Origin of the sequence: Pseudomonas khavaziana, from assembly GCF_036704165.1 — a bacterium.
Taxonomy (GTDB): Bacteria; Pseudomonadota; Gammaproteobacteria; order Pseudomonadales; family Pseudomonadaceae; genus Aquipseudomonas; species Aquipseudomonas khavaziana.
The window spans coordinates 2941669-3172354 of sequence record NZ_CP129946.1 but is presented as its reverse complement, the minus strand read 5'-3'; the positions used below and the strand labels follow the sequence as shown (position 1 = coordinate 3172354).

Sequence of the window (230686 nt, the reverse complement as noted above, 5' to 3'; positions counted from 1 at the left end):
TTGTAAACTCTTCCAATAGCGCTTTATCAGTAGATGAAAAAGCTTGATTAAGATGTTCGCAAACAGTGCGCCAATAAACCTCGTGGCGCACTGTTTGGCTTAACGGCTCAGCGGCCGTATCTAGCGGTGCCAGAATAAGATTGCGCCTCCGAACCAGAATTAATCATGACGATTCGATAGGTTCCAAACACACCAGAGTAGGACGTAGTACCTCCAAAGGTTCCAGCAACATCCCCCCAGGAAGCGCCCGCCTGTTTTTGAATAATCAACTGTGGCGCCCTCCCGCCACCGCTCGTGGAAGCTGAGACATCAATAGCCGCACCCGCACATCCATTCGCGGAAGTTATTGTGAACGGGCCATACACAGTCGTTTCGACACCAGGTTGCAAAAGCCCGCTATAGCTATCACTTATATACAGACACAAGGCCGACACCTGAGTAGACAAAAGCATTAACGCGACACACGGTAACGCAATAAGACCTTTCATGATCTCACCTCAAATCAGTAAATAATGAATAAATACTCACTCGAAATATCGGATCTTTTATTTCCCCATAAGCGCACCTCACAGTTAAGCAACGGCTGCCAGCACACGACACTCGATATCAACCCAGCAGATATCAAGCATCCATTAATGCAGGTAGGAACACGTTGCTTACGGTGCACGAAATCAAGCGCCAAATATGCCAGCCGCTTCCTAAAACATAGAAGGGCCGCTCTGTCATACCCAGATGAAGGAATAAGTGAGAAATGTCCTAATCCCGCATAACAGCGGTTAGAACCGACTTGGCTCGTTCAAAATCAAACTCCGATAATGCCCGGGATTGGAACCTGACCACTTACGAAACGCCTTGTAGAACGAACTCGTATCGGCAAACCCCAGCCGCGTGGCGATTTCGGCAAAGCTGATCTGCGATTCCGCCAGCCACACAATCGCCAGCTCCTTGCGCACGCTGTCCTTGAGGCCCTGATAGGTCTGCCCTTCTTCCGCCAGACGTCGGCGCAATGTGGACGCAGAAATGCACAACGTAGCCGCAAGCCCGTCGGTTTCGGGCCAGGCGTCGGGAGGCATTTGCCGAAGGTCATGCTTGATGCGGGTAGCAAGGCTCTCGGGGTCGCGATACTTGACCAGAATATTGGCCGGCGCATGGGCCAGGAAACGTTGGAGCTCCTGCGGGCTGCGCTTGATCGGCAGGTCCAGGCAGTCCGCAGAAAAGATCATGCGTGTACGGGGTCGATCAAAGCGCAGGTTGTCGGAAAACATCACCTGGTAATCGTCACAGAAGTCCGGCTGCGCACAGCGCAACTCAATGGCGAGGATGGGGATTCGACGCCCTGCCAGCCAACAGGCAACCCCGTGCACGATCATCCAGTAGGTGAAATAGGTGAACGCACGCTTAGGCTCAGGCTCGGGTTCGAGCAGGACGATCTCCGCCAGGCTCTGTTGGCGAACCAGCTGCGCGGGCATGCGCTCAAGCATCAGCGACAGAAACCCCAAGCCCGTTTCCAGGCCTGCGGCCAGGCTGGGTTGCGCCATGGCGGCGCGACACAGGAACGCCAGGCTGCCGGATTTGAGCTTGCGCGGGTCCATACCGAAGAACTCATCGTCCGTGCGCCGCGCCAGCAAGCGCCACAGGCGCGCATAGGCCGTGGCCGCAACCCGGGCGCTTGGCTGCTCCAGCAATGCGGGATCAATCCCGACCTTGCTTAACGCCTCAACGGTGGCCGCCCCAGGCGCACAGCTCTGCAACAGGGCTTCACGCACGAGGTGGATGGAGATAGTGTCTTTTTCCGACATGAGCTGTTGGCCAATCCGACGGCTAATTCAGTGGCCAGCATCATAAAGGCGGTTGCGCTTCGCCACCACCGTTCAGCCCAGGTTCAGCAAAGGTCAATATTTCTTGTTTAGCAATGAGTATCATTATGTTACAACTTAGCTTCCTAACTAGTTACGCCCCGGTGCCCGATGCTCGTTCCGTTTTTAATCATGTTGCGCGAAGGCATTGAAGCCGCCTTGATCGTTGGCATCATCGCCAGTTACCTGCAGCAGACCGGCCGTGGCCAGTGGATGCCTGCGGTGTGGATCGGCGTATTCCTGGCCGCGGCCCTGGCGTTGCTGGTGGGCGGAGGCCTGGAACTGGTCAGTGCGGAATTTCCGCAAAAGCAGCAGGAATTGTTCGAAGGCATCGTCGGCCTGGTTGCCGTGGGCATCCTCAGCTCCATGGTGTTCTGGATGCGCAAGGTGGCGCGTTCGATCAAGCATACCCTGCACGAATCCCTCGACCATGCGCTGGCAGGTTCCAGGCATCAGGTGATCGCGTTGATTGCCATGGTGTTTTTCGCCGTGGCCCGCGAAGGTCTGGAGACGGTATTTTTCCTGTTGGCCGTGTTCCAGCAGAGCGAAGGCCCGGGCGCGCCGATAGGTGCCCTGCTCGGCCTGATCCTGGCCATCGTCGTCGGTTTCCTCATTTATTCCGGCAGCATGCGCCTGAACCTCGGCGCGTTTTTCCGCTGGACCGGCCTGTTCATCCTCGTGGTGGCCGCCGGCATTCTCGCCAACTCGGTGCAGGCCCTGCACGAGGCCGGCGTGTGGAACCACTGGCAGACCGTGCTGTTCGATTTCAGCGCTGCGCTGCCGATGGACAGCCCCTTGGGCTCGGTACTGGCCGGCATGTTCGGCTACCAGGAGGCGCCGACGATCAGCACCCTGGGTGCCTATGTAATTTACCTGGTGGTGGCGTTGGTGATGTTCTTCCTGCCCTCGCCTCCCGCCAAGCCCGTCGCCAAGACCTCTTCCGTTTCCTGCCAGTAAGGACCGTCCCTTGTCCAACCCAACCCCTCAATCGGCCCCGCCGTCCCGCGCCTTGCGTTGGGGCGTGGCCGGGTCGGTGGTGGTGATGATCGCCGCCGGTGGCCTGTTCTACTACGCCTCGCAACTGGCCGCTACCAAACGCCAGGTCAATCACAATGAAATCGCGGTGACGATCCACGCCCACGCCTGTGAGCCCAACGCCCTCACCGTACCGGCCGGGCGTGCGAGCTTTCGTATCATCAACCGCTCCGACCGTGCGGTGGAGTGGGAAATCCTCGATGGCGTGCTGGTGGTCGAAGAGCGGGAAAATATCGCACCGGGCCTGAGCCAGGTGATCAACGCCAATCTGCAGCCCGGCGACTACGCGATCACCTGCGGCCTGTTGAGCAATCCCCGTGGCACGCTGCACGTCACGCCCACCGCTGAGTCCGACGCCCAGGCCAAGGCCAAGCCTTCGATGGTGGCCTTTATCGGTCCGCTGTCGGAGTTCCGTGTGTACCTGAGCGGTCAGGGCGGCGCCCTGATCAAGGCCGCAGCCGCCCTGCAACAGGCCATCGACGCCGGTGACCTGGCACAGGCCCAGGCGCTGTATGTGCCGGCCCGTGAAGCCTATCAGCGCCTGGCGCCGGCAGCCCAACGCCTGGCCGAGCTGGATAACGCCATCAACGCCCGCGCCGATTACTTTGAAAAACGCGAGCAGGATCCAGCGTTCAACGGTTTCCACCGCCTCGAATACAGCCTGTTCCAGCAACGCAGCCTCGATGGCCTGGCGCCTGTCGCTCAACGCTTGGTCGCCGACGTCACCACCCTCAAGCAACAGCTGCTGGCCCAGTCCCTGCCGCCGGAGCAATTGGTCAGCATTGTGGTGCGCAACCTCAACAGTCTGGCGGATGTACGCGCGATGAGTGGTGAAGAGGAGCGCTACAGCCATATTGACCTGAATGGCTTTGCCGCCAACCTGCAGGTCGCCCGCAAAGTGGTCGACCTGATGCGTCCACTGTTGACCAAGTCCGCCGCCGACCTGCTGCCCACCATCGACAGCGCGCTCAACGCCTTCGATGCCGAGCTCAATGAATTGAAGGTCGACAACCATTACGCCCGTTATGACAGCGTCACCGACGATCAGCGCAAGCAGATCGCCGACAAGGCCAAGGCACTGGCCGCCGCACTCGATGGAATCGACCCCGCCCTCGGCCTTTCCGGCCTGCAGTGAAGACGACCGCACTATGAGTGATACACCACAGTTTGATCTCCAACGCCGCCGCGTCCTGCTGGGCATGGCCGCCACTGGCGCGGCAATTGCCGGCAGCAGCTTGAGTTGCCCGGCCATGGCCGCAGCGGCAGAGCAAGTGACCAGCGCACCGCGCAGTGACAAGACCCATGACCGCCAGGCGTTTTTCGGCCAGCACCAAAGCGGCATCGTCACACCGCGCCCGGCCTGCGGCATGGTCGTGGCGTTCGATGTACTGGCCAGCGACCGTGAAGATCTGGAGCGGCTGTTGCGTACCTTGAACGAGCGCATTGCGTTCCTGATGAGCGGCGGCACCGTGCCCCAAGTCGATCCGAAATTGCCACCTACCGATTCCGGCATCCTCGGCCCGGTGGTGTCGCCGGATAACTTGACCATTACCGTGTCGGTGGGCGAGTCGTTGTTCGATGAGCGCTTCGGCCTCAGGGCGGTCAAGCCCAAGCGCCTGAGCCGCATGGTCGGCTTTCCCAACGATGCGTTGGAACCGGCGCAATGCCACGGCGACCTGAGCCTGCAGTTCAGCTCCAATACGCCGGACACCAATATCCACGCCCTGCGCGACATCGTAAAGAACCTGCCCGACCTGCTGCTGGTGCGCTGGAAACAGGAAGGCAGCGTGCCGCCCCAGGCACCGGCCAAGCCCGGCGAGCCTGCGCAGAGTGCGCGCAATTTCCTGGGTTTTCGCGATGGCTCGGCCAACCCGGATTCCAACGATGCCAAGGCCATGGACCAGATTGTCTGGGTCCAGCCCGGCAGCGACGAACCGGCCTGGGCCGCCCATGGCAGTTACCAGGCTGTGCGTATCATCCGTAACTTTGTCGAGCGTTGGGATCGCACCCCGCTGCAAGAACAGGAAAGCATCATAGGCCGCGTCAAACCCACGGGCGCCCCCATGGATGGCCAGCATGAAACCCAGGTTCCGGACTACAGCAAAGACCCGGAAGGCAAGTTGACCAAGCTCGACGCCCATATCCGCCTGGCCAACCCGCGCACCCCGCAGACCCAGGCCAACCTGATCCTGCGCCGGCCCTTCAACTACTCCAACGGCGTCAACAAAAACGGTCAGCTCGACATGGGGCTGTTGTTCATCTGCTACCAGGCCGACCTGGAGAAAGGCTTTATCAGCGTGCAAACCCGGCTCAACGGCGAGCCCCTGGAGGAATACCTCAAGCCGGTTGGCGGCGGCTATTTCTTCACCTTGCCGGGGGTCACCGGGCCCCAGGATTTCCTTGGGCGCACGCTGCTCGCCGCAACGTCTTCCCCAACCACTGCCAATACCTGAAACAAACCAGAGCGGAATGTCTCCCATGAAGAAGTCGTTTATCGCATTGCCGTTGTTAATGATGAGCCTTGCGCCGCTGGCAGCCTTCGCCGCCACCGCGCCGCTGGACCTGGTAGGCCCGGTGTCGGATTACAAGATCTACGTTACCGAGGAAATCGGCGAGCTGGTCACCCAGACCCAGGCCTTCACCGACGCCATCAACAAAGGCGACCTGGCCACTGCCAGGCAGCTCTATGCGCCGACCCGCGTGCACTATGAGGCCATCGAGCCGATCGCCGAACTGTTCAGCGACCTCGACGCGTCCATCGACTCCCGCGTCGATGACCATGAAAAAGGTGTGACGGCCGAAGACTTCACCGGCTTCCACCGCATTGAATATGCGCTGTTCGCGCAGAACTCGACCCAGGGCCTGGAGGCTCTGACCGCCAAGCTCAACGCCGATGTGAATGATCTCCAGACCCGCGTCGACGGCCTGACCTTCCCACCGGAAAAAGTCGTCGGCGGCGCCGCCGCGCTGCTGGAAGAGGTCGCCGCCACCAAGATCTCCGGCGAGGAAGATCGCTACAGCCATACCGACCTGTATGACTTCCAGGGCAACATCGATGGCGCGAAGAAAATCGTCGACCTGTTCCGTGGCCAGATCGGCCAGCAAGACCAGGCCTTCCTGGCCAAGGTCGACAAGAACTTCGCCACCGTCAACAAGATCCTGGCCAAGTACAGAACCCGGGATGGCGGCTTCGAGACCTACGACAAGGTCAAGGACAACGACCGCAAGGCGCTAGTAGGCCCGGTCAACACCCTGGCTGAAGACCTGTCGATGCTGCGCGGCAAGTTGGGCTTGAACTAAGCGATTCGAGCAAAAAAACACCCAGGTCCCGTTAAGGGGCCTGGGTGTTTTTTTACCCGTGACTTATTCGTCTACAGGATGCGGTACAGCAAACGCTCGATGCGCACCCGGCTGACCCGGCGCAGGAACTTGCCCACCGCTGGCGGATAATCCACCAGCGTCTGCAACTGCTGGTAACCCTGGATACGCGTGGTGTGCTGGAAAATCTGCGTCAACTCCGTACGCCGCGGCGCCAGCCATTGGCCTTTGGGATCGTCGATCAACAAGCCGTTTTCCAGGTCGAGGCGGAACGCCCGAGGGTTGAGGTTGTTGCCGGTAAGCAACGTGTAGCGCTGGTCAACCCACAGGCCTTTGAGGTGGTAAGTATTATCGCCATCGTGCCACAGGTGCAGGTTCAACTGGCCGCTGTCGATCATTGGCTGGTGACGCTTGGCAAACCGCCGCAGGCTGATCTCGTACAGGTACGGCAATGCCGCAATCACCTTGAACGGCTCGCTGGGCGGAATGTAGAAGTCATTGGCGGTCTTGTCGCCGACCACGATGTCGATCTTCACCCCACGCGCCAGGGCGCGGTTGATCTCGCGGGTCACCGGCAATGGCAGGTTGAAGTAAGGCGTGCAGATCGTCAGTTGCTGCTGGGCGCTGGCGATCAACTCGAGGATCACCCGGCTCAGGGGGTTGTTCTTGCCGACACCGAGCAATGGGCTGACTGACAGGTGGCCGTTGGGCAACTGCCCTGCCGTGGTGTCATAGGCCGCATGCTTGAGGCGGCTGCGCAGGTCGCCGATGTCATTGCGCAGGCTGCGGGTGGTGGGCGGGTTCGGCAGATCCAGGCGGTGTACTGCCTTGGACGCAACCAGGCCATGTTCCACCAAATGCTGCATAGAATCGGCCAACGCCTGGCTGTGGACCAGGTGGTAACGGTCGAAGCGGTATTTGTCGAACTTGTGCAGGTACACATTGTTCAGGCTGGCGCCGCTGTACACCACGCTGTCATCAATGACAAAGCCCTTGAGGTGCAACACGCCGAACAGCTCGCGGGTTTGCACTGGCACGCCATACACCGGCACTTCGCTGGCGTGGCTTTGCGTCATCGCCTGGTACCAGGCGCTGTTGCCCGGTTGCTTGCCGGCGCCGATCAACCCGCGCTGGGCCCGCAGCCAGTCAACCATCACCACGATATCCAATTCGGGTCTTGCAGCCTTGGCGGCGTGCAGGGCGTCGTAGATTTCCTGGCCCGCTTCGTCCTGCTGCAAGTACAGCGCAACGATGTAGATACGCCGCGTGGCCTGGGCGATTTTCTCCAGCAGGCAGCGACGATACGCGTCAGCGCTGGGCAGCACCTCGATGGCCTCGGGGGACAATGGAAAACCGCGCAGCTTGGGCAACAGGGAACGTTTGAAGAACGTCGGCATAAGGCTCGCAATGGGTCGAATCCGAAGAGGCCCCGAGCTTACACCATGGGGCGGCCCAGGTCTCGCCATCGACAAATGAAAAAAGCCGCTTGATCATGAAGAACGATCGTTCTACTTTAGCCAGCATGAATGATATAGCCAGCACTGAAACCCGCGACATTATCCTCGACGTCACCGAAAAGTTGATCTATCGGCACGGCATCGCCGCCACCGGCATGGACTTGCTGGTGAAAACCGCCGGTGTGTCGAGAAAAAGCATCTATCGCTACTTCGCCAACAAAGACGAGTTGGTGATTGCCGCCCTGCAACGCCGCGACGAACGCTGGATGCAGTGGTTGCGCAGCGAAGTCGAACGCAACGAGGACAGTGGGGAGCGTCTGCTGGGGCTGTTCAGTGCCCTCAAGGGCTGGTTCGGCTCGGCGGACTTCCGTGGCTGCGCCTTTATCAATACCAGTGGTGAAACGGGCAACGCGCAAGACCCGGTTCGTCTGCTGGCCAAAGCGCATAAACAAAAACTGTTCGAGTACGCACTTGAACTGTGCCAAGCACATGGCACCCCCGACCCGGAACGGCAGGCCGCGCAACTGCTGATCCTGATCGACGGCGCCATTACCGTAGCCCTGGTCATGGGCGCTTCAACAGCTGCCGATAATGCGCAATGCATGGCGCGAACGTTATTGCAACTTTGAACCCCACTGGCCAGGCAACTTTCGATCTAACTTAATTGTATTCAGGAGCCGCCCAATGTCAGCACAAACAGAAGTCCGTCCGCCCCTGCCGCCGTTTACCCGCGAGTCGGCCATCGAAAAGGTCCGCCTGGCCGAAGACGGCTGGAACTCCCGCGACCCGCAACGCGTGTCCCTGGCCTACACCCTGGACACGCAGTGGCGTAACCGCGCTGAATTTGCCCACAACCGCGAGGAAGCCAAGCAGTTCCTGGCACGCAAATGGGCCAAGGAGCTGGATTACCGATTGATCAAGGAACTGTGGGCGTTCACCGGTAACCGCATTGCCGTGCGTTATGCCTACGAATGGCATGATGACTCGGGCAACTGGTTCCGTTCCTACGGCAATGAAAACTGGGAGTTCGATGAGAACGGCCTGATGACCAACCGCTTTGCCTGCATCAACGACAGGCCGATCCAGGAAAGCGAACGCAAGTTCCACTGGCCGCTGGGCCGTCGCCCGGATGATCATCCAGGGTTGTCAGACTTGGGCCTGTAACACTCCCGTTCTGCAGCCTGATGGGATCCAATTGTGGGAGGGGCTTGCCCTCTCCCACACGAGCCTGATCAGTCCTGATTGAGCCCGACCCGATACAGCACGCCATCATCTTCATCGGTCAGCACATACAGAAAGCCATCCGGCCCTTGCCGCACATCGCGAATCCGCGCTTTCAACTCGCCCAGCAAGCGTTCCTCATGAACAACTTTGTCGCCATCGAACTGCAACCGAATCAGTTCCTGGCTGACCAGCGCGCCGATAAACACGTTGTGCTGCCACGCCTTGAAGCGGTCGGCATCATAGAACGCCATGCCGCTGATGCCCGGAGACTTTTCCCACACATGGTGCGGCGCCACCGTGCCCTCCACCGTCTTGCCCTTGGCCTCGGGAATGGGCAGCAGGGAATAGTTGATGCCATGGGTTGCCAGCGGCCAGCCATAATTCTTGCCGCGCTCGATGATATTGACTTCATCACCGCCACGGGGCCCGTGTTCGTTTTCCCAGATCGTGCCGCTCCACGGGTTCAGCGCCAGGCCTTGGGGGTTGCGCTGGCCGTAGGACCAGATCTCGGGACGTACACCGGGCTGGCCGACGAAAGGGTTGTCATCGGGTACTCGGCCATCCGGATAGATGCGCACGACCTTACCCTGCAATTTGTCCAGGTCCTGGGCCGTCGGGCGGTCGTTGTTCTCTCCCAGGGTCACGAACAGGTAGCCGTCACGGTCAAACGCCAGGCGCGAGCCAAAGTGATTGCCGGTGGACAGCTTGGGTTCCTGGCGCAGGATGACCTTGAAATCCTTCAGGCCGCTCAGGTCGTCAGCCAGACGCCCGCGCCCTACGGCGGTTCCGGCCTTGCCGCCTTCACCCCCACCTTCGGCGTAAGACAGGTAGACCATACGATCCTGCTTGAAGTCCGGCGACAGCACCACATCGAGCAAGCCGCCCTGCCCTTTGGCCCATACCTGCGGCACACCCGACAGTGGCGCGGAAAGTTTGCCGTCCGGGCTGACAAACCGCAGGTGCCCAGGACGCTCGGTCACCAGGAAGCCTTGCTGGTCGGGCAGGAACGCCAGCGCCCACGGGTGATCCAGGCCCTTGGCGATCGGCGTGGCGGTGACGCTGCCTTGCTCACTGGGAAATTGCTGGCTATCGGCGGCGTGTACCGCGCTCAACGGCACAAGAACGGTGGCGCACAATGCGGCCAACAAGGTTTTGCGTAGCAACATAAGACGAGTCCTTAGCGGCGATTGCCGTTGGCATCATAGGTGGGCGCTTTGGGTTCAGTGGCCGGGCGACTCGGCGCCGCTTCCTGCCTCGGATAGCGGTTGCCGATGCCGCCGTTTTCCACAGTCGGTCGCGGGCTGGCCGGGGTGGTCTGGATTTCACGAACAGCCGGCGCATTGGGCTGGGTGCCCTGCATGCTGTTGGGATTGGCCCGATGAATCGGGCTGTTGTTGGTGTCGTAACGGCCCGGCAGGTTCTGCGCCAGGGCCAATGGCGCCAGGGCCAGGCCCAGCGCGAGTACTGCAAGATGACGTACACAACGGTTCATGAGCAAACCTCTCTATGCCGAGTACTACCTGCGTTCGATAACACGCTACCCCGAGGGTTCGCGTTGTGACACTAAATAGTTTCTCATCAGGTGTAACACGATCTGTCCGAGCATCTACCCGTCGAAACTTTTGCCCTGGCCCGTGAGTCACCAGAACACAGTCTCTTCGTTAAGGAGTTACATCTATGCCGCGGGCAATCTGGAAAGGCGCCATCAGTTTCGGCCTGGTTCACATCCCGGTATCGCTGGTCTCGGCCACGTCATCCCAGGGTGTCGATTTCGACTGGCTGGACAAGCGCAGCATGGACCCGGTGGGCTATAAGCGCATCAACAAGACGACCGGCAAGGACGTCACCAAGGAGAATATCGTCAAGGGCGTGGCCTATGAAAAAGGTCGTTACGTAGTGCTCAGCGAAGATGAAATTCGCTCGGCCCACCCCAAGTCGACCCAGACTATAGAGATCATCGCCTTCGTCGCCAGCGACCAGATCCCGCTGCAAAACATCGACACACCGTATTTCCTGGCCCCGGACAAACGCGGCGGCAAGGTCTATGCGCTGCTGCGTGAAACCCTGAAGAAAACCGGCAAGGTCGCCCTGGCCAATGTCGTGCTGCACACCAAGCAGCATTTGGCCGCATTAATGCCTCTGGAGTCGGCCCTGGTGCTGGTGATGTTGCGCTGGCCTGCCGAAGTGCGCAGCCTGGACGAGCTGGAGCTGGGCAGCGATGTGACCAAGCCGACCTTGGCCAAGGGAGAACTGGACATGGCCAAGCGCCTGGTGGAAGACATGAGCGCCGACTGGCAGCCCGATGAGTACCGCGACAGCTTCCAGGACAAGATCATGGCCCTGGTGGCGCAGAAGGCCAAGGCTGGCAAAATCGAAGATGTAGAGACAGCCGAGGGCAGCGAAGAGCGCAAATCCGCCGACGTAATCGACCTGACGGAGTTGCTCAAGCGCAGTCTGGCGGGCAAACCGGCAGCGAAGAAGCCCGCCGCAAAAAAGTCCGGTAAAAAAGCCTCTTGAGTCCGCCATTGGCTGGAGAATGACATGGCAAAGCCCCTGAGCGAGTACAACCGCAAACGCGATTTTGAGATCACCGCCGAACCGGCCGGCAGTTCACCCGCCACAAAGCGCAAAACCTCGGCCCTGAGTTTTGTGATCCAGAAGCATGATGCGCGCAACCTGCACTATGACTTTCGCCTGGAGCTCGACGGTGTGCTGTTGAGCTGGGCCGTGCCCAAGGGCCCGAGCCTGGATCCGACCCAGAAGCGCCTGGCGGTGCATGTCGAGGACCATCCCCTGAGCTACGGCAGTTTCGAGGGCAGCATTCCCGCCGGCCAATACGGCGCCGGGGATGTGATCGTGTGGGACCGTGGCCTCTGGCAACCCCATGACGACCCGCACAAGGCCTACGCTGCCGGCAAACTCAAGTTCACCCTGGTCGGCGAGAAGCTCTCGGGGGATTGGGCCCTGGTGCGTACCCGGCTTAAAGGCAGCGGCGACAAGGAGCAATGGTTGCTGATCAAGGAAAAGGACCAGCAGGCCCGCCCAGCGTCCGACTACGATATCGTCCAGGCCCAGCCCGACAGTGTGCTCAGCGACGCCTCGGTGGGCAAAGCCAAAGCCGCCAGCAAAGCCAGGAAAGCTGCAAAACCCAAGAAAGCAACCGCTGCCCTTCCAGAGCAATTCTCCCCGCAACTGGCAACCCTGGTCGACCGCGCCCCTGCTGGCGACTGGCTGTACGAGATCAAATTCGACGGCTACCGCATGCTGGCGCGTATCCGCGACGGTGAAGTGCGCCTGTTTACCCGCAACGGCAACGATTGGACCGAGCGCTTGCCGCGCCAGGTGAAAGCGTTGGAGGCGCTCAAGCTCAAGGACAGTTGGCTGGACGGTGAAGTCGTCAGTCTCAACGCCGACGGTCTGCCGGATTTCCAGGCGCTGCAGAATGCCTTCGATATTGGCCGCAGCCTGGATATCGTCTATTACCTGTTCGATGCGCCCTTCCTCGATGGGCAAGACCTGCGCCACGTGGCGGTAGAAGAACGCCGGGCCGCGCTCAAGGCCGCGCTTTCCGGCAGCCGTAGCAAGCTGCTGCGCTTCTCTGAAGCGTTCGCCGCCAACCAGCGCGACATTTTCGAAAGTGCCTGTGACCTGGCCCTTGAAGGCGTGATCGGCAAGCGCGCCGGCAGCTTCTACGTATCAAGCCGCAGCGCGGACTGGATCAAGCTCAAATGCCGCTTGCGCCAGGAGTTCGTGATTGTCGGCTACACCCGCCCGCAAGGTTCGCGCAGTGGGTTTGGCGCACTGTTGCTGGCGGTCAACGACGACAACGGGCTGGTTTACGCCGGGCGCGTGGGCACGGGCTTTGACCAGGCGGCGCTGAAGAGCATCTACGCCAGGCTCACCGCCCTTGAGCGCAAAACCTCGCCGCTGGAAAAACCACTGACCAGCGCCCAGGCCCGTGGCGTGCATTGGGTTGAACCGACCCTGGTGGGCGAAGTGCAATTTACCGAATGGACCCGTGAGGGTGTGGTGCGCCAGGCGGCGTTTCTCGGCTTACGCACGGACAAGCCTGCCGCACAGATCATCCATGAACAGCCGCGCGCGGCAAAATCCCTGGAGAAGTCCAAGAAACCCAAGGCAAAAACCACCGGGAGTGGGGTGAATATCACCCACCCCGAGCGCGTCATCGACACACAAAGCGGCACGCAGAAACTGCAGTTGGCACAGTTCTATGCCGGCATCAGCCAATGGATCCTGCCATTCCTGCACGGCCGGCCCGTGTCGCTGCTCAGGGCACCGGAGGGGATTGAGGGCGAACAGTTCTTTCAGAAGCACTCCGAGCGCATGGCCATTCCCCACATCAAGCAACTTGACCAGGCACTGGACCCTGGCCACGCGCGCCTCATGGAAATCGATAGCCAGGACGCGTTGGTCGGCGCTGTGCAAATGGGCACCGTCGAGTTGCATACCTGGGGCGCCACGACGGACAAGATTGAAACCCCCGACCTGTTCGTGCTGGACCTCGACCCGGATCCGGCCTTGCCGTGGAAAGCCATGCTGGAGGCGGCCCAGCTGACATTGTCAGTACTGGATGAGCTGGGTTTGCAAGCCTTCGTCAAGACCAGCGGCGGCAAAGGCCTGCACTTGATTGTGCCGCTGGCCCTACGCGATGGCTGGGACACTGTGAAAGCATTCGCCAAGGCAATGGCCCAGTTCATGACCCAGCAGCTGCCGGAGCGTTTCACCGCCACCAGCGGCCCCAAAAACCGTGTGGGCAAGATCTTTATCGATTATCTGCGCAACGCCCGGGGCGCCAGTACGGTGGCAGCTTATTCCGTGCGGGCGCGGCCGGGGTTGCCGGTATCGGTGCCGGTCAGTCGGGATGAATTGAAAGACTTGCGTGGCGCCCAGCAGTGGACGGTGGCGAACCTGCATGAGCGGCTGCAGGGTCTGAAGGAGGATCCGTGGGCCGGCTACGCCAATCGACAGAAGATCAGCAAAAAGATGTGGGACAGGCTGGGCGCGAAACCACCACAGTGATTCGCACCCAGCGCCAGGTTCAGATAAGAATGAAGATCAGCGCCAAGCCGGCAAAGATCACCCATTTTTCCAGATAGTAACGTGTGCGGTTACGCTTCTTGAGCTCTTTGCCGCGCAGGCGGATCTTGTACAGGCGGGTAAAGGCACGGTTCAGGCCACCGGTCTTGTCACCCTCGTCATTGGGCGAGCCCGCCGCCGCCATCACGTTGCGACTGAACCAACGATTGAACGCCGCAGCCCAGCGGTACTTCATGGGGCGTTCGATATCGCAGAACAGAATGATGCGGTTTTTCCCGGTGGTGTTTTCCGCATAGTGGATATAGGTCTCATCGAACATCACCGGCTCGCCGTCGCGCCAGTAATAGCTCTCGCCATCCACATTGATGTAGCAGCCCGGATCGTTAGGCGTATCCAGCCCCAAGTGGTAGCGATAGGAGCCTGCGTACGGGTCACGGTGACGCACCAGCTTGGAGCCTGGCGGCAGCTCAGCGAACATGGCGGCCTTGATCGAGCCGATGCTTTGCACCAACTCGGTGGTGCGTGGGCATAGCTTCATCGCCGAGGGGTGGCTGTCGCCGTACCACTTGAGATAAAAGCGTTTCCAGCCCGACTTGAAGAACGAATTGAAACCTACGTCGTTGTACTGATCCGAACGCTTGATCTCCCCTGCCCTCATCAGGTTCTGGCCTTCCTGGCGGATCTCCTCCCAATGCTCCTGCAAAGGGCTCAGCTCTGGAAAGTCGCTGGGTGAGAGATAGGGGCGGCCTGGCTGCTTGGAGAACAGGTACAGGAAGCAGTTGACCGGCGCCAGGAACGTCGAGTGATCGCTAAGCTGGCGCCCCAGCTTGTGCCGCACCCGGCCGCGCAGGTGTACATACGCAATGGAGGCAACGTAGAGAGCAACAATGATGAGTTTCAAGGGATTCGTCACAAGTCAGGGAGAGAACAGGCTGCACCTGCGGGCCCACAACGGCCGAGGATGATAAGCAGCACCTGAAATCACAATTCACATACAGGCGGCACGACCGGTCGGGCAACCCTTCGGCGTGGAACCACTGGCCGTTATTTAGCCACACTTTGTAACCTAAGGTTAACTAAGAATTGTGAAAACCTGTCCACTGATTGTGCTATGGGTATGAGCAGGCGGGCCTTTGTGCCCGCCTGTTTCTGGCGTTTGTCACACTTACAAGGACTCGTCTTTACCCTCGCGACGGGTAAAACTGCTATCACCCAATGCCGTATAAGGTACCGCCTGGCTACGGCTACGGATGAAGTAGCGGATCAGTGCGATCATCAGGCCAAGCAGCAGGCCACCGACCAGACTCAATGCGATCACCAGCGGTTTTTTCGGCTTGATCGGCGACAAAGGTTCCTGGGCACGGCGGTCGATCGTCACCAGCTTCAGATTGCTCATGTCGATGTTCAAGCCGCGCAACCTGGCGACTTCAGCGCGAAGCGGCTCTACGTCCTGCAGGAAAATGTCTTCATTACCCCGCTTGCGCAGCACCTCGACCTCGCGGTTGCTTTCCAGCAGTTGCAACTCCTTGCCGATCTCGGCAATGCGCGGGTTGGTGAAATCATCGCTGGTACGCTGTTGCAATGCGGCGCGTTCGGCCTCCAATGCTTCAGTGCCCATGAAATACAGCGGGATCTTCTGATTGTTCACCTCGGTGCGCATGACCTGGCCCGAACTGCGCGTGGCGTCGGCCATGGAAGACGGCGTGGTCGGTGTGCGGATACCCATGGACTTGGCAATGCTGATGGCTTCCGCCAGCTCGGCCAGGCGATTGGTGCGCTCCATCTTCATCTGCAGGCGCAGCGCGCTGAGTTCGTCCTGTAGCTGGGCGCGCTTGAGACGGTCAGCCTCAAGCAGCTTGGCAATCTTGGACTCCTTGTCGGTATCGTAGTTGGAGCGGGCGGCGTCGATCTTGCCCTTGAGCTCGGTCAAGCGGTTATTGACGATGACCTTGAGATCGGCACCGACTTGCTGGCGTTCCGCAGCAATGGCGTAGTCCACAAAACCGTTGAGGATCGCGACGCCATCGACATCGGCCGGGTATTGCAGTTCCAGGCGGATATAGTTGCTCAGCGAATCGGATTTCTTCGGGTCGGGAAGGATCAGATTGACGGAATTGCGGTTGAACTCCTCAAAGCTCTGCTCAAGGCTCTGCCCAGGCTTCTTGAACGCCTTGAACAACTCTTCATGGTCCTTGAAGAAGCCTAGGCGGGCCTCGTAGGAGTCCAACTGGGCGCCCACCTTCAGCAACGCATCAGCGGGGGGCAACTTATAAACTTCCGAACGGTTCAAGGCATCCAGTTCGTTAATTGCCGCAGGTCGCAGCACACTGCTGACTTCATACGTCTTGGGCGCCAGGAAGGCATACCCCGCACCTAATACACCTGCCAAAAGCGTACAGCCGATAACGAGCTTCTTTTGCCGCCAAATGGCGTGAAACAGTTCAAACAGATCAATTTCATCAGACGCTGCGGAAGGCGGGAGTGGGGAAGTTCGATTCAAAATAAGAACACCTTAAAATAATACTAAAAGGCCATCATTCTCAGAAGTCCGAATGACTTCAAAAATCAGGGACAACGCCCTGGCTACGGCGGACCAATGGCGATCTGACCACTCAGTCTGCTGAAATATCCCACGGCTTGGGGGATTATTTCGGTTTTATATCAATGAGTAGTCCAAATGAAACAGCCATGTCGGACTAACCTTGATACCATCGTAGTCAATACAACATGAAAATGCTGTCAAATACCTGTCTTATAAAGAAAAAAATCAGCATCCCCCGCTTTGTGGCCTCACTCTCGGTACAATTAAATACTTCTTGGTTCAGCAATAAGGAATTTGCATGTCGCCTCTGTCAACCGCTGACTTTCACGCTCTTCAAGGTGCCTGGGAACAAACGGCCCTCGAAGACGCTGGCGTGCTCAACCCCGACGACACTCACAGTGCGCCGGGTGCTATCACGACTATCAACGCAGACCGCTTCGAAGTTGTTACGGTAACGGGAGAGACATTGCTGGCTGGCCGGTTTGTGCTGGACGCCGATACCGCACCCAAGAGCATCACTTGGATTGACACCATCGGTGATGACGCAGGCAAGCGGTTACCGGCCAGTTACCGGCTCGAAGGCGATGATTTTGTATTTATCGCAGCGGACGAAGGCATGCCCAGGCCAAGGGTATTCAGCACCGGCCCTGGGCAAACCATGCGCACCTTCGTGCGACGGTCGTGATCGTCGCGTTTATCCGATTCGATCACGGTATTTTCACAAGACCTTCACTTTCCGGCCGTTAGAGTCGGGCCTACCTACTCCAGTGAATCACTTGGCCCGCCTCTCCTCGCGGGCTTTTTTTTGCGTGAGCCAAACGCTGTCATTCGACCAGCTTGGTGGCCGTGAGGGTAAAGCACAGGGGCAATTGCGCTGCCTGATGTTCATATTGATCGTAGAGTTCTTCCCGATTGGAGTGCGGGTATTCCTGCAAATGCCCAATCTGCATGTGCGCAGCAATTGCCCCGCTGACTACATTGCCCAGGGTGTGCACGTACCAATAGGACGTCGGTCCGGCCAGTTCGCCCTGCCCTTCATAGACAATGGATTCCTGCAGCACAAAAGGCTCACGCTGGAAGTAAGAGCTGGCAGGCAGCAACGGGTTGGCCGCCCGCGGGTCGAACACCTCAAGGAATGGATGGGTTTCGTACATCACCAGCGTGCCGCCAGGCCTCAGCACACGGGCGACATGCTGCATGAACAACGCCACATCCGGCATCCAGCCCAGTACACCGATAGTCACCAGGGCGATATCGAACTGTGCGTGAAAGCGCTCAGGCAGAGCGTGGATGTCACTCTCTATGAACTCGGGGCTATGGGGCGAGACTGCAGCCAGTTCCCGCGCCTGTCCAAGAAAAGCCCGGGATTGGTCGATCCCCACCACCGAACGCGCCCCCAGGCTATACAACGACAGGCTTTCGCGCCCGTTGTTACAACCCAGTTGCACCACATCCTTGCCCGCCACACCAACCTCTTGCAGCACTGCGGTAATGGTGGGGTCAAGGCAGGAGAAACCAGGCTTGGCGACCTGGCCCAGCAGGGCCGTCCAGGTCGCGGTGTCTTTGTGCAGCCGGGCCGACTCATCCCAGGCCTGCTTGTTGCTGGCAATCGCCTCTTGCGCTGAGGGCATGTCCATTGCATCTCCGAGTGGATCAGTACAGTGGGCTTGGGAAAATAAGCCAAATACCTGCAGGATGAAACCCTCGCCTTCGGCGAAACTTATCGTCGAGCTTGCAGGTCATTACCCCAACGTGTGTTCGGCCCCCGGACGCCGCTCTCGAAGAACGCACCGTGGCCTATCCCTCAGACCAGCGCATTGCCTTATCCCTGGACAGCCTGAACTTCTTCCTCGCGGATGTGCGCGACGGTCTCGGGCCGTACCTGGCGATTTACCTGCTGGCAGTCCATAAATGGGACCCGGCCAGTATCGGCGTGGTCATGACCCTCGCCGGCATCGCCGCGTTGATCACCCAGGGGCCGGCGGGGGCGTTGATCGACCGAACCCGCAGCAAGCGTGCAGTGATTGCCATCGCCGCGCTGCTGGTGACCGCCAGTTGCCTGCTGCTGCCCTTCGTCAGCTCATTTGGCTGGGTGGCGCTGACCCAAGCCGCCAGCGCCGTTGCCGCGTCAGTATTTGCCCCGGCCATTTCTGCCATCTCCCTTGGTATTACCGGCCCCCGTGCCTTCACTCGGCGCACCGGGCGCAACGAAACCTTTAATCACGCCGGCAACGCCGTGGCCGCATTGCTGGCCGGAGGCCTGGCTTATCTGTATGGGCCGGTGGTGGTGTTCTACCTGATGGCATTTATGGCAGTGGCCAGTGTCATCGCCGTCAGTTGCGTGCCGGCCAGGGCGATTGACCATGAGGTCGCCCGTGGCTTCGACCCCGCCCATCACAACGACCATGAGCAGCCCTCGGGTCTGAACGCCCTGCTGACCAACCGCCCGCTGCTGCTGTTCGCCGTCTGCTGCGCGCTGTTTCACCTTGCCAATGCCGCGATGCTGCCACTGGTCAGCCAGAAACTGGCGCAGATCAACCTGCAGATGGCGACGCCCCTGACCTCCGCCTGCATCGTCGCTGCGCAGTTGGTGATGGTGCCGATGGCCTGGCTGGTAGGGCTCAAGGCCGATGTATGGGGGCGCAAGCCACTGTTGCTGGCTGGCTTTTTGATCCTGCCGCTGCGCGGCGTGCTCTATACCCTGTCCAGCGACCCCTATTGGCTGGTAGCAGTGCAAATGCTCGATGGCATCGGTGCCGGTATTTTCGGCGCCCTGTTCCCTGTCATTGTCAAGGACCTGACCCAAGGCACCGGGCGCTTCAACGTCAGCCTGGGCGCCCTCTCCACCGTGTTCGGCCTGGGCGCGGCGCTGAGCAACAGCCTGGCCGGTTTCGTGGTGCAGCAGGCTGGCTACAACGCGGCTTTCCTGGCGCTGGCCGGCGTGGCAGGTATTGCGTTGCTGCTGTTATGGCTGGCCATGCCGGAAACGTTGGCAAAACCATCCTTCGTTCGCCATACACCTGTTGCCTGACATATGCGACAATGCGCGCCAAATTCCAACACACACCCCAAATTTTTCGCTCAGCGACCGGGTTTCGCGCCTTGATGTCGCTGTTGACGCATGCCTGAAGGCACCTGCCGTCACGCTCGCAACCCATTGATAGGTAAAGTAATTGATCTCCACAGCTAACATCACCATGCAGTTCGGCGCCAAGCCGCTCTTCGAGAACGTCTCGGTCAAGTTCGGCGCCGGCAACCGCTATGGCTTGATCGGTGCCAACGGTTGCGGCAAGTCGACCTTCATGAAAATCCTCGGCGGCGACCTTGACCCATCCGGCGGCCAGGTCATGCTGGAGCCGAATGTGCGCCTGGGCAAACTGCGCCAGGATCAGTTCGCCTATGAAGAATTCACCGTGCTTGACACCGTGATCATGGGCCACGAGGAGCTGTGGAAGGTCAAAGCCGAGCGCGACCGTATCTATTCGCTGCCGGAAATGAGCGAAGACGACGGCATGGCCGTGGCCGAGCTGGAAACCGAGTTCGCCGAGATGGACGGCTACACCGCCGAGTCCCGCGCCGGCGAGCTGTTGCTGGGTCTGGGCATTCCTCTGGAGCAGCACTTCGGCCCGATGAGCGAAGTGTCCCCTGGCTGGAAACTGCGCGTATTGCTGGCCCAGGCGTTGTTTTCCGACCCGGAAGTGCTGCTGCTCGACGAACCGACCAACCACCTGGACATCAACACCATCCGCTGGCTGGAAAACATCCTGACCCAGCGCTCCAGCCTGATGATCATCATCTCTCACGACCGTCACTTCCTGAACAGTGTGTGCACCCACATGGCTGACCTGGACTACGGTGAGCTGCGCCTGTTCCCGGGCAACTACGACGAGTACATGACCGTGGCGACCCAATCCCGCGAGCAGCTGCTGTCGGACAACGCCAAGAAGAAAGCGCAGATCTCCGAGCTGCAATCCTTCGTCAGCCGCTTCTCGGCCAACGCCTCGAAAGCCAAGCAGGCCACATCCCGTGCCAAGGCGATCGACAAGATCCAACTGGCCGAGGTCAAGCCTTCGAGCCGTGTGAGCCCGTTCATTCGTTTCGAGCAGACTAAAAAGCTGCACCGCCAGGCGGTCATGGTCGAAAAGATGGCCAAAGGTTTTGACGGCAAGCCGCTGTTCAAAGACTTCAGCTTCCAGGTTGAAGCCGGCGAGCGCGTGGCGATCATCGGCCCCAACGGCATCGGCAAGACCACCCTGCTGCGTACCCTGGTCAACGAACTGACCCCGGATGCCGGCAGCATCAAGTGGACCGACGCCGCAGAACTGGGCTACTACGCCCAGGATCACGCGAGTGACTTCGAAAACGACATGAGCCTGTTCGACTGGATGGGCCAATGGACCCAGGGCGAGCAAGTGATCCGCGGCACCCTTGGGCGCATGCTGTTCTCCAACGACGAGATCCTCAAGTCGGTCAAGGTGATCTCCGGTGGTGAGCAAGGACGTATGTTGTTCGGCAAGCTGATCCTGCAAAAGCCGAACGTGCTGATCATGGACGAACCGACCAACCACTTGGACATGGAATCCATCGAAGCGCTGAACCTGGCGCTGGAGAACTACCCGGGCACGCTGATTTTCGTCAGTCACGACCGTGAGTTCGTATCGTCCCTGGCCACTCGCATCATCGAGTTGAGCCCGAGCGGCGTGATCGACTTCAGCGGCACCTATGACGACTACCTGCGTAGTCAGGGCGTGGTGTTTTAAGGGCAGCCATTAGTTTTTAGCTGCAAGCTGCAAGAGAAAGCCCTGTCCATGTGACAGGGCTTTTTGCATACCCACTACTGTAGGAGCGAGCTTGCTCGCGAAAAACCTGAGAGCGCCGCGGAGAATCAGTCTACCCGCGCTATCATTGACGTTCTTCGCGAGCAAGCTCGCTCCTACAGGGGTGCCGGTTATGCCATGATGCTTTCACCGCCCGCCAGCGAACGAGTGCCCATGCCTGCCGCCCCTTCCTCCCTGTCGATCACTTTGCAGATCGTCTCCATCGTCTTCTATACCTTCATTGCCTTTATCTGCATCGGCCTGCCGATTGCGGTGATTCCAGGCTATGTGCATGAACAACTGGGTTTCAGCGCGGTAATTGCCGGGATCACCATTGGTACGCAATACCTGGCCACGCTGCTCAGCCGCCCGATGGCCGGGCGGATGTCGGATAACGTCGGCACCAAGCGTGCGATCGTGCTGGGTTTGGCCGGCATCCTGATCAGCGGTGTGCTGACCTTTATCGCCACGCTGCTGGAAAGCCTGCCGAGCTTGAGCCTGGGCGTTCTGATCGTCGGCCGTTTGTTGTTGGGCGTGGCCCAGGGCCTGATCGGCGTGGGCACCATCAGTTGGTGCATGGGCGCGGTAGGCGTCGAACATACCGCGCGTTCGATTTCCTGGAATGGCATCGCCTCCTACGGCGCCATTGCCATTGGTGCGCCATTAGGCGTGGTGATGGTCGCGGAATATGGCTACATCAGCCTCGGTATCGCACTGTCAGTGTTGGCGGCGTTGGGCCTGGTGCTGATCCGCAATAAGCCTTCAGTGCCCGTGGTGCGCGGTGAGCGGCTGCCGTTCTGGGCGGTGTTCGGGCGAATCGCACCGTTCGGCACCAGCCTGTGCCTGGCCTCGATTGGCTATGGCACGCTGACAACCTTTATCACCCTGTATTACCTCAATCGTGGCTGGGCCGGTGCGGCGTACTGCCTGACGGTATTTGGCGTGTGTTTTATCCTGTCGCGGCTGGTGTTTATCTCTGCGATCAGCCGCTTTGGCGGGTTCACCGCGGCCATCGGCTGCATGCTCATCGAAACCCTGGGCTTGACCCTGTTGTGGCTGGCGCCGTCCACCGGCGTGGCCTTGATCGGCGCCGGGCTGACTGGCTTTGGTTTGTCGCTGGTGTACCCGGCGTTAGGGGTGGAAGCCATCAAGCAGGTGCCGGACAGCAGCCGCGGCGCAGGGTTGAGTGCCTATGCAGTGTTTTTCGACCTGGCCCTGGCGATTGCCGGACCGCTGATGGGCGCCGTGGCGTTGAACCTCGGCTACGGCTGGATCTTTTTTTGCGCGGCCTTGCTGTCGGTCAGCGCATTGGCCCTCACCGTACTGCTCAGGCGCCGCGCCTACTGATCAGCAGTCTGCAAGCCGGCACGGGTCGCCTCGCCGAGGGTATGGCTGAAAAAGCGCCCGGCCTCGGAGACCATGTCGCGATGGATACCTTCCCGGTCAACCCCATCGGCATCGGTGCAGATCGCCGGCATTGTCGCCAGTTGATCGCTGTCACACGGCGCCATGAACACAAAGTGCCCTGCCCCGGCCAACAGCTTGAAATCCGGCGGCTGCGGCAGTTTGCGCGCCAGCGCGGCGGCGTTTTTGTCCACCGCCACCAACTGGTCGCCGTCGCCACTGTAGAGCAGTACCGGCACGTGCACGTCCGCCAGGGTATGGCGACCGAACATCAGGCTCAGCGGCGCCATCAGCATCAGGGCATGGATGCGCGGGTCAGCCTGGGGCTGCAAGTCATCGCGGTCGACCACCAGCTCGCCGTTGGTGGTGCAGGCATCGCGGTCCTCGGGGCGTTGCAGGCAGTAGCGGCGCAGGCGCTCGAAATCAGGCTTGGCGCCCGCGAGGATCAGCGCCGTTTCGCCACCGGCTGAATAGCCGATGACGCCAATCTGATCGATATCGACAAAAGGCGACAGCATCGGGTCGGCCAGCGCGGCGGTAATGGCCTGGGAAATCTGGATCGGCCGGCCATACAGGTTGCTCACGGTGCCCAGGCGGCTGTGATCCTTGTAGTTGTCGCCAGGGTGCAGCACGGCCACCACCACAAACCCCTTGCGCGCCAAGGACGTGGCCAGGTCGTGCAAGGCCAGGGGCGTACCGGTATTGCCGTGGGACAGCATCAGCATCGGGAAACGGCCGATGGCGACCTTGGAATCTTCGCTGGCGGCAACTTGATAGGCGCCCAGGGGCGTGGTGTGCTCGGCCTCGGTGGAAGGGTAAAACGCGATGGCTTTCATCGGCTGCGAATCCAGCGGGTCGAGCACACTCATGCGATGAAAGCCCACGCTCCAATGGGGGTGCGGTGCCGGGGCGGCGTGCACTGAAAACAGGCCGCCGAGCAGGGAGAGAGCCAAAACAGCACAAAGACGCATCATGGGTACGTCCACCTTTGCTGCGCAAAAACCGGCATGGCGAATAAAAGCCCAGGGTATCGGAGCGATGGTTGCATAACCTGGGCCATAAACGAAAAAACTCCATACTCCGCTCGCGTTCAGGCGATCAGAATACAGAGTTTAGGCGCCCGGCTTCAAAATGAAACCGAGCAATGGAGGAATTTACCCGCTTGCGCGAAAAGCCCCGTCTTTACAGGGCGGGGATGGATAGCGCGAACGGCGACGCCGTCCTGTTTTAGATTTTTAGCGGGGTGCTTGCTGCTGTTCGACGTACCGACGAATGATTTCTATAGGAGCACCACCGCAGCCACCAGCGAAGTAGGATGGCGACCATAGGGCTCCACCCCGCAATTTCTTGCGAATGGTTAGAGAATGTTTTTTACAATCATCCGGCTTGAGACGCCTTTCAAGCTGTTCATCAGCACCGAGACGGCGAGCTTACATGCAGTAAAAATGTGCAGTGTCGGCCGTGTCCAATATCGTGGTCATTGCTCCTGGACCAAACTATAGTCGAGCGATGAAACGACTCCAGGCTTTTAAGTACGAACTGATGCCAGATGGTGGCCAAGAGCGGCAAATGCGCCGCTTTTCAGGTTCGTGCAGATTCGTTTTCAACAAGGCACTGGCGTTGCAGAAAGAACGCTACGAACGGGGTGAGAAAAAACTCGGCTATGCCGGGCTCTGCAAGCAATTGGTTGAATGGAAACATCACCCAGAAACCCATTGGCTGTCTGGAACGCCATCTCAGGCACTTCAGCAGACACTCAAAGATTTGGAACGCAGCTACGCTAATTTTTTTGCCAAACGAGCTGAGTTTCCACGCTTTAAAAAGAAATGGAAATCTGACAGTTTTCGTTACCCACAAGGGATGAAGATCGACGAAAACAACAATCGTATTTTCCTGCCCAAGCTGGGCTGGATGCGTTACCGCAACAGTCGCGACCTTCTGGGCAAGGCAAAGAACATCACCATTAGCCAGTCTTGCGGCAAATGGTACGCGAGTATCCAGACGGAGCGCGAGCTAGAACAGTCATTCCCACAAGGCGATGCCGTAGGCATCGACTTGGGGATCACCCGGTTCGCCACGCTCTCAGACGGTACGTTCTACAAACCGCTCAACAGCTTCAGGCAACACGAAAGCCGCCTGCGCAAAGCGCAGCGAGTGCTGAGCCATAAGGTTAAATTCAGCAACAACTGGAAGAAAGCGAAAGCCCGCGTCCAGCGTATTCACAGCCATATTGGTAACGCTCGCCGTGACTACCTGCACAAGACCACATCCACCATCAGCAAAAACCACGCGATGGTGTGTGTCGAGGACTTGCAGGTTAGGAATATGTCCAAGTCAGCGGCAGGCGACAGCGAGCAGCCCGGCAAGAATGTTCGGGCCAAGTCCGGCCTGAACAAGTCCATCCTTGACCAAGGTTGGTTCGAGTTTCGGCGGCAACTGGACTACAAGTTGGCGTGGAATGGCGGCTACCTCGTTGCGGTCCCGCCGCACTACACAAGCCAGACCTGCCCATGCTGTGCTCATGTCTGCAAGGACAACCGGCAGACGCAGGCTCAGTTCCTATGTGTCGAGTGTGGTTTCGAAGAAAACGCCGATGTAGTCGGCGCGATCAATGTGTTAAGGGCGGGATACGCCCGGTTCGCCTGTGAAGTGAACGGTGCTGTCAGGCCGTCAGCAGCAGGAACCCACCGAGGTGAGTCAGCCCTGACAGGCTGACCACGGTAAGAATCCCCTTCCTTTCCAGCTTGTCTGGTGGGGTACTGTCCAGCAGGCCGAGAGGGAGGGGAGGATGTCAAGCAGCGGCGAACAACTGCTGGTTGATGCGCGCGTTGGCATCACTCAACGCTTTGCTGCGCGCTTCATCACCGTAGGCCAGGCCTTCGGCGCGAACGATTTCGATATCGGTGATGCCGAGGAAACCAAACAGCAGTTTCAAGTAGCCTTCATGGGCCGCGCCCGAGGCCTGGTCCGCATGCAGGCCGCCGGCAGTGGAGACGATAATGACTTTCTTGTTGCCGCACAGGCCTTCCGGGCCGGCTTCGGTGTAGCGGAAGGTCTGGCCGGCGACCGCGATGCGATCGATCCAGGCTTTCAACTGGGTAGGAATAGTGAAGTTGTACATCGGCGCACCCACGACCACGGCATCGGCAGCCAGGAATTCAGCCAGCGACGTTGCACTCAGTTGAGCCTCATGTTTTTGTTCCGCATCGCGCAGTTCAGCAGCCGTGCCCAATGCGCCCAGGGTAGCGCCGGAGAAGTGATTGATGCCTTCGCTGGCCAGGTCACGGTAAGTTACTTCCACGCCCGGTTCAGCCGCTTGCCACGCCTTGACCACGCCGGCGCTGAGCTGGCGGGAAGCGGAGTTGTCGCCGAGGATGCTGGAATCGATATGCAGTAGTTTCATGGTGGATCTCCGAGGTGGGATCGACAGTGGCGATCAGATGGGGGTGATGCTACGCATGAAACCAATGGTCGATAAGCCAGCTAAAATGCGATAGTTTGTCCCACTGACAGGACAATAGGCCCAGCATGCAAGACCTCAATGACCTCTACTATTTCGCCAAAGTCGTCGAAGCCGGCGGTTTCGCTGCGGCCGGGCGGCTACTCGGGATTCCCAAGTCCAGGCTGTCACGGCGCATCGCCGAGCTGGAAGAACGCCTGGGCGCCCGCCTGTTGCAACGCACCACCCGGCAATTGACCCTGACCGCCGTCGGCGAGCGTTACTTGCGCCATTGCCAGGCCATGTTGCTGGAAGCGGAGATGGCCGATGAGGCCGTGGCGAGCATGTCCAGCGAGCCCCGTGGGCGCCTGCGGGTCAGTTGCCCGGTGGGCCTGGCCCAGCACATCCTGCCGGAACTGGTGGCCGGGTTTCTTGCTGCGCATCCGTTGGTGCAGTTGGATATGACCCTGGTCAACCGCCGCGTCGACCTGGTGGCCGAAGGCATTGACGTGGCCCTGCGCGTGCGCGAACTGGGCGATGAAGACCCGCTGCTGGTGACCAAGCGCTTGCGCCAGGCCCAGACCGTGCTGGTCGCCAGCCCGGCGCTGATGCGTGAGCGGCAGGTACATACCCTCGACGACCTCAGACAACTGCCCGTACTCGGCGCACTTGAAGCGGACCGCATGGTGCACCAGCGTATTCTCGACCCCCAGGGTACCCCCCACGACCTGGTGATGGAGGCCCGGCTGGGTATCGAAGACTTTATCGTGCGCAAGGCCAGCGCCATTATGGGGCTGGGCTTCACGGTGCTGCCGATGATGTATTGCGAGGAAGAACTGGCCAGTGGCCGCCTGGTGCAATTGCTGCCGCAATGGTCATTGCCGGGCGGCTGGCTGCAGGCCGTGTACCCGCATCGGCGTGGCGTGCTGCCGGCCATCCGCGCCTGGATCGACTACCTGGAAGAAGGCTTCAAAGGCTGTGGAGGCCGTTTGCTATGAGCCTGAGCGAAGCACAAGTCGCCGCGTTCTGCCTGGCCCTGCCTGGTGCCCGGGAAGACTATAAATGGGGCGGCGTGCGCGTGTTCTCGATTGCCGACAACAAGATGTTCGCCCTGCAGAACCTGCGTGGTGAATCGCTGGCATTCAAAGTGGACAAGGACCTGTTCCTGGGCCACGTCGACCGCCCGGGCATCCACCCGGCGCCGTATCTGGCCCGGGCACAGTGGATCATCATGAACACGCCCTACCCGCTGGGCGCAGAGGAGCTGCGTAGCCTATTGCAGCGCTCCCACCAATTGGTGGTGAGCAAGCTGCCCAAGCGCGCCCAGGTTGGGCTCAGGCTAGATGACTGACTGGGCGACGACGCATGGTGTGAACGGCAGCGCCCGCTCAATGACCCGCGCCGCTGCTAACGCCAGGTGCTCGTGCCACGGCCGAGCGACGATCTGCACGCCCAACGGCAGGCCCGCAGCATCCGTTCCCGCACGCACCACTACACAGGGCCAGCCGGCCAGGCTGTAGGGCAAGGTATGGTTGAACAGCCCTGGCCGGAGCTCTTCCAGGCGTGGCGCCGCGGCAGCGTCGACCGGGCACAGGATAAGGTCGTAGCTCGCCATGAACCCCAGCATGGCACTGCGAAACCGGTCCCAGTCTGAGAACAACTGGATGGACTGCGCGCCGGTTCCCGCGCTCATCGACCAATAGCGCTCGGTTATACCGCGAGCGCTACTCAGTGCCGAGGGAAAAGCCGCGTCAACCAACGCGCCTGCGCTTTCCAGGTGATCGGCGACGGCTTGCAGCATGGCCTCAGTGAGCGAGTCAACGGGCTCAATGCCGCCGTCGCTGTACCACGCGATCTTCAACCCGCTGACGCCCTGAACAGGCGCATCGTGCAGCGGCATTGGAATCACCCCTGAATCGCGCCCATCCTCACCGGCAATCACCCGGAGCACCAGCGCCAGGTCGTCCACATACCGGGCCATCGGGCCGATCTGGCTGCGGGGGTCGCTCAAACCGCCTGGGTGATCAAAAACGCCGGTATTGGGAACTCGGCCGCTGGTGGGCTTCAACGTGCAGATACCGCAAAAATGCGCAGGCACTCGCAGGCTGCCGCCGGAATCACTGCCCAGCCCCAAGGGTGAGAGGCCTGCGGCAATCGCCGCTGCTTCGCCACCGCTGCTGCCGCCAGGGCTATGGGACAGCGCATGGGGATTGCGCGTCGCGCCGTAGACAGGGTTGTCGGTCACCCCACCGCCACCACCCGGCGGGCAGTTGCTCTTACCCAGCAGAATGCCACCGGCGGCCTTCATGCGTGTGACCACCACGGCGTCCTGCTTCGGCAGATAGTCAGCCCGATCAGTCAGACCCACTGCCGATATCACGCCCTGGGTATCGAACACATCCTTGACGGTAAATGGCACACCATGCAGCGGGCCCCGGCAGTTGCCTTGAGCCAGTGCACGATCCGCCGCCCAGGCATCGGCCAGCGCCGCCTGCATGCGCACTTGCACCAGGGCGTTGATCGATGGATTGAGCGCTTCAATGCGGGCGAGATAGGCCGACACAACAGCCGTAGAGGTGAGCTTGCGTTGCTGGATCAGCGTCGCAAGCTCAGTCGCCGAGTGGCGTAGCAATGAATCAGAGCATGACATTCGTATTATCCCAATGCGTGCCAGTGCGTTGAGCAGGCCCCTACAGAATCGATAGCAGCGTACCGCCCAGCACTAGCTGATCCAGCCAGAACACCTGGTGCAACAGCACGATGACCCAGAACAGCACCTGATAGGACACCTTGCGCGTCTTGTGCCGGAACACCTGCTGGGCGATCAACGCCCCCGGCCAACCGCCCGCCAGCTCGACGGCATGCAGGATGTTTTCCGGGGTACGCCAGCCTTCGGTCTGGGCCTTGCGCTTGTCGCTCCAGTACAGGAAAAACGCCACCACGCTGACCAGGCCATACGCCGCCAACGGGATCACCGTCTCGCCGCGATACCACAGCAACGCCGAGCCCAACAGCGGTGCGGCGCACAGCAGCACAAAAATAGATGCTTTCAGGCGTGGGTGCTGGATGCTCATGGCTTGACCGCTGTCCAGTCGATCCAGCCGAACTGCCAGGTCGCCAGGATCACCAGGCCAAAGGCGATCCGGTACCAGGCAAACGCCGCGTAGCTGTGGCTGGCGATGAATTTGAGCAACGCCTTGACCGCGATCATCGCGAAGATGAACGAGGTGACAAAGCCAATGGCGAATACCGGCAGGTCGGCCGGCTGGAACAGGTCACGGTACTTGTAGCCCGAGTACACCGCCGCACCGACCATGGTCGGCATGGCCAGGAAGAATGAAAACTCGGTAGCGGTCTTGCGCGACAGGCCGAACAGCAGGCCGCCGATAATCGTCGCACCGGAGCGCGAAGTACCCGGGATCATCGCCAGGCACTGGGCCAGGCCAACCTTGAGGGCGTCTTTCCAGGTAATGTCATCTACGGTTTCAGCGCGCACCGCGTGCTGGCGGCGCTCGGCCCACAACATAATCACACCACCCACCACCAGGGCGGTGGCGACGGTGATCGGGTTGAACAGGTAGTGCTTGATCAGGTCGGCAAAAATCACCCCCAGTACCACCGCAGGCAACACGGCGATGATCAGGTTGACGGTGAAGCGCCGGGCCTTGGGCTGGGTCGGCAGGCCGGTGACCACGTCGAGGATCTTGCGGCGAAACTCCCAGACCACGGCGAGGATCGCACCGAGCTGGATGATGATATTGAAGGCTTCGAAACGTTCGCCGCCGAAATTGATCAGGTCGGCAACGATGATCTGGTGGCCGGTGCTGGAGATCGGCAGGAACTCCGTCAGCCCCTCGACGATGCCGAGAATCAATGCCTGTATGGCGGTCCAAAAATCCATGCTGTCTCCAAAGGTCACGCGCGTGGCATGCCTCTTAAGTTTTTTTAAAGTTCACTGACGACGAGCGCACTCAAGCGCCCGCAGTTGATTCTCAACGCCGGTCTGCAAAAATTCCGTGAAAAATCAGGCAGTACTCAGGTTTTCCGATTCCGGGCCGAAAGCCTATCAGACACGCCGGAAATCTCGAAGCAGCACCACAATTATAAAGAGCATGGAGTGACAGGACGATGAACAGTTTGCGCAGCATGTCGATCAGCCGCCGCCTTTGGCTGATCCTGATAGTCGCCGTGTTGATGCTGCTGGCCTTGGGGCTGCTGATGCTCAACCAGATCCGTGGCGATCTTTACCAGGCCAAGCGCCAACAGACCCAGCATGTGGTGCAGACCGCCAGCGGCGTGCTCAGCTATTACCAGAACCTGGAAAAGACCGGCGTACTGACCCGTGATGCCGCGCAGCAGCAAGCCCTCAGCGCCGTGCGCGGGCTGCGCTATGACCACGATGATTACTTCTGGATCAACGACCTCACCCCCGTGATGATCATGCACGCGGCCAACCCCAAGCTCGATGGCCAGAACCTCTCGGCGATTCGCGACCCGGACGGCTTTGCCGTATTCAACGAGTTCGTGAGCCTGGCCAAGGCCAAGGGCGCCGGCATCGTCAACTACCGCTGGCCGAAACCTGGGGCCGAAGCACCGGTGGAAAAAACCTCTTATATCCAGCTGTTCGAACCCTGGGGCTGGATTATCGGTTCCGGCGTGTATGTGGACGACGTGCAGGCTGAATTCAACGCTCAGGTGTGGAAAGCCTCGTTCATTGTGCTAGGCATCGCGCTGGTCATGGGTCTGCTGGTATCGCTGATTGCCCGCAGTATCGTGCAGCCGTTACAGGCGGCGGTGAACGCCATGGGCAATATCGCCAGCGGCGAAAGCGACCTGACCCGCAGCCTAGATACCCACGGCAGCGACGAGCTCACCCAACTGGCCCGGCATTTCAACAGTTTCACCGCCAAGTTGCGCCAGGTGGTTGGACAATTGCAGGTATGCGCGACCGCCCTGGGCCAGTCGTCCACGGAGCTGGGCCACAACGCCAGCCAGGCCCACGACCGTAGCCAGCAGCAATCGCAGCAGATGGAGCTGGTGGCTACCGCTATCAATGAAGTCACCTACGGCGTGCAGGACGTGGCGAAGAATGCCGAACACGCCGCCAGCGAAATGCGCGATGCCCAGGCCCAGGCGCAACAGGGCCAGGTCAACATCGATGGCAGTTTGCAACAGATCGATCAGCTCTCCAGCACTATCAGCCAGGCCGTAGAGGTGATTCGCACGCTCTCCAGCGAAAGCACGCAGATTGGCGGCGTCCTCGAAGTGATCCGCTCCATCGCCGACCAGACCAACCTGCTCGCCCTGAACGCCGCCATTGAAGCCGCCCGCGCCGGCGAACAGGGCCGTGGGTTTGCGGTGGTCGCTGATGAGGTGCGCCTGCTGGCCCAGCGTACGCAGAAATCCACCGCCGAAATCCAGGCAATGATCGAGCGCCTGCAAGGTCACTCGGAAGCAGCGGTCAAGGTCATCAGCGACAGCCACAGCGCCTCGCAACTGACCATCGAACAGGCCGGCCAGGCGGGGGCCAGCCTCACCGCCATCGGCCAGGCGCTGCACAACCTCAACGGTTTGAACGCTTCGATTGCCAGCGCCACCCTGCAACAGGCCCATGTGGTCGAAGATATCAACCAGAACGTCACCCAGGCCGCGGGGTTGTCCCACAGCACGGCGCTGGCGGCGGAACAATCCAGCGTGGCGAGTGGGCAGTTGCGTGGGTTGAGTGAGCAGCTTGATGGGTTGCTGCGCCAATTCCGAATCTAGCGCCGGCAACTGTGAGAGGGGCGGTGCGACGATTCGACGTGCTCCCGATTGTGGGGTCAGTTGCAGATGAGCTGACTGACCCACCGCAATCGGGAGCAAGCCCCCACGTTTTTGTACGATGTATGCCCATTGCACGCAAGTTTGAAGATCGCTGACCTCTAGGTACAATCACCGCCCTCTCCCACTTCCCAAGGATCCACCATGTCCGGGCTTGAACTGTTCGCCGCCGCCCTGGGGGTGATCGCTGTCTGGCTGACGGTCAAGCAGAACCCCTGGTGCTGGCCCATCGGCCTGGTGATGGTGCTGCTCTACACCTGGGTATTCTTCGAGGTAAAACTTTACTCCGACATGCTGCTGCAGGTGGTCTACGCCGCGTTGCAGGTCTATGGCTGGTGGCAGTGGACCCGCGCCGGCGAGGTCAGGCAGGGTCGCCAGGTCACCCGCCTGGGGGTACCTGCGATCATGACCAGCCTGGCCGTGGGCACCGTTGGCAGCTTGTTGCTCGGCGCCGCCATGGCCCACTGGACCGACGCCGCACAGCCATGGCTCGACGCGGCCCTTACCGGTTTCAGCCTGGTGGCGCAAATGTGGATGGCGCAAAAACGCCTGCAGTGCTGGCCGTTGTGGATTGTGGTGGATGTAATATTCGTCGGGCTCTTCCTCTACAAAGGCCTCTACCTCACCGCCGCGCTCTACGCGCTGTTCACCGCCATCGCTGTGCAAGGCTGGCGTGAATGGCGCGCCGACCCGGCGTTGCAGCCATGAAGGTGGTAGTGCTGGCAGGCCCGGAATCCAGTGGTAAAAGCTGGCTGGCTGCCGAGTTGCACGCACACTTCGGCGGGCTGATGGTCGGCGAGTACGTGCGCTATTTCATCGATCATCATCAGCGTGACACCTGCCTGGCGGATATCCCGGCGATTGCCCGTGGCCAGCTGGAATGGGAAGACGCTGCCCGCGCCGAACGCCCTGGCCTGCTGGTGCTCGACACGCACCTGCTGGCCAACAAACTGTGGAGCCAGACCCTGTTCGGCGACTATCCCGGCTGGCTCGACAGCGAACTGCTGGCACGGCATTACGACCTGCACCTGCTGCTCTCTCCCGAGGATGTGCAATGGAGCGCCGACGGCCAGCGCTGCCAGCCGGAACTTGAGGACCGCCGCGCATTTTTTCAGGCGAGCCTGGACTGGATGCAGCAGCATCGGCAGCCGATGCTAGTGATTCGCGGAAGCTGGCAAGACCGCCGCACGGCGGCATTTGCTGCGGTAGAGCGACTGCTCGCCCAACCTGTGTAGCAACGCACCGCCACCGGCACCGACCGTCGGGTCAACGCAGTCCATCGCTGTGACCGCCAGTCAACCTTTCAAAGGAGACTGGCCTATGAATATGCGCATCGTTGCCCGCCTGATCAATTTGCCCGAGAACCGTGGCGTTCGCGTCGAAACGGCGGCGCACTCGCTGTTACTGGTATGCAGTGGAGGCCAGGTACGCGCCTTCCAGGCCGATTGCCCCCATGCCGGCGCGCCACTGGAAGAAGGCGTTATCTGCCAAGGCCGCATCGTCTGCCCCTGGCACAAGGCAACCTTTGCCGTGGCCAATGGGGCGGTGCTCGAACCGCCAGCCTTGGTGGCGCTCAAGCAATACCCGGTGCAGGTTCGCGATGGTGTGGTCAGTGTCGGTGACGCGCCGCTTGACCCTGCACCCACGGCCGTGGTCGATGACTCGCGTTGCTTCGCGGTGATCGGCGCGGGTGCGGCCGGTACCGCAGCGGTCGCCACCTTGCGCCGCGAGGGTTTTACTGGGCGCCTGCTGTGGATCGACCGCGAATCGGCGCCGGCCTACGACCGCACCGCCTTGAGCAAATTCGTGGTCGCAGGGCAAATGGCGCCGCAGGATACGCCACCCCTGCTGGAAGACGCGCCCTTCGACGACCTCGGTATCCAGGGTGAGGTGCAACACCTGGATGCCGTTGCCAAGCGCATCGAGCTGGCCGACGGCCGCCACTTCGACTACGACGCCGCGCTGCTTGCCACCGGCGGCCAGCCGCAGTCACTGGATATTCCCGGCGCCGTGTTGAGCAACGTATTCGTGCTACGCAGCCGCGAAGATGCCGCACGCATCGACGCGGCCGCAGAGTCTGCAGCCTGCGCAGTGATCATCGGCGACAGCTTTATCGGCCTGGAAGCCGCATCGGCCCTGCGCCAGCGCGGCCTGGTGGTGCAAGTGGTCAGCCGCCATGACATTCCACTTGCCGCGCAATTGGGCCGGCGCATCGGCGCCGCCCTGCGACAGTTGCATGAAGACAATGGCGTGATCTTCCACAGCAATACCGAGCCGGTAAGCCTGGACGGCCACGGCGCTGTCGGTACGGTACTGCTGAAAAACGGCAAACGACTGGCGGCCGACCTGGTGGTGATCGGCGTCGGCGTAACGCCTGCCACAGGTTTTATCGAGGGTGTCAGTAAAGCCGAAGACCAATCGCTCCTGGCCGATCACCACCTGCAAGCCGCCCCTGGGTTATGGGCGGCCGGCGATAACCTGACCTTCCCTTGGAACCACCAGCCAACGCGCATCGAACACTGGCGCCTGGCCCAACAGCTGGGGGTGCTGGCGGCACGCAACATGCTCGGCGGCGCCCAGACCTATGCTGACGTGCCCTTCTTCTGGACCTACCACTTTGGCAAGACGTTCGAGGTGCTCGGCCATGCACAGCACTGGAACCGCCTGCACATCGAGGGCGACTTGCAGCGACATCACTTCATTGCCCTGCTCTGCCATGACGATCAGGTGGAAGCGGTGGTCGCCTGCGAATACCCACAGGCGATGGCACGCCTGTCCCAGCGCATGCAGCATCCGCTGAACAAGACCGAAGCCCTTGGGTTGATTCGCGAAGGTTAGCGCTTTTTGCGCGTACTCAACTGAATCCACGTCGGCGCATGGTCGCTGGCGTGGGCCTCGTTGCGTACCCAGGCATCGACGCCCGCGTCTTTCAAGTACGGCTTGAGCGCGGGGTTGAGCAACAGGTGGTCGATGCGCAGGCCGGAATTTTTCTGCCAGTGCTGGCGGAAGTAATCCCAGAAGGTGTAGACGCGCTCTTCGGGATACAGGTGGCGCAGGGAATCGGTCCAGCCCTGCTCCAGCAATCGCTGGTAGCAGGCGCGGCTCTCGGGCTGCAACAAGGCATCCTTGAGCCAGGACCGCGGGTTGTAGATGTCCAGGTCGGTGGGCACCACATTGAAATCCCCCGCCAGCAGTACTGGGTGCTCACTGGCTTGCAGGGCCTTGGCATAGTCGATCAGGCGTTCGAACCAGGCCAGTTTGTAGTCGAATTTCGGCCCCGGTTGCGGGTTGCCATTGGGCAGGTACAGGCAGCCGACCAGCACGCCATGCACTGCCGCTTCGAGATAGCGGCTCTGGGTGTCGCTGTCATCGCCGGGCAAACCACGCCGGCTTTCCAAGGGCTGCGCATCCCGCGCCAGGATCGCCACGCCATTCCACGACGCCTGGCCCAGGCAGATCGAGCCGTAGCCGGCGGTTTCGAACTCGGCATAGGGGAACAGGCTTTGCGGCGCCTTGAGTTCCTGCAGGCAGACGATGTCCGGTTGCTCGCGCTGCAACCATTGCAACAGGTTAGGCAGGCGCGCGCGGATACCGTTGATGTTGAAGGTGGCGATTTTCAGCGCTTTCATCGGCTTGGATCCTCTTCCAGGGCTCTTGGGGTAGAGCCTGGAAGGGACCCGGATGTTCCTTTAATACCCCAAGGACAAGCCCGTATTACGCCGTGGGTCGTTCGCCCCATAGAAGCGGTTATTGCCCACCGGCTTGCCGTCCAGGGACGGCGCCCCCACCAGGATCGCCGCCAGGTGATTGGCATCCTGGGGGCCGGCAAACTTGTGGCCCCAGCTTTCGAGGATTTTCTGGGTGTCTGGGCTGACGGCGAAGGTCTCCAGGTTGGTGGTGTCAGGCATCCATTGCTGGTGGAAGCGCGGTGCATCCACGGCTTCCTGGATGTTCATCTTGTAGTCGATGACATTCAGTATTGTCAGCAAGGTAGCGGTAATGATGCGGCTACCCCCCGGCGTACCGACCACCATCACTGCCTTGCCATCCTTGGTGACGATGGTCGGGCTCATCGACGACAGCGGCGCCTTGCCCGGTGCGATGGCGTTGGCCTCACCCTGGACCAGCCCATACATGTTCGGCACGCCGACCTTGACGGTGAAGTCATCCATTTCATCGTTGAGGATCACCCCGGTCTTGCTCGCCATCACCCCGGCGCCGAACCAGTCGTTGAGGGTGTAGGTCACCGAAACCGCGTTGCCCCACTTGTCGACGATGGAATAGTGGGTGGTGTTATTGCCTTCATGGGGCGACACCCCCGGCTTGATCGCCTGGGAGTCCCCGGCCTTATGCGGCTCGATGGCGTCACGCAGTTTCGCCGCGTAGTTCTTGTCGAGCAGATGTTCGATCGGGTTCTTCACGAAGTCCGGGTCGCCCAGGTAACTGTTGCGGTCCACATAGGCGTGGCGCATCGCTTCGATCTGGTAGTGCAGGCCCTGGGCCGAGTGATAGCCCAGATCGGCCATCGGGTAGCCTTCGAGAATGTTCATGATCTGGCAGATCACCACGCCGCCCGAGCTGGGAGGCGGTGCCGACACCACGTGGTAGCCGCGGTAATCGCACTCGATGGGCGCCAGCTCGCGGGTCTTGTACTTGTCGAGGTCGGCCTGGGTGATGATGCCTTTGCCGGCCTGGCTGGAGTCCACCAGGGCCTTGGCCACCCAACCTTTATAGAAGCCGTCGGTGCCCTTGGCGGAGATTTCCCTGAGGGTCTTGGCCAGGTCTTTCTGCACCAGCTTCTGGCCCACCTGCAGCGGTTGGCCGTTGTGCAGGAAAATCCCGCGCAGGTCCTGGTCTTTTTCGAACTCGCCGGTGGCGGTGTGCAACAGGTCGATATCGCCCTGCTCCAGTTCAAAGCCGTTTTCCGCCAGCTTGATTGCCGGGGCAATCACCTGCTCACGCTTGAGCGTGCCGTATTTGCTCAGGGCCAACTCCATGCCGGAAACGGTGCCCGGGACGCCAACCGCCAGATGACCTTTGGCGCTCAGACCCTCAACCACGTTGCCGGCCTTGTCCAGGTACATGTCGGCAGTCGCCGCAAGCGGGGCTTTTTCGCGGAAGTCGAGGAAGGTCTTGCGCCCGTCGGCCAGTTGCACGGTCATGAAACCGCCGCCGCCGAGGTTGCCAGCCGCCGGGTACACCACCGCCAGCGCGTAGCCTACGGCCACTGCCGCGTCCACCGCGTTGCCCCCAGCCTTGAGCACATCCACGCCAACATGCGTGGCCAGATGCTGGGCCGTCACCACCATGCCATTTTCACCGGCGACCGGGGCTTGCGACGCAGCGTGCACGCCGCCTAGCGTCAATACCAGCACCGTGGCAATCAAGGTGCGGCTCAAAGGTTGGTATTTCATCCATGGCTACTCTGGTGATTGAGATGCACCAAAATAGCCCCTTGCGGATTTAATCCCCAGCGCAATGGCGTTTTTATTACAGAACTTGTCGGTGGTAGAACGGGCGCAAAAAAGCCCATGTTATATTTCGCGCCCTGAGTGTCTAGCAAGGCCCTATGAGATGGCGATCAAGAAGACTGGTATTCGCGCGCAACAGGCCGACCAGACGCGGGCGCGCATCCTGCAGGCGGCGGTCAAGGTGTTCGCTCGCGACGGCTATTCGGGAGGGCGCGTCGACAGCATTTCCAAGGTCGCAGAGTCCAACGACCGCATGCTTTATTACTACTTCGGCAGCAAGGAGCAGCTGTTCACCTGCGTGCTGGAACATATCTACGAGCAGTTCAACCAGGCCGAGGGCAAGCTCAAGCTGGACCTTGCGGCACCGGCCCAGGCCCTGCGCGAGCTGGTGGCGTTTATCTGGAACTATTACGTCAAGCATCCCGAGTTCGTGGCGATCCTGAGTATCGAGAACCTGCACCAGGGCAAGCATGCCCGGCAGTCCAGCGAAATGCGGCGGTTGTCCGGTGAAGCGGTCGGCGTGCTACGCCCGATCATCGAGGCCGGCCAGGCCCAGGGCGTGTTTCGTCAGGACATCGACCTCAAGCATGTGTACCTGATGATTGCTTCGCTGTGCTACTTCTACAACTCCAACCGCCATACCCTCAGCTCGTTCCTGGGTGAAGACCTGTCGAACAAAGGCCAGCAGCAGGATTGGCTCGCATTCATCACCGACCTGGTGCTGCGCGGCGTCATGCCTGACAGTGTGTAAGCCGAGGGTTTTTTAACTGAACTACTGCCATCGGGGCTTTGGTTACTTTTGTGCCTTTACAAAAGTGACACGCCGTAAGGGCGTAACCCTAAGTGGCCGTTACCGCAGCAACGGATATGTACTCGGTCTGATCCAACATCCTGGTCGGCCCTGGCGCCGCCATCGGGGGCAAGCCCTCTCCCACACTCTGATTTGTGAATACAGTCAAAATGTGGGAGGGGGCTTGCTCCCGATGGCGGTGGGTCAGCCCCACCTATACCGGGGCTAGTCGAATCGTCGCGCCGCCTCTTCCACAGTCAATGGCTGCCGGGGTTGGCGCGCAAGTGGGCGACCTTCTGTTCCAGCCCTTGCCACTGTGGCGCGTTCGGCGCAAATCGCCCGCGCAAGTAGGCCACCAGATCCGCCACCTGGGTATTCGACAAGCTGTCCTTGAACCCCGGCATATACCCCAGGTCGCGGGTCGCCGGCTGGGGGATGCCTTGCAAAATCACCTTGATCAAATTATCCGGCTGGTCGCTGAACACATTGGTGTTGGTTGCCAATGACGGGCTGACCCCAAACAGTTTCGGCCCCAGCCCATCGGCATGGCAGGCTTTGCACGAACCTTCGAAGACGCGTCGGCCGTTCGGATTCGGTACAGGCGCTGCTGCGACCTGTGCCTGCGCTGCCGCTTCGTGATTGAGCGAAGCCAGGTACACTGCCATCGCACGGATATCCGCCTTCGGCAGCTTCGACAATTCGCTCACCACTGGCCCCATCGGGCCCGCCGCCACACCATGGGCGTCGGAATAGCCGGTGCTCAAATAGGTAAACAGCTGGTCTTCGGTCCAGGGCGTTGGGGCCTTGGACAACCCCGTCAGCGCCGGGGCCTCCCAGCCATCTACCACACCGCCGGCGAGGAATGCCTTGCCGCCCTTTTCCGCCCCCATGAGGTTGCGCGGCGAATGACACGCGGCGCAGTGTCCGAGGCCATTGACCAGATAATTGCCGCGATTCCATTGTTCACTGCGCTCAGGCTGCGGGGTGATTTCGCCGCGCCTCAGGTTCAGTGCGTTCCACCCCGCCATCAAGGGTCTGAAATTGAACGGAAACTTCATCGCGTTCGGTGTTGCTGCCCGGCTGACTGGCGCTTGGGACATCAGGTAGGCATACAGCGCCTGCATGTCTGCCTCGTTGATATTGCGAAATGCCGTATAGGGAAACGCCGGATACAGGTTACGCCCGTCGCGCCCGATGCCGTCACGCATTGCCCGTTCGAAGGCCGGGTACGACCAGGCGCCAATGCCGGTGTTCACATCCGGGGTGATGTTGCTGCTGTACAAGGTGCCGAACGGCGTCTGCATGGCCAGGCCGCCGGCATTGGGCGCCCCACCCGGCGCCGTATGGCACACCGCGCAGTCGCCGACCGCCGCAAGCAGGCGTCCGCGCTCCAGGGTGGCTTTGGACCAGGTGCCGGGGCTGGGCGGTGCGATAGGCGCGATTTCGCTGTGCAACGGCCAAGCCGTGGCCAGCAGTGCTCCGAGGGTCGCGAACAGCGCGCCGAACCACCATTTGCGGCGTTTTTGTGGCGACTTGGCCGGCTCAGCCAAGGTGCCGGCCTTCAATGCCGCCAGTACCCGCTCCGGGGTGATCGGCAACTCGCGAAAACGGATACCGGTGGCGTCATAGATCGCATTGGCAATCGCCGCCGCGCTGGGTACCGACGCCGATTCACCGGCGCCCATAGGCGGCTGGTCCTGGCACGGCATCATCAGCACATCGATCTTCGGCACCTCAGGAAAGGTCAGGATCGGGTAACCGCCCCACTCCTTGCTCGCCACCGTGGATTCCTCGAAGGTCACCCGCTCCTTCAATACACGGCTGGTGGACTGAATTACATTGCCATGGATCTGATGCTCAACCCCCGCCGGGTTGATCATCATCCCCGCGTCATGGCCGATCACCACCCGCGTCACCGATACATCGCCGGTGTGCTTGTCGATGGCCACGTCCGCTACCCATGCGGCCCAGGCCGCGCCGAAGCCGGGAAACTTACTGTGGATGTAGCGCGCATAGGCAAAGCCGCGGCCACGTAACAGGTGGTCATCGCTGGCGGTTTGCATCGGCGCGGTGCGTGGGGACCAGGCGGCGCGTTCGGCGGTAGATTTCACCAAGTCGATGGCGCGCGGGTCCTTGAGGTAACGCAGGCGGTATTCCACCGGATCGACGCCAGCGGCGAAGGCCAGTTCATCGATATAGGACTCGTGGGCAAAGGTATTGGGCAAGGCCGACACGCCACGCATCCAGGAGGCCCGCACGATAGGCGCCATGTCATTGATGGTCACGCGCATATTGTCGATGTCATAAGGCGGGATCGAAGTGCGGTCGCCCATTTCGAACATCGCCGCCACCGGTTCGACGCGGCCGGTCAGCAGCAATGCCAGGGTCGGCGCGCCGTTGGACGGGTAGCTGGTTTCGAAGTCATAGGCGGCAATGCTGCCATCGGCGTTCACGCCGCCGTCCACCTCCATCAATTGCGCGGTGCCCTTGGGCTCCCATAGATGTTCCTGTTCACGGGTCAGTTGCACGCGCACTGGCTTGCCCACCGCCCGGGACAACAACAAGGCGTCGGCGCACACATCGTCGGCACAGTTGCGCCCATAACAGCCGGCGGCTTCCATGCGGATCACCTCGATCAGGGCTTCATCGCATTCCAGCAGCCACGCCAGGTCGGCACGCAGCAGGTGCGGGTTCTGGCTGCCGGACCATACGCGGCTGCCGCTGTCCTGATAATCCGCCACGGCGCAGGATGGGCCGATGGAGGCATGCATCTGGTAGGGCCACAGGTAAGTACGCGGCATGCGCTGGCTGGCATTGGTCAGGGCGGCGTCGACCTCGCCCTGATCGAGCACGGTGCGGCGCACGCGCGGGTTGGCGCGAATGGCCTGCGCCACGTCGCGCATATCCGGCGCCGCGTGAGCCCACGGTTTCCATTGCACCTGCAGCTCGGCGGCAGCCTTGATCGCCTGTTCTTCGCGCAACGCCACTACGCCGACAAAATCCCGGATCACCACCACCGCGACGATGCCGGGGATATGGGCGATGGAGGCTTCGTCCACACTCAACAGGCTATTGCCAACAAACTCCCCACAGTCGAGCCCCGCATACGGCGGGCGCACCACCCGGCCGTGGAGCATGCCCGGCACGCGCATGTCGTGCACATAGGTCAGCTCGCCGGTGGCTTTGCCGGGGATGTCCACGCGGGCCGTGTCCTGGCCGACCAGACGGTAGTCCGCGAGCGCCTTGAGCGGCGCGCTGCCGCTGATGCGCACTTGGTCATGCTGGTCGCTGACCAGCTCGGAATAGGTGGTGGTGCGCCCATCGGCGGCACAGATAACGCCGGCCTCGACCTTGAGGCTGGCGGTACCGACGCCCCAGCGTCCTGCCGCCCGTGCCAACAAAAAGCGTCGCGCCTCTGCCGCTGCGTTGCGCAGGGGCACGGCGCAAATCTGCAAGGTCGCACTGGCAATGGTCGCGCCCTGGTTCGGCGCACGCGCGGTATCGCCCAGCACCATCCTCACCTGGTCCATGCCCAGGTCCAGCTCTTCGGCGACGATCTGCGCCAACGCCGTGCGCACGCCGGTACCCAGGTCCACATGGCCATTGAACGCATACACCAGGCCATCATCGTTCACAGCGATAAACAGCCCCAGCTCCTTGGGTTTGACCGTGGGCGTGCCGCCCTTGGCTACCGGCCCCGAGGGCGGCAATACATCATCGACAATCAGCAATACACCGGCCTTGGCCAGCCACTGCTCACGGGAAAGGGTCGTTTCGGTCATGATCATCCGTCCACGTTCATAAGGCGTGCCGCACGCAATACCGCGCGCAGGATCTCGATATGGGTGCCGCAGCGGCAAAGGTTGCCCGACAGCTCGTTGCGTACCTGGGTTTCACTGGGCTTGGGGTTGCGGTCGAGCAGGGCCTTGGCAGTCATGATCATGCCGTTGAGGCAGTAGCCGCATTGCGCGGCCTGCTCGTCGATGAACGCCTGCTGCACCGGGTGCGGCGCCTGGCGCGTACCCAGACCTTCAAGGGTGACGATCCTGCGCCCTGCTGCACCCGCCAGAGGGAACACACAGGAACGAGCGGCCACGCCATCAATGATCACGGTGCAGGCACCGCACTCCCCCAGGCCACAGCCGTACTTGGGGCCATTGAGTTGCAGGTCGTTGCGCAGTACCAGTAACAGCGGTGTATCCGCCATGGCGCTGACTTCGCTTGTCTGGCCGTTGACCTCAAGCATTACCGTGATGGGTTGGCTGGTCATTCGCTTCGCCTGTGCCGGTTGGTGAAGTGCCTACTACATTAAACAGCCAAAAAAAACGTCGCGGACCTGGGGCCTCGCGACACACTCGACTGGTGAAGTGGCTACTACATCAACACAGAGCAAAAACGATGCCAGCGCAGGTTATTCCTGGGGATCGTCAATCATCTTGCGTAGCAGAAACAGGACCGCTACACGCTCGGCGGGGTTGAGATTGCTCATGGTCAATTCGCTGATCTGAGCCGCACGCGGTGCGGTCTGCGCGACCAGTTCAGCGCCGGAGGCAGACAAGTCGACCACCACCTTGCGCTTGTCTGCAGGGTCCGGTTCCAGGGTAATCAGCGCCTTGGCCTTGAGACGTTCGACGATACCGCGAATGGTCGCCTGGTCCACGGCGGTAGCCTTGACCAGTTCAGTGAGGGAGCTTGCACCCTGATCGCGCAACGCACACAAGGTCACGAACTGCACGGCGGTGAGCTGGGAGTCGCCGACATTCTGCTGGAATATCGCCAGGTGGCGCTGGTAGGCCTTGCGCAGCAGGTGGCCGACTTGCTCAGAAAAAACGTAGGAATCAGGCACGGCGGGCTCGGTGCGTGGTTTGGATGGGTGGCATGATGGCGGGGTTAGTGAACGGACTCAAGATGCCCTTGAAGAAACACCCTCCCACATTTGGCTTTGCAGTGTTGTGCAAATCGAGCTATTTACCCGTACAGCCTGGATGAGCTTAAGAGATACACACTTTAACTGACACACCGCAAAAACTGTGGGAGGGGGCTTGCTCCCGATGGCGGTGGGTCAGGTATTGATGCACTCACTGACACGCCCTCATCGGGAGCAAGCCCCCTCCCACACTTGGATCTCTATATCTATCAGCTCCCACACGGATACTCAGCGTGCCAGCGATCGCGCTGGCGCGACCACATCGCCACCCAGCACCATCGCCTCATCGTCCAGATACACATCACAATTGCGCAGCGGGATATCCATATGGCACGGCGTCTTGCGCGTGCCGCCCACTTCGGTATTCGGCCCGGTGGAGAACAGGAAGTTGCCATAGAACGCCCGCGCATCCATGCACATGCCGTCGTTCTTGTCGTGCAGGCCCATGGCGGTCCATTGCGCCCGTGGTTGCAGGCCCCAGCCAATATGGGAGATGCCGTACACCTCGGGGTCATCGAAGTACTTCATGTAGTCGCTCAGGTACTGCGCCTCGAACCCACCGTGAATCCGCGTAATAAAGCCCTTTTCGATTTCCAGGGTGATCTTTTCACGGGTGTAGGTCTTGAACGGTAACAGGATGTCGCCGATGTCCAGCACCAGCACGCCCTCGGCAGTTTCTTCATTGGGCCAGGAGAACAGGAAGCCGCTGGGCCAGTGGTCCCAGCGCCCCGGTTCATCGGCGAAGCCGTACTCGGTCACCGACGGGTATTGGCCCAAAGCAGCGCGGAAGTCGCTGCCGGCGCGGGACTTGACGTGGATCGAGCGCGCCTTCTTCAGCAGCTGTTCGGCGGCCAGCACACGTACCTTGTCCTCTTCGCTGGGCAGCATGCGCGCCAGCACTTCCGGCGGCTCGACGGCAAGCAGGATACGCGTGCCGGTCTTGAGGATCTGCTCCTGCTCCGGCGAGTGCAGCAGCATCATGGTGTCGACGATCAAGTCCGCCGCCTCCAGCGCGCGCTGGGCAGCAATATTGCCAGTGAGCGCGGTGTCGCCGCAGTAGGCAGTCATGTCGTTGCCCATTGCCCGCGGGTGGTTGAACGACGGCAATTCCACCGCATACACCTTGGCCCCCAGGCGCTGCGCCGCATCCATGGCGGCACGCACAGTACGCGGGTCGGAGTAATGGCTCTTGAGCACCGCGACGCTCTGGGTCGGGTCGACCTTGGACAACTTCAACACGTGCTCAAACATCTGGGTCAATTCACAGTCGCTTACCGGCATTTTCCTGTCTCCTGAGGGCTGCACCCTGTTCGGGCAGCGCGCTTCAACTTAGTGCATTTTTATAGCGTATACACCACTTAAAGATGATGAGACCTGATTTAAAGATGGACTGCAAGCGCCAGTTAAAAACGTTACCAATCCACACAAACCTAATATTTGCTAGACACTCCTAGTTACACAAGCTTCTTAAGACCAAAAAATAAATTTCCCCGCACAGACTTCCCATTTTAAAAAATGAGCGTATACACTTTAAAAACCTTGCGGACCAGACACCGCCTGAATTCAAAAAAGAGAGGATGACGCCCATGGGAAGCACACAAAAAATCGCCATAGTCGGCGCCGGCCTGGGCGGTGCCGCTGCGGCTACCTTGCTGCAGCAAGCCGGCTTCAACGTGAATGTCTACGAACAGGCGCCGGAGTTCTCCCGCCTGGGTGCGGGAATCCACATGGGCCCCAACATCATGAAAATCTTCCGCCGCATGGGCATCGAAAAACAGCTGGACCTGATGGGCTCGCACCCTGAGCACTGGTTCAGCCGCTGCGGCGAAAGTGGTGATTACCTCTCGCGCATCCCGCTCACCGGTTATGGCGCCTCCTACATCACCGTGCACCGTGGCGACCTGCATGCGTTGCAGATGTCCACGCTGCAGCCCGGTACCCTGCACTTCAACAAGCGCCTGGAAACCCTCGAAGAAACCGATACCCAGGTGCGCCTGACCTTCGCCGACGGCACGGTGACCTATGCCGACATCGTGATCGGCGCCGACGGCATCAATTCGAAGATCCGCGAAGAACTGCTGGGGGTGGAGAAACCCTTGTACAGCGGCTGGGTGGCGCACCGCGCATTGATCCGAGGCGAGCAACTGGCCAAGTACGACCTCAGGTTCGAAGACTGCATCAAGTGGTGGACCGAGGATCGCCACATGATGGTCTACTACACCACCGGCAAGCGCGACGAGTACTACTACGTCACCGGCGTACCCCATGCCGAATGGGACTTCCAGGGCGCCTTCGTCGACAGCAGCCGCGAAGAGATGTTCGAAGCCTTCAAGGGCTACCACCCCACCGTGCAGGCGCTGATCGAATCCACCGATAGCGTGACCAAGTGGCCGCTGCGCAACCGCAACCCGTTGCCGCTGTGGAGTCGCGGTCGCCTGGTATTGCTTGGCGACGCCTGCCACCCGATGAAGCCGCACATGGCCCAGGGCGCCGGCATGGCCATCGAAGATGCCGCCATGCTCACCCGCTGCCTGCAGGAAACCGGGATCAGCGACTACCGCAACGCCTTCGAACTGTATGAAGCCAACCGCAAGGAACGCGCGTCCCGGGTGCAAGCGGTGTCCAATGCCAACACCTGGCTACGCACCCAGGAAGACCCGGCCTGGGTCTACGGTTACGACCTGTATGCCCAGGAGCTGAAGTCGGGGGTGGCCGCATGAGTACCTTTCTCCATGGCGGCAACGTGCAGGCCAATGGCATTCGCCAGCACTATCTGCGCTACGGCGGTACAGGCCCGGCGCTGATCCTGGTCCCGGGCATCACCAGCCCGGCAATTACCTGGGGTTTCGTCGCCGAGCGCCTGGGTGAGCAGTTCGATACCTATGTGCTGGATGTGCGCGGGCGCGGGCTGTCGTCCACCGGGCCGGAACTGGATTACAGCGCCGACACCTGCGCCGAGGACATTGGCGCATTTGCCGACGCACTGGGCCTGGACAGCTACCACCTGGTCGGCCACTCCATGGGTGCGCGCTTTGCCGTGCACAGTGCGATCAAGCACCCGCAAGGCGTCAACCGCATGGTGTTGATCGACCCGCCGGTGTCCGGTCCTGGCCGGCGGGACTACCCGAGCAAACTGCCTTGGTATGTCGACTCGATCCGCCTGTCAGTGACTGGCATGGATGCCCAGGCGATGCGCGCCTTCTGCGCCACCTGGACCGATGAGCAGCTGCAACTGCGCGCCGAGTGGCTGCACACCTGCTACGAACCGGCCATCGTGCGTGCCTTCAATGACTTCCACACGGTGGACTTCCACCAGCACCTGCCCCACCTCAAGGCCCCTGCCCTGCTGATGGTGGCCGGGCGCGGCGGGGTGATCCTCGATGAAGACATCGCCGAAATCCAGGCCCTGCAACCGAGTATCCAGGTCGCGCGCGTGCCGAACGCCGGGCACATGATCCCGTGGGACGACCTTGAGGGCTTTTTCGATGCCCTTGGCGACTTCCTCACCCAACAATAAGGACACCCCCATGCTCAAGCCCTACCGCATCGGCCAGATCGTGCCCAGTTCCAACACCACCATGGAAACCGAGATCCCGGCCATGCTCAACGCGCGCCAGGCGATCCGTCCTGAGCGCTTTACCTTCCACTCCAGCCGCATGCGCATGAAGCAAGTGCGCAAGGAAGAACTGGCGGCGATGGATGGCGAGTCCGACCGTTGCGCCATCGAATTGTCCGACGCCAAGGTCGACGTGCTGGGGTATGCCTGCCTGGTGGCGATCATGGCCATGGGCCTGGGCTACCACCGCAAATCCGAACTACGCCTGCGCCAGGCTACGGCCGACAACGACGCCAATGCCCCGGTGATCACCAGCGCAGGCGCCTTGATCGAAGGCTTGAAGGTGATGGGCGCCAAGCGTATCGCGATTGTTGCGCCCTATATGAAACCGCTGACCGAACTGGTGGTGAACTACATCCGCGCAGAAGGCTTTGAAGTCGTCGACTGGCGCGCCCTGGAGATCCCCGACAACCTCGAAGTGGCCCGCCACGACCCCGCCAACCTGCCGGCCATCGTTGCCGGCATGAACCTGGAAGGCGTCGACGTGATCGTGCTGTCGGCCTGCGTGCAGATGCAGTCGCTGCCGGTGGTGGCCAAGGTCGAGGCGCAAACCGGCAAACCTGTGCTCACCGCCGCCATCGCCACCACCTACGCCATGCTCAAGGCACTGGACCTGGAACCTATCGTTCCCGGGGCCGGTGCCCTGCTTTCCGGCGCCTACTGAGGGAACTGAAATGAGCGAACAATCCGCCGACGCCAATTACCAAGGCGTGTGGGGCAACCGCATTGGCTTCGGCAACAAAGCCGCGCTGCTGATGATCGACTTCATGCAGGGCTACACCCGCGAAGGCGCGCCACTGTTCGCGCCCGGCGTGGTCAGCGCCGTGGCTGAAAGCGTCGAACTGCTGGCCTGTGCACGCCGACACGGGATTGCGGTGGTGCACACCAATATCCGCTACCATCCCGGCCATTTCGCCGACGGCGGCATCTGGGTGAAAAAGGCCCCGGTAATGAAAGACATGGTCGAAGGCAACCCTCTGGCGGCGTTCTGCACCGAGGTATTACCCCAGCCTGATGAAGTGGTGATCAGCAAACAGTACGCCAGCGCATTTTTCGGCAGCAGCCTGGCCCCGATGCTGCACGCCCAAGGTATCGATACCGTGGTACTGGCCGGCTGCTCCACCAGCGGCTGCATCCGCGCAACAGCAGTGGACGCGGTGCAACACGGGTTTCGCACCATTGTCGTGCGCGAATGCGTCGGCGATCGCCATCCGGCGCCCCACGAAGCCAACCTGTTCGATATCGACAGCAAGTACGGTGATGTGGTGAGCAAGCTGGAGGCGATGCGCCAATTCAGGGAGCAATAAGGCTTCACCCGGAACCGCGCCATAGAGCGCGGTCCTGCAAAAAACTGTGAGCCGCCGAGGTTGAGAACCTCGGTGCAGCTTTCAGTCTTCTGACACTGCCTTTGGACGTCGCTTTAACAGCACGCCGAAGTGCTGGAACAAAAGCGGCTGTATAAAAACCATAAGTCACCGCCAGGAGACACCCCATGCCCATTGCGAATGCTGTGCCCGCGACTACAGTCGCCGATCCCGTCACCACGCTCTACCACAAGATCACCTGGAAGCTGATCCCTTTCCTGTGTTTCTGTTATCTGGCCGCCTACCTGGACCGCATCAACATCGGCTTCGCCAAACTGCAGATGCTCGACCAGCTGCACTTCAGCGAAACCGCCTTCGGCCTTGGCGCCGGCTTGTTTTTCGTCGGCTACATCATCTTTGAAGTGCCCAGCAACCTGGTGCTGGAGCGGGTCGGCGCGAAGATCTGGATCGCGCGCATCATGATCACCTGGGGCTTGCTCTCGGCCTGCACCATGCTGGTCACCTCCACCACCCAGTTCTACATCCTGCGTTTTTTGCTCGGTGCCGCCGAAGCCGGTTTCCTGCCGGGGGTGCTGTACTACCTGACCACCTGGTTCCCCATTCACCGGCGTGGGCGCATCATCGCGCTGTTCATGATCGGACTGCCGCTGTCCAGCGTGATCGGCGGCCCGCTGTCTGGCTGGATCATGGGCCACTTCGACCAGATGGCCGGGCTGCGTGGCTGGCAATGGCTGTTCCTGATCGAAGCGGTACCCAGCGTGTTGCTGGGGGTGCTGACGTTCTGGGCGCTGCCCAACAGCTACCAGCAAGCCAAATGGCTGTCGGATGAGGAAAAGGCCCTGCTGGAAAACGAGCTGCGCAAAGACGACGCCGATGGTGCCGGCAGCAAGCACAGCTTCCGTGACGGTTTCTTCAATCTCAAGGTGTGGATGCTCGGCGGTATCGACTTCTCGATCCTGCTCAGTGCCTATGCCATGGGCTTCTGGATGCCCACCTTCATCCGCAATGCCGGGGTCACCGACACCTTCCATATCGGCATGCTTACCGCCCTGCCCAGCGTGGCCGCACTGCTCGGCATGCTGCTGATCGGCGCCAGTTCCGACAAGCACCGCGAACGCCGCTGGCACATCATCGTGCCGTTTTTCATCGGCGCGGCGGCGATGGCCACCAGCACTTTTTTCACCCATAACGTAGCTGCCACCGTGGCGTTGTTCGCGATTGCCTCGGCGGCCATCATCGGTGCGGTGCCGGTGTTTTTCAGCCTGCCTGCGACCTTTCTCAAAGGCACTGCCGCGGCTACCGGGTTTGCCCTGGCCTGTTCGGTTGCCAATATCGCGGGCCTGGTGAGCAACTCGCTGATGGGCGTGGCGATCGACGTGACCGGCAGCAGTGCGGGCGCGCTGTGGTTTTTTGCCGGCTGCCTGATGCTCAGCAGTTTGCTGGTGATTGCGCTGCCAGCGAAACTGGTGAACCGTTGAGCGCTTGAGCCGAACACGCCTGCAAGATCTCCAGCAGCTTCAGGGTCAGGTGCGTGGCCTGCCCTGGCGTTGCCACATTGGTGAACCCCATCAGCAATCCCTGCTCACGCCCGGCTTCGAGGGTCCAGCCGGACAAGGGTTGAACGCCCAGGCCGGCCATGTCGGCGGCCTCTGCGACCTGCACATCCGACACCTGCACGCGCAACCGCGCGAGCAAATTGATCCCGCCGGCCTGCTCGTCCACCTGCAAAAACGCGGCGCAATGCGTTTGCAGTGCTTGCACCAGCATCGCCCTGCGCTGCGCATACAAGCCGCGCATCTTCTTCAAATGCCGAGTGAAGTGCCCCTGCTCCAGAAAGTCCGCCGCCGTCAGTTGCAGTAGCTGTGCACTGCGCTGCTGCAACACCTTGGCACTGTGCTGAAATGTGTCGATCAACGCCGCCGGCACCACCAGATAACCCAGGCGCAAACCGGGAAACAGCATCTTGCTGAAGCTGCCGGCATAGATCACCCGGTCATCGGCGTCCTGGCTTTTCAACGCTGCCAACGGCTGGCCCTGGTAGCGAAACTCGCTGTCATAATCATCTTCGACCACCCAACTGCCCTGCGCCCGCGCCCACCCCAGCAAGGCCCGACGCCGCGTCGGGCTCAGCGCCACCCCCAGCGGGCTCTGGTGCGCCGGTGTGACGATCGCCAGCCGCGCCTGCTCGCCGCGCCGGATGCCCTGCTGCACATCCAGCCCATCGTGATCCACGGGCACCGGCACCAGCGCCACCCCCAGATGGCGCAACAATTGACGTGCATGCAGGTAGCCCGGGTCTTCGAACCAGCAAGCCTGTCCCGCCATGTCCAATGCATCGCACAGCAGTGTCAGGCACCCGGCGTAGCCGGCACACACAAACACTTGGCTGGGCGTGCATTCCACGCCGCGGTACAACGCCAGGTAGCTGGCAATCGCCACCCGCAATGCCTGGGCCCCCTGTCCGTCGCCCATCGCCAGGCTGTCGGCATCAATGCGCCGCACTTGCCGGGTGACCAGGCGTGCCCACAATTTACGCGGGAAGGCATCCAGCGCTGGCAAGCCCATTTGCAGTGGGCGCGGCCCGCTGACCAGCGGTGGCACCCTGGGCAACGGCTTTACCTTGACCGGTGCCAGCGTTGCGGCAATCACCGTACCGGCCTGCCCACGGGCCTGGAAAAAACCTTCGCTGACCAGCAACTGATACGCCGCCTCCACGGTCCCCCGCGCCACCTTAAGTTCCTGGGCCAGTGCGCGGACCGAAGGCACACGCTCGCCAGGCCGCAACTGGCCCTGGTCGATAGCCAGGCGAAAGCGCCGATAGATTTCCTGGTATTTGGGCAGTGACGGCATCGTATTCAGCTCGTTGGCAAGACGGGTGGGAGTCTGATCATGTCCCAACCCACTTGTCCAATCATGCCCCTGTCGACGGGCAACTGCCGCCGCGAAAATGGCGCATCCCCCACACCTACAAGGATCGCACCATGAAACACCGTCTCGATTACGCCCTGGCCGCCCCCGATGGCTACAAAGCGCTGGGCTCCGTGCACAGCTATATCCACCGCTGCGGCCTGGAGAGAGAACTGATCGACCTCGTGTACCTGCGGGTCTCGCAGCTCAATGGCTGCGCCTATTGCCTGGACTCCCATTCCCGCGATCTGCTCAAACAGGGCGTGAGCCTGGAAAAGATCATGTTGCTGGCCACCTGGCACGAAGCGACAGTGCTGTTCACACCCCGTGAATGCGCGGCGCTGGCTTGGGCCGAGGTAGTCACGCAGGTGGCGCAAAGCCAGGTCCCGGATGCCGACTACGCCGCCGTTGCGGCTGTATTCAGTGACAAGGAAGTCGCCGACCTGACCCTGGCAATTTCCTTGATGAACGCGCTGAACCGCGTCGCCATCAGCTTTCGCAAGGTACCGGCAGCGATCAAGGCGCATCTGGAGAACCTTAACCATGAATGAACACGTCGAGTTTCAGCTGATGGAAACCGTGGCCGACTGCATGGCCAGTTTCGACATCATGCGCCAATTGCGTCCGCACCTGACCGACGCCCACGCATTCGCCGGGCAGGTCCAGCGTCAACGGGAGAGCGGCTACTACTTGCTGGCCGCCCGTGAGCACGGACGGGTGATTGGCCTGGCCGGTTACCGCCTCACGGAAAATACCCTCTACGGCCGCTTTATCTATGTCGATGACCTGGTCGTGGACGCCCCCCTGCAACGCAGGCGCCTGGGTGAACAGCTGCTTGAGCGGGTACGCCAGGCAGCCCGCGCTTTAGGCTATCGTTACCTGGTGCTGGACACCGGCATGCATATGGCCCTGGCCCAGCGCTTCTACTTCCGCCAAGGCCTGCTTCCACGGGGCATGCATTTTTCCCAGGACCTGAGCCAATGACCCACGCCCTGCTTCTCAGCTTCAGCCCCCACGGCAAGACCGCGCAGACCTTCAAGCTGGCCCGTGCTCTGCTCAACGACCTGGTGCCTGGCGCCGAAGTTATCGAGCGCGACTACGGCAGCCAGGCTCTGGCGCCGCTGACCCGTGAATACGCGAACGCGCTCACCACCCCTGGCGGCCTGAGTGGCAGCGCCACGGCGCTGTCGGAACAGCTTATCGTCGAGCTGGAAGCCTGCGACCTGTTGATTGTCTGCACACCGGTGCACAACTTCACCGTACCGGCAGCGCTCAAGGCCTGGATAGACCATGTAGTACGCATCCATCGCAGCTTCACCATCAATGCGCAGTTCGAGAAAGTCGGCCTGCTCAAGGACCGACGCACCTTTGTGCTGGTCAGCAGCGGCAATGCGCGCAAAGGGCATGAGCCGGACTTTCTCACGCCTTACATGACCGCCATCCTGTCTACGGTGGGCATCCACTCCGTGGATTTCATCTACCTGGGCGCCATGGTGCGGGGTGAAGAAGCGGTCGCCCGGGCCGTGGAGCAGGCACATCGACAGCTGTACGAGGCAATCAGCCTCAGCTGAGAGCGGGCTGCGCACGCTTGCCTCGACAAGCCGCTTGAGTGCGCAAATCGACTGGCCCCTCCATGGGCCAGTCAGACCTCGTCATACATTGGGCGCTTCGACTTTCAAACGGTTCACCTGCACAACTCGGTCGTCAGAACCCGCTTTACGCGGGGCATTGATCGTTATCATCATGCCATCATTGGTGACAAATGTCGGCTTGGCCGCATCCTCCGTCGAGCCCTTGGGGTAGGCATTCTTGATAGACAAGTATCGATGTTCCCCAGCCTTGTCGCCGTGCAGAGTGGCTACCAGGTCCCCCTCAGGCGTAACGCCCCAATCCAAAACCTGCGAGGCGCTGTAGTCCAGCTTGATAACACTTGCAACCGGATCATTGATGATCACAGCCTGATTGCCCTTGTTAATTTCATAAGTATTAAACCCACCCTGGCCGACGATATCGGCTCCCCCATTGACAATAATAACGTTTGCGCCTTTGCCCGTTAGCACCACGTCCTTTTTGCCGTTCAACGTCAGGTGATTGTTTTCATCATCGCCCTGGATAAAACTTTCTCCATTTTCAACCGTGACGGCATTGGAGAAAGAATGGAAATACGCAATTGGCGTTACACCATTGGTTTTAGAGTCCGGGGTGTTTGCCGCAATCGTACCGCTTTTAAAGTTGATGACGTGCCCTGAATAGGCAACTGTTTTAGTCTCGCCAACAACGCTGTAAGTGGTGCGCAGTTCACCCGAAAAGCTCAGCGTATTGGTGCCGTCGCCGCCCCAGATTTCTGAGGCTTTCGGGCTGAAACCGTTTTTCTCGGTGTCTTGAACTTGTCTCGTTTGCTCGAGTGTCTGGCGCGCATCGGCATTGAAGTTAAAGGTATCGTCGGCGTCTCCCCCAGTGATCAGCTTTTTGCCTCCCTCAAAAGAAAAATAGTTGTGCTTTTTCATCACCCCCGCCACGACGTCATCTCCGTCGCCCAACACCCAGAACGTGCCTCTGCCTCCTCCCTGTACACCTTCGACAGGCTTGATCGACATGCTATTCCAGGACTCTTCAGGTGCGGTAATGCGGTCATTACCGCCGCGGACAGTGGCGGCTGGAACTTTGCCGTCCACTTTGATCAGGTTCAGTAGCAAACTCGGAATGTTCCACCAGAGTGAAGGAGTCAGCGGAACTTTCCCCGGAACCTCTGTGACCTCGACCTTGGTGTTGCCATACACAACACGCTCATAAAGATCCTTGCCTGGCCCTTCCAGGAATGCCTTGTAGTGAGCCCGTCTTTGGTCCTCGTTTTCTTCGGTGTATTTCGCTTCCAAGTAGGGTTTCATCACATCAAACCCCGGTTCAAACCCCAGGAATGATTTCAAGCCAAGCGTAAACTTTTGGCCGCCCGTCAACGGCGTGTGTTTATCAATATCTTCCACAGTTCGCACGGCCGAATAAATGGACTGTGCAATCATCAGCCCGCCTGCCACGATCAGCCCCGCCGGCCCGGCACTGCTGAATCCCGCGAGAAATGCCGCGCCCAAGGCCAGCGACGTAGAGGCATTGGCGACGGCGAAGGCACCATTGACGTAGTGATCCTGAGCTTCTTTACCGGTGCTACGCCCCGCTTTCTTAAACGAATCGACAGCCGTGTAGATATCAAACGGAATACTGATAAATGAACCGACGCCCCGTGCCGCTTTGCCGATCATCTTGCCCACGGTAGATGATTGAAAGCTGAGTATTGCCGGTGCGGCCTTGTCGACCACCTTCTGCGCCACTTTATTGAGCCCCGCCTCCACGCCCATTCCGACGTAGTCAGCGCCTACAGCACCCAACCCAATGACGCCCGCCGTGGTGTCGCCACGTTGGATGCTCTCAATGGAACTGCGCAACCCTTGAAAGGTACTGAAAGCCTGAAAACCCAGGCCTCCCGAGTGAGTTGCGCCTGTTTTTCCGGGTGTACCCGAGGAAAAAAAGTCTGCGGGGAGCGCTTTATTGCTGCGCTGCATATCGCGTATGGCGCCAGCATGTCGCGACATATCACGGGTGGACTGTTGCAGAGCCTCTGGGATAGTGCCGCCGTCTCGCCTGCTCAGCAGCGGTACAGTGGGCTCACGCAGGGAGCTGATCTCAGCAAGCACATCACTTGTACGCTTGCCGACATCACTCGATCCAGATTTGACAAACGCCTCCAAGCGCAAATAGTCAACTTCCATCTCACCGACCATCTTTCTGCCATCTGGATCATCGGGCAACTGAGCCTCGATCGGATTGCCATTGAGGTTTACCCCCATTTTGTAAAGTTCAACACGGCTGACGTCCATTTCACCGAACCGAATGGGCGGCTGATTGGCATCAAGCTCTTTCAGGCGCGCTAATACGGTTGGGTCAATCGTTTGTACTGTCTTAGGCGGTGTGACTACCGTTAGTTTGGGCAAATCCTGCGCAGGTGTTTTAGGCGGCGTCACTAGGTTACCGGGTGGCGTCGTGATCCGTGCGTTCGATGGGCCGGTTGCTGTAGGAAAAAGTTTGTCGAGCGCTGTCTTGGTTTGTGGGTTGAGCCTTCCTTCATAGAGACGCGATGTATAAGTCTCTTCCATAAAATCTCGTGGGCTTCTGCCGGCACGCGTACTGTCTTGAGGGCCTACCTCAGGAAACCGTTCCTTGTTGCCGATCACTTCCAGGAAGCCTTTGGCATCGGCTTTGTAATAGCCAAGCATACCCAGCTTACCGGCGATCAACGCGGCTTGCTTCTTGGTGAGAGGATCAAGGCCTTTGACTTCATCTCGATGGCCAACTCGATCGGCGACGGTATCGCCGTTCTTAGAGGCAGCAGAAAAAAAATCATCGCCGACAATCAACGTGGGAGGGTTGCTGAACAGCAGTTTCGTTTCCGGGTGATCCCCAGGTTTGGCAATAATAACGTCGATATGGCCGGCTACAGCCATCGCAGTTTTGGGTGTTTTTACCTGAATTCTTTGCAGCGCTGTATCCACCGCCTTAGCTACCTGTTCAGACCTGGCGGGATCACTGCTGGTCGGGCTGAGGATCTCAAAGGTTGTACCTCGAACAGCCTCGGTACGCGAATTAAATAGCGTGCCTATTTGTGCGGTGGCCAGGGAGGATCGCTGTTGCTCTATGCGTTCGAAGGCATAAGGGTATCCAACAGGCGTAGCGGCCTCCTTGATAGTATTGATCAAGCTGTGCTCGAGCTCCCTCATGGGCGACAACAGTGAGGAGTTTGGGTGTTTTCCGATAAAGTCCTGGACGGACTTCAATGTCTCTTTCGTATGATGAAATTGTGACATCCCCTTAGAGTCATGCAGCTTGCCCAAGCCTAGTGTAATTTTTTCATAGTCCGCCGCCGCCTGACCGGCAGGGACCGGTGCCTGTTTACCGAATGCCTCTTTAGTTGGCACACGCGTGGCGTCGATCACCTTAACGTTATCAAGGCCGTTCAAGGGTGCATCGTACATGAAACGTATAGAGTTATTGTCGCTGGAAACCTCAGGAACATGATCGGGTTTAAATACACTGATCAGATATTTAGGATTAGAGCTGTCCTTGTTATATGGCCGATGTAAATATTTTAATTCGGGACTGGTAAATATACTTTTCAAACCTTTTTCAAAAGCCGCCTTGGAAAAAAACACTGCAAATCCAGCATTTGGATCATCGTAATAGTAGGTTCGAGCGCCTGTATCGTCGACGATTACCCCTGCCGATAGGCGATGCTCTTCAGCGCTGATCAACAGTGTCGTGGTAGCAGCAAAATCGTAAAGTCTCGGTGCAATCTGGGTATAGGCTTCAACTTTTCTGGTCGCTGGGTCATGCGCAACCTTAACTTTTTTGACTTTTTCTTGCACCTCGGCCAACTTGCGATAAAACGCTTGGGATTCGGGTTCGTCCGGATGCGCAATTGCATGGTAAACATTACTAAAAAACGTATCTTGCTTGCCCTCTGCCACAGCCAACGACAAAAGATGGGTGAACCCTGCACATCGCCCTCCCGATAACTTATTGATTATAGAAAGGTAATAACCCTGCGGCCGCGGCGTGACCTTAACCCCTTTGTCCGTGATCACCTTAGTAAATATTCTCGCATCATCAAGGGGGATACTTATAAGGCGCTGCTCAACCAGATACCGTAGTGCCCCCATTTCCCGCGGGCTCAATTGCTGATCCAGTGCCAACCGCATCAATGCCAAGTTGCTCATTTTTGGAGAATGCCCCGGCAAACTTACGGCGGAGGGTGTGTCATAGCCTCGCTTAAAATCGTCGTGGCCAGGCCCCGTGACGGCATCGCTCATCTTGCTGACAAAATGTTCAAGCACTTTGTTGTCCGGTACATGGACAGGCTCAGTTTCTACGTACCGTCCCTTGACACTCGACATATCCCTTCGGGTTCGGCTGTGTTCAACGGCTTGTACAGGAGGTGAAGTTTCGGTACCCCGAGGTTGAACATAGCCAAAGAACGGTTGAGTGGTAGCCGAGGATACGTGCGACATGAAGACTTCCAAAGATAAGTAAATTCAAAAGCTGCCCCCGTAACAGGCAAGCCGTAGAGGGCTAACCTACAAACACACACGGTAAGTAACCATCGGATTTATCTGCGAGGTTTCTGTTAGTAACGTTGCAAATCAGCCCCCCGTCTCATTGTGTTTTTCTTCCTCGCTCATACCCAAAAACACTTGTTCCTTATCACCGGGGCTGGGGCTAGAATCGGCGCCATTCTTGCACCTGCCTTCCTGACACGAGCCACCCATGAGCTTTGATTTCGACACCCTCCACTCGCGCCTCGGCACCGGCAGTACCAAGTGGAACCGTTACCCGCAAGACGTTCTGCCGATGTGGATCGCCGACATGGACATCGCCGCGCCCCCCGCCGTATTGCAAGCCCTGCATGCACGACTCGACCAGCAGATCCTCGGCTACAGCGTGGCCGGCGACGACGTGCGCGACGCCATCGTCGCCGACCTGTGGGCCAAGTACGCCTGGCGTGTACAACCTGAAGAGCTGCTGTTCCTGCCCGGCGTCGAACCTGGTTTCAATATGGCCCTGCATGCCTTTGTCCAACCCGGCCAGGCGGTGGTATTGCAAACCCCCAACTATCGGCCGATTCGCCTGGCCCCCGGCCATTGGGGCCTGCCGCGCATCGAAGTGCCATTTGGACTGATCAACGGCGAATACATCACGCCAATGCCCGCCATGCGCGAGGCATTGAGCGGTGCCGGCGCACTGCTGTTGAGCAACCCGCATAACCCCATCGGCAAGGTCTTCCCCCACGAAGAACTGCTGGCGGTGGCCAACGCCTGCCTGGAACACGGCGCACTGATCATCAGTGACGAAATCCACGCCGAGCTGTGCTTCGACGGCCGCCGCCACATTCCCACCGCCAGCCTCAGCCCCGAGATCGCCCAGCGCACCATCACCCTGATGTCGGCGAGCAAGGCGTATAACGTCGCCGGCTTGAAGACCTGCTTTGCCGTGGTGCAGAACGCCGAGGTGCGCGAACGCTTCAATCAGGCGCGCTGCGGCATGGTCGACAGCGTCAGCCCGCTGGGCCTGGAAGCCACCCGCGCCGCCTACAGCCAATGCGGCGAATGGCTCGCTGCGTTGGTGCAGTACCTGCAGGCCAACCGCGATTACCTGCTCGACGCGGTAAAAAAACGCCTGCCCGGCGTGGTGATGCACGCACCCCAAGGCACCTTCCTGGCGTGGCTCGATTGCAGCGCCCTGGGCCTGGACGACCCGCAGCAGTTTTTCCTTGAACAGGCCAAGGTCGGCTTGAGTGCAGGAATCGAGTTTGGCGATGACAGCCAGCAGTTCGTGCGCCTGAATTTCGGCTGCCCACGGGAGATGCTCGAGGAAGGTGTGCGGCGTATGGAAATCAGCTTACAAAAGCGCTGAGGCCGGCCGGAACCCCTCCGGGGCTTTTCAACACACACCTGGCATAGTTGCCTGCTGTGCTTTGAAACCCCGGAGCCGACCGTCCATGATCCTGCCACCCAACCCCCCTCCTTTACCCGTCTGGGATTTCAAACCCATCACCGGCGAAAAGCCTGAGACGATGCCGACCTATGCGCTGGTGGACGCTCCGCGACGCCAGCTGGCCGATAGTCGCCTAACCCCGAAAAACCAGAGAGCCGACTACAAACAACTTCTGCACGCCACGCACAATGCGCTGCCCAGAGTGCGCGACGAGGCCAAGAAATGGGCCGAGGACATGGTGTTCAAATTGACCGGCAGCAAGATAGATGCCGACACTATTTTCCTCAATCGCTTCCAGCAAGCCCAAAGTGCCAACACTGCCACCGGTTGGGAGCATATGGAAGAAGAGCCGACGGTGTCCCAGGCGCTGCCGGACGCACTGCTCGGCAACTTCAACGAACACGACTCGCTACCGGGCGTGCTTGACCAGCAAGCCGGCTTGTACAGGGCCGGCCGCGGGCAGAGCACAAAAGGCGGCTACGGCGCCCACAACCAGTTTGCGTTGACGCCATCGCAACTGATGCATGAAAGCTGGAAAAGCGACTTTCAAATGCACATGACCCAAAAGCTCGAGAGCTTCTGGCGCGATCATGGCGATGACTACCGCACCAGCTTGAAAGGCGAGTTCGTCTACCAGGCCCGCCAACAACTCAAGTCCTACGAGCGTGCCTCGCCCGCCGAGCGCGCACGGATGCCAGCCGAACAGCGCTTTACCCGGGACGACTACCGCCTGGTCATGGGCGCGGCCTCCAACCTACCGCTGGCCGAAGACCAAGCCCTGACCGTCGAACAACTGCGTGCACAAGCGCCGGTCAAAGGCGTGGTATTGACCCACCTATTCGATATCAACGGTTTACCGGCCAACGATATCCTGCGCTTTACCGCTGCCGATGACGGCCCAGTCCGACAATTGCGTGACCGTCGTGACGGCGTGCAGCTGCTCTATGTACCCGGTCATCAACCGGCGTTCCTGCGTTTTGACTCCCTGACCGCGATGGACCAGTGGGTAGCCGCACAAGGCCGGGACGCCGATAAGCGCAAGGCCCTGGAAAGCCACTTCCCCCTCAGGGACCGGCAAGACAATGACGTCGGGTTCTGGAGCGATGTAAAGGCCTTCATCACCGGCGACCATCAATCGAACAAAGGCGTCGACACAGCCCTGCGTGACTTGGGCAACGGCCATTGGGACAGCATCGAAGGCACCGTCATCGACAGTGCCAACGTACGCATTCAGGGCGACGTATTCAGTGTGATCAAAGACGCCACGCAAATACGCATGTCACGAGATGCCGACACCATGATCAAGTCCAACAGCGAGGTCACCCGTGACACCTGGCTGAACGATTTGACGGTGGCCGCAGGCCTGGCGGCCAAATTCGCGGTGATTGGCGAACCGATCGTTATCGGGATAGCTGCTGCTACCGGCTTCGTGGAAACCGAAGTTGGCGTCGAGAAATCGATCACCGGCGACACTCAGGCTGAGCGAAAACACGGTAGTACTGCGGCGCTGGATGGTGCACTGAATGAGCTGTTTGCCGTAGGAGGCGGCACTGAGAGGGGCTCTACTATTGAGCGCCCCACCACGATTCCGATACGCCAGGAAATGTTTGCCGACGGTCAGCAGGCCCAGGTCATCGATCACCCGCTGAGCGCCAGTGCCTACACCCTACCGCGAGCCAATGGCTACGATCTGGTGGACCGCAATCAGGTCTATCGCTATCTGGACAACAGGCCGGGGGAACTCACCAACCTCGAATCAGCAGCGCACACTGCCCCGCTCGAAGGCTTTGAAGCGTTTTGCCCCTCGCCCGTGCCAAGTGGGCGGGTACGCCGCGGCGCCAACGAAGAATGCTTCGCCAAAGTCATAGCGAACGTGCCCGAGGCCGAAAGACCGCTGCAGGCCTTGGAGCATGTGCGGCTATTTCCGTCCAAGGCCGGTCTGTTCAAGCGTGAGCGCACAGTAGTCTTCGAAAAACGCCTGCACAAACTGATCGAAGGCGAGACCGGCGCCCAACTGGTACCAGTCAATAATGGCGAACGCATCACCTATAGGTCACAGGTGCAAGGCCAGATCATTGCCGACCCCGGTTTCGGCTTTTACGCAGGCGCTGACGAACGTGCCTTTGCCGAAGACACGCGGGTGGTCAAGCTCAATAGCATCAGCAAGGCCAGCGATGATCAACGCCAAGTCAGGGGCGTCGTCGTACACAGTGGCAGCCAGCAATACCTGGTGGTGGAAGCCGACACCGCCGAGTTCTATTACGCGCCGCTGGGCAGCGCACAGACCGGCGATATCAGTTTCAAAAAGTGCGGGCCGCTTGAAATGGGCCTCGCCCAGGGTTACCGCCAGTTTCTGAGCGCACATCACGCTGTGCCAGCCGTTGAGGCCGACTTTATCGCCCTGCCCACCCTCAAGAAGGCCTACAAGCAATTGAAGCAGTTTGGTTTTCGCGAAACCGAAATCAATGAATTGAAGCAGCAATGCAAGGGCATGAGCCCTGAACAGAAGCGGGAAGTGGTGTACCAGTTGCAGCAAGCCAACGCCATTCTCAAACCAGACGTCGCCCTGCGCCCCCGTCGTGTCACGCCATTGCAAACACCGCCGGATTTTGTACGTTGGCCGGCCCGACAACAAAACCAGTTCTACGCCCAGCAAGCCAAGGACGCCGTTAACCAGGCCCTCAAGGCGACCGGACTGGGACCCGGCAACCTGGTGCGCTCAACCACTGATATGGCCAGGGCCGATGCAGCAACCATCACCCTGGGTTGGTTACGGCGCACCACCAGCCTGAAAGCGCCCCACGCGGGCGATATGATCATGAAGACCGGCGCGGGCAATTGCGGCGAAATGGCCATTCTAGCCCGTGACATCCTCACTAAAAGTGGGGCCAGGGCCGCCGAATGGCACGTGGGTGATGCACACGCCTTCGCGGTGGTCGGTGGCCCGACAGGCGATGTAAAGCCCACCGTTGATTTCTCCGAACCGTCCTGGGCCAACGCGTGGGTAGTCGACCCATGGGCTGACATCGCCTGCCCGGCGCCGGAATACATGGCTCAATTGAAAGCCACCATGGCCAAATGGGACAAGGCCGGCTGGAAAATCCGTGAGGGTATCAAGCGCGATATGAGCCCCCTGGATCCGGACTGGCTCGACAGGCTCGTCAACCAACCCAAGCAGCCCTACGCCTCGCAAATTGAACCCGCCAAGCCGACGTCCGTCCGACTCCCGCTCCGGCCCGCCAATACCGTGCAGGTGGCCATGGGCGAATCAACAACCCTGAAGACTGGAGACGAGGCGCTTGCGACCCGCAGCTTGACCGACTGCTCGGCCATTGCCGTACTCAGCGACTGGGATGGTGCCCGCTACAGGAGCCGCACGCTGATGCACCTCACCGGCAGCAACCTGGAACTTGGGTTACGGGGGGATGCCCAAGCGCTGCTGGACAAATTGCAAGCGTCCTTGAACAACGGTGGGCGCGTTATTCTGGTGGGAGGCATCAGTTCAGACTCCCTGCAAGGCATGGCCACCACCATCGGGCAATCATTCCAGGGTGGCCAACCGCTCAGGGACTTGCTTCAACCGCGACCGGGCGTTTCCGTGACACTTGCCAGTTCCCTGGGCATCACGGTCAATGCCGACGGCACGTTTGAGCTGCTCGAAGGCACTGGCAAGGGCATATTTACCGTGGATCAGGTCAGGGAAATCTTCAACCGGATTGACTGACGAGGCTCGCTGCCCCCATGCCTGGCCTGTCCGCCTAGGCGGCAGCACCTACAACTTGGCGATGGACACTTCGGTCGACTTCACAAAGGCGATCACTTCACTGCCCACTTTCAATTCCAAGTCACGCACAGAGCGCGTGGTAATGACAGACGTCACAATGCCGGATGCGGTCTGCACGTCGATTTCCGACACCACTTCCCCCAGCAAGATCTCCTTGATCACGCCCTTGAACTGGTTGCGCACGTTGATCGCTTTGATGGTCATGTCGGCTTTCCTTTTGGCTGTTGGGTCAATCCGCACGAATGCGCAGGCCTTCAAAATGCGCTGCGCGAACAGATCTTAAAAGGAATAAATAACTATTTATTTATTCTTTAAGGATATATGCGACCTCCCCGTTTCGCGTCCCGCTGATAGCCGATCCCGCGTTCAGCAGCGACCTATGACCGCACATCTTGTGCGTTGACCAACCTTGTTACACACAATATAGTGTGCCAACAAACAGGAAAGACCACTACATAGTGTGCAGTGTCGGTATTTGCCGACCACACTAAGCGCAATATTTCAATGCCTAGCAGCCTGCAAACCGCACATTTTTTTGCACGGTTTCACACACCGTCGGAACAGATCAGGAAGGAGTATTTCAATGCTGAGTTGGGATGAAGTCGACAACGAAGACACCGGTGCAGCGGTGATCAAGGGCGCCAATGCCGGCCATGCAAGCGAAGCCAACATGGACCGTCTCGACGGTGCCGGCGCCGCCGCCGCCATCGAAGCCCGCGCCGTCACCGCCAGTGATTCGGCCGCCATCGTGCGCGCCAAGGCCGCCCTGGACAAACTCGACGTCGCCGAAGGCCTCGCCGAACTCGAAGGCGCCTCCGCCCGCGTCGCCGTTGACGAAAAGCGCATGATCAACTGCCGCGCCGACCTCAACCAACTCGTACCCTTCAAGTACGACTGGGCCTGGCAGAAATACCTCGACGGCTGCGCCAACCACTGGATGCCGCAAGAGGTCAACATGACCGCCGACATCGCCCTGTGGAAAACCCCCGAAGGTCTGACCGACGACGAGCGCCGCATCGTCATGCGCAACCTCGGCTTCTTCTCCACCGCCGACTCCCTGGTTGCCAACAACCTGGTGCTGGCCGTGTACCGCCTGATCACCAACCCGGAGTGCCGCCAGTACATCCTGCGCCAGGCCTTCGAAGAAGCAATCCACACCCACGCCTACCAGTACTGCATCGAATCGCTGGCCATGGATGAAGGCGAGATCTTCAACATGTACCACGAGATTCCATCGGTCGCTAAGAAAGCGGCGTGGGGCCTGAAGTACACCCGTTCGATCTCCGATCCGAAGTTCGAAACCGGCACCGTCGAGACCGACAAGGAACTGCTGCGCAACCTGGTCGCCTACTACTGCGTACTGGAAGGTATCTTCTTCTACTGCGGCTTCACCCAGATTTTGTCCATGGGCCGCCGCAACAAAATGACCGGCGTCGCCGAGCAGTTCCAGTACATCCTGCGCGACGAGTCGATGCACCTGAACTTCGGTATCGATGTGATCAACCAGATCAAAATCGAAAACCCGCACTTGTGGGATGCCGAGATGAAGGAAGAAGCGACACAGATGATCCTGCAAGGGACTCAGTTGGAGATCGAATACGCTCGCGACACCATGCCGCGCGGCGTGTTGGGCATGAACGCTGCGATGATGGAAGACTATTTGAAGTTCATCGCCAACCGTCGTCTGTCGCAGATTGGTTTGAAGGAAGAGTACCCAGGCACGACTAACCCGTTCCCGTGGATGAGCGAGATCATGGACTTGAAGAAAGAGAAGAATTTCTTTGAGACTCGGGTGATCGAGTATCAAACTGGCGGCGCGCTGAGCTGGGATTGATTCAACAGACCCCATTTATGCCCAATCAAACCATCAAGACCCCTTGCGTCGGGCTGTGCTCCACCGTCTACGGTGACCTGGTCTGTCGGGGCTGCAAGCGTTATCACCACGAAGTGATTCAGTGGAATGGCTATAACGTTGAGGAAAAACAGGCGGTGTGGCTGCGCCTGGAACAGTTGCTGGTGCAGGTAATGGCCAGCAAACTGGAGGTCTTCGACCCGCAGCGCCTGCGCCAACAGCTGGAAGCACGCAAGATTCGCTTTATGCCGCACCAGTCGCCGTATTGCTGGGCGTATCAGCTGATTGCCCGGGGTGCGCGGGTGATTTCCAAGCTGGATGCCTATGGGTTGGCATTGTTGCCGGAGTTTCGCGAACGCCACCTGGCGGAGCTGCGGGATGCGATAGACCGGGAGTTTTTCCTGCTGTCCGAAGCGCATTACGAGCGCTATATCGCTCCAGTCTTCTTGAAAGAAGCATTCGGGCCGGCCCTGATTGCCACGCTCTAACTAACACCAGGAACCAATGTGGGAGGGGGCTTGCTCCCGATAGCGGTGGATCAGTCAGTTTGTTTGTTACTGACACACCGCTATCGGGAGCAAGCCCCCTCCCACATTGGATCTACTTCAAAAAAGGCACGTTGTGCTCACGCCCCCGCAAACCCCGCGATTGTGTTTAAAATGCCGCCCGCTCGCTGACTGACGCTAAACGATGAACCCAGAAGCACTCGCTACCTTGCACGCCCACCTGCTCACCACCCTGGCCGACGCGCCGGTGGAAACCCGGCGCCTGTTCCATGGCCGTGGCCGCTGCTGGCCGGGGTTGGAACAACTGACAGTGGATTGGCTGCAAGGCGTGGTGCTGGTGGCCTTGTTCAAGGAAACCGAGCAACTGGAAGCCTTGAGGCAGATGCTGCTGCAGATCGACTGGGCCGGCGTTGGGGTGCGTACCGTGGCCCTGCAACACCGTTACCTGCCGCAAAGCACCACCGAGTGGCTGGTGGGCGATGCCATTGACGAGCTGACCATCACCGAAGGCGGCCTGCGCTATTTGATCGACCTGGGTAAAAAACAGAACAGCGGGCTGTTCCTCGACATGCGTTATGGGCGTAACTGGGTGCGCGAACAGGCCAAGGGCCAACGCGTGCTCAACTTGTTCGCCTATACCTGTGGTTTCTCGGTGGCTGCCATCGAGGGCGGCGCCGACCATGTGGTGAACCTGGACATGGCCCGTGGCGCCCTGAGTCGCGGCCGCGACAATCACCGCCTCAATGGCCACGACCTGGGCAAAGTCACCTTCTTGGGCCACGACCTGTTCAAGTCGTGGGCCAAGGTTACCCACAGCGGCCCCTATGATCTGGTGATCATCGACCCACCGTCGTTCCAGAAGGGCAGTTTCATGCTGACCAAGGACTACCAGCGCGTGCTGCGCCGCCTGCCGGATCTGCTCACCAAGCAAGGTACAGTGCTGGCGTGCATGAACGATCCGGCCTTTGGCGAAGACTTCCTGATCGACGGCGTAACCCGCGAAGCACCGGGCCTGCGCTTTGTTCAGCGACTGGAAAACCCACCGGAATTTCCCGACATTGATCCGCAGAGTGGGCTCAAGGCCCTGGTATTTCGCCAAGGCTGATGCCGAAACGCCCGACCCTTGCTACGCTGACGAATACGCCGGGCGGTGAACCTTATCCCCCTCTTCCCGGTCGATACCTGCATTCCCTGGCCAGACTCGACAGCGTTACGTTGTCGGCTGACCCGTTTGACCTTTTGGAGAACCGCCCGTGATATCGACCCTGCATGTAGCCAGACTCAAAGCCTGGGGCGCCCACGGCTTTACCGCCACCGGTGTGGTCCTGGCCTTCCTGGCCACCCTGGCGCTGCTGGAAAACTCCCCCAAGGCATGCCTGCTGTGGCTGGGGCTGGCGTTGGTGGTAGATGGCGTCGATGGCTCCCTCGCGCGACGGGTCAACGTCAGCACGGTGCTGCCCAGCTTTGACGGCTCGGTCCTGGACCTGGTGATCGATTACCTCACCTACGTATTTATTCCTGCACTGTTTATCTACCGTTACATCGACCTGCCGGAATTTACGCATCTGTTTACGGTATCGGTGATCCTGGTGTCGTCGCTGTTCTGCTTTTGCAACGTGAACATGAAAAGCAAGGACAACTACTTCGTCGGCTTCCCCGCTGCCTGGAACGTGGTCGCCCTGTGCGTGTACATCATCCAGCCTGACGCCTGGGTCACCCTGCTGACCGTGATCGGCCTGGCATTGCTGACCGTGACACCGATGAAGTTCCTGCACCCGTTCCGGGTCAAGCGCTTCATGCCGATCAATATCGCAGTGACCACGATCTGGCTGTTGTGCAGCTTCCTGATGGTGGTGGATTACCCCAACACCAACCCGTGGACGTTTGGCTTGTGGTCGCTGATGTCGGCGTACTTCCTGGGGATTTGCATCTGGCGTACGGCGCTGGAGTGGCTGGGTACACACAAATAACCCAGCGAACACGGTTAAAAATGTGGGAGGGGGCTTGCCCCCGATAGCGGTGGATCAGTGAAAAATAAGCCGACTGACCCACCGCTATCGGGAGCAAGCCCCCTCCCACATTTGGTTATGCGTGCATTCGGCAGGTAAGATGGCGGCCTTTCGCATAGCGCACCTCCAACAATAAGCCCTGCCCATGCCCTTCGAACTCAGTGTTGACCTGACCACCCTCGCCATTCTCGCCGCCGTGGCCTTTGTTGCCGGTTTCATCGACGCCATCGCCGGCGGTGGCGGCCTGCTGACCACCCCTGCGCTGCTCACCGCCGGTATGCCACCGCACCTGGTACTGGGTACCAACAAACTCAGCTCCACCTTCGGCTCGGCCACCGCCAGCTTCACCTTCTACCGTCGCAAGCTGTTCCACCCACGACAATGGGTGCACGCCATCGTCGGTACATTGGTCGGCGCGCTGGCCGGCGCAGTGGTTGCCCACTACCTGCCCGCCGAGGCGTTGAACAAGATGCTGCCGGTGATCGTCTTCGCCTGTGGCGTGTACCTGCTGTTCGGCGGCACGCCAAAGGCACCACTGGATGTGGATGCGCCAATCAAGAAGAAGTGGCAAGCCACCCAGGGCTTTGGCCTGGGTTTCTACGACGGCGTGGCCGGCCCCGGCACCGGGGCGTTCTGGACCGTCAGCACCATGCTCCTGCACCCCATCGACCTGGTAAAGGCCAGCGGCGTGGCGCGCAGCATGAACTTCGTCAGCAACGCGGCGGCCCTGACGGTGTTTATCATCAATGGCTCGGTGGATTGGATTGTCGGCCTGGCGATGGGTGTGTCGGTGATGGGTGGCGCATTCTTTGGCGCCCGCAGCGCGATCAGCGGCGGCGCCAAATTCATTCGTCCGGTGTTTATCACCGTGGTCCTCGGACTGACGGTTCGCCTAGCCTGGCAGCACTGGTTCAGCGTGGCCTAGGCGGCGGGCCACGTAGAGGTCGATCAGGTAGCGGGCAATCGAACGTGACGCTGGCAACGGTGGCAGTTCATGGATATTGAACCACTGCGCGTCTTCGATCTCGTCGGCCTGGGGCACGATATCGCCACCGGCGTACTCGGCATGAAAGCCCAGCATCATTGAATGGGGAAACGGCCAGCACTGGCTGCCCATGTACTCGATGTTCCTGACCTCCACCTGCACCTCTTCGCGCACTTCGCGGATCAGGCAGTCTTCGGCCGACTCACCCGGTTCGGCAAAACCGGCCAAGGTGCTGTAGACCCCGGTCACAAAGCGCGGCGAGCGTGCCAGCAGGATCTCATCGCCCCGGGTCACCAGCACGATCATGCTCGGCGAAATCCGTGGGTAGCTGCGCAGGTCACAGGCCTGGCAGTACATCGCCCGTTCCCGCGGCACCTGGACCATGGCCTGGCCGCAACTCCCGCAGAACCGATGCTCTCGCACCCAGGTGCCGATCTGCGCGGCATAGCCCAGCACCTTGTACAGGGTGTGATCGCCTTGCAGCATGAAGCCGCGCAGGCCTTGCCAACTGCACCCGGGAACCTCTGCCGCCGCGTTGAGCTCCAGCAGGTACACCGGCTCGCCATCGAGGTGGCCGATGCCGTGTTCGGCAAACACCGAAAGGTCCTGGCGCTTGAGCCATTCACGCGGGAACAGCGGGCCATTGGTGTCGTGCAAAAAGCCCTCGCGGCTGCGGGCAACAGCCCAGCCGCCCGGGGTGTCGTTGTCCAGCAGCGTTGTGGTAATCCAGCCTGGGGTCATGTCAGTCAATCCACGAATTCGGGTTTCTGCTTGCTCATATGGGCCGCGATGGCCACGCGCAGGTCGTTGGATTGCAACATAGCCGAGTTCCAGGTGGCAACGTATTCCAGGCCGTCATTGACTGTGTGGTCACGCATGTAACTGATCATGGCTTTGGTGCCGGTCACGGCGATAGGCGACTTGGCGGCGATTTCATGGGCGATTTCCATAACGCCGGCCAGCAGGCTGTCCTGATCGGCATACACGCGATTGACCAGGCCGATGCTGCGCGCTTCTTCGGCGCCAAACTGGCGACCGGTGTAGGCCAGCTCACGCAGCATGCCGTCGCCAATGATGCGCGGCAGGCGTTGCAAAGTGCCCACATCAGCAGCCATGCCGATGTCGATTTCCTTGATCGAGAACTGCGCGCCCTCGGCGGCGTAACGCATGTCGCAGGCGCTGATCAGGTCAATGGCGCCACCGATGCAATAGCCCTGGATCGCCGCCAGCACCGGCTTGCGGCAGTTGTCGACCGCATTGAACGAAGCTTGCAGCTCAAGGATCTTGCGCCGCAGCAGGCGTGCGTTGCGTCCCACGTCCTTGCCGAACTCATTGGCCACCGAGGCCAGCAGCATCAGGTCGATACCCGAGGAAAAGTGCTTGCCATTGCCGCTGAGCACCACGGCGCGCACGGCATCGGTGTCTTCGACCCATTGGAAGATCTCGATGATTTCGCTCCAGAACGCCGCGTTCATGGCGTTGATCTTTTCCGGGCGATTGATCTGCACATGGGCAACGTTGCCGTTGAGTTCGACAACGAAGGCTTGGTATTCGGACATGGCAGTGATCCCTGACTGGCGATTGAGAAAGCCCAGACTATATCAAGGGTGTGCCACGGCGCATCGGCCAAAAGCGGGACCGGCCGCGGAAAAGACGCTGGATAAAATGCCGCGTACACGCCATCCTGCGCGCTTTAAGCCGCCTTACCAGCGGCGTTCGACGCTCGAAGGATATGCCATGCACACCCAGCCCCTCACATCCGCCGATTTAGACCTGATCGACGAAACCCTGCTCAAGTACGGCGATGACCATTCGGTGCTGAACCTGGCCGAACTCGATGGCTACTTCACCGCCCTGGTGTCCGGCCCGGCCCAGGTTGACGTGGCTCAATGGTTCCCAGCCATCTGGGGTGGGCAGAACCCGGAATGGGAAAGCATGGACGAGGCCCAGGGCTTTCTGGAACTGTGCGTGCGCCATATGAATACCCTGGCCGCCCAGTTGGCCAGCGATTCCCAGGCGTTCAAGGCGCGTTTCGATGAAACCGAGCATCAGGGCCAGGCGGTGACCCTTGCCGAGGAATGGTGCTTTGGCTACGTGCGAGGCGTAACGATCGGCAACTGGCCTGAATTGCCCGTCGAACAAGCCGGGCAATTGGAGAAAATCTCCTGGTGCGCCGAGCAAGATAATTTCGAATTGCCGGCGGACCTGGATGTAGACGCCCATCAGCAGCAAGTCAGTGCAATCGAACCGGCTGCGCGGGCGCTGCATGACTACTGGCTGAGCCAGCGCTGAGGCGGGCTTATTTCGGCTACAAGCGCTGACCGCAGACCTGGGAGGGGACCACACTAAAAAGTCATGCAGATCACCTGCTCACTCGACAAACATGGCGTGTTTGCCTGATTATTCGGGTCCGCACGTCGGCCACTCCATGCCACCTCGCCTTGACCAGGAGCCTTGTCCCTTGAGTTCGCAGAAAACCGTGACTGTTACACCGCCCGACTTCCCCCTCAAAGGCAAGGTCGCGCCCCCCGGCTCCAAGTCCATCACCAACCGCGCGCTGTTGCTGGCGGCGTTGGCCAAGGGCACCAGCCGCTTGAGCGGCGCGCTGAAAAGCGATGACACCCGCCACATGTCGGTAGCCCTGCGCCAGATGGGCGTAAGCATCGATGAACCGGACGACACCACCTTCGTCGTTACCAGCCAAGGCAAGCTGCAATTGCCGGCCCAACCGTTGTTTCTCGGCAACGCCGGCACTGCCATGCGCTTTCTCACTGCGGCCGTGGCCACCGTGCAAGGCACCGTGGTACTGGACGGCGACGAGTACATGCGAAAACGCCCGATCGGCCCATTGCTCGAAGCCCTCGGCCAGAACGGTATTCAGGTCGACAGCCCCACCGGCTGCCCACCGGTGACCGTGCACGGCGTGGGCAAGGTGCAAGCCAAGCGCTTTGAAATCGATGGCGGCCTGTCCAGCCAGTACGTATCAGCCCTGCTGATGCTCGCGGCCTGTGGTGAGGCGCCGATTGAAGTGGCGCTGACCGGCAAGGACATTGGCGCCCGTGGCTACGTGGACCTGACCCTGGATTGCATGCGCGCATTCGGCGCCCAGGTCGAAGCCGTGGACGACACCACCTGGCGCGTGGCCCCGACCGGCTACACCGCCCATGACTACCTGATCGAACCCGACGCGTCCGCCGCCACCTACCTGTGGGCCGCCGAAGTGTTGACCGGTGGCCGTATCGATATCGGTGTCGCGGCACAGGATTTCACCCAGCCGGACGCCGAGGCCCAGGCCGTGATCGCCCAATACCCGAATATGCAGGCCACAGTAGTGGGCTCACAAATGCAGGACGCCATCCCGACCCTGGCGGTCCTCGCCGCGTTCAACAACACCCCGGTGCGTTTCACTGAACTGGCGAACCTGCGCGTCAAGGAATGTGACCGCGTACAGGCGCTGCACGATGGCCTCAATGAGATCCGCCCAGGCCTGGCGACCATCGAGGGTGATGATCTGCTGGTCGCGAGCGACCCTGCCCTGGCCGGCACCACGTGCACGGCGCTGATCGATACCCACGCCGACCACCGCATCGCCATGTGCTTTGCCCTGGCCGGGCTGAAAGTCTCGGGCATTCGCATCCAGGACCCGGACTGCGTGGCCAAGACCTACCCAGAGTATTGGAACGCCTTGGGCAGCCTGGGCGTGCAATTGACCTACTGAGACGCCGACCGTGAAACCTGGCCGGGAGCGTCAATGAGCATTCGCCAACCTTGCCCACCCGGCGCCTGTGTCTGCGACCGTGAACAACTGCTGGAGGCGCCCGGCGCTGACCTGCGCATCCTCCAGTTGACGCGACAGCAGGAAAAAATCCTGCTCGAGCGCCTTGAAAACCTCAAGAGCCTGCAGGACCTGGAACATATGCAACAGCGGATGTACGAGCAACTCGGCATCCGCGTGCATATCGCGCCGGGGCACACCGAGGTCAAGAGCATGCGCGGGATCCAGATCGTCATCGACGAACTGCCGGGCATGTGCCGCAAGACCCGGCAAGCGATCCCGGCGTCGATCCGCCGCGGCCTGGAGAAACGGCCAGAGATTGCCTACCGCTTACTGGATGCCCACGACCTGTTTCGCGACGCTTGAATCATCCCGCGACCGTCTCGCGCTCAAACATCCCCTGCCCCACAACCCTGGCCGCTTGCAAATGCGCCTGGGCACCACCGCTTTCCGAGTCCAGCAACAGCTCGGAGGTCAGCACTTGCGCCCCACAGTAATCAAAAATGCCGTAGTCGATCTGGGTGTGCATGGCCTTGGTGTAACCATGTCGATCAAAAGCGCTGTTGTCCGCTGCACCTAAAGCCAGCAGGTGCACCTGCAAATGCCGCAGCTTTTTCGCCACGGGCGTATCGGGGCCGTAGTCGATCGCCCAACCGTTGACAAACACGCGGTCCACCCAGCCCTTGAGCAAGGCCGGCATTGACCACCAGTAGATCGGAAACGCCAGCACCAGGGCGTCGGCGCGCTCGATGCGGGCCTGTTCGGCCAACACGTCGGCTGGGGGCGTTGCGTGATTACGGTGCACCTGGTGATCAGCCGCGGTGTAGCGAGGGTCGAAGCCTTCGGCGGCAAGGTCGGCGATTTCAAAGGTGTGGCCGGCGGCGGCCAAACCGGCTCCGACCTGGGCGGCCACGCTGTGGGTGAGGGATTGCGGGTCGTGATGGGCAACAACAATCAGTGCGTGCATGACTTTGACTCCCTTTTGGCTTAATCTACTTTTAGTAAGTTACGTCGACTAAGTTACTTTTGGTATATAAGCATGTCAAGCACTGAATCCCCTGCCCCGCGTCGGCGTTTATCCCGTGAAGGTCGCCTGCGCCAGTTACTCGATGTGGCCTGGCAACTGGTCCGCGCAGAGGGCACCGACGCCCTGACCCTGGGCCGTCTGGCAGAACTGGCGGGCGTTACCAAGCCGGTGGTCTACGACCACTTCACTACGCGTGCGGGGTTGCTGACCGCGCTGTATGCAGATTTCGACGAGCGTCAGGACCAGGTGTTTACCGCTGCCATCCAAACCAGCAACGCAACACTGGAGGATCGGGCCTGGGTGATCGCCTCGTCCTATGTCGATTGCGTGTTGTTGCAAGGCCGGGAAATCCCAGGGGTAATTGCAGCGCTGAGCGGTTCGCCGGAGCTGGAGGCGCTCAAGCGCGAATATGAGGCGATCTTCCTGGAGAAATGCCGCGAGGCGCTGGCACCCTTCGCCTCAGGTGGCAGTATTTCCCAGGCTGGCCTGCGGGCCATGCTCGGCGCGGCGGAAGCGCTGTCCCATGCGGCTGCCAATGGCGAGATCAGCCGCGAGGAGGCGCAACAGGAATTGCTGGCGACCATTCTGGGGATGGTCAATCGCGTCAGGCGGTAGGAGAGCGGCTCTGGATAAACAGCTGGACCTTGCGGGTCAACTGATCCAGGTGCCGGTCGCGCTGCTTCTCCGCGTCGATCATGGCGCGCTTGCCGTGCTTTTGCAGCAGGTAGGTATGGATCTGGCGCACTTCCAGCGAGCTATAGATCGGCGCCACATCCAGCACGCCCATCAGCCCGTCAGTGCCGTAGCCGCGGGTGTTCATCAACACTTGCGTGCCCCGCGCCCCGCGCAGCCGGAACCCCATGGCCTCGAAGACCGGGACCTTTTCCACCGCACAGGCCAGTTCAGCATGGGGGTAGCGCGCCAGCACCTCGCCCAGCATACCGCGCGCCACACCCTGGCGACGAAAACCCGCCTGCACCGCCATGAAGGCAATCCCACACGCCTCTGGATCATCCTTCACCGGCAGATACAGGCAAAAGCCGATAACGGTCTCGCCCTGCATCGCCACGACCAACTCGACGGCAATGCCCTTCGTGCCATTCAACGCCTCAAGGTACAGATGCACCTCAAAGCCGATGGCGTACTGGTAGATGTTGTACAACAGGTTACTTGGCGCCAACGCCACGCTGCTGATGTCGGTGAGGTTGTCCACCACCATCTGCAAGATCTGGCTGTTGACCGATTCGGGGCACGGCGTGGTGTAGCGGGTAAGGCTGAACATGCAAATTCCTGGAGTTTCGCGGCAAGGCAGCGGCGATTGTACCCGTTGCGGGCCGCTCATGGCCCGCACACCTCGCGCAAACAACCGCGCAGCCAGCGATGGGCCAGGTCGGCATCCTGGCGTGGGTGCCAAAGCATTGCCACGGTGAACGCAGGTAACGTGACCGGCAGTTCAAAGCAGTGCAGCCCTCGGGCCGGTAGGGTGATGTAGCGCTCAGGCACGCTGGCGATCAGGTCGGTGTCGCGGGCCAGGGCGATGGCGGTGTTGAAGCCGGAGACCACGGTGCTGACCTGTCGAACAAGACCCAGGGCCTGCAGTGCAGCGTCGATCTGACCCCGCTCCTGCCCGCGCCTCGATACATAGACATGTTGCCCCTGGGCAAACCGTGCGGCGCTGACCTTGCCGCTGCTCAAGGCATGGCCATCGCGCACCACGCCCACCAGGCGGTCACGAAACAGCGCCTGGGTCAGCACCTCGGGGCTGGCATCGGCATCGACCACGCCGGTTTCCAGGTCGACACCGCCTTCGCGCAACAGCGTGCTGTCTTTGTCGCTTTTATTGACGAAGCGCAAACGCACACCAGGGGCCTCACGTGCGATGCGCGCCAACAGCGTCGGGCCGAAGCTTTCGACAAATTCCTCACTTGTGCGCAGGGTGAAGGTACGCACCAACCCACCCAGATCCAGGCTGTGAGCCGGACGCAACACGGCGTAGGCGTCCTGCACCAATTGGCTGACCTGCTCGCGCAATTGCAACGCCCGTGGCGTCGGCACCAAGCCGCGACCGGCACGTACCAGCAACGGATCGCCCGTGGCCGCACGCAAACGCGCCAAGGCCCGGCTCATGGCCGAAGGACTCAGGTGCAGGCGCTTGGCGGCACGGGCGACGCTGCCTTCGGCCAGCAAAACATCCAGGGTGATCAGCAAATTGAAGTCGGTCATGCAGGCTCCGATGAGTATGGGTGTTGCCGAAGGCGCTCACCCTCGCGACGCTCTAAATGGGGGAGCGGCTTGCCCTAGAGCCGGTCAGTCAAGCGCAGATCCCCTGTGGGAGGGGGCTTGCTCCCGATGGCGGCCTTAGGGCCGACCAGGATGCTGGATTGGTTCGAGTACATATCCATTGTTTAGGTAACGGCCACTATTGGTTCCGCCCTTACGGCGGGTCACTTTCGAAAAGCGCGAAAGTAACCAAATGCGCTCTTGCCCCACCACTCGGCACCTCGCCCAGGCTCGGTGTGCCCGTAATCCGCCATGGATTTGGGGGGCCGCCGCCACGCGCCATCCATGGCGCGGGACGGCTAAACCGGCATCCCTGCCGGTTTACCCCCCAAATCCCTGTCGAATTCCGGCCAGCGTGGTTTAACGGGGCGCCTAAGATCAAGATCAAAAGCCAGATCAAGAGCGACTCGCTGCGCATCGTGGTTACCGGCGGTCGCTACATCAAGGATGTGTAGATACCCATGGCCATCGGGGGCAAGCCCCCTCCCACAGGTCCGGTGGCGTACCAGTAGTTGTGGAACACCATGCTCCAATGAGGCGTTCTGTGCAGCTATAACCTGCAACCCATGCGTCTTCCGCCATCTTAGGTGACGCCGTAGATTTGTGACAGTCGCATTCACTCAAGGAAACGCTCATGCAGACGTCCTCACGCGGCGGCCTTGTCGCCTTGTCGTTATCCATGTTGTTGGCCGCGCTGGGCACCAGTATCGCCAATGTCGGCCTGCCAAGCCTGGCGCACGCATTCGCGGCCTCGTTTCACGCGGTGCAATGGGTGGTGCTTGCCTACCTGCTGGCCATTACTGCAGTGATCGTCAGCGCCGGGCGCCTGGGCGACTACCTGGGTCGTCGACGCCTGTTGCTGGCCGGGCTGTTGCTGTTTGCCCTGGCATCCGCAGGCTGTGCCGTCTCGCCCTCCTTGCCCTGGCTGGTCGGCGCACGGGCGCTACAGGGCCTGGGCGCGGCAATCATGATGGCGATGACCCTGGGCATGGTTGGTGACACAGTCAGCAAGCAAAACACTGGCCGGGTCATGGGGCTGCTCGGCACGATGTCAGCGCTTGGCACAGCCATGGGGCCAAGCCTCGGGGGGCTGTTACTCAGTCTGTGGGGGTGGCGGGCGTTGTTCCTGATCGGTATGCCATTGGCCGGGTTGGCCGCCGTCCTCGCCTACCGCTATTTGCCGGTGGATGCTTGCCGCCGTGACGCGTCAGTCCCGGATACATTCTGGGCGCCCTTACGCGATGCAGGGTTGCGCGCCGGCCTGGCAATGAGCGCCCTGGTGTCGGCGGTGATCATGGCCACGTTTGTGGTGGGCCCGTTCTACTTGTCCCGTGGCTTGGGCCTGGACCCCGCCTGGATGGGCCTGGCGATGGCGGTTGGCCCGGCGGTCGCGGCCATTACCGGCATACCGGCGGGTTACCTGACCGACCGCCTCGATACTTGGCGCCTGACCCTGGTGGGCATAGGCACGATGCTGTGCGCTGCCCTGTGGCTGTCGCAAGTCTCGGGACTTGCCACCTACATCGCGGCACTGATGGTATTGACGACGGGCTACAGCCTGTTCCAGGCGGCCAACAATACTGCGGTCATGCGCGATGTGCCGTCCACACGCCGGGGCACCGTTGCCGGCCTATTGAATCTGTCGCGCAACCTGGGCCTGATTTTCGGCGCATCGGCCCTGGGCGCGGTATTCGCCCGCAGCAGTCCGGATGTTACCTATGCAACGCCACTGAGCGTAGCCGCCGGCTTGCACAACACCTTCGCCGCAGCAGCGGGTTTGATCCTGCTGGCCGGTGTAATTGCCTGGAATAGCGCGCGCAAGCGAGCGGGCTCGGAGCAGACAAATATTGACAAGTTAAAATCGTAACGACTATTGTCTGACAACCTGATCACCAAGGTTTCATCATGCTTGAGCTCCAGCGCCCCGATTCGCTCGTCGTACGGGTTGTCAGCGCGATTCGCGCAGAAATCGAATCCGGCCAATTGGCTCCGGAGTCGCGCCTGCCTACCGAACAGCAACTGGCTGAACAGCTCAACGTCAGCCGCTCCGTGGTGCGCGAAGCCATTGCCCAGCTCAAGGCCGACGGTGTGCTCACCGCCCGCCGCGGCCTGGGATCATTTATTTCGCAGACGCCTGCCGGCACGGTGTTCCGTTTCCCGCAGCCGAACGGGCGCCGACCGGACCTGGCGCAGATGTTCGAAGTGCGCCTGTGGATCGAAACCCAGGCCGCCTCGATTGCGGCCCAGCGACGTGACGCTGCCGACCTGCAACGCATGAAAAGCGCCTTGCAGGCCATGCAGGACAACCGCGACAATTTCGAGGCCGCGGCCCTTGCCGATGTGGAATTCCACCGCGCCATCGCCGACGCCAGCAAAAATGACTACTTCGTGGCCTTTCATGATTTCCTCAGGAGCCAGTTGGCCAGTGCCCGCAAGACTGCGTGGGAGAACTCCGCGTCGCGCTTCGCTACCGGCTCGGCCGATGCAACCCAGGAACACCAGCAGCTCTACCAGGCCATTGCCGATGGCGACGCTCAACGCGCAGCCGCCAGCGCCGAGGCGCATTTGCGCGCAGCAGCACGCCGCCTGCAACTGGAATTGCCGACCACGAATTGATCCACTCTGTTTATAGCGTGTCCTGGGACACGCCATTTTTTTAACAAAAACATTAGTCTGACAACCTGATAAGCAGACTGAAATGTGTGACTTGGGAACCCCTGCAATGATTCACGATTTTTGCATCATCGGCGGCGGCATCGTTGGCCTGGCCACCGCCATGGAATTGCTCAAACGCCAGCCAGGCGCATCGTTGGTGATCCTGGAAAAAGAGCCGGTGCTGGCCAAGCACCAGACCGGTCACAACAGCGGCGTGATTCATGCCGGCATCTACTACGCCCCCGGCAGCCTCAAGGCCGACCTGTGCAAGCGGGGCGCCGAGGCCACCAAGCAGTTCTGCCGTGATCACGGGATCAAGTTCGAGGTGTGCGGCAAGCTGCTGGTGGCGTCCAGCCCGCTGGAAATGCAACGGATGGAAGCATTGCACGCCCGCGCCCAACTCAACGGCATGCAGGTCGAGCGTCTGGATGCCGAGCAATTGCGCCAGCGTGAACCGAACATTGTCGGCCTTGGCGGGCTGTTTCTCGACGCCACCGGGATCGTCGACTACCGCCAGGTGTGCGAGACCATGGCCCAGGTGATCCGTCGCGGCGGCGGGCAGATCTGCCTGGAGCGCACAGTGACCGCCATTGACGAAGACACCGATAAAGTCACTGTCAGTACCCATGGCGAAACCTGGCAAGCCCGCCATCTGGTGGTGTGCGCCGGCTTGCAATCGGACCGTCTGGCCCGCCTGGCCGGGATCAGCATCGACCATCAGATCATCCCGTTTCGCGGCGAATATTTCCGCCTGCCGGCATCGAAGAACAACATCGTCAACCACCTGATCTACCCGATTCCCGATCCGGAGTTGCCGTTCCTCGGCGTCCACCTGACCCGCATGATCGACGGCAGCGTCACCGTCGGCCCGAATGCCGTACTCGGGCTGGGGCGCGAGAACTACCGCAAGTTCTCGGTGAATTGGCGCGACGTGGCGCAGTACGCCAGTTTTCCGGGTTTCTGGAAAACCCTTTGGCAAAACCTCGGCTCCGGCACCATCGAGATGAAGAACTCGCTGTTCAAGTCCGGCTACCTGGAGCAGTGCCGCAAATACTGCCCGTCCCTGACCCTTGACGACCTGCTGCCCTACGAGGCCGGTATCCGCGCCCAGGCGGTCATGCGCGATGGCAGCCTGGTGCACGATTTCCTGTTCGCACAGACCTCGCGAATGCTCCACGTGTGCAACGCGCCCTCGCCGGCCGCCACGTCAGCCATGCCCATCGGCGCGATGATCGCCGACCGCCTGTTCCACCCCGAGTAATACCCGCTCTGCCCGTTCACCCAACAATAACTACAAAGACCCAGAAGGAAGTCCAGCATGACGGCAACCGCCTCCATCCCCGGCACCGAAACGCCTGTGCAAACCCGCAAGCGACTGCGCAAAGTCGCGGCCGCCACCATTTTTGGCTCGATGCTGGAGTGGTACGACTTTTACTTGTACGCAACCATGGCGGCCATTGTGTTCTCGAAGATCTTCTTCGATAACAGCGACCCGAAGACGGCTACGCTGATGGCCTTTTCCACCTTCGCCATCGGCTTTATCGCCCGCCCGTTCGGCGGCATCCTGTTTGGCTACCTCGGCGACAAATTCGGACGCAAGCAGGTGCTGGTGCTGACCTTTTGCCTGATGGGCGTGTGCACCACGCTGATCGGGCTGATTCCCAGCTACGCCTCCATCGGCATCTGGGCCCCGATCCTGCTGGTGTTCATCCGCATCATCCAGGGCCTGGGCGCCGGTGCCGAGTTGTCAGGCGCCGCAGTGACGTCCTACGAACACGCAGCCCAGGGCAAGCGCGGCAGCCAGGGTGCCTGGCCGGCACTGGGCCTGAACCTGGGCCTGTTGTTGTCCTCGCTGACCATTTACCTGCTGACCATCAACGGCAACGAGTTCCTGCTGGCCGGCGGCTGGCGCATTCCGTTTATCTGCAGCATCGTGCTGGTGGGCGTGGGCCTGTGGGTGCGTAACAGCATTCCGGAAACCCCGCAGTTCCAGGAACTGAGCAAGGAAGCCGCCAAGGCCAAGCCGTCACCGCTCAAAGCGCTGTTCAAGAACGATCTCAAGGGCCTGGCGGTGGTGTTCTTTGTTGCCATTGGCTACAACGCCCTGAGCTACATTTTCAAAACCTTCTCCCTGGCGTACCTGACTCAATTCAAAGGCGTGGACGTGCATGTCACCTCGCTGTCGGTGACCATCGCCAGCCTGGTTGCCATCGTTGCGGTGCCTTGCTTCGGTTGGCTGTGCGACAAATGGAGCAGCAAGACCGTGCTGATGCTCGGTGGCCTGTGCTCGTTGCTGTTCGCCTACCCGTTCCTGGCGCTGCTCAACAGTGGCGAAAGCCTGATGATCTACCTTGCCATCGGCGTAGGCACCGGCATCCTCGCGCCGATGATGTTCGCTCCCCAGGGCTCGTTCCTGAGCCGGCAGTTCCCGACCCAGACGCGCTCATCGGGCTTCGGCACCGGGCGCGAAATCGGCACGGCCATTGCCGGTGGCCTGGCTCCGCTGGGCGCGCTGTCGATGGTGGCGGCCTCGGCCACCCATTCCACCGATGGGGTGGTGATCATCCTCGCGATTTCTGCGCTGTTGGTGGTGGTGTTTGCCCTGTGCGATCAGGGCGCAAAACACTCGACATTCAAGAACTGAAGAAAAAAAGTTCGGACCAACGGGTGCATGGATGCACCTGGATCGCGCATCATGGGCACTTTCAAGCTCAAGGGTAACGTCCATGCGCGTTCTGTCATTGATGATGGGTCTTACGACGCTGGCCGCCAGTACGGTGTTCTGCGCCAGCGCGATGGCGAATGAAGAAAGTCAGTTGATACAACAGATCAATCAATACCGCAGCCAGCTGCAACGCTGCGGTGACCAAGGCTCCCAGGAGTTGCCGCCACTGACCAGCGACACACGCCTGGTGCTGCCGGCCTCCAACGTCGGCGACTTGCAGCAGTCCCTGGCGCGGGCCGCGTACCCGATGGTCAACGTGCAGGCCATCAGCCTGTCCGGGCCCAAGGACGCCGACGCCGCCATGAAAGCGGTACGCGAAAGCTTCTGCCGGGTGGTGCTGGACCCGCAATTTGTCGACATCGGCGTGAGTAACAGCGGCCAGGACTGGCGCATCGTATTGGCCCGCCCGCTGGTGACCAGTGGCCTGGGCGACTGGCAGACCGAAGGCAGGCAACTGCTCAACCTGGTCAACGCCGCGCGCGCAGAACCGCGCACTTGCGGCACCCAGGCATTCACCGCCACCACCCCGCTGTCGTGGAACGATGCACTGGCCAGCGCTGCCAACAGCCACACGCGCAACATGGCCAACGGCAATTTCTTCGACCACCTGGACCACGACGGCCGTACCCCTGGCGACCGCGCCGAACTGGCCGGGTATATTGCGAAGAACATCGGCGAGAACATCGCCGCCGGCCTCGATACCCCACGCAAGGTCGTCGACGGTTGGCTCGCCAGCCCTGGCCATTGCGCCAACCTGATGAACCCGCAATTTCGCGAGTTGGGTGCCGCCTATGCGATGGATCCCAAGAGCGATGCGGGCATCTACTGGACCGGAGTATTCGCCGCCCAATAAGCCTTGGGCGACCGACCACATAGCATTAATTGTTATCTATCCATATGGATAGATGATCAAATTGCCATCACCTGAGTAACTGCGCTGAACTGGTTGCGGTCATGCAGGTCTGTTGCTTGGCGAGCTGATATTTCAGGCGATAGTCGAACTGTGGCAAATAAGGTGTTGACCCCATGATGAATTGGCTGCAAGACGGCAGTGATATGGCCGAGCGGGTCCGCCAGCATGATTGGGCCAGTACGCCCCTGGGTCCGCCGGAGTTGTGGCCCGACGTATTGAAGACCACCGCTGCGCTGTGCTTCGCCTCCCGGTTCCCCCAGGCCATCGTTTGGGGGCCTGAGTTGATTACGCTTTATAACGATGCGTTCGCGCCGATCCTGGGCAACAAGCCTGAGGCATTGGGCCGCCCGTTCAACGAGGTGTGGCATGAGGTGTGGAGCGATATCAGCCCCATCGCCAGCGCTGCATTCGATGGGCATGCCACCTACATCGAAAACTTCCCGCTGCTGATCCAGCGCAATGACGCACCGGAACAAGCCTACTTCACCTTCTGCTACAGCCCCATCCGCGACTCCCTGGGCAAGGTGGTCGGCATGCTCGACACGGTGACCGAGACCACCGCCACTGTGTTTCTCGCCCGGCGCCTGAAAGTGTTGGATGCCATCGGCAGCACTGTAGCCAACGCCACCGACGCCGAAACAATCATGACCGCCACCACCCAGTTGCTGGCGCAACATCTGCAGGTGTCTATTTGCGCTTACGCAGATATGGATGCCGATGAAGACGGCTTCACCATCCGCGGTGACTGGGCAGCCGATGGCTCGCCGAGCATCATCGGCCATTACCGCCTGGCAGCGTTCGGCACATGCGCCGTGACCTGCCTGCGCGCCGGCCAACCTCTGGTGATCTGCAATAACCTGACCGAACTGCCAGCCGATGAGGCGGCGACCTTCCAGGCCCTGGGCGTCACCGCCACCCTCTGCATGCCGTTGATCAAGGATGGGCGCCTCACCGCGTTGATGGCGATACATGACAAGCAACCCCGCTACTGGTCTTCCTACGACCTGGCGTTGTTGGGCGAAGTCACGGAGCGCTCCTGGGCGCACATTGAGCGTGTGCGCGCCGATGCCGCCGTACGCGAGGGGCTGGCGGCGTACACCGAACTCAACGCCAGCCTGGAGCAGCGGGTAGAAGAACGTACCCTCGCTTTGGCCCAGACCGAGGCTGCGCTGCGCCAGTCACAAAAGCTCGAAGCCATCGGCCAGCTCACCGGCGGCGTGGCCCATGACTTCAACAATCTGCTGACCATTATTCGCTCTTCGGTGGACTTTCTGCGCCGACCGGGATTGGCGGAAGAGCGTCGCCAGCGCTACATGAGTGCAGTCTCCGACACAGTGGAACGGGCCAGCAAGCTGACCAGCCAATTGCTCGCCTTTGCCCGTCGCCAGCCGTTGAACCCGCAGGTGTTCGATGTCGTCCAACGGGTGCGCAACATCGGTGAAATGCTAGAGAGCGTTACCGGAGCGCGTATTCATGTGCAGGTGCAAGTACCGGAATATCCTTGCTACGCGCGCATTGACCCGAGCCAGCTCGAGACCGCACTGATCAACATCGCCCTCAACGCTCGCGATGCCATGGACGGCCAGGGCACGCTGACGTTGAAAGTCGCCGGGCACCAGCCCCTGCCACGCATCCGCGGGGATGCCGGGTCGCACCTGCCCTACTTGACGATTTCCCTGGCGGACACCGGCACCGGTATTGCCAGTGACACCTTCGAACGCATTTTCGAGCCGTTCTTTACCACCAAGGCGGTGGGCAAAGGGACCGGCCTGGGCCTGTCCCAGGTGTTTGGCTTTGCCAAACAATCGGGCGGCAATATCGATGTGTCCAGCGCCCTCGGCCAAGGCACGGTGTTTACCCTGTACCTGCCACAGGTGGATAGCCAGGACGCACCGCCATCGCCCACGCCCGAGCAGTTCGTGCCACTGCAGAACAACATCCAGCGCCATGTGCTGATCGTGGAAGACAACCTGGAAGTGGGACGCTTTGCCAGCCAGATCCTCAAGGATCTGGGCTACCAGACCACTTGGGCCACCGACGCTCGCCAGGCACTGGCCCTCGCAGGCCCGGACGCCAGCGCGTTCGATGCGGTTTTTTCGGATGTGGTGATGCCCGGGATGACCGGCGTGGCGATGGCCAGGTTATTGCGCGAACGCCGTGCCGGCCTGCCGGTGGTGCTTACCTCGGGCTACAGCGAAGAACTGGCCGACAGCGGCTACGAAGGTTTCGAATTCCTCGCCAAGCCCTACTCTGCCGAACAGGTCGCCTACGCGTTGGCCAAGGCCATGTTCAAAGACTGAGCCTACTGCGCCACCACGACCTGGTTGCGCCCCAGGGATTTGGCGCGGTACAGCGCCTGGTCGGCATCGTTCATCAGGTCGTGCAGGTCCTGTTCGTTGCCCTGGGTCAACGCCACCCCGAGGCTGGCGGTCAGGCCCTGCACCGGTTCAGCGTTCAAGCCGGCAATCGACTCGATCAGTTGCTCACCGATGGTCCGCGCAGTCTCCAGGGACGTATTGGGCAGCAGCACAGCGAACTCTTCACCGCCCAGGCGTCCGGACACATCGGCCTGACGAAACGAAGCACTGATCACACCGCCGACCTGGCGCAACACCTGGTCACCGGCCTGGTGGCCGTAGGTGTCGTTGATGTATTTGAAATGGTCCATGTCCAGCATCAGCGCACACAGCGGCTGCTGGTTCTGCCGACACTGCGTGTACAACAACTGGGCATGCTCGAAGAAAGCACGACGATTCTTCAGGCCGGTGAGTTCGTCGGTCTGAGCGGCATGGGTTGAAATGGTGTGGGCCTGTTCCATTTGCCGGGTCAGGCGAAAAGCTTTTTCCAAGGCATCGGACAGCTTGCGCGTGGCACTGACCACAAAGGTCGAGAACACCAGCACCGCGATCGCCACCCCTACCTGCATCGACGAAGGCTGAAACAACAGCCACAGCGTACACGGCAGCAGCACCAGCGCCATGGCCCCCAGCGTCATATAGCGATACGCCGAGTAACACGACACCGCGCTGACTGACATGCCTACGGTGAACAGCATGACCAGCACCTGGGACACCCGGTCGTCGCTGGGCATCACTGCCAACGCACCAGCGCCCCAGATGCCGGCCGATAACATCAGTGTGATCCAGTAACGTCGCTCCCAACGAGCGGGGGTGCGCTCGCTGTGAGGGCAACCAAACCAGTCCATGAACATCTTCAGCCGCAACAGCGACGCACCCGCCAGCAGCACCAGCCATACCAGCATGACACGGTGCTCAAAGCGATCCCAGCACAGCCAGCAGAGCATGGCCGCGCCCAGGTAACTGCCGAACACCGCAGAGAACGACTGGCGAAACAGCTGATGCAAACGATCAGTTCGCACCTGCTCCTCGATCACGTCGCCCTGGTCCTGCGCACGACTGGAGCTATTCATGCAAACCGCCTGTTTGGACTGCTACGACAAAGGCGCCATTGTGGCACCCTGCCAGTAGCCTGGACAACTGCGTCCAGCCAGGTAGAGCCCTTAAAGCCCCTGCGGGCGCAGAATCAGTACGCCCAACGGCGGCAGGTTCAACGACAACGACGCCGGTTGCCCATGGCGTGGCTCATCCTGGGCAAGCACTTCTCCACCGTTGCCATAGTTTGACCCGGCGTAGGTATCCGCATCACTGTTGATCACCTCGCTCCAGCGCCCGCCGAAAGGCACACCCACCGCATAGCCTTCACGCGGTACCGGGGTGAAGTTGGCGACCACCAGCACCGGCTTACCGTCCTTGCTCCAGCGCAGCCAGGCGTAGACGCTGTTGAGCGCGTCATCGCCAATCAACCATTGGAAGCCCTGGGGTGCATCATCCTGTTCGTGCAGCGCCGGCTCCTCGCGATACAGGCGGTTCAAGTCACCCACCAGTTTCTGCACGCCGCGGTGCTCGGGGTATTGCAACAAGTACCAATCCAGTTGCTGGTCATGGTTCCACTCGCGCCATTGGCCAAACTCACAGCCCATGAACAAGAGCTTCTTGCCCGGATGCATCCACATGAAACTCAGGTAGGCGCGCAGGTTGGCGAACTTCTGCCAGCGGTCGCCAGGCATCTTGTCGATCAGCGAGTGCTTGCCGTGCACCACCTCGTCGTGGGAGATCGGCAGGATAAAACGCTCGGACCAGGCGTAGACCAGGCCAAAACTCAGTTCGTTGTGATGGTGGGCGCGGTACACCGGGTCTTGCTGGATGTAATGCAGCGAGTCGTGCATCCACCCCATGTTCCACTTGTAGTTGAACCCCAGGCCACCCTGTTGGGTCGGCTGGCTGACCCCGGGCCAGGCGGTAGATTCCTCGGCAATCACCAAGGCCCCCGGCGCTTCCAGGGCAACCACGTCGTTCAAGTGCCGCAGGAAGTCGATGGCTTCCAGGTTTTCCCGGCCGCCATGGCGATTGGGCACCCACTCTCCAGCCTTGCGCGAATAGTCGCGGTACAGCATCGACGCCACCGCATCCACCCGCAGACCGTCGACATGGAAATGCTTGAGCCAGTGCAACGCCGACGCCAGCATGAAGCCGTGGACCTCGGTACGACCCAGGTTGTAGATCAGGGTGTCCCAGTCCTGGTGGAAGCCTTCCAGCGGGTTGGCATACTCGTACAACGCCGTGCCGTCGAATTGCGCCAGGCCATGGGTGTCGGTGGGGAAATGCGCCGGCACCCAGTCAAGGATCACGCCGATATCCGCCTGATGGCAGGCATTGACGAACCAGGCGAAATCTTCCGGCGAGCCGAAGCGTGCACTGGGCGCGAACTGCGACAGGGCTTGATAGCCCCAGGAACCACCAAAGGGATGCTCCATGATCGGCATCAGCTCAATATGGGTGAAGCCCAGTTGCTGCACATAGGGAATCAAGCGCTCGGCCAGTTCACGCCAGCCGTACTGGCGGGCGACTTCGCCGGCCTCGTCCAGTTCGCACTGCCAGGAGCCCACGTGCAGCTCATAGATCGACAACGGCGCAGTGGATTTCTGCTTGTCGCCACGGGCCTGCATCCAGTCATGGTCTTGCCAGTCCACCTGCAAGGGTGCGGCGACTTTCGAGGCCGTGTCGGGCGGCAATTGGGTGGCCAGGGCCATAGGGTCGGCCTTGAGCGGCAGGATCCCATGGGCACCGAGGATTTCATATTTGTAGGCGGCGCCCGGTTGCAGGCGCGGGATAAAAATCTCCCAGACGCCAGACGGATGACGCAGGCGCATCGGATGACGGCGACCGTCCCAGATATTGAAGTCGCCCACCACCGAGACCCGCCGTGCATTCGGTGCCCATACCGCAAAGCGCACGCCCGCGACGCCGTCGACGCTGGTCACCTGGGCCCCCAGGCAACTGCCCAGGTCGCGATGATTGCCTTCGGCAAACAGGTAGAGGTCCATTTCCCCCAGCAACAATTGACTGAAGCTGTAAGGGTCTTCGGTGATCTGCTCGCCGCCCGCCCACTGGATTTTCAACAGGTAAGGCTGGCGCGTGCTGAACTGCCCGACAAACAAACCCGGTACCTGGTTCGCCTCCAGGCTGCCAAGGGTCTCGCTGCCATCGCGGCTGAGCACCTGGACGCTCAGCGCCTCCGGCAGGAAGACGCGGATAAACTGGCCGCCCTGCTCGTCATCATGGGGCCCCAGGATCGAGAACGGATCAGGGTGTTCGGCGCGTACCAACGCTTCGACGTCCTTGGACGCCGGCAATGCAGTCAACTTGGGCTGCAGCGGTTCTTTATGTGTAAAACTCATGAGGTCTCCCCACCGCGTACAGGTTTCGATTTAGGTGTTAGCCCGCTGAGCAAACCGTGCAGCCCTTGCAGGGGCACCGGCAACCAGGTCGGGCGATTTTCCGCTTCATAGGCCACTTCGTACGCAGCCTTTTCCAGGCTGAACAACGTCAGCGCTGCGTCCTGGCCCTTGGCATCCTGCCAGTCATGCGCCAGTTTAGCCGTCGCCGCCTGGTAAGCCTGGGTAAATGCCTGGCGGGCTTCATTCAGGTAGCGATCGGTCACGCGTTTACGCGCAATGTCCGCTTCCGGCGAGTGATCCACTCCTTGCACATTCAGGGCCATGGCCGCCGCGTAATCGAAGGAGCGCAACACTCCACTCACATCTTTATAGGGGCTGTGTTTACCACGCCGTTCATGCAGTGGTCGCGCCGGCTCGCCTTCAAAGTCGATCAGGTAGGCATCGCCCTTGACTACCAGCACCTGGCCCAGGTGCAAGTCCCCATGCACCCGGATGCGCAACCCGCCTAGCGTGGCCTTTGCCAGCGCCTGGACATGCCCGGCGATGGCTTTTTTCTGCGCCAGTAATTCACTGACCAACGCCTGATCGGCGGGGTTCAACTGGCTTTGATGCAGTTTGAGCAGCTGCAGGGCGCGGTCGATCTGGGCGCCGACATCCTTGGCCCAGGCCTGGGTATCCCTGGCCGTGGTCACTTCGGGCTTGAAGGCCTTGTCGGCGGTCGGCGCGCCCAGCACCAGGTGCATTTCTCCCAGACGCTGGCCGAGCACCTCGGCAAAATCTGCCAGTTCGCCAAGAGCGTTGTAGTGCTGCTCCTGTTCAGAGATCGCCTCAGCCAGCTCATCACGGATCGCCCGTTCCAGGTTGTTCTGGGTCCAGCTCCAGGCATCGCCCTGGTTACTGAGGTAGCCCTGGGCAATCATCAGCAGGTTGTCCTGCCCTTGCCCATCACGACGGCTCATCGAACCCAGCAATGGCGAGATATTCGGATAGCCCGCAGTGGTCAGGTAGGCGCTCATTTCCAGCTCCGGGTGCACCCCGGCACTGACTTTTCGAATCAACTTGAGCACCAGGCTCTCGCCCACTACCACCGAGCTGTTGGATTGTTCGGCGGACAAGTAACGCACCGCTGATTCATCGGTCAGTTGCAGGTCGGCCAGGTGTGGAGTCGCCTCGAAGCGCAGATCCCCCTCATTGCAATTGAGCACAGTACCGGCTTGCATGGCCTGGATCACCGCACGGATGAAATGCTCAAGGCTGAACGCATCAGTCACCAACCCTACCTGGCGGGTGCGCCGCACACGGGCCAGAGCCAATTGCTGGGGCAAGGCGCTGGTGAACTGGTCTTCGCCCAGAAAGCCCAACGGCAATTGATAACGGCTGACCTGGCCGCCACTGGTTACCTCGATTTCACTGAGCAACACCGGGTGCTGCGGGTCACCAAAGCGTACGCCGTAAGCGATGTGCACGCTGTCGATAGCCATGTCCTTGCCAGCAAACCAGCGTCGCTTGGGCAGCCAAGCCGGCAATGAAGTTTGCTCAAGACTGGTGCGGCAAGGTTCTTCCAACAATTCTTCCATGCGTTTTTTCAGTACCAGGGTGGTGAAGTCGGGCATGCTTTGCGCCGGTTCCACATGCCAGCTGGGCATTTGGTTCTCCGCCGCCAGCACAAACCAGTAGAAGCCATAGGGCGCCAGGGTCAGCAGGAAATTCAACTGGCCGATGGGTGGGAACGCATTACCGCCGAGCATCTCCACCGGCACCATGCCGGCAAACGCAGACAGGTCCAGCTCCGCAGCCTGGGCGCTGCGCGACACGTTGGCCACGCACAGGATGATCTCGCTGCGGCCATCTTCGCCGGTGTACTCACGGGTATAGGCAAGAATGCGGCGATTGGTTGGCGAAAGCATTTTCAGGCTGCCACGGCCAAACGCCTTGGACTGCTTGCGCACGGCGAGCATGCGTCGGGTCCAGTTGAGCAGCGAGTGCGGGTCCTGGGCCTGAGTTTCGACGTTGACCGACTGATAACCGTATTGCGCATCCATGATCGGTGGCAACACCAGGCTGGCCGGGTCGGCGCGGGAAAAACCGCCGTTGCGGTCGATGGACCATTGCATCGGTGTACGCACGCCGTCGCGGTCGCCCAGGTAGATGTTGTCGCCCATGCCGATTTCATCGCCGTAATACAGGGTCGGCGTGCCCGGCATCGACAGCAACAAGCTGTTGAGCAACTCCACACGGCGGCGATCGCGCTCCATCAGCGGCGCCAGGCGCCGGCGGATGCCCAGGTTGATACGCGCGCGGCGGTCGGCGGCGTAGTAGTTCCACAGGTAGTCGCGCTCCTTGTCGGTGACCATTTCCAGAGTCAGCTCATCGTGGTTGCGCAGGAAAATCGCCCATTGGCAGTTGGCGGGAATCTCCGGGGTCTGACGCAAGATATCAGTGATAGGGAAGCGATCTTCCTGGGCCAATGCCATGTACATGCGCGGCATCAGCGGAAAGTGGAAGGCCATGTGGCATTCATCGCCGTCATCGCCCTTGCGGTCGCCAAAGTACAGCTGAGTGTCTTCCGGCCATTGGTTGGCCTCGGCCAGCAGCATGCGGTCAGGGTAATGGGCGTCGATTTCGGCACGGATCTGCTTGAGGACATCGTGGGTTTCCGCGAGGTTTTCGTTATTGGTGCCGTCGCGCTCGATCAGGTAGGGGATGGCATCCAGGCGCAGGCCGTCGATGCCCAGGTCGAGCCAATAGCGCATCACCGACAACACCGCTTTCATCACTTGCGGGTTATCGAAGTTCAGGTCGGGCTGGTGCGAATAGAAGCGATGCCAGAAGTATTGGCCCGCCACCGGGTCCCAGGTCCAGTTGGACTTTTCAGTGTCGAGGAAAATAATGCGCGTGCCGTCGTACTTCTGGTCATCGTCGGACCACACGTAGAAGTCCCGTGCCGCCGAGCCCGGCTTGGCCTTGCGCGCACGCTGGAACCAGGGGTGCTGGTCGGAGGTGTGGTTGATCACCAGTTCGGTGATCACCCGCAACCCGCGTTTATGGGCTTCGGCGATGAAGCGCCTGGCGTCGGCCATGGTCCCGTAGTCACTGTGCACGCCACGGTACTCGGCAATATCGTAGCCGTCATCACGGCGTGGCGAAGGGTAGAACGGCAACAGCCAGATGGTGTTCACACCAAGGTCGGCAATGTAGTCGAGCTTGGCAATCAGCCCGGGAAAGTCACCGATGCCGTCGTTGTTGGAATCGAAATAGGATTTGACGTGAACCTGATAGATCACCGCGTCCTTGTACCAGAGCGGGTCTTTGATAAAGGTGGCTGCCTTGGGTTTCTTCGCCATTGGAAACTCCTGAAATACTTCGAAGATCGTTCCCATGCTCTGCGTGGGAATGCCTCATGTGACGCTCTGCGTCACGCGTTGGGACGCTGAGCGTCCGGGGCTGCATTCCCACGCAGAGCGTGGGAACGATCAGATTCAGCCAGCGGTGATACGCCAGATCCCAAATGGCATCTGCGGTTCAAGCCGCGTCCACTGGGTCTTGCCGTACCAGGTCCAGCGATGGCCGTTCATCAAGTCTTCACCCTGGGTCTGGGCGTCGTCCGGCAGGCCCATCTCCCACAACGGCAACTCGAAATGCGCTTCCTGGGCATTGAAGGGGTCGAGGTTGACCGCCACCAGGATAAAGTTGCTACCGTCTTCGCTGCGCTTGCCGAAATACAGGATGTTGTCATTCCAGGCGTTATAGAGCTTCAGTCCCAGATGGGTCTGCAACGCCGGGTTCTGCCGGCGGATCCGGTTGAGCTGGGCAATCTCGGCAATGATGTTGCCGGGCGCGGTGAAGTCCCGGGGGCGGATTTCGTATTTCTCCGAATCCAGGTATTCCTCTTTACCCGGCACCGGCGCGGCTTCGCATAGCTCAAAGCCCGAATACATGCCCCACAGGCCAGAGCCCATGGTCGCGAGGGCGGCACGGATCAAGAAGCCGGGGCGCCCGGACTGATGCAAAAAGGCCGGGTTGATGTCCGGGGTATTGACGAAGAAATTCGGCCGGTAGCATTCGCGCCATGGCGACTGGTTCAGTTGCGTGAGGTATTCGCTCAACTCGGCCTTGGTGTTGCGCCAGGTGAAGTAGGTGTAGCTCTGGGAGTAACCGACCTTGCCCAGGCGCGCCATCATCGCCGGGGTAGTGAAGGCTTCTGCGAGGAAGATCACCTCAGGGTACTTCGCCCTGACGTCGCTGATCAGCCACTGCCAGAACGGCAGCGGCTTGGTGTGGGGGTTGTCGACCCGAAAAGTCTTGACGCCCTCTTCCACCCAACCCACCACAATGTCGCGCAGCTCGGTCCACAGGCCGGGGATCGCATCTGCTGCATAGAAATCGACGTTAACGATGTCCTGGTATTTCTTTGGCGGGTTTTCCGCGTATTTGATCGTGCCGTCCGGGCGCCAGTTGAACCAGCCCGGGTGCTGCTTGAGCCATGGGTGGTCCTGGGAGCACTGGATGGCGAAGTCCAGGGCGATTTCCAGGCCATGGTCGGCGGCTGCTTTGACCAACCGGCGAAAGTCATCGCGGCTACCCAACTGCGGGTGGATCGCCTCATGACCGCCCTCTTCACTACCGATGGCATAGGGGCTGCCGGGATCATCGGGGCCAGCGGTCAGGGAATTGTTCTTGCCCTTGCGATGGCTACGACCGATGGGATGGATCGGCGGGAAGTACAGCACATCAAAGCCCATGTCATGGATCATCGACAAGCGCGAGTGCACATCGTTGAAGGTGCCGTGGCGCGCTGGATCGTCGGTGATCGAGCGCGGAAACAGCTCATACCAACTGGCAAATTGCGCCGCTTCGCGCTCCACATCAATCGGGTACACCGGGCTGACGCTCAGATAGGCGCGGTGATCGGCCTGGGTCATCAGATGCGCACTGTCTTCGTGCAGAAACAGCGCCACTTGCTCGGTTTCCAACAGGCCCGAGAGTTCGTGGTGCAATATCATCAATCGGTCGCGCAGTTCGTTGTCACTGCGCTCGGCGGCCTGCAGCACCAGGCTGCGGCCTTCCTGCAGCTCGAGGCTGACCGGCACCCCGGCCTCATGTTTCTTGCGCAGTTCGTAGCAGAAGCTGGCGAAGGTGTCGATCCAGGCTTCAATGCAGTATTCATGCGGGCCCTGCTGGGCGACGCTGAACGCTCCCTCCCAACCATTGTTGCCCACATCGGTCATGACCACGCTGTGCCAGCTTTCATCCTCCCGCGCTCGCCAGCGAATCAGCACCGCCAGTTTGTCATGGCCATCGGCGAAGACCTTGCTGGTCACATTGACCCGCTGGCCAACCACCGTCTTGACGGCGAACTCGCCATTGTCGATCACCGGCATGGTGCTTTCGATTGCAATCCTGGGCAACAACAACGCTTGGGACAGCGGCAATGCGCAATCTTCTGGAGCCAGTGTTTCAGCAGTCATCGAGCATCTTCCCCTTACGCCCCGTGGACGCCCTTTGCTTGATCCGATTTCAGAAACGGCGACGCTCTCCCTGAGCAGGGCCGTATAAGGTCCGAGCCTGGGCGCTGTTCAAAAGTTCAGGTGGATATACCGCCGCTGGGCGGGAATCATTTCCCACAGTCAAGGGTCCACCGATAGAGCAAAGCACAAACGAGGCCATAGCCATGAATATCTCGATACCCCCTGAACCCAAAGATCCAAATATCGACGAGCCCCCGCTGCCGCCCACACAACCCCGACCCGTTCCTGAACAAGAGCCGCCTGAAAACGAGCCACCGCCCGTGCAAGAGCCCCCCACAACGATGCCGCCCGTTATCGTCTGATTCCCAGGTCCGCGAACATTGGCTCGCGGACACAGCTGCCCTATTGGGGTGAAGCTCTTCGGTGAGGTGAGGTACAGCAACCTCACCACCTGACCGGTGTTACTCATCCTTCTCCAGCAGCTTGACAACCCGTGGCATCACGCTGAATACGGCCAGCGCCAGCAGCGTACTGAGTACCGCCGTTGATTCGCGCCCCATCCCCGCCGCCACGCCAATGGCGGCGGTCATCCACAACCCGGCCGCCGTGGTCAGTCCCTTCACATGCTGACCCTCTTCGTCCTCCTTGCCCTTGAGGATGGTGCCTGCGCCGAGGAAGCCGATCCCGGCAATCACTCCCTGCACCACTCGGCTCATGGCGTCTGCCTGGTTGCCGGACATTTGCGGCACCAGCACAAACAGCGCGGCGCCCAAGGCCACCAGCATATGGGTGCGTACCCCTGCCGCCTTGCCCTTTTGTTCCCGTTCAAACCCCAGGATGCCGCCCAACAGCGCGGCGATCAGCAGGCGCACAGTGATTTGCGTCAACTGCCGTGCGTCGCCGATGTCGGCAAATTCAGCCTGCAGGGTTTGCCACACTTGATGCCACCAGGCGTCCATGGATGTGTCCCTTCTTATTGTGAATGAAAGATAGACAGCGCAGACCGCCAGTCAGTTGCCTGGAACCCGCCAGCGTTACCGTCGCCTAACCGGACATAGCCCATGAACAGGAGATCGCCATGTCTGTACGCATCGAAAATCATTTGTGCTACTTCACGCTCGACAAGACCGGCAAGGAACAAAGCCTGCCAGCTACTCGGGTAAACATCCTTACCGACAATGACAAGGCCATGTCGTATGTGGAGTTGGCCGGCGAGCAGATCTACATCACCGAAGCCGAGGCCGACGCCCTCACCGTAGAAGGCGCCAAGGACGGTCGTAACCACGTAAAGGCCGAAAAACCGGGTTCTGTGATTTAATTGATCTGTATCAACATAGATCAAAGACCAGCTGTACCCCAGTGAGCCTGGGGTACAGCAGATTGCCAAAGACGGCTAAACCAACCCCATCTGATCCGCTTTTTATCACCATACCTGAGCCTGTTATGCACACAGTCTGTCGCCCATAGTTCCCCGGCCTGATGGAGGCTGATGAGCGAACGACCATGAGCGAACGAATCCCAACCGTGGAAACCTTTGAGCCCAACCACCCAAAGAAGGTGAAGGCCAAATCCAGCGACAACCTGATCCATACCCGCAGCTTCACCGGCGCGTTCCGCACTTTGCGCGTCGGCGGTGCCGGCCTGCTGTTCCTGGCCTTTTTCGGCACCGTATGGCTGAACTGGGGTGGCCGCCAAGCCGTGCTGTGGGACCTGGCCGAGAGCAAGTTCCACATCTTCGGCGCTACTTTCTGGCCTCAGGATTTCATTCTGCTGTCGGCGCTGCTGATCATCTGCGCCTTTGGCCTGTTTGCGATCACGGTGTTTGCCGGCCGCGTCTGGTGTGGCTACACCTGCCCGCAAAGCTCGTTCACCTGGCTGTTCATGTGGTGTGAAAAGGTCACCGAGGGTGAACGCAACCAACGCATCAAGCTGCAAGCCGCACCGTGGAGCCTGAATAAACTGGCACGACGCTCGGCCAAACATACATTGTGGCTGGGTATCAGCCTGCTGACGGGGCTGACGTTTGTCGGCTATTTCACGCCCATTCGCCCGCTCGCCGCCGAATTGCTGACCTGGCAGATGGGCGGCGTGAGCCTGTTCTGGGTGCTGTTTTTCACCGGTGCCACTTATATCAATGCCGGCTGGCTGCGCGAAGCGGTGTGCATGCACATGTGCCCCTACGCGCGATTCCAGAGCGTGATGTTTGATAAAGACACCCTGACCATTTCCTACGACACAGCCCGCGGCGAACGCCGTGGCCCGCGTAAACGCGAGGTGCAGCCGGCAGAGGTCGGCCTCGGCGATTGCATCGATTGCCAACTGTGCGTACAGGTGTGCCCCACCGGCATCGATATCCGCGACGGCCTGCAAATGGAATGCATCGGCTGCGCGGCCTGCATCGACGCCTGCGACTCGATCATGGACAAAATGGGCTACGCCCGTGGCTTGGTGAGCTACACCAGTGAACACCAACTGCAAGGTGGCAAGACTCACCTGCTGCGGCCCCGCCTGATCGGCTACAGTGCCGTGCTGCTGGTTATGATCGCAGCCTTGGTGGCGGCCTTGGTCGAACGGCCGATGGTGTCGCTGGACGTGACCAAGGACCGTGGTATGTTCCGCGAAAACAGCCAGGGCTTGGTCGAAAACATCTACAGCCTCAAGGTCATCAACAAGACCCAGCAGCGCCAGGATTACCGTCTGGAACTGGTGAATGCCGACGGCTTCCAGTTGCAGGGCAAAACCCAGGTCAGCCTGGCGCCCGGGGAAATCGTCGATGTACCGGTTTCTGTGGCATTGCTGGCGGAAAAACCGGTGAGCAGTTCTCAGACTATCCGCTTCAAAGTCACGGATGTGGATGAACCCTGGATCTACAGCGCTGCAGACAGTCGCTTTGTTGCACCGTTGAACCGCTGACAATCGGCCAATGTGGGAGGGGGTTTGCTCCCGATAGCGGTGTATCAGTCAGCATCTTTTCACTGACACACCGCTATCGGGAGCAAACCCCCTCCCACATTTACCCAGCGTACACATAGAAAAACCTGTTTAAGGCCCCCATGAAACGCTACGAAAAATTCGCCGACGACATCGCAGAACTCATCCGCTCCGGCGTCCTCGGCCCGGGCCAGCGCGTACCATCGGTGCGCTATGCAAGCCAGACCTACGGCGTCAGCCCGTCCACGGTGTTCCAGGCTTACTACCTGCTGGAGCGCCGCGGCCTGATTCGCGCACGACCGCGTTCCGGCTACTTCGTCAACACCCACGCGCCCAGTCCGTTTTCCGAACCGGTGGTGAGTGCGCAGGTGCATGAGTCCACCCACGTAGACGTGAGTGAGCTGGTGTTCTCGGTCCTGGACTCCATCAAAGACCCCAACACCGTGCCCTTCGGCTCGGCGTTCCCCAGCCCGATGTTGTTCCCACTGCCCCGCCTGGCTCGATCCCTGGCCAGTGCCAGCCGCGAAATGGACCCGCGCCTGGTCGTCACCGACATGTCGCCGGGCAATCCGCAACTGCGCCGACAGATTGCCCTGCGTTACATGGTCGGCGGCCTGATGCTGCCCATGGAGGAGCTGTTGATCACCAATGGCGCCCTTGAAGCACTGAACCTGTGCCTGCAGGCCGTGACCGAACCCGGCGACCTGGTTGCCATCGAGGCCCCGGCGTTCTATGCCTGCCTGCAAGTGCTGGAGCGTCTGAAGCTCAAGGCCGTGGAAATCCCGGTGCACCCACGCGACGGCATTGACCTCGACGCCCTTGCCCAAAGCCTTGAGCGCTATCCGATCAAGGCCTGCTGGACCATGACCAGCTTCCAGAACCCCATGGGCGCTACCTTGCCTGAGGCGAAAAAACAGGCGCTGGTGGAACTGCTGCGCGGCCATCAGGTGCCGTTGATCGAAGATGATGTCTATGCAGAGCTGTATTACGGGCAGCAAGCGCCGAAGCCGGCCAAGGCTTTTGATACAGAAGGGTTGGTGATGCACTGCGGTTCCTTTGCCAAGAGCCTGGCACCGGGTTACCGCGTCGGCTGGGTCGCTGCCGGGCGCTTCGCGCAGAAGGTCGAGCGCCTGAAACTGATGACCTCGTTGTGCCCATCAATGCCGGCCCAGGCGGCAATTGCCGATTACCTGCAGCACGGCGGTTATGACCGGCACCTGCGCAAACTGCGCTATGCCCTGGAAGAACAGCAAAGCGCCATGCTGGCAGCCATTGCCCGTTACTTCCCGGCCCAGACACGGGTCAGCCAGCCGGCCGGCGGGTATTTCCTGTGGCTGGAACTGCCGGAACAAACCGACTCGCTGAAATTGTTCCAGATGGCCTTGGCCCAAGGCATCAGCATTGCCCCGGGGCCGATTTTTTCTGCGACCCGACGGTTCAGCAATTGTATTCGTTTGAACTACGGCAGCCCCTGGACCGAGGCGTCGGAAAAGGCCATGGAAACGCTGGGGCGAATTGTGCGGTCGTTTTAACGATGGGATACACAGCCTTTGGAACGCAGCGCCCTTAGGAGACACTCAGGTGTGTGTATCTTCACTTCGAGACCGCCATGCGCATCAACATGCTCCCCGCATCGACCGCCTACCAGCTTGGCGAAGGCCGCCCGGAAAACAACTGGCTTGCGGTGCCTGCAGCGCCTGAAGAGCCGCCTTTCGCGGATCGTCGCTCCGCCAGGCAAATCATCAAAGACAATCCAGGGGTGAAACACCTGCTCAGGCGCATGGACAGCTATCCGGTGACCGACTTGCTCAAGCGACGACTGGGCGACTGGACATCCGCCAACCCTGATGCCAGGGCCAGGGCGCGCGCAGCCTATAACCTGGCGCGTGTGATCAATGTCCTCGACAACGTGAATGATCGTCGCGTAGGTAACAGTGAACGGCATGACGGCAAGATCAACGGCTTTTACAACGCAGGCTATTCCACTCGTAAAAATTCCGAGGCGCGCCTACTCGTAGCATTCGCGCAAGACGGCTACGACGTGCTGCAAAACCTGGGGCACTAAGCCTCGAGGTTTAACGTCCTCCGCCCAGATCCAGGAAGGTTCCGGTGGCGTATGAAGCTTTGTCCGACAGCAGCCAGATAATCGCCTCCGCCACCTCATCCGGGCGCCCACCACGGGCCATGGGAATGCCGGACTCGAGCTTGCTGACCCGGTCAGGGTCACCGCTGAGGGCGTGGAAATCGGTAAAGATGTAGCCGGGACGTACCGCGTTGACACGAATGCCTTCACCCGCGACCTCTTTCGACAGGCCAAGCGTGAAGGTGTCCAGAGCCCCCTTGGACGCAGCATAGTCCACATACTCACCCGGCGATCCCAGGCGCGCCGCCACCGACGATACGTTGACAATGCTGCCACCCTGCCCGCCATGCCGGGGAGACATGCGCAGCACCGCATGCTTGGCGCACAGGATCGGGCCCAGCACATTGGTCTTCATGATTTTCAGGAGACGAAATTCGGACATTTCATCGACCCGTGACTTCTGCCCGACGGTGCCAGCGTTATTGACCAGCGCCGTGACACGGCCCAGTTCGGTGTCCACGCGATTGAACAACGCGATGACTTCATCTTCGCTGCTGACATCGGCGCGCACCGCAATGGCCTGGGCACCCAAACCGCGCACTTGTTCAAGCATGCCCTGGGCGGCCTTCTCGTCAGACTGGTAATTAATGCAGATGCGATACCCTTCGCGAGCGGCCAGCAACGCCGTCTCGGCGCCAATTCCACGGCTACCTCCGGTGATGATGACAACTTTATCCATGGCTGCGGTCTCCAGATTCAACCTGATGTTTAGGGTTGGATCCAAGAATACATTCAACGGGAAGGTTTTACACCGGCCCAGGTCGACGCCCCCTGGTGACTGACCCGTGCGAGCGTATAAATCTCTGCGCCGGAAACGGGAGCAGGATGGGAGATCGGCCGCGCCCCTCCCGCCACCAATACTTCCCCAGTAGGCAGGCAAGAAGCACTATGCCCAAAGCGCCCATGTGGCATTTGCGCAGTCAACACCCATTGACCGGATAGAGGATCATACAACTCCGCAGTCCGGGCATTTTCCGGGTTGGAAATGTCACTGGCGCCTACCACCAGCACCTGGCCTGCGGCCAACCTTGTCGCAGTGTGATCCTTGCGGGGAACGCACATTTCAGACAGCTCCCAGCTGTCTGCTCCAGGATCATACATGCAGGCGTGATTTTGCGCCGGGCCGAAAGGCTCGTTCGCACCGCCCGCGACCAAGACCCGACCATCCAGCAGCAAGGTAGCCGTGTGCTGCATCAGTGGCATGGGCATTGGCCGTACGGGCGCCCATTGGCCACTCGCAACGTCGTAAATGAAGGCGTTGGCCAACGCCGCGTTTTGCCTGCCGGAGAACCCGCCGACCACCAGAAGGTTTGCGTCAGGCAATAACGTCGCGGTGTGATTCATGGCGTCAACGGGAAGCCAACCCTGACGATGCCAGAGGTCGCCAAGCGGGTCGTAGAGTTCAACGCTGTCCTGTACCTGCCCACCCGAAGGCCCCAGGTTATTGCCGCCGACGACCAGCACCCTTCCCGATTCCAGCAAGGTTGTGGTGTGACCGAAACGGGGCGTATGCAATGGGCTTGCCGCTCTCCAGCAATCGGCCGCAACATCGTACAACTGCGCATCCCTGAGCGCATTGCCGGCATCGCTACCGCCTGCAACCAAGACCACACCCGGCCGCAGAATCACCGCGCCGCACGTATGGCGAGCTACCGGCAGCACCGCTCGCGCAGACCACTCTTGCGACAATGAGTTGTAGAGTTCAATCCCACCGCCCCCCGCAATCGCTAAAACGCCGAGTTCAGTCGTCACCGCACAATGGAAGTATCGAGGCTCAAGCATCGACCCCGTGTCTTTAAACTCACCAGCAAGATTCGCATTCATGAACTGAGCTCGCGCGGCATCGTAGAAACCAATCTACGTCCCGGAACATGCGGTCGCTACTGTCAGAGTTAACAGGTCCGACAAGATCAACGACTCGCTCGACGCCGCTCAACCTGTAGCCTTCTGAATATCTGCAATGAACTGATCAGCAGGGAGTGGATGACCCAGCAAGTAACCCTGCAAGGAATCACACCCCAAGCGGGTAAGAAAATCCTGCTGCACATCGGTTTCCACGCCTTCGGCCACAATCCGCAAGCCCAGGGCCTGGCCGAGTGCCACAATGGCCGAGACAATTGCCGCATCGTCGCTGTCGTGTTCCAGGTCGCGCACAAAGCCACGGTCGATCTTCAACTCGTTGGCCGGCAGGCGCTTGAGGTACATCAGGCTGGAGTAGCCGGTGCCAAAGTCATCGATGGACAGGTCGACGCCCATGTCCGAGAGCTGCTGCAACACTGTCATGCTCGCGTCGGCATCGCTCATGGCCGTGGTCTCGGTAATTTCCAGGGTCAGGCTGTTGGCGGGCAATTGGTGACGCTCCAGGGCGGCCGCTACGCTGTTGACCAACCCGGCGTGGCAGAACTGCAACGCCGAGAGGTTCACGGCAATGCGCCAGCTCTCGTAACCCTGGGCGTACCACAGGCTCATTTGGCGGCAGGCTTCGTTGAGTACCCACTCGCCGATGGGAATGATCAGCCCGGTTTTCTCCGCCAGTGCGATAAAAGTGGCCGGCAACAGCAGGCCCTGCTGCGGGTGCTCCCAGCGCAGCAACGCCTCGGCGCCCACCGCAGCACCGCTGACCGCGTCGAACTTGGGCTGGTAATACAAGCGAAACTGCCCATGTTCGAGGGCATTGCGCAGGTCCTGCAATAGCTGCAATTGCTTGCGCGCATTGGTGTTCATCGATACATCGAAGAAGCTGTAGCCGTTCTTGCCCATGCCCTTGGCGTGGTACATCGCCGCATCGGCGTTCATCAACAATTCCTGGGGGCTGCTGCCGTTGCCCGGGAACAGGGCGATGCCGATGCTGGCAGAGATGTTCAACTCCTGCTCGGCGACCTTGAAGGTGCGGTTGATCAGGCCGACCTGGCGCTCGGCCAAGCCCATGGCATCGTCCGGCTGGGTCAATTGCACCAGCAGCACAAACTCGTCACCACCAATACGGGCCAGGGTGTCCTGGCTGCGCAAGTCCTCGCGCAGACGCAGGCCTACCTCGCGTAGCAACTGATCGCCCATGTGATGACCAAAGGCGTCATTGACCGGCTTGAAGCCATCCAGGTCGATAAACATCAAGGCAAAGCAGCCACCCTGCTCGTTCACGGCCTGGATACCTTGCTGGATGCGATCCGTCAACAGTGTGCGATTGGGCAGGCCCGTGAGCATGTCATGCAGGGCCAGATGGGTCAGCTCCTGGTTGGCCAGGGTCAGGGAATCGGCGAGCACGGCGGTGCGCGCTTCCAGGCGTGCGTCGAGCAGCGAGGTCAATAGCGCAATGACCAACACCGCCAAAGAGGTCACCAAAACCAGGTTATCCAGGCCCTTGCCGCTCAAACCCGTCAGCGCCGCACCACAATAACTGCCATCGGCAAAACGCGCCGCGGCCATCCCGGTGTAGTGCATGCCAACGATAGCCACGCCCATCACCACTGCCGCACCACCTCGCGCCAGGCGCACATAAGGCGTGTTGCGGCGCAGGTTGAAGGCGATCCACAGTGCCGCACCGCAAGCCATCACCGCGATCAATAACGAAGCGCCGAACAGGGTCGGGTCATAGTCGATACCTGGGGTCATGCGCATCGCGGCCATGCCGGTGTAATGCATGCTGGCGATACCGGCCCCCATGACCAACGCACCGAATGCCAACTGCCAGGCAGTCAGGCGTGGCTGACTGACCAGCCACAAGGCGAAGCCACTGGATAACACCGAGATCAGCAGCGACAGCGCAGTGATGCCCAGGTCAAACCCGAGGGCAAACGGCAGGCGCAGGGCCAACATGCCGATAAAGTGCATGGACCAGACACCGACCCCCATCGCCAATGCACCGCCGCTGATCCATAGATACACCGCGCGCCCCTTGGCGGTAGCGATACGCCCGGCCAGGTCCAACGCGGTGTAGGACGCCAGCACAGCGACGCACAGGGAAATCACGACAAGGGAGGTTGAATAGCTACCGATCAGCATGGGACTTCTCGCGGGCTAACGGGGTGTAAAAGCCCGTGCCGGGTGGCAAAGCGCGCGATTGTAGCGAGAATGAATCTGGGGCAGGTGATTAATTATCAGAAGGCCATTCGTGATTTTTTGGCGTCAATCGGATGGCCTCATGAGGCATTTTCTGGCCGCCAAGGAGATCAAAATGTGGGAGGGGCGGTGCTACGATTCGACTCGCCCCCGAGGGCCATGGGTATCAACACAGCTGTGTAGCAGCCGACGGTAACCACGATGCGAAGCGAGCCGCTCTTGATCTTGATCTGCTTTTGATCTTAGGCGCCCCGTTAAACCACGCTGGCCGGAATTCGACAGGGATTTGGGGGGTAAACCGGCAGGGATGCCGGTTTAGCCGCCCCGCGCCATGGATGGCGCGTGGCGGCGGCCCCCCAAATCCATGTCGGATTACGGGCACACCGAGCCTAAGCGAGGTGCCGAGTGGTGGGGCAAGAGCGCTTTGGTTACTTTCGCGCTTTTCGAAAGTGACCCGCTGTAAAAGCCAGCCCTTTCAAGGTCTTTGGAAAAAGCCCCAAAACATGATCGTTTTTTGACCAAAAGAGATGCTGGCTGAGCCAAATTCAACTCGTTTATTTCTTAATTTCAGCCTGGAATTGGCGTAGGACGCGATTTAGGCAAAGACCTTGAAAGGGCTGGCTGTAAAAGCGGAACCAATAGCAGCCGTTACCGCAGGAATGGATATGTACTCGGTCTGATCCAACATCCTGGTCGGCTGTCAGGCCGCCATCGGGGGCAAGCCCCCTCCCACATTTGGGCCGGGTCACTCCTTTTCGGCCAGGGAGGTCTGGCCGTCCCAGCCGCCCCCCAGCGCCGCGATCAGCTGCACACTCGCCACCAACCGCGACTGCAGCAAGTTCAGCACCGTACGCTCGTTACTCAAGGCCGTCGCTTGCACCGTGACCACATCCAGGTAGGCAATCAACCCCGCCTTGTACTGGTTCTCGGTCAGACGCAACGATTCACGCGCCGACTCCAGCGCTTCATTGCTGACCACTGCCTCGTCCGCCAGCACCTTAAGTTGCACCATGTAGTTTTCCACCTCACGGAAACCATCCAGCACCGTCTGGCGGTACTTGGCCACGGTCTCGTCATAGCTGGCCACGGTGCGGTCGACTTCCGCCGAGCGCTGGCCGCCATCAAAGAGGGTCATCGCCAGTTTGGGCCCCACCGACCAGAAGCGGTTCGGCAGGCTGATCCAATTCTCATAGGTGCTGCTGGAATAGCCGCCCTGCAGGCTCAGGCTGAGGTCCGGGTAGTACGCCGCCTTGGCTACGCCGATATTGGCGTTGGCGGCGATCACCGAACGTTCGGCCGAGGCGATGTCAGGGCGACGTTCCAGCAGTTGGGACGGCAGGCTCACCGGTATCTGTGGCAGTGCCGGGATTTCCTTGCTCACGGCCAGGTTGAAGTTGGCCGGGGCTTCCCCGATCAATACGGCGATGGCATTTTCCAGTTGGGCACGCTGCCAGATCAGGTCGATCAGGCTGGCCTGGGTGGTCTTGAGCTGGGTTTGCGCCTGAGCGATGGCGTCTTTGCCGGCCACCCCGGCGCGGTATTGGTTTTCGGTCATTTTCAACGAGCGCTGGTAAGTATCCAGCGTGGCTTGCAGCAGGCGTGTCTGTTCGTCCATGACCCGCAGTTGCAGGTAGCTTTGCACCAGTTCCGATTGTTGGCTCAGGCGCATCGCGGCCAGGTCCGCCGAGCTGGCCTCGGCGCTGGCTTCGTTAGCCTCCAGGCCACGGCGCAACTTGCCCCAGATATCGGCCTCCCAACTCACGCCCAACTGCGCATTGAGGGTATCGCGAATACCGCTGCTGGAGCTGCTGAGGCTCGCGCTGCTGCTGCCGGTGCCCTGGCTGGCGCGGGTTTTACCGACGCTCAGGTCGACGCTGGGGTAGAACGCCCCGCGTGAACTGCGCACCAGTGCCTGGGCCTGGCGAAAACGTGCTTCGGCCTGGGCGACGGTCTGGTTGGAGGTGTTGAGGCGCACCACCAGGTCATTGAGTTGGCGGTCGCCATACAATTCCCACCAGGCGCCACGGGCCAGGGAATCGCTGGGGTTGGCCTGACGCCAGCCCTGGGCCTCCTTGAATTGCACCGGCTCGATGACCTCCGGACGCTGGTAGTCGGGGCCGATGGCGCAGGCGCTGAGCAACATGACCAGGCCCACTGTAGGAGCGAGCTTGCTCGCGAAGGCCGTTAACGATAACGCGTTCCTTCTGGATGAACGCGGCGTATGGGCGTTCTTCGCGAGCAAGCTCGCTCCTACAGGGGTCGCAGGGGCGTTGATTGAATCGGTCATAGCGCAGTGTCCAGGGCAGCATCGGTACGCACGCCGCGCCAGGCGTTGAAACGATGGCGTGCGCGGTCGAGATAGAGGTAGACCACCGGGGTGGTGTAAAGGGTCAGGATCTGGCTGAAAACCAGGCCGCCAATGATGGTCAGGCCCAGGGGACGACGCATTTCCGCACCATCGCCGCTGCCGAGCAACAACGGCAAGGCGCCGAGTATCGCAGCGAGCGTTGTCATCAGGATCGGTCGCAGACGCAGCAGGCAGGCGCTGCGGATCGACTCCAGCGGCCCCATACCGTCGTTGCGTTCCAGCTGCAGCGCCAGGTCGATCATCAGGATCGCGTTCTTCTTCACCACCCCGATCAGCAGGAACAAGCCCAGCAACGAGATCAGGCTGAACTCGCCCCCCGTCAGGTAGATGGCCAGCATGGCGCCCACCCCGGCCGAAGGCAGCGTCGACAGGATCGTCAGCGGATGGATATAGCTTTCATACAAGATGCCCAGCACCAGGTACACCGCGACCAATGCACCCAGGATCATGAACGGCTGGCCCTTCTGCGTGGCCGCAAAGGCATCGGCTGTACCGGCCATCTTGGCGATCACATCTTCGGGCAAGCCGACCTTGGCAATCGCCCGCTCGATAGCGGCCGTGCCCTGCTCTACCGTGACGCCGGGGGCCATGTCGAAGGCGATATTCTCCGAAGCGAATTGGCCTTCATGGCTGACGCGGTCATCGGCGAGACTGTTTTCATAGTGGGCAATGGTCGACAACGGCACCCGCGCACCATCGGCAGTGATCACCTGTACCTGATTGAGGGTGATCGGGTCCTGGGCATATTTGGGGTTGACCTCCATCACCACCTGGTACTGGTTGAGGCTGTCGTAGATGGTGGAAATCTGCCGCTGGCTGTAGGCGTTGTTGAGCACCGCCGTGACCATGTCCATATCGATGCCCAGGCGCTTGGCCTGGTCACGGTCGACAATCAGCGTGACCTGCGCCGCGCCCCGACCCTCGCGGGCGTCGATGGCGGTCAGCTCCGGCAGCTCGCGCATGGCTGCGACGACTTTCGGGTACCACAGGCGCAACGCGGCCAAATCACCACTTTGCAGGATGTAGGAGTACTGCGCGCTGGTCTGGTCGCGGCTGCCACCAAACTGCAGGTCCTGGTCGGCCATCAGGAACAGGCGCCCGCCCGGCACCGGCGGCACGTCCTTGCGCAAGCGCTCGATTACCGCCTGGGCGGAGATCTTGCGCTCGCTGATCGGCTTGAGGCGCACCAGCATCACCGCATTGTTGGTGCCGTTGTTGCCGCCGATAAAGCCGGCCACGCTGAGCACTGCCGGGTCCTTGAGCACCGCCTGGCGGAAGATCTCCATCTTAGGCTGCATCACGTTGAACGACAGGCCGTCGTCGCCGCGCACGAAGCCGATCAGTTGGCCGGTGTCCTGCTGCGGCATGAAGGTCTTCGGCACCACCACGTACAACGCCACGTTCAAACCAATAGTCAGCAACAGGCTGAGCAAGGTCAGGCGCCGATGGCGCAACACCCAATCCAGGCTGGTGGCGTAGCCGGCGACCATACGGTCGTTGATCTTCTGGCTCCAGCGCTGCAAACCGGTCTGCTGGTTTTTGTCGTGGGGCTTGAGCCAGCGGGCGCAGAGCATCGGCGTCAGGGTCAACGAGACGATCAGCGAGACAATGATCGCCGCCGACAAGGTGATGGAGAACTCGCGGAACAGGTTGGTGACAATCCCGCCCATGAACAGGATGGACAGGAACACCGCCACCAGCGACACGTTCATCGACAGCAAGGTAAAGCCGACTTCCTCGGCCCCCAGGTACGCAGCTTTCATCGGCGGCACACCTTCATCGATATGCCGGGAAATGTTCTCCAGCACTACAATGGCATCGTCCACCACCAGCCCGGTGGCCAAGATCAGCGCCATCAGCGAAAAGTTGTTCAGCGAAAAACCGTACAGGTACATCACCGCAAAGGTGCCCACCAGCGACACCGGTACCGCCAGGGTCGGGATCAGTGAAGCGCGGAAGTTGCCCAGGAACAGGTACACCACCAGGATCACCAGGCCTACGGCAATCAGCAAGGTCATCTCGGCTTCGTGCAGGGTGGCGGCGATCACCGGCGAGCGGTCCATGGCCAAGCTGAGCTTGACGCTGGACGGCAGCACCGCCTGCAACGCTGGCAACTGGGCCTTGATCTGCCTGACCGTCTCGATGATGTTGGCGCCGGACTGGCGGTTGATCACCAGCAGCACCGCCGAGTCATTGTTGAAGAAACCGCTGTTGTAGCGATCTTCCACGCCATCGGTGATCTTCGCGATGTCCCGCAGGCGCAGGGCCGCGCCATCCTGGTAGCGAATCAACAGCGGCTCGTAGTCCTTGGCTTTTTCCAACTGGTCGTTGGCCTGGATCTGCCAGTTACGCTCACCGTCTTCCAGGGAACCCTTGGGTCGGCGCTGGTTGGCGTTGGCGATGGTGTTGCGCACATCGTCCAGGGCGACGCCGTACTGGTCGAGGGCCTTGGGCTCCAGCTCGATGCGCACCGCCGGCAGGGAACTGCCGCCGATCTGCACCTCGCCTACGCCCGGCACCTGGGACAAGCTCTGGGACAGGATGGTCGAGGCCAGGTCGTACAACTGACCCTTCTGCAACACGTCGGAGGTCAGCGACAGCACCATGATCGGTGCCTGGGACGGGTTGATCTTCTTATAGGTCGGCATGCTGCGCATACCGCTGGGCAGCAGGTTACGCGAAGCGTTGATGGCCGCCTGCACTTCCCGCGCCGCGCCATTGATATCGCGGTCGGAATCAAACGCGAGGATCACCCGCGTGGAACCCTGGCTCGACGAACTGCTCATGGTGGTGATGCCGGCAATCGAACCGAATGAACGCTCCAGCGGCGTCGCTACGCTGGACGCCATCACCTCGGGGCTGGCGCCGGGCAAGCTGGCCGACACCACGATCACCGGAAAGTCGATCTGCGGCAGCGGCGACACCGGCAACAGGTTGAAGCTGACGCCACCGAGCAACATGATCGCCAGGCTCAGCAGCATGGTGGCTACCGGCCGGCGAATGAAGGGTCCGGACAGGTTCATGGTTCAACCGGCTCCAGGCGTTGCGGTTCTTTGCGCCAGCGCCGGCCAAGACGATCGAAGTACAGGTAGATCACTGGCGTGGTGAACAGCGTCAACACCTGGCTCACCAGCAAGCCTCCCACCATCACCAGGCCCAGCGGTTGGCGCAGCTCTGCACCGGAACCGCTGGCGAGCATCAGCGGCACTGCACCGAACAACGCGGCCAGGGTGGTCATCAGGATCGGCCGGAAGCGCAGCAGCGCCGCCTGGTAGATCGCCGTCTGCGGGTCAAGGCCCTGGTTACGCTCGGCGTCGAGGGCAAAGTCGATCATCATGATCGCGTTCTTTTTCACGATACCGATCAGCAGGATGATACCGATGATCGCGATCATGCCCAGGTCGTTGCCACTGAGCAGCAACGCGAGCAAGGCCCCCACCGCCGCCGACGGCAAGGTCGAGAGGATGGTGATCGGGTGGATATAGCTCTCGTAGAGCACACCGAGCACGATGTACATGGTGACCACCGCCGCCAGGATCAACAGCAAGGTGCTCGACAGCGAAGCCTCGAACGCCTGGGCCGCGCCCTGGAACTGGGTCTGCACGCCCACCGGCATGCCGATGTCCTTCTGGGTCTGGTTGATCAGCTCCACGCCTTTGCCCAGGGCGACGCCAGGGGCAAGGTTGAACGACATCATCACCGCCGGGAACTGGCCAATATGGGCAATCGCCAGCTGCGCCTGGCGCTGCTCCACATGGGCCAGGCTCGACAACCGCACCTGGCCGCCGTCGGTGGTCTTCACATGGATCTGGTTGAGCGCGGCCGGGCCAAGGGTTTCGCCGGACTGGGCCTGCAGCACCACGCGATACTGGCTGGCCTGGGTGTAGATGGTGGAAATCTGCCGCTGGCCGAAGGCGTCATACAGCGCGTCAGTAATGGTCGCGACGTTGACGCCCAGGCGCGAGGCCGCGTCGCGGTCGATCACCAGGTACACCTGCAGGCCCTTGTCCTGCAGGTCACTGGCAACGTCGGTGAGTTCGGGCAACTGGCTGAGGGCATGCACCAGCTTGCCGCTCCACAGCGCCAGCAACTCGGCGTCCGGGGACGACATGCTGAACTGGTACTGGGTACGGCTGACACGGTCTTCGATGGTCAGGTCCTGCACCGGCTGCATGAACAGGCGGATGCCCACCAGCTTGTCGATTTCAGGTTGCAGTCGCGTGATCACCTGCGCTGCGCTCAAGTCGCGCTGACCGTGGGCCTTGAGGTTGATCAGCAAGCGGCCGCTGTTGAGGGTGGCATTATCGCCATCCACGCCTATATAGGAAGACAGGCTTTCCACCGCCGGATCGGCGAGGATGATCTTCGCCAGCTCCTGTTGGCGCTGGCTCATCGCCGCAAACGAAATTGACTGCGGCGCCTCGGAAATCCCCTGGATCACCCCGGTGTCCTGAACCGGGAAGAAGCCCTTGGGCACCACCAGGTACAGCACCACAGTGAGGCCCAGGGTGGCGATGGCCACCAGCAAGGTCAGCGGCTGGTGCTTGAGCACCCACTGCAATTTGCGGCCATAGGCTTCGATCAGCCAGTCGATCCACGCGCCGCTGGCCTTGTAGAAGCGCCCCTGCTCTTCTTCCTTGGGTTCACGCTTGAGCAGGCGAGCACACATCATTGGCGTCAGGGTCAGGGACACCACCAGGGAAATCAGGATCGCCACCGCCAGGGTGATGGCGAATTCACGGAACAGCCGCCCGACCACGTCGGCCATGAACAGCAGCGGAATCAACACCGCGATCAACGACAGGGTCAGGGACACCAGGGTAAAGCCAATCTGCTTGGCGCCCTTGAGCGCGGCCGCCATCGGCGTCTCGCCCTCCTCGATATAACGGGAGATGTTTTCCAGCATGACGATGGCGTCATCCACCACGAAGCCGGTGGCGATGGTCAGGGCCATCAGCGTCAGGTTATTGATGGAGAACCCCGCCAGGTACATCACGCCAAAGGTGCCGACCAGGGACAGCGGCACGGCGATGGACGGAATGATAGTGGCGCTGACGCGACGCAGGAACAGGAAAGTCACCATCACCACCAGAGCAATGGCGATCAGCAGTTCATGCTGCACATCCTTGACCGAGGCGCGGATGGTCTGGGTACGGTCGGTGAGCACGGTCACATCGAGGCCGGCCGGCAGGTTGTCGGTGATGCTCGGCAGCAGCGCCTTGATGCGGTCGACCACCTCGATCACGTTGGCACCCGGCTGGCGCTGGATATTCAACAGCACCGCCTGGTTCTCATTGGCCCAGGCCGCAAGGCGTTCGTTTTCGGCGCCGTCGACGATCTGCGCCACATCCTTGAGGCGCAGCGGTGCGCCATTGTTGTAGGCCAGGATCAGTTCGGCATATTGCTCCGGTGAGACCAACTGGTCGTTGGCATCGAGCATCGACACGCGGGTGGGGCCGTCAAAGTTGCCCTTGGGCTGGTTGACGTTGGAAGCGGCGATCAGGCTGCGCACATCCGACAGGTTCAAGCCATTGGCCGCCAGGGCCTCGGGGTTGACCTTGATGCGCACGGCCTGGCGCTGGCCGCCGGCGATGCTGACCATGCCGACACCGCTGATCTGCGCGATTTTCTGCGCCATGCGCGTATCGACCAAGTCATTGAGCTTGGGCAACAGCATGGTCTTGGAAGTGATTGCCAGGGTCAGCACCGGGGTATCGGCCGGGTTGACCTTGTTATACACCGGCGGCGCCGGCAAATCCTTGGGCAGCAGGTTGGTGGCGGCGTTGATCGCGGCCTGCACCTGCTGCTCGGCGACATCCATATTGATGTCGAGGTTGAAGCGCAGGGTCAGCACCGAGGCGCCGCCGGAGCTGGTGGACGCCATCTGGGTCAGCCCGGGCATCTGCCCGAACTGACGCTCCAGCGGTGCGGTGACCGCACTGGTCATCACATCAGGGCTGGCGCCGGGGTACAGGGTCATCACCCGAATGGTCGGGTAGTCCACCTGGGGCAAGGCCGACACCGGCAGCAAGCGGTACGAAATGATACCGGCCAGCACAATGGCCAGCATGCTCAGCGTGGTGGCGACCGGGCGGAGGATGAACAGGCGTGACAGGTTCATGAACCGACCTTTTGCGCCTTGCCGGCGTCAGCGCCGGTCTCCCCTTTTGCCGCAGGCTTGCCTTGCAGGTGTTCGGTCGGCGTGGTCGGCACTTCGCTGCTGTCATTGACCACTTCGATTTCGCTGCCGTCCTTGAGGCGGTCGGTGCCTTCCAGTACCACGCGGTCGCCGGCGACCAGGCCCTCCTTGATCACGGTGTTATCGCCGTCGGTGTCACCGAGCACCAAAGGCTGGACCTTGACCTTATTGTCGCCGTCGAGCTTGTAGACAAAGGTGCCGGTATTGCCGAACTGGATCGCCGCAGACGGTGCCAGCACCACGTTATGCAGGGTATCGGCGAGCAGGTGCACATTGACGAACTGGTTGGGGAACAGCGCCTGGTCCTTGTTATCGAAGCGCGCCTTGAATTTCAGGGTGCCGGTGGTGACATCGATCTGGTTGTCCAGGCTTTGCAGTACGCCGACCGCCTGCTTTTTCGTGTCGCCACGGTCCCAGGCTTCCACCGGCAGCTTGTTGCCGGCGTGGTAACGGGCGAGCACGGTTTCCAGGGTGTTTTCCGGCAGGGTAAAGGCCACGCTGATCGGCTGGGTCTGGGTGATCACCGCCAGGGCCGTGGTGTCATTGGCGGCGACCAGGTTGCCGACGTCAAGCTGGCGCAAGCCGACGCGGCCGCTGATCGGCGCGCGGATCTTGGTGAATTCGAGGTTGAGCTTGGCGTCGTCCACCGCGCCCTGGTTGGTCTTGACCGTGCCCTGATACTGCAGCACCAGCGCTTCGGCAGTGTCCAGGGTCTGCTTGGCAATACTGTCCTGGGCATACAGCCCGCGATAACGCTCGACGTCAACCTGGGCGTTTTTCAGCTGGGCCTGGTTTTGCAACAGCGTGCCCTGGGCCTGGAGCAAGGCGTTCTGGTAGCTGCGCGGGTCGATTTCCGCCAGCAGGTCGCCAGCCTTGACCATCTGCCCTTCTTCAAAGGCAATCTTCATCAACTCGCCGCCCACACGGCTGCGCACATTAATGGTATTGAGCGCAGTGACCGTGCCCAGGGCCTTGTAGTACACCGGGAACTCCCCCAGCACTGCCGGCGCCACACGCACCGGCACCGGGCCGGTGGAACCGCCGAAGCCCGGGCGTGCCATGCCGGTTTTACCGGTGTGCCCGGCCGGCGCGTCTTTATGGGCCGCGCCGCTGGGCCAGAATTTCCAGCACAGGCCGGCGATAACCAGCAGCACGAGCAGGCCAAACAGCCAGCGGCGGGATTTGCGGGGGGAGGATTGCATGGAGTGATCAACCATTGGGCGCGAGAGCTTCTACTTGGGGAGGCTGAAAGATAAGCACTGGGGTGCGTTAAGAAAAGCACCTTTACCGGCTATTTACCTTGGGCTTACAACTTTTAACTTCTGTGGCTTAGTCTGACGGCTGTTTCGCTAAGCATTTGAGCTGCAAATAAAAACGGCCTGGACTAGGCCAGGCCGCAAGCATGCATCATACGTGTTACTGCCAAACGTCAGTTACGCGCAGAAACAGTTACTTCAACACAGCCAGGGCTGCATCGTAGTTCGGTTCTTCAGCGATTTCCTTGACCAACTCGCTGTGCAGCACGTTGTCGTTTTCGTCCAGTACCACGACAGCACGAGCGGTCAGGCCTTTGAGCGGGCCATCAGCGATCGCCACACCGTAATCAACGGCGAAATCCGAATCGCGGAAATCAGACAGGTTCTTCACGTTTTCCAGGCCTTCGGAGCCGCAGAAACGCGCCTGGGCGAATGGCAGGTCAGTGGAGATACACAGCACCACGGTGTTTTCCACATCGTTGGCCTGGGCGTTGAACTTGCGCACGGACGTGGCGCAGGTTGGGGTGTCGACACTTGGGAAGATGTTCAGCACTTTGCGCTTGCCGGCAAAGGTAGCCAGGGTGGCGTTGGACAGGTCGCCGGCGGTCAGGGTGAAGTCTGCGGCTTTGGCGCCGACTTTCGGCAGTTCGCCTTCAACCTGGACCGGGTTGCCTTTGAGAGTGACTTGAGCCATGAACGGAATCCTTATGCTGGGTTTTGGTTAAACGAATTCGAGAGGCCGAAGTTAACCACAAACTACGATGGCGACCTACCGCCAGACACAAATTGTCATGCCACCGGTTGTGGTTTAATTGCGCGCTTTTCACCTGCCCCTTCAAGGAAACCGTTGTCGATGAATCAGCCCGCCACCAAAGTCCTGGTCATTGGTTATGTCTGGCCGGAGCCTCGCTCATCGGCCGCAGGCGGGCACATGATGCAAATTCTCGAGAGTTTTCTTACACAAGGTTGGGATATTACCTTCAGCAGCCCGGCCACCATCGGCGAGCACAAGGCCGACTTGCCCGCCCTCGGCATCGCTGAGTGCGCCATTGAGCTGAATAACAGCAGCTTCGACGATTTTATCCGCGAACTGGCCCCGGATATCGTGCTGTTCGACCGTTTCATGATGGAGGAGCAATTTGGCTGGCGCGTGGAACAATGCTGCCCAGACGCCCTGCGGGTGCTGGAGACCTCCGACTTGCAAAGCCTGCGCGATGCACGTCATCAGCGTTTCAAGGAGCAGTTGAAAGCCCATCCCGACGGCGACGACTTCACCGCCCTGTTCGCTCCGGCGCTGGAAGAAGAATTCCAGCGTATGGCCGACACCGACCTGGCCAAGCGCGAAATCGCCGCGATTTACCGCTGTGACATCAGCCTGATGATCTCCGACGTCGAAATCCGCCTGCTCACCGAACAATTCAAGGTACCTGCCGCCCTGCTCCACTGGTGCCCGTTGATGTTGCAACCGCCCACTGCGGCGTTTGCGCCCTTTGAAGACCGTGCGCATTTTCTCAGCATCGGCAACTTCCGCCATGCACCCAACTGGGATGCGGTGCTGTGGATGAAGCACAGCCTGTGGCCGCTGATTCGCCAACAGTTGCCGGGCGCACAACTGCATATCTACGGTGCTTATACCCCGCCCAAGGCTACTGCCCTGCACAACCCGGCACAGGGTTTTCATGTGATGAACTGGGCCGAAGATGCGCTGCAAGTCATGACCGCCGCACGCATCTGCCTGGCACCGTTGCGCTTTGGTGCGGGCATCAAGGGCAAGTTGATCGACGCCATGCTCTGCGGCACGCCCAATGTCACCACCCCGATCGGCGCCGAAGCCATGGGCGATGACCAGCACTGGCCCGGCGTGATCGCACAGGATGCCCCAGCCCTGGCCGCCGCTGCCGTGGCCCTCTACCAGGACCGCGAGCGCTGGACCCAGGCCCAGGAACACGGGCGCCAACTGCTGGCCCGGCGTTATGACCAGGCTCTGCATGGCCCTGCCTTGGTGGAGTGCCTGGAGCAATGCCGCCGCAACCTTGCCGCCCATCGCCGGGATAACTTCACCGGCAGCATGCTGCGCCATCACGCGCATAAAAGTACCCAGTACATGTCCCAATGGATCGAGGCAAAAAACCGCAACATCTAGGCAATCGAGCAACGCAAAGAGCATATAAAGCGTGATTCAGGCTTGTCGCCGCTGCGCGGCAAGTCGAATCGGACATCCCTGAGCCTTAACGCTCCCAAACGTACCTCACCTCCTCCAGGGACACCCCGCCACGGACAAGCGTGCGACGGCTGCCAAGCTCTTCCCTCCCTCCGAGCCCTTGATAGAAGCGCACAGCTCTGTGGTTTTCAGCTAAAACCCATAAGGTAATCACCTTATAACCCTGATCAACCAAACGCTTGAAACCTGACGCCCATAATTTCGCGCCTATACCCTTACCCCAGTATTCTGCCAACACGTAGATGGCCATGACCTCTCCCGCTTCTGCGCAAGCCTTGTCTTCATCCCGGCAAGGCCCCACTGAAATCCAACCAGTAACCTTTCCATCCACCTCTGAAACGAAAACGTCAGACGCTTTGCTTTCAATCGCACGAGCCCAAGCAGCCTCCCTCTTAGGCAAGGTCGCAGTCAGCGAGGCCAAAAAATCCGCGGGCATCAGATCAAGATAAGCCTGTTGCCAGCTACTGACATGAACGCTGGCAATGCCATTTGCATCGCTGGAACGTGCATCACGAATCATGACTCAGCCCTCACCCGTGCCTGTTTCAGATAAAAATCGTCCGTAATCCTACTCGTACAGGATGCAGCGGCGCACGCTCAGACGCTTGATGCTGGCAGGGCCGTACACAACGGGGCATTATTCGGGTCGCAACCACAATAAAGCGACGGCAGCATGACCCGAGCAACGCGTATCACCGACCCTTCCTACGAGCTGATGGACGATCACAACGGTCTGTCCATCATCTATCGCCAGCACGGTTTCCCGTGCCCGCTGGTGCGCTGGCATTTTCACAAGGAATACGAGCTGCACCTGATCGTCGCCAGCTCGGGCAAGGTGTTTATCGGTGATTACATCGGCAACTTCTACCCCGAAAGCCTGTTCCTCACCGGCCCCAACCTACCGCACAACTGGATCAGTCAGGTGGAGGAAGGCGAAGTAGTGCCCAAGCGCGACATGTTGGTGAACTTCACCGATGAGCTGTTCGAGCAAGGCAGCCATACGTTTGCCGAACTCAAAAGTCTGGCGCCGTTGCTGGAACGCGCGCAATACGGCATCGAATTCCGCAGCAAAAAAACCATCGCCCAGGCCATGGCCCTGATGCAGCGCATTGAGGAAGCCCAAGGCATGGCGCGCCTGGGGCACTTCTTTATCCTGCTGGAAGTGCTGAGCGCCTGCGACGACTACCAACTGCTCTCCGGGGTGACCACGCCACAGCAAGCCGATGAACACAGCATCGATCGCACCAACCGCGCGGTGGACTACATCTTTGCCCACTACGCGCGCGAGCTGCCGCTGGAAGAAGTCGCGGAGTACCTGGGGATGAAACCGACGTATTTTTCCCGAGTATTCAAGCAGGCCACCGGGCGCACTTTTATTGAATTCGTCAATCGGCTGCGGATCAGCAAATCCTGCGAGCTGCTGGCCGATGGCGATAAGGCCGTGACGGATGTGTGCTTTGAGTCGGGGTTCAACAATATTTCCAACTTCAACCGGCGCTTTCAGCAGCTTAAAGGCATGACGCCTTCCCTCTATCGACGGTTAGCGGTACAGCGGTTGACCGAACAAATATGAACTGAATGTTATCAAGGCAATGCCTGGCACCTGTGTCTCTAACTGCGCCACTGGTCGCCACTGTCAACTTTCACAGCTAGACGCTCCCTTCCCACAGTTGTTTGATCTACCTGGCCCCCACGCACCGCCTGTGCGTGTCTTTCAGCCAGGAGAGCGCTTCATGTCTGACCGTCCTCTGAACCCTGACAATGACCAGCCTCCATCCGCCGCTGGCAATCCGTCGCTTCCCGTCGTTTACACCGCAGACCAAAGCCGGTCTGTTACGCCACGCGTTACCGACTTGGACGATCCTTACTCTGCCTTTCCCTCGATCCCGCTGCTGTTTACCCCCTACTTCGAAAACGCGGTCTATGGTCTGGGCATCCGGCATGTGCGGCCCTATGCACTGTTCGTGTTTGAAGCGTGGTTCAATCGCAGCACTAACGACTATTTCGCCATTTATCTTGATGACCTGGTGTTCCCGGTGGCCGACGATCTGGTCGAGGACCTGGACCTTGATCGACACGGTTTGGCAGTCCCCGAGGAGTTTGTGCCGGAAGGTGAGGTGCTCAGCTATGGGCGGGTGCGGCGAGCAGCCAGCGGCACCGAAAGCGTGTCTGTGCCGCAACTCATCCTGATCAAGACCACTCGCCCGGGCGGGGTCGATACCGACCCGGGCAGCCCATGGCATACCGGGTTGGTCATGTGTGTCGAAGGCTTCGATGAAGGGGCCACTATCGGTGTGGGCGATGTCGTAAACGGCCTGTACTGCCTGATCGACATGTACGAAAATTGCCGCCAGAACGATGTGATCGAATTGTCCTGGGATGGCGTTTTTGTTCTGCATGCCGTCAGTCCCGAAGAAGCAGCCGGGATGGGGCCAATCCGGGTCTTTGTGGATAAATCGATCATTGATCGGGGTGGGCAACTGGGCACATTGACTCTGCGTTTTCGCGTGCGGGATGTGGTCGAGAACTTTTCCGGCGAGAAGTACCAGTATTCCAAACCTTATTTCCTCAACGCCGAGCTGGATCCCAGTCTCTTGTGGCCGCCGATTTTCCTGGTGGACGGCGAGGAGCTTGTCTCCCGACAGATTGACTTCGACACCCAAAGTGGCTCGATCTTCGAAATCCTCATCCCGACCCTGCGGCAGGTTCCGACACCCGTCCCCCGGCATCAGATCACCGCTCTGCTCCTCTGCACCCTGGAAGACGGTAGCGTCGTCCCTGTCTCACTGGGGCCTGTAACCGATGCCAACCTGGGCTTTACCTTTATCGAGGTCGACCCTGAGATTATTGCGCTTGTGGTTGGTGGCTCCCTGCGGGTGGCCTTTGTCTGGGAAACCGCCGACGGCATGCTATTGGGGCAATCCGGCAGCATCACCATCACCGTGGTCGGCACCAAGGTCTTGATGCCCGCGCCCGACGTCAGCCCTATCGAGCTGGGCCTGATTCCGGCGGGTGAGACGATCACGGTCACCATCCCGCATTACGAACCCCATGATCCAGGCTGGCTGGAAACGCTGTATATCACCCATGTGCCGCCGGGCGGCGGTGGCGCCCTTATCTATAGCCAGGCACAACTGGCGGGGTCACAAGGCGGCACCTATACGGTGAGCGCGGCTGACATGGCACAGTTCAATGGCCGCGGCGACATCCGGATTTACTACGAGACCAACGATGGTGCCGCCCATATCCTGGGCGGTAACGCCTTGGCGATTCGTCAATCGGCGATGCTCGGCGCCCAGGTCGGTGAACGCACCGCAGACATGCCGGCGCCCCGGTTACAGGGGGCGATCGGCAACAACGTCGACCCCGCCGACGTGCCGGGCAATGACGTGCTGGTCACCTTTACCTACCTGGGGACCCAGGCAGGCGACAAGCTTCATTGGTCTTGTATTGGCTCGGGCCTTGGCGGCTCCGACAATGGCACCATCATCATCAACAGTGCGACCGCGGGCAAGGAACTGCCCTATCCGGTCAGCCGCGACATCCTGGATAAAAACAACAACGGCAGCCTGCGCATCTCCTACAGCCTGGAGCGTGATGGCCCACCGCGGGTGGTGCTGCGTTCAGAAATCTTGGCGCTCACCGTGGGCAAAGGCGTGCAACTGGACCGCCCCATCATCGTGGGCGCCTCGATCTCGCCTGACGAACTCAACCCGTTGGCGGCCGTGAATGGCACACGAGTGATCGCAAGGTTTCGGCCGATGCTGGCCACAGACGCTATCGACATCGATTGGCTCACTGCCGATGGTCACGGCAGCGTGGTAAAAAATGTCGCTGGCGACCCGGCGACCAACGAAGTCAGTGTGTTGATCGACGCTCGCACCATCGCCCAAGGCATCCGTGAGGGGGGCAATAGCATCGATGTGCTTTATCGCTTCCATCGCGGCACCTTCCCCTATGAATCCCTGACAGTCCCCCTGCGGCTGCTGCCGCTGACCGGTTTACCGACGCCGACGATCGAAGGCATCAGCGGGCCAATCCTCGACGTGTCGCAACTGAGCCCCCTTGCACGTACCTACATCATAGTGTGGAGCTTCATCCATGCTGCGCAGTTGATCTGGATGACCTACGAAAGTGGCGGCGTGGTTATCGAAGAAACCTACACCGCCAACGAGGTGACGGACGACGGTGTACTCAATGGGATCAACCCGCCCACGCCGGTCGATAAGATCAAGTTGCTCGAGGACGGCGCAGACCTGACGATCAGGTTCTGGGTCAGCCTGGCGGAAAGTGCGGACAAGAACACCGCCGTGCAGTTCGGTGTACGCCATTACATCATCCAGGCCCTGCCGGGAGTATTGCCTCATCCGTTGATCAATGGCACCACCGATACCGGACCGAATGTGACGGTGGATCCGCTGCCGATTGAGCACAATACGACGGTGACTGTTCGCTACACCGGTATGAGTGGTCGAGATCGCATCACGCTTTGCTGGTATTTTGATGACGGCACCTGCCATTCGGTGATCGAGAATGGGTTGGACGGCGGTACGAAGATATTCAACCTGACCGCTGACAAGGTCTTGCATCGTAGTGTGAACAGTACGGTGTGCTTGAAGTATTCGGTGGTGCGCAATGGCTCGGGAGAGCCAATTCCGTCAAACGTGCAGACGGTGAGGGTTAATACGATTCTACCCGCCGATTTGCCACAACCAAGGATCAATAATATCGCCCCTGGCGGTACGCTGGACGTCAATGCCTTTAGCGGTAATGGTTTAGCCTCGTTGATTAAATGGGCGCTGAGCAAAGACGGTCAACGTGCCTGGATCACCTGCCGCAGTGCGGGAGTGGCGCCGCTGCATGTACTCACGGCCGATGGCGCTTTGGTCAGCTCAGCAGAAGCCGCTAATGGGTTAGCCAATAAGCCGGTACTGCGCAGCTGGCTGACGGGGCTGGCTAATAATGCGCAATTTAGTGTGACGGCGGAGGTGGATTTTTATGGTCGCAGAGATAAATCCAAAGTTATCAACTTTTCAAATACAACATATACAATAAAGCCAGAGGGCAAGCTGTCGGAGGATTTCGAAACAGCAAACTATCACGACTTATTCTATACTGGAGTACCTGTGCAGTTCCCTGCACTGACTTTACTATTCCTTCGAGGTAGAGGCTATATAAGTAGAGCCTATCCTGAATACCACCACCCATACTTAACCAACTTCTATGTAATAACCAGCCAGTTCACCGAATTAAAAATAACACTGGAGACCGCTGCGCGCAGCTTAAAGTTTGGCATCGGGATTAATTCTGACGAATCCGCTCGTGTAGATTACTGGGGTGACACAGGCTATATAGGGAGCAATTATTATTATCGCGCCAATGGCCATTGGCAATGGGTTAACTTTACCGCTCCAACAGGCAACATTACCGAACTTAAAATTACTATAAATAATGGATCCGTAAATCTAGACAACTTCACATTTACGTATTAATAAAAGCAATTGTAAAACGAATCTATTTATGAATTGATCGTTCCTACGCTCCGCGTGGGAATGCATACCGTGACGCGTAGCGTCACGGGCGGCGTTACCACGCGGAGGGTGGGAACGATCAAAATGTCGGCTTCACCATCGCGCTTTCAGCAGCTTAAGGGATGACACCCTCACATTAACGACGGTTGGCGGAGCAGCGACTGACGGAGCAAAACCTGGCCTAAACAAGACGTCCGTCGGTCAGCACTGTCAAGTCTGACAGTATCGCGCAGCCTCGAGGTTAATCATGATGGGGCTCAGGCATCCAAGCGGGTTTCACCTCCCATGAAAAAGTCGGCAACGCCCTTTGCCATCAACGAATCCATACGTTTCGATACACCCGGAGACACATGGAACTGGACCGGCGAGGGCGAGATATACGAGGACGACTACGACGGTCAACAACGCTGGTTCTCCAGAGGGGTAGCCAAAGACTGGGGCCGGCCATTGACCGGGCTTGAAGATGTTGAGCTGACCATTCGGCTGCGGGGCGACCGAACCGGCGAAACACTCGTTGCCACCCATCCGGGAGGCTCAGACGAACTGCATAACATCGCACCTTGGAAGCCCAGCCTGTACAGGTTCTACCTCACGTCCACAGTGACCGGCGAGGTTGCAGTGCGGCTTAATTTCAAATCCAACCAGATCATGGTGATCGATACGATCACTGTGATAGGACCGGTCAGACCGTGGCGCCGTAGGCTTAGGCGTGTTTTTCGCCTGTTTGACTGGTTGAAAGAAAAAATCGGGTGAAAAAGGATGAATATGAGGGACTCATTTTCTTTTTAATTATATTTTCAAACTTCAATCAGCGCTCTCAGCAGCTTAAAGGCATGACCCCTTCATGATGTCCGTCAGTAATGGGACTCCATTAGCTGACGGACATCAGGGCTGTGGGGGTAGGTCAATCGTGGCCGGAATTGATCAAGGAGAAACTGATGTTGTTCACCCTAAGATTCTCCAGATAGCTAAGAGTCACCATTACGTTGGAGTGTACTCTCTGGTCCAAATAATAAATATCCGTCCCGCCTCTCCCCCCCAGACCACCGGGTAGTTTTACGGAGGGTTTGGTCTCAGTTGGTACACCTAAAACCTCACGCACGTACTGCTGATCCATATCTAATTTGAACGGCTGGGGTAATTGCCCGCTGTACACAGGCTGGCCTACTGTCTGAATAAGGATGATCATTACCTGGTCCAAGCGTTTTGTTTCTTCCCAAAACCACAACTTCACGCCGGGTACTGGATTCTGAATGAGCTCTTCGTTATCAGAGGCATCAAAGAGCCGCTTGAGTGGCAAATTTTGAATGAGCCCCTGGCCCACCAGCTCGTTATATGAGAAGCCGAGCCCCCCTACCAAGCGACTAATCATGACAGCCTCCATCAGTACCACCCCTGCGATTCATTTATTTTGTGCATTTTTGCGCAAGCGTCCTGAAGTTGTGATTCGGTAAACCCTTGTTCGAGCATGTAAGGCTTTATCGCATTAAAATTGCTTTCCAACGCCCCCCTCAGGTCACCAGCATCCAGATATTGTTTAGCACGTGTGTTTCTCCATCCATAGGTTTCACTATATTTCTGATGGACCTCGGCAGGTATGGCGATACTGGCTGCACGTTTCATAAGCGCTTCGATCTCGTCGTCATCCAGCTTGATCCTCGCGTCAAGATAACGTCTTAAGGCTGCTTGTGACGGCATATGGTCCACATGCAGTCCGTTGCGCGGCCTGCCACTGAATGCGCCATAGACGTCTACTTCTAATGGTCTCACTGCAGGTTTGGCAAACACCAAATACAACGGCGACAAACCCGAATCAGCGGGAAACGAAATGATCGTATCCTGCCAAGTAACATTCTCAGCTTCCCGACCTGGGTAGTGACTGATTGCCGAATCTTGCCCCACTGCAACCGGATGAACGAACAAATTATCCAAGCGTTCCGGTGTACCTGGGTATGGGCTCGGCGCACTGACTACCGGTCCACGGTTCGGCGTCCAAGTGATGCTGATGCCATCCAGCACCGCCACCATCGCGCTGTTGTCCGTATTCCATCTGGCTTGCGCAACGGGTACACGATCAGCCCCACTCTCAGGCTTGGTATGTATGCCGTAAACACGCAGTTCACCTGACTCGTCCTGGCGAAACTGAAAACGCACCCGCACAGTTGGCCGAGCGCATCCCTGCCAACTGTGCGGGGCTGTACAGCGTTGAATCACCGATATCTCGCGGCCAAAAAGCCAGAAGCACGACGTTGAGGGCCGAACTGGCGCCGGCCAGCCCTCGTACAGCCCAGGCCCCGAGGTCGCTGCCGAGCGTTCCGGCGACCCTGCCGACGGCGCCCGTGGTACCGGTTGAGACCATGACGGCCGTGGTGCCGAAATTACCGGCGTTTTCCGGGCCGGTTGCCGCAGCGGTAGAACCGGCCGGTACCGAAACGCATGATTTGGCGAAAACGCATGCATCAACGGCACGATTCGGCGCAACGGGCGCGGAAAAGCTGGGAGGGGGCGAGACGGATGCGGTCGGTCCCATTCCAGCGGCGGTGAACCGTTGAGGCTGGGGGCCGAACTGCTGAGATTTGAAGCTCTGATTGGCAATCAACTCCGGCGGCGGATCGCATTTGCAGATACACAGATCCCCCTCAAGCGCCGCCTGCTTGCCGTCCCACTCTTCGTGCAGATGAGGGCCGGTGAGCGCGATGAAGCCTTCAGTGCCGCAGGCTGGACAAGCGACCCGGTCACCCTCCCTTGAGATCATTTCGCCGTTGAAACTGGTGCGTTCACAACCGCTGATCACTTTGCCACCCGCCGTGGTGGTTGAACCCGTGGTGATGTTGTAGCGCCTCACACCTGGCTCTCCACGCAGTCGTCATTGCGGGCGTTGATCGGTCCGATTGGCTGCTGGGTTCGAAAATCAATGTTCTTCATGTTGCGTCCTTTTTAGCGCGCGGGGGTGCTCAAACGCGGTCTTGGCGTTGAGTTATGCAGAGGGATGGCGCCGAAATGCGCAAGGAAGATGGTGCTGACGGGTACAAAGCCAAACAACTGTCCGTTCGGCTAGGTATTGGGAAATGCAGAAACGTCTGACAAGGATTTGAGGTTGTCCCTAGGACACTCAATCTCTAGTCTCCGTACACCGCTGCACACTCAGCGGTCGGGCGTCGCGGCCCGTATTTCTCCAGACGCAAAAGCGTCATCGTGTCCTTTCAGTTGGCGCTTTTTTGTCGTCTACTGTGCGGCGCTATGGCGGCTGTGCGCGGGATACCTTCGGGTATGCCGATGTTTCGGAGAGTCGGTCCGCGAACCTGCGTACAGCTGCCACCCCCATCGCGTCGCGGCGATCAATGGCAGCTCCTTTAATATCTCCGGAGTTTCACCATGATCAAAACCACCCCAAATCCCCCAATCGATCCAGCACCCAGCGTGCTATTCACCGTGAAAGACGGCATCTGCACTCAAGACCTTCTGGTCAACCTCAGCGAATCCCTCGCCTCTGCCCACGCCCTCACCTGCGATTTCGCCTTTGAGCTCGACGGCTCGCGGCGCGAAGGCGCGCTGGGTATTGCCCAGTTGATCGAGGTGTCTCGGTTGTTGGCTGAACGTGTACTGACTGATATCGAGCATTAAACCCAGCACTGATCGTTCCCACGCTCCGCGTGGGAATGCATACCTTGACGCTCTGCGTCCCCTGGTGACGCGTAGCGTCACGGGCGGCGTTACCACGCGGAGCGTGGGAACGATCATCTCCTGATATGCGGCCATCTCCAAAGGCGAAACGAGTAAAGGATTCGCTCATGAGCTATTCCTCGCCACAAGTTTAATTGCCATTTGTTTTGCACGCTTGGTGTCTCGGTCTTGGCTCCAAGCGTGTTTGGCAGTAGGGTTTTATAAGGGTTCAATCGCGGCCCATATCAACCAAAGTGAACACTAAACCACATACGGATTTATCGGGTAAATACTGCATGGCAACCCTCGCGTTTGGGTGAATTTCCAAACTGAGGCGATAGGAGTCCCATCCACCTGTAGCTCCAATCGGTAACGGTAATTTCACTGGCCCTTTGGACTCGTGTGGCCTTCCAAGTGTTTTTCGGATGTTCTCTTGGTTCATTGGCCGTGCGAGGGGTACAGGCAGCTCACCTGCATACTTGGACTCGCCCTGTGCCAGTGAAATCAGGCAAAAAACGATTCGCTCCAATCTCATGGTTTCAGCCCAAAACCAAAGCTCAACGCCTGGCTCTGGTTTATGAATGAAATGGGAATTTTGACTGTTTTCAAATAGTGATTTTATCGACCCGGCAGAAAGTAAACCTTCAGCAACAAAATCATCGTAGGTGCGCCCCAAGCCTTTTACCAACCGATCAATTTTTACTGTTTCCATCCTAGTACCACCCCTGGCTTTCGTTGACTTTATGCATGTGGGTGCGTGCCATCTCGAGATCAGACTCAGCGAAGCCGTGATCTAGAAGGTATGGCTTGATAGCATCGAAATTGCTGTCTGCCGCCTGACGCAGATCGTCAGCATCTAACGTCTGTTTTTTATCCGTGTTTCGCCAACCGTAAGTCTCACTAAACTTTTGGTGGATGTAGGATGGAATCGCAATGCTCGCAGCATTATTTAACGCTTCCTTGAGCTGCTTCTCTGTAAAACTTATCGCATAGCGTTCGAGATGACGTCTTATCGCTGCCTGCGAGGGTATGTGGTCCACGTGCAACCCGTTGCGCAGTCGTCCACTGAACGCACCATAAGTATCAACTTCCAATGGCCTGACTACCGGCTTGGCAAACACCAGATACAGCGGCGGCACACCCGAATCAGCCGGAAACGAAATGATCGTATCCTGCCAGGTGATGTTCTCTGCATCGCGTCCTGGATAGTGGCTGATTGCTGAGTCTTGCCCCACTGCAATCGGATGAACAAACACGTTATCCAGACGTTCCGGTGTGCCGGGATACGGGCTCGGCACACTGACCACCGGTCCATGATTCGGCGTCCAAGTGATGCTGATGCCATCCAGCACCGCCACCATCGCGCTTTTGTCCGCATTCCATCTGGCTTGCACAACGGGTACACGGTCAGCGCCACTTCCAGGCTGGGTATGTATGCCGTAAACACGCAGTTCCCCTGACTCATCCTGGCGAAACTGGAAACGCACCCGTGTATTGGCCGAACGCATCCCCTCCAACTGCTCCGGGGTGTACAGCGTTGAATCACCGATATCCCGAGGCCAGAATGCCAGCAGCACGAGGTTGAGCGCGGAACTGGCTCCGGCCAACCCTCGTATGGCCCAGGCACCGAGGTCGCTGCCGAGTGTGCCTGCGACCCTGCCGACAGCGCCGTTCGTACCGGTCGAGGCCATGACGGCCGTGGTGCCGAAGTTCCTGGCGTTTTCCGGGCCGGTTCCCGCCGCGGTAGAACCGGCCGGCACCGAAACGCATGATTTGGCGAAAACGCATGCATCAACGGCACGATTCGGCGCAACGGGCGCGGAAAAGCTGGGAGGGGGCGAGACGGATGCGGTCGGTCCCATTCCAGCGGCGGTGAACCGTTGAGGCTGGGGGCCGAACTGCTGAGATTTGAAGCTCTGATTGGCAATCAACTCCGGCGGCGGATCGCATTTGCAGATACACAGATCCCCCTCAAGCGCCGCCTGCTTGCCGTCCCACTCTTCGTGCAGATGAGGGCCGGTGAGCGCGATGAAGCCTTCAGTGCCGCAGGCTGGACAAGCGACCCGGTCGCCCTCCCTTGAGATCAATTCGCCGTTGAAGCTGGTGCGCTCACAACCGCTGATCACTTTGCCACCCGCCGTGGTGGTTGAACCCGTGGTGATGTTGTAGCGCCTCACACCTGGCTCTCCACGCAGTCGTCATTGCGGGCGTTGATCGGTCCGATTGGCTGCTGGGTTCGAAAATCAATGTTCTTCACGTTGCGTCCTTTTTAGCGCGCGGGGGTGCTCAAACGCGGTCTTGGCGTTGAGTTATGCAGAGGGATGGCGCCGAAATGGCGCAAGGAAGATGGTGCTGACGGGTACAAAGCCAAACAACTGTCCGTTCGGCTAGGTATTGGGAAATGCAGAAACGTCTGACAAGGATTTGAGGTTGTCCCTAGGACACTCAATCTCTAGTCTCCGTACACCGCTGCACAAGCAGCGGTTGGGCGTCGCGGCCCGGTATAATCAGGCGCAAAGTGCCATTTCCGCTTTCAGTTGACGCCTTTTTATCGTCTACTGTGCGGCCTTATGGTGGCTGTGCGCGGGATACCTTCGGGTATGCCGGTTTCCTGATTCCGGTCCGCGAACCTGCGTACAGCTACCACCCGATCGCGTCGCGGCGATCAGTGGTAGCTCCACTTAAATCAGGAGTTTCACCATGATCAAAACCACCCCAAATCCCCCAATCGATCCAGCACCCAGCGTGCTATTCACCGTGAAAGACGGCATCTGCACTCAAGACCTTCTGGTCAACCTCAGCGAATCCCTCGCCTCTGCCCACGCCCTCACCTGCGATTTCGCCTTTGAGCTCGACGGCTCGCGGCGCGAAGGCGCGCTGGGTATTGCCCAGTTGATCGAGGTGTCTAGGTTGTTGGCTGAGCGTGTACTGACTGATCTCGAGCGTTAAACCCAGCAGTGATCGTTCCCACGCGAAGCGTGGGAACGATCATTCGTCAATCGGCTGCGGATCAGCAAGTCCTGCGAATTGCTGGCTGATGGCGATAGGGCTGTGACGGACGTGTGCTTTGAATCGGGGTTTAACAATATCTCCAACTTCAACCGGCGCTTTCAACAGCTTAAAGGCATGACGCCTTCACACTACCGGCGCATGGCGGTGCAGCTGCTTACTGAACAGAACCTGGCTTGAAGCGAACTGCAGTGACATACCTCGAAAAATAATGCTGCTGAAACAGCTGGTTGCAACCCATCGATTGAGGAACTTCATCGGCCCTTCTGTCACTCAGCGAAGGCATCACCGCCACTTTTCATGCGTCGCGGGATGTTTTTTCTGACATACAGCTAAAAAGGTAGCTTGATGATCAAGTTTCAGCCATCCCACTTTCACACCGCACTCCCGCGATTCGCAGACCCAAATGCGCTAAAGTCGCAGAAAAACAGCCCCGCGCCGACTTCAGAAACCGTCGACAGCCCGCCCCCCAGCAAACAGAACGTTCCCCCTATCTTGTCGCGCTCACGGCGAGATTTGCAAAACCCGGCACGTACACCTGATCCACGCGTCGAGTCGATCCGCAAGTTCGCCGAGGCTCTGGTTGAGCGAGATGACCGCGAGCTGGCCAAGAGTGTTGCCAACAGCTTGATCCGTCAGCGGCTTGCTAGCGAAACCCGGAGCCCCAGAGATGAGCAAGAAAAAGTCGTCATCCCGCCACATTCTACCTTCGGCAAGCTCTGGTCTGAGCTAGCCGATGCGCTGGAATCGGAACCTTTCAAATCGTTTGCCGAAGCCAAGTTGCTCGACATTTCAAAACTGATCATTGGCGCCAACGGGGAGCTGACCGAAAAATCAGACGGTGGTTTTACCCATTTCTTCGAGCGCAATGATCCAGAGTGGTCAGCCGCCTCAAGCGCTGTTTTAGCCGCCGCAAAGAAGTTAATGACTTCACGCTATCCTGAAATCTCGTTTTATGGTCGAGATCAGGCATTGGCAAAGAACGTCGCCGAGTTCTATGGTTTGCAACTGGGCAGCATAAAAAGCAACGACACACTATCCGCTGTGGGGCGCCTCTTGCACGAAGGAGGATTCAAGGCGTTAAGCAGCTCCGACCCGTTCGACGCTCCGATCAAACAGCGCCAGCGCGAAGCCCAGCAATGGATCGTCGATCTACCGCCGCACGCCCTGGGCGATTTACTTGATAGGTTCACACCTTTGACGGCGCGAGAAAAGGTTCAAGAAGCCGATAAGGAGCTGGCACAGTTGGTTAGCCAGGGGTTGATGAAACTGGTTCCTGAAGCGAGTGACTACGAGACTTCGGTCACCCTGCCGGACATTCCGGAGTATTCAACCTTCAATCTGGTGCGCAAAAACCTGCTAGCCGCGTTGACCGGCAGCACGTTTACCACCTTTGCCCAAGACAACAACCTCGACCCCACCAGCGTGCGCATCAACCCAGTCAGCGGTGTGCTCACGGGCCAAGTGAATGGCGTAAACACCACATTCTCCTTGAACGATGTGTCCGGTTGGGCCGATGTTTGGGTCGAGATACAGGACGCGGTGCAACTGATGGCCGCCGGTTCTGAGGATGACATTACTTACCCGACCAGGAAGTCTGCGCCCCTGTATGAGGTCATGGCGTTTTACAACGAACCGCTTCCTCACCAAGAGGACACTCAACAACGGGGCTGGGAGCAACGTCAGCTTGTGAACACGCTGGGTCGCATAGATGAGATGAACCAAAACAAAGGTTTCAAGGCGTTGATCGACCCAGCGCCCAGCGATCCCGTTTCCGCCGCAGTGAAGAGGCACCAGCAGGCCATGACGCAGCAACTGGCAGACAGGCCGCTTTCTCCCTCATCACTTGAAACGCTGGCCGCCGCCGTCAAAGCCAACAACATCACGCCAGTAGAACCAGTAGAAACTGAAGAGACCCGCGCCGACGTGTTGGCGAACGCCGAAAGTGAACTGGCAACAACATTGCACCGTGCGATGCTAGAGTTGAAAACAGCCCCGAGCCAGGCCACATCAAAAACCATCCAACCGATCCCGACCAACAGCCTGTTTGGCCAGTGGTGGGATTACTTGGGCAAAGCGCTCAAGGGTCATGGTTTCATCGAATGGGCCAGCCAACAGAATATCGACCTGACCTCCCTGCGATACGACCCAACAGACAAAGCATTGATCGCTAAGGTCAATGGCGTTGAGCAACGCTTTACCGCCACCGACTTCGGGCAACAATACCCCGAGCATTTTGACGTGCTCACGCCTGTATTGGCGGCCGCTCAAGCATTTGCTGTCCACGGGCAGCCGATCACACTCCCTCACGCGAGTAACAGCAGCGTGCCCTACCAATGGGTGGCCAATTTTTATGGCGTCAATGGCGACCCCAGCAGCTCGGAATTCGAACAACAGATTGCGCTGATGGGAAGCACTCGACAGTTCCCTGAATACCCCGGTAACCCACAAAAAGTCGTGAACTGGCTGAACCGGCAAAAAACCGCACTGGGCGATAGCAACGACCGCTATGCATTAATCGCTCAATTGAAAAAAGACGATGTGGATAACGACGATACCCGCTTCGTTGTCGACCCGGACTCAACTCACCAGCCTAAAGGCATGACGACATTGCGGCAGTTTCTGATAGACCAGAACTGGTACACCGTAAATACGACCGCTGAAAGAGCAAATTTACTGAAGGCGTTACAGACCCCGATCCCACGATCTCCCGCCTTGGGTAATTATTGGGGATTCCTCTCCACAGATATCCCATTGAGTGCAGATCAGCGCAGCCAGGTCACCGAGCTTGTCAAGAAATCCATTGGCAGTGAACCGAGCCTCCTCAGCTACCTGAATACCGGCGTCACCAACTTGAGCACCGACCCGGCTCAAGCACTGGAACAACTGCTCTCCAGCGACAAGGCGCTTGAATTCGCGACGAACCTACAAACCGAAATGAAGGGGTCGCCAACTTCTACCAGCTTGAAGCAATGGCTATTGACCGCACTTGTGCTAGAGCTCGACCCCACCGCTGGCATCCAACACAAAACCGTCGCGGGTGTTGATTTAATGGGAATTGATAATTCGGGGCGCACGGCCTCTTATGTTATTGAAAAGTTCAATCACCACCTGCTTACTGAGAAAAAAATCCCCGCTGAACTTGTGCCGGCTGTGTCGCGCTTGTTAATACTGGGTACAGCGCCACAACTGCTGCTGGCTGGGATACCGAATACAGTGACTGTTGGTTCCAAAGAGATGTACAGAGCAACAGTGGCGACCAATCGGATCAATTGGTCTTCCCCTGCGGCTACTGCAAACATGACTTACCAACAGGTCATGGATCATGACAGCATCCGGCCTCTTTCAGCACTTGAAGCGAGCATTGAAAGCTACTCACAAATGAACCCACTGCTGGATTGGGCCGCGATCAACGACAACCTAAACAAAGACAATTACACGCTGGAACAGTTAAAAAACAGCCAGACGAAGCTTCAGACGCAGATGAAAGACACCGCCGAAGCCAGGAACTGGCTGAAAAGCGTTGAGCCCCCGAACAGAAGAGCGATGACGCTTAAGACCTTAAGAGAGGAATTTGGCACTGATATCGATTATGAAAGTAGATATATGATAGAAAGTTTCGCCGGTGGACTGGTCAGTGGGTACCACTATAGCCTCGCAGAAATCTATGAAGCTGGCAGGTTGGGTGAAAGCTGGATACAGGAAGGCAAGCATGTAGACTTTGAACGCCTGCGCAAAAGAGCAAACGAACCCGACTTCCCCGTCGTCAATGATGAATTCGACAACAGTATCAAGGCCGATTTCAAACAGCGCAGACGCCATACCGTTATCCTATTCGAAGACATGGTGAGAAACCTGCCGGTTGAAGAGCGCAATAGTGTCGTCTACGGCGCCGTAGAGTTCTTGAACGTGGAAAGTTCTTCCGGCAGCGGAATGGTGATGACCTCTGTCTACAAGGGCGTCAGGAGAGATTTCGCTGTGTACCCGGCATCGGGCCAGATCGTAAGGATTGCCGACATTGATCCATCCACACCTATCGGCGAAAAAGTCAGCCTAACCCTCGATGCTGAAGCCTTCAAGAGTGGCGCTGAACCCAAAAAAGACATTAAATCAGAGGTTGTATTAACAATCACTGACCAACACCTGCTCGGTGATAATGATGAGCCTTGGCCGTTGGAGGTTTTACTTCCCGCCCACAACGAAAATGATGAGCTTTCTCCCGACTATGAGCGCAGTCGAATATCGAAGCTTGCCAAAGTGATGGTCGACTCGACCTACCTGAATAAAACACAATTTATCAATCTGCACCGCAATTGGTTCAGCAATACCCTTGAAACCGCCGTGGAGCCGAGTGATTTCTTCAAGGCCATTTGGCATTCCTTGCCAGGCACTAAAACTGTTGAGGACATTTACCACGGTGAATTCTTCAAGGCGGGTATAGATCTCGCCGTTGATGTCGCGATTCTTTTAGCGACCGAGGGCACCGGAAAACTGTGGTCCATGGTTAAAGCCGGCGGATCCTGGGCCGCTACCAAGATCTCCGCCGGCTTCATCGAGCGGTTCGGGGCTAAAGAAGCCGAAAGTATTGAACTCACGGATATGACTGCGCTTAGTACTTCTGAGTCGCTCAATGCGACCGGTCGTATGCAAGGCTCTGGCGGAAAATTTTCGCTGCGGGAGAATATGGCTGACGGTTTCATCGCTGCAGATGCTCAGGAAACGACCAAGGTCAGCGCTATTTTTCAAGATGACGAATGGTACGCCTACAACGCCAGGACTTTGGAGGCTGAGGGGCCTGCATTGGGAGAGTTTGCACCGGTAAGCGACAGAAAAAATCCGCTCTTTAACGTGTTACCCCGAGACGAAGAGGCCGAAAAAGAGCTGATTAAGAACTTTGAAAACAAAGTGACCGCAGCTCGTAAAGAGGCGGGCTATAAGGAAGGCTACGACAAAGTAAACCTTGACAAAATACCGGGCTACACTCCAAACATGGGGCCGGAAAGTATCGCAAAACTTATTTCCGAATCCGAATTCAATGCTGAACAGATAGGCAGTTTGATTCGGCAAAGGGAAAAAATAAAAATGGATGCCTTTCAAAGGATGTCCGAAGGCTTCATGCTCGAAATGAAAGCAGCGGGAGGCACCGTTCGCGCAATGCCACAGACATTTTATCTTTCTCTAACGCGCCTTTCCTCGCCTGGCGAGTGTGCCGGGCTTTCCACAGCAATGGCGATGGCCATAATGGATGGCTCGGAAAATACGTTGTTTGATAACCTGATCACTGCCGCAGCAAGGCCGGCTCTTCCCGCTAACGCCGCATTCCTTGAGAATCTTTCGAAACTTGAAGAGACGATGATGTTTGCAAAAGAACTTCACGGAGGGGCCGGATCTCTTGTCCCCTATGACAACATCATCAAGAAGATGAGCGGGGCAACGGAGACAACCACTTGGATCATCAGTGCGCAGGATCATGCAATGGTCGTGGGTGTGAGGGTTGACCCCACAAATATCAGCAAAAAGATCTGGTACTGTTACGAACCCAACTACGGACTTGCTAAGTTCGAATCTGAAAGAGCAATGAAAAGAGGGATGCCGAAGCTCCTGAAGAACGGCGAAATTGGTAGCAGTCAAATCCACTTTGGTACCGGCTCAAAACCGATCTATGGAATGTCTACCTTCAATCCCAACAATCTTGTCAAGAATAATTGGCCAATAGAAAGCGTTAAAAAAATGTCCCAACCATTATAAGTTGACAAACCCAGCTACGGATCAGGGCGTAGCGCTTGTGCAGCGCCCTTTTTTCTCCAACCCTGCATGATTTGATCGTTCCCACGCGTTGCGCCCGGGAAAGTTATTATTTAGTCGACTTTCGTTTTTAGAGCACGTTAAGTTATGGCGTGTATTATTCAGATAGAAGCGCAGGCTGCACACCATATCGTCATTACGATATTGAAATCCGAGATAAACACTTGGATAACCAAAATCATCCATGCGATAGATGTCGCTACCACCGTACCCCCGATATCTTAAAATTTTAATCGACTCCTTCGACTCATAAGGTTCTCCAAACAATTTATGGACGTTGATTCGATCCATTTTAGTCATAAGCGGCGGAGGTAATAAGACGGTATCTGCACTCAAGACCTACTGGTCAACCTCAGCGAATCACTCGCCTCCGCCCACGCCCTCACCTGTGATTTCGCCTTTGATCTCGACGGCTCGCGACGAGAAGGCGCGCTGGGTATTGCCCAGTTGATCGAGGTGTCGCGGTTGTTGGCTGAGCGAGCACTGGCTGATATCGAGCGTTAAACCCAGCACTGATCGTTCCCACGCTCAGCGTGGGCATGCATACCGTGACGCTCTGCGTCACCCGGGACGCAGAGCGTCCCGGGCAGCATTACCACGCGGAGCGTGGGAACGATCATACCGAGTGCAAAAAAGTATCAGTCCCAGTGTTCCCAAGGATTTGTCACAGGCGCATTTGAAGGCTGTAATCAACGCACACTCTTCCTGGCTCCCTGTAGGAAGACACAACAACAATAACTGTCCTTCCGTAGCCTCTGGGCGCGGAAATGGAGTGCGCGATGAAGTTCACAGCAAAAGTACTGCTTGCCTCGACCTGCATGACAGCATGCATGACCCTCAGCGCCGTCAGCTTTGGCGCGCAAACCCTGACCATTGCCACCGTCAATAACAGCGACATGATCCGCATGCAAAAGCTGTCGAAAACCTTCGAGGCCGAGCATCCGGAGATCAAGTTGAACTGGGTGGTGCTTGAGGAAAACGTACTGCGCCAACGCCTGACCACCGACATTGCCACCCAGGGCGGGCAGTTCGATGTGTTGACCATCGGCATGTACGAAGCCGCACTCTGGGGTGCCAAGGGTTGGCTGGAGCCGATGAAGGATTTGCCGGCTTCCTACGACCTCGACGATGTGTTCCCTTCGGTGCGTGACGGTTTGTCGGTCAAGGGCTCGCTGTACGCCCTGCCGTTCTATGCCGAAAGCTCGATCACCTATTACCGCACCGACCTGTTCAAAGACGCCGGGCTGAACATGCCCGAACACCCGACTTGGACCCAAATCGGCGAATACGCGGCCAAACTCACCGACAAATCCAAAGAGCAATACGGCCTGTGCCTGCGTGGCAAAGCCGGTTGGGGTGAGAACATGGCGCTGATCACCACCCTGGCCAACGGCTACGGGGCGCGCTGGTTCGATGAGAAATGGCAGCCGCAATTCAACGGCCCCGAATGGAAGGATGCGCTGAACTTCTACGTCGACAACATGAAGAAATCCGGCCCGCCGGGTGCCTCCAGCAACGGCTTCAACGAAAACCTGGCGCTGTTCAACAGTGGCAAGTGCGCGATCTGGGTGGACGCCAGCGTGGCGGGCTCGTTTGTTACCGACAAGAGCCAGAGCAAGGTCTCCGAGCATGTCGGCTTCACCTTCGCGCCCCACGAGAAGACCGACAAGGGCACGTCGTGGTTGTACTCCTGGTCCCTGGCGATCCCGACCAGTTCCAAGGCCAAGGATGCCGCCAAGGTATTCACCACCTGGGCCACGTCCAAGGAATACAGCCAGCTTGTGGCCAAGACCGACGGCATTGCCAATGTGCCGCCAGGTACGCGCAAATCCACCTATAGCGATGAGTACATGCAGGCGGCGCCGTTTGCCAAGGTGACCCTGGAATCGCTGAAAGTGGCAGACCCGACCAAGCCGACCGAGAAGCCGGTGCCGTATATCGGGATCCAGCTGGTGACCATTCCTGAGTTCCAGGCGATTGGTACTCAGGTGGGCAAGTTCTTCTCCGGTGCATTGACCGGTCAGCAGACCGTCGATGCTGCATTGACCGCAGCGCAGACCACCACCGAGCGTGAAATGAAGCGGGCTGGTTACCCCAAGTAACCCCGGCCTTCACCACAGTCAAATGTGGGAGGGGGCTTGCTCCCGATAGCAATCTACCAGTTGATGATTGTGTGACTGATACACCGCTATCGGGAGCAAGCCCCCTCCCACACTGACCGCGCTCCGATTCGTATCTGACTGGTCTTGATTCTAATGAATACACCCGCCAAAAACCGCCTGGCCAACCCCGGCTGGTTCCTTGTCAGCCCCTCGGTGGCCTTGTTGCTGCTGTGGATGATTGTGCCCCTGGGCATGACCCTGTACTTCTCGCTGATCCGCTACAACCTGCTTTACCCCGGCGAAAACCAATTCGTGGGGCTGGAGAACTTTACCTACTTCATCACCGATTCGGGCTTCCTGCCCGGCGCCACCAATACGTTGCTGCTGGTGGGCAGTGTGTTGCTGATCAGCGTGGTGTTCGGCGTGTTGATCAGTGCCCTGCTGGAGGCCAGTGAGTTCCTCGGGCGCGGCATCGTCCGGGTGCTGCTGATTTCGCCGTTCTTCATCATGCCCACCGTCGGGGCGCTGATCTGGAAGAACCTGATTTTCCACCCGGTGTCGGGGATTCTCGCTGCGGTGTGGAAGTTCTTCGGGGCCGAGCCGGTGGACTGGCTGGCGCATTACCCGCTGCTGTCGATCATCATCATTGTGTCGTGGCAATGGCTGCCCTTCGCGATCCTGCTGCTGATGACCGCGATGCAGTCCCTGGACCAGGAACAGAAGGAAGCCGCACGCCTGGACGGTGCCGGCGCCATTGCGATCTTCTGGCACCTCACCCTGCCCCACCTGGCGCGCCCGATTGCGGTGGTGGTGATGATCGAAACAATCTTCCTGCTCTCGGTGTTCGCGGAGATCTTCACCACCACCAACGGTGGCCCGGGTTACGCCTCGACCAACCTCGCCTACCTGATCTACAACCAGGCGCTGGTGCAGTTCGACGTGGGCATGGCCTCGGCCGGCGGCTTGATTGCCGTGGTCATCGCCAATATCGCGGCGATCATCCTGGTGCGGATGATCGGCAAAAACCTGACTGACAAGCCTTGAGGGCCGCGCCATGACGCTTCAACAATCCCGCCGCCTGCAAAGCCTGCTGCTCGGCACATTGGCCTGGGCCATCGCGATCCTGATTTTCTTCCCGATCTTCTGGATGGTACTGACCAGCTTCAAGACTGAAATCGACGCGTTCGCCACCCCGCCGCAGTTCATCTTCACGCCGACGCTGGAGAACTACCTGCACATCAACGAACGCAGCAACTACTTCGCCTACGCCTGGAACTCGGTGGTGATTTCCTTCAGCGCCACTGCCCTGTGCCTGCTGATCTCGGTGCCGGCCGCCTACTCCATGGCGTTCTATGAAACCCAGCGCACCAAGGGCACGCTGCTGTGGATGCTGTCGACCAAGATGCTGCCACCGGTGGGCGTGCTGATGCCGATCTACCTGCTGGCCAAGAGCTTTGGCCTGCTGGATACGCGCATCGCGCTGATCATCATCTACACCCTGATCAACCTGCCGATTGTGGTGTGGATGGTGTACACCTACTTCAAGGACATCCCCAAGGACATCCTCGAAGCCGCACGCCTGGATGGCGCCACCCTGTGGCAGGAAATGGTCCGCGTGCTGCTGCCGATTGCCAAGGGTGGCCTGGCCTCCACGGTACTGCTGTCGTTGATCCTGTGCTGGAACGAGGCGTTCTGGTCGCTGAACCTGACCTCGTCGAGCGCCGCGCCGCTGACCGCACTGATCGCCTCCTACTCAAGTCCCGAAGGTTTGTTCTGGGCCAAGTTGTCCGCCGTCTCGACCCTGGCCTGCGCGCCGATCCTGATCTTTGGCTGGATCAGCCAGAAACAGCTGGTGCGCGGTTTGTCCTTCGGCGCCGTCAAATAACGGCTTCTTATAAAAATTGCGAAAAGGAGGCCCATCATGGCCAACCTGAAAATCAAGAATCTGCAAAAAGGTTTCGAAGGCTTTTCCATCATCAAGGGCATTGACCTTGAAGTGAACGACAAAGAGTTCGTGGTGTTCGTCGGCCCGTCGGGTTGCGGTAAATCCACCTTGCTGCGCCTGATCGCGGGCCTTGAGGAAGTCAGCGACGGCACCATCGAACTCGATGGCCGCGACATCACCGAAGTGACCCCGGCCAAGCGCGACCTGGCCATGGTGTTCCAGACCTACGCGCTGTACCCGCACATGAGCGTGCGCAAGAACATGTCGTTTGCCCTCGACCTGGCCGGCGTCGACAAGAAGCTGGTAGACAGCAAAGTCAGCGAAGCGGCGCGCATCCTCGAGCTGGGTCCGCTGCTGGAGCGCAAGCCCAAGCAACTATCCGGCGGCCAGCGCCAGCGCGTGGCGATCGGCCGGGCGATAGTGCGCAACCCGAAGATCTTCCTGTTCGACGAGCCGCTGTCCAACCTCGACGCCGCGCTGCGCGTGCAGATGCGCCTGGAACTGGCGCGCCTGCATAAAGAGCTGCAAGCCACCATGATCTACGTGACCCACGACCAGGTTGAAGCCATGACCCTGGCCGACAAGGTGGTGGTGCTCAACAGTGGCCGTATCGAACAGGTCGGCTCGCCGCTGGAGCTGTATCACCAGCCGGCCAACCTGTTTGTGGCCGGGTTTCTCGGCACGCCGAAGATGGGTTTCCTCAAGGGCAAGGTCACCCGCATCGAGAGCCAGGGCTGCGAGGTTCAACTGGACGCCGGCACCCTGATCAGCCTGCCGTTGAGCGGCGCCACCTTGAGCGTCGGCAGTGAGGTGACCCTGGGGATCCGTCCGGAGCACCTGGAAATCGCTGCGCCGGGGCAAACCACCCTGACCGTCACCGCCGACGTCGGCGAGCGCCTGGGCAGCGATACCTTCTGCCACGTCATCACTGCCAATGGCGAGCCGCTGACCATGCGCATTCGCGGCGACATGGCCAGCCAGTACGGTGAGACGCTGCAGCTGCACCTGGACCCGGCGCACTGCCATCTGTTCGACACAAACGGTGTCGCCGTGGCCCGCCCACTGCGCGCTGCCGCCTGATCCCGAGTATTTCCCGATGAAACTGAATAAAGCCAACCTCACGCAGCTGGCGCCGGAAGTGAAAACCCCGGCCTACGCGATTGCCGACACCCGCCAGGGCATTGCCCATATCGGCGTCGGCGGCTTCCACCGTGCGCACCAGGCGTATTACACCGACGCCTTGATGAATACCGGCGAGGGCCTGGACTGGAGCATTTGCGGCGTCGGCCTGCGTGCCGAGGACCGCAGGGCTCGCGACGACCTGGCCGGCCAGGACTACCTGTTCACCCTGTACGAACTGGGCGATACCGACGACACCGAAGTACGTGTGATCGGCGCCATCAGCGACATGCTGCTGGCCGAAGACGGCGCCCAGGCGCTGATCGATAAACTGGCCGACCCGGCGATCCGCATCGTCTCGCTGACCATCACCGAGGGTGGTTACTGCATCGACGACAGCAACGGCGAGTTCATGGCCCACCTGCCGCAGATCCAGCATGACCTGGCGCACCCCAAGGCGCCGAAAACCGTATTCGGCTTCATCTGCGCCGCCCTGACCCAGCGCCGCGCCGCCGGCACGCCGGCGTTCACGGTGATGTCCTGCGATAACCTGCCCCACAACGGCGCCGTCACCCGCAAGGCACTGCTGGCGTTCGCCGCCCTGCATAATGCCGAGCTGCATGACTGGATCAAGGCCAATGTCAGCTTTCCGAATGCCATGGTCGACCGCATCACACCGATGACCAGCACCGCTCACCGCCTGCAATTGCATGACGAACACGGCATCGACGATGCCTGGCCGGTGGTGTGCGAGCCGTTTGTGCAGTGGGTGCTGGAAGACAAGTTCGTCAACGGCCGCCCGGCCTGGGAAAAGGTCGGCGTGCAGTTCACCGATGACGTCACGCCTTACGAAGAGATGAAGATCGGCCTGCTCAACGGCAGCCACCTGGCGCTCACCTACCTGGGGTTTCTCAAGGGTTATCGGTTTGTCCACGAGACCATGAACGACCCGCTGTTCGTAGCGTATATGCGTGCGTATATGGACCTGGACGTCACCCCGAACCTGGCGCCGGTGCCAGGCATCGACCTGACCGCCTACAAGCAGACCCTGGTGGAGCGTTTTTCCAACCAGGCGATTGCCGACCAGTTGGAGCGCGTGTGTTCCGATGGCTCGTCGAAGTTTCCCAAGTTCACCGTGCCGACCATTAACCGTTTGATTGCCGGTGGCCGCGAGACCGAACGCGCCGCACTGGTGGTCGCGGCCTGGGCCTTGTATTTGAAGGGTGTGGATGAGAATGGCGTGAGCTACACGATTCCCGATCCAAGGGCCGAGTTCTGCCAGGGGCTGGTGAGTGATGACGCACTGATCAGCCAGCGGTTGCTGGGCGTGGAGGAGATTTTTGGCACGGCTATTCCCAAGTCCGCTGAGTTTGTGGCAGCGTTTGAGCGGTGCTATGCAAACCTGCGCGACAAAGGCGTCACCCAAACCCTGCGACAACTCCTGAACAAACCGGATTAAAACTGTGGGAGGGGCTTGCTCCCGATGAGGGTGTATCAGTAAATGCATCTGTAACTGACTCACCGCCATCGGGAGCAAGCCCCCTCCCACACTTGACCGGGTTACCAATCCAAAAATAATACTGCTGAGCAAATCCTCATGACCCAGCAAAACCTGTTTCTCGGCATCGACTGCGGCACCCAAGGCACCAAGGCCATCGTCCTCGACGCTTCCAGCGGCAAGGTACTGGGCCTGGGCGCCGCCGCGCATACGCTGATCAGCGGCGCCAATGGCCGCCGTGAGCAGCACACCCAGGAATGGCTGGACGCCTTTACCGAAGCCACCCACCGCGCCCTGCAACAGGCCGGCGTGGATGGCCAGGACATCCTCGGTATCGGCGTATCCGGCCAGCAACATGGCCTGGTGCTGCTGGATGAGCAAGGTGAAGTGCTGCGCCCGGCCAAGCTGTGGTGCGACACCGAAACCACCCCCGAGAATGACCGCCTGCTGCACCACCTGGGCGGGGAAAGTGGCTCCCTGGAGCGCTTGGGCGTGGCGATTGCACCGGGCTACACCGTGTCAAAACTGCTCTGGACCCGCGAGCAGCACCCGGACGTGTTCGCACGCATCGCCCATATCCTGCTGCCCCATGACTACCTCAACTACTGGCTCACCGGCCGCGCCTGCGCCGAGTACGGCGATGCTTCCGGCACCGGCTATTTCGACGTGCGCAGCCGCACATGGGATGTGGCGCTGCTCCAGCACATCGACCCCAGCGGTCGCCTTGAAGCCGCCTTGCCACAGTTGATCGAAGCCGGCCAAGCGGTGGGCACGATCCTGCCGGCCATCGCTGAACGCCTGGGCATCAACCCCAAGGCCGTGGTATCCAGCGGCGGCGGCGACAATATGATGGGCGCCATCGGCACCGGCAATATCGCCCCCGGCGTGATCACCATGAGCCTGGGCTCCTCGGGCACCGTCTATGCCTTTGCCGACCAGCCCAATGTCAGCCCGCAGGCCTCGGTGGCGACTTTTTGTTCATCGAGTGGCGGCTGGCTGCCGCTGATCTGCACCATGAACCTGACCAACGCCACCGGTGTGATGCGCGAGCTGTTCGAATTGGACCTGAATGCCTTTAACGCCCTGGTCGAACAGGCGCCTATCGGTGCCGATGGCGTGAGCATGCTGCCGTTCCTCAATGGCGAACGCGTGCCTGCCCTGCCCCACGCCACCGGCAGCCTGCATGGCCTGACCATGACCAACCTGACCCGCGCCAACCTGTGCCGTGCCGTGGTCGAAGGCACCACGTTCGGCCTGCGTTACGGTCTGGACCTGCTGCGCCACACCGGCCTGCAAAGCCTGCGCATCCGCCTGATCGGCGGCGGCTCGAAAAGCCCGGTGTGGCGGCAGATGGTCGCCGACATCATGCACACCGAAGTGGTCTGTACCGAACAGAGCGAAGCCGCCGCCTTGGGCGCGGCGATCCAGGCGGCCTGGTGCCAATCCGGTGAGTCCCTGACCAGCCTGTGCGAGAAATGCGTGAGCATCGACCCGGCCAGCCGCACCCTGCCAATGTCAGCCAACGTCAGTGCCTATCAACAGGCGTATGAGCGTTATCAACAGCACGTGGCATCCCTTTAAGAGCGAACGACTATGTACCTGGTTTGTGGTGAAGCGCTGTTTGATTTTTTCAGCGAGGAAGATGCCAGTGGGCAGCCGGCCAAGCTCAATTACAAGGCCATTGCCGGTGGCTCGCCGTTCAACGTGGCGGTGGGCCTGCGCCGCCTGGGCATTGAGTCGGGGTTCTTTGCCGGCGTGTCCACCGATTACCTCGGGCGCCGCTTGCTGCAGGTGCTCAAGGACGAAGGCGTCAGCGAACGCTTCCTGGTGGAATTCGACGCGCCGACCACCCTGGCGATGGTGGCCGTGGGTGCCAATGGTTCGCCGCAGTACAGCTTCCGTGGCGAAGGCTGCGCCGACCGCCAACTGCAAACGGCGCATCTGCCAACCTTGGGTGATGAGGTGCGTGGGCTGCATATCGGGTCGTTTTGCCTGGTGGTGCAGCCGGTTGGCGACACTCTGCTGCACCTGGTCAAGCGCGAGAGCGGCAAGCGCCTGATCAGCCTCGACCCGAATGTGCGCCTTAACCCGCAGCCGGATATCCAGCTGTGGCGCGAGCGTGTGGCGCAACTGGTGCAGCATGCTGACCTGATCAAGGTCAGCGACGAAGATTTGCACCTGCTCTACCCCGGCCAGTCACCGGAAAGCGTAGTACAAGGCTGGCTGCAGCATCGTTGCCAATTGGTGTTTCTCACCCGTGGCGGCGACGGCGCTTCGGTATTCAGTCGCCAGCACGGCAACTGGTCTCAGCCGGCGGTCAAGGTGGTGATGGCCGATACGGTGGGTGCCGGCGATACCTTCCAGGCGGCACTGATTGCCTGGCTGACCGAGCAACAGTTGGATTCGCTGGAGGGTCTGCAACAGCTCACGCGCGCGCAAATTGACAGCATGCTGGGTTTTGCGATTCGCGCCGCTGCGCTGACCTGTACCAAGAACGGACCCGACCTGCCGTACCGTCATCAGCTGGGCTGACGCGCATAGCAAGGGGCCTGGCGAATGCCAGGCCCTGGGTCAACTTGAATTCAAAGCTTAATTAAAAATAACCGCGCCCTCCTGCTCGACGCAGGGCGGGGGTGTGGGTCTGGGTATGCTTGAGGTCTTCACGCAAACCGGTGATCAGGTTGCAAATGGCTCGACTGCTGTCGAGTTTGTCAGCGTTTATACCTTTGACTTCCAAGTCCACCCTGTCACGGTCACGGTCGTCATATACCTTGATCGTCAACGAAGCATCCTCGGCTTTGGTGCATTCGCACCGTTTAGGCAGAAAACTTCCTTCAATAATGCTGCGAAGTTCCAGTTCCGAAAGCATGGCCAACCTCTCCTTTTTTGAGACCGCCAATCAGTTTGTTATGGGCTGGCAGGCGCTTGCCTGCCCCGTCTTGCCAACCCTGGCAGACGCCTGTACTCACCAAGCCTACTCGGCAAATCCCGGCATTGTTGTAACTTTTCCTCATAAGCAAGCTGTCGCGTTATATGCAGCGGACTGCAATGGTTAAATAATCGTCGAACCACTGGGATTAAACGTTTAACCCTGCACCTGGGATTAAACAGCAACCTGGGCCGAAGCTCATTTTGGCAACATGTCGCAACTATCAACCGCCTGATTTGCACCGTAGGGTTTACGCGGAACATACGAAACGTATACGCTTTGTATATTCGTCCTACATAGTGAACCTCATGGGCATCGTCAAGATCACCGACCAACTGCACGAACAGCTCCGCCTGGCCAGCGCCGCCATGGACCGTTCCATCAACGCCCAGGCCGAGTTCTGGATCAAGATCGGCCTGCTCGCCGAACTCAACCCGCACCTGCCCTACAACGAGCTGATCAACAAGCTGTTACTGGACAAGCCCGACCTGATCCGGGGGCGCAACTGATGATCAAGACCGCCGCGCAATTGGCCGTGATGCGTGAATCCGGGCGCCTGTTGGCCCAGGTGTTCGACATGCTCGACGGCTTTGTCGTCGCCGGCCGCTCCACTTTGGAGCTGGACAGCGCCGTCGAAGCCTTCATCCGCCACGAACTCAAGGCCCGCCCGGCCAGCCTGGGCCAGTATGACTACCCCTTCTGCATCAACACCTCGATCAACGAAGTGGTGTGCCACGGCATGCCCAGCGCCAAGCAGTTCCTCAAGGACGGCGACATCATCAACATCGACATCACCCTGGAAAAAGGCGGTTTTATTGCCGACTCCAGCAAGATGTACATGATCGGCAGCGTCGCCCCCAAGGCCAGGCGCCTGGTGGACATGACCTTCGAGGCAATGTGGGCCGGCATCCGCCAGGTCAAGCCTGGCGCTCGCCTGGGTGATATCGGTCATGCGATCCAAAGCCACGCCCAGGCCAACGGCTACAGCGTGGTACGCGAATACTGCGGCCATGGCATCGGTCGGCAGATGCATGAAGAACCGCAAATCCTGCACTTCGGCCGTCCCGGCACTGGCCTGGAGTTGCGCGAGGGCATGGTGTTCACCATCGAACCGATGCTTAACCAAGGCAGCGCCAAGGTGCGCAGCCTGAAGGACGGCTGGACGGTGGTGACCAAGGACAACAGCCTGTCGGCGCAATGGGAGCATACGGTGGCGGTAACATCAGATGGGTTTGAAGTGCTGACCTTGCAAACCAACGCTTGAGTCCACCACACCTGCGTGGACACTGGCTTGCCGCCATAGGCAAAGGTCTCTACACAACTTTGAGTATGCCGCTGGACCCTGTGGGAGGGGGCTTGCTCCCGATGAGGGAGTGCCAGTAAATACATCTGGGGCTGACTCACCGCATCGGGGGCAAGCCCCTCCCACAGGTCCAGTGGCGTACCCAAGTTGTACCGATACCCATGCTGCGATAGGCATGGGTATGACAACTCCAGCGCCACGTCGACGAGTGACCTCAGGCCACCCGCTGGACCCCAGCCTCGGCTTCCAATTCGCGCACCAGCGGCAATACACGTTTGCCGAAGTACTCCACCTCTTCCTGAAAGTGCAGGAAGCCTGCGAGTACCAGGTCTACACCCACGGCCTTGAGCGCGACGATACGCTCGGCGATCTGTTGTGGTGTGCCGATCAGGTTGGTCTTGAAGCCGTCGTTGTACTGCACCAGGTCCTCGAAGCTGGACTTGGCCCAGTTGCCCTCACCTTCCGGTGATGCCCTGCCCGCTTGTTTGGCGGCATCCCCAAAGGCGTTGACGGCCTCCGGGTCGGCCTTGTCGATGATTTCTGCCAGCACGGCCCGCGCTTCTTCTTCGGTATCGCGGGCGATCACAAAAGCGTTCACGCCGATCTTGACCGAATGGTGGTTGGCAGCGGCCTTGGCGCGAATATCATCGACCTGGGTCTTTATGCCTTCGGGGGTGTTGCCGTTGGTGAAATACCAGTCCGAAACCCGTGCCGCCATGTCCCGCGCCGCCCGTGAGCTGCCGCCCTGGAAAATCTCCGGTTGGCCCAACGGCTTGGGCTTGAGGGTGTAGTTGTTGAAACGGTAGAAGTCGCCCTTGAAGGTGAAATCGTCCTGGGTCCAGATGCCTTTCAGGGCGCGGATGAATTCCTCGGAACGACGGTAGCGTTCATCGTGCTCCAGCCAGGGTTCGCCGATGGCCTGGAACTCGCCTTTGAACCAGCCACTGACGATATTCACTGCGACACGACCGTTGGTGAGTTGATCGATGGTCGCCAATTGCTTGGCCGCCAGCGCCGGTTGCCAGGGACCCGGCAGGATCGCCGCGATCACTTTGAGCGTGGTAGTCGCCGCCAGCAGCGCATGACTGAACGCTACGGATTCATGCTGGTTTTCGGCGCCGTAACCGGCGGTGAAACGAATCTGCGTCAGGCCATACTCGAAGCCGGCGGCTTCGGCCAGTTGCGCCAGTTTGCGGTTGTAGTCGATGCCCCAATGGGTACGTTGCTCAATTTTGCTCACCACCAGCCCACCGCTGACGTTGGGCACCCAATAGGCAAATTTCACGGCTTGCTGGCTCATCGAACACTACCTCACACAAAGGGATGTAAGGGTGCCGGAGCAGCAAGCGTGCCAGACTCAGGCAAAAGCCCGCGCCTCGGGTGTTGCAGTAGAAATGCCGACTTGGATCATCCGGCGGGTAATGTCGAGGATCACAGTGATTTGTCGATAGGCTGTTGCTGGAGCAACACTTACTGGGGCAAATGTGCAGCTTAGAACGCCAGCTTGTAACCCACGGCCATCAACATCACCGCCAGGCACGGGCGCAGCACACCGTCAGGAATGCGGCCGGTCATATGACTGCCAAAGTAGATCCCCGGCAACGACCCCATCAGCAAAAAGCCCAGCAGGTGCCAATCCATATTGCCCATGCTCGCATGCCCCAGGCCCGCCACCAGGGTCAGGGGCACGGCGTGGGCGATCTCCGTGCCGACCAGCCGCCGCGTGGCCAGAAACGGATACAGGATAAACAGCGCCACTGTGCCCAGGGCACCGGCGCCGATGGAGGTCAAGGCCACCATGGTGCCAAGGATCGCACCGGTGACCACGGTCAGTGCGTTCAGGTTGCGCGGGCGCATATGGTAGTCGTCGCCGGCATGGCGCTGGGCAAAGGCCAACAGGCTTTTCTTGAACAGTATCGCCAGGGCCGTGAGGAGCAAGACCACGCCGAGTGCCTGTTTGATCACGGCGTTCATTGCACTGGGGTCGGTGTGCAGGCTGGCCAGGAACCATAAGGTCAACAACACTGCCGGTACGCTGCCCAGGGTCAGCCAGCCGGTGATGGTCCAGTCGATGTTCTTGTTCTTGCCGTGCACCAGCACGCCACCGGACTTGGTGATGGCGGCATATAACAAGTCGGTGCCAACCGCAGTGGCAGGGTTGATACCGAACCACAACAGGATCGGCGTCATCAGCGAGCCCCCGCCGACACCGGTCATGCCCACGATAAACCCCACGATCAGGCCGGCCACCACGAAACCAAAATTACCTGCATCCATTACAGCTACCTGCGGCCTTATAAATTTCTGGCCGCAGGATAGCGATTTTTCTTATAACCACTTATACCAATGTGATCTGACTTTATGCCTTTTAGCTCAGTCGTTCACATCGATAAGCCTGGGTCTGATACGGAAAAGCCACAGTATCGCGGCCTTGCAGGGCCGGATGGGTGTCGATCAAGGTGCGCAGTTGCCCGGTGACCGTGGCTTTTTCCGCGGGTGGCAGCGCGGCGATGAAACTCACAGAGAGAAAACGATCCATGATCACTTCCTGCGGGCTGCCCACATGGTGATAGGCAAAACAGGTCATCTGCGGGGCGGAAAAATACTCACCGGTAAAGGCATCGCGCCAACGCCCGCTATGGAAGCGCGGAGTGTCGCCCTCGTAGGGGGTGATGATTTCAGTGATCGCCGCCACCCAGTCCACCGACTCATCGCGCACATTCCACACCAGCCCCAGTCGCCCGCCGGGCTTGAGTACACGGTGAATTTCCGCCAGTGCTGCGCGAGTGGAGAACCAGTGGAATGCCTGGGCACACACCAGTGCATCGGCGCTGGCGGACGCCAGGGGGATGGACTCGGCAGTGCCATCGAGCAGGCGTACATCCGGCAACAGCTTGGCTAGCTGCGCGCCCATCTCTGCCACTGGCTCAACCGCAATCAGCGTCGGCGCCAGGCTGCTGAGCAAACGGGTGAATTTTCCGGTGCCGGCGCCCAGGTCGACCACCGTCGACTGCGCGCTGATCTGCAGCGCCTCGGCCAGCCAACCGGTCAGCTGACGGGGATAGTCCGGCCGGCCTTGGGCGTAGGTGACAGCCTGGGTCGAGAAACCCTGTTGAGCAGACGTGTGGACACCAGTCATTGCCATTCTCTCCTCGGGTAAAGCGGGGCCACAGTGTGCGCCCTTCCCCGAGGTTTTTCTAATCGGCTCGAGTAGGCAACCACACTCGGAACCGCGCACCACCCAGGGGCGACGCCAGGGCCGTCAAGGTGCCGCCCTGGGCTTCCAGGGCCCGTCGGCTGATCGCCAGGCCAAGGCCGAAGCCGCCGGTGGCGCGGTCACGACTGCGATCCAGGCGGTAGAACGGCTCGAAGATGCGCTCGCGCTGATCCGCCGGAATGCCGATGCCATCGTCATCCACCCAGATTTCACAGCCGTTGGGGCACACCTTGACGCCCACCTGGATGCGCTTGTCGCAGTAACGGGTGGCGTTGCGCAGCAAATTCTGCAACGCCCGGGCAGTAAGGCGCGGGTCGAGGCTGAAACGCTCAACCGTGCAGTCGAGCACCACATCGATGACGATCTCCGGGTTTTCCAGCTCGTCGTCGACGCTGCCCAGCACGCTGTCGATAAACTCGTCCAGCGCCACCTCTACCCGCTCGGGCAATTGCGCCGGGTTTTGCAGGCGGCTGTAGGACAACAATTCCAGCACCAGCTCATCCAGCTCACGAATATGCGCCACCAGGCTTTGCAAGCGCTCGCGGCTGGCCTCGGGCAAGTCTTCGGAGAGCGCCAGGGCCAGGCCGAAGTCCAGGCGTGTGAGCGGCGTGCGCAGTTCATGGGAGACCGCATTGAGCAAATCACGCTGCTGGTTGAGCAGGTGCTCGATATCGTCCGCCATGGTATCGAACACGGTCGCCAGGCTGCCGATACTCGAACTGGGCGGCAGTCGCGTGCGCTCCCCCAGGTGGCCCTTGCCCAGCAGTGCGGCGGTGCTTTTCAGGCGTTCCAGGTCACGCCAGTGCGGGCGCAGCCACACCAGCAGGCACGCCAGCAGCGCGGCACCGATCAGCACGTTCATCGACCAATACAGCAGGTTCATGTCCAGCGGATCCGGAGGCACGGTGAGCTTGACCGCAAACTGCTGGTTGATGGGCGAGCTGATTTCTTCCATCCAGCCCCACTCGCCCAGGCGGATCACCGGCTTGCCTTGCTCCAGCAGCTGTTCTTCCTGGGGTGTGTAGCGGGCGTCCTGGCGCAGCAGCAGCTCGACCTTCAACGGCGCGAAATCCTGGCTCAACTGGTCGGTGACCTGGGACCAGCGCTCCACCGGGGCGCGCTGGTATTGCTTGACCATCAGTTTTTGCAGGCCACGGGACTGCTCGACGTTGTAGTCCATGTAGCGGTGTTCGAACAGCTGGATCACCAGCTTGGGAATCAGGAAGATCGCCGCGCTATAAGTGACGATGGTGATCAGATAGAGGCGTAGCAGCACACGGAACATGGTTCAGCATTCCCACTCGGAACGGCTGAACAGATAGCCCTTGCCCCACACGGTCTTGATCTTGCGCGCCTCGCCCGCGTGGTCGTCGAACTTGCGGCGCAGCTTGGAGATCGCCACGTCCACCGAGCGATCGGTGCCGTTGAACTCGATACCGCGCAGGCGCTGCAGGATCTGGTCGCGGCTGAGCACTTCGCCGGCATGCCGGGCCAGCACCACCAGCAGGTTGTATTCACCGCTGGACAGCTCCACTGCCTGCTCGCGCCAGGTCACGGTGCGTTCCGACAGGTCGATGCACAGGTTGCCCATGATGATCCGGTCGTTGGCCACCTGGGGTTCGGACAGGCTGCTGCGGCGTAGCAGCGTGCGCACCCGGGCCAGCAGTACACGCGGCTCGCAGGGCTTGGTGACATAGTCGTCGGCGCCCATCTCCAGGCCCAATACCTGGTCATGGCTGTCGTCGCGGGCGGTCAGCATCAGGATCGGCAGGCCCGCCGAGTCGGCGCGCAACAGGCGGCAGACCTGCAGGCCGTCGAGCCCCGGCAACATCAGGTCGAGGATCACCAGGTCCGGCGGGTTCAGGCGCGCACGTTCGCGCACATGGTCGCCACGGCTGAGCACGCAGACGTGGTAGCCGTTGCGTTCCAGATAGCTGGCAATCAGCTCGGAGAGTGCGGCGTCGTCTTCGACCAGGAGGATGTTGGGCATGGAGGTGTTTCCAGAAAATACAGTGGTAAGTCGTACACAAAACCTATGTGGGAGGGGGCTTGCTCCCGATAGCGGTGGATCAGTCAACCCTTGTGCAACTGACCCACCGCCATCGGGAGCAAGTCGAATCGTCGCACCGCCCCTCCCACATTTGATCTTCATTGTAAGCAAGGTTGTGCAAGGATATACGCCGCCGACGCCACGCGCGCCGTACCTTACACTTCTTCACACACGACCTACACAGCTTCACAGCACCACGGCGCAGGTGTCCTTAGGATGCGCCAGTCAATATTGGGATAAGAGCATGTCGAAGAATCTATTTGCGCCGTTTTGCCTGTTGGTCCTCACGCTGGCGCTGGGCGCGTGTGGTCAGTCTGCAGACGAGGCGCCACAAATGCCCCTGGCCAAAGTGCGCATCGAAACCCTGCAGGCCAAGCCCCTGTCCATCACCAACGAACTGAGCGGGCGTATCGCCGCGCCACGGATTGCCGAAGTGCGCGCCCGGGTCGCCGGCGTGGTCATGCAGCGGGTGTTCAACGAAGGGCGCGATGTGAAACAGGGCGACGTGCTGTTCCGTATTGACCCGGCGCCGTTCAAGGCTGACCTGGACAGCGCCCAGGCCAACCTGAGCAAGGCCGAGGCCAATGCCTTCCAGGCACGCTTGCAGGAGCGGCGCTACAGCCAGTTGGTCGAAGGCAATGCCATCAGCGGCCAGGAATACGACAACGCCCGCGCCGCCTTGCGCCAGGCCAACGCCGAAATCGCCGCCAACAAGGCCGCCGTCGAGCGTGCCAAGTTGAACCTGGGCTATGCCACCGTGACTGCGCCGATTTCCGGGCGCATCGGTCGCGCCCTGGTCACCGAAGGCGCGCTGGTCGGCCAGAACGAAGCCACGCCGCTGGCGATCATCCAGCAACTGGACCCGATCCACGCCGACCTCACCCAGTCCACCCGCGAGTTGAATGACCTGCGCCGCGCCTTTCGTGCCGGCAGCTTGACGCAGGTCGGCCAAGACCAGGCCAAGGCCACCCTGATCGAGGACGACGGCAGCCTGTACCCGTTGCCGGGCAAATTGCTGTTCGCCGAGATCAGCGTCGACCCGGGCACCGGGCAGATCACACTGCGCAGCGAGTTCCCCAACCCGAACCTCGACCTGTTGCCCGGCAGCTTCGTCCGGGTGCGCCTGGAGCAGGCCGTGGACAAGCAAGGCATCAGTGTGCCGCAACGCGCCATCACCCGTGACAGTGCCGGCATCCCGATGGTGCTGCTGCTGGACGCCGAGCAGACCGTCAGCCAGCAACCGGTGGAATTGGGGGCGGTGATCGAGGATCGCTGGATCGTCACCAGCGGCCTCAAGCCCGGCGACCGCATCATCGTCGAGGGCCTGCAACACGCGCGCCCCGGTGAAAAAGTTGAAGTGGACGACAGCCCGCTCGTAAAGGAATAACCCGTCATGCCGCAGTTCTTTATTGACCGCCCGATTTTTGCCTGGGTGGTGGCCCTGTTCATCCTGCTGGCGGGCTTCCTGGCGATCCCGCAGTTGCCGGTAGCCCAGTACCCCAACGTCGCGCCACCGAAGGTGGAAATCTACGCGGTGTACCCAGGTGCCTCGGCCCAGACCCTGGATGAAAGCGTGGTCAGCCTGATCGAGCAAGAGCTCAACGGTGCCGATCACCTGCTGTATTTCGAATCCCAGAGCAGCCTGGGTTCGGCGACGATCACCGCGACCTTCCAGCCGGGCACCGACCCGGAAATGGCCCAGGTGGATGTGCAGAACCGCCTCAAGGTGGTCGAGCCGCGCCTGCCGCAAGCCGTGACCCAGCAAGGTTTGCAGGTGGAAAAAGTCTCCGCCGGCTTCCTGCTGCTGGTGACCTTGACCTCCAACGACGGCAAGCTTGATGACGTGGCGCTCAGCGATTACCTGGCGCGCAACGTGATGAACGAACTCAAGCGCCTGGACGGCGTCGGCAAGGCCCAATTGTATGGCGCCGAACGCGCGATGCGCATCTGGATCGACCCGCAGAAGCTGATCGGTTTCAATCTCACGCCGGCTGACGTCAGCGCCGCGATCAGTGCGCAGAACGCCCAGGTCTCGGCGGGCAGCATCGGCGACTTGCCGGGCACCAATACTCAGGAAATCACCGCGGCGATCCTGGTCAAGGGCCAATTGTCGACCCCGGCGGAGTTCGCCGACATCGTGCTCAAGGCCAACCCCGACGGCTCGACCGTGCGCATCGGCGATGTGGCGCGGGTCGAAGTCGGCAGCCAGGAATACCAGTTCTCCACACGCCTGAACGGCAAGCCCTCCACCGCCGTCAGCGTGCAATTGTCGCCGGGCGCCAACGCGCTGAGCACCGCAACTCTGGTGCGGGCAAAGATGGACGAACTGTCGCGCTATTTCCCGGCCAATGTGGAATACAAGATCCCCTACGACACCTCGCCGTTCGTCAAGGTTTCGATCACCAAGGTGGTCTACACCCTGCTTGAGGCCATGGCGCTGGTGTTTGCGGTGATGTTCCTGTTCCTGCAGAACGTGCGCTACACCTTGATCCCTACCCTGGTGGTGCCGATTGCGCTGATGGGCACCTTTGCCACCATGCTGCTGCTGGGTTTCTCGATCAACGTATTGACCATGTTCGGCATGGTGCTGGCCATCGGCATCCTGGTGGACGATGCCATCGTGGTGGTGGAAAACGTCGAGCGCATCATGGCCACCGAGGGCCTGTCGCCCAAGGACGCGACGAAAAAAGCCATGGGCCAGATCACTGGCGCCATCATCGGTATCACCCTGGTGCTGGTCGCGGTGTTCCTGCCGATGGCGTTCATGCCAGGTTCCGTGGGGGTGATCTACCAGCAGTTCTCGTTGTCGATGGCCACCTCGATCCTGTTCTCGGCGTTCCTGGCCCTGACCTTGACCCCGGCCCTGTGCGCCACCTTGCTTAAACCGATTGCCAAGGGCGAGCACCACGCCAAGGGCGGTTTCTTCGGCTGGTTCAACAAACGCTTTGACCAACTCACCAATCGCTATGAAGGTTGGGTGGCCTATGCCCTCAAGCGCAGCGGCCGCTACCTGCTGATCTACCTGGTATTGCTGGTGGGCATGGGGCTGCTGTTCAGCCGCCTGCCCTCCTCGTTCCTGCCAGTGGAAGACCAGGGCTACACCATCACCGATATCCAGTTGCCGCCAGGGGCCAGCAAGAACCGGACGGTGCAGGTGGCCGAGCAGATCGAGGCGCATAACGCCGGGGAGCCGGGGGTGGGCGATACCACCATGATCATGGGCTTCAGCTTCTCCGGCGCCGGGCAGAACGCGGCGCTGGCGTTCACCACGCTCAAAGACTGGTCGGAACGCGGCGGCGATGACTCGGCGGCGTCGATTGCCGACCGCGCCAATATGGCCTTCAGCGAACTCAAGGATGCGATTGCCTATGCGGTCCTGCCACCGCCGGTGGACGGCCTCGGCACCTCCAGTGGGTTCGAGTTCCGCTTGCAGGATCGCGGTGGCGTCGGCCATGCAGGATTGATGGCTGCGCGCACCGAATTGCTGGACGCGGCGGCGAAAAGCCCGATCCTGGCCAACGTGCGCGAAAGCGCCCTGGCCGAAGCGCCGCAAGTGCAGCTGGAAGTCGACCGCAAGCAGGCCAATGCCCTGGGTGTTTCGTTTGCCGACGTCGGCAATGTGCTCTCCTCGGCAATTGGTTCGGCGTATATCAATGACTTCCCCAACCAGGGCCGCATGCAGCGCGTGGTGGTGCAGGCCGAAGGCGACCAGCGCAGCCAGGTCGCCGACCTGATGAAGATCAACGTGCGCAACAACGCCGGCAAGATGGTGCCGCTGTCGGCCTTTGTCGAAGCCAAGTGGACCCAAGGCCCGACACAGTTGACCCGTTACAACGGCTACCCGGCCATCGCCATCAGCGGTGAAGCGGCACCGGGGCACAGCACCGGCGAGGCCATGGAGGAAATCCAGCGCCTGGTCAGCCAGTTGCCTGCGGGACTGGGCCAGGAATGGACCGGCTTGTCCTTGCAGGAACGCCTGTCCGGTTCCCAGGCACCGTTGCTGCTGGTGCTGTCGCTGCTGATCGTGTTCCTGTGCCTGGCCGCGCTGTATGAAAGCTGGTCGATCCCCACCTCGGTGTTGCTGGTGGTGCCCCTGGGTGTGCTGGGTGCGGTCCTGGCCGTGTCCTTGCGTGGCATGCCCAACGATGTGTTCTTCAAGGTCGGCCTGATCACCATCATCGGCCTGTCGGCGAAGAACGCGATCCTGATCATCGAGTTCGCCAAGGACCTGTATGACCAGGGCGAAGACTTGATCGAAGCCACCTTGAAGGCCGCACGGCTGCGGCTGCGGCCGATCATCATGACCTCGCTGGCGTTTATCCTCGGCGTGGTGCCGCTGGCGATTGCCACCGGGGCCAGCTCGGCGAGCCAACAGGCGATTGGTACGGGGGTGATTGGCGGGATGATCACTGCGACGTTGGCGGTGGTGTTTGTGCCGGTGTTTTTTGTGGTGGTCATGAAGCTGGTGCGCAAGCGACACAAAACAGATTAATTCAGTCAAGCACAATTAAAAATGTGGGAGGGGGCTTGCTCCCGATTACGGTGTGTCAGTCAGCCAATTTGGCACTGATACACCGCAATCAGGAGCAAGCCCCCTCCCACAGGATCAGGTACAGTCTGCTTAACTATCGTCAGCTGTGACCAACCATGCCCTTCCTCGCCCGCACTCACCCTCGCCTCTCATCCGCAGCCGTATTGGGCCTCGCCGTGGGCATCCTGGCGCCGGCTGACAGCCTCGCGAGCAAAATCCTCATCGGCTGGAACGCCGGGGTCTGGACTTACCTGGTACTGATGCTGTGGCTCACCGTTCGCGCCAAGGCCGAGGACGTCAAGCGCATCGCCGAGATCGAAGACGAGAACGCCGGCCTGGTGCTGTTCATGGTGTGCATAGCCGCCATCGCCAGCCTGGCCACCATCACCTTCGAACTGGTGGGCAGCAAAGACCTGGCCAGCTCCGAGCGCTTGTTGCACTACGGTTTTACCGGGTTGACGGTGATCGGCTCATGGCTGCTGATCGGGGTGATTTTCAGCGTGCACTACGCCAGGCTCTATTACACCTGGCAGGGCAAGGAGCCGGCACTGCGCTTTGCCGAAGGCTTGCTCACCCCCAATTACTGGGATTTCCTGTATTTCTCCTTCACCATCGGCGTGGCCGTGCAGACCTCGGATGTGGGCGTGGCTACCCGTAGCCTGCGCAAGGTGGTGCTGGGGCAGTCGTTGATCGGTTTTCTGTTCAACACGGCCATTCTGGGCTTTTCGATCAACATCGCCGCCGGTTTGTTTGGCTAGACTGCACAAATCTTCTAGACGCCCTCCCCGTTGTCGGCGCCAATTGCACACACTACATTCAGCCTCGGTGTTGTATGCCCGCGCACAATTGGATTGACCTGTCCCAGGACGCCGACACCGGCATCGAGACCCTGCGCGCGCATTTCGAGGGCCATGCCTACGACCCCCATTGGCACGACAGCTACCTGGTGGGCGTCACCGAACAAGGCGTGCAGCAATTCAACTGCCGGCGCACGCGGCATGACAGCGTGCCAGGCCAGGTGTTTCTGCTGGAGCCTGGTGAGATCCACGATGGCCATGCGCCTACTGTTGATGGCTTCACTTACCGCATGCTCTACCTCGACCCGCATTGGCTGGAACGGGAGATCTGCAGCGTATTCGAGGAAGCGCCTGCCGACCACCAACTGAGTTTTGCCAGTACCCTGGCCAACGACCCACGCCTGGCCCTGGCCACCAGCCAGGCATTTCACAGCTTGCACCACGGCGAACCGCGGATCGTACGGCAAAGTGCCCTGGACCAGTTGCTGGAACGCCTGACCGGCCAGCTCTATTGGCGCATGCGCTACCGTGACGACCCACGCTTGCCGCTGGTGGCGCACAAGGCACGGGACTACCTGCACGCCCACCTGCATCAGGATATGGGCATGGACGAGTTGGCCCTGGCGTGCGGTGTCGATCGCTTTCGCCTGAGCCGAGCCTTCAAGAGCGCCTTCGGCCTGCCACCCCACGCCTACCTGGTGCAACTGCGCCTGGCCCGCGCCCGCCATTTATTGGCCAAGGGCGAGCAGCCGGCAGCGGTGGCAATAGCCCTGGGCTTCGCCGATCAAAGCCACTTGGGCCGTTGGTTTGTGCGCGCCTACGGGCTGACCCCGGCGACCTATCGCAAGCGCTGCTCAAATCTTCCAGACAAATAGGCGACAGGCTTGTGATGATCGACGCCATCGCCTGTTCCAACGGAGTTCCCCGCCATGTTGTCCACGTTCGTACCTTTCATGCTATTTGCCTTTGTCTCCTCAATCACCCCTGGCCCGACCAATATTCTGGTACTGAGCAACAGTGCCCGTTATGGCTTCAAGGCCACGTTGCCGATTATTTTGGGAGCGTGTGTCGGCGCGGCGGGAATGGTGCTGCTGGTGGGTTCAGGGGTGGGCCATTCATTGGTGCAGATGCCCAAGGTCCAAACTGCGATGCAGTGGGTGGGTGTAGCCTGGCTGAGTTACCTGGCCTGGCAGATTTTCAACGCTGCGCCCCACGCTATCCAGGCGGATGCTACGCACAAGCCACTGGGCCCTTTTGGCGCCGCGGCCCTGCAATTGATCAACCCCAAGACCTGGATGATGGCGCTGGCGGTAGTCAGCGTATTTGCCAGCCATGATGCGCAGCGCCCGAACCAAGTGGTGTATCTGTCCCTGATATTTTTGCTGATCTCTTTATCCTGTCTGAGCACTTGGGCTTTATTGGGTGCCGGATCGAGTCGAATATTACGTTCCCCCAAGGCAATGCAACGTTTCAACCGTGGCATGGCCCTGCTCTTGCTGGGGTCAGCCTGGCTGGGTGTGCTGATTTGAAGACGAAAAAGGGGAAGCCGAAGCTTCCCCTGTTCAGGTGGATGGATGCATTAAAAGTCGTAACGCACACCGAAGTTGACACCCCACGGCTGGTCGACAGTCTTGCCACGCGTATGCTCGACATCAGCATGCAGCTTGACATTCCTGGACACCGACATTGCAACGCCGCCGGCCATTTCGATGCGAGAGCCGAACACATCATTGTTGAACGTCTCGCCGTTTACCGTGACTTTGTTGTTGTGGTTGAACTCATGGGCCAGTGCCGTACGCAAGTAAGGTTGCAATACACCGCCGCTGTCCAACTGGATACTCTTGCCCACCGTGACGCCGGCCTTGCCCACTACCGAGGCCGAACGGTCGCCTTTGGCATGCAGGCCGTTGTCCAGGTCATAACTCTGGGCCTGGGTGATCGTCGCGCTGAGTTGCCCGTAGGGTTCGACGAAGAAGTCGTCGTCCAGGGTGATATGCCGCCCGACCTCCACCGAAGCGCCCACGGCGTTCTGGGTGTAGTTGCCCTTGGCGCGCTTGCCGTCGCTCATGCTCACATTGACTTCGTTATGCAAGCGGTTGAGCTTGACCACACCGTCGAAATACAAGCCGCTCTCGTCATCGAGCCAGGTGGCGTAACCACCGACGTAGTAGCTGTCGACCTGGCCGCTGCCAGAACGATCAAGGTCGATGTCAGATGTACTGTGGCCGGCCATCACACCGGCCACCCATTGCCCATCGCCACCGTACAGCGGTGTATCGATACCGAGGGTGAAACCACGTTGGTTTTGCGTGTAGCCACCGCCGTCCTGGTTGCCACTGACCTCGTACTTATTGCCGTAGCCACGCATCCAGAAGCCTTCGTTGTTGCCTTGGCTGAAGCGCAGCTCACCCATGCGGGTACGCAACAAGGTCATCTCGCCGTACAACACCGTCGGTGAGGTGTTGAACAACGCCATCACGGCCTTGGTGCTGTTACTGGTGCCGCGACGGTTGGGGTCCAGGTACCAGTCGGTGTCTTCCTGCTTGAGCCCGTAGCTGTAGGCACCGACGTCAACCGTTTCGCCGACCAGTGCGAACTTGGCATCACCGCCCTCGGTGTGCACCACACGGATAGGCTCGGCCGTCACCAGCTCCGACCCCGTGGCCTCCAGCAGCAGGCTATGGTTGCCTTCGGCAACACCATTGACATTGAGCAAGTCGGTCTGGCCGCTGGCAAAGTCGGTGTGCATCACAAAGGTGCCATCGCCCGACAGGCTGTCGACATCCAATTGGTAGAACTCATCGGCCCCACCAAAATGCACACTGCCGCCGGCCATTTTCAGGTCGCCGACTTCGCTGTCACCCACCAGCACCCAATGGGAGGCGTTGTTCACGCTCAACTCGGCGACGTTTTTCAACTGGCCGGTCAGCCAGGAACCGTTGTTGAGCTGCAGCTTGGCGGTGCTGCCTTCTTCGACTACCACGTCACCGAACAACTCACTGCTGTCGACGTTCATGTTGGCGAAGGAGCCGCCGGTGACTTCGAGGATATTGCCGTTGCCCCCTCTTAGGATCGAACCGTTGCGCACATCGATACTTGCATTGGCCGGCGTACCCGCCTTGGAGCTTTCGACCAGAATGGCTGCGCCTGTTTTCCCTTCTACGTAGGAGCCATCAAGTATCAATGCAGCTGGCACCTCAGGGCTGCGGTCCATATCCATGCGCACGCCATTGAGCGCACCGGTAATCGAGCTATCGATTGCGATGGCTTGGCCGAACAGGTAAAGGCCCACGCCATTTTCGCCCGTGCCTGCAACGTCGGATTGATAGAGTGCCAACGCGCTGTTGCCACCCACACTGACGCCACGCGTGGTGCCTGTGATGCTGCTGTTGAACACTGCGGCAATCGCCCCCTCGTCACTGCCTATCGGACGAGAAACGACCAAGCCGGTGCCATTGCTGTGGGTGAGTGTGCTGTTTTTCAACGACAGTGCCCCACCACTCATTAACAGTGCTGCCGGCTGTGTAGCTCGCGCAGTGATCTGGGCGCCATTGATATCCACGTTCGAATTGAATGCCGTGATGTCTTGGGTTTTGCTGCCCGGATTAATGGTCAAGGTCGCAGACTGTGCACGGATTTGTTTGGTTGTGGCACCTTCCACGGTGAGGCCTGAGCCGGCCCTCAGTTCGAAACTGTCAGGTGCTGGGCCAGGCCGAACCGTTTCATTCGGGCCGGTAACCACTCGGGCCTCGGCCACACTCGACATAAGCACCACTAAAGAAACCGCGTTGGCCTTCAAGGCAAGGCTTAACGGGTTGAGTTTAAAATTGAATATTGACGACATCAGACCACCCTCTGGGTTTGGCATTCCCGATTGAAGAAACTGGCCGGTACCTAAAAGCGTGGAACCATGCCAATCAAAGCGGGGCTAAAATTACCCAGAGCTGTTCCCTATTTATGTAGGATTAATCTCAAGACGTCAGTTTCAATGTCGACACGGAGGGTGTGAATGCATGTGAATCCAAGGAGCAGCGTGGCTGCTCCCTGGCTGTTTGGGCTCAAGGGGCCGGGGGTACCGGGGTGTTGTCACAGTAGGCGGGAGAAGCTCCGGACTTGACCGAGCGTGACCGATGCAAGGCGTCACTCGATGTTAGAGGCCCCGTTGGCAATTGAATGGTGTAGTTGATCCTTGCCGACCCCATGAGCCGTACGCCTAAGTGTGGCTGAATCGTCTTCATGAGAGTGGAGAAAGATTCCAGGATCACCTCAAACCCCAGCGCGATCATCGGGCCGGTCAACGGGGGGGAGTCCTTGAACCCTACGGATGCAGGCACTGGAGTCGTACCTGCGTCATCACTGTAGCCTTGCCAGTTCACCCGGACCACCATGGTCGGCTCAAACAAGTCCGACGGCGGAATAAATACAGTGATATTCCCGTCCGCATTCAAAGGCCTGATGGTATTACAGTTGATCACACCTGGAGGGCCGCCAGCCATCTCCAGATTACGCACCTCGGGCATCGAAAGGGCCAGGACATTGGCCTGTACGTCCACCGAGGTCACCGGCGACTCCTGCCGATTCGTACCTAGCCCCGTATCGATTGTGTAATGCACCTGTTTCAGAGGCGGTGCATTACCATGCTTGGCGATCAGCGCCCATGGAATCTGCAGCGGCGGGGTGACCGGCTGGTCGGCAACCCCGCCCGTAATCTGCCGGGTGGCGGCGAGCTCTCCTTCGTACCAGAGCCGGATGAAAAAGTCCTCGGTATCAGGGGTCGGGCTCTCATCCCACAATGTGAGATGGGCATTGGCCGGCCGATTGGCGTGTTCCGGCAAGAGCTCGTTGTCTGCACCCTCTACACCGCTGGCATCTACCCCCTTGACCACGATCGGATTCAAGTTGGTATTCGTCAGGTCCGGAGGATCGGTAGGGGTCGGCCCGACCACGTATAGATTCAAATTGATGATTGTCGCCGGCGCAGGCGGATAGGTTACGGATCGACGCTTGACGACGTAAGTGATCGTCAACTGTAAATCACCTGTCGACGCACCATAGAGCCTTTGCAAAATATGGAATGGAACAGCAATGGGCACTGGAAAACTCGTACCGCCCAATGAAGTGCCTTCAATGGTTTCAGTAGCGATGCTGGTCGACAGCGTGACGTCAAAGACATCACCGTCATTTCCCCGCTGAGGATTGTCGTAAGCGGGAATTCTGACAATCATTCCCTGGTCAATGGACGCGTCGGCCCGATCGAAGCGGTTATCACCCGGGAACGCCCTGCCGATCAAGGGCTGCTTCAGATTAGCCGGGGCAGGTAGCAGGGCCACATCCAGCCGCAATGAGGAGGAAAGCCGGCTGATATTGAGCGAGGCGTCCAGTAACTCATACTGAAGCGGGTTGAAGGCGTCCGGCCCTGCCTGGACGACACTCTTAGGCAATGGAAACCTCAAGTCCGTCACGGGCCAAAACACGTTGGTAGAGGAAGGATCAGGTAGATAGGGATCATCGGACTCGCCATAATAAAGCCGCATCATGTCACCCGGCGCACGGTCGACATAATCCGGAATTGAAAAAAACAACCGATCATTGGGAGGTGGCGGAAAATCAGCTTCTTCAATTGGCAGTGTCAAGCCTGCCGGTAGGATAGGCGCTGGTGGACGATTTGGAGATAATGAGTACGGCGCTTCTGTATCAACAATCAAGCGCATTTCGGCCGATTCGCTGGTGTTACCTGTACGTTGGATAAACACATCGTACTTGATATCCCAGTGACCCGGCGGGCGCCTGCCTCGGGCGATGTTCGTCGTTGCATAGCTTTGTGGTAATGCCGCATCGAAAAAGGCAGTGAACTCTATGAACCGCTCGCCATACTCAGCAGCATCTACCGGCTTTATAAACACTCTTACTAAGTCCTGACTTGAGTTATCTACACTATAGTCTTCCCATCGCGGTATTCGCAGCTCCAGTTCTTCGGACAGCGCCTGCTCCCGATAAATCAAACCTGGAAACCCCGGAATAAAATCAACTTCTGGGGCTTCCAACTGTGACGAAACGACTGACGACGGGTTAACAGCCGATTTTAAATTGGCAAAATAGTTACGCGTTTTCTTGTTCATCATTGATCTCCAATAGCCACACTATGGGTGACGAACAACAGCAAAAACTGTTCGTTTAACCCTATTCAGTTAGCACTACCATTTCCTTAGCAGAAGCATCGGGTGCCCGACATATTTCGGACGTTTCGCCCTGCACTCATGTAATCACTTTTTCTCTACCAGCGTAGGCACGCCGTCACTTGTACAACTGATGATATCGCCGGCCTCGCAATACCCGCCTGCGGGGTATGCCAGGTCAACCCTGAAGCGCCGGAGTGTCGACTCACCAATTTTGTACCTGCCGCGCCACACCTCATACCAAGCTTGGGCAGTGCTGACATGGCGTAACGAATACACGACCGGATCGAACGGACTTACAATAAAGTCCAGCCCATGCACCAAATCGGTTGGCGTTTCGAATTTCTTGACTTCATTAAACCTGCTTGCGTCCACCACTGGCTCATCCCAACCATTATTGTTATAGCCATGGGTAAAAAACCGAACTTCATCGCCCAGCTCAAAGTCACCATGGGACACCACTTTCCAAGTGACACCCATGAATATTTGCGGGGATGAACAGCATGTAAGATATGTGTTGGTTCCACCAATAAGCGTATGTTGTATCAGCGGCGTCGGATAGCTGATCAGCGGTCCCGTATTGACATCGACATATGTATTTCCCGACTGTTGCTGATTCACCCCATTATCGGTGATGTAATACACCGGCAACGCCGAATCGATGATGCCCTCCATGACGGCCCACGGAATAACACTGGAAAATACCAACTGGCCTGCGACTTCCCCGACTTGTACTGTCTTGGTCGCCACCGGTCCGATGCCATTCCAAAAAAACCGCAGTAGCTGGCCTGGCTGTGGATCCTCATAAAGAAACACGCGGGCACGCGCCCCGACATCCTGATCTCGATGATCGACCACATTGGTCTCATCTGACACCAGGCCGCGCACCTCGGCCAAGGGTAAATCAGGGTTAAGCAACGCGGGGGCGCCTGTATGGTCTTGCCCGGCAACCCTGAAGTCCTGTCGGATACGCCGAACATATGAAGGGTATGCCGCCAGGCCTCGGATGATCTCATAACGTACCCGGATCTCCTCTGCCACCAAGTCGGGTGCTGGCCCGCGCATGACCAACCATGGAACCGAAACCTCTGTCACGACGCCATCCAGCACCGGCACATCATCGACAGGTCGCTCGTCCCAAAATACCCGGACGTGATCACCGTCGGCCCAATTGGCATACGGGTCAATCAGCACCACCACCCCAGCCCGCGCGTCGTCGCGCTTGATGAGATTGTCGTCGTAGGCCGGCGGCTTGATGGCGGGTGCTGGTAGAGGTACAACCGGGCGTGTTATCAGATCCACGACAAACGGTAAACCAGCACTACGTGTACTGAAGTTACCCACCTCGTCGAACACCTGATAAAAGATATAGGCCGGTCCATTGTTCAGGCGAAGAAAGGCGGCAGCTGCCAACTCGACGACCAGGGGGGCTGAGGCGCTTACCAGTATATATTCGCCATCTGGGGCGGCGGCAGCCGGGTTCGGACTATTGGATAGAAAAAGCTCAATACGATCATTGTCATCGCGCCCCCGGAAAGGCGGAAGATTGAAGCGTACCGGATCGTTGTTTGCCAGATAGGTTTCGTCGACACCTGTGGTGGGTGGGTTCACGAAACTGAGTTGGTCATCTGGCCGGAGCAGTTCCGGCGATTCCATATCAATGGTTAAGGTGACCTTCGGGTCAAGCTCGCTGGGTTGCCCCTCCGAGTCGATCACTCGATAGAACAGTTCTACAGGACCTGAGCGCTCTCTGAGCATGCTCAACGGCACGTGCATTTCTACATACGCAGGCAGCGGGGGTGGCGGAGCATCGATGAGCTTCAGGTCGGCCTGCCTTTCGGTACCGTCACGCAGCCATAAAAGCTGCACCCTGTGAGGTGTGTCCAGCGGCTCGGGTGCAGGGAGCCACATAGGTATCCTGACCAGTAGGGGTGCGAGCATTAGCGAAACCGGAACCAGACCTCTGGGGTCGAGCGGATCGACGCCGGGGATGTCCATGGGCTCCAGCGCGAGAACGTCTCCACTGTATGCTCCATGCATTTGAGTCGGTTTTGAAATGGACATGCTCTTTCCTCTGCCTATGGCACGCAACCCAAACCTCTATTCCTAGTCACGCTGTGGAAAAGTAAACGCCAATCGCATCTTTCTGGATACTGTCAGAATTAACAGGTGGAACGTGCCATTCGTCGGCTGCGCCAGCGTGCAGGTTCGCCTGAAAACCGAAGATTAACTTGACGCACTCCTATAGTTGGTGTTCCCTGAAACCGGTTTCATCAGCACTCCCAATTCCAATAAGAAAGGCTCTACCGTGACTCCATTTTCCGCCGCCCAGCGCAGCCGCGTGACCATGCTTGACGTTGCCGAACGCGCCGGAGTGTCCAAGGCCAGCGTGTCGCGCTTCATCGGCGATGACCGCGCCCTGCTCTCCGATGCCATTGCCCTGCGTATCGAGCAGGCCATTGATGAACTCGGTTACCGTCCCAACCAGATGGCCCGCGGCCTCAAGCGCGGACGCACGCGCCTGATCGGTATGCTGGTGGCCGATATCCGTAACCCCTATTCCATTGCCGTTATGCACGGCGTCGAAACCGCCTGCCGCCAGCACGGCTACAGCCTGGTGGTGTGTAACACCGACCGCGATGACGAGCAGGAGCGCCAGCACCTGGCGGCGCTGCGTTCGTACAATATCGAAGGGCTGATCGTGAACACCCTAGGCCACCACCTCGACCAGCTATTGGAACTGCAACGGGAAATGCCCCTGGTGCTGGTCGACCGCAAGGTCGAGCCCTTGCACAGTGACCTGGTGGGCCTGGATAACCCGGCGGCGGTGCGTATCGCGGTGGAACATCTTGAACAGCAGGGCTACCGCGATGTGCTGCTGGTGAGCGAGACCACCGATGGCACCAGCTCACGGTTGGAGCGCCTGGAGAGTTTCAAGGCCGAGATTGCCCGGCGCCCAGGCTTGACCGGTGCCGTGGTTGAATTGGATGACGAACTGGAAAGCCGCCTGCAGACCTTTTTGGCCAAGCCCGGCCCCAAGGCGCTTTTTTGCGCCAACGGTGTTGCTGCGCTGGCCTGCACACGTGCGCTCAAGGCGTTGGGCTGCGAGCTGTTCGGCGAGGTCGGTCTGATCGCCCTGGATGACCTGGACTGGTACCCGCTGGTGGGAACCGGCATCACCGCCCTCGCCCAGCCGACGCAGGCAATTGGCGCCAGCGCTTTCGACTGCTTGCTCAAGCGCCTGCGCGGCGACACGGCACCAGCCCGCACCCTGGATTTCTTGCCCGAGCTGATTGTTCGCGGCTCCACCCAGCTCCCTGTGGGAGGGGGATTGCTCCCGATGGCGGTATGCCCGTCAGCTTATCTTTAGCTGACCCACTGCTCTCGGGAGCAAGCCCCCTCCCACATTTGTTCTGCACATGAAAATGAAACCGGTTTCAGAGGTAAACAACAATGCATAAATACCCCGTCTCCATCAGTCTTTCCAGCTACGGCGCCGAGCTTGTGCGCCAGCAGGGCCAATTGAGTTTTGTCGCGCTGCTCAGCGCAGCCGGCGCCCAACGCATCGAATGGCGTGAAGAATTGCTGACCAACGAACACCCCGCCACTTTGGCCCAGGCCGCCGCCGAGCAGGGCCTTTACAGCGTGTTTTCGTCGCCCCTGGAACTCTGGGTCGCCGGCCGGGCCCAGCCCAATGCCGAACTCGCTGCAACCCTGGACCGCGCCCAGGCGTTCGGGTCGGGCTGGCTGAAAGTCTCCCTCGGTTACTTCACCGACACCAACGACCTGGAAAGCCTGCACGCCCTGCTCAATCGCCACCCGGTCAAGCTGCTGGTGGAAAACGACCAGACCCTGCACGGCGGGCGCATTGAACCGATGCAGCGGTTTTTCACCGAAGTCGAACGCCTGGGCCTGCCGGTGAAGATGACTTTCGACATCGGCAACTGGCAGTGGCAGGACCAATCCGCGCTCACCGCCGCACGCCTGCTGGGCCGGCATGTGGATTACCTGCACTGCAAGGCCGTGGCCCGTCGCCCGGACGGTAAGCTGGTGGCCTTGCCGCCCGGCGCCACCGACCTGCATCTATGGGAACAACTGCTCAAGCACATGACTCAAGGTATTACCCGGGCGGTGGAATTTCCATTGCAGGGCGATGACTTGATCGAGGTCACCGCGCAGCAGGTCGCCACCCTCGCCCACCTTGGCCAACCCCGTGTGGAGAATGCCCATGTCTGAGATCGATATCCTGTCGTTTGGTGAAACCATGGCGATGTTTGTCGCCGAGCAGACCGGCGACCTGGCCCAGGTCGGGCAGTTCCACAAGCGCATTGCCGGCGCCGACAGCAATGTCGCCATTGGTTTGTCGCGCCTGGGGTTCAACGTCGCCTGGTTGAGCCGGGTGGGTAACGACTCTCTCGGGCGTTTTGTGGTCGAGACGCTGAGCAAGGAGGGGCTCGATTGCCGTCATGTTGCGGTCGATCCACTGCACCCCACTGGTTTTCAGCTCAAGTCCCGTGAAGAAGCCGGCGCAGATCCCCAGGTCGAGTACTTCCGCAGAGGCTCGGCGGCCAGTCATTTGTCCATCGCCGATATCAGCCCCGCGCTGCTTCAAGCCCGTCATCTGCACGCCACCGGGATTCCACCGGCATTGTCGGATGCCACCCGTGAACTGTCCTTCGAGCTGATGACGCAGATGCGCAAGGCCGGACGCAGCGTGTCCTTCGACCCGAACCTGCGTCCCTCCCTATGGGCCAGCCAGGCGCAGATGATCCGCGACATCAACGCCCTCGCCGGCCTGGCCGACTGGGTATTGCCCGGCCTGAGTGAGGGTCGCCTGCTCACCGGCTTCGACGACCCTGCCGACATCGCCGCGTTCTACCTCGACCAGGGCGCAGAAGCCGTGGCGATCAAGCTCGGCCCCGACGGCGCCTATTACCGCACCCACATGGACCAGGGCTTTGTCGCTGCCGTCAAGGTGGAAGCAGTGGTGGACACCGTCGGCGCCGGCGATGGTTTTGCCGTGGGCATGATCAGCGCCCTGCTGGAAAACTCAAGCTTTCCCGAGGCGGTGCAGCGCGGTAACTGGATCGGCAGCCGCGCCGTGCAGAGTCGTGGCGATATGGAAGGCTTGCCCAGCCGCAGCGAACTGCCCACACGATCCGTTGCTTGACCCATTACCTGTTGCCACAACTACAACAAGCTCAGGAGCAACCCCATGGAAACCGTGAAACTCGCCACCCGCCGCTGGTGGTACATCATGCCCATCGTTTTTATCACCTACAGCCTGGCCTACCTGGACCGCGCCAACTATGGCTTTGCCGCCGCCTCCGGGATGGCCGAAGACCTGATGATCACACCGGGCATGTCATCGCTGCTCGGTGCACTGTTTTTTCTTGGCTACTTTTTCTTCCAGGTACCCGGGGCGATCTATGCGCAGAAGCGCAGCGTCAAGAAACTGATCTTCGTCAGCCTGATCCTCTGGGGCGGCCTGGCGACCCTGACCGGCGTAGTGTCTAACGCCTATATGCTGATCGCCATCCGCTTCATGCTCGGGGTCGTCGAAGCGGCGGTGATGCCGGCAATGCTGGTGTACCTGTGCCACTGGTTCACCCGTGCCGAACGCTCGCGGGCCAATACCTTCCTGATCCTCGGCAACCCGGTGACCATGCTGTGGATGTCGGTGGTCTCGGGCTACCTGGTGCAGCATTTCAGCTGGCGCTGGATGTTTATCATCGAAGGCCTGCCGGCGGTGTTGTGGGCGTTTATCTGGTGGAAACTGGCGGATGAAAAACCCGCCGACGCCAAGTGGCTCAGTGAACAGCATAAAAAAGACCTGGAAACCGCCCTCGCCGCCGAACAGGTGGGGATCAAGGCGGTGAAGAACTACGCCGAGGCGTTCCGCTCGCCCAAGGTGATCATCCTCGCCCTGCAATTCTTCTGCTGGAGCATCGGCGTGTATGGCTTTGTGCTGTGGCTGCCGTCGATCCTCAAGGCCGGCTTGCAAATGGACATGGTCGAAGCCGGCTGGCTCTCGGCGCTGCCGTACCTGGCAGCGGTGATCGGCATGCTGGTGGTGTCCTGGGGCTCGGACAAGCTGCAAAAGCGTAAGCGCTTTGTGTGGCCACCGCTGTTGATCGCGTCCATCGCCTTCTACGCGTCCTACATGTTGGGCGCGGAACATTTCTGGTGGTCCTACACCCTGCTGGTGATCGCCGGGGCGTGCATGTATGCACCCTACGGCCCGTTCTTCGCCATCGTCCCGGAAATCCTGCCGGCCAACGTCGCCGGTGGCGCCATGGCGCTGATCAACAGCATGGGCGCGCTGGGCTCGTTCGGCGGCTCTTACCTGGTGGGCTACCTCAACAGCAGCACCGGCTCGCCCGGCGCTTCGTACCTGTTGATGAGCGGCGCGTTGCTGCTGTCGGTGGTGCTGACGATTTTCCTCAAGCCCGGCGCGAGTGACCGCTCGCCGGTGCCAACCCTGGAGTTGAAGGTAAAAACCTCATGAAAAAGTCTGTTGTGTTGTACAAGAAACTCTCCGCGCCGCTGATGGCCCGCCTGCATGAGCAGGCCGAGGTCACGCTGATCGATGCACTGGATGAGACCGGCCTGGCCAAACTGCGTGATGCACTGCCCAGCGCCCATGGTCTGTTGGGTGCAAGCCTGCGCCTGGATGCCCGGTTGCTCGACCTGGCACCCAAGCTGGAAGCCGTGGCCAGCGTCTCGGTCGGGGTCGACAACTACGACATCGACTACCTGACCCAACGCGGCATCCTGCTCAGCAACACCCCGGATGTACTCACCGAAACCACCGCCGACACCGGCTTTGCCCTGATCCTGGCGACCGCCCGGCGTGTGGTCGAGCTGGCCGACATGGTGCGTGCCGGCCAGTGGAACAAGAACATCGGCCCGGCGCATTTCGGCAGCGATGTGCATGGCAAGACGTTGGGTATCATCGGCATGGGCCGCATCGGCGAAGCCTTGGCCCAGCGCGGGCATTTTGGCTTCGGCATGCCGGTGATCTACCACAGCCATTCGCCCAAACCGGCGGTGGAGGCGCGCTTTGGCGCGCAGTACCGAAGCCTCCAGGACTTGCTCAAAGAGGCGGATTTTGTCTGCCTGACCCTGCCGCTGACCGCTGAAACCGAGAAGCTGATTGGCGCCGAAGAGTTCGCGCTGATGGGGCCGGAGACGATCTTTATCAATATCTCGCGAGGCAAGGTGTTGGACGAGGCTGCGCTGGTCGATGCGTTGAAGCAGCGCACTATCCGGGCGGCGGGATTGGATGTGTTCGAGAAAGAACCGCTCAGCCACGACTCGCCGTTGCTGCGTTTGAACAACGTGGTGGCGACGCCGCATATCGGCTCGGCCACCCATGAGACGCGGGAGGCGATGGCCAAGTGTGCGGTGGATAATCTGCTGCAGGCCTTGTCGGGTAAGCGGCCAAAAAACTTGGTGAACACGGCTGTCTGGAAACAGTGAACCCATGTGGGAGGGGCGGTGCGACGATTCGACTTGCCCCCGATGGCGGTGGGTCAGCCAGCTTATCTGTCACTGCCCCACCGCCATCGAGGGCAAGCCCTCTCCCACATTTGCCCTGCGTCGCCTGATCGATATGGCCTAACCGCGCACTGGATTGCCTGTACCCAAACCCACTGACACACCATGCCTCCTGTGGGAGGGGGCTTGCTCCCGATAGCGGTGGGTCAGCCAACATCAATGTTTGATGGGCTGACGTCTTCGCGGGCCCCCTCTTATCAAACATAAAATAACCCATTGTTTTTGCTCTTAAAATTTAAGCCGCTTTTACCAACTGCAGTCCCATCTTGCGTGCCTTGCGTTCCAAGGCGCGCATCTGCCGGCCACGGCTTCTTTCTTCGAATTCCGCGATACCTTTTTCAACGTAGGGTTGGCCCTTGGTCAGCATTGCGTAAATCAACCGTGCCAGTTGGTGCGCTGTCGCCTTGATTGCGCAGCAGGTATCCATCCGGGTTAGGCGCGCCCGATGGCTTGCGCCGATAAAGCTTTTGTCGTTGCGTGCGATAGAAGCGGCTTGCTTCAAAGCCTGCGCAGCTCGGTTAATCACGGTTACAGATTTTCCAGGCAAGGTTTTTCCTCCTGAAATACGCGTTGGCGGCGCGAGGCCCAGCCACGAACAAAAGTGCTGCGAGGTCGGAAACTTTGATAAATCCGGTCCCAGTTCACTGGCCAAGACCAAAGCAGTATCGATGCCGATAGTAGGAATTGCGGTTAAATCCACCCCCATCACTTTGTTCAGCGCTCGATGCAGGATCAATTGCTGCTCATTCGAGCGGTGTGGATTGCGCAGCGTTTTAGCCGGGCACACGACCTCGTTTTGAAGAACAGGCAAGCGTTCAAGCGTAAAAGCGATGGCTTGGTCGCACTCACCAATCTGTTTTTCCAGGAAGTCATAAGCCGCCAGCTCTTGACTCAGTGCATGCAGATGCTCAGCTCGCCAATTACCCCGCAAACTACGAGCGACGGTGGCTTGATCGGCTTTAACACGCTTGTCTCTAAGCATTGCCAGCACTTCGGGATCGCGCTCGCCATTAACAATTGCCCGCAAAATGCTCATGCCCGTCACGCCTGCGATGTTACTGATGACTTGAGCCAGTTGGATGTTCATCTGGACTAAAGCCTTTTGCATCCGGTTGAGAGCTTTGGCTTGATCGCGCACCTTATTGCCACGCTGACGGACCAGTGAGCGTAATGAACACACGTCGTCCGAAGGACGAAAAGCACCTCTCAACAGGCCATGCGTCATGAGCTGAAGAATCCACTGACAATCCAGTACATCGGACTTGCGTCCGGTTATCTGCCGCGTCGCGCGGGAGTTAACGAGGTAGACCTCAAAGCCTCGTCTATCGAGTATTTCGAAGAGCGGGATCCAATAAACGCCGGTCGCCTCCATCGCCACCACCTTGACTCCCATGGACTCAAACCAATCGGCCATGGCATGCAAATCATCGGTGAAGGTTGAAAATCGTTTAACCGGCTCATCGCATTTCGTCGGATCAACAGCGGCCAAATGCTCACGCCCGCCCACATCAACAGCACCGCAGTCGGGATGGATAACCTCAAAACGTTTTTGGTTCTTGCGCGTCATGACAATTCCTCGCAGGATTGAACGACGCGGGCGGGGTACACGGTGGCGAGCGGATTCACTCTCTTATACGTGGTCACAGCTTGCTGTGCCGACAATGACTCCACGCCGATACCGTGCAGGCCACTCTCCCACTCGGGTGCTGACACACCAGTGCTGGCTACGGCCTTTGCCCCGCACGCGTTCTTCAACCTTACGATGAACCAGTTTGATGCGCGACAGCGCTATGTCGAAGACTTAGTGGGGCCTCCCACATTTGATTGCATTTCAAATATCGACCTCAAGTGACGATGATCGAGAGCGCCGACTCACGTTGCCTGCTAGATCCATTAGCTCGTAATAAAATAGAAATCGCCCAGGCCCTGTACTACGTATGACAGTGGCTGTCAGGAGGTAGGTGTTACCGAATTCCCTCAGCGGCACGGTTTCCAAAGGAACGCCGTCGGACCAGTCCCAATAAAGTCTCATGGTGTCTCCTGGCGCCCAACCCTCTGGATCCTCAAACGAAAACAACACCCCGCCGTTATCATCAAGATAAATGGATGTGACTTTACCATCGGGTAAATCAGCAGGAGGTCTGGGTGCTGGTGGCGCTCCAGATGAGTAATGAGGCGTGAAATCGATGATGAACTGCTTTTTAGGCGACGGCTGGGCTCCATTGAGCTGCTGTCTCAGATGATGAACACCTTCTGTGGCGAAACGAATGGGGAGGATGAACTCAAACGGTGGACTCTCAGGCCCTATGTCATGCTCAATCGTTCTATTAAAGATAGGCGTTGGCGCGTCATCTATTAGAACGCTAAGCACATCATTTCTAAATGCTTGATTAACTTTGCATTCAAATTGAAAGCCTTTTCTTGCATCAACGACGGAAATCAACCCCTCCGGGTTCAACTCTCCAGGAATACCAGGCGCCGGCAGTAATTCTTCAGAGCCTTTTTGATTCTCTGCGGAAACCATACTCCACCTCATCTTTGTGGATTGAATGATGTCCCGAGTAATACCGCCCGCTGTACGGTAGCGTCTACTGTCAACATTGACAGGTAGTGCCCAGCAGCGGCCAGTTCAGCGAACTATCAAAACCGGCCACTGACAGAGATGTTTGCCTGCCTTTCAGGTCAGATAACGAACCGCGCCACCATCCCATTCAAATCCACCGCCAACCTCGACAGTTCATGGCTGGCTGCGCTGGTCTGGTTGGCGCCCGCCGCCGACTGGGTGGCCAGGTCGCGGATGTTGACCAGGTTGCGGTCCACTTCGCGGGAGACCTGGGCCTGTTCTTCCGAGGCGCTGGCAATCACCAGGTTGCGTTCGTTGATCAGGCTGATGGACTGGGTGATCTGCTCCAGGGCCACGCCGGCAGCCCGGGCCATTTCCAGGGTGGCCTGGGTGCGTTGGTTGCTTTGCTGCATGGACTGCACGGCTTCACCGGTGCCGTTCTGGATGCCGGCGACCATCTTCTCGATTTCCTGGGTAGACTGCGCGGTGCGATGGGCCAGGGCCCGCACTTCATCGGCAACCACCGCAAAGCCGCGCCCGGCCTCACCCGCGCGGGCGGCTTCAATCGCGGCGTTGAGCGCCAGCAGGTTGGTCTGCTCGGCAATCGCGCGGATCACGTCGAGGACCTTGCCGATATCCCGGCCTTGAGTTGCCAGGCCTTCGATCATCACAGCGGTGTTTTGCACATCCTGGGTCATGGTCTGGATCGCGCCGACGGTGTCCATCACGCGGTCGCGGCCATCGCGCGCCGCCTGGTTGGACTGCCCGGAGGCCTCGGAGGTGGAGACAGCATTACGCGCCACTTCTTCTACCGCTGCGGTCATCTCGTTGACCGCCGTGGCGGCCTGGTCGATCTCATTGTTCTGTTGCTGCAGGCCGCGGGAGGCCTCCTCGGTCACCGCACTCAGCTCTTCTGCCGCCGAAGCCAGCTGCGTGGCTGAGCCGGCGATATGCTGGATGGTCTGGCGCAGGTTGGCCTGCATGCTCGACAAGGCACTGAGCAAGCGCGCAGGTTCATCCTTGCCATCGTCCGCGAAGGTTTTGCTGAGGTTGCCGGCGGCAATGGTTTCGGCAACTTCCACGGCTTTACGCAATGGCGTGACGATGCTGCGGGTCAGCAGCCAGGCCAACAGCACGGTAAGCAATGCGGCCACCACCGACACCGCCACCACGCCGGTGATTGCGCCCTCGTAACTTTGCCCAGCCGCCGCGTCAGCGGTTTTCGCATCGGCGGCATTGAGGGCGATCAGCTTGTTCAACTGCTCGCCCATCTGGTCGGTGCCGTCCTTGATGCGGCTGTTGATCAGTGCGCGCATTTCATCGACCTTGCCTTGCTTGGACAGCACCAGCATGTCGGCCTGGGCCTTCAGGTAGTTATCCAGCGTCACGCTGAAGGTCTTGTACATCACTGCCTCTTGCTCGCCCATCGGCAACTGGACGTAATGGGCCTGGGCAGCCTTGACCTTGTCGGTCAGCACGCCGATGCGGGTTTCGGCCTCTTGCAGGGCAGCCGGTTCTCGATTGACCAACACCCGGAACGACAGGATGCGCATGCGCAGTACGTTTTCAGTGATGTTGCCCAGGGACGTCACGCTGGGCAACTGGGTCGCGCTCATGTCCACGGAAGACTGCCGGATCTGCGTCATGCGGCTGACCGCAAACACCCCCAGGATGACCACCAACACTGCAATGAAGGCAAAACCGAGAAACGCTCGAGGGGCGATATTCAGATGACGAAGGGACATAGGGCTGCTCTCAGAAGTAGTGTTTGCGAGCATCCCTGCCGCGAAACGATCCGTCAGCGTCAACGCACTGCCAGACCTTGGTCACCACTGTTGTCGTTGTAATGTGGGCCTATATTCACTATCGGCCGGGGCCGGGGTTTTGCGCAGGGGCTTTATTAATATTTTTTTACACTTCTGACGGCTGGCGGTTTCTGGCATTCTTCGCCTCCATTTTCCGACCCGAGCCATCATTTTGTCTGACGCTCAAGCCCCCCGCCCGCGCTATAAATCCGATCTGATCTATGGCCTGGAAGACCGCCCGCACTTCACCGCCGCGATATTTGCCGCCCTGCAGCACGTCTTGGCCAGTTTCGTCGGCATCATCACCCCGACCCTGATCGTCGGCGGCGTACTCGGCCTGGAAAGCGAGGTGCCCTATCTGGTGAGCATGGCGTTGTTTGTCTCGGGGCTCGGCACCTTCGTGCAGGCGCGTACATTCGGGCCGGTGGGCTCGGGCCTGTTGTGCCTGCAAGGCACCAGTTTTTCGTTTATCAGCGTGATTCTCAGCGCCGGCTTCATGGTCAAGGCCCGGGGCGGCGGCACCGATGAAATCCTGTCGACGATCTTTGGCATTTGCTTTTTCGCTGCGTTTATCGAGGTGGTGCTGAGCCAATTTATCGGCAAGCTGCGCAAGCTGATTACCCCGGTGGTCACCGGCACCATCATTACCCTGATGGGTCTGTCGCTGATCAAGGTGGCCGTCACCGACATGGCCGGTGGCTATGGCGCCGGCGACCTCGGCGCCGCGGGCAATATGGGCCTGGCGGCGCTGGTGCTGCTGACCATCGTGGTTCTCAACCGGTTCAGCAACCCGTTCCTGCGCCTGGGTTCGATCGTGATCGGCCTGAGCCTGGGTTTCTTTGTCGCGTGGTGGCTGGGCCGGGTCGACATGGCCGCCCTGCCCCAGGTGCCGCTGATCAGCGTGCCGGTGCCGTTCAAGTACGGGTTCTCGTTCGACTGGGTGGCGTTTATCCCAGTGGCGGTGATCTTCCTGATTTCGCCCCTGGAAGCCGCCGGTGACCTGACTGCCAACTCGATGATTTCCCAGCAACCGGTCAAGGGCCCGCTGTATATCAAGCGCATCAAGTCCGGCCTGCTGGCCGACGGCCTCAACTCGGCGATGGCTGCTACTTTCAACAGCCTGCCGATGGTGACCTTCGCCCAGAACAATGGCGTGATCCAATTGACCGGCGTGGCCAGCCGCTACGTGGCGTATTTTATCGCCGGCCTGCTGGTGCTGCTGGGGCTGTTCCCGATGATCGGCGCGGTGCTGCAACTGATGCCCAAGCCGGTACTGGGCGGCGCCACCCTGATCATGTTCGGCACCGTGGCCGTGGCCGGGATCAAGATCCTCGCCGAAGCCGGCCTGCACCGGCGCAATGTACTGATCGTGGCAATCTCCCTGGGCATGGGCCTGGGCGTTGCCGCCGTACCGGAAGTACTGCGCGACCTGCCCAAGGCGCTGCACAACATCTTCGAGTCGCCGATCACCGTGGGCGCGTTCTGTGCAATCCTGCTGAACATTTTCCTGCCCGAAGAGTTCATAGAGCTGGAAGAAGATGAATTCGATCCGGAGTCCTCTACCCTCAAGGTCATGCAAGACCCGGACGTCACGAAACAATAGGAGCACCTTTCATATGCGCAAGCTCATGGTTCTATCGCTGTTGCTGCTGACCTTGAGCGCCTGCGCGCTGTTCCCCAACCGGGACCCGGTCAATATCAACGTCGTGGGCATCGAGCCGCTGCAAAGCCAGGACCTGGAAGTACGCTTCGCGGTGAAGCTGCGGGTGCAGAACCCCAATGAAACGGCAATCGACTACAACGGCGTTGCCCTGGATCTGGAAGTCAATGGCCGACCGTTGGCGTCCGGGGTAAGTGACCAGGCCGGCAGCATCCCACGTTTCTCCGAAACGGTGCTGATGGTGCCGGTCAGCGTTTCGGCGTTTTCGGTGTTGCGCCAGACCCTGGGCCTGAGCCAGACCCAAAGCCTGAATAACCTGCCCTACGTGCTGCGTGGCAAACTGGCGGGCGGGTTGTTCGGCACCATGCGCTTTGTAGAGCGTGGCACCCTGGATTTGCCCAATACCGCCACCTGGTGATGCGAGAAAGATCTGATCCAAATCCGCGAATGCTGAAGATCAACTGTAGGAGCGAGCTTGCTCGCGAAAAACGTCAACGATAACGCGTGTTTCCTGAACAAACGCAGCGCCTGTGGGTTTTTCGCGAGCAAGCTCGCGCCTACAAAAGCCTTGGTTTGACCCGGTTCAATCAGTGATGTAGCGAACGCCGGGCTTGGCGCGTTCGTCCACGGTCAGTTCAAAAATATCCGGCCGGGCGTAGTGCCCCACCACGTCATAGTCGTAGCGTGCGCGCACCAAATCATCCGTATCGATCTGCGCCGTCAACAAACCCGCCTCTCCCAGCAATGGCCCAGCCAGAATGTCACCCATGGGCCCGACAATCACGCTGCCGCCGGCAATCAACGGGCGATCTGCGGGCCAGTTGGCCACCTCGACACCCAATGCCTCTGGCGATGCCTGCACCTGGCAGGCACTCACGACAAAACAGCGCCCTTCATGGGCGACATGGCGCATGCTCACCTGCCACATCTCGCGCTCGTCTACCGTGGGCGCACACCACACCTGCACCCCTTTGGCGTACATGGCGGTACGCAGCAGCGGCATCATGTTTTCCCAGCACACTGCGCCGCCGATACGTCCAACTGCCGCGTCGATCACCGGCAGCGTCGATCCATCGCCTTTGCCCCAGATCAGCCGTTCGGTACCGGTCGGCATCAACTTGCGATGCTTGGCAACCAGGCCACTCGACGGTTCGAAATACAACACTGTGCAATACAGCGTGCTGCCACTGCGCTCGATCACCCCGAGCACCAGGCTGGCACCGGTACGTGCCGACAACCCGGCCAGTGCTTCGGTCTCCACGCCCGGCACGTCGATGGCATTGGCAAAATATCGCGCAAAGGCTTCACGCCCTTTGGGCAGGCGATAACCCAATTGCGTACCGAAGCTTTCGCCCTTGGGATAGCCGCCCAACAGCGCCTCGGGCATGACCACCAACTGTGCGCCACTGCGCACAATCTCATCTTCAAAAGTCAGGATCTGCGCGAGGGTTTCAGCCTTGCCACTGGGCAAGGAACCGATTTGCAAGGCAGCGACGATAGAAACAGGCATCAGGATCACTCCAATAGTGGGGGTTGCCCATTCTCCAGCCAGGTTCGATCATGAATAAAGCCCACTCCAGTGCTAAATGATATGAGCCAAATGAATATCGCCCAGGTCGACCTTAACCTGCTGAAAACCTTCGAAGCCCTGCATGACGAGTCCAGCGCCAGCCGCGCAGCGCTGCGCCTGGGGGTGACGCAATCGGCGATCAGTGCCGGCTTGCGGCGTTTGCGTGAGTTGTATGGCGATCCGTTGTTCATCCGCACCGGGCGCGGCCTGGCCCCGACGTTGCGCGCCAATCAGTTGAAACCGGTGATCAGCGAGGCGCTGGATCGCTGTCGGCAGAGCCTGGCGATGATCAACCCGGATAACCAGCACTACGAGGGGCGCTCGGTGGTCCTGGGGCTGTCCGACGACTTCGAGATTGCCTACGGCCGTCGACTGATGGACGCCATGGCCCAGCGCCTGCCGAAACTGCGGGTGATCTTTCGCCAGACCCACAGCCAGATCGTCGCCGACGCCCTGCTTGACCGCAACCTGGACCTGGCCATCACCGCCGGCGGCTTTGCCGAGCGCAGGCTGAGCCGACAGGTATTGGGAGAAGGTAATTATCGCTGCCTGGTAGACCCGCCCAGCCTGGCACCTGACCAGCAACGTATCGACCTTGAGGAGTTCGTCTTGCGGGAACATGTGCTGGTGTCGTCAGGCGGGTTTATCGGCATAACCGACGAAGGCTTGGCAGCGCTGGGCTTGAGCCGCCAGGTGTGCGCGTCTACCAGCCACTTCGCCGCGCTGCCGTATCTGCTCAAGGGCAGTTCGGCGGTGGCGACGATTCCTGGGCATGCAGCCCAAGCCATTGCACAGATGACCGGCCTGCGCGTACTACCCTGCCCTCTGGCGTTGCCGCGCTACCCGGTGGAGCTGGGCTGGCGCACCCAGGCCCAGCTTGATCCGCTGTTGCTCAAGGTGCGCGAGGCGGTTGTGGCGTGCTTTACTTCGCCGCCGCCATCAACTTGTTGACTTCACTGCGCACCATGTTGGAAAACTCCGGCGGCGACATGCCGTCCAGTTCGGCACGCACCCATTCGGCCCACTTACCCTTGCGCTTGGCGCGCTCGCCAAACAACCGCGCGGCCTCGCCCTTGGCCTTGCCCAGGTTGGTTTGCCACAGGTCATAGAGGCGGGACTTTTCATCTTCCAGCTCGGCGCGTTCGGCGAGGGTCTTGTTGGCGAGATTGAAGCTCATATTGAATTACCTGCTGCACAAATAAGTGACATCTTACACTGTAGGTCTAAGGTTCCCGATCCGGATTTTGCCGCAGTTGAACGCCCGGGAAAATAACTGCAACTTTTGCCGCTGCCCGACACTCCATTGTTCACTGTCACATTCACCTGCAAGGAGTCACCCCAATGGCCCGCAAAACCGCCGCCCAAGCTGTCGAAGAACAAATCAAGGACCAAGCCTTCAGCGAATTGACCGCGCTGATCGAAGAGTCGGACAAGTTGCTCAAAAGCAGCGCTTCCCTGGTGGGCGAAGAAGGTGAAACCCTGCGCGAGCAGGTCGCCATCAAGCTCAAGCAAGCCCTGGACTCGCTGTCCAGCGTGCGTGAACGCAGCAAGCCGGTGGTCGATGCCACCGAGACCTATATCGGTGGTCACCCATGGCAGACCGTGGCGATCTCCGCCGGTTTCGGCCTGGTGGTCGGCCTGTTGCTGGGTCGCCGCAACTGATCCATGGCGTGGCAGCGGCCTTCCGCTGCCACGCCCTTGTTTCAACCCGCCAGCTCGCGCAACTGCTGCAGCACCTCCACCTCCAACATAATCCCCTCCTGCAAAGACTTCGTCCGCGTGCGATGCCGCCGGTCTCCCGGCAACCGCCGCAGTCCCGCCGCATGCATCTGCCGCACCAGTTCCTGGCTACGCTCGGCGAAGCCCTGCCCTGCCGTTTTGGCCGGATCGATGACGATCAGCAACTGGCCGGTCCAGGGTGTGCGGGCGCCGGGGTGGTTGGACCAATCGAACTCAAAGGAAAAGTTGCCACCAGTCAGCGCCGCCGCCAGCAGTTCGACCATCATCGACAAGGCCGAGCCCTTGTGCCCGCCGAACGGCAGCAGCGCGCCACCTTCCAGGATGGCCTTGGGGTCCTGGGTCGGCTGGCCCAGGCTGTCGACCCCGGTGCCCAGGGGCAAGCGCTCGCCCTTGCGTGCGGCAATTTGCACATCGCCATGGGCGATGGCGCTGGTGGCCAGGTCAAACACAATCGGCGGGCCATCGGCGCGGGGCGCGGCAAACGCAATCGGGTTGGTACCGAACAGCGGACGATCCGCGCCGTGGGGCACCACGCAGGTCATGCTGTTGACCACGCTGAGCGCCACCAGGCCTTCTTCGGCGAAGGGCTCCACATCCGGCCACAGCGCGGCGAAGTGGTGGGAATTGCGAATCGCCAGCAAGGCGATCCCGGCGTTGCGGGCCTTCTCTACCAACAAGCTGCGCGCCGCCGCCAGGGCCGGTTGGGCGAAGCCGTTATTGGCATCCACCCGTACAAATCCGGAGGCGATATCCTCTACCACCGGCACCGCCTTGCCGCTGACCCAGCCACTGCCGAGCGTCGAGACATACCCGGGAATACGGAACACCCCATGGCTATGGGCGCCGTCACGTTCAGCGCTGGCACAATTATGCGCGAGCACCAAAGCCACTTCGGGCGACGTGCCATGCCGGACAAATACCTGTTGTAGCAAGGTCACCAGTTCGGTGAACGGGATCGAGGTTGAAGCCGTGGCAACTGTCGGAGACTGTGCAGACATTTGAAGCTCCGTTTTTATGATTGGAAGGGGCAACGAATGGATATCCAGGCCGTCGATTAAACACCACGCACGGCGCTCGCTGTCAACTTACGACGTGACTCAATAGTTACCCCCGCCTGGCACAACGCGCTGCCTACCCTGGTTTTCCTTATTCACGCTGGAGCCAGGCCATGACCCGCGTCACCCCGCCGTATTTTTTCGATGAATTCCTGCAACCCGTCAATCGCTCGACACTGAGCGAGCGCGAACGCGCCCTGGGGCTGACGGTCAAGGATCTGGAATGGCTGCACGGGGTGTATTACGCCAGCGATGCCGGCCGCCAGGATACGCGCCTGCAAAGCCCGCCCATGCGTGTCGAAAAGCTGCTGATCAAGGTCACGGGCAAAACCGCGATCCCGCTGGCCGGTGCGTTCCTGATGAGCTCCAGCCCGGACGGTAACAAGGCCCTGCTGTACACCCCTTATGGCGGTATCCAGGTGTTTGACAGCCATGCCACGCTGCTCGCCGAGGTCAGCCAGGCACTGGCCGACCCGGTGCAGCGTGTCGACTTGCTCTGTTTTCTGTCGGTTGCCCAGCGCAACAGCCTGACGGTGGGCACGGCCATGACGCTGACGACCACATTGGTCGAAGGTGCCGTCATGGAAGACCAGGAACAAACCCTGCAGGCCTGCCAGCAGGCCAACGTACACGCCATGCTGGCGCACCTGCAGAAAACCCCCACCCTGTCCGGTATGCTCGACACCCTGCTCGGTATCATGGCCCACCCGTATTTCCCTGGCCTGGATCAACGTGATACGCGGGTCAACTGCTTCATGCAAAGCCCCACGGATGCCGAGCGACACTGGACCGACTCCCTGCCGCTACGTGAAGCGCTCCTGCTGTTCTATGTGAAGCATGCCTGGCCCTCGGGGCAAACCCGCGAGTTCTTCAACCCCAAACATGTCACCACCGACTTCACCACAGCCCAGTTGCAACAAGACCGCGAGCGCTGGGAGCACCTCGTCGAACAGACCTCCGGCACGCTGTCCAAACTGCTCGACAGCCTGCTGCAGACCTACTGGAACGAAGACATCGGCGGCGGCACCTCGCGTCTGGAACTGTTTGCGCAAGTCATGGCAGACAAATTTCGCCTCGATGTACTGCTCAAGCGCCAGGCCGGCATCCTCAGCGCCGACGAGAGTCACATGCTCCAGGCCATGTTCCTCAGCGACCAGGGTGCTCGCAGCGCCTACGCCGCCAACCTGAGCGTGGAAAAAGTGCGTGTCTACGCGCCCTACCAGCACTACGTGGAACTGGCCAGCACCCTGATGCTGCATGAAAACCACGCCTACCTTTACACCCAGTCCCGGGGCCTGCAGGTACTCGAAGACCTGGATGACCTCAAAGACACGCTGTTGAGCATGCTCAAGGCGGCCGGGCACGAAGATGAATTGCTCAATTTCCTGTCCCTGGACGAGCGCAACACCTTTATCGGTCTTGACCAGATCAATATTGCCGCGCATCCCGTTACCGGGCATGTGTTCACCGGCATGATCGAAGACATCGCCGCCAAGCAGATCAGTAATATGGACCATGCCCTGGGCCTCTACCGCAGCAGCGCCGGCCAGGTGGACGCGGATGCCTTGCTCGATTACGCCCTGGACGTGCGCAGCATGCTCGACAATCGCCTGGCCGACCTGGAAACCGACGGGCGCTGGAGCGTGCACCCCGTGACCAGCGGTAATGGCCGCCCTTCGACCGTGCAGGCTGAACGGGCCAAGCTGCACCTGCAACGCCTGCAAGCTGCCGAGCAAGGATTGGACATCGAACGCGCCCGGCACCCGACATTGCGCAGCATGGTAGCCCTGGCCCTGGACACGGAACTGCAAAAGCGACACCTGGACCTTAAGGCCGATGAGGTTTATGTCAATACCTATGCCTCTCGCGCCCAGCAGCGCGAAGAACGCATGCCCCTTTCGTCCTTGAGCATGGTTGAGCACTTCATCGAACGCCTGGGCGAGGAATATGGTCCGCTGCCGGTGTCTTCCAGGACCGGTTTCTACAAAAAACACGACCAGGGTGTGGCCGAACAGCTCAATAGCATCAGTCTGAAGGTTTTTAACAACCTCATCGAACAGGTATTGAAGGTCTTTGCCGGTCACGAGATGCGCGAGCTGCCGCGCCTGTTCCTGGAAAACATCCGGGATAAACACACGCACTCAATGCTGCTTGGCCTGCGCAGCGAGGCCGAACTGCGACTGCTGGGTAAATTCCTGCCGGCGCGCAGCCACGCCATTCTCGATGCGGTGTTGCGCACCGACAGCCTGGTGCGCCTGACCCGTCACGGGATCAACGGCTTTCTCCCGGATGCCTTTGCACTGGCCTTGCAGCAGGGCACGTCCGAGGCGCTGCTGCCACTGCCCAACCTGTTTGTACTGACCGAACGTGGCGGCCTGGACCCGAGGCACTCGGGCCAGGCAACCCTGTGGACGCCCCGGCGTGGCCATGAGGTATTTCCGTCGGTCACAGCCCTGCGCGAGACACTTACCCGGCGCCTGGCGCATCCGGTCAAACGCCTCTCGCTGCTGGAGAACCTGTCGTTTTCCCAACGCGTGCCTCACCGGGAATACCGGCTGGGGCCACTGCAACGCATTGACGATAACCTGCTGGACAATCGCCTGGACAGCTACGGCGACTATGTCATGGACGCGGTGGATCATCTGCTGGCCATGGACTTGCCGGCGCGCGCGGTGCAGGACCGCCTGGATGCGCTGCTGGAGACTCCGGCGCCCACCAACCTGGCGCGCGCCAAGGCGCTGGCCGAAGCCATGATCACCCAGCAGGCCCTGCCCGTCTGGCTGGCAATGGCGCCGGCCAAGGAGCAGATCCACCATGCCGAACTGCTGGAGCAATACCACAACAGCGCCCCGCAGGAAGAAGACTACCTGCATGGCATCACCACCATTCGCGAACATACCTTCGCTGCCCTGCTGGAGCTGCTCCAGGCACGCTTTCCCAAACAGACCATCAGCCCCGATAACGTGCTGATTCCCGTGCACCAGGCCCTCGATATCCACGACTACAGCCTGACCGACTTTGCCTTGCGCCACTGGCCCGACCTGAACAGCCAGATTATCCGCCCGCGCTCGCGCACCGCCACTCCGTTGCCAGACACACTCGATGCCACCGCAGTGATCCAGATGGTTCGGCAGCTGGACTTGAAATCGGTCTACCAGAAGCGATTACAAACCGCGCTGGACACCCGCACCGAGGCCGCCCGCACACGCCGGCGCCGGTTCTGCCGACAACTGCCATGGCAGGTGTTGCAGTACGCCCACGAGCAACAGTTGCAAGAACGCCTGTCGGCCCAGGCATTGGGCTGGGTCCGGCAGGTATTCGATATGCCTGACGCCCTGGCCCGCGCGGCATTGGAGGGCGCCTCGGCGCTGATCCGGCCCGTGGAACTGGTCGCGACCGAAGGGGCCACTGCCGCCAAGGTACTGGGCATGTACCTGATCAACGCCGACAGCCAGCAGGCCGGCCCCGTGGTGCTGTATGCGCCCTACAGCGAACACCATGTGCTCAAGCAATACGCCAGCGAACAAGCGCTGCTGGATGAATTGGAGCGACCGGGCGAACTGCAGGACTGGGTCCTCCAGCACTTGGAAGACCCACACCAGGCCGTTTACCGCAACTTGCTGCACAACCACCGTTATCGCCCATCAGATATCCAACTGGCTACCTCTCCAGTTACCGGTAACCTGCTGCACTACCTGTTCAGTGAAAACACCCTGATCCTGCTCAGGATGCTCGCCGGCCAATTCGAACACGGGGCCCAGTTGCTCTGGGATAAGGTGGTCGCTCTGCTCGGCAAGGGTATTCCCACGGCAGTGCACTTCATGGCAGGCAAACTCGCCTATCCGCTGGTGGTGTGGCGCAGCTACAAACTGGTCAAGCGCTCAATGGAAGCGCTGCAATTGCACCAATGGAAAGCCGCGATGAAGAGCTTCATCCTGGCCGTGGTGCAGATGGCCTCGCTGTACAGCGAGCTTGACGGCAGCGAAACCCCGCCACCCGATGAGGCAGACGTGGTCGACCTGCCGGAGGGCAAACTGCCGGCGGCCACCACCCACGACACCCTGGACATCACCGCCGCTTCACGTACGCGGTTGCAGCCTTTTGAGACCCACGACGTCGCCCTGCAGGACCTTGCGCTGGACATGTCCACCCATGTCTACACGGACAAGACCAGCGTCCAAGGCTATGTACCGCTGGCCGGCAAGGTGTACCCGGTAAAGAAAACCAAAGACCAGTGGCGTCTGGACAGCGACGATCAACACGGCCCCTATGTAGGCCGTAACTCGGAGGGTAGATGGGTGTTGGACCTGAGCGTGCATAAACCGCGCTTCGGCCAAGCCTGGACGCACCATAAAACACTACGGGCCGAAAGACGCGACATCAACATTCAAGCACGGGGCATGCGTGAGATTGCCGCCGTGTCCAGCTGGAAAGCCCAGGCCATCGACGAAGCATTGAATGTGGCGACGTACTACGCCGTTAACTGCAAGCGCAACCTCCAGCTGTTTGCCACCCTGCGTTCCCCTGATAGCCGGGTTGGCCTGTTTCTGTGCGAGCTGTTCGGCGCTCTCAACCTGAGCCCGGACCACGTCAAGAAAATCGACACCATCATCGACGGGATACTTGATGAGTTAAGCGACCCCACGTTGACCGGCCCTGACTCGATGCGTTTTATCATCGGCGACAGCCTGGCCGACCCCACCAATGAATACGCCATGGTGCTGGTCAACGACAGCGAACGCAAAGTGTATCTGTTCGACCGCTTCTTCGATCCAAACCTGACCGATTACGTGAACAGGCTCAGCGTGCCCTTCGATATGGTGGCCCACGCCAGGGCCTCTACGCTGATCCATGAACTGACGCACCTGCGGTTCAAAACCGCGGACATCGCCTACCTACGCTGCGTAGAACCATTTCGCGACCTGATCGACACGGCCAAGCCCGGCGCCCAGGCGGTGAAGACCCGCCAGGATGATTTGCAAACCACAGCACTGTCCACCCTGACGCCCGAACGGATACTGTTCAAGACCTGGGATGACATTTCGAACACCTGGGAGGATTACGGTTTTTTCACCACGACCCATTACCTCAAGCGCAAAGTCTTGAGTGCTACCGGGGCCAAGACCCTGGCGGAGGCGCGGCAGGTCTTCATGAGTAATATCGATAAACGTATCGACGTCATTCTCTCCAACGCCGATTCAGTTGCCTACCTGGTCACACACTTGGGGCGCATGCTGGATGCGGGGGCCTGAGCGGCCCCCAGCGGGCGAATCAGTCTTTCTGGTCGCGCAGGACATTGCCAGAGGCGCCGTCGATACGGGCTTCATAAACAGTGCCGTCGGATTTGCGTCCTTTGACTTCCCAGTAACCGTCGTTGTCGGCTTCAGCCGAGTAAACCTCGATATATCCGGCCTTGGTCTTCGCCACTTCAATGGCCTTTTCGATAGGGATCCAGCCGGCGCCCGGCTTATCGGCCAGGGCGGCGCCGGCGCTGAGCAGCGCAGAGGTTGCACACAGGGCGACTAAGGTTTTCTTCAACATATTCGTACTCCATTGTGGGAATGCCGGACACTTGTCCTGATATTTTAGGTATTACCAAATAAGAATAAGTTCCAATTGATGTGCAATCGCCATGATGGCGGTTCTCGCCGCCTGCCTTGGGGGGTTAGAATGCGGCAAACCAGGATGAGTCAATGAGCGAAAAGCCCCTTCCAGAAGCCGAATACGATGCGATCACCGATGCCGCTGCGCATTGGTGCATGCGCCTGCATGCTGCCGATTGCACGGCGGAGGAACGTCAGGCCTTCACCCAATGGCACGATGCCCATCCGCTGCACGCCTTCGAATATGCGGCCATGCTGGAAATCTGGGAGGTGGCCGATCACCTGCCCCGCCCCCCACCTGCCCCGAGGGTGCCCCACGTCAAGCCACGCAGCCGGTTACGCAACTACGCAGTGGCCGCAGCCGTCTGCCTTGCCGCATTGCCGCTTGCGGCCTTTACTGGCTGGGAAGCCGGTTGGTTGCCCAGTTCCTATGAACATTTCGAAGCTACCAATGGCCTGGAAAAAATCACCCTCGGCGATGGCAGCCTGGTGGAGTTGAACCTGGGCACCGAATTGGTCTACAGCCACTACAAGGATCAGCGCCGGGTCACCTTGAAAAAGGGCGAAGCGTTCTTCAAGGTGACCCACGACCGCGAACACCCGTTTATTGTGCGGGCCGGCGAAGGCCAGGTGCGGGTAACCGGTACCCAGTTCAACGTCTGGGAATACGACGAACAGGTGCGGGTGATATTGCTGGAAGGCTCGGTGCAGGTTTCCAGCGACGCGGAGCACGCCAGTGTACCGCTGAGCCCAGGCATGCAGGCCAGCTTTCGCCAGGGTGACGACACACCGCAAGTCGCCGCCATCAGCCCTGATGACAGCGCGCTGGCATGGCGCCACGGCAAACTGGTGCTCGACAACCTGCCCCTGGCGGATGCGCTGCCGCTGATCAACCGTTACCTGAAAACGCCGGTCATGCTGGCAGACGCCGGTACCGGCAAGATCCGCATCGGCGGTATCTACAATATCAACGAAGTCAGCAACCTCGTTCCCTCCCTGCCCAAGGTGCTGCCGGTCTACCTGACCCAGAACCAGGACGGCAACCCCGTACTCAATTCCATCCCAGGCAAAACCCCCAAGGGCTGAGCCCCCATGCGGGAGTGGGTTCGCTCACGCCCGCAGTCTCAGTTTTGAAACACCTCCTGCCCCTGGATCGCCCGCTTTGTGCGGTTTCATCCTTTTGTCATGGGCGGTGTTACATCGCTGAGACAGTGCGAGTTGAGGATGGGCCTGTCTCAAGCGCCGGGGGACTGTCTCAACGTTGAAACAGCATTGCCATCACTTTGCCTGGCTTTAAACATAACCATCTGTAAATCAACAAAAAATCAAAAGCGGCACGGCTTCTGCTCTTTCCCTGACAACGCTGTTTAGGGTCAGCGTGAAGCATAAGGACTGCCGCCGTGAACACACTTGCTCAAGGTTCGATGACCGCACTGCTGGTCAGCTGTGTACTCAGCGCCGGTATCAGTATTCCGAGCGTTGCCGGTGACGGCGTTATCGTCACGGGCCGCAATGTGCAGGGGCATATGGTCGGCCGCCCGGCCTTCGGCCCCGATCCCTACCCCACTACCGCCAACGCCAACCCCAGCAAAGAGATTATCAACGCCCTGTCCGGCGAACTCAGCGACGCGGATATTGGCGGTATCAGCAGCGGCGCAAGCCTCGCCCGCTCCATCCAGCCCAATGCCAGTTTGTCCGGCCTTGGCGCCACACAGCACGGCATGTCGACACTGGGTACTGGCGCAGCCGCCGGCCATGGTGCGGGCAGCAGTATGGGCGGGCAGATCAGCGACTCGATCCAGCGCGGCATGGCGCCTTTGAATAACCTCGGCAGCATGATGGGGGGCAAGTGATGAATCGCGCCCTGTTGATTTTCGCCCTGCTGGGCAGCGCCTCGGCCATGGCCGACAACACCGCGGTGATCAACAACAGCGGCCAGCAGTATGAAGGTGTGTTGTCGATCAACCAGGCAGCTGGCACCCAGCAACAAACGTCCAACAGCCGCGCGATTGCGCTCGATGGCCAGGCCACCACCGTCGACATCCAGAACCTCAATGGCAAGGTCGACCCGGCCCTGAACGCCAAGGCGGCGATCCAGGGCACTTCTTTTACCAATGGCAACGGTGTACTGGGCATCAACCAGTCGGCCGGGGCCAATAACCAATCGATCAATGCGGTGCGGATCAGCCTCAACCCTGGCCCGCAAAGCATCGATGACAGCGTCCTGTTGCAACAGAACACGACGACGCTGGCAACGGACTCAGGGCTCACCCCCACCACTGGCAGCCGCCAGGTCGTTACCAGCGACCAGGCCTTCACCGGCAGCCGAGGTGTGATTCAGGTGAACCAGAGTGCCGGGGTGGGGAACCGAGTGGCTAACACCCTGGGTATCACTATCAAGTGACCGCTTGATAGACGTTCGTTAGGCCGTACCAACACTTAACCAACTAATCAGAAGCAAGGAGAAACACCATGAAACCTCAAATGGCGCTCAAACCACTGGTTTTCGCTCTCGCCGCGCTCATGGCTGCTGCTGCTCAAGCGGGTGGCTGGCATCCAACCCCTCAACCCACCGGCGTGGTGGCTGCTGTTGTCACGGATGTGCAAAACAGTGCGGGCAACAAGTTCAACGACACCAAGACCGAAAACAACGCGTCTGCAGATGGCTCGGTAAACGGCAACAGTGGTAACACTGGAGTCAACAATCAGGCGGGCTCCGGTAACCTGGGTGACAACGCCGCTGCCATCTCCAGCGCCAAAGGTGACTTTGCCACGGTGTTTGCGGTGGTCGATGTGAATCAACGCAGTGCGGACAACAACTTCGTCAATAAAGGCACGCAAAACAACGCCTCCCTGGACGGCTCCCTCATCGGCAACTCTGGCAACCTGGGTTACAACGGCCAGGCCGGGCAAGGCAACGAGGGTAAAAACAACCTGGCCATCACCACCGCCGACGGCAAGAACATCGCAGCAGCTTCCAACACCGAGCAAACCTCGCTTAACAACACCTATCTCAATGCGGCCGCCAGTAGCCATGGTTACGGTGGCAAGCCCCAGTACGTGTCCAACAACGCAAGCCTCGACAACTCGATCAACCGCAACTCCGGTAACGTAGGAGTAAACCTGCAAGCTGGTCAGGGCAATATCGGCAGCAACAGCCTGTCGATCGGCCAGGGTTGCAGCGTCTGCAGCAGCAGCGTGCGCTTCTGATCCAACGGGGCCTTGGCAACAAGGCCCTTTCTTATTCCAGTGTCCAGCAGGTGAATCGATCATGCGCCTTGCGACCTTCACCCTCCTGATGTTGCTCACCGGCACGACCTGGGCAGGCACCATGGCGATCTCCGCCATGCCCGGCGGCGCGGTGATCTACAAGAAGGTCGAGAGCATCCGTGAGCGCCGCTTCGCCAACCTGGTGGAACAGAAAACCGATTTCAGCTGCGGTGCGGCAGCGCTCGCCACCATCTTGCGCCAGGCCTATTGGCTGGATGTCGACGAAGCCCACATCATCAAAGGCATGCTGGTCACTGCCGACCAGGACCTAGTACGAACCCAGGGCTTTTCCATGCTGGACATGAAGCGCTACCTCGAAAGCATCGGCATGCGTGCCCGCGGCTACAAGATCGCGCCGGATACCTTGCTGACCGTGAAGATCCCGGTGGTGGTGCTGCTGGAAATCCGTGGCTACAAGCACTTCGTGGTGATGCAGCGGGCCGACAAGGACTGGGTGTATATCGGCGACCCGGTACTGGGCCACAAGCGCTATTCCCGTGACGATTTCGTCAAAGGCTGGAATGGCATTGTCTTCGCCGTACTGGGTGAGGGTTACGACAAGGCCAATGTCTTGCTCGATCCGCCCATGCCGCTGACCGCCAAGAGCCAGATGAATGAGTTCAAGCCGGTGGGCGATGCAGAGCTGATGGATTTCGGTTTTATCCAGAGCGACTTCTTCTAGAAGCGCAATAAGGGGCAGGACGCCCCAGGAGCCACAGATGAATACTCGCCGTTGGCTGACGCTGTTGTGCGTGGCAGCCTCAATGCCCGCTTATGCGTCATCGGGGTTCAAGCCCATCGAACTCAAGGACGCGGAAATGGCCGAGCTGCGTGGCCGCTATGTGATGCCGGGGCGCATCATCAGCTTCGGCATCGTCATGAGCAGCACCTGGACCAATGCCGTCGGTGACAGCATCACCGGCACGGCGAACATGCAGATCGACAAGACCACTATCACCCCGCAGTTCTATGTGCAAACCACCGGTTCGGCCGGCACCGGCGCGCCTCCAACCACCGGCACCGGCAACGTGGTCGGCGGGGCGGGCCTGGGCAGCGGCCAGGGCGTGACCCAAAGTGTGCGCACGGCCGGCGATGGCAACACCGCCTACAACAATGTCGGCATCAATGTCGAGAACGGCGGTGCCCCCGCCAACAACCTCCAATCCGGACAGGTGCTGATGGCCGGCGGTACCGTGAGCGGTGACAGCGCAGCGGGCCGCGTCAGCGTATCGGCCAACAATGGCGGCGTGCAGATGGCGATCCAGGCCAACCACAACCAAGGCAGCAGCCTGCAGCAGATCGGCGGCGGCAACGTGCTGCAGGGAACGGTGCTGACCGGCAATACCAACCTTGTCAGAAATATCACTCAGATCAACGTGGTGATGAACAATAACGGCTTGAATAACGCCGCGTTGAATTGCAATTTGGATCAGCTCAAAGGCCTACGTACGCTCGGTTATTGAACTACGCTGACCCTTCGACACTTACGCATTAGTAAAGGACGGCTTATTTCATGCATCGATCGTTATCGCTACGTGCGGTGGTTTGTTTAAGTACGCTCTTGCCCGCATCCCTGTTGTATGCCGCGCCAGACGCCGACATCGAAACCCTGAAGAAGGAACTCCTGGAACTCAAGCAACGTTATGACGTGCAGCAAAAAGCCTTGGCGGTTCTGGAGCAACGTGTGCGCCAAGTCGAGGATCAACCGGCGACGCCCGCCCCCAGGCGCCTGGCCAAATCACCTGCCGACTTCAAGAATGGCGGTAACGCTGTCGCGGCCTCGGGGGCTGGAGCCGCAGCCGCCTCAGGTGGTGCAGGCAGTTCCTACGGCCAGTCCCTCAAGGACGACTCGGCCCCCGCGCAAAGTGTGAGCAACCTCTACAACGAAGCCAGCGGCTTCTTCGGCAACGGCAAGTTCAGCGTTGAAACCGGCATCACCTATGCCCGCTATGACGCGCGCCAATTGACCCTCAATGGTTTCCTCGCACTGGACTCGATCTTCCTCGGCAACATCAACCTGGACCGGATCAAGTCCGACAGCTGGACCCTGGACCTCACCGGGCGCTACAACGTTGACAACCGTTGGCAGTTCGACCTGAACGTACCGGTGGTGTACCGCGACTCGACCTACCAGTCGGCCGGCGCCGGCAACGATGCCACCGCCACCTCGGAAGGCTCGGTGACCCGCGACCCAACCATTGGCGATGTCAACTTTGGCGTGGCCTACAAGTTTCTCGACGAAACCCCGACCTTGCCGGATGCGGTGGTGTCTGTACGGGTCAAGGCGCCCACGGGTAAAGAGCCTTTCGGCATCAAGCTGGTCAGGCAGCCCAACAACGACAACCTCTACCTGCCGGAAAGCCTGCCGACGGGCAACGGGGTATGGTCGGTCACACCGGGCATTTCCCTGGTCAAGACCTTCGACCCGGCAGTGTTGTTTGGCTCGCTGTCGTATACCCACAACTTTGAAGACTCGTTCGATGACATCAGCAGTGACATCAATCAAAAGGTCGGAGGCAAGGTACGCCTGGGCGACAGCTTCCAGTTCGGTGTCGGCGTGGCCTTCGCGCTCAACGAAAAGATGAGCATGTCGTTCTCGGTCTCCGACCTGGTGCAGCGTAAGAGCAAGCTCAAGCCGGACGGCGGCGACTGGCAATCAGTGGTCTCCAGCGATGCCAATGCGGGCTATTTCAACGTGGGCATGACCATTGCCGCCTCGGATAACCTGACCATCGTGCCGAACCTGGCGATCGGCATGACCGATGATGCACCGGACTTTACGTTCAGCCTGAAATTTCCGTATTACTTCTGACTACACCCCGATAGCGGTGGCTCAGCTGCAGGTAAGTGGCTGGCACACTGCTATCGGGGGCAAGCCCCCTCCCACATTTGGGCAACATTCCTTCAGTTGAACACTGCCGCGCCAGACTTCCGAACCTTTGCGGCGGCTCGCAACTACCAAACCCAGCAGACTGACACATATCAAAATGTGGGAGGGGGCTTGCCCCCGATAGCAGTGTGTCATTCACTTATCTATAGCTGACACACCTCCATCGGGAGCGAGCCCTTCCACAACCCGCCCTAGCGAATCTGGTGTTTGTGCAGCAACCGGTAGAACGTCGGCCGGGAAATGCCCAGCACACGGGCGGCGACACTCAGGTTGTCGCTGTGCCGGTCGAGCACATCGCACAGCGCCTGGCGCTCGGCGCGGTGCTTGTAATCTTCAAGTGTCGCCATCGGCGCCGAAAGGGCCTGCTGGCTTTGCAACCCCAGATCCACGGCTTCAATCTGGCGGCCTTCTGCCAACACCAGGCCGCGGCGCACGCGGTTGGCCAGTTCGCGCACATTGCCCGGCCAAGGGTGTTGCCCCATCGCCACCAGCGCGTGCTCGCTGAAACTGCGCGGGCGCCGGCCGGTTTCCCGACTGTAGAAACGCGAAAAGTGGTTGGCCAGCATCGCCACGTCGCCATGGCGCTCGCGCAAAGGCGCGGTGACCACTTGCAGGACATTCAGGCGGTAATACAGGTCTTCGCGAAAGGCGCCGGTCTCCACCGCAGCTTCAAGATTGACATGGGTCGCGGCAAGCACCCGCACATCCACCGGGATCGGCTGACTGCCACCGACGCGCTCAATGTGTTTTTCCTGCAGGAAACGCAAAAGGTTGGCTTGCAGCTCCAACGGTAGGTCACCGATTTCATCCAGGAACAGCGTGCCACCGTTGGCGGCCTCAATGCGCCCCACCTTGCGCTGATGAGCGCCGGTGAACGCACCTTTTTCGTGGCCGAACAGTTCGGATTGGATCAGGTGTTCAGGGATGGCGCCGCAATTGATCGCCACGAAGGGTTTGGCGTGCCGTTGGGATTGGCGGTGCAAGGTCTTGGCTACCAGCTCTTTACCGGTGCCGCTGTCGCCGCGGATCAACACAGGGGATTCAGTGGGGGCCAACTTGGCCAACAATTTGCGCAGTTCGCGAATGGGGCGGCTATCGCCCAACAGCTCGTGGGGCTCATCCACAGGCGCGTAACCCTTGCCACGCAATCGCGCCATGCCAAACGCACGCCCGATGGTCACCTGGACCCGGGCCACATCGAACGGCAAGGTATGGAAGTCAAAGAACCATTCGCAGACAAAATCACCGACGTTCTGCAGGCGTAATACATCTGGGCTTAGGACCGCAATCCACTCGGTGCCGCTACGGCCAATCAACTCCTTGACCGCTTCGGGGCGCTCCAGATGGCTGGGCTGCAAGCGCAGCAGGCCCACGTCGCAGGAGCGCTCACCTACCGCCTGCAAGGCACAACTGTCCACTTCCCAGCCGGCCGTGCGCAAGCCGGGTAATAAGTCGTGGCAGTCGTCACAGGGGTCGACCACCAGCAAGCGACGCTGGACGGGTGTCACAAGCATGACGATTCCTTGGCGCCAGATTTATTAAAGTTATTTATAAACAAGGGTTTGTGGCGCCTGCCGGTAACCCTAGCAAGATATTGACGCATGGCTTGTACCATTTCGCTATAAGTGCGGGCAAAAAGCCATGTAGCTCGCGCAAGTTCCCGGCGGCCGAAACTTTTATTCAGCTATCAAAACAGGCGCTTAAATGACGTCAATCAGGGAAAGTTAAAATTTCTTGCTCTAGCATGTGACCCGCACCCCATCATCGTGCATCAGTACAAGTAACCCACCGTACGGTCAGCCCAACCGCCGGTACTCACTTGAATGGGCATACAGAGAGAAGACCCAAATGAACGCTCCGCTGCGCATCAACGAAGCTCTTTTGATTGCAGACCGTGCCTTCCAACCCTTCCAGTGCGTGGCCTGGCACGATGGCAATGGCGCCCTCAGCCTGAGCGTCATCGACCGTACCAATACCCGTATCGGCAGCAAACAGCTGTCATCGAAGACTTATACCGATCCAGCGCAATTGGAAAACCTGTTGTTGCAGGCTCGCGCCGAGCTCGATAAAGATGGCTACCAGTTGCAGCACTGGGCAATGCCGAAGTAATTCACTACAACAACTTCCAGCCCTTGGGAAACATTGGCTGGAAGTTGTGCAGCGAGACTTCAGGTTTAACGTGCCGCGAGAATAAACCGTTCGAACGCCTCGGCAGCACCGTCGTCGATATTGCTGCCGGTGACCACATTGGCCTGGCGTTTGACGGTTTCTTCGGCTTGGCCCATGGCAATCGATAAACCGGCCACATGAAACATCGCCGGGTCATTACCGCCGTCGCCGATGGCTGCGGTCTGTTCAAGCGGCACCCCAAGGTGCGCTGCCAGGGTCTTCAAGGCTTCGCCTTTATTGGCCAGCATCGCCGTCACGTCCAGGTACACCGGTTGCGAACGCGACACCTGGGCCAACCCTTGCACCTTCGGCTGCAATTGCGCCTCCAGCTCCACCAGCAACTGCGTGTTGTTACTGGCAGCTACGATCTTGTCGACGCGATCCAGGTAGGGCTCGAAACTCTCCACCACCACTGGCCCGTATCCTAAGCCATCGGCTTCGCGCTGCACCATCGGCCCCGGCGGGTCACGGCGCAGCCAGTCGCCGTCGGCAAACACCCAGACTTCCACGTCCGCTTCGGCCGAAAACAGCGCCAGGGTGACCAGCGCCGCCTCTGCGGGCAGATGGTGTGCAACCAGGATGCTGCCATCGGGGTTGACCAGCGTACCGCCATTGAAACCGGCCACCGGCACATCGATGCCAAACGTCTCGATCAGATGCAGCATGGCCTTGGGCGGACGCCCGCTGGCCAGGCTGAATAGCACACCGGCTTCACGCATCGCACGAATCGCGTCGGCGGTCCGCTGGCTGAGGCTGTGGTCGGGATGCAATAAAGTCCCGTCCACATCACTGAGAACAAATCGGATGGGATGAATCGCCGCGTCACTCATCCGAGGCTATGCCAGGTGCGGCCATCACGGGCCAGCAGCGCGTCTGCCGCCGCGGGGCCATCTTCACCGGCCTTGTACGCCTGGATGCCGTCATCTTCCTTCCAGGCATCGAGGAATGGCTGCACCGCACGCCAACCGTTCTCGATATTGTCGGCACGCTGGAACAAGGTCTGGTCGCCGGTCATGCAGTCGTAGATCAGGGTTTCGTACCCCGTCGACGGTTGCATCTCGAAGAAATCCTTGTAGTCAAAACCCAGCTCGATATTGGCCATCTCCAGGGTCGGCCCAGGCTTCTTGGCCAGCAGGTCGAACCACATGCCTTCGTTCGGCTGGATCTGGATTTTCAGGTAGGTGGGTTTGAGCTCATCGACTTCGGTGTCGCGGAACTGTGCATAGGGTGCGTGCTTGAAGCAGATCACGATCTCAGTATCGCGAATGCTCATGCGTTTGCCGGTACGCAGGTAGAACGGCACGCCAACCCAGCGCCAGTTGTCGATCATCACCTTGAGGGCGACGAAGGTCTCGGTGCTGCTGTCAGGCGCAACGTTGGCTTCCTCGCGATAGCCTGGCAGCGCCTTGCCGGCGATTTCGCCGGCGGTGTACTGACCGCGAACCGAGTTGGCTCGGGCATCCTCCAAAGACCAGGGGCGGATCGCACCGACCACCTTGGCCTTCTCGCCACGCACCGCATCGGCGCCAAAGGCGGCCGGCGGTTCCATGGCGACCATCGCCAGCAACTGGAACAGGTGATTGGGCACCATGTCGCGCAGGGTGCCGGTTTTCTCGAAGAAATTGCCCCGGGTTTCCACACCGACCGTTTCGGCAGCGGTGATTTGCACGTGGTCGATGTAGTGGTTGTTCCAGAACGCTTCGAACAGCACGTTGGAGAAACGGCTGATCAAGATGTTCTGCACCGTTTCCTTGCCCAGGTAATGGTCGATGCGATAGATCTGCTTCTCGCTCATCACCTTGAGCAGGCACGCATTCAGCGCCTCGGCGGTGGCCAGGTCGGAGCCGAACGGCTTCTCGATGACCACGCGCCGAAAGCCCTCATCCGTTTCGTTCAGCAGCCCGGCACTGCCCAGGCGCTGCACCACTTCACTGAAGAAGCGCGGTGCCGTGGCCAGGTAGAACACCGCGTTGGCGGTGCCGCTGTCGGCGATCTTCTGCGCGATATCCGCGTAGGTGCTGTCGTCGAGGAAGTCGCCCTCGACGTAGCTGATGCCCTTGGCCAATTTTGCCCACATCGCCGGGTCGAGGGCATTTTCCGCATTGCCGCGCACCTTGCTGGCGGCCTCGGTGCGAATGAAGTCCTCAAGCTTCTTGGCGAAGTCGGCGTCGCTGATGGCGTTGTGATCAACGCCGACAATGCGCAGGCCATCGCCCAGCAGCCCGTCGCGGCTCAGGTTATACAGCGCCGGCATGAGCAGGCGTTTGACCAGGTCGCCATGGGCGCCAAACAGAAACAACGTGGTAGGTGGAGCGGGTTCGGCCTTGGGTTTCTTGCCGTTGGCGGTCATTTTTTTGAAGTCTCCACATGGCCACCAAAGCCGAAGCGCATGGCAGACAGCATTTTGTCACCGTAGGTGCTCTGCTGGCGGGAACGGAAACGCGCAAACAGCGACGTCGACAGCACCGGCACCGGCACCGCCTGTTCCATGGCCGCTTCGATGGTCCAGCGACCTTCACCGCTGTCGGCCACGGAACCGGAGTAGCCATCGAGCTTCGGATCGGTGGCCAGGGCGTCGGCGGTCAGGTCCAGCAGCCAGGACGAGACCACGCTGCCACGGCGCCAGACTTCGGCGATATCGGCAACGTTGAGGTCGAAACGCTGGTCTTCCGGCAGGTTTTCCGAGTTCTTGGTCTTGAGGATGTCAAAACCTTCGGCAAACGCCTGCATCATTCCGTACTCGATGCCGTTATGGATCATCTTGACGAAGTGACCGGAGCCCGCTGGGCCGGCATGGATATAACCGTGCTCGGCACGCGGGTCGGCAGAGGGCGAACGGTCCTTGGTGCGCGGGATGTTGCCCAGGCCCGGTGCCAGGCTCTTGAAGATCGGATCAAGGCGCTGCACGGTCTCGACGTCGCCACCGATCATCATGCAGTAGCCACGCTCCAGGCCCCATACGCCGCCCGAGGTGCCGACATCGACATAGTGCAGGCCCTTTTCCGCCAGGGCCTTGCCGCGACGCACGTCGTCCTTGTAGTTGGTGTTGCCGCCGTCGATGATTACATCGCCGTCTTCCAGTAGCTCGCTCAGCGCATTGATGGTGTCTTCAGTGGGCGCGCCCGCTGGCAACATCACCCAGACGGCACGTGGCTTTTGCAGGCCGGCCACCAGGGCATTCAAGTCGGCGACGCCGGTAGCGCCCTCTTCGCTCAGGCCTTTGACAAAGGCTTCGTTACGGTCGTATACAACGGTGGTATGCCCATTGAGCATCAGGCGCCGCGCAATGTTACCGCCCATGCGGCCTAGTCCGATAATCCCCAGTTGCATGTGCTGATGCTCCTAACTGCTAAAAAATGTGTGACATAGTTTATAGCGCAATGAGGCTAATGAGGGTTAGTCCAGAGCGGATCCGTGTAGTTTCATGACAAAAAAATTGCCATCGTTTCACCATCACCGTCGGAAAAGTCACACGACCGCGAAAAATAAAAAAGTTCCCTTGTCTCGCAAAAGAATTCAAACTTGCTCTCGACTGTTGCTGGAAACCTGTTCCGGCACCGCGATCTACCGGCTATTTGCGAGGTAAGCAATGAGCACAGCACAGATGACCCGCCCGCCACAGACCCTCTACGTCAGCATCCGCCGCGATGAATTGCGTCAGTTGAAAGACGAGCGTGATCAGTTGCAGCAGGAAGTCCTGCGCCTGCGCTCGTACCTTCAAAGCCAGCTCGAATTGCCGTCTGACGCCAAGCCTGCGCTCTGCTGAACGCTTCTGGTTAGTTTGTAAGGCAATACTTACAGAAAACTCACAAAGTTTTCACACACCTATCCCGATACTCCCGCCCGCGATGCCGCTCACTTCCTGAGCGGCCCGATGTCGCGCGCCTGTGCGCGACAATCATTCTCTGATGGGGCGCTGGATGGCGATGTTCAAACGCAGCACGACGACTGCGAAAGGTTTTGATTGGGCCGGCCTGGGTTGGCTATTCCTGTTTTTCTGGTACTTCTCGGGTATCACCCAGCTTCTTATCCAATTGACCGGTACCTCCGGTTTCAGTGGTTTCCGCCAAGCCTTCTTCATGAGTGCGCTGTGGCTGGCACCGATGTTGCTGTTCCCGCGCCGTACGCGTTTGCTCGCCGCCCTGATCGGCGTGGTGCTGTGGGCCTGCTCCATGGCGAGCCTGGGTTATTTCTTCATTTACCAGCAGGAATTTTCCCAGAGCGTCATCTTCATCATGTTCGAATCGAACATCTCTGAAGCCGGCGAATACGCGACCCAATATTTTGCCTGGTGGATCGTGCTGGCATTTATTGCCCACACCGCCTTCGCCATTTTCCTCTGGACACGCCTGCGCCCTGTGTACCTGCCGCGCGGCCAGTCGATCGTGGCAGCGGTGGCCATCGTCCTGGCTGTTGTGGGCTACCCGCTGGTCAAGCAGATCGCTACCAGCGAAACCATGGAATTGGCCATCGACCGTTTCGAGACCCGTATCGAACCGGCAGTGCCTTGGCAGATGATCGTCGCCTACCGTCGCTACACCGAACAGTTGGACAATATGCAAGGCATGCTGACCAGTGCCAGCCAGATCCCGCCATTGAAGAACCTCAAGGACAGCATGGCCGGCCAGCCGTCCACTCTGGTGCTGGTGATCGGCGAGTCCACCAACCGCCAGCGCATGAGCCTCTACGGTTACCCGCGCAATACCACGCCGGAACTGGACAAGCTGCGCGACCAACTGGCCGTGTTCGATAACGTCATCACCCCGCGCCCCTACACTATTGAAGCGCTGCAACAGGTGCTGACCTTTGCCGACGAAGAAAACCCGGACCTGTACCTCAAGACACCGTCGATTGTCAGCGTAATGAAGCAGGCTGGTTACAAGACCTTCTGGATCACCAACCAGCAGACCATGACCAAGCGCAACACCATGCTCACGACCTTTTCCGAACAGGCTGACGAGCAGGTGTACTTGAACAACAACCGCAACCAGAACGCCCGTCAGTACGACGGCGATGTGCTGGCGCCGTTCTCCAAGGCTCTGGCCGATACCGCTGAGCGCAAGTTCATCGTGGTACACCTGCTGGGCACTCACATGAGTTATCAGTACCGCTACCCGCCGACCTTCGACAAGTTCACTGACCGCCAGGGCGTGCCCGCGGGTGTCAGCGATGCGCAGTTGCCGACGTACAACAGCTACGACAACGCCGTGCTGTACAACGACTTCGTGGTCTCCAGCCTGATCAAGGACTACGCCAAGACCGACCCCAACGGTTTCCTGCTTTACCTCTCGGACCATGGCGAAGACGTGTTCGATTCTGCCGGCCACGACACCCTGGGCCGCAACGAAGGCAAGCCGACTGCGCCGATGTACACTATCCCGTTCATGGCCTACGCCTCACCGAAGTGGCGCGAAAGCCACGACTGGAGCTTCGCCGCAGACCTGCAGCGGCCTTACAGCAGCTCACAGCTGATCCACACCTGGGCCGACATGGCCGGCTTGAGTTTTGACGAGCTGGACCATAGCAAGAGCCTGGTCAGCGACAGCTTCAAACCGCGTCCATTGTTGATCGGCAACCCTTACGAAACCAAGCAGAAGGCGTTGATCGACTTCAGCCTGATCAAGCCGAAGAAGGTCGATAGCAGTGAAGTGGTACTGAAGTAAACCTGGGTCAGGCGACAGAACGATACAATCATTCTCGTCCTGGCCTGACGTTCTTCATCCCCTGGCGTCTTTGAACGCTGCCCCGCAAAGTGCCTGCGAAGTTAACGAAAGTGTTAACTTCGCAGGCACTTTGCGTTAACTCCCACTTAATACGATACGGCCATAGTCGCTCCATGATTCTGATCAAGGAACGGCCAGACACCTATCACTCTTAATGGGAATACTGCGATGAAACTCTCAACCTTGATGATTGCCAGCCTGATGACACTGACCTCCGCCGCGGCCTTTGCAGAGGGCGGTTCAGAGCGCTCAAAGGAGTTTTACCAGAACTTCAGCTTCATTCAGCAACAAACTCATGGCGCAGCTGAGCAGCGAATGGCTTCCGCCGACGGCAAGACGTTGAAGGTCGACACCGTCAACGAGGAACAACCGAACAGTTGATTTAATGTTTATTTAATCTGCAACACCCTGCGCCATCCTGCTCCGTTGGCAAAGTGCATTGGGCGCCATTTAATGGCGCCCTTTTTTTTGCACGGTACTTATTAAAGCGACTTGCTCCAGAACAACATACGCCCATGATCCGGATCAAAAACTGAATCATCGAAACCATACTTTCGGTACGCCGACTGTGCCAGTTCATTACCTTCAAGCACTTCCAGGGTGATTTTGCAGCAGCCGCGCTGCCGAGCGATTTCCTCGACCTTCTGCAGCATTTTCTGACTCAACCCCAAGCCACGAAACCTATCCATCACTACCACGTCGTGGACGTTGACCAACGGGCGGCAGGCAAAGGTTGAGAAACCTTCAAAACAATTGACCAACCCCGCCGGCTCGCCACCGACAAACGCCAGTACGCTGAACGCGTGTGGGCGCTTGGCCAACTCGGCAGGCAACTGCTGCAAAAGATCAGCCGCCAAGGTGTAGCCGCCGCCCATCGGATCTTCAGCATAGTGATTGAGCAACAGGCCGATGGCATCGGCATGCACGGCGTTGGTGTAGCTGGCTTGCAGCACCAGGATGTCTGGGGTGTCCATTTCCTTCCTCGATAACGACAACCAGGGATTCGTTTCCCTTTGAGAGCTGCGATTGTAAGCGCGGAGTCGGCAACAGATGAAGGAGATTAACTACAAATGCCCGACAGAAATCGCGAAGGTTGAACACATCAAAACCCGCAATCACCCCTGAAACGACGATTTTTCCTAGGCAGCGAAGCGCTGCAACTGCATTGCCTGCAAACGGCTCAGGGTGCGACGGAAAGGAAATTCCAGGTAGCCTTCGGTGTAAAGGCTATCCAATGGCACCGCGGCGTCGATAAAGAGCGGCACCTTACGGTCGTAGCATTCGTCCACCAACGCGATAAAGCGCCGCACGCTGTCATCGTGCACCGACAACTGCGGCAATTCGCGGTCCCCCGCCGCCACGCGCTCGGCTCCATCCTCGGTGCCACGGGCAATCCGCCCCGCACGCTGTTGTGCGCTGAGGTTGGGAACGTCGCCCAACAGGATGGCCTGGTAGCGGTCACACAACAGCATGAAGTCCATGGCGGCCAGGGGTTGCTCGCACAGTTCGGCATAACGACACCAGAGCACCCTGTCACTGGCCTGTACAGCCACAATGGAACGGTGACCTACGCTCACTGCCCCGCTGACCACACGCTGGCCCAGGCTTAATTGCTTGAACACCGCAGCCAGCGCAGCGGGTTGGTTCACCCAGTATCGCTGCATGCCCGCACCGGGATGCAAGCGATGGTCCTCGCCTCCGTCCACTGCCACCACCTGCATGTGCCGCTGGAGTGCAACGATGCCCGGCAGGAAACGCTCGCGATTGAAGCCATCGGCGTACAGCTGGTCGGGCGGCTGGTTGGAGGTGCACACCATCACCACGCCCTCCTCGAACATCACCTGGAACAGGCGGCCGAGGATGATCGCGTCACCGATGTCATTCACAAACAGCTCATCGAAGCACAGCACCCGCACCTCCCGGCTCAACTCCCGGGCCAACGCCTGCAACGGATCCTGGGTTCCCGTGAGCTGGAACAAACGTTGGTGAACCCACCCCATGAAGTGATGAAAATGCTGGCGCCGCGCAGGCACACGCAGGCTTTGGTAGAACTGGTCCATCAGCCAGGTCTTGCCGCGGCCTACCGGCCCCCACAGGTAAATCCCGGCAATCGGCGAACGGCCTTGGTGCAAGGTTTCGTGACAGGCTTGCAGGGCCCGCACCGCCTGCTGCTGGGCATCGTCAGGGACGAAACCTTGCTGGGCGATGGCATGTTGGTAAGCGGCGAGCGGCGAGTCGAAAGTCATGCGTGCCAGTATGACTTACGCGCAGATATCCAGCCGTGAAATCTTGCCCTGTTCGTTCAGCCGAAAGGTGTAGCGCAGCTCCAGCGGACTGCCGGGGAAATTACCGGAGACGATATTGCTGACCAGCACTTTGCCGGTGCGTTGCTGCACGCTGAGCACCTCGACCCGTGGCTGGTAGCGGCGGCCGGTATCTTCCATCCAGCGTGCAATGGCGGCCGTACCCACCTGATGTTCGCCTTCATCGAATACATTGGCATCGTCAGCGAAACACTGGGGGATCGCGGTGATGTCGCCGGTATTGGTTGCTGCAATATAAGCCACGATGGCCGGGGCCAACTCGGGAAAAGACATGGCACAACTCCTTGCCTGGATGATTTGTGACGCCATGCTAAGCCACGGGTGTGTCAGTTTTTGTCAGGAGTAAACGGCGCGGACTCTTGCTGCTCCATCAGCTTGCGCCAGCCTCGCAACAGGTCGCTGCGCCTTCCGGGGTAACGCTCACCCTGGGCATCGGCGCTGGCCACGCGGTCGGTGCGAAAGGTGCGATAGGCACCGCGCAACTCGCACCACGCCACGATCACCCGCGCCTCATTGAGAAAGCCCAGGGCCAGCGGCCAGATAAGGCGTTGGCTCTGGATTTGGCTGGCGTCGGCGTAGCTGATATGCAGCTTGGCCTGATGGCCAATAGCATCGCGGAACACGTTGAGCGGGACGCGGTTTTCCGGGTAACCGAAGCCGGGAGGTCCAGGGAGCAGCGTCGGGTTACGCAACGCCTCTTGAGCCGCAGGGTCCAGTACATCAGCGATCTTCGCCAGGGCGTTGGCGGCGGCGCGACTCAATACGTCATCGCCGCGCTGGTCTACATAACGCAAGCCCAGCACGACCGCTTCGGTCTCTTCGGCGTTGAGCATCAGGGGCGGCAGAAACAGGCCGCTGCGCAATACATAGCCGACCCCGGCCTCGCCAAAAATCGGCGCGCCCAGGGCGGTCAATTCAGCGATATCGCGGTACAGCGTGCGTTCCGAGACTTCCAGTTGCGCCGCGAGAATGGCGGCGGTGACCGGGCGTTTTCTGCCCCGCAGGGCCTGGAGCAACGTTAATAGACGAGTGGTGCGCGACACGTTGATGTCACCAGAACTGGGGATAGAGGTGCAGCAGCTTAGCAGAGGCTCCTGTCAGCAAATGTCAGTAGTACGGGCTCGATAGCGACCTTGGTAACCACGATGCGCAGCGAGCCGCTCTTGATCTTGACCTGCTTTTGATCTTAGGCGCCCCGTTAAACCACGCTGGCCGGAATTCGACAGGGATTTGGGGGGCAAACCGGCAGGGATGCCGGTTTAGCCGCCCCGCGCCATGGATGGCGCGTGGCGGCGGCCCCCCAAATCCCTGTCGGATTACGGGCACACCGAGCCTAAGCGAGGTGCCGAGTGGTGGGGCAAGAGCCCTTTGGTTACTTTGGGGCTCTTTTCCAAAGTGACCCGCTGTAAAAGCGGAACCTTAAGTGGCCGTTACCGCAGCAATGGATATGTACTCGGCCTAATCCAACATCCTGGTCGGCTGTCAGGCCGCCATCGGGGGCAAGTCGAATCGTCGCACCGCCCCTCCCACATTGGATCAGGGCGCCAGTTAGATAGCAGTCGACTGTAAGGCCCCTGCGGAACCAAGCCCCCCTTACATTTGGATTGAAGACCGCCCGCTCAATAGCCGCCGGCAATCACCCTGCCCCCAACTTACGCCAGGCTCTTGCTGACCACCTCGAACACGTCGCTGGACAGCTCACCGGACGCGAGAATGCGCTCCAACTCCGCTTTCATCAGCGCCTGCCGTGCGCTGTCGTATTTGCGCCAGCGCGTCAGAGGCGCCAGTTGGCGGGAGGCAATCTGCGGGTTCAGGGTGTTGAGCTGGATCACCAGGTCCGCCAGGAAGCGATAACCCGAACCGTCCGCCGCATGGAAGTTGATCAGGTTCTGCCCGGCAAATGCGCCGATCAGGGCACGCACCTTGTTCGGGTTCTTGATGGTGAACGCAGGATGTTCCATCAGCGCCTTGACCCGTGCCAGCCCGCCCGGCAAGGTGCTGCCGGCCTGGACGCTGAACCACTGGTCCATCACCAACGGGTTGTCCTTGAAGTTCTCGGCAAACACCGCCAGGGCCTGGGCTTTTTCCGCCTCGAACGGCGAGTTCACCAGTACCGCCAGGGCGGTCAGGCGCTCGGTCATGTTGTCACTGGTGTCAAACTGATCCAGGGTGGCCGCCAGCACTTCGGGCTTGCCGCTGAGCATCAGGTAGGACAACGCGATGTTCTGCAAGGCACGACGGGCAAAGTGCTCGGCCTCCGCCACGTACGGCGTTTGCCGGGACAGGTCGCGGTTGGCCTGGTAACGCAACCACAATCCTTCGAACAGGTTGTCGGCCAATTGCTTGCGGGCATACTCACGGGCGGCGTGAATGGCATCCACATCCGCCACCTCGCTGATTTCCGCCAGGTAGGCTTCGCTCGGCAGCGAGAGCATTTCCGCAACCATGGCCTGGTCGAGGGTTTCGTCGCTCAGCACCGTGCGCAGGGCATCGATCAAGCGTTGATCAAGCTTCAGCGGCTGACCCGCCTGTTGCTGGCCGATCAGTTCCTGCAGCACCTGCACCGACAGTTGCTGGCCGGCATCCCAACGGTTGAAGCCGTCGCTGTCGTGCTGCATCAGGAACATCAGTTGGTCGCGGTCGTAAGGGAAGCTCAGCTTCACCGGCGCCGAGAAGCCACGCAGCAGCGAAGGCAGGGGTTTTTCGGCGATGTCGACGAAGGTGAAGGTCTGCTCGGCTTCAGTCACCGAGATAACCCGGGACGTGCCGCCAGCCGTCGTCTCACCGGCCAGGCGCAAGGCAATACCCGCGCCCTGCCCGTCCAGCAAGCCGAGTGCCACCGGAATCACGAACGGCAGCTTCTCAACCTTGTCCGGAGTAGCCGGGCAGCTCTGGCGGAAAGTCAGGCTGTAGGTCCTGGCCGCAGCGTCATACGACTCGCTGACCGCCAGACGTGGCGTACCGGCCTGGCTGTACCAGCGTTTGAACTGGCTGAGGTCGGCACCATTGGCATCTTCCATGGCCTTGATGAAGTCATCGCAAGTCACGGCCTGACCGTCATGGCGTTCGAAGTACAGGTCACTGCCTTTGCGGAAACCGTCGGCACCGAGCAAGGTGTGGAGCATGCCGACTACTTCCGAGCCCTTTTCGTACACGGTCAGGGTGTAGAAGTTGGAGATCTCGATAAAGCTGTCCGGGCGCACCGCGTGGGCCATGGGCCCGGCGTCTTCGGCGAACTGGTGGGTACGCAGGTAGGCCACATCCTGGATACGCTTGACCGTGGCCGAGTTCATGTCGGCGGAGAAACGCGAGTCACGGAACACGGTGAAGCCTTCCTTGAGCGACAGCTGGAACCAGTCGCGGCAGGTCACGCGGTTGCCCGACCAGTTGTGGAAGTACTCGTGGGCGACGATGGCCTCGACCCGCTGGTGAGCGGCGTCGGTAGCGGTTTCGGCGCGAGCCAGCACGGCGCTGGAGTTGAAGATATTGAGACCCTTGTTCTCCATGGCGCCCATGTTGAAGTCGTTGACCGCCACGATCATGAAGATGTCGAGGTCGTACTCGCGGCCGTAGGTTTCTTCGTCCCAGCGCATGGATTTTTTCAGGCTGGTCATGGCGTGCTGGCATTTGTCGATGTTTTCCGGTTCGACGTAGATGCGCAGCGCTACTTCACGGTTGGTCATGGTGGTGAAGCTGTCTTCCACGCACCACAGGTCACCGGCCACCAGAGCAAAAAGGTAGGCCGGCTTCTTGAACGGGTCTTCCCAGGTCGCCCAATGCCGGCCGTCTTCGCCAGGGCCGCTGGCAATCGGGTTGCCGTTGGACAGCAACACCGGGTAGCTGTGCTGCTCGGCGATCACTGTGGTGGTGAAGACGCTCATCACGTCCGGACGGTCGAGGTAGTAAGTGATCTTGCGGAAGCCTTCGGCTTCGCACTGGGTGCAGAACATGCTGCCGGATTTGTACAGCCCTTCCAGCGCAGTGTTGGTTTCCGGGTGGATCTTGACGGTGGTGTCGAGGGCGAAGGTTGCACTCTTGGGCTGCACGGTCAGGTGGCTGTCGGTCAGTTGGTAGTCAGCGTCCGTCAGTTCCTGGTCAGCCAGGTTCACGCTCAACAGCTCAAGTTGCTGGCCGTCGAGTACCAATGGCGGCAAACCGGCGCCGCGCTCGGGGTTGCGGCGCATCACCAATTGCGCGTGGACCAGACTGTGGTCCTCGAACAACTCGAAGGTCAGGTGCGTCTCGTCGATCAGGTAGTCCGGCGCCTGATAGTCCTTAAGGTAGATCATCTTCGGTTGTTCGGTGCGCATGCTTGGGATCCTTCTACTGATGCACGGCGAGCTGGTAGGCCGTGTATTTACGAATATTGATAACGCCGGTGTCGAAGATCAGGTACTGGCCCTTGATCCCCAGCAGCGTGCCTTCGGCAATCGGATTCTTGTCCAGGTTGAAGCTGACGATCTTGGTCGGATACTGCTCGACCGGGTAGCGGATTTCAATCGGCTCAATGTCGGCAATGGTTTGGATGGCTTGCAGGCCAAAGCGTTCCTGCAAACCCAGCAAGCCTTCGGCGCAGGAGGCGAACAGCTCATCGCGCACCTGCTTGAGGTCCACCGATTGCGCGTCGCCCTTGAGCAAGGCGCGCCAGTTGGTCTTGTCGGCCACCTGGCTGCGAAACAAGTCTTCGACAAAACCGGACTGCTGGCGCGTCGACACGCGCATGATCGGCAATGCCTGGCTGGCACCCTGGTCCAGCCAGCGGGTGGGCAATTGAGTAGCGCGAGTAATGCCGACCTTGATCCCCGACGAATTGGCCAGGTATACCACATGGTCGGTCATGCAGAACGTTTCGCCCCAGCCGGGATCACGGCAGGTGCCCGCGTCGTAATGGCAACGCTCGGGGCTCATGATGCACAGGTCGCACTGAGCCAGCTTGGTCATGCACGGGTAGCAATAGCCCTGGCTGAAGCTGGTCTTGGTCTTGCGCCCGCAGTGGCTGCAATGAATGGCGCCGAGATACTCCAGCCGCACGTGGGTGCCGATCAAGGGGTTGACCGGTACCTCGACATCACCCAGGCGAAAGGCGTATTGAACGGTCGGCTCACCGAGTTGCGCCGACATTTTGCTGACTGCACCGCGACCAATCTCAATCAATGGATCGCATCCGACTTGAACAGGATATTCGGCACCGGCGCCGACTTGGAGGCGCATTCCTGCGGGCCCATGTAGCCGGTGCGCTGCTCTTCGGGCAGGTTCTGGATTTCCCAGGCGATCACCGCCTGCAAGGACAGCTCGCGCTGCTCGGCGGTGAGCTTGCGGCCGTCAGACCATTTGCCGATTTCCACGGCGAGCTTGAGGCTCTCGTAGATGTCCGGAGTGATGTTTTCGATCATTGCAGCAAAAGAGGACATAAGGCTCTTCCTTATCAAATGGACGCTTTGCGGCGGTTGTACAAACCACCGAGCAAACCCGTCAGGCAACCGATGACCAAGCCGCCCACATGGGCCGCGTTGGCGATTTCGCCGAAGCCGATCATCGAGACCAGCCCCGACAGGCAAAGCAGCAGCCACACCAGCATCATCACCAGCACCCCACGGGGCAGGCGATAGGCGGGGTTGGGTGACAATAATTGAAAGATCCAACAATGCCCGAGCAGGCCATACAGCACGCCGGACAAACCGCCAAACAGGCCGGGCCCGCCATAGGCATATTGAGCGTAGTTAGAGACCAGGCTGAACAACAGGGTCAGGCCCAGCAGGTTGATACTGCCCTGGCGCGCTTCAATGCGCCGGCCCAGTTCCCAGTACCACATGCCGTTCATGGCCAGGTGCAGGATGCCGAAGTGAATCAACATCGGCGTGACCAGGCGCCACCACTGCCCCGAAGCCAGCGTGTCGGCAAGCGGCGTGAACTGGATGTACTCGCCCAGCACCCGGAACGGCAGAAAGGTCAGCCAGGCCATGGTTTGCAGGTTTTCGCCGAGCAGGGTCACGGCACCAACGATAAGGCTGGCCAGCAGCACCAGGGCGGTGACCGGGCTATGGCGTACTTGCTGGACGAAGCTTGGCCGAGCAATCGGTGCCTGTTCCGGAATGTCCAACTGCTGGTCCGGGTCGCCGGCGGGGAAGCGCTGATACAGCACGCGCACGTCATCGCTGATGGTTTCGGGCACCCACAACACTTGCTCGCCCGCCTCTTCACTGACGCGGTGGGGCACTTGCATGCGTTGCAGCAACTTGACGAAACCACCCAGGTCGACGCTCAGGGGCAGGCGCAATACAGCTACGGTACTCATGGAATGGCCTCTGGTCGCTCAACGTCGACCCATACGAATTTACGCGGATCCAGCTGGGTTTCCTGGTCCAGTCGATACGCCACCAGCTTGCCGTACAGCACCGCGCTGTAGTCCAGGCAGGCCAGGTTCGGGCGGATCGGCGCCGGTTTGCCGCTGCGCCAGTAGTGGCCGACGAACAACAGCGGCTCATCGGCACCGTAGCGCAGCAACGAATTCTTTTGCTTGGAAGACAACGGCGTGCGCGCCACCGGCTCCGGCAAAGCGTCGGGCTGGAACACGATGTCGCCGTAGGTCTTGGGGTCGTCTTCCCAGAACTTGGTGCGAAAGAACGAGCGCGTCAGGCCATCGCCACCGGTCAGGGTCAAGCCGTCGGGCAGGCGCATATCGGTACCGCGCAACAGCCGGTCGAAAGCGTTGCAGGCGAAACTGCCCGGTACGGCGGCGGCCTGCAGGAAGTGCTGGTCGATACAGCCATCCGGGAAGGTCGCACGCAGCGGCTGGATAAAGCCGTCGTCCCAGCATGCATGCACCACGCGAAAGCGCCCGGCATCGACAAACAGCGGCATGTCGTAGAACCAGCCGAGGAAATCGTGCCAGTCGGCCGGATGGTGTTCGAATTGAGTCAGGGTCTCTTGGATCAAGCGCGCATGCCGTGGGTTGTGCTCGCGCACGAACTGCTTGCCGCTGCCAGGTGGAGCCGGAGTGGTCCAGCCCAGCGCATTGAACTCATGGTTGCCCATGATACACAGCGCCTGACCGGCCTCGGTCATATCGTGGACGATATGCAGCGCCTCGCGGATGCGCGGGCCACGGTCGATGATATCGCCGAGGAACACCGCCATGCGTGACGGGTGGCGCCAGGTGCCGCCCTGCTTGTGGTAACCCAATTGGTCGAGCAAGTGCTCAAGGGTATGAGCGCAACCGTGCACGTCACCAATCAGGTCATAACTACGCGCGGGATCGAGCATCAGTCGCCTCCACCCCCCAAGCGGCTGCCCCAGCCCAACTTGGTACGGCACACTTCGTAGTAGTTGTGATCCAGCGGGTGGATCAAGCGCAACTTCTGTGCCTTCTTGCTCACGGTGATGGTGTCACCGGGGGCGCAGGTGAAATGGTTCTGCCCGTCGCAGGAGACTTGCGGGTAAATCTGCATGTCTTTGGACACCACGATTTTCAGCTCACTGTTGCCATCGACCACAATCGGTCTGCTGGACAACATATGGGGGTACATCGGCACGATCACAATGGCATCGAGCTTGGGATGCATGATCGGGCCACCTGCCGACAGCGCGTAGGCGGTCGAGCCGGTGGGGGTGGCGACGATCAGGCCGTCGGCCTTCTGGCTGCACACGAACTGGCCGTCGATGTACAACTCGAACTCGATCATCCGCGTGGACTTGCCCGGGTGCAGCACTACATCGTTAAGGGCATCGCCCTGGCCAATGGCCTCGCCGTGGCGGCGCACTTCAGCTTGCAGCAGGAAGCGGTTCTCCACCAGGTAATGGCCGTCGAGCACCTTGGCCACTTCGACTTCCAATTCATCGGGGCGGATATCGGTCAGAAACCCCAGGCTGCCGCGGTTGATCCCCAGCACCGGCACGTTATGCCGCGCCAGCGCACGCGCGGCGCCGAGCAGACTGCCATCGCCGCCGACCACAATGACCATGTCGCAGACTTCGCCGAGCATCTTGCGCGACGAGGTCTGCAGGCCGTGGCCTGGGAGGATTTCAGCGATGGTGTCTTCGAGGATCACATGCAGGTGGCGCTCGAGCAGAAACTTCTTCAGTCGGCGGACGGTGTCCAACACCTGGGTACTGCCCAGGCGACCGATAATGCCGATATTGCGAAATTGCTCCATGGGGCTCCTGCGGGGTGTGGGGTGCGGCCAAAAAGAACGATTATGGGCGAAAGGCCGTCTCAGGCAAAATCCTTTGTCGCCGCAGAGCCTTGATGACAATGGTTCTCAGGCACCTTGCGCACGTCTGAAAAGGCTATGCTCGGACCATGACAGTGTTCCCTGACTTGCACGCCCTGCCCCGTCAATTGCGCCACCCCGAGGTGCGCGACCTGGCGTGGGTGATACTCGCCCCGCCGATGCTGGCGCAGACGCCATGGCCGCAGCGCCATCCGTTGGCCGGCAGTGACTGGGTGCAGGCGCCCCACCTGCTCGAAGCCTGGCTGCGTGACCTGGACCGCGACAGCAGTGCCTTGCAGCAGTGGCTGAGCCTGTCACGCACGCGGCGCCTGGGCCTCTACTACGAACGCTTGTGGCAGTTCGCGGTGCAGCATGCACCGGGCGTGGAGTTGCTGGCCGCCAACCTGCCGATCCGCCGCGCCGGGCATACCCTGGGCGAGCTGGACATGCTGCTGCGCGACCGCGATGGTGTGCACCACCTGGAACTGGCGATCAAGCTCTACCTGGGCCCCCAGGACGGAGATGGCCAGGATACCGCGCAGTGGCTCGGCCCGGGGTGTCATGACCGACTGGACCGCAAGCTCGCTCATCTGGCCCAGCACCAGCTGCCGATCTCGGCGCGGGCAGAGAGCCGCGAAGCCTTGGCGGCGCTGGACATCCAACGGTTCGATGCGCATTTGTGGCTGGGCGGTTATCTGCTCTACCCGTGGCCCGGCGCGGCGCAATCCCCCCTTGGCGCTCACCCCCAGCATTTGCGTGGGCGCTGGTTGCATCAACGCGACTGGCGGGACTTTGTCAGCACCACCCCGGCCGGCCGCTGGCAACCCCTGCCCCGCCATGCCTGGTTGGCACCGGCGCATTACCCGGCGAGTGAAGTATGGAGTGAAGAACAGATGCAAGGCTGGCTGGCGGACCTGGACCCGATGGCCCCGGCGCAGTTGCTGGTGCGGATGGTGCAGAGCGGTGAGGAGTGGGAGGAAGCCGAGCGGCTGTTTCTGGTGGCGGATCTTTGGCCGAATGTACCGGGGGCGGGCTGATGAAGCTGTGGTTGATTTGAAGGCCTCATCGGGAGCAAGCCCCCTCCCACATTTTGAGCACACCGCACTCCCCTGTGGGAGGGGGCTTGCTCCCGATGGCGATTGCGCAGGCGCTACAAACCATCGATATGCCGATACTCCAACTGCAACCCCATCGCCAGCGCTTGAGCCCGTCCTAACCTGATCGGCCCACGCTCAATATCGACCAGCACTCCCGGGCAGTCCAATCGTGGCAATGCGTCAATCGCCTTGAGCCGCCCATCGGTCACCACCAGCAACTTCTGTTGCTCCACCGGATAGCGCTTGCGCCGCGCCGCGAGCCACTCCCCGGCCTCGGCCAGCGCCGCCAGCAATGGCGTGCCGCCGCCGGCACCGAGTTGTTCCAGCCAACCCGCCAGGCCTTTGGCAGCCTTCAAGCCTTGCACCTGCCACTTCGGCGATGCGCCGCTCGCCGTCAGCAACGCCATGCGCGCCCGTTGCCGGTAAGCATCGTCAAACAGCTGGGCCAACAAGCCCTTGGCATCGGTCAACGCGCGATGGCGCCGAGTCGACGCCGAGGCATCGACGATCACCAACCACAATTCAGGCGCCGAACGGCTACGCCGGTAGAACAGCACATCTTCCCGACATTGCGGCCGGCCGCCAAGCAAGGTGCCCGGCCAATTGATCGTGCCCTGCTGTGCGCTGCGCGCCTTGCCTTGCCTGCCGTTGTCCAGTCTGCCCGCCTGGGGCCGGGCATCCGCCCCCGCGTCAGGTCGGGGACGAATGCCTAGGGCTTTTTTGGCCAGGCTGGCATATCGCGGCGTGCGCCGGTGGGCAAGGCCGGTGCGGGCATATCGCCCCATTGGCCCTGGCCAGGGGAGGTCTCAGACGGCTTCGACGACTGCCCTTCATTCGGCGGCGCGGCCGGTGGCGTTTGCGGCTGACGGCGATGGCGTAAGGCAAACTCGGCCACTGCGTCGATATCTTCCTCGGCGATGGCTGACACGCCACGCCACGCGGCATGGGCGCGGGCGCCACGCAGCCAGACCAGGTCGGCGCGCAAGCCATCCACCCCTTCGGCAAAGCAGCGCTCGGTAATCCGCGCCAATGCCTGGTCATCCAACGGGATGCTGTCGAGCCGCGCCCGCGCCTGGGTGCAGCGCTCGCGCAAGGCGGCCTGGGGTTCAGCCCACTGCGCGCAGAACGCGGCTGGATCGGTGTCGAAATCCAGGCGACGACGGATGATCTGCCCGCGCTCGGCTGGCAAGGTCTGCCCGCTCAACGCCACATTGAAGCCGAAGCGGTCGAGCAGCTGCGGGCGCAACTCGCCCTCCTCCGGGTTCATGGTGCCGATCAGTACAAAACGTGCCGAATGGCGATGGGAAATACCGTCACGTTCGATCAGGTTGGTACCGCTGGCAGCCACGTCCAGCAGCAGGTCCACCAAGTGGTCTGCCAACAGGTTGACCTCATCCACATACAGCACGCCGCCATCCGCCTTGGCCAACACGCCGGGGGAAAACTGCGCACGGCCTTCGCCCAGGGCGGCGTCCAGGTCCAAGGTGCCGACCAGCCGCTCCTCGGTCGCGCCCAAAGGCAAGGTGACGAACTGCCCGCTGGCCAGCAGGTCCGCCAGCCCGCGGGCCAGGGTCGACTTGGCCATGCCTCGCGGCCCTTCAATCAGCACGCCGCCGATCCTCGGATCGATGGCGGCCAGGCACAGCGCCAGTTTCAGCTCGTCGGCGCCGACCACGGCGGACAGCGGGAAATGCGGGATATCAGTCATAATCAACTCTAAATAGCTCGTTCCCACGCCCCCGCGTGGGAACGCTTCAATGGACGCTCTGCGTCCGCTCTTGTGACGCAGAGCGTCACGGCCTGCATTCCCACGCAGAGCGCGGGAACGATCGATCAGCTGTCTTCTTCTATATCCAGCAACAGGTTTTCCAACGCCTCGCGATACGCCCCCGGCTCCTGCCACATGCCCCGCTGCTGGGCTTCGAGCATGCGCTCGGTCATGTCTCGCAGGGCGTCGGGGTTGTGTTGCTGCACAAAGGCACGGGTGTCAGGGTCGAGCAGGTAGGCATCGGCCAGCAGCGCGTATTGATGATCGTCGATCAGCGCGGTGGTGGCGTCGAAAGCGAACAGGTTGTCCACGGTCGCGGCCATCTCGAACGCGCCTTTATAGCCATGGCGCTTTACGCCTTCGATCCACTTGGGGTTGGCGGCGCGGGAGCGGATAACCCGGTTCAGCTCTTCCTTCAAGGTACGGATTTTGGGCAGGTCCGGCTGGCTATGGTCACCATGATAGCTGGCGGCCTTGTCACCGCTCAGGGTTTCTACGGCGGCAAGCATGCCGCCCTGGAATTGGTAGTAGTCATTGGAGTCGAGCAGGTCATGCTCGCGATTGTCCTGGTTCTGCAATACCGCCTGCACCTGGCTCAAGCGCTGGGCAAATTGCTCGCGGGCGGCGGTGCCCTCGTCGGACCCACCGTAGGCATAACCGCCCCAGTTCAGGTAGATCTCGGCCAAGTCTTCACGGCTCTGCCACAGGCGCCCGTCAATCGCGCCCTGCACACCCGCGCCATAGGCACCGGGCTTGGCGCCGAAGATGCGCCAGCCGGCCTGCTTCGCCGCGGCCTCTGCATCCAGGCCCGACGCCAGCAGCGCCTGGCGCTCGCTGCGCACCTTGGCGGCCAGCGGGTTCATGTCATCCGGCTCATCGAGGGCCGCTACCGCCTGCACCGCCGCATCGAACAGGCGGATCAGGTTGGCGAAGGCATCGCGGAAGAACCCCGACACACGCAGGGTCACGTCGACACGCGGGCGGTCCAGCAGGCTGATCGGTAGTATTTCAAAATCGTCCACTCGCTGGCTGCCGGTCGCCCATACCGGGCGCACGCCCATCAGCGCCATGCCCTGGGCGATATCGTCGCCTCCCGTACGCATGGTGGCGGTGCCCCACACCGACAACCCAAGCTGGCGCAGGTGGTCGCCGTGATCTTGCAGATGTCGCTCAAGCATCAGGTTGGCCGACTGGAAACCGATGCGCCAGGCCGTGGTGGTCGGCAGGTTGCGCACATCCACAGTGAAGAAGTTACGCCCCGTCGGCAGTACATCCAGGCGACCACGACTGGGGGCACCGCTGGGCCCTGCCGGCACAAACCGCCCGCCCAGGGCATCCAGCAAGCCGCGCATTTCCGCTGGGCCACAGGCGTCCAGGCGTGGCGCGACCACGATACGCAGGCTTTCTATCACCGACTTCACGTCCTGCCAGCCGGGCTCTTCCAACTGCTCGATAGGACCTTCCAGCGCCTGCTCGATCAGGCGCGCTGCGTACAGCTCCAGGCGTTCGCGGGTATCGCCGGCGGTGCGCCATAACTGCCCGTCGATCTTCTGCAACACTGGCGGACGTCGCCCCGTCCAGGGCTCGGACAAGGCGCAATCGAGCGGATCAAAGCCCAGGTCGAATGCCTTGGCCAGTACCCGCAGCAGGCTCGATTGCGGGCCACGACCATCGCCACGGGGAATGCGCAGCAAGGCCAGCAAGGTGTCGATGCGCAAGCGGCCCTCAGGTGATTCGCCAAAAACATGCAGACCATCGCGGATCTGCGATTCCTTCAAGTCACACAGGTAGGTGTCCAGGCGCGGCAGCCAGATGTCGGCGCCAGCCTCGCTGTCCAGCGCCAGCTCCTGGTCGATGCGGGTTTCGCGCACCAGCTTGAGGATGTCTTTTTGCAGCTCAAGGGCGCGGCGCGGGTCGAGCAATTGCGCCTCGTAGTACTCGTCGGCCAACAGCTCCAGGTTACGCAACGGGCCGTAGGTTTCGGCGCGGGTCAGCGGCGGCATCAGATGGTCGATGATCACCGCCTGGGTACGCCGCTTGGCCTGGGCGCCCTCACCTGGGTCGTTGACAATAAACGGATAGATATTCGGCAGCGGCCCCAGCAATGCATCCGGCCAGCAGTTTTGCGACAGGCCCACGCCCTTGCCCGGCAACCATTCCAGGTTGCCGTGCTTGCCCACATGAATCACGCCGTGTGCGCCGTAGGTGTGACGCAGCCAGAAATAGAACGCCAGGTACCCATGGGGCGGTACCAGGTCCGGGTCGTGGTACACGGCACTGGCGTCCACCTGGTAACCCCGGGCCGGCTGGATGCCGACGAAGGTCAGGCCCAGGCGCAGGCCGGCGATCATCATGCGGCCGTCGCGAAACATGGGATCGTTTTGCGCGGTGCCCCAACGTTCCAGCACAGCCTGACGATTGGACGCGGGCAAGCGATCGAACATCGCCTGGTAATCCTCCAGGCCCAGGCTTTGGTGGCACGGGCGCAGGTCGAGGCTGTCGAGGTCGTTGGTGACACCACCGAGCAGCGCATGGATCAGTGCGGTGCCACTGTCGGGAAGCACCTCTGCCACCGGGTAGCCTTCAGATTGCAAGGCACGCAAAATATTCAGCGCCGCAGCCGGGGTGTCCAGGCCCACGCCATTACCAATACGCCCATCTCGGGTCGGGTAGTTGGCGAGGATCAGGGCAATGCGCTTATCGGCATTGGGCACCCGGGCCAAGTCGACCCAGCGCCGCGCCAATTCAGCGACAAAGTCCATGCGCTCAGGAGCTGCGCGATAGCACACCACGTCCGACTGGCTGCGCTCGCTGCGCCAGGCCAGGTCCTTGAAGCTGATCGGCCGGCTGATGATGCGCCCATCCAGCTCCGGCAAGGCAATATGCATCGCCAGGTCACGCGGGCCGAGCCCTTGCTCACTGGCCTGCCAGCCGGGTTGGTTGTCCTGGGCGCAGATCGCCTGGATCACCGGGATATTGCGGCGAAATGGGCGCAGGTGCGGGGCTTCGGGGCTGGACTGGGCAAAGCCGGTGGTGTTGAGGATCACGGCGGCTTGCACGTCGTCCAGCAGATCCTCGACCACCGTGAGGCAGCCGGGCTCTTTCAAGCTGGCCACCGCGATGGGCAACGGGTTGAGGCCCGCGGCCTGCAAGCGCTGGCAGAACACATCGATGAAACCGGTATTGGCCGCCTGCAAGTGGGAGCGATAGAACAGCACGGCGGCTACGGGGAGGTCAGCGCGCCAATCCACCTGCCAGTCATTGAGGCGGGCATTGGCTTGATTCGGGTGATAGATCGCCGTACGCGGCAAGGTTTGCGGCTCGGCCCATATATAGTCGCGGCCCAGATGGGCGCTGGCCAGGCAATGATAAAAATCCAGCGCGTTACCCAGGCCGCCCTGGCGCAGGAAATGCCACAGGCGCTCGCGCTGTTCGGCATCAACGGTACTCAGGCCGCTGAGCTCCGGGTCGGGGCGGTCATCCCCCGGCACCAAAATCAGCGTGACGCCGCGCTCAGCCAGTTCCACCAGGCGCTCGATGCCGTAGCGCCAGTAACCAATGCCGCCATGCAAGGAAATCAGAATCACCTTGGCATGGCGCAACACCTCATCGACGTAGAGGTCGACGGAGGCATGGTTTTGCACCTGCATCGGGTTGGCCAGGCGCAGGCTGGGGTAATCCTCGGGCAACTGCTGGGCCGCTTCGGCGAGCAGCGCCAGGCTGGAGTCGCCGCTGCACAGGATCACCAGTTCAGCAGGGGTTTGGCCAAGGTCGGCAATATTGTCGTCCGCGACGAAACCACCGGGTTGGGTCCTGAGCAGGTGCATGGTTAAACGCTGAGGGCAGCGCGCAATTGCGCTTCAAGGCCGGCGGCATCCAGTTCCTGGCCGATCAGCACCAGGCGCGTGGTACGAGCTTCATCGCCCCCCCAGGCACGGTCGAAGTGCTTGTCGAAGCGCGTGCCCACGCCCTGGATCAGCAGGCGCATCGGCTTGTTCGGGATCGCGGCAAAGCCTTTGACACGCAGGATGCCGTGCTGCACGACCAATTGGGCCAGGGCGTCGAGCAACAGCACTTCTTCGGCTTGGGGCAGGTCGATGGAGATCGAGTCAAAGGCATCGTGATCGTGATCGTCTTCACCTTCATGATGATGGTCATGATGGCTGTGGCGAGCGTCGATGTGCTCCTCTGAGCCGGCGCCCAGGCCAATCAGCACGTCCAACGGCAGGCGACCGCTGCTGGCTTCGATGACCTTCACTGCTGGCGGCAGCTCTTCAGCAACTTCCAGGCGCACGCGGGCCAGGTCTTCAGCGCTGATCAGGTCGGCTTTGTTGAGGATCACCAGGTCGGCGCTGGCCAGTTGATCGGCGAACAGTTCATGCAGTGGCGACTCGTGGTCCAGGTTCGGGTCAAGTTTACGCTGGGCGTCGACTTGATCCGGGAACGCGGCGAAGGTGCCGGCGGCCACGGCCGGGCTGTCGACCACGGTGATCACCGCGTCGACGGTGCAGGCGCTACGGATCTCCGGCCACTGGAAGGCTTGCACCAGCGGCTTTGGCAGGGCCAGGCCCGAGGTTTCGATGAGGATATGGTCAAGGTCGCCGCGACGGGCCACCAGTTCGCGCATCACCGGGAAGAACTCTTCCTGCACGGTGCAGCACAGGCAACCGTTGGCCAGTTCGTACACGCGGCCATTGGCTTCTTCTTCGGTACAACCGATGGAGCACTGCTTGAGTATTTCACCGTCAATGCCCAGTTCGCCGAATTCGTTGACGATCACCGCGATACGACGACCCTGGGCGTTGTCGAGCATATGACGCAACAAGGTGGTCTTACCCGAGCCAAGGAAGCCGGTAACGATGGTGACGGGGAGTTTGGCCAGTGTTTTCATCGGATGCCCTTTGGGGCGGGCATACGGGACGACAGGCCCTGCGGCGGCGCGCAGCAGCGGATTTCGTCACCGGATCACCCCGCCCGGTTGAATTGGAAAATCGGTGACGAGGCAGGTCTCCTGGCTTGGGGCGTACAGGTCTTACGACCAACGTTGACTGCGCCTTCCCGCCGTCTCGGCAGTGGCATGGCAGTCAACTGGACCCTTCACAGTTGCGGGGGCAGCCGCGGCTTGAACCGCGTTCCCTTCTTAGCTTCGGCCTGGGCCGAAGAACCTCGAGCGAGCAAGGCTACGCAGTGCGGGAGAACGGGTCAATGTTGATCGCGCATCCGATTACCGAAAATCGCCGAAACACCTTCATAAGTTTCGTACGGAACGTCACCAGAGAACAAGCCACGTAATTCAAGTCGATATGCCCCGTAGGTAAATGTGTATATGAACGCCCCTCCCAACTAAATAGACCACAAAACAAAGGAACTTTCCATGAGCCTACCCATACCACCAACAAACACTACGCCTCTAAATACTAAGCCTCTAGATGTACAGCCCCATACCGTCAGTAAGCGAGATACCGTTTCTGCAAACCATGATGTCGAGCGCTGGAGCCACAGGGAACTTCTGCAGGAACTAAAGAACGATTTCGGGATGTACGGTAACCCGTATACCGGACTCATCACCCCCGACTACCTGCAGAAGTTGGCCGACGGGATAGCGGAGTGGGGGCCGCCTCCCACTCCGAGGCAGATGAAGATAGCCCAGGAAGTATTGAGGCAAACAACCCTTTTTGAAGAGTTTGACAGTAAAAGCAAAATGGATGGGATCGCTTATGATGACCTCGCGATTGAGCTGGGTGATTATAATAACCTGTCTGACAACGGTGTGATTAAGTTGCTCATCGCTCACTTCGACGAGTTAGGTGGCGGTGATACTTATGTGAATTTGAAAGAGCTGAAGCAAGCCGCCGGCCGGATTCCAAGCGATAAGACTTATAGTGCGGGAGCTACAGCGGCTGCCTCACTGCTTCTCGATCGCCCAAAGCTATATGCAGCGGTGGACAAAGGTATTGGTTTCCTCGGATTGTTTAGCGGCAAGGTAGATGACCGATTCGACATGGCGAACCTCAATTACCAGGAAGGGAAGACTTCACACCAACAGGCTCGTCATCGTTATCCGAATTTGAAGCTGTTAGCTCCGGGAGTTGCCTGGGAGATTTGGTAAATATCACGGGTCTGAAGATCAGATAACAAACCCGCAATGAACTGGACTGTTCAAAACCCTGCGTGCCTGGCTTGTGGCGCCGTCTCAGCATTGGCATGGCAGTCAGTTGCCCCCCACACAGTTGCGGGGGCAGCGTGCTCCCTCCTTAGCTTCGGCCTGGGCCGAAGTACCTCGAACTGGCTGCCGAGAAGTAAACTCATTCCATTCAAGAGTTCTGTACCATCGCCTCAGAGATCGAATAATTAAGTTTTGCCTGCGCCTGGCAGGCGAGGATCAATTTTCCCACTTTGTCTAGGAACTAATCCTGGGTTTTAACCACACATTAACCGTACCAAAACAACTTGATAGATCAGCCTCAACATAAAGGAGCCTTCCATGACCCTATCATCAGTACAGAAAAACCATACTCCAGTAAAGCCTGACACTCCCAATAATCGACCTAGCGTTCCTGCACGCCCCCCAATAGACCAAATGCCGCCAATAGATCGTATAAGAGAAGTCAAGCAAGATTTTGAGATTTTAAAGAGCCCGTATAGCGGACTCATCACTCGCGACTACCTGCTAGCGATACACCAGGGACGATCGGCGGCAACTCCGCCGCACACCCCGAGGCAGATGGAGTTAGCCGGAAATATATTAGAGAGCGGACTCTTTGATAAAATTAGAGGTAAAAATGACGGAATAAGCCTGGAAGATCTCAAGCCTGCGTCAGTTGACTATAAAGCTCTATCGGACTACGACCTGCTTAAAGTGGTTCTTGAAAACTTCGATGAAATCAGCGGTGGTGACACGTATCTGAATTTTAAAGAACTGGAGCAAGCCGCCGGGAAGCGCCCAAGCGAAAAAAGTTATAGCGTGGCAACTATCGGAAGTGCCGATGCGCTTATCGAACGTTCAGAATTATGGAAAAGAGTAGATATCGGCGTTGGTTTCTTAGGTGTTCCAGGCCACCATGACTCGAGGGCCGACAAGACGAACTTCAGGCATGTAATAGCAAAACTAGATCCTGCCTATGTCGAGTTTGAAATGCGCTATGCATTTCATTACTGAAGCGATTTCATCACCGCTTCATCAATAGGAAATGAGGCGCGCGTTTGAGCTGACCCAACGCATTTAAACACACCAAATAGGGCGCTATAATGGCGCCCAAGCCTGAGATATGCAGATGATGTGAAAGTCCTATTCCCGCGAGTTCAAAAGAAAAACCCCGCGTCGGACACTAGGAATAGGCCCACTTAACCGGAACATCACTAATGATGTCGGGTGTATTTATCGGACCGTGGCTTTTGAGAAAAAAGTCAAAACGGCCGTTACCCGTCAGATCGATAGCCAACCTCGACTGATTGGTGTGGCGGTTGTAACTCAGAACAGCTTGACCAGATTCACCCGATAGCCGCCTTACAAACGTCAACGCGCCAATACCGGCGTTTTTCAACAAGGCCGAAATGTCGATTTTGTCGGTGCCACTCACAAAATCCATGATCAGGTCAGGGTTTTCCAACGTGGAATCGCTGCCGTGGTCATAAGCAAAGGTATCCGCCCCCCCTGCCCCCCTCAGCCAATCGGCGCCCGCTGCGCCCTTGAGCACATTGTCCGCATCGTTCCCGATGATCGCATCATGACCATAACCGCCGATTGCGTTTTCAACCGTAACGCCTTTGGCAATAGAAACATTCCCCCGCAAGCCTCCAACATCGGAATAGGATTCAGCGTTGAGATTGACGGTCTGGTTTTGGCGATATTTGGAAAAATCCAACGTGTCGTTACCTCCACCGTCCCACACGCAGAATAATGCCGTATTCCTGGGATGATCGAGTTGATAATAGTCTCGACCCGAATTGGAGTTAAAACCGTAGGTGGTGTCTGAATTACGTGTCCTATAATTGGCACCATATACCCGCTGGGCAGCAGCAATGTCACCCATCAATGGTGCAGCAGAGTACTTTCCCTTATGGTTCTGACCACTTAAGTTGGCATCGAAGTAGCTCATGACAGTATGACCACGCGTATCCTGGGCATAGACGGCGTCGCGATAGTAACTGGGGTAGGTGGAATCGCCGCTATTGTCATAGTCCGCAGGATGCAAAAGGCCCAGCCCATGCCCTATTTCATGGGTAAGCGTATATCGGCCATGATTGTTAAGTGCAGGGGCCGCATTCGTGCCATAACGGGGATTGATGAGGACTTTACCGTCTGCGCCTGGCAATTGGGCGAATGCAACCCGGGGCTCCTCACTGTTGGAAAAAGCCAGGTGCCCTTCCCCACGGCCAGTATGCTCTTCAAAAGACACGTTCGCCACATCGGCCCAGGACTGCATGGACAGTCTGGCCTGGCTTTTTTGGGTGGCATTGAACGCTCTTTCCCCTTCCCCCTGGGTATCGAATGTATAGGAGACTTGCGTGACACCATCACCATTGCTGTCATTCCATTTCCGGCCGCTCCGAGTGAGGTGCTGGGCGATCTGGTCCACGGTAAAAACCGGCTTATCAAGACCCGGCATTGGCCTCAAATGCGGGTCGGATGTACGCAACGTGGGATCGGAAGAGCTGTTTTGTTGAGTCTCTACGGAAGAGCTATAGAAGCGTTGCACGCTGTTGGTTATCTGCACAATAGGCACCATCACTTTTGACTATTTGAGGGAGACAAAACCACAACCACGAGCATCAGTAGGGAGAAACGCAAAAAGCGTTCCCGGACAGCTTGCCCAACGATTCAACGCCTGCATCACTCTAAATAACCAAGATACGAATGGAGCACTAGTTCACTGAACATGCCGCCTCAACAACCTATTGAAAAGTAACTAAAAGCCCGAACAACCCAGTTACACCCATACAATATATTTTTATATTTCGGCAACAGAAAGAATAACCTTTCTTCCTTTTGAAACATTTGAAATGTTCATATTCTCCTGCATTAGCTAACGACAAGTGAATAAAGATTCTGGGCACGTACAGGGCCACCTCTCTCGCCCCCCTGGAGCGCATTCCGCCATTTGACGTAAGCGCTCGTCGCATGCTCTCCTACACATCTTGTTTCGGGTGCCCTTCACAGGGTGAAACGGGAAACCGGTGCGCCATAGACCTATGGCAAGTCCGGTGCTGCCCCCGCAACGGTAAGCGAGCGAAGCGTCAAATCCACTGTGCTGTGCATGGGAAGGAGACGCTTATCAGGTGGAACTCTTCCAAGAGCCGCCCCTCGCAAGCCCGGAGACCGGCCCGAAAAAATCAGATAACAAACCCGCGGTGGGCGGGCGCTGTTCAGAACCCTGCGTGCCTGGCTCGCGTGGTTTGCATGCGCTCGTTTCACCTCTGACACCTGATAGGGACGCGCCATGTCGATCACCACCAGCACCTCGCACTCCACCAGCAGCACTGCAACCTTGAGCCAACGCCTGAGCGCCGCAATCGGTGCGTCGATCCTTGGCGCGTGCCTGGTATATTTCGCCGGTTTCTCCCATATCGAGGCAGTGCACAACGCGGCCCACGATACCCGCCACAGCGCCGCGTTCCCTTGCCACTGAGGCCTGCCGACATGATCAAGCGTATTGCCCGAACCGCAGGGTTCACCGGCTTGTTCGCCGCCCTGCTGCTGACCCTGCTGCAAAGCTTGTGGGTCGCACCGTTGATTTTACAGGCGGAGACCTATGAAAAGCCGCCGGCAACCACCGAAGTCACCCATGAGCATGCCGGCGCCGCTGCGCACACCCACGACGCCGAGGCCTGGGAGCCGGAAGATGGCTGGCAGCGCGTGCTGTCGACCACTGGTGGAAACCTGGTGGTTGCCGTTGGTTTTGCGCTGATGCTGGCCGGCCTGTACACCCTGCGTACACCGACCCGCACCGCTGAGGGCTTGCTCTGGGGCCTGGCGGGTTACGCGACCTTTGTGCTGGCACCCACCCTGGGCCTGCCACCGGAATTGCCGGGCACGGCTGCGGCTGACCTGACGCTGCGCCAGAGCTGGTGGATAGGCACCGCTGCCTCCACCGCCGCCGGTATTGCGCTGCTCGTGTTCGGCCGCAACTGGCTGTTGAAAGTGCTGGGCGTGGCGATACTTGCCGTGCCCCACGTGATCGGCGCACCGCAGCCGCAGGTGCACTCGATGCTGGCCCCGGAGGCTCTCGAGACACAATTTAAGATTGCCTCGCAGTTGACCAACGTGGCGTTCTGGCTGGCCCTGGGCTTGATCAGTGCCTGGCTGTTTCGCCGCCACCACGACGATCGATACCCGGCATGATCCTGGTGGTCGGCCTGGGGTGCCAGCGCGGTTGTGATGTTCACACCCTGCTGGGCCTGTTTGACGCCGCCCTCGCCGAGGGCGGTATCGAACCCCAGCGTATCAACGCCCTGGCAAGCCTTGATCGCAAACAGGATGAGCACGGTTTATTGGCCCTCGCTCACCTGCTGGGTCTACCGCTGCAGTGCTTCAATGCCGAACAACTGGCCGGTTATGAACACCGCTTGAGCCATAAGTCAGCGGTCGCTTTTGCCCATGCAGGCTGTTATGGCGTCGCCGAAAGCGCTGCCCTGGCCCTGGCCGAACACCTCTCGGGCAGCCCATCCCGCCTGCTGATTACCCGCCGGAAAACCGCCCAGGCCACTTTTGCATTAGCCTGCGCCGGTTAAAATCTCGATAATTGCCGTTATCGATCATGAATAATCTTCATGCTCGTCCGTTTTTCAACAGGAATCCCCCCATGACCGTCTACTTCATCGGCGCAGGCCCCGGAGACCCGGAACTGATCACCGTCAAGGGCCAGCGGCTGATCCGCAGTTGCCCGGTGATCATCTACGCGGGCTCGCTGGTGCCTGCGGCGGTGCTGGAAGGCCATCAGGCGCATCAGGTGGTCAACAGCGCCGAACTGCACTTGGAGCAGATCATCGACTTGATCAAGACCGCCCATGGACAAGGCCAGGATGTGGCACGTGTGCACTCTGGCGACCCAAGCCTGTATGGGGCGATTGGCGAACAGATCCGTCACTTGCGTGAGCTGGGCATTCCCTTCCAGGTCATCCCTGGGGTCACGGCGATAGCCGCTTGCGCGGCGCTGCTGGAAACCGAGCTGACCCTGCCGGACATTGCCCAGAGCGTAATCCTGACCCGCTATGCAGATAAAACCAGCATGCCCGCCGGTGAGGACTTCGACAGCCTGGCCCGGCACGGTACGACCATGGCGATTCACCTGGGGGTCAATCATCTGGAGAAGATCGTCGCCGAGTTACTGCCGCACTATGGCGCCGATTGCCCGATAGCCGTGGTGCACCGTGCAACCTGGCCGGATCAGGATTGGGCGGTGGGCACCTTGGCGGATATTGCCGAAAAGGTCGCGGCCAAGGGGTTCCGGCGTACGGCGTTGATTGTGGTGGGCCGGGTGCTGGCCAATGACACTTTCAGTGAGTCTTCACTGTATCGGGCGGGACATGCGCACTTGTACCGACCTTGACTTTTTACTTAATAAAATCAAAGCAACACACTGATTTAACTGAATAAATAAAAATAGAATGTGGAAGGGGGCTTGCCCCGATGTCCATAGGTATCAACACACTTCATAGCAGTTAACGGCAACCACGATGCGCAGCGAGCCGCTCTTGATCTTGCTCTGCTTTTGATCCTAGGCGCCCCGTTAAACCACGCTGGCCGGAATTCGACAGGGATTTGGGGGGTAAACCGGCAGGGATGCCGGTTTAGCCGCCCCGCGCCATGGATGGCGCGTGGCGGCGGCCCCCCAAATCCCTGTCGGATTACGGGCACACCGAGCCCAAGCGAGGTGCCGAGTGGTGGGGCAAGAGCGTTTTGGTTACTTTTGCGCTTTTCAAAAGTGACCCGCCGTAAGGGCGGAACCAATAGCGGCCGTCACCTAAACAATGGATATGTACTCGATCCAACCGAACATCCTGGTCGGCTGTGAGGCCGCCATCGGGAGCAAGCCCCTCCCACACTTAATCTTTATTATTAGATAGATATCACAAGCCCATGAATTTTAAGCATAAAAAAACGGCGCTCACGGGGCGCCGTTTTTTCTTCGCAGTGAACACCTTACTCAGTAGTAGGCATTTTCTTTCTGCGTGTGGTCAGTCACATCACGTACGCCCTTGAGCTCCGGAATGCGCTCAAGCAAAGTGCGCTCGATGCCTTCACGCAGGGTCACGTCTGCCTGGCCGCAGCCCTGGCAGCCGCCGCCGAATTTCAATACGGCGATGCCGTCATCCACTACGTCGATCAGGCTCACCTGGCCGCCATGGCTGGCCAGCCCTGGGTTGATCTCGGTTTGCAGGTAGTAGTTGATGCGCTCGTTGACCGGGCTATCGGCGTTGACATTGGGCACCTTGGCGTTGGGGGCCTTGATGGTCAACTGGCCGCCCATGCGGTCGGTGGCGTAGTCGACCACGGCGTCATCGAGGAAGGCTTCGCTGAAGGCATCGATGTAGGCGGTGAAGCTTTTCAGCCCCAGGGCGGTGTCTTCAGGCTTCTCTTCACCCGGCTTGCAGTAGGCGATGCACGTCTCAGCGTACTGGGTGCCAGGCTGGGTGATAAAAACGCGGATACCAATACCCGGGGTGTTCTGCTTGGACAGCAGGTCAGCCAGGTAATCATGGGCGGCGTCGGTAATGGTTATGGCAGTCATGGAAACTCCTCACAGGCTTGCCGGCAGTTTACGCCAAATCATTACAGAGGTACAAAGTCCTAGTATTTTTGTCGGGAAATAATTGCGCGATCTTCAACACCCAACAAACGCTTGAGCCCGCGATAGGTGCTCTTCTCCAGCCAGTGATAGCTCGCATAAGCGCCCACAGCTATCACGACGATGCACACCAGCAGCATCGCGTAGGGGTCTACCTCCATCCACTGGGCAACAAAATACCCCACGGCGAGCACAGGCACGTGGATCAAGTACACCGAATAAGAACAATCCCCGAGCAACTTCAAAAAGCGGGAACCTTGAAACCAAGGCTCCAACGCCACACAACTGATAACTATTATCGCGCTGGGCACTCCCCACTCCAGCGCACGCGGTATATCTGCCCCGTGATAAATCGCCGTTAACGCAACGACGATACCCAGCACCGGCAGCCACGGCCTGGCCTGGCACCAACCCCGTCGATACAGCATGCCGAGCATAATGCCCATCAGAAACTCCAGCACAATATCGTTGCTGTAGAACCCGCTGACCAAGCCCAGGGCGGGGCCGATATAGCACACCAAAAACAACAAAGTTGCCGCGACCCACAACCGATAAGATTCGCGAGCCAACAGAGCGACTGAGAACAGCGCATAGAACAACATCTCGAAGTTCAGGGTCCACCCAACACCCAGCAGTGGATAAACCTCCACGCCAGGTTCGCTTGGAGCGGCTATGAACAGCAGAGACATGAGCACATAACTCGGCTCAAGGTGCTCCTGGGGAAACACCGACGGCACAGTCGCAACCAGAACAATCATCAACAAGGTGTAAAACCAATAGGCCGGAACGATCCTCGCCACGCGCATGAGCATGAAACGCCAAGGGGTCAGGGCTTTGTCCGCGGTCGCAAGGAAGATCACAAAGCCACTGATGACAAAGAATATATCCACCCCGATACCGCCTTTATCGGCCAGCAGGTATTCCAACGCGTTGTGTGCCTCAAAGTCGAAAAACAACTGCATGAAGTGAACACCCACCACCATCCACGCCGCCAAGGCGCGTAGTGCCTGCACTGAAATCAACATCGCGGAGTACCTTTTCCCAGTCTATCGGTAGATATCCGACTGCTTCAGCGCCCGCGTGGAGAGATGACCGGATTAATCCGGTAGTTATAGGTTCTCATAGCGGTTCATGTCCAATACGCCCTCTTCCACCGGCGTGGTTTCATGAATGTATCGCGACAAGTCGTGGAAATACTGCCAAAACAACGGGTGGCTGCGGCGCACGCCCCAGCGGTCGACAATCTGCTCAAACGCCTTGGCATCCTGGGCCTGCTGCATGCGTGCGACAAACTCAGGCACTTCCTGGGCCGGAATATTGAACATGAAGTTCGGGTAACTGCTCATCACACCAGGGTAGATGGTCAGCGTGTCCAACCCCGGCTGGTAGCGATAGGCCTCCCCCAGCAGGAACGCCACGTTACTGTGGGCACGGTTGCGCAGCATGCTGTACACCACACGCTGACCGCCGGTGGTCTCGATGCGCAGCATCGTGGCCTCGGGCAACTGGTCGATCACCTTGAGCCCCGCCGCAGGCCGTGAAGTCAGGCGGCTAAGCGCCTGTTCGGCATCCTGCAGGCCTGGGTCGATAGCGGTGCGCGAGCAATAGGCCCCCGTGCAGCGGTTGATCGGATCCGGGCTGGCGTTCAAAGCGCCGTAACGTGCCAGCAGTTGGTTGGCAAAGTCACGCTTGGGATCCTTTTCGTCCAGATGCATGCCCGTGGGCTTATCGTCGTCAATGGCTTCATAGTCCAGCCACAGCTTGAGCTTGCCGCTGTTCTGGTACCAGTCATCGAGGAAATCCTCGCGGGTGTCAGCCGGCATCAGGCGCAGGAAATTCTGCTCGGCTCCGTTACGGATCAAGTCAAAGTACAGGCGCGTCTGGGCCTGGTGCGACACGTTGCCAAACACGTCGAAGTTCACCGCCAACTGATAATAGGTGCGCTCCAGCAGCGGGTAATCGAACAGCCACAGCGTCTGCGGCACCTCGCCGATCAGGCCTTTAGTGACCGAGGCGCTGTCGAAATGGCGGAAGATCGTCAGCAAGGCATTGTCATTGCCCGCCCACAGGCTCGACCAGCTCGGTGGCGGCACGTCTGCATAGCTGTCACGGCGCACGGCTTCGTATTGGTTGCGCTTGTCGCGATAGGCCAGCCACAGGCTCAGCACGCTGCCGACATCATCGTTCTGTCCCGGCATCGCCAGCAACGGCGTGGTCTGCCCACGGTAGCGCGCATCGGTGATGTAGAGGTCGTGGTCCGGGTCCTGGAACAGGGCCCAGAAGTTATCGCGGATCACATCCGTAGCGATTTGCCCCCGGCATACCGGCCCACGGATAAAGGTGCGCACGAAGTATTCGGCGTTATCCAGCATGAACTGGTAGCGGGCCTTGGCCGGGATGGCTTCGAAGGTTTCGAACGGATTGGCGCGGCGCCCGGGGCCGTAGCCCGGCAAAGCGCTCGCTTGCCAGTCACCGGAATAGAACAGCGCCTTGATCCGCGCCATTTTTGCCGCGCTGAACGGGTAAGTGATGTGGGTTTTATGCACGATCACGCCCTGCACCGGCCACAGGCGGTAATAGACTTTGGTACCTGGGTCATCATTGGGACGGCGCGTGGCGATCAGGTCGATGGGCTGGCCGCTTGGCGTACGCGAACGGACCCACTGGAAGAAATGCCCCGGCTCGCCGTTCTCAAAGTAGATATGGGCCAGGAACAGATGCTCGTACAACCAGCGCGCCACCAGGCTTTGCCGGGCACCGGGCTGGTTGAACAGGTTTTCCCACTGCTGCACCTGCAGGGCCTCCTTGGCGCTGGGTGCCAGACCTTGTTCGTCAATCGGTGCGCCGGAGGCCAGCCAGCGTTGCAAAGTCTGGTATTGCTGGTCGGTCAGGCCGGTGACGGCCAGCGGCATGCCTTCCTTGGGATGGGCGCCTGCATAAGCGTTGATCTCGCCAGGCGTCGCACACATGTTTTCGCGGTTCAGGCCCAGAACGATGCCTTCCGGCAGCTTGGCATTGGGCTGCAACGGCGCGTTGTGCCCCAGCTCCAGCATGCGCGCCATCAGCGCGGCCTGGCTGCCCTGGGCATCGAGTACCGAATAGAAGCCCTTCTGCTGCCAGGCCTGCTGGCCGAAAGCGTCGTAGAACAAGCGGGTGGTCGGTGCCGCCCGGCTCCGCTCGCCGTCGTATACTGGCACCTTGCTCGCACCACGGGCCGCACCCTCGGCACTACCCAGGTTAAGCTGGCAGGCGGAGTCGTAGCAGGCATGGCAGGCGACGCACTTCTCGGTGAAGATCGGCTGGATGTCGCGAGTATAAGAGATCGCCGCAACGGGACCTTGTGCCTGGGCGGTACAGGCGACCAGTGCCAGGAAGGCGCTGGTGAAAAAGCGAAGTGACATGTATCCGGTCCCGATTCAATGCGTGCGCTAAAAGTGCCGGCGATTCTACCGGGCCACGGCCGCCCTCAACATGAACGATATTCATGCAAAACCGGCACATGCTCCAAATCGGCACAGGTTTGCTATGATCCATGCCCTCCGTAATGCCTGACCAGAGTAGTCCCATGCCCGATCGTAGCGCTCGCCTGCAAGCCCTTCACCAAGCCCTCAAGGAACGTATCCTGATCCTCGATGGCGGCATGGGCACGATGATCCAGAGCTATAAGCTCGAGGAGCAGGACTACCGTGGCAAACGCTTCGCCGACTGGCCAAGCGACGTCAAGGGCAACAACGACCTGCTGGTAATTACCCGCCCTGACGTGATCGGTGGGATCGAGAAAGCCTACCTCGACGCTGGCGCCGACATTCTTGAGACCAACACCTTCAACGCCACGCGCATCTCCATGGCCGACTACGGCATGGAAGAACTGGCCTATGAACTGAACGTCGAAGGCGCACGCCTGGCGCGCAGTATCGCCGATGCCAAGACGGCCGAGAACCCGGCCAAGCCGCGCTTCGTCGCCGGCGTGCTCGGCCCGACCAGCCGTACCTGCTCGCTGTCGCCGGACGTGAACAACCCCGGCTATCGCAACGTGACCTTCGACGAACTGGTGGAAAACTACACCGAGGCCACTAAGGGCCTGATCGAGGGCGGCGCCGATCTGATCCTGATCGAGACCATCTTCGATACCCTCAACGCCAAGGCCGCGATTTTCGCCGTGCAAGGCGTGTTCGAAGAACTAGGCATTGAACTGCCGATCATGATTTCCGGCACCATCACCGATGCTTCCGGCCGCACCCTGTCGGGGCAGACCACCGAGGCCTTCTGGAACTCCGTGGCCCACGCCAAGCCGATCTCCGTGGGCTTGAACTGCGCCCTTGGCGCCAGCGAGCTGCGCCCCTACCTGGAAGAGCTGTCGAACAAGGCAGACACCCATGTGTCCGCACACCCCAACGCCGGGCTGCCCAACGAATTCGGCGAATACGACGAACTGCCGGCGCAAACCGCCAAGGTCATCGAAGAGTTCGCCCAGAGTGGCTTCCTCAATATCGTCGGCGGGTGCTGCGGCACCACCCCAGGCCATATCGAGGCCATCGCCAAGGCCGTGGCCGGCTATGCGCCGCGCGCGATCCCGGATATTCCCAAGGCCTGCCGCCTGTCAGGCCTGGAGCCGTTCACCATCGATCGCAGCTCGTTGTTCGTCAACGTCGGCGAGCGCACCAACATCACAGGTTCAGCCAAATTCGCCCGGCTGATCCGCGAAGACAACTACACCGAAGCCCTGGAAGTCGCCCTGCAACAGGTGGAAGCCGGCGCCCAGGTGATCGACATCAACATGGACGAGGGCATGCTCGATTCGAAGAAGGCCATGGTGACCTTCCTCAATCTGATTGCCGGCGAGCCCGACATCTCCCGGGTGCCGATCATGATCGACTCCTCCAAGTGGGAAGTGATCGAGGCCGGCCTCAAGTGCATCCAGGGCAAGGGCATCGTCAACTCCATCAGCATGAAGGAAGGCGTCGAGCAGTTCATCCACCACGCCAAGCTGTGCAAGCGCTACGGTGCCGCCGTGGTGGTGATGGCGTTCGATGAGGCCGGCCAGGCCGATACCGAAGCGCGCAAGAAGGAAATCTGCAAGCGCTCCTACGACATCCTGGTCAATGAAGTGGGCTTCCCGCCGCAAGACATCATCTTCGACCCGAACATCTTCGCCGTCGCCACCGGTATCGAAGAGCACAATAACTACGCCGTCGACTTCATCAATGCCTGTGCGTATATCCGCGACGAGCTGCCCTACGCACTGACCTCCGGCGGCGTGTCCAATGTGTCGTTCTCGTTCCGCGGCAACAACCCGGTGCGCGAGGCGATCCACTCGGTATTCCTGCTGTATGCGATCCGCAGCGGCCTGACCATGGGCATCGTCAACGCCGGCCAGTTGGAGATCTATGACCAGATCCCGACCGAACTGCGTGACGCCGTGGAAGACGTGGTGCTCAACCGCACGCCGGAAGGCACCGATGCCCTTCTCGCCATCGCCGACAAGTACAAGGGCGACGGCAGCGTCAAGGAAGCCGAGACCGAAGAATGGCGCGGCTGGCCAGTGAACAAGCGCCTGGAACACGCGCTGGTCAAGGGCATCACCACCCATATCGTCGAGGACACTGAAGAGTCGCGCCTGTCGTTCGCGCGCCCGATCGAAGTGATCGAAGGCCCGCTGATGTCCGGCATGAACATCGTCGGCGACCTGTTCGGCGCCGGTAAGATGTTCCTGCCCCAGGTGGTCAAATCCGCTCGTGTGATGAAGCAGGCCGTGGCCCACTTGATCCCGTTCATCGAGCTGGAAAAAGGCGACAAACCGGAAGCCAAGGGCAAGATCCTGATGGCCACCGTCAAGGGCGACGTGCACGACATCGGCAAGAATATCGTCGGCGTGGTACTCGGTTGCAATGGCTATGACATTGTCGACCTGGGCGTGATGGTGCCGGCGGAAAAGATCCTGCAGGTGGCCAAGGAACAGAAGTGCGACATCATCGGCCTGTCCGGGCTGATCACGCCGTCGCTGGACGAGATGGTCCATGTGGCCCGTGAAATGCAGCGCCAGGACTTCCACCTGCCGCTGATGATCGGTGGTGCCACCACCTCCAAGGCGCACACGGCAGTGAAGATCGAGCCCAAGTACAGCAACGACGCGGTGATCTACGTCACCGACGCCTCCCGTGCCGTGGGTGTGGCCACGCAATTGCTGTCCAAGGAGTTGAAGGCCGGCTTCGTCGAGAAGACCCGCCTGGAATACATCGACGTGCGTGAACGCACCTCCAACCGCAGTGCACGCACCGAGCGCCTGAGCTACCCGGCGGCCATCGCCAAGAAGCCGCAGTTCGACTGGAGCAGCTACACCCCGGTCAAGCCGACCTTTACCGGTGCCAAGGTACTGGACAATATCGACCTCAAGGTGCTGGCCGAGTACATCGACTGGACGCCGTTCTTTATCTCCTGGGACCTGGCCGGCAAGTTCCCGCGCATCCTCGAAGACGAGGTGGTCGGTGAGGCTGCCACTGCGCTGTACGCCGATGCCCAGGAAATGCTCAGGAAGCTGATCGACGAGAAACTCATCAGCGCCCGCGCCGTGTTCGGTTTCTGGCCAACCAACCAGGTGCAGGATGATGATCTGGAAGTCTACGGCGAGGACGGCCAGCCGATTGCCAGGCTGCATCATTTGCGCCAGCAGATCATCAAAACCGACGGCAAGCCGAACTTCTCCCTGGCCGACTTCGTCGCGCCCAAGGACAGCGGCGTGACCGACTACATTGGCGGGTTTATCACCACCGCCGGCATCGGTGCCGAAGAAGTCGCCAAGGCCTATCAGGACGCCGGCGACGACTACAACTCGATCATGGTCAAGGCCCTGGCTGATCGCCTGGCCGAAGCCTGCGCCGAGTGGCTGCACCAGCAGGTACGCAAGGAGCACTGGGGTTACGCCAAGGACGAGCAACTGGACAACGAGGCGCTGATCAAGGAGCAGTACAGCGGCATCCGCCCTGCCCCGGGTTACCCGGCGTGCCCGGATCACACCGAGAAAGCCCAGCTGTTCCAACTGCTCGACCCCGAGGCCAGGGAAATGCACGCCGGGCGTAGCGGTGTATTCCTCACCGAGCACTACGCAATGTTCCCGGCGGCGGCGGTCAGTGGCTGGTACTTTGCCCATCCGCAGGCGCAGTATTTTGCCGTGGGCAAGGTCGACAAGGACCAGGTGGCCAGCTACACCGCACGCAAACATCAGGACCTGGCCGTGACCGAGCGCTGGCTGGCGCCTAACCTGGGTTACGACAACTAGGCCATTGGCCAAGGGTTGCGGTATCCCGATGCCGCACCCGTGACCACAAAATCCGTTTTCCTGTGCAGGACCGATCCTCGGTCCGCTGACCCGGCAGCCCGTCCAGCCGGATTCACACAGGAAAAAGGATTTCATCATGCCCGATTCACCTACGGCCCTGAGCCAATTGCCCAGCCAAGCCGTCCACGCCCATTTCGCTACGCGCCCAGCGTTGTTTTCAGTGGTGTTCAAGGCCCTGCGCACGGGTATCAGCGAGCGCTACCCGAACCTGCAATTGGATCTGCTCACGCTCAAGCTCGCCAGCCCTACCCCCAGTGGCGGCTATGCCTTTCCCTTGCTGGCCCATGTCGCCCTCGCCCACGTCCTCAACCCCCGGCTGCTTGACCTGAGCCCTCGCGGTGAACTGCCGTATTACTTGTCGCCCGCGCCGGGTAGCGGCCTGGCTGACATTGATATGCAGGTGATTGCGCAGGTCATCGAC

Annotated in this window: 186 protein-coding genes, 3 pseudogenes and 2 riboswitches (2 of these 191 running past the window's edge); of the genes and pseudogenes, 103 read left to right on the top strand and 86 right to left on the bottom strand. The window is 59.9% G+C overall.

The features are described 5' to 3' along the window. Window positions 1-47: the end of a hypothetical protein gene (locus QYQ93_RS13925; RefSeq protein WP_124421722.1), read on the top strand. Its footprint begins 478 nt before the window's first position; the window shows 47 of its 525 coding nt (coding positions 479-525); its start codon lies beyond the left edge, outside the window; it ends in the stop codon at window positions 45-47. Window positions 48-776: 729 nt separating this feature from the next. On the opposite strand, the gene QYQ93_RS13920 is transcribed toward QYQ93_RS13925, so the two are convergent. Beyond that, window positions 777-1799, bottom strand: coding sequence for an AraC family transcriptional regulator (locus tag QYQ93_RS13920; protein ID WP_124421721.1), 1023 nt, complete (start codon window positions 1797-1799; stop codon window positions 777-779). Window positions 1800-1967: 168 nt separating this feature from the next. Here QYQ93_RS13920 and efeU point away from each other — a divergent pair, with 168 nt between their 5' ends. From efeU to efeO (QYQ93_RS13900), 4 genes are read left to right on the top strand one after another with little or no spacing between them, the layout of a single operon-like run. Beyond that, window positions 1968-2813, top strand: a complete 846-nt coding sequence (gene efeU / locus QYQ93_RS13915; protein WP_338477233.1) for an iron uptake transporter permease EfeU — start codon at window positions 1968-1970, stop codon at window positions 2811-2813. A gap of 10 nt (window positions 2814-2823) precedes the next feature. After that, window positions 2824-4026: an iron uptake system protein EfeO gene (gene efeO / locus QYQ93_RS13910; protein ID WP_338477232.1), complete on the top strand. Its 1203-nt coding sequence runs from the start codon at window positions 2824-2826 to the stop codon at window positions 4024-4026. A 13-nt stretch (window positions 4027-4039) separates the two neighbouring features. Beyond that, complete coding sequence (efeB, locus tag QYQ93_RS13905) at window positions 4040-5344, top strand: iron uptake transporter deferrochelatase/peroxidase subunit (protein ID WP_338477231.1); 1305 nt, start codon at window positions 4040-4042, stop codon at window positions 5342-5344. 25 nt (window positions 5345-5369) lie between these two features. Continuing rightward, on the top strand, window positions 5370-6191 hold the full coding sequence (gene efeO / locus QYQ93_RS13900) for an iron uptake system protein EfeO (RefSeq protein WP_338477230.1): 822 nt from the start codon (window positions 5370-5372) through the stop codon (window positions 6189-6191). A 71-nt stretch (window positions 6192-6262) separates the two neighbouring features. On the opposite strand, the gene pssA is transcribed toward efeO (QYQ93_RS13900), so the two are convergent. Beyond that, window positions 6263-7606, bottom strand: a complete 1344-nt coding sequence (gene pssA, locus QYQ93_RS13895; RefSeq protein WP_338477229.1) for a CDP-diacylglycerol--serine O-phosphatidyltransferase — start codon at window positions 7604-7606, stop codon at window positions 6263-6265. A gap of 125 nt (window positions 7607-7731) precedes the next feature. Between pssA and QYQ93_RS13890 the strand changes: the two genes are divergently transcribed. Together QYQ93_RS13890 and QYQ93_RS13885 are read left to right on the top strand one after the other, a co-directional pair. Further along, a complete protein-coding gene (locus QYQ93_RS13890; RefSeq protein WP_338477228.1) occupies window positions 7732-8295 on the top strand; it encodes a helix-turn-helix domain-containing protein in 564 nt (187 codons plus the stop codon). A gap of 55 nt (window positions 8296-8350) precedes the next feature. Continuing rightward, window positions 8351-8830 carry a nuclear transport factor 2 family protein gene (locus QYQ93_RS13885; protein ID WP_338477227.1) on the top strand — a complete coding sequence of 160 codons (480 nt, stop codon included), beginning with the start codon at window positions 8351-8353 and terminating at the stop codon, window positions 8828-8830. A gap of 68 nt (window positions 8831-8898) precedes the next feature. Here the strand turns inward: QYQ93_RS13885 and QYQ93_RS13880 are convergent, their stop codons facing one another. Both QYQ93_RS13880 and QYQ93_RS13875 read right to left on the bottom strand, forming a co-directional pair. Beyond that, window positions 8899-10056 carry a PQQ-dependent sugar dehydrogenase gene (locus tag QYQ93_RS13880; protein ID WP_043049840.1) on the bottom strand — a complete coding sequence of 386 codons (1158 nt, stop codon included), beginning with the start codon at window positions 10054-10056 and terminating at the stop codon, window positions 8899-8901. Window positions 10057-10067: 11 nt separating this feature from the next. Then, window positions 10068-10382 carry a hypothetical protein gene (locus QYQ93_RS13875; RefSeq protein WP_338477226.1) on the bottom strand — a complete coding sequence of 105 codons (315 nt, stop codon included), beginning with the start codon at window positions 10380-10382 and terminating at the stop codon, window positions 10068-10070. Window positions 10383-10567: 185 nt separating this feature from the next. Between QYQ93_RS13875 and QYQ93_RS13870 the strand changes: the two genes are divergently transcribed. Together QYQ93_RS13870 and ligD are read left to right on the top strand one after the other, a co-directional pair. Beyond that, the gene (locus QYQ93_RS13870; protein WP_217882564.1) at window positions 10568-11407 is read left to right on the top strand and encodes a Ku protein; all 840 of its coding nucleotides are present in this window, start codon (window positions 10568-10570) and stop codon (window positions 11405-11407) included. 24 nt (window positions 11408-11431) lie between these two features. Then, on the top strand, window positions 11432-13930 hold the full coding sequence (ligD, locus tag QYQ93_RS13865; RefSeq protein WP_043049843.1) for a DNA ligase D: 2499 nt from the start codon (window positions 11432-11434) through the stop codon (window positions 13928-13930). Window positions 13931-13949: 19 nt separating this feature from the next. On the opposite strand, the gene lpxO is transcribed toward ligD, so the two are convergent. Further along, complete coding sequence (lpxO, locus tag QYQ93_RS13860; RefSeq protein ID WP_043049844.1) at window positions 13950-14849, bottom strand: lipid A hydroxylase LpxO; 900 nt, start codon at window positions 14847-14849, stop codon at window positions 13950-13952. A 264-nt stretch (window positions 14850-15113) separates the two neighbouring features. Next, window positions 15114-16448, bottom strand: coding sequence for a Wzz/FepE/Etk N-terminal domain-containing protein (locus QYQ93_RS13855; RefSeq protein ID WP_338477223.1), 1335 nt, complete (start codon window positions 16446-16448; stop codon window positions 15114-15116). Between the two features lie 340 nt (window positions 16449-16788). On the opposite strand from QYQ93_RS13855, the gene QYQ93_RS13850 reads away from it, so the two are divergent. Next, a complete protein-coding gene (locus tag QYQ93_RS13850; RefSeq protein WP_338477222.1) occupies window positions 16789-17175 on the top strand; it encodes a TIGR03067 domain-containing protein in 387 nt (128 codons plus the stop codon). A gap of 139 nt (window positions 17176-17314) precedes the next feature. Here QYQ93_RS13850 and QYQ93_RS13845 read toward each other — a convergent pair whose 3' ends face one another. Then, window positions 17315-18127 carry a class I SAM-dependent methyltransferase gene (locus QYQ93_RS13845; RefSeq protein ID WP_338477221.1) on the bottom strand — a complete coding sequence of 271 codons (813 nt, stop codon included), beginning with the start codon at window positions 18125-18127 and terminating at the stop codon, window positions 17315-17317. A 155-nt stretch (window positions 18128-18282) separates the two neighbouring features. On the opposite strand from QYQ93_RS13845, the gene QYQ93_RS13840 reads away from it, so the two are divergent. Together QYQ93_RS13840 and QYQ93_RS13835 are read left to right on the top strand one after the other, a co-directional pair. Further along, the gene (locus tag QYQ93_RS13840) at window positions 18283-19521 is read left to right on the top strand and encodes an MFS transporter (protein ID WP_338477220.1); all 1239 of its coding nucleotides are present in this window, start codon (window positions 18283-18285) and stop codon (window positions 19519-19521) included. 142 nt (window positions 19522-19663) lie between these two features. After that, window positions 19664-21250 carry an ABC-F family ATPase gene (locus QYQ93_RS13835; RefSeq protein WP_080889092.1) on the top strand — a complete coding sequence of 529 codons (1587 nt, stop codon included), beginning with the start codon at window positions 19664-19666 and terminating at the stop codon, window positions 21248-21250. Window positions 21251-21325: 75 nt separating this feature from the next. On the opposite strand, the pseudogene QYQ93_RS13830 reads toward QYQ93_RS13835, so the two are convergent. Continuing rightward, window positions 21326-21442 (bottom strand): annotated as a pseudogene (locus tag QYQ93_RS13830) (outer membrane lipoprotein carrier protein LolA); the annotation flags it as partial. 39 nt (window positions 21443-21481) lie between these two features. Between QYQ93_RS13830 and QYQ93_RS13825 the strand changes: the two are divergent. Next, a complete protein-coding gene (locus QYQ93_RS13825; RefSeq protein ID WP_043049850.1) occupies window positions 21482-22654 on the top strand; it encodes an MFS transporter in 1173 nt (390 codons plus the stop codon). On the opposite strand, the gene QYQ93_RS13820 is transcribed toward QYQ93_RS13825, so the two are convergent. Together QYQ93_RS13820 and QYQ93_RS13815 are read right to left on the bottom strand one after the other, a co-directional pair. Continuing rightward, a complete protein-coding gene (locus QYQ93_RS13820) occupies window positions 22648-23685 on the bottom strand; it encodes a dienelactone hydrolase (protein WP_338477219.1) in 1038 nt (345 codons plus the stop codon). The genes QYQ93_RS13825 and QYQ93_RS13820 overlap by 7 nt on opposite strands. Window positions 23686-23946: 261 nt before the next feature. Continuing rightward, window positions 23947-24143: pseudogene (locus QYQ93_RS13815) on the bottom strand (transposase); the annotation flags it as partial. Between the two features lie 77 nt (window positions 24144-24220). Between QYQ93_RS13815 and QYQ93_RS13810 the strand changes: the two are divergent. Beyond that, the gene (locus QYQ93_RS13810) at window positions 24221-25426 is read left to right on the top strand and encodes a transposase (RefSeq protein WP_338477257.1); all 1206 of its coding nucleotides are present in this window, start codon (window positions 24221-24223) and stop codon (window positions 25424-25426) included. A gap of 76 nt (window positions 25427-25502) precedes the next feature. Here the strand turns inward: QYQ93_RS13810 and QYQ93_RS13805 are convergent, their stop codons facing one another. Then, window positions 25503-26114, bottom strand: coding sequence for an FMN-dependent NADH-azoreductase (locus QYQ93_RS13805; protein ID WP_217882556.1), 612 nt, complete (start codon window positions 26112-26114; stop codon window positions 25503-25505). Between the two features lie 125 nt (window positions 26115-26239). Between QYQ93_RS13805 and QYQ93_RS13800 the strand changes: the two genes are divergently transcribed. Further along, window positions 26240-27148 (top strand): LysR substrate-binding domain-containing protein, encoded by a 909-nt coding sequence (locus QYQ93_RS13800; protein WP_338477217.1) that lies wholly within the window; start codon window positions 26240-26242, stop codon window positions 27146-27148. Beyond that, complete coding sequence (locus QYQ93_RS13795) at window positions 27145-27501, top strand: MmcQ/YjbR family DNA-binding protein (RefSeq protein ID WP_338477216.1); 357 nt, start codon at window positions 27145-27147, stop codon at window positions 27499-27501. The genes QYQ93_RS13800 and QYQ93_RS13795 overlap by 4 nt, the downstream gene beginning before the upstream one ends. On the opposite strand, the gene QYQ93_RS13790 is transcribed toward QYQ93_RS13795, so the two are convergent. From QYQ93_RS13790 to QYQ93_RS13780, 3 genes are read right to left on the bottom strand one after another with little or no spacing between them, the layout of a single operon-like run. Continuing rightward, window positions 27490-28800 carry an amidase gene (locus tag QYQ93_RS13790; RefSeq protein ID WP_338477215.1) on the bottom strand — a complete coding sequence of 437 codons (1311 nt, stop codon included), beginning with the start codon at window positions 28798-28800 and terminating at the stop codon, window positions 27490-27492. The two genes, QYQ93_RS13795 and QYQ93_RS13790, sit on opposite strands and share 12 nt — an antisense overlap. 40 nt (window positions 28801-28840) lie before the next feature. Then, the gene (locus QYQ93_RS13785; RefSeq protein WP_338477214.1) at window positions 28841-29224 is read right to left on the bottom strand and encodes a DUF1294 domain-containing protein; all 384 of its coding nucleotides are present in this window, start codon (window positions 29222-29224) and stop codon (window positions 28841-28843) included. Further along, on the bottom strand, window positions 29221-30051 hold the full coding sequence (locus tag QYQ93_RS13780) for an undecaprenyl-diphosphate phosphatase (protein WP_217882552.1): 831 nt from the start codon (window positions 30049-30051) through the stop codon (window positions 29221-29223). The genes QYQ93_RS13785 and QYQ93_RS13780 overlap by 4 nt, the downstream gene beginning before the upstream one ends. Before the next feature lie 227 nt (window positions 30052-30278). On the opposite strand from QYQ93_RS13780, the gene QYQ93_RS13775 reads away from it, so the two are divergent. From QYQ93_RS13775 to QYQ93_RS13760, 4 genes are all read left to right on the top strand, one after another. Beyond that, complete coding sequence (locus tag QYQ93_RS13775; protein ID WP_338477213.1) at window positions 30279-31913, top strand: methyl-accepting chemotaxis protein; 1635 nt, start codon at window positions 30279-30281, stop codon at window positions 31911-31913. 201 nt (window positions 31914-32114) lie between these two features. After that, entirely contained in the window at window positions 32115-32678 is a 564-nt protein-coding gene (pnuC, locus tag QYQ93_RS13770; RefSeq protein ID WP_043049860.1) for a nicotinamide riboside transporter PnuC, read from the top strand. Next, complete coding sequence (locus tag QYQ93_RS13765) at window positions 32675-33205, top strand: AAA family ATPase (RefSeq protein WP_043049861.1); 531 nt, start codon at window positions 32675-32677, stop codon at window positions 33203-33205. Before pnuC ends, QYQ93_RS13765 begins: the two co-directional genes overlap by 4 nt. Window positions 33206-33290: 85 nt before the next feature. Then, complete coding sequence (locus QYQ93_RS13760; RefSeq protein ID WP_338477212.1) at window positions 33291-34808, top strand: FAD-dependent oxidoreductase; 1518 nt, start codon at window positions 33291-33293, stop codon at window positions 34806-34808. On the opposite strand, the gene xth is transcribed toward QYQ93_RS13760, so the two are convergent. Both xth and ggt read right to left on the bottom strand, forming a co-directional pair. Beyond that, on the bottom strand, window positions 34805-35599 hold the full coding sequence (xth, locus tag QYQ93_RS13755) for an exodeoxyribonuclease III (RefSeq protein WP_217882549.1): 795 nt from the start codon (window positions 35597-35599) through the stop codon (window positions 34805-34807). The genes QYQ93_RS13760 and xth overlap by 4 nt on opposite strands. 60 nt (window positions 35600-35659) lie before the next feature. After that, window positions 35660-37384, bottom strand: coding sequence for a gamma-glutamyltransferase (ggt, locus tag QYQ93_RS13750; protein WP_338477211.1), 1725 nt, complete (start codon window positions 37382-37384; stop codon window positions 35660-35662). Window positions 37385-37544: 160 nt separating this feature from the next. Between ggt and QYQ93_RS13745 the strand changes: the two genes are divergently transcribed. Further along, on the top strand, window positions 37545-38192 hold the full coding sequence (locus QYQ93_RS13745; protein WP_043049865.1) for a TetR/AcrR family transcriptional regulator: 648 nt from the start codon (window positions 37545-37547) through the stop codon (window positions 38190-38192). A 296-nt stretch (window positions 38193-38488) separates the two neighbouring features. Here QYQ93_RS13745 and QYQ93_RS13740 read toward each other — a convergent pair whose 3' ends face one another. The 4 genes from QYQ93_RS13740 to QYQ93_RS13725 form a co-directional block, all read right to left on the bottom strand. Beyond that, window positions 38489-42013, bottom strand: coding sequence for a molybdopterin cofactor-binding domain-containing protein (locus QYQ93_RS13740; RefSeq protein WP_338477210.1), 3525 nt, complete (start codon window positions 42011-42013; stop codon window positions 38489-38491). A gap of 2 nt (window positions 42014-42015) precedes the next feature. Next, the gene (locus tag QYQ93_RS13735) at window positions 42016-42501 is read right to left on the bottom strand and encodes a (2Fe-2S)-binding protein (protein WP_338477209.1); all 486 of its coding nucleotides are present in this window, start codon (window positions 42499-42501) and stop codon (window positions 42016-42018) included. Window positions 42502-42642: 141 nt separating this feature from the next. Further along, window positions 42643-43077, bottom strand: a complete 435-nt coding sequence (locus QYQ93_RS13730) for a MarR family winged helix-turn-helix transcriptional regulator (protein ID WP_043049867.1) — start codon at window positions 43075-43077, stop codon at window positions 42643-42645. A 309-nt stretch (window positions 43078-43386) separates the two neighbouring features. After that, window positions 43387-44439 carry a 2,5-dihydroxypyridine 5,6-dioxygenase gene (locus QYQ93_RS13725; RefSeq protein ID WP_338477208.1) on the bottom strand — a complete coding sequence of 351 codons (1053 nt, stop codon included), beginning with the start codon at window positions 44437-44439 and terminating at the stop codon, window positions 43387-43389. Window positions 44440-44744: 305 nt separating this feature from the next. Between QYQ93_RS13725 and QYQ93_RS13720 the strand changes: the two genes are divergently transcribed. The 5 genes from QYQ93_RS13720 (at window position 44745) to QYQ93_RS13700 (ending at window position 49577) form a co-directional block, all read left to right on the top strand. Then, window positions 44745-45878, top strand: a complete 1134-nt coding sequence (locus tag QYQ93_RS13720; protein ID WP_043049869.1) for an FAD-dependent monooxygenase — start codon at window positions 44745-44747, stop codon at window positions 45876-45878. After that, entirely contained in the window at window positions 45875-46675 is an 801-nt protein-coding gene (locus QYQ93_RS13715; RefSeq protein ID WP_338477207.1) for an alpha/beta hydrolase, read from the top strand. Before QYQ93_RS13720 ends, QYQ93_RS13715 begins: the two co-directional genes overlap by 4 nt. A gap of 10 nt (window positions 46676-46685) precedes the next feature. Then, window positions 46686-47438, top strand: coding sequence for an Asp/Glu racemase (locus QYQ93_RS13710; protein ID WP_338477206.1), 753 nt, complete (start codon window positions 46686-46688; stop codon window positions 47436-47438). A 10-nt stretch (window positions 47439-47448) separates the two neighbouring features. After that, a complete protein-coding gene (locus QYQ93_RS13705; protein ID WP_338477205.1) occupies window positions 47449-48081 on the top strand; it encodes an N-carbamoylsarcosine amidohydrolase in 633 nt (210 codons plus the stop codon). Window positions 48082-48266: 185 nt separating this feature from the next. After that, window positions 48267-49577 carry an MFS transporter gene (locus QYQ93_RS13700; protein ID WP_338477204.1) on the top strand — a complete coding sequence of 437 codons (1311 nt, stop codon included), beginning with the start codon at window positions 48267-48269 and terminating at the stop codon, window positions 49575-49577. Here the strand turns inward: QYQ93_RS13700 and QYQ93_RS13695 are convergent. Next, window positions 49528-50949: a PLP-dependent aminotransferase family protein gene (locus QYQ93_RS13695; protein WP_338477203.1), complete on the bottom strand. Its 1422-nt coding sequence runs from the start codon at window positions 50947-50949 to the stop codon at window positions 49528-49530. The two genes, QYQ93_RS13700 and QYQ93_RS13695, sit on opposite strands and share 50 nt — an antisense overlap. Window positions 50950-51080: 131 nt before the next feature. Between QYQ93_RS13695 and QYQ93_RS13690 the strand changes: the two genes are divergently transcribed. From QYQ93_RS13690 to QYQ93_RS13680, 3 genes are read left to right on the top strand one after another with little or no spacing between them, the layout of a single operon-like run. Then, window positions 51081-51557, top strand: a complete 477-nt coding sequence (locus tag QYQ93_RS13690; protein ID WP_043049875.1) for a carboxymuconolactone decarboxylase family protein — start codon at window positions 51081-51083, stop codon at window positions 51555-51557. Further along, window positions 51550-51990 carry a GNAT family N-acetyltransferase gene (locus tag QYQ93_RS13685; protein ID WP_338477202.1) on the top strand — a complete coding sequence of 147 codons (441 nt, stop codon included), beginning with the start codon at window positions 51550-51552 and terminating at the stop codon, window positions 51988-51990. The genes QYQ93_RS13690 and QYQ93_RS13685 overlap by 8 nt, the downstream gene beginning before the upstream one ends. After that, window positions 51987-52577, top strand: a complete 591-nt coding sequence (locus QYQ93_RS13680; protein WP_338477201.1) for an FMN-dependent NADH-azoreductase — start codon at window positions 51987-51989, stop codon at window positions 52575-52577. Before QYQ93_RS13685 ends, QYQ93_RS13680 begins: the two co-directional genes overlap by 4 nt. Window positions 52578-52658: 81 nt before the next feature. Here the strand turns inward: QYQ93_RS13680 and QYQ93_RS13675 are convergent, their stop codons facing one another. Further along, on the bottom strand, window positions 52659-56888 hold the full coding sequence (locus tag QYQ93_RS13675; RefSeq protein WP_338477200.1) for a hypothetical protein: 4230 nt from the start codon (window positions 56886-56888) through the stop codon (window positions 52659-52661). Window positions 56889-57318: 430 nt separating this feature from the next. On the opposite strand from QYQ93_RS13675, the gene QYQ93_RS13670 reads away from it, so the two are divergent. Beyond that, the gene (locus QYQ93_RS13670) at window positions 57319-58464 is read left to right on the top strand and encodes a MalY/PatB family protein (protein ID WP_338477199.1); all 1146 of its coding nucleotides are present in this window, start codon (window positions 57319-57321) and stop codon (window positions 58462-58464) included. An 85-nt stretch (window positions 58465-58549) separates the two neighbouring features. Continuing rightward, window positions 58550-62269 carry a dermonecrotic toxin domain-containing protein gene (locus tag QYQ93_RS13665; RefSeq protein ID WP_338477198.1) on the top strand — a complete coding sequence of 1240 codons (3720 nt, stop codon included), beginning with the start codon at window positions 58550-58552 and terminating at the stop codon, window positions 62267-62269. Between the two features lie 48 nt (window positions 62270-62317). On the opposite strand, the gene QYQ93_RS13660 is transcribed toward QYQ93_RS13665, so the two are convergent. Continuing rightward, on the bottom strand, window positions 62318-62533 hold the full coding sequence (locus QYQ93_RS13660) for a TOBE domain-containing protein (protein WP_003173733.1): 216 nt from the start codon (window positions 62531-62533) through the stop codon (window positions 62318-62320). A gap of 379 nt (window positions 62534-62912) precedes the next feature. Between QYQ93_RS13660 and QYQ93_RS13655 the strand changes: the two genes are divergently transcribed. From QYQ93_RS13655 to QYQ93_RS13635, 5 genes are all read left to right on the top strand, one after another. Further along, entirely contained in the window at window positions 62913-64163 is a 1251-nt protein-coding gene (locus QYQ93_RS13655) for a ribonucleotide-diphosphate reductase subunit beta (protein ID WP_124421720.1), read from the top strand. A gap of 17 nt (window positions 64164-64180) precedes the next feature. Beyond that, the gene (locus QYQ93_RS13650) at window positions 64181-64669 is read left to right on the top strand and encodes a DUF1289 domain-containing protein (RefSeq protein WP_338477196.1); all 489 of its coding nucleotides are present in this window, start codon (window positions 64181-64183) and stop codon (window positions 64667-64669) included. 202 nt (window positions 64670-64871) lie between these two features. Further along, the gene (locus QYQ93_RS13645; RefSeq protein ID WP_043051661.1) at window positions 64872-65792 is read left to right on the top strand and encodes a class I SAM-dependent methyltransferase; all 921 of its coding nucleotides are present in this window, start codon (window positions 64872-64874) and stop codon (window positions 65790-65792) included. A 148-nt stretch (window positions 65793-65940) separates the two neighbouring features. Next, window positions 65941-66657 carry a phosphatidylcholine synthase gene (pcsA, locus tag QYQ93_RS13640; protein ID WP_005788529.1) on the top strand — a complete coding sequence of 239 codons (717 nt, stop codon included), beginning with the start codon at window positions 65941-65943 and terminating at the stop codon, window positions 66655-66657. Between the two features lie 184 nt (window positions 66658-66841). Beyond that, window positions 66842-67621 carry a TSUP family transporter gene (locus tag QYQ93_RS13635; protein WP_217882529.1) on the top strand — a complete coding sequence of 260 codons (780 nt, stop codon included), beginning with the start codon at window positions 66842-66844 and terminating at the stop codon, window positions 67619-67621. Here the strand turns inward: QYQ93_RS13635 and nudC are convergent. Beyond that, window positions 67589-68422, bottom strand: a complete 834-nt coding sequence (gene nudC / locus QYQ93_RS13630) for an NAD(+) diphosphatase (RefSeq protein ID WP_043051663.1) — start codon at window positions 68420-68422, stop codon at window positions 67589-67591. The genes QYQ93_RS13635 and nudC overlap by 33 nt on opposite strands. Before the next feature lie 5 nt (window positions 68423-68427). Further along, window positions 68428-69240, bottom strand: coding sequence for a crotonase/enoyl-CoA hydratase family protein (locus tag QYQ93_RS13625; RefSeq protein ID WP_043051664.1), 813 nt, complete (start codon window positions 69238-69240; stop codon window positions 68428-68430). A 178-nt stretch (window positions 69241-69418) separates the two neighbouring features. Here QYQ93_RS13625 and QYQ93_RS13620 point away from each other — a divergent pair, with 178 nt between their 5' ends. The 3 genes from QYQ93_RS13620 (at window position 69419) to QYQ93_RS13610 (ending at window position 71822) form a co-directional block, all read left to right on the top strand. Further along, entirely contained in the window at window positions 69419-69973 is a 555-nt protein-coding gene (locus QYQ93_RS13620; RefSeq protein ID WP_338477195.1) for a UPF0149 family protein, read from the top strand. Between the two features lie 169 nt (window positions 69974-70142). After that, complete coding sequence (gene aroA, locus QYQ93_RS13615; protein WP_338477194.1) at window positions 70143-71399, top strand: 3-phosphoshikimate 1-carboxyvinyltransferase; 1257 nt, start codon at window positions 70143-70145, stop codon at window positions 71397-71399. A 33-nt stretch (window positions 71400-71432) separates the two neighbouring features. Next, window positions 71433-71822 carry a hypothetical protein gene (locus QYQ93_RS13610; RefSeq protein WP_124377771.1) on the top strand — a complete coding sequence of 130 codons (390 nt, stop codon included), beginning with the start codon at window positions 71433-71435 and terminating at the stop codon, window positions 71820-71822. A 1-nt stretch (window position 71823) separates the two neighbouring features. Here the strand turns inward: QYQ93_RS13610 and QYQ93_RS13605 are convergent, their stop codons facing one another. Beyond that, a complete protein-coding gene (locus QYQ93_RS13605; protein WP_338477193.1) occupies window positions 71824-72423 on the bottom strand; it encodes an NAD(P)H-dependent oxidoreductase in 600 nt (199 codons plus the stop codon). A 72-nt stretch (window positions 72424-72495) separates the two neighbouring features. Here QYQ93_RS13605 and QYQ93_RS13600 point away from each other — a divergent pair, with 72 nt between their 5' ends. After that, window positions 72496-73098 carry a TetR/AcrR family transcriptional regulator gene (locus tag QYQ93_RS13600; RefSeq protein ID WP_338477192.1) on the top strand — a complete coding sequence of 201 codons (603 nt, stop codon included), beginning with the start codon at window positions 72496-72498 and terminating at the stop codon, window positions 73096-73098. On the opposite strand, the gene QYQ93_RS13595 is transcribed toward QYQ93_RS13600, so the two are convergent. Together QYQ93_RS13595 and QYQ93_RS13590 are read right to left on the bottom strand one after the other, a co-directional pair. Further along, window positions 73088-73765 carry a GNAT family N-acetyltransferase gene (locus QYQ93_RS13595; protein WP_338477191.1) on the bottom strand — a complete coding sequence of 226 codons (678 nt, stop codon included), beginning with the start codon at window positions 73763-73765 and terminating at the stop codon, window positions 73088-73090. The two genes, QYQ93_RS13600 and QYQ93_RS13595, sit on opposite strands and share 11 nt — an antisense overlap. Before the next feature lie 56 nt (window positions 73766-73821). Beyond that, window positions 73822-74706 (bottom strand): LysR family transcriptional regulator, encoded by an 885-nt coding sequence (locus tag QYQ93_RS13590; RefSeq protein WP_338477190.1) that lies wholly within the window; start codon window positions 74704-74706, stop codon window positions 73822-73824. 691 nt (window positions 74707-75397) lie between these two features. Here QYQ93_RS13590 and QYQ93_RS13585 point away from each other — a divergent pair. From QYQ93_RS13585 to QYQ93_RS13560, 6 genes are all read left to right on the top strand, one after another. Next, on the top strand, window positions 75398-76630 hold the full coding sequence (locus tag QYQ93_RS13585; protein ID WP_338477189.1) for an MFS transporter: 1233 nt from the start codon (window positions 75398-75400) through the stop codon (window positions 76628-76630). 38 nt (window positions 76631-76668) lie between these two features. Further along, entirely contained in the window at window positions 76669-77379 is a 711-nt protein-coding gene (locus tag QYQ93_RS13580) for a FadR/GntR family transcriptional regulator (protein WP_338477188.1), read from the top strand. Window positions 77380-77485: 106 nt separating this feature from the next. Beyond that, entirely contained in the window at window positions 77486-78679 is a 1194-nt protein-coding gene (gene lhgO, locus QYQ93_RS13575) for an L-2-hydroxyglutarate oxidase (protein WP_338477187.1), read from the top strand. 57 nt (window positions 78680-78736) lie between these two features. Further along, window positions 78737-80062 (top strand): MFS transporter, encoded by a 1326-nt coding sequence (locus QYQ93_RS13570; protein WP_043051047.1) that lies wholly within the window; start codon window positions 78737-78739, stop codon window positions 80060-80062. 82 nt (window positions 80063-80144) lie between these two features. Further along, window positions 80145-80996 carry a CAP domain-containing protein gene (locus QYQ93_RS13565; RefSeq protein WP_057011058.1) on the top strand — a complete coding sequence of 284 codons (852 nt, stop codon included), beginning with the start codon at window positions 80145-80147 and terminating at the stop codon, window positions 80994-80996. A gap of 173 nt (window positions 80997-81169) precedes the next feature. Continuing rightward, complete coding sequence (locus QYQ93_RS13560; protein ID WP_338477186.1) at window positions 81170-83356, top strand: GAF domain-containing hybrid sensor histidine kinase/response regulator; 2187 nt, start codon at window positions 81170-81172, stop codon at window positions 83354-83356. Between the two features lie 2 nt (window positions 83357-83358). Here the strand turns inward: QYQ93_RS13560 and QYQ93_RS13555 are convergent, their stop codons facing one another. The 5 genes from QYQ93_RS13555 to QYQ93_RS13535 form a co-directional block, all read right to left on the bottom strand. Beyond that, the gene (locus QYQ93_RS13555) at window positions 83359-84486 is read right to left on the bottom strand and encodes a GGDEF domain-containing protein (RefSeq protein ID WP_338477185.1); all 1128 of its coding nucleotides are present in this window, start codon (window positions 84484-84486) and stop codon (window positions 83359-83361) included. Between the two features lie 90 nt (window positions 84487-84576). Continuing rightward, a complete protein-coding gene (glgB, locus tag QYQ93_RS13550) occupies window positions 84577-86814 on the bottom strand; it encodes a 1,4-alpha-glucan branching protein GlgB (protein WP_338477184.1) in 2238 nt (745 codons plus the stop codon). Beyond that, the gene (gene treS / locus QYQ93_RS13545; RefSeq protein WP_338477183.1) at window positions 86811-90158 is read right to left on the bottom strand and encodes a maltose alpha-D-glucosyltransferase; all 3348 of its coding nucleotides are present in this window, start codon (window positions 90156-90158) and stop codon (window positions 86811-86813) included. Before treS ends, glgB begins: the two co-directional genes overlap by 4 nt. A gap of 135 nt (window positions 90159-90293) precedes the next feature. After that, complete coding sequence (locus QYQ93_RS13540) at window positions 90294-92282, bottom strand: alpha-1,4-glucan--maltose-1-phosphate maltosyltransferase (RefSeq protein WP_338477182.1); 1989 nt, start codon at window positions 92280-92282, stop codon at window positions 90294-90296. Window positions 92283-92743: 461 nt separating this feature from the next. After that, the gene (locus QYQ93_RS13535; RefSeq protein ID WP_043051040.1) at window positions 92744-93241 is read right to left on the bottom strand and encodes an MgtC/SapB family protein; all 498 of its coding nucleotides are present in this window, start codon (window positions 93239-93241) and stop codon (window positions 92744-92746) included. Window positions 93242-93360: 119 nt separating this feature from the next. Here QYQ93_RS13535 and QYQ93_RS13530 point away from each other — a divergent pair, with 119 nt between their 5' ends. The 4 genes from QYQ93_RS13530 (at window position 93361) to QYQ93_RS13515 (ending at window position 97278) form a co-directional block, all read left to right on the top strand. Beyond that, complete coding sequence (locus QYQ93_RS13530) at window positions 93361-93600, top strand: DUF3203 family protein (protein WP_043051039.1); 240 nt, start codon at window positions 93361-93363, stop codon at window positions 93598-93600. A 185-nt stretch (window positions 93601-93785) separates the two neighbouring features. Beyond that, a complete protein-coding gene (gene ccoG / locus QYQ93_RS13525; protein WP_338477181.1) occupies window positions 93786-95195 on the top strand; it encodes a cytochrome c oxidase accessory protein CcoG in 1410 nt (469 codons plus the stop codon). A gap of 140 nt (window positions 95196-95335) precedes the next feature. Further along, window positions 95336-96745, top strand: a complete 1410-nt coding sequence (gene mapR, locus QYQ93_RS13520) for a GntR family transcriptional regulator MpaR (protein ID WP_043051037.1) — start codon at window positions 95336-95338, stop codon at window positions 96743-96745. 77 nt (window positions 96746-96822) lie between these two features. Continuing rightward, window positions 96823-97278 (top strand): hypothetical protein, encoded by a 456-nt coding sequence (locus QYQ93_RS13515; RefSeq protein ID WP_043051052.1) that lies wholly within the window; start codon window positions 96823-96825, stop codon window positions 97276-97278. Between the two features lie 10 nt (window positions 97279-97288). Here the strand turns inward: QYQ93_RS13515 and QYQ93_RS13510 are convergent, their stop codons facing one another. From QYQ93_RS13510 to tpx, 8 genes are all read right to left on the bottom strand, one after another. After that, window positions 97289-98035, bottom strand: coding sequence for an SDR family oxidoreductase (locus QYQ93_RS13510; RefSeq protein ID WP_043051036.1), 747 nt, complete (start codon window positions 98033-98035; stop codon window positions 97289-97291). 53 nt (window positions 98036-98088) lie between these two features. Next, window positions 98089-99180: a Kelch repeat-containing protein gene (locus tag QYQ93_RS13505; RefSeq protein WP_338477180.1), complete on the bottom strand. Its 1092-nt coding sequence runs from the start codon at window positions 99178-99180 to the stop codon at window positions 98089-98091. 108 nt (window positions 99181-99288) lie between these two features. After that, the gene (locus tag QYQ93_RS13500) at window positions 99289-101358 is read right to left on the bottom strand and encodes a putative bifunctional diguanylate cyclase/phosphodiesterase (RefSeq protein WP_338477179.1); all 2070 of its coding nucleotides are present in this window, start codon (window positions 101356-101358) and stop codon (window positions 99289-99291) included. Window positions 101359-102160: 802 nt separating this feature from the next. Continuing rightward, window positions 102161-103702 carry an efflux transporter outer membrane subunit gene (locus tag QYQ93_RS13495; protein WP_422394048.1) on the bottom strand — a complete coding sequence of 514 codons (1542 nt, stop codon included), beginning with the start codon at window positions 103700-103702 and terminating at the stop codon, window positions 102161-102163. Further along, window positions 103699-106806 (bottom strand): efflux RND transporter permease subunit, encoded by a 3108-nt coding sequence (locus QYQ93_RS13490; protein WP_338477177.1) that lies wholly within the window; start codon window positions 106804-106806, stop codon window positions 103699-103701. The genes QYQ93_RS13495 and QYQ93_RS13490 overlap by 4 nt, the downstream gene beginning before the upstream one ends. After that, the gene (locus QYQ93_RS13485; RefSeq protein ID WP_043051502.1) at window positions 106803-109904 is read right to left on the bottom strand and encodes an MdtB/MuxB family multidrug efflux RND transporter permease subunit; all 3102 of its coding nucleotides are present in this window, start codon (window positions 109902-109904) and stop codon (window positions 106803-106805) included. The genes QYQ93_RS13490 and QYQ93_RS13485 overlap by 4 nt, the downstream gene beginning before the upstream one ends. Beyond that, a complete protein-coding gene (locus QYQ93_RS13480; RefSeq protein ID WP_198721004.1) occupies window positions 109901-111199 on the bottom strand; it encodes an MdtA/MuxA family multidrug efflux RND transporter periplasmic adaptor subunit in 1299 nt (432 codons plus the stop codon). The genes QYQ93_RS13485 and QYQ93_RS13480 overlap by 4 nt, the downstream gene beginning before the upstream one ends. A 232-nt stretch (window positions 111200-111431) precedes the next feature. Continuing rightward, window positions 111432-111932, bottom strand: a complete 501-nt coding sequence (gene tpx / locus QYQ93_RS13475; RefSeq protein ID WP_043051500.1) for a thiol peroxidase — start codon at window positions 111930-111932, stop codon at window positions 111432-111434. Window positions 111933-112091: 159 nt separating this feature from the next. On the opposite strand from tpx, the gene QYQ93_RS13470 reads away from it, so the two are divergent. Continuing rightward, window positions 112092-113381, top strand: a complete 1290-nt coding sequence (locus tag QYQ93_RS13470) for a glycosyltransferase (protein ID WP_043051499.1) — start codon at window positions 112092-112094, stop codon at window positions 113379-113381. Between the two features lie 85 nt (window positions 113382-113466). Here QYQ93_RS13470 and QYQ93_RS13465 read toward each other — a convergent pair whose 3' ends face one another. Beyond that, entirely contained in the window at window positions 113467-113979 is a 513-nt protein-coding gene (locus QYQ93_RS13465; RefSeq protein ID WP_043051498.1) for a GNAT family N-acetyltransferase, read from the bottom strand. A 153-nt stretch (window positions 113980-114132) separates the two neighbouring features. On the opposite strand from QYQ93_RS13465, the gene QYQ93_RS13460 reads away from it, so the two are divergent. The 3 genes from QYQ93_RS13460 (at window position 114133) to QYQ93_RS13450 (ending at window position 119743) form a co-directional block, all read left to right on the top strand. Then, complete coding sequence (locus tag QYQ93_RS13460; RefSeq protein WP_043051497.1) at window positions 114133-115032, top strand: AraC family transcriptional regulator; 900 nt, start codon at window positions 114133-114135, stop codon at window positions 115030-115032. A gap of 160 nt (window positions 115033-115192) precedes the next feature. Then, a complete protein-coding gene (locus QYQ93_RS13455; protein WP_338477176.1) occupies window positions 115193-118951 on the top strand; it encodes a YncE family protein in 3759 nt (1252 codons plus the stop codon). A gap of 324 nt (window positions 118952-119275) precedes the next feature. Further along, the gene (locus tag QYQ93_RS13450; protein ID WP_338477175.1) at window positions 119276-119743 is read left to right on the top strand and encodes a hypothetical protein; all 468 of its coding nucleotides are present in this window, start codon (window positions 119276-119278) and stop codon (window positions 119741-119743) included. Window positions 119744-119894: 151 nt separating this feature from the next. Here QYQ93_RS13450 and QYQ93_RS13445 read toward each other — a convergent pair whose 3' ends face one another. From QYQ93_RS13445 to QYQ93_RS13435, 3 genes are read right to left on the bottom strand one after another with little or no spacing between them, the layout of a single operon-like run. After that, window positions 119895-120362 (bottom strand): DUF6392 family protein, encoded by a 468-nt coding sequence (locus tag QYQ93_RS13445; protein WP_235387865.1) that lies wholly within the window; start codon window positions 120360-120362, stop codon window positions 119895-119897. Between the two features lie 11 nt (window positions 120363-120373). Beyond that, window positions 120374-121144: an S-type pyocin domain-containing protein gene (locus QYQ93_RS13440; RefSeq protein ID WP_338477256.1), complete on the bottom strand. Its 771-nt coding sequence runs from the start codon at window positions 121142-121144 to the stop codon at window positions 120374-120376. Next, a complete protein-coding gene (locus QYQ93_RS13435) occupies window positions 121110-121835 on the bottom strand; it encodes a PAAR domain-containing protein (protein WP_338477174.1) in 726 nt (241 codons plus the stop codon). The genes QYQ93_RS13440 and QYQ93_RS13435 overlap by 35 nt, the downstream gene beginning before the upstream one ends. A 530-nt stretch (window positions 121836-122365) precedes the next feature. On the opposite strand from QYQ93_RS13435, the gene QYQ93_RS13430 reads away from it, so the two are divergent. Beyond that, window positions 122366-122614 (top strand): DUF6124 family protein, encoded by a 249-nt coding sequence (locus QYQ93_RS13430; protein ID WP_338477173.1) that lies wholly within the window; start codon window positions 122366-122368, stop codon window positions 122612-122614. A 268-nt stretch (window positions 122615-122882) separates the two neighbouring features. Here the strand turns inward: QYQ93_RS13430 and QYQ93_RS13425 are convergent, their stop codons facing one another. Next, the gene (locus tag QYQ93_RS13425; protein WP_338477172.1) at window positions 122883-123365 is read right to left on the bottom strand and encodes a DUF6392 family protein; all 483 of its coding nucleotides are present in this window, start codon (window positions 123363-123365) and stop codon (window positions 122883-122885) included. 1 nt (window position 123366) lies between these two features. Beyond that, the gene (locus QYQ93_RS13420; protein ID WP_338477171.1) at window positions 123367-124830 is read right to left on the bottom strand and encodes an S-type pyocin domain-containing protein; all 1464 of its coding nucleotides are present in this window, start codon (window positions 124828-124830) and stop codon (window positions 123367-123369) included. A 523-nt stretch (window positions 124831-125353) separates the two neighbouring features. On the opposite strand from QYQ93_RS13420, the gene QYQ93_RS13415 reads away from it, so the two are divergent. The 3 genes and pseudogenes from QYQ93_RS13415 (at window position 125354) to QYQ93_RS13405 (ending at window position 131410) form a co-directional block, all read left to right on the top strand. After that, the gene (locus QYQ93_RS13415; protein WP_338477170.1) at window positions 125354-125602 is read left to right on the top strand and encodes a DUF6124 family protein; all 249 of its coding nucleotides are present in this window, start codon (window positions 125354-125356) and stop codon (window positions 125600-125602) included. A gap of 42 nt (window positions 125603-125644) precedes the next feature. Next, window positions 125645-125842, top strand: a pseudogene (locus QYQ93_RS13410) (helix-turn-helix domain-containing protein); the annotation flags it as partial. Window positions 125843-126010: 168 nt separating this feature from the next. Next, a complete protein-coding gene (locus QYQ93_RS13405; RefSeq protein WP_338477169.1) occupies window positions 126011-131410 on the top strand; it encodes a hypothetical protein in 5400 nt (1799 codons plus the stop codon). 21 nt (window positions 131411-131431) lie between these two features. On the opposite strand, the gene QYQ93_RS28580 is transcribed toward QYQ93_RS13405, so the two are convergent. Beyond that, window positions 131432-131803 (bottom strand): DUF6392 family protein, encoded by a 372-nt coding sequence (locus tag QYQ93_RS28580; RefSeq protein ID WP_422394047.1) that lies wholly within the window; start codon window positions 131801-131803, stop codon window positions 131432-131434. Between QYQ93_RS28580 and QYQ93_RS13400 the strand changes: the two genes are divergently transcribed. The 8 genes from QYQ93_RS13400 (at window position 131792) to QYQ93_RS13365 (ending at window position 140663) form a co-directional block, all read left to right on the top strand. After that, window positions 131792-131971 (top strand): DUF6124 family protein, encoded by a 180-nt coding sequence (locus QYQ93_RS13400; RefSeq protein WP_338477255.1) that lies wholly within the window; start codon window positions 131792-131794, stop codon window positions 131969-131971. The genes QYQ93_RS28580 and QYQ93_RS13400 overlap by 12 nt on opposite strands. Before the next feature lie 275 nt (window positions 131972-132246). Continuing rightward, window positions 132247-133569, top strand: coding sequence for an ABC transporter substrate-binding protein (locus QYQ93_RS13395; protein WP_043051068.1), 1323 nt, complete (start codon window positions 132247-132249; stop codon window positions 133567-133569). A 153-nt stretch (window positions 133570-133722) separates the two neighbouring features. Continuing rightward, window positions 133723-134613 (top strand): carbohydrate ABC transporter permease, encoded by an 891-nt coding sequence (locus tag QYQ93_RS13390; protein ID WP_043051067.1) that lies wholly within the window; start codon window positions 133723-133725, stop codon window positions 134611-134613. A gap of 10 nt (window positions 134614-134623) precedes the next feature. Next, the gene (locus QYQ93_RS13385; protein ID WP_005788583.1) at window positions 134624-135454 is read left to right on the top strand and encodes a carbohydrate ABC transporter permease; all 831 of its coding nucleotides are present in this window, start codon (window positions 134624-134626) and stop codon (window positions 135452-135454) included. Between the two features lie 36 nt (window positions 135455-135490). After that, entirely contained in the window at window positions 135491-136594 is a 1104-nt protein-coding gene (locus QYQ93_RS13380; RefSeq protein ID WP_043051066.1) for an ABC transporter ATP-binding protein, read from the top strand. A 16-nt stretch (window positions 136595-136610) separates the two neighbouring features. Further along, window positions 136611-138092, top strand: a complete 1482-nt coding sequence (locus QYQ93_RS13375) for a mannitol dehydrogenase family protein (RefSeq protein WP_338477168.1) — start codon at window positions 136611-136613, stop codon at window positions 138090-138092. Window positions 138093-138230: 138 nt separating this feature from the next. Further along, the gene (gene xylB / locus QYQ93_RS13370) at window positions 138231-139712 is read left to right on the top strand and encodes a xylulokinase (RefSeq protein ID WP_338477167.1); all 1482 of its coding nucleotides are present in this window, start codon (window positions 138231-138233) and stop codon (window positions 139710-139712) included. A 12-nt stretch (window positions 139713-139724) separates the two neighbouring features. Next, window positions 139725-140663: a carbohydrate kinase gene (locus QYQ93_RS13365; RefSeq protein ID WP_338477166.1), complete on the top strand. Its 939-nt coding sequence runs from the start codon at window positions 139725-139727 to the stop codon at window positions 140661-140663. A 61-nt stretch (window positions 140664-140724) separates the two neighbouring features. Here the strand turns inward: QYQ93_RS13365 and QYQ93_RS13360 are convergent, their stop codons facing one another. Beyond that, window positions 140725-141000, bottom strand: coding sequence for a DUF1652 domain-containing protein (locus tag QYQ93_RS13360; RefSeq protein ID WP_043051062.1), 276 nt, complete (start codon window positions 140998-141000; stop codon window positions 140725-140727). A 368-nt stretch (window positions 141001-141368) separates the two neighbouring features. On the opposite strand from QYQ93_RS13360, the gene QYQ93_RS13355 reads away from it, so the two are divergent. Both QYQ93_RS13355 and map read left to right on the top strand, forming a co-directional pair. Continuing rightward, window positions 141369-141569 (top strand): ParD-like family protein, encoded by a 201-nt coding sequence (locus tag QYQ93_RS13355; RefSeq protein ID WP_043051061.1) that lies wholly within the window; start codon window positions 141369-141371, stop codon window positions 141567-141569. Further along, a complete protein-coding gene (gene map, locus QYQ93_RS13350) occupies window positions 141569-142324 on the top strand; it encodes a type I methionyl aminopeptidase (protein ID WP_338477165.1) in 756 nt (251 codons plus the stop codon). Before QYQ93_RS13355 ends, map begins: the two co-directional genes overlap by 1 nt. A gap of 253 nt (window positions 142325-142577) precedes the next feature. Here the strand turns inward: map and sfnG are convergent, their stop codons facing one another. The 5 genes from sfnG to QYQ93_RS13325 all read right to left on the bottom strand — a co-directional run bounded on the left by sfnG (window position 142578) and on the right by QYQ93_RS13325 (window position 147570). Then, the gene (gene sfnG, locus QYQ93_RS13345) at window positions 142578-143663 is read right to left on the bottom strand and encodes a dimethylsulfone monooxygenase SfnG (protein ID WP_043051059.1); all 1086 of its coding nucleotides are present in this window, start codon (window positions 143661-143663) and stop codon (window positions 142578-142580) included. A 191-nt stretch (window positions 143664-143854) separates the two neighbouring features. After that, window positions 143855-144640 (bottom strand): sulfite exporter TauE/SafE family protein, encoded by a 786-nt coding sequence (locus QYQ93_RS13340; RefSeq protein ID WP_043051058.1) that lies wholly within the window; start codon window positions 144638-144640, stop codon window positions 143855-143857. Window positions 144641-144731: 91 nt separating this feature from the next. Continuing rightward, a complete protein-coding gene (locus QYQ93_RS13335; protein WP_043051057.1) occupies window positions 144732-145502 on the bottom strand; it encodes a class I SAM-dependent methyltransferase in 771 nt (256 codons plus the stop codon). Window positions 145503-145560: 58 nt separating this feature from the next. Next, window positions 145561-146865, bottom strand: a complete 1305-nt coding sequence (locus tag QYQ93_RS13330; RefSeq protein WP_338477163.1) for an ATP-binding protein — start codon at window positions 146863-146865, stop codon at window positions 145561-145563. A gap of 3 nt (window positions 146866-146868) precedes the next feature. Then, window positions 146869-147570 (bottom strand): response regulator transcription factor, encoded by a 702-nt coding sequence (locus QYQ93_RS13325; protein WP_043051055.1) that lies wholly within the window; start codon window positions 147568-147570, stop codon window positions 146869-146871. 304 nt (window positions 147571-147874) lie between these two features. Between QYQ93_RS13325 and QYQ93_RS13320 the strand changes: the two genes are divergently transcribed. From QYQ93_RS13320 to QYQ93_RS13300, 5 genes are all read left to right on the top strand, one after another. Further along, window positions 147875-149017 carry an efflux RND transporter periplasmic adaptor subunit gene (locus tag QYQ93_RS13320; RefSeq protein WP_338477162.1) on the top strand — a complete coding sequence of 381 codons (1143 nt, stop codon included), beginning with the start codon at window positions 147875-147877 and terminating at the stop codon, window positions 149015-149017. 6 nt (window positions 149018-149023) lie between these two features. Further along, window positions 149024-152122 carry an efflux RND transporter permease subunit gene (locus QYQ93_RS13315; RefSeq protein ID WP_338477161.1) on the top strand — a complete coding sequence of 1033 codons (3099 nt, stop codon included), beginning with the start codon at window positions 149024-149026 and terminating at the stop codon, window positions 152120-152122. A gap of 155 nt (window positions 152123-152277) precedes the next feature. Next, on the top strand, window positions 152278-152919 hold the full coding sequence (locus QYQ93_RS13310; protein ID WP_043050725.1) for a DUF1345 domain-containing protein: 642 nt from the start codon (window positions 152278-152280) through the stop codon (window positions 152917-152919). Between the two features lie 74 nt (window positions 152920-152993). Then, complete coding sequence (locus tag QYQ93_RS13305; RefSeq protein WP_043050724.1) at window positions 152994-153833, top strand: AraC family transcriptional regulator; 840 nt, start codon at window positions 152994-152996, stop codon at window positions 153831-153833. Window positions 153834-153887: 54 nt separating this feature from the next. Continuing rightward, complete coding sequence (locus QYQ93_RS13300; RefSeq protein WP_043050723.1) at window positions 153888-154487, top strand: LysE family translocator; 600 nt, start codon at window positions 153888-153890, stop codon at window positions 154485-154487. A 50-nt stretch (window positions 154488-154537) separates the two neighbouring features. Here the strand turns inward: QYQ93_RS13300 and QYQ93_RS13295 are convergent, their stop codons facing one another. From QYQ93_RS13295 to QYQ93_RS13285, 3 genes are all read right to left on the bottom strand, one after another. Next, window positions 154538-156802: an autotransporter outer membrane beta-barrel domain-containing protein gene (locus tag QYQ93_RS13295; RefSeq protein WP_043050722.1), complete on the bottom strand. Its 2265-nt coding sequence runs from the start codon at window positions 156800-156802 to the stop codon at window positions 154538-154540. A 214-nt stretch (window positions 156803-157016) separates the two neighbouring features. Further along, entirely contained in the window at window positions 157017-159077 is a 2061-nt protein-coding gene (locus tag QYQ93_RS13290) for a hypothetical protein (protein ID WP_338477160.1), read from the bottom strand. A 144-nt stretch (window positions 159078-159221) separates the two neighbouring features. Then, window positions 159222-161198, bottom strand: coding sequence for a hypothetical protein (locus QYQ93_RS13285; RefSeq protein ID WP_043050720.1), 1977 nt, complete (start codon window positions 161196-161198; stop codon window positions 159222-159224). 244 nt (window positions 161199-161442) lie between these two features. Between QYQ93_RS13285 and QYQ93_RS13280 the strand changes: the two genes are divergently transcribed. From QYQ93_RS13280 to QYQ93_RS13260, 5 genes are all read left to right on the top strand, one after another. Beyond that, window positions 161443-162504 carry a LacI family DNA-binding transcriptional regulator gene (locus QYQ93_RS13280; RefSeq protein WP_338477159.1) on the top strand — a complete coding sequence of 354 codons (1062 nt, stop codon included), beginning with the start codon at window positions 161443-161445 and terminating at the stop codon, window positions 162502-162504. Window positions 162505-162587: 83 nt separating this feature from the next. Further along, window positions 162588-163370 (top strand): sugar phosphate isomerase/epimerase family protein, encoded by a 783-nt coding sequence (locus QYQ93_RS13275; protein WP_043050719.1) that lies wholly within the window; start codon window positions 162588-162590, stop codon window positions 163368-163370. Then, a complete protein-coding gene (locus QYQ93_RS13270) occupies window positions 163363-164304 on the top strand; it encodes a sugar kinase (RefSeq protein WP_043050718.1) in 942 nt (313 codons plus the stop codon). The genes QYQ93_RS13275 and QYQ93_RS13270 overlap by 8 nt, the downstream gene beginning before the upstream one ends. Before the next feature lie 45 nt (window positions 164305-164349). Further along, window positions 164350-165642 (top strand): MFS transporter, encoded by a 1293-nt coding sequence (locus QYQ93_RS13265; protein ID WP_338477158.1) that lies wholly within the window; start codon window positions 164350-164352, stop codon window positions 165640-165642. Then, window positions 165639-166616 carry an NAD(P)-dependent oxidoreductase gene (locus QYQ93_RS13260; RefSeq protein WP_338477157.1) on the top strand — a complete coding sequence of 326 codons (978 nt, stop codon included), beginning with the start codon at window positions 165639-165641 and terminating at the stop codon, window positions 166614-166616. Before QYQ93_RS13265 ends, QYQ93_RS13260 begins: the two co-directional genes overlap by 4 nt. Window positions 166617-166929: 313 nt before the next feature. Here QYQ93_RS13260 and QYQ93_RS13255 read toward each other — a convergent pair whose 3' ends face one another. The 3 genes from QYQ93_RS13255 to QYQ93_RS13245 form a co-directional block, all read right to left on the bottom strand. Then, complete coding sequence (locus QYQ93_RS13255) at window positions 166930-168261, bottom strand: IS110 family transposase (RefSeq protein WP_338475978.1); 1332 nt, start codon at window positions 168259-168261, stop codon at window positions 166930-166932. A gap of 264 nt (window positions 168262-168525) precedes the next feature. Next, a complete protein-coding gene (locus QYQ93_RS13250; protein WP_338477156.1) occupies window positions 168526-169218 on the bottom strand; it encodes a hypothetical protein in 693 nt (230 codons plus the stop codon). A 158-nt stretch (window positions 169219-169376) separates the two neighbouring features. Further along, complete coding sequence (locus QYQ93_RS13245) at window positions 169377-171002, bottom strand: methyl-accepting chemotaxis protein (RefSeq protein ID WP_338477155.1); 1626 nt, start codon at window positions 171000-171002, stop codon at window positions 169377-169379. A 232-nt stretch (window positions 171003-171234) separates the two neighbouring features. Here QYQ93_RS13245 and QYQ93_RS13240 point away from each other — a divergent pair, with 232 nt between their 5' ends. Together QYQ93_RS13240 and QYQ93_RS13235 are read left to right on the top strand one after the other, a co-directional pair. Then, complete coding sequence (locus QYQ93_RS13240; protein WP_043050714.1) at window positions 171235-172665, top strand: nucleobase:cation symporter-2 family protein; 1431 nt, start codon at window positions 171235-171237, stop codon at window positions 172663-172665. A 13-nt stretch (window positions 172666-172678) separates the two neighbouring features. Continuing rightward, window positions 172679-173140, top strand: coding sequence for an LEA type 2 family protein (locus QYQ93_RS13235; RefSeq protein WP_043050713.1), 462 nt, complete (start codon window positions 172679-172681; stop codon window positions 173138-173140). Between the two features lie 165 nt (window positions 173141-173305). Here QYQ93_RS13235 and QYQ93_RS13230 read toward each other — a convergent pair whose 3' ends face one another. Further along, window positions 173306-174232: a carbon-nitrogen hydrolase family protein gene (locus tag QYQ93_RS13230; RefSeq protein ID WP_338477154.1), complete on the bottom strand. Its 927-nt coding sequence runs from the start codon at window positions 174230-174232 to the stop codon at window positions 173306-173308. Window positions 174233-174322: 90 nt separating this feature from the next. On the opposite strand from QYQ93_RS13230, the gene QYQ93_RS13225 reads away from it, so the two are divergent. Continuing rightward, the gene (locus tag QYQ93_RS13225) at window positions 174323-175243 is read left to right on the top strand and encodes a LysR family transcriptional regulator (protein WP_338477153.1); all 921 of its coding nucleotides are present in this window, start codon (window positions 174323-174325) and stop codon (window positions 175241-175243) included. Here the strand turns inward: QYQ93_RS13225 and QYQ93_RS13220 are convergent. After that, a complete protein-coding gene (locus tag QYQ93_RS13220; protein ID WP_003190904.1) occupies window positions 175215-175469 on the bottom strand; it encodes a hypothetical protein in 255 nt (84 codons plus the stop codon). The genes QYQ93_RS13225 and QYQ93_RS13220 overlap by 29 nt on opposite strands. 164 nt (window positions 175470-175633) lie before the next feature. Here QYQ93_RS13220 and QYQ93_RS13215 point away from each other — a divergent pair, with 164 nt between their 5' ends. Continuing rightward, a complete protein-coding gene (locus QYQ93_RS13215; protein ID WP_043050710.1) occupies window positions 175634-175954 on the top strand; it encodes a DUF883 family protein in 321 nt (106 codons plus the stop codon). Between the two features lie 41 nt (window positions 175955-175995). Here QYQ93_RS13215 and QYQ93_RS13210 read toward each other — a convergent pair whose 3' ends face one another. Continuing rightward, window positions 175996-177030, bottom strand: coding sequence for an Ldh family oxidoreductase (locus tag QYQ93_RS13210; RefSeq protein ID WP_338477152.1), 1035 nt, complete (start codon window positions 177028-177030; stop codon window positions 175996-175998). 170 nt (window positions 177031-177200) lie between these two features. Between QYQ93_RS13210 and QYQ93_RS13205 the strand changes: the two genes are divergently transcribed. Next, window positions 177201-182339 carry a dermonecrotic toxin domain-containing protein gene (locus QYQ93_RS13205; RefSeq protein WP_338477151.1) on the top strand — a complete coding sequence of 1713 codons (5139 nt, stop codon included), beginning with the start codon at window positions 177201-177203 and terminating at the stop codon, window positions 182337-182339. A 19-nt stretch (window positions 182340-182358) separates the two neighbouring features. Here the strand turns inward: QYQ93_RS13205 and QYQ93_RS13200 are convergent, their stop codons facing one another. Continuing rightward, window positions 182359-182628 carry a PepSY domain-containing protein gene (locus tag QYQ93_RS13200; protein WP_043050707.1) on the bottom strand — a complete coding sequence of 90 codons (270 nt, stop codon included), beginning with the start codon at window positions 182626-182628 and terminating at the stop codon, window positions 182359-182361. 152 nt (window positions 182629-182780) lie between these two features. On the opposite strand from QYQ93_RS13200, the gene QYQ93_RS13195 reads away from it, so the two are divergent. The 7 genes from QYQ93_RS13195 to QYQ93_RS13165 all read left to right on the top strand — a co-directional run bounded on the left by QYQ93_RS13195 (window position 182781) and on the right by QYQ93_RS13165 (window position 188772). Further along, window positions 182781-183776 carry a FecR family protein gene (locus tag QYQ93_RS13195; RefSeq protein ID WP_043050706.1) on the top strand — a complete coding sequence of 332 codons (996 nt, stop codon included), beginning with the start codon at window positions 182781-182783 and terminating at the stop codon, window positions 183774-183776. A gap of 338 nt (window positions 183777-184114) precedes the next feature. Beyond that, complete coding sequence (locus QYQ93_RS13190) at window positions 184115-184543, top strand: hypothetical protein (protein WP_419178721.1); 429 nt, start codon at window positions 184115-184117, stop codon at window positions 184541-184543. Further along, on the top strand, window positions 184543-185094 hold the full coding sequence (locus QYQ93_RS13185) for an adhesin (protein ID WP_338477150.1): 552 nt from the start codon (window positions 184543-184545) through the stop codon (window positions 185092-185094). The genes QYQ93_RS13190 and QYQ93_RS13185 overlap by 1 nt, the downstream gene beginning before the upstream one ends. A gap of 68 nt (window positions 185095-185162) precedes the next feature. Next, window positions 185163-185900 (top strand): hypothetical protein, encoded by a 738-nt coding sequence (locus tag QYQ93_RS13180; RefSeq protein WP_043050703.1) that lies wholly within the window; start codon window positions 185163-185165, stop codon window positions 185898-185900. Between the two features lie 61 nt (window positions 185901-185961). Then, window positions 185962-186642: a C39 family peptidase gene (locus QYQ93_RS13175; RefSeq protein ID WP_338477149.1), complete on the top strand. Its 681-nt coding sequence runs from the start codon at window positions 185962-185964 to the stop codon at window positions 186640-186642. 37 nt (window positions 186643-186679) lie between these two features. Beyond that, the gene (locus QYQ93_RS13170) at window positions 186680-187423 is read left to right on the top strand and encodes a hypothetical protein (RefSeq protein WP_338477148.1); all 744 of its coding nucleotides are present in this window, start codon (window positions 186680-186682) and stop codon (window positions 187421-187423) included. Window positions 187424-187473: 50 nt separating this feature from the next. Continuing rightward, window positions 187474-188772: an autotransporter outer membrane beta-barrel domain-containing protein gene (locus QYQ93_RS13165; RefSeq protein WP_043050700.1), complete on the top strand. Its 1299-nt coding sequence runs from the start codon at window positions 187474-187476 to the stop codon at window positions 188770-188772. A gap of 269 nt (window positions 188773-189041) precedes the next feature. On the opposite strand, the gene QYQ93_RS13160 is transcribed toward QYQ93_RS13165, so the two are convergent. Next, window positions 189042-190364: a sigma-54 dependent transcriptional regulator gene (locus QYQ93_RS13160; RefSeq protein ID WP_338477147.1), complete on the bottom strand. Its 1323-nt coding sequence runs from the start codon at window positions 190362-190364 to the stop codon at window positions 189042-189044. Window positions 190365-190698: 334 nt separating this feature from the next. Here QYQ93_RS13160 and QYQ93_RS13155 point away from each other — a divergent pair, with 334 nt between their 5' ends. Next, window positions 190699-190959, top strand: a complete 261-nt coding sequence (locus QYQ93_RS13155; RefSeq protein WP_043051608.1) for a hypothetical protein — start codon at window positions 190699-190701, stop codon at window positions 190957-190959. A gap of 65 nt (window positions 190960-191024) precedes the next feature. On the opposite strand, the gene QYQ93_RS13150 is transcribed toward QYQ93_RS13155, so the two are convergent. The 3 genes from QYQ93_RS13150 to gnd are packed head-to-tail and all read right to left on the bottom strand — an operon-like array spanning window position 191025 to window position 194349. Next, window positions 191025-191849, bottom strand: a complete 825-nt coding sequence (locus QYQ93_RS13150; protein WP_043051609.1) for a Cof-type HAD-IIB family hydrolase — start codon at window positions 191847-191849, stop codon at window positions 191025-191027. Further along, window positions 191846-193369, bottom strand: coding sequence for a glucose-6-phosphate dehydrogenase (gene zwf / locus QYQ93_RS13145; RefSeq protein ID WP_043051610.1), 1524 nt, complete (start codon window positions 193367-193369; stop codon window positions 191846-191848). Before zwf ends, QYQ93_RS13150 begins: the two co-directional genes overlap by 4 nt. Beyond that, window positions 193366-194349 (bottom strand): phosphogluconate dehydrogenase (NAD(+)-dependent, decarboxylating), encoded by a 984-nt coding sequence (gene gnd / locus QYQ93_RS13140; RefSeq protein WP_338477146.1) that lies wholly within the window; start codon window positions 194347-194349, stop codon window positions 193366-193368. Before gnd ends, zwf begins: the two co-directional genes overlap by 4 nt. A gap of 259 nt (window positions 194350-194608) precedes the next feature. Here gnd and QYQ93_RS13135 point away from each other — a divergent pair, with 259 nt between their 5' ends. The 3 genes from QYQ93_RS13135 (at window position 194609) to QYQ93_RS13125 (ending at window position 197123) form a co-directional block, all read left to right on the top strand. Next, window positions 194609-194785 (top strand): DUF6026 family protein, encoded by a 177-nt coding sequence (locus tag QYQ93_RS13135; RefSeq protein WP_156382907.1) that lies wholly within the window; start codon window positions 194609-194611, stop codon window positions 194783-194785. 154 nt (window positions 194786-194939) lie between these two features. Further along, on the top strand, window positions 194940-196682 hold the full coding sequence (locus tag QYQ93_RS13130) for a phosphoethanolamine transferase CptA (RefSeq protein WP_217882906.1): 1743 nt from the start codon (window positions 194940-194942) through the stop codon (window positions 196680-196682). 228 nt (window positions 196683-196910) lie between these two features. Then, complete coding sequence (locus QYQ93_RS13125) at window positions 196911-197123, top strand: hypothetical protein (RefSeq protein WP_043051613.1); 213 nt, start codon at window positions 196911-196913, stop codon at window positions 197121-197123. 101 nt (window positions 197124-197224) lie between these two features. On the opposite strand, the gene QYQ93_RS13120 is transcribed toward QYQ93_RS13125, so the two are convergent. The 10 genes from QYQ93_RS13120 to QYQ93_RS13075 form a co-directional block, all read right to left on the bottom strand. Continuing rightward, the gene (locus QYQ93_RS13120) at window positions 197225-197716 is read right to left on the bottom strand and encodes a GNAT family N-acetyltransferase (protein WP_338477145.1); all 492 of its coding nucleotides are present in this window, start codon (window positions 197714-197716) and stop codon (window positions 197225-197227) included. A 165-nt stretch (window positions 197717-197881) separates the two neighbouring features. Beyond that, window positions 197882-198988 carry a cell division protein ZapE gene (zapE, locus tag QYQ93_RS13115; RefSeq protein WP_338477144.1) on the bottom strand — a complete coding sequence of 369 codons (1107 nt, stop codon included), beginning with the start codon at window positions 198986-198988 and terminating at the stop codon, window positions 197882-197884. Between the two features lie 15 nt (window positions 198989-199003). After that, on the bottom strand, window positions 199004-199339 hold the full coding sequence (locus QYQ93_RS13110) for a nuclear transport factor 2 family protein (protein WP_043051616.1): 336 nt from the start codon (window positions 199337-199339) through the stop codon (window positions 199004-199006). A gap of 53 nt (window positions 199340-199392) precedes the next feature. Next, the gene (locus QYQ93_RS13105; RefSeq protein ID WP_043051617.1) at window positions 199393-200109 is read right to left on the bottom strand and encodes a helix-turn-helix transcriptional regulator; all 717 of its coding nucleotides are present in this window, start codon (window positions 200107-200109) and stop codon (window positions 199393-199395) included. A gap of 609 nt (window positions 200110-200718) precedes the next feature. Continuing rightward, entirely contained in the window at window positions 200719-203376 is a 2658-nt protein-coding gene (gene pepN / locus QYQ93_RS13100) for an aminopeptidase N (protein WP_338477143.1), read from the bottom strand. Window positions 203377-203389: 13 nt separating this feature from the next. Beyond that, a complete protein-coding gene (locus QYQ93_RS13095; RefSeq protein ID WP_338477142.1) occupies window positions 203390-204220 on the bottom strand; it encodes a DUF2797 domain-containing protein in 831 nt (276 codons plus the stop codon). After that, on the bottom strand, window positions 204217-204477 hold the full coding sequence (locus tag QYQ93_RS13090) for a YeaC family protein (RefSeq protein WP_043051201.1): 261 nt from the start codon (window positions 204475-204477) through the stop codon (window positions 204217-204219). Before QYQ93_RS13090 ends, QYQ93_RS13095 begins: the two co-directional genes overlap by 4 nt. 14 nt (window positions 204478-204491) lie before the next feature. After that, window positions 204492-205361: a rhomboid family intramembrane serine protease gene (locus tag QYQ93_RS13085; RefSeq protein WP_338477141.1), complete on the bottom strand. Its 870-nt coding sequence runs from the start codon at window positions 205359-205361 to the stop codon at window positions 204492-204494. After that, window positions 205358-206332: a metallophosphoesterase gene (locus QYQ93_RS13080; RefSeq protein ID WP_161796525.1), complete on the bottom strand. Its 975-nt coding sequence runs from the start codon at window positions 206330-206332 to the stop codon at window positions 205358-205360. The genes QYQ93_RS13085 and QYQ93_RS13080 overlap by 4 nt, the downstream gene beginning before the upstream one ends. Next, window positions 206329-207219 carry an NAD(+) kinase gene (locus tag QYQ93_RS13075; protein WP_003217892.1) on the bottom strand — a complete coding sequence of 297 codons (891 nt, stop codon included), beginning with the start codon at window positions 207217-207219 and terminating at the stop codon, window positions 206329-206331. The genes QYQ93_RS13080 and QYQ93_RS13075 overlap by 4 nt, the downstream gene beginning before the upstream one ends. Window positions 207220-207365: 146 nt before the next feature. Between QYQ93_RS13075 and QYQ93_RS13070 the strand changes: the two genes are divergently transcribed. After that, window positions 207366-208313 carry a DUF1853 family protein gene (locus QYQ93_RS13070; protein WP_338477140.1) on the top strand — a complete coding sequence of 316 codons (948 nt, stop codon included), beginning with the start codon at window positions 207366-207368 and terminating at the stop codon, window positions 208311-208313. Window positions 208314-208426: 113 nt separating this feature from the next. Here the strand turns inward: QYQ93_RS13070 and QYQ93_RS13065 are convergent, their stop codons facing one another. The 4 genes from QYQ93_RS13065 to cobW form a co-directional block, all read right to left on the bottom strand. Further along, complete coding sequence (locus QYQ93_RS13065) at window positions 208427-209029, bottom strand: vWA domain-containing protein (RefSeq protein WP_338477254.1); 603 nt, start codon at window positions 209027-209029, stop codon at window positions 208427-208429. 53 nt (window positions 209030-209082) lie between these two features. Beyond that, on the bottom strand, window positions 209083-210081 hold the full coding sequence (locus tag QYQ93_RS13060; RefSeq protein WP_338477139.1) for an ATP-binding protein: 999 nt from the start codon (window positions 210079-210081) through the stop codon (window positions 209083-209085). A 125-nt stretch (window positions 210082-210206) separates the two neighbouring features. Further along, the gene (cobN, locus tag QYQ93_RS13055) at window positions 210207-213968 is read right to left on the bottom strand and encodes a cobaltochelatase subunit CobN (protein ID WP_338477138.1); all 3762 of its coding nucleotides are present in this window, start codon (window positions 213966-213968) and stop codon (window positions 210207-210209) included. A 2-nt stretch (window positions 213969-213970) separates the two neighbouring features. Beyond that, a complete protein-coding gene (cobW, locus tag QYQ93_RS13050; protein ID WP_338477137.1) occupies window positions 213971-215032 on the bottom strand; it encodes a cobalamin biosynthesis protein CobW in 1062 nt (353 codons plus the stop codon). A 93-nt stretch (window positions 215033-215125) separates the two neighbouring features. Beyond that, window positions 215126-215325, bottom strand: a riboswitch (cobalamin riboswitch). A gap of 190 nt (window positions 215326-215515) precedes the next feature. Here cobW and QYQ93_RS13045 point away from each other — a divergent pair. Together QYQ93_RS13045 and QYQ93_RS13040 are read left to right on the top strand one after the other, a co-directional pair. Next, window positions 215516-216250 (top strand): hypothetical protein, encoded by a 735-nt coding sequence (locus QYQ93_RS13045; protein WP_338477136.1) that lies wholly within the window; start codon window positions 215516-215518, stop codon window positions 216248-216250. 375 nt (window positions 216251-216625) lie between these two features. Then, window positions 216626-217300 carry a hypothetical protein gene (locus QYQ93_RS13040; RefSeq protein ID WP_338477135.1) on the top strand — a complete coding sequence of 225 codons (675 nt, stop codon included), beginning with the start codon at window positions 216626-216628 and terminating at the stop codon, window positions 217298-217300. A 169-nt stretch (window positions 217301-217469) separates the two neighbouring features. On the opposite strand, the gene QYQ93_RS13035 is transcribed toward QYQ93_RS13040, so the two are convergent. Further along, window positions 217470-218858, bottom strand: a complete 1389-nt coding sequence (locus tag QYQ93_RS13035) for a M10 family metallopeptidase C-terminal domain-containing protein (protein ID WP_338477134.1) — start codon at window positions 218856-218858, stop codon at window positions 217470-217472. A gap of 411 nt (window positions 218859-219269) precedes the next feature. Continuing rightward, a riboswitch (cobalamin riboswitch) is annotated at window positions 219270-219483 on the top strand. Between the two features lie 98 nt (window positions 219484-219581). On the opposite strand from QYQ93_RS13035, the gene QYQ93_RS13030 reads away from it, so the two are divergent. From QYQ93_RS13030 to cobM, 4 genes are all read left to right on the top strand, one after another. Further along, window positions 219582-219770, top strand: coding sequence for a CbtB domain-containing protein (locus QYQ93_RS13030; RefSeq protein ID WP_043051211.1), 189 nt, complete (start codon window positions 219582-219584; stop codon window positions 219768-219770). Window positions 219771-219781: 11 nt separating this feature from the next. Further along, window positions 219782-220483, top strand: a complete 702-nt coding sequence (locus QYQ93_RS13025) for a CbtA family protein (RefSeq protein ID WP_338477133.1) — start codon at window positions 219782-219784, stop codon at window positions 220481-220483. After that, window positions 220480-220872, top strand: coding sequence for a cobalamin biosynthesis protein (locus QYQ93_RS13020; protein ID WP_338477132.1), 393 nt, complete (start codon window positions 220480-220482; stop codon window positions 220870-220872). The genes QYQ93_RS13025 and QYQ93_RS13020 overlap by 4 nt, the downstream gene beginning before the upstream one ends. 71 nt (window positions 220873-220943) lie before the next feature. After that, the gene (gene cobM, locus QYQ93_RS13015) at window positions 220944-221690 is read left to right on the top strand and encodes a precorrin-4 C(11)-methyltransferase (RefSeq protein ID WP_338477131.1); all 747 of its coding nucleotides are present in this window, start codon (window positions 220944-220946) and stop codon (window positions 221688-221690) included. Between the two features lie 597 nt (window positions 221691-222287). On the opposite strand, the gene nfuA is transcribed toward cobM, so the two are convergent. The 3 genes from nfuA to QYQ93_RS13000 form a co-directional block, all read right to left on the bottom strand. Further along, window positions 222288-222872, bottom strand: a complete 585-nt coding sequence (gene nfuA, locus QYQ93_RS13010; RefSeq protein ID WP_003190728.1) for a Fe-S biogenesis protein NfuA — start codon at window positions 222870-222872, stop codon at window positions 222288-222290. 59 nt (window positions 222873-222931) lie between these two features. Continuing rightward, the gene (locus QYQ93_RS13005; protein WP_338477130.1) at window positions 222932-223954 is read right to left on the bottom strand and encodes an acyltransferase; all 1023 of its coding nucleotides are present in this window, start codon (window positions 223952-223954) and stop codon (window positions 222932-222934) included. An 84-nt stretch (window positions 223955-224038) separates the two neighbouring features. Then, entirely contained in the window at window positions 224039-226330 is a 2292-nt protein-coding gene (locus tag QYQ93_RS13000; protein ID WP_338477129.1) for a fatty acid cis/trans isomerase, read from the bottom strand. Window positions 226331-226494: 164 nt separating this feature from the next. Between QYQ93_RS13000 and metH the strand changes: the two genes are divergently transcribed. Continuing rightward, window positions 226495-230205 (top strand): methionine synthase, encoded by a 3711-nt coding sequence (gene metH / locus QYQ93_RS12995; RefSeq protein ID WP_338477128.1) that lies wholly within the window; start codon window positions 226495-226497, stop codon window positions 230203-230205. Window positions 230206-230341: 136 nt separating this feature from the next. Beyond that, window positions 230342-230686 carry the start of a hypothetical protein gene (locus tag QYQ93_RS12990; protein ID WP_338477127.1) on the top strand. It continues 4446 nt past the right edge of the window, so 345 of the gene's 4791 nt are visible here — the first part of the coding sequence; the start codon lies at window positions 230342-230344; the stop codon falls past the right edge of the window.

What these genes read in the sequence shown, in the direction of transcription:
- QYQ93_RS13720 (WP_043049869.1), top strand. Translation starts at nt 44,745, where the DNA reads ATGGGAAGCACACAAAAAATCGCCATAGTCGGCGCCGGCCTGGGCGGT.
- QYQ93_RS13395 (WP_043051068.1), top strand. Translation starts at nt 132,247, where the DNA reads ATGAAGTTCACAGCAAAAGTACTGCTTGCCTCGACCTGCATGACAGCA.
- pepN (WP_338477143.1), bottom strand. Translation starts at nt 203,376, where the DNA reads ATGCGCACCGAACAACCGAAGATGATCTACCTTAAGGACTATCAGGCG.
- QYQ93_RS13320 (WP_338477162.1), top strand. Translation starts at nt 147,875, where the DNA reads ATGTCGAAGAATCTATTTGCGCCGTTTTGCCTGTTGGTCCTCACGCTG.
- QYQ93_RS13255 (WP_338475978.1), bottom strand. Translation starts at nt 168,261, where the DNA reads ATGACGCGCAAGAACCAAAAACGTTTTGAGGTTATCCATCCCGACTGC.
- QYQ93_RS13120 (WP_338477145.1), bottom strand. Translation starts at nt 197,716, where the DNA reads ATGGACACCCCAGACATCCTGGTGCTGCAAGCCAGCTACACCAACGCC.
- QYQ93_RS13500 (WP_338477179.1), bottom strand. Translation starts at nt 101,358, where the DNA reads ATGCTGATCGGTAGCTATTCAACCTCCCTTGTCGTGATTTCCCTGTGC.
- QYQ93_RS13085 (WP_338477141.1), bottom strand. Translation starts at nt 205,361, where the DNA reads ATGAGTACCGTAGCTGTATTGCGCCTGCCCCTGAGCGTCGACCTGGGT.
- QYQ93_RS13165 (WP_043050700.1), top strand. Translation starts at nt 187,474, where the DNA reads ATGCATCGATCGTTATCGCTACGTGCGGTGGTTTGTTTAAGTACGCTC.
- QYQ93_RS13795 (WP_338477216.1), top strand. Translation starts at nt 27,145, where the DNA reads ATGAGCCTGAGCGAAGCACAAGTCGCCGCGTTCTGCCTGGCCCTGCCT.
- QYQ93_RS13635 (WP_217882529.1), top strand. Translation starts at nt 66,842, where the DNA reads ATGCCCTTCGAACTCAGTGTTGACCTGACCACCCTCGCCATTCTCGCC.
- cobN (WP_338477138.1), bottom strand. Translation starts at nt 213,968, where the DNA reads ATGCACCTGCTCAGGACCCAACCCGGTGGTTTCGTCGCGGACGACAAT.
- glgB (WP_338477184.1), bottom strand. Translation starts at nt 86,814, where the DNA reads ATGAGTTTTACACATAAAGAACCGCTGCAGCCCAAGTTGACTGCATTG.
- QYQ93_RS13450 (WP_338477175.1), top strand. Translation starts at nt 119,276, where the DNA reads ATGAAAAAGTCGGCAACGCCCTTTGCCATCAACGAATCCATACGTTTC.
- QYQ93_RS13490 (WP_338477177.1), bottom strand. Translation starts at nt 106,806, where the DNA reads ATGAACCTGTCCGGACCCTTCATTCGCCGGCCGGTAGCCACCATGCTG.
- tpx (WP_043051500.1), bottom strand. Translation starts at nt 111,932, where the DNA reads ATGGCTCAAGTCACTCTCAAAGGCAACCCGGTCCAGGTTGAAGGCGAA.
- QYQ93_RS13155 (WP_043051608.1), top strand. Translation starts at nt 190,699, where the DNA reads ATGAACGCTCCGCTGCGCATCAACGAAGCTCTTTTGATTGCAGACCGT.
- QYQ93_RS13780 (WP_217882552.1), bottom strand. Translation starts at nt 30,051, where the DNA reads ATGGATTTTTGGACCGCCATACAGGCATTGATTCTCGGCATCGTCGAG.
- QYQ93_RS13685 (WP_338477202.1), top strand. Translation starts at nt 51,550, where the DNA reads ATGAATGAACACGTCGAGTTTCAGCTGATGGAAACCGTGGCCGACTGC.
- QYQ93_RS13800 (WP_338477217.1), top strand. Translation starts at nt 26,240, where the DNA reads ATGCAAGACCTCAATGACCTCTACTATTTCGCCAAAGTCGTCGAAGCC.
- QYQ93_RS13390 (WP_043051067.1), top strand. Translation starts at nt 133,723, where the DNA reads ATGAATACACCCGCCAAAAACCGCCTGGCCAACCCCGGCTGGTTCCTT.
- gnd (WP_338477146.1), bottom strand. Translation starts at nt 194,349, where the DNA reads ATGCAACTGGGGATTATCGGACTAGGCCGCATGGGCGGTAACATTGCG.
- QYQ93_RS13845 (WP_338477221.1), bottom strand. Translation starts at nt 18,127, where the DNA reads ATGGACATGCCCTCAGCGCAAGAGGCGATTGCCAGCAACAAGCAGGCC.
- zwf (WP_043051610.1), bottom strand. Translation starts at nt 193,369, where the DNA reads ATGACCGCCAACGGCAAGAAACCCAAGGCCGAACCCGCTCCACCTACC.
- xylB (WP_338477167.1), top strand. Translation starts at nt 138,231, where the DNA reads ATGACCCAGCAAAACCTGTTTCTCGGCATCGACTGCGGCACCCAAGGC.
- QYQ93_RS13740 (WP_338477210.1), bottom strand. Translation starts at nt 42,013, where the DNA reads ATGACCGAAACGACCCTTTCCCGTGAGCAGTGGCTGGCCAAGGCCGGT.
- QYQ93_RS13690 (WP_043049875.1), top strand. Translation starts at nt 51,081, where the DNA reads ATGAAACACCGTCTCGATTACGCCCTGGCCGCCCCCGATGGCTACAAA.
- QYQ93_RS13125 (WP_043051613.1), top strand. Translation starts at nt 196,911, where the DNA reads ATGAAACTCTCAACCTTGATGATTGCCAGCCTGATGACACTGACCTCC.
- QYQ93_RS13110 (WP_043051616.1), bottom strand. Translation starts at nt 199,339, where the DNA reads ATGTCTTTTCCCGAGTTGGCCCCGGCCATCGTGGCTTATATTGCAGCA.
- QYQ93_RS13765 (WP_043049861.1), top strand. Translation starts at nt 32,675, where the DNA reads ATGAAGGTGGTAGTGCTGGCAGGCCCGGAATCCAGTGGTAAAAGCTGG.
- QYQ93_RS13605 (WP_338477193.1), bottom strand. Translation starts at nt 72,423, where the DNA reads ATGCACGCACTGATTGTTGTTGCCCATCACGACCCGCAATCCCTCACC.
- QYQ93_RS13445 (WP_235387865.1), bottom strand. Translation starts at nt 120,362, where the DNA reads ATGATTAGTCGCTTGGTAGGGGGGCTCGGCTTCTCATATAACGAGCTG.
- QYQ93_RS13810 (WP_338477257.1), top strand. Translation starts at nt 24,221, where the DNA reads ATGAAACGACTCCAGGCTTTTAAGTACGAACTGATGCCAGATGGTGGC.
- QYQ93_RS13885 (WP_338477227.1), top strand. Translation starts at nt 8,351, where the DNA reads ATGTCAGCACAAACAGAAGTCCGTCCGCCCCTGCCGCCGTTTACCCGC.
- QYQ93_RS13175 (WP_338477149.1), top strand. Translation starts at nt 185,962, where the DNA reads ATGCGCCTTGCGACCTTCACCCTCCTGATGTTGCTCACCGGCACGACC.
- QYQ93_RS13560 (WP_338477186.1), top strand. Translation starts at nt 81,170, where the DNA reads ATGATGAATTGGCTGCAAGACGGCAGTGATATGGCCGAGCGGGTCCGC.
- sfnG (WP_043051059.1), bottom strand. Translation starts at nt 143,663, where the DNA reads ATGAGCCAGCAAGCCGTGAAATTTGCCTATTGGGTGCCCAACGTCAGC.
- efeB (WP_338477231.1), top strand. Translation starts at nt 4,040, where the DNA reads ATGAGTGATACACCACAGTTTGATCTCCAACGCCGCCGCGTCCTGCTG.
- QYQ93_RS13505 (WP_338477180.1), bottom strand. Translation starts at nt 99,180, where the DNA reads ATGAATGCGAATCTTGCTGGTGAGTTTAAAGACACGGGGTCGATGCTT.
- QYQ93_RS13785 (WP_338477214.1), bottom strand. Translation starts at nt 29,224, where the DNA reads ATGAGCATCCAGCACCCACGCCTGAAAGCATCTATTTTTGTGCTGCTG.
- QYQ93_RS13585 (WP_338477189.1), top strand. Translation starts at nt 75,398, where the DNA reads ATGCAGACGTCCTCACGCGGCGGCCTTGTCGCCTTGTCGTTATCCATG.
- QYQ93_RS13590 (WP_338477190.1), bottom strand. Translation starts at nt 74,706, where the DNA reads ATGACCGACTTCAATTTGCTGATCACCCTGGATGTTTTGCTGGCCGAA.
- QYQ93_RS13510 (WP_043051036.1), bottom strand. Translation starts at nt 98,035, where the DNA reads ATGGATAAAGTTGTCATCATCACCGGAGGTAGCCGTGGAATTGGCGCC.
- metH (WP_338477128.1), top strand. Translation starts at nt 226,495, where the DNA reads ATGCCCGATCGTAGCGCTCGCCTGCAAGCCCTTCACCAAGCCCTCAAG.
- QYQ93_RS13655 (WP_124421720.1), top strand. Translation starts at nt 62,913, where the DNA reads ATGCTGAGTTGGGATGAAGTCGACAACGAAGACACCGGTGCAGCGGTG.
- QYQ93_RS13405 (WP_338477169.1), top strand. Translation starts at nt 126,011, where the DNA reads ATGATCAAGTTTCAGCCATCCCACTTTCACACCGCACTCCCGCGATTC.
- QYQ93_RS13680 (WP_338477201.1), top strand. Translation starts at nt 51,987, where the DNA reads ATGACCCACGCCCTGCTTCTCAGCTTCAGCCCCCACGGCAAGACCGCG.
- QYQ93_RS13715 (WP_338477207.1), top strand. Translation starts at nt 45,875, where the DNA reads ATGAGTACCTTTCTCCATGGCGGCAACGTGCAGGCCAATGGCATTCGC.
- QYQ93_RS13735 (WP_338477209.1), bottom strand. Translation starts at nt 42,501, where the DNA reads ATGACCAGCCAACCCATCACGGTAATGCTTGAGGTCAACGGCCAGACA.
- QYQ93_RS13380 (WP_043051066.1), top strand. Translation starts at nt 135,491, where the DNA reads ATGGCCAACCTGAAAATCAAGAATCTGCAAAAAGGTTTCGAAGGCTTT.
- QYQ93_RS13600 (WP_338477192.1), top strand. Translation starts at nt 72,496, where the DNA reads ATGTCAAGCACTGAATCCCCTGCCCCGCGTCGGCGTTTATCCCGTGAA.
- QYQ93_RS13260 (WP_338477157.1), top strand. Translation starts at nt 165,639, where the DNA reads ATGAAAAAGTCTGTTGTGTTGTACAAGAAACTCTCCGCGCCGCTGATG.
- QYQ93_RS13515 (WP_043051052.1), top strand. Translation starts at nt 96,823, where the DNA reads ATGCGCATCAACATGCTCCCCGCATCGACCGCCTACCAGCTTGGCGAA.
- QYQ93_RS13225 (WP_338477153.1), top strand. Translation starts at nt 174,323, where the DNA reads ATGAATATCGCCCAGGTCGACCTTAACCTGCTGAAAACCTTCGAAGCC.
- QYQ93_RS13300 (WP_043050723.1), top strand. Translation starts at nt 153,888, where the DNA reads ATGTTGTCCACGTTCGTACCTTTCATGCTATTTGCCTTTGTCTCCTCA.
- QYQ93_RS13535 (WP_043051040.1), bottom strand. Translation starts at nt 93,241, where the DNA reads ATGGACGCCTGGTGGCATCAAGTGTGGCAAACCCTGCAGGCTGAATTT.
- QYQ93_RS13725 (WP_338477208.1), bottom strand. Translation starts at nt 44,439, where the DNA reads ATGCCGGTAAGCGACTGTGAATTGACCCAGATGTTTGAGCACGTGTTG.
- QYQ93_RS13295 (WP_043050722.1), bottom strand. Translation starts at nt 156,802, where the DNA reads ATGTCGTCAATATTCAATTTTAAACTCAACCCGTTAAGCCTTGCCTTG.
- QYQ93_RS13250 (WP_338477156.1), bottom strand. Translation starts at nt 169,218, where the DNA reads ATGGTTTCCGCAGAGAATCAAAAAGGCTCTGAAGAATTACTGCCGGCG.
- QYQ93_RS13695 (WP_338477203.1), bottom strand. Translation starts at nt 50,949, where the DNA reads ATGCCGTCACTGCCCAAATACCAGGAAATCTATCGGCGCTTTCGCCTG.
- QYQ93_RS13465 (WP_043051498.1), bottom strand. Translation starts at nt 113,979, where the DNA reads ATGATTCGTGATGCACGTTCCAGCGATGCAAATGGCATTGCCAGCGTT.
- QYQ93_RS13470 (WP_043051499.1), top strand. Translation starts at nt 112,092, where the DNA reads ATGAATCAGCCCGCCACCAAAGTCCTGGTCATTGGTTATGTCTGGCCG.
- mapR (WP_043051037.1), top strand. Translation starts at nt 95,336, where the DNA reads ATGAAACGCTACGAAAAATTCGCCGACGACATCGCAGAACTCATCCGC.
- QYQ93_RS13425 (WP_338477172.1), bottom strand. Translation starts at nt 123,365, where the DNA reads ATGGAAACAGTAAAAATTGATCGGTTGGTAAAAGGCTTGGGGCGCACC.
- QYQ93_RS13180 (WP_043050703.1), top strand. Translation starts at nt 185,163, where the DNA reads ATGAAACCTCAAATGGCGCTCAAACCACTGGTTTTCGCTCTCGCCGCG.
- QYQ93_RS13220 (WP_003190904.1), bottom strand. Translation starts at nt 175,469, where the DNA reads ATGAGCTTCAATCTCGCCAACAAGACCCTCGCCGAACGCGCCGAGCTG.
- QYQ93_RS13920 (WP_124421721.1), bottom strand. Translation starts at nt 1,799, where the DNA reads ATGTCGGAAAAAGACACTATCTCCATCCACCTCGTGCGTGAAGCCCTG.
- QYQ93_RS13540 (WP_338477182.1), bottom strand. Translation starts at nt 92,282, where the DNA reads ATGACTGCTGAAACACTGGCTCCAGAAGATTGCGCATTGCCGCTGTCC.
- nfuA (WP_003190728.1), bottom strand. Translation starts at nt 222,872, where the DNA reads ATGACTGCCATAACCATTACCGACGCCGCCCATGATTACCTGGCTGAC.
- QYQ93_RS13135 (WP_156382907.1), top strand. Translation starts at nt 194,609, where the DNA reads ATGAGCACAGCACAGATGACCCGCCCGCCACAGACCCTCTACGTCAGC.
- QYQ93_RS13335 (WP_043051057.1), bottom strand. Translation starts at nt 145,502, where the DNA reads ATGACTGGTGTCCACACGTCTGCTCAACAGGGTTTCTCGACCCAGGCT.
- QYQ93_RS13825 (WP_043049850.1), top strand. Translation starts at nt 21,482, where the DNA reads ATGCCTGCCGCCCCTTCCTCCCTGTCGATCACTTTGCAGATCGTCTCC.
- QYQ93_RS13190 (WP_419178721.1), top strand. Translation starts at nt 184,115, where the DNA reads ATGACCGCACTGCTGGTCAGCTGTGTACTCAGCGCCGGTATCAGTATT.
- QYQ93_RS13265 (WP_338477158.1), top strand. Translation starts at nt 164,350, where the DNA reads ATGGAAACCGTGAAACTCGCCACCCGCCGCTGGTGGTACATCATGCCC.
- QYQ93_RS13790 (WP_338477215.1), bottom strand. Translation starts at nt 28,800, where the DNA reads ATGTCATGCTCTGATTCATTGCTACGCCACTCGGCGACTGAGCTTGCG.
- QYQ93_RS13430 (WP_338477173.1), top strand. Translation starts at nt 122,366, where the DNA reads ATGATCAAAACCACCCCAAATCCCCCAATCGATCCAGCACCCAGCGTG.
- QYQ93_RS13620 (WP_338477195.1), top strand. Translation starts at nt 69,419, where the DNA reads ATGCACACCCAGCCCCTCACATCCGCCGATTTAGACCTGATCGACGAA.
- QYQ93_RS13305 (WP_043050724.1), top strand. Translation starts at nt 152,994, where the DNA reads ATGCCCGCGCACAATTGGATTGACCTGTCCCAGGACGCCGACACCGGC.
- QYQ93_RS13850 (WP_338477222.1), top strand. Translation starts at nt 16,789, where the DNA reads ATGTCGCCTCTGTCAACCGCTGACTTTCACGCTCTTCAAGGTGCCTGG.
- QYQ93_RS13030 (WP_043051211.1), top strand. Translation starts at nt 219,582, where the DNA reads ATGTCGATCACCACCAGCACCTCGCACTCCACCAGCAGCACTGCAACC.
- QYQ93_RS13315 (WP_338477161.1), top strand. Translation starts at nt 149,024, where the DNA reads ATGCCGCAGTTCTTTATTGACCGCCCGATTTTTGCCTGGGTGGTGGCC.
- QYQ93_RS13060 (WP_338477139.1), bottom strand. Translation starts at nt 210,081, where the DNA reads ATGACTGATATCCCGCATTTCCCGCTGTCCGCCGTGGTCGGCGCCGAC.
- QYQ93_RS13870 (WP_217882564.1), top strand. Translation starts at nt 10,568, where the DNA reads ATGCCGCGGGCAATCTGGAAAGGCGCCATCAGTTTCGGCCTGGTTCAC.
- QYQ93_RS13340 (WP_043051058.1), bottom strand. Translation starts at nt 144,640, where the DNA reads ATGGATGCAGGTAATTTTGGTTTCGTGGTGGCCGGCCTGATCGTGGGG.
- QYQ93_RS13495 (WP_422394048.1), bottom strand. Translation starts at nt 103,702, where the DNA reads ATGACCGATTCAATCAACGCCCCTGCGACCCCTGTAGGAGCGAGCTTG.
- QYQ93_RS13210 (WP_338477152.1), bottom strand. Translation starts at nt 177,030, where the DNA reads ATGTCTGCACAGTCTCCGACAGTTGCCACGGCTTCAACCTCGATCCCG.
- cobW (WP_338477137.1), bottom strand. Translation starts at nt 215,032, where the DNA reads ATGAAAACACTGGCCAAACTCCCCGTCACCATCGTTACCGGCTTCCTT.
- QYQ93_RS13365 (WP_338477166.1), top strand. Translation starts at nt 139,725, where the DNA reads ATGTACCTGGTTTGTGGTGAAGCGCTGTTTGATTTTTTCAGCGAGGAA.
- QYQ93_RS13530 (WP_043051039.1), top strand. Translation starts at nt 93,361, where the DNA reads ATGTCTGTACGCATCGAAAATCATTTGTGCTACTTCACGCTCGACAAG.
- ccoG (WP_338477181.1), top strand. Translation starts at nt 93,786, where the DNA reads ATGAGCGAACGAATCCCAACCGTGGAAACCTTTGAGCCCAACCACCCA.
- QYQ93_RS13645 (WP_043051661.1), top strand. Translation starts at nt 64,872, where the DNA reads ATGAACCCAGAAGCACTCGCTACCTTGCACGCCCACCTGCTCACCACC.
- QYQ93_RS13580 (WP_338477188.1), top strand. Translation starts at nt 76,669, where the DNA reads ATGCTTGAGCTCCAGCGCCCCGATTCGCTCGTCGTACGGGTTGTCAGC.
- QYQ93_RS13650 (WP_338477196.1), top strand. Translation starts at nt 64,181, where the DNA reads ATGCCCAATCAAACCATCAAGACCCCTTGCGTCGGGCTGTGCTCCACC.
- QYQ93_RS13130 (WP_217882906.1), top strand. Translation starts at nt 194,940, where the DNA reads ATGGCGATGTTCAAACGCAGCACGACGACTGCGAAAGGTTTTGATTGG.
- QYQ93_RS13005 (WP_338477130.1), bottom strand. Translation starts at nt 223,954, where the DNA reads ATGTTGATTTCAGTGCAGGCACTACGCGCCTTGGCGGCGTGGATGGTG.
- QYQ93_RS13200 (WP_043050707.1), bottom strand. Translation starts at nt 182,628, where the DNA reads ATGTTGAAGAAAACCTTAGTCGCCCTGTGTGCAACCTCTGCGCTGCTC.
- QYQ93_RS13090 (WP_043051201.1), bottom strand. Translation starts at nt 204,477, where the DNA reads ATGTCCTCTTTTGCTGCAATGATCGAAAACATCACTCCGGACATCTAC.
- QYQ93_RS13375 (WP_338477168.1), top strand. Translation starts at nt 136,611, where the DNA reads ATGAAACTGAATAAAGCCAACCTCACGCAGCTGGCGCCGGAAGTGAAA.
- QYQ93_RS13480 (WP_198721004.1), bottom strand. Translation starts at nt 111,199, where the DNA reads ATGGTTGATCACTCCATGCAATCCTCCCCCCGCAAATCCCGCCGCTGG.
- QYQ93_RS13325 (WP_043051055.1), bottom strand. Translation starts at nt 147,570, where the DNA reads ATGCCCAACATCCTCCTGGTCGAAGACGACGCCGCACTCTCCGAGCTG.
- QYQ93_RS13385 (WP_005788583.1), top strand. Translation starts at nt 134,624, where the DNA reads ATGACGCTTCAACAATCCCGCCGCCTGCAAAGCCTGCTGCTCGGCACA.
- QYQ93_RS13360 (WP_043051062.1), bottom strand. Translation starts at nt 141,000, where the DNA reads ATGCTTTCGGAACTGGAACTTCGCAGCATTATTGAAGGAAGTTTTCTG.
- QYQ93_RS13230 (WP_338477154.1), bottom strand. Translation starts at nt 174,232, where the DNA reads ATGCCTGTTTCTATCGTCGCTGCCTTGCAAATCGGTTCCTTGCCCAGT.
- QYQ93_RS13215 (WP_043050710.1), top strand. Translation starts at nt 175,634, where the DNA reads ATGGCCCGCAAAACCGCCGCCCAAGCTGTCGAAGAACAAATCAAGGAC.
- ggt (WP_338477211.1), bottom strand. Translation starts at nt 37,384, where the DNA reads ATGAAATACCAACCTTTGAGCCGCACCTTGATTGCCACGGTGCTGGTA.
- QYQ93_RS13045 (WP_338477136.1), top strand. Translation starts at nt 215,516, where the DNA reads ATGAGCCTACCCATACCACCAACAAACACTACGCCTCTAAATACTAAG.
- QYQ93_RS13880 (WP_043049840.1), bottom strand. Translation starts at nt 10,056, where the DNA reads ATGTTGCTACGCAAAACCTTGTTGGCCGCATTGTGCGCCACCGTTCTT.
- xth (WP_217882549.1), bottom strand. Translation starts at nt 35,599, where the DNA reads ATGAAAGCGCTGAAAATCGCCACCTTCAACATCAACGGTATCCGCGCG.
- efeU (WP_338477233.1), top strand. Translation starts at nt 1,968, where the DNA reads ATGCTCGTTCCGTTTTTAATCATGTTGCGCGAAGGCATTGAAGCCGCC.
- QYQ93_RS13205 (WP_338477151.1), top strand. Translation starts at nt 177,201, where the DNA reads ATGACCCGCGTCACCCCGCCGTATTTTTTCGATGAATTCCTGCAACCC.
- QYQ93_RS13455 (WP_338477176.1), top strand. Translation starts at nt 115,193, where the DNA reads ATGTCTGACCGTCCTCTGAACCCTGACAATGACCAGCCTCCATCCGCC.
- QYQ93_RS13625 (WP_043051664.1), bottom strand. Translation starts at nt 69,240, where the DNA reads ATGTCCGAATACCAAGCCTTCGTTGTCGAACTCAACGGCAACGTTGCC.
- QYQ93_RS13565 (WP_057011058.1), top strand. Translation starts at nt 80,145, where the DNA reads ATGCGCGTTCTGTCATTGATGATGGGTCTTACGACGCTGGCCGCCAGT.
- QYQ93_RS13330 (WP_338477163.1), bottom strand. Translation starts at nt 146,865, where the DNA reads ATGTTCCGTGTGCTGCTACGCCTCTATCTGATCACCATCGTCACTTAT.
- nudC (WP_043051663.1), bottom strand. Translation starts at nt 68,422, where the DNA reads ATGACCCCAGGCTGGATTACCACAACGCTGCTGGACAACGACACCCCG.
- QYQ93_RS13290 (WP_338477160.1), bottom strand. Translation starts at nt 159,077, where the DNA reads ATGAACAAGAAAACGCGTAACTATTTTGCCAATTTAAAATCGGCTGTT.
- QYQ93_RS13415 (WP_338477170.1), top strand. Translation starts at nt 125,354, where the DNA reads ATGATCAAAACCACCCCAAATCCCCCAATCGATCCAGCACCCAGCGTG.
- pnuC (WP_043049860.1), top strand. Translation starts at nt 32,115, where the DNA reads ATGTCCGGGCTTGAACTGTTCGCCGCCGCCCTGGGGGTGATCGCTGTC.
- QYQ93_RS13160 (WP_338477147.1), bottom strand. Translation starts at nt 190,364, where the DNA reads ATGCTTGTGACACCCGTCCAGCGTCGCTTGCTGGTGGTCGACCCCTGT.
- QYQ93_RS13705 (WP_338477205.1), top strand. Translation starts at nt 47,449, where the DNA reads ATGAGCGAACAATCCGCCGACGCCAATTACCAAGGCGTGTGGGGCAAC.
- QYQ93_RS13460 (WP_043051497.1), top strand. Translation starts at nt 114,133, where the DNA reads ATGACCCGAGCAACGCGTATCACCGACCCTTCCTACGAGCTGATGGAC.
- pssA (WP_338477229.1), bottom strand. Translation starts at nt 7,606, where the DNA reads ATGCCGACGTTCTTCAAACGTTCCCTGTTGCCCAAGCTGCGCGGTTTT.
- QYQ93_RS13235 (WP_043050713.1), top strand. Translation starts at nt 172,679, where the DNA reads ATGCGCAAGCTCATGGTTCTATCGCTGTTGCTGCTGACCTTGAGCGCC.
- QYQ93_RS13070 (WP_338477140.1), top strand. Translation starts at nt 207,366, where the DNA reads ATGACAGTGTTCCCTGACTTGCACGCCCTGCCCCGTCAATTGCGCCAC.
- QYQ93_RS13610 (WP_124377771.1), top strand. Translation starts at nt 71,433, where the DNA reads ATGAGCATTCGCCAACCTTGCCCACCCGGCGCCTGTGTCTGCGACCGT.
- cobM (WP_338477131.1), top strand. Translation starts at nt 220,944, where the DNA reads ATGACCGTCTACTTCATCGGCGCAGGCCCCGGAGACCCGGAACTGATC.
- map (WP_338477165.1), top strand. Translation starts at nt 141,569, where the DNA reads ATGATCAAGACCGCCGCGCAATTGGCCGTGATGCGTGAATCCGGGCGC.
- QYQ93_RS13570 (WP_043051047.1), top strand. Translation starts at nt 78,737, where the DNA reads ATGACGGCAACCGCCTCCATCCCCGGCACCGAAACGCCTGTGCAAACC.
- QYQ93_RS13020 (WP_338477132.1), top strand. Translation starts at nt 220,480, where the DNA reads ATGATCCTGGTGGTCGGCCTGGGGTGCCAGCGCGGTTGTGATGTTCAC.
- QYQ93_RS13820 (WP_338477219.1), bottom strand. Translation starts at nt 23,685, where the DNA reads ATGATGCGTCTTTGTGCTGTTTTGGCTCTCTCCCTGCTCGGCGGCCTG.
- QYQ93_RS13075 (WP_003217892.1), bottom strand. Translation starts at nt 207,219, where the DNA reads ATGGAGCAATTTCGCAATATCGGCATTATCGGTCGCCTGGGCAGTACC.
- QYQ93_RS13665 (WP_338477198.1), top strand. Translation starts at nt 58,550, where the DNA reads ATGATCCTGCCACCCAACCCCCCTCCTTTACCCGTCTGGGATTTCAAA.
- QYQ93_RS13595 (WP_338477191.1), bottom strand. Translation starts at nt 73,765, where the DNA reads ATGTTCAGCCTTACCCGCTACACCACGCCGTGCCCCGAATCGGTCAAC.
- QYQ93_RS13555 (WP_338477185.1), bottom strand. Translation starts at nt 84,486, where the DNA reads ATGAATAGCTCCAGTCGTGCGCAGGACCAGGGCGACGTGATCGAGGAG.
- QYQ93_RS13000 (WP_338477129.1), bottom strand. Translation starts at nt 226,330, where the DNA reads ATGTCACTTCGCTTTTTCACCAGCGCCTTCCTGGCACTGGTCGCCTGT.
- QYQ93_RS13670 (WP_338477199.1), top strand. Translation starts at nt 57,319, where the DNA reads ATGAGCTTTGATTTCGACACCCTCCACTCGCGCCTCGGCACCGGCAGT.
- QYQ93_RS13150 (WP_043051609.1), bottom strand. Translation starts at nt 191,849, where the DNA reads ATGAGTGACGCGGCGATTCATCCCATCCGATTTGTTCTCAGTGATGTG.
- efeO (WP_338477230.1), top strand. Translation starts at nt 5,370, where the DNA reads ATGAAGAAGTCGTTTATCGCATTGCCGTTGTTAATGATGAGCCTTGCG.
- QYQ93_RS13700 (WP_338477204.1), top strand. Translation starts at nt 48,267, where the DNA reads ATGCCCATTGCGAATGCTGTGCCCGCGACTACAGTCGCCGATCCCGTC.
- QYQ93_RS13040 (WP_338477135.1), top strand. Translation starts at nt 216,626, where the DNA reads ATGACCCTATCATCAGTACAGAAAAACCATACTCCAGTAAAGCCTGAC.
- QYQ93_RS13710 (WP_338477206.1), top strand. Translation starts at nt 46,686, where the DNA reads ATGCTCAAGCCCTACCGCATCGGCCAGATCGTGCCCAGTTCCAACACC.
- QYQ93_RS13195 (WP_043050706.1), top strand. Translation starts at nt 182,781, where the DNA reads ATGAGCGAAAAGCCCCTTCCAGAAGCCGAATACGATGCGATCACCGAT.
- QYQ93_RS13760 (WP_338477212.1), top strand. Translation starts at nt 33,291, where the DNA reads ATGAATATGCGCATCGTTGCCCGCCTGATCAATTTGCCCGAGAACCGT.
- ligD (WP_043049843.1), top strand. Translation starts at nt 11,432, where the DNA reads ATGGCAAAGCCCCTGAGCGAGTACAACCGCAAACGCGATTTTGAGATC.
- QYQ93_RS13355 (WP_043051061.1), top strand. Translation starts at nt 141,369, where the DNA reads ATGGGCATCGTCAAGATCACCGACCAACTGCACGAACAGCTCCGCCTG.
- QYQ93_RS13245 (WP_338477155.1), bottom strand. Translation starts at nt 171,002, where the DNA reads ATGTCCCTTCGTCATCTGAATATCGCCCCTCGAGCGTTTCTCGGTTTT.
- QYQ93_RS13485 (WP_043051502.1), bottom strand. Translation starts at nt 109,904, where the DNA reads ATGAACCTGTCACGCCTGTTCATCCTCCGCCCGGTCGCCACCACGCTG.
- QYQ93_RS13170 (WP_338477148.1), top strand. Translation starts at nt 186,680, where the DNA reads ATGAATACTCGCCGTTGGCTGACGCTGTTGTGCGTGGCAGCCTCAATG.
- QYQ93_RS13805 (WP_217882556.1), bottom strand. Translation starts at nt 26,114, where the DNA reads ATGAAACTACTGCATATCGATTCCAGCATCCTCGGCGACAACTCCGCT.
- treS (WP_338477183.1), bottom strand. Translation starts at nt 90,158, where the DNA reads ATGGCGAAGAAACCCAAGGCAGCCACCTTTATCAAAGACCCGCTCTGG.
- QYQ93_RS13745 (WP_043049865.1), top strand. Translation starts at nt 37,545, where the DNA reads ATGGCGATCAAGAAGACTGGTATTCGCGCGCAACAGGCCGACCAGACG.
- QYQ93_RS13775 (WP_338477213.1), top strand. Translation starts at nt 30,279, where the DNA reads ATGAACAGTTTGCGCAGCATGTCGATCAGCCGCCGCCTTTGGCTGATC.
- QYQ93_RS13270 (WP_043050718.1), top strand. Translation starts at nt 163,363, where the DNA reads ATGTCTGAGATCGATATCCTGTCGTTTGGTGAAACCATGGCGATGTTT.
- QYQ93_RS13660 (WP_003173733.1), bottom strand. Translation starts at nt 62,533, where the DNA reads ATGACCATCAAAGCGATCAACGTGCGCAACCAGTTCAAGGGCGTGATC.
- QYQ93_RS13875 (WP_338477226.1), bottom strand. Translation starts at nt 10,382, where the DNA reads ATGAACCGTTGTGTACGTCATCTTGCAGTACTCGCGCTGGGCCTGGCC.
- QYQ93_RS13890 (WP_338477228.1), top strand. Translation starts at nt 7,732, where the DNA reads ATGAATGATATAGCCAGCACTGAAACCCGCGACATTATCCTCGACGTC.
- QYQ93_RS13275 (WP_043050719.1), top strand. Translation starts at nt 162,588, where the DNA reads ATGCATAAATACCCCGTCTCCATCAGTCTTTCCAGCTACGGCGCCGAG.
- QYQ93_RS13310 (WP_043050725.1), top strand. Translation starts at nt 152,278, where the DNA reads ATGCCCTTCCTCGCCCGCACTCACCCTCGCCTCTCATCCGCAGCCGTA.
- QYQ93_RS13185 (WP_338477150.1), top strand. Translation starts at nt 184,543, where the DNA reads ATGAATCGCGCCCTGTTGATTTTCGCCCTGCTGGGCAGCGCCTCGGCC.
- QYQ93_RS13025 (WP_338477133.1), top strand. Translation starts at nt 219,782, where the DNA reads ATGATCAAGCGTATTGCCCGAACCGCAGGGTTCACCGGCTTGTTCGCC.
- QYQ93_RS13285 (WP_043050720.1), bottom strand. Translation starts at nt 161,198, where the DNA reads ATGTCCATTTCAAAACCGACTCAAATGCATGGAGCATACAGTGGAGAC.
- lhgO (WP_338477187.1), top strand. Translation starts at nt 77,486, where the DNA reads ATGATTCACGATTTTTGCATCATCGGCGGCGGCATCGTTGGCCTGGCC.
- zapE (WP_338477144.1), bottom strand. Translation starts at nt 198,988, where the DNA reads ATGACTTTCGACTCGCCGCTCGCCGCTTACCAACATGCCATCGCCCAG.